This is a genomic window from Butyrivibrio sp. LB2008 (assembly GCF_000621565.1).
In the GTDB taxonomy this organism is placed as follows: domain Bacteria; phylum Bacillota; class Clostridia; order Lachnospirales; family Lachnospiraceae; genus Butyrivibrio.
The window spans coordinates 1-230,686 of the sequence record NZ_JHXZ01000009.1 but is presented as its reverse complement, the minus strand read 5'-3'; the positions used below and the strand labels follow the sequence as shown (position 1 = coordinate 230,686).

Genomic DNA, 230,686 nt, shown 5'->3' with positions numbered 1-230,686 from the left:
GGATAAAGTACGAAGCAAAAATTGTTCCTATAGGATCGAGTCCTCCAAGGAACGTAGCTGCGATACCGTTAAAGCCCATTCCGGGAACAGATGACTGTGTTACAGACCACTGCTCGTATCCTGTAAGGAAAAGGAATGCTGCACCGATTCCCGCAAGTGCGCCACCGATAAAAAGTGTCAAAATTATATTTCTCTTCTCTTTCATACCGCTGTATTTTGCGGCATCCTTGGCAATTCCGGTAGCCTTGATCTCATAACCGAAAACAGTCATTGAAAGAACAACCTTTATAAGGATTGCAATAATAACAGCAAGCGGAATAGCTATAGTAACATACTTATTGTTTGAAAAGAGCTTCTGAAGTCCGAGCGAAGGCAAAACAGCAGCCGCGTTGGTCTTCTCAAGTGAAACCGTATAAGGGCTCGCAGACTCTTTTACACTGCTAAGGATCATGTTCACTGTATAAAGTCCGATCCAGTTAAGCATGATTCCTGAAATAACCTCATTAACATTGAGATATGCCTTAAGGAAACCTACAGCAACACCGAAGAGACCTCCAGCGATAAGAGCTGCAACAAGGCATAAATACCAGGGCATACCAAGCTTAAGTGCGCAGAAAAGTGAAGCTCCCGCGCCGGCAACATACTGTCCTGCCGCACCAATATTGAAAAGGCCGGCCTGATAACAGAACTGAATCGAAAGAGCACACATAAGAAGAGGTGCTGCCTTAACCAATGTATTTCCGCAATACTTAAGCGCTGCCGCTTTTGACGGATATGTGAAATAGTTCTTGATGATAGTAATAATAGCTTCCGTAGCACCTTCCGCATTGATCAAAAGAAGTGCTATATAACCGATAAACAGACCTACTACTATACAAAGAAGTGATGCAATTATTGATTGAACAGCAGGCTTAGCCAAAATGCTTTCTTTTTCTGCCATTGTTTTGTTCACCTGTGCTGACATTATGCACCTACCTCCTTTCTCTTAGCTCCTGCCATGTAAAGCCCGAGTTCCTCGGGAGTGGTCGTCTTAGGATCAAACTCACCCACAAGCTCACCTTCATACATAACAAGTATTCTGTCTGAAATGCTCATAACTTCTTCAAGCTCAAGCGAAACAAGAAGAACCGCATGGCCTTCATCTCTGCGTGCAATAAGCTGTCTGTGAATATATTCGATAGCACCTACATCCAAACCTCTTGTGGGCTGAACCGCAATAAGCAGATTGGGATCCTTGTCAATCTCTCTGGCAATTATAGCCTTCTGCTGGTTACCGCCGGACATACTTCTTGATATCGTATCGGCACCCTGGCTTGAACGAATATCATACTGCTCTATAAGCTTGTCGGCATACTTTTTGATCTCGCCCTTCTTGAGGAAGCCTGCCTTTGAACTGAATTCAGGCTCAAAATATCTCTGGAGAACAAGATTATATGCAAGAGAATAATCCAGAACAAGACCATGTTTGTGTCTGTCTTCCGGAATATGGCTCATTCCGCTTGTAGAACGCTCTCTGATAGAAGCATGAGTAATATCTTTTCCCGAAAGCTCAATCTTACCGGATGTGATATTCTCAAGTCCCGAAAGTCCGTAAACAAGCTCAGTCTGACCGTTTCCATCGATTCCGGCGATACAAACGATCTCACCTTCTCTGACATCAAAAGAAACGTTTTTAACAGCATTATTGTGATGAAGCTTGGAAGGGACAGTCATGTTCTCGACATGGAGAATAACATTGCCGGGAGTCTTGTCTTCCTTGGTAGCAACAAGCTGTACATCACGACCGATCATCATTCTGGAAAGCTCTTCCTGATTGGTCTCTGAAATATTAACAGTACCGATGTATTTTCCTCTTCTCAAAACGCTGCATCTGTCTGCAACAGACATAATCTCGGCAAGCTTATGAGAAATAAAGAGAATTGACTTGCCCTCTTTTGCCAGATTCTTCATAATCTGCATAAGCTCATCAATCTCTGCGGGTGTAAGGACCGCAGTAGGCTCATCAAAGATAAGTATCTCATTATCTCTGTAAAGCATCTTGAGGATTTCCGTTCTCTGCTGCATACCAACAGTAATATCCTCAATCTTTGCATCGGGATCTACTTTAAGTCCGTACTTTTCTGAAAGCTCAGTTATCTTCTTTCTTGCAACATCCTTCTGTAATAAGCCGTTCTTAACCGTCTCAACACCGAGAATGATATTATCAAGAACAGAAAAACACTGAACAAGTTTAAAGTGCTGATGAACCATTCCTATACCAAGATCGTTGGCATCATTGGGATTGTTTATCTGCACTTCCTTTCCATCTTTTTTAATCACGCCTTCTTCAGCCTGATACAAGCCAAAAAGCACACTCATAAGCGTAGATTTACCGGCTCCGTTTTCACCCAAAAGAGCATGTATCTCGCCTTTTTTAAGCTGAATAGTAACGTTGTCATTAGCGATAATACCCGGGAAACGTTTTGTTATGCCTAGCATCTCAATAGCATATTCGCTGTTATCTGCCACTTTTGTCTCCTCCATATAAATTTGAATCTCCTATAAAAATATAACCATTAAATTGGTGAAAAGGACCGGAAGACTATGAATCCGCCGGTCCCTATCAGCATAAAAGCTGTAATAAGCAAAATTACTTAATGTTACCCTGGAAGTTAATCTTTACGTTATCAGCAGAAGGCTTCTCAGCTTCTGAATCGTTTGATACTTTGATTGCTCCGCTTGCAAGATCTGCAACAAGCTTGAGATAATCATCCTTTGTAAATGTATCATTCCATACAGTTGTGTCCTCAGGAAGTCCTACATAGTTAAGAGATGTATCCTCGCCTGATACGATACCAAGGTTTGAAATCTTTCCAGCATAATCATCCCACTGTCCGTCTCTGATAGCTGAAAGAAGTGTGTTTACAGTAGCCTTAAGGCCCTTCATAGCAGAAGTAACAGTGATTCCCTTGCCATACTGTCCATCGATTGTAGCAGCCTGGTCAACGTCTACACCGATAACTTTTCCGTCTACCTTTGCAGCAGCCTCAGCAGCAGATGTAAAGATACCGCCACCGCAAGCGAATACAACTTCTGTGCCGCCCTGATACCATGTATCCATAGCTGCTGTGATATCAGCATCACCGTAGAACTGGTTACCGTAAGCATAGTTGAGCTCAACACTTGCGCCTGTCTCTTTTGCAGCAGCATCAGCACCCTGAACGAATCCGTATCCATAACGGATAACTGCGGGAACTGCCATACCGCCAAGGAATCCAAGCTTTGTGAATCCCATCTTTACTGCAGCATATCCTGCCATGTATCCGGGAAGCTCTTCCTGGTATACAGCAGAGAATACGTTAGGATATGTCTCGTTGTTGAAATCAGAAGTCTCACCCTCAAGGTCAAACTCAGAAACGTCAAGAGCAACGAACTTAACTTCAGGATATGTCTCTGCTGTTTCTGTAATAGCCTCAGCAAAAGCATAACCGGGCATTACTACTACATTATATCCGTCAGCTACAGCCTTATCGATCATCGCAACTCTCTCAGCTGTTGAATCACCTTCAGGCTTGTAATATGTGAAATCAATCTTGTTCTCATTACAGAAAGTCTGACAAGCTTCATATGTTGACTGGTTGAAAGACTGGTCTGTGATATCGCCGTAATCTGTTACCATAGCAACTTTGAAATCAGCAGTAGCTTCTGTTGCATCATCGCCATCTGCTTTAGCTTCAGAAGAAGCGCCGGCTGTTGCACCGTCATTGGCAGGTGCTTTAGAACCGCAACCTACAAGAGAAAATACCATTGTTGCAGCCATCATTACTGCAAAAATTCTTTTTTTCATAATTATCCTCCATTGTTTATGATGAAAAAAATGTATTATAAAACCTTATCTGGTTTTATCCAAAGCAATCAGGCTCTTTACCGCCTCAATAGTTGTCTTATAGACAATTTCCATATCATGAGCCTGCGGATTTGAAAGTCCCTTCTTGGCTCTTTCCTGATTAGCCACAACCAAAAGCACTGCTCCTGTTCTGGCTCTCAAATAATTACCCACAATAAACAATGTTGAAGACTCCATCTCGGAACAAAGCGCACCGCACTTGATCCAGGCGTCCCATTTATACAACAATTCCTGTCCGACCGGTTTAGTCTCAGGTTCATGTTGCCCAAAGAAAGAATCCTTGCACTGTGCAACACCTACATGATACTTTGCACCGGCTTTTTTGGCTCCGTCAACCAATGCAGAAACAACATCAAAATCAGCAACGGCAGGATACTCTATAGGAGCATACTCCTTAGAAGTTCCTTCCGCTCTTATTGCGCCGTTTGCAATTACGATATCTCCTCCGATAACATCATCCTGCATTCCGCCTGAAGTACCCATTCTGATAAAGGTATCAGCACCACACTTGTAAAGCTCTTCAATTGCAATAGCCGTTGAAGCGCCTCCGATACCGTGTGACATTACTGTAACTTTCTCGCCGCACAATGTACCTGTATATGTATTATATTCTCTGTTATATGCTATAAACTTAGGATTGTCAAAAAGCTTTGAAATAGATTCACATCTTCCGGGATCACCGGTTAGTATCACATACCTGCCGACATCACCTTTTTTGACGTGCGTATGATATTGATAACCTGCACCTTCAGTATAATCAACCATAAAAATATTTCCTCAAATTAAATATAGTGCCAGAAAAATTAAATCACAAAATAATTATAGAGCATTATTTTAAAAAAGTCACCAAATATAAAATAGTTAAAATAATCCTTCCATTACGTGAATCACAATCCTGTTATTCTTGATATCAATCTCTTTGACACAGTCCTTTATAACCGGGATATAGACCTTTTCACCGCCATCTTCGGGATCCATTTCATATACATCATTTGCACCTGTCTGAATGACATCCGAAAGAACTCCGAGTTTCTTTTCGTCCTCATCAACAATATCAAGTCCGATAAGATCAGCAACGTAATATTCACCGGGCGCAAGTTTGATCGCATCTTCTCTCAAAATAGTAAGCTCGCATCCGCGAAATTTTTCCACGTCATTTATATTATCAAATTGCTTGAATTTAACAATGACAAATTTCTTAAAAAATCTGGCACTCTGCACATCAAGTTCAAGCTGCTCGCCTCTGTTTGTATGCAGCGTTACCTTTTTAAGTTTTTTAAATCTGTTTGGATCTTCGGTGGTGGGAAAAACATTCACTTCACCGTGAAGACCATGTGTCGAAGCAATTACTCCTACCTGAAATCTGTCTGTCATATATTATCTCCACTATTCTCAGAATCTTTGTTTTCTTCGGTATTTATCTGAACTTCTGAACTTTTCCTGCGTCTTTTCTTTTTCTTTTTGGCGGGAGGATTTTCGGCCAGCCACTTCTCATAAAGGTCGGGACGTCTTTCTTTTGTCCTTAATATAGACTGTTCAAGTCTCCACTCATCAACCTTCTTATGGTCACCCGACAACAATATCGGGGGAACTTTTTTACCCATCCACTCTTCAGGTCTTGAATACTGGGGATACTCCAAAAGATTATTGTTAAAACTGTCAGTCATCGCTGACTCATCATTATTGAGCACTCCGGGAACAAATCTGGAAATCGCATCGATCATTACCATCGCAGGCAGCTCACCGCCCGTAAGCACGTAATCACCGATAGAAATATAATCCGTCACTATTTCTTCGAGAACTCTCTCATCGACACCTTCATAGTGTCCGCACAAAAATACAAGATTTTCTTCCTTGGCAAGTTCTGTCACAATCTCCTGATTGAACACCTCGCCCTGAGGAGTTACGTAAATGACTCTGGGAGCCTTGCCGTTCTCTGCCTCAATCTTGTTCTTAATATCTATATAGCAATCATAGATAGGCTGCGCCTGCATAAGCATGCCCGCACCGCCTCCGTATGTATAATCGTCAACTTTATGATGTTTGGTATCGTTTGAATAATCCCTAATATTAACGGCATTAAGACTAATAAGCCCTTTTCCCTTTGCTCTTCCTATAATGCTTGAAGAAAGGCAATCCGTTATCATCTCGGGAAACAATGTCATAACATGAAAATTCATAGTCATCCCAATAAATAGAAATTTGATTAGATAATTTGTTTTTATTTTAGAACAAAAAAGAGCCGAATAGAATAATCTTTCTCCTATTCGGCTCAAAAATTACGGCATTCTTAGACGATTTCTACATCAACCTTGAGATTTTCTCTGGTTGAAGCCGCCTTAACAACAGAACGTATAGCCTTAGCGATACGGCCCTGTTTGCCAATTACCTTGCCCATGTCTGAAGGTGCAACATGAAGCTCGATCATGATATTGCGCCCGTCTTTCTTTTCAGAAACTACAACTTCACTCGGATTATCAACAAGCGCTTTTGCGATTACTTCGACTAACTCTTTCATTGTTTATCCTCCGGCACAAGTAATTTCACGTTCGGTAAGTATGAGATGATTGCTCAATTCAAACAATCATACATCATAGAACTTACTTGCTGATTCCTGCCTGTCTAAACAACTTAGCTACAGACTCTGTAGGCTGAGCACCGTTAGCGATCCACTTCTTAGCAAGCTCCTCGTTAACCTTTACTGTGCTGGGATCTGTGTTAGGATCATAAGTTCCGATCTCCTCAATAAACTTACCCTGTACAGGGAACTTTGAATCAGAAACGATAATTCTGTAGAAAGGAACCTTCTTCTTACCAATTCTCTTCAATCTGATCTTTACTGCCATTTTAAACGTCCTCCGTTAAATAATAATAAATTAATATTGTTTTTATATGTATAAGACAGCTGCTAGCTGTATGACATATCAAAAGAATCTGTTTTTGCCGAATCCGCCGAGGCCGCCGAATTTACCAAAGCCGCCTCTCTTGCCGCCCATGAGTCCCGGCATCTGCTTCATCATCTTCTGCATCTGCTCAAACTGCTTGATGAACCTGTTTACATCGGCGATGTCATTTCCGGAACCCTTAGCGATCCTAAACTTTCTCTGAGGGCTCATAAGCTTGGGATTTCTTCTCTCTTCCGGTGTCATGGAAAGAACGATTGCTTCCATCTTTGCAAGTTTCTTCTCATCAGGAAGCTGATCATCACTGATCTTGCCCATTCCGGGAAGCATTCCCATTATAGAAGCAAAACCGCCCATATTGCGCATCTGCTTCATACTCTCGAGATACATCTCGAAATCAATCTTGCCCTTCTTCATCTTGGATGCCATCTCTTTGTCTTTTTCGGCATCACGCTCGGCATTTGCTTCAATAGCTTTGTCGATAAGACTGAGAACATCACCCATTCCAAGGATTCGGCTTGCCATTCTGTCAGGATAGAACTGCTCAAGATCTGAGAGTTTCTCTCCCATACCTACATACAAAATAGGCTTTCCTGTAACGGACTTGGCTGAAAGAGCCGCACCGCCTCGTGAATCACCGTCCATCTTAGATAAGATGATTCCGTCAATTCCGACTTTCTCATTAAATTCCGATGCAACATTGACCGCATCCTGACCGGTCATGGCATCAACTACAAGAAGTGACTGATGAACTTCGATTGCTTCCTTGATATCGCAAAGCTCCTTCATCATTCCTTCATCTATCTGTAAACGGCCGGCTGTATCGACGATGACAACATTGTTGCCTTTCTTCTTAGCCTGCTCGACAGACGCTTTTGCAATCTCCACAGGACTAACGTCCGTTCCCATGGAAAAGAAATCCACCTGCTGTTTCTCAGCATTTATTTTGAGCTGATCGATAGCCGCAGGTCTGTATATATCACATGCTGCAAGAAGCGGCTTTCTGCCTTTCATCTTGAGCTTTCCTGCAATCTTGGCTGCCGTGGTTGTTTTACCTGCACCCTGAAGACCGCACATCATGATAACCGTGATCTCGTTGATGGGAAGTAGTTTAAGTTCCGTTGTCTCAGAACCCATCAGAGCGGTCATTTCTTCATTAACGATCTTTATGACCATCTGTCCGGGATTGAGTCCGTTCAAAACATCCTCACCCACGGCTCTTTCCTGTACAGAAGCAATAAACTTTTTAACGACCTTAAAGTTTACATCCGCTTCAAGCAGAGCCATCTTAACTTCTTTAAGGGCAGTCTTAACATCTTCTTCAGTAAGACGTCCCTTGCCTCTTAAATTCTTAAATACATTTTGTAATTTATCTGTAAGACTCTCAAAAGCCATTAATTACGTAAGCTCCTCTAATATTTTCCCTGAAAGAATTCTCAGGTTATCCTTTAGTTCGTCACTTGATATAAGATCAGCCTTATCCGACAGTTCCTTGAGAAATTCAGCATCCTGCTTGATTGCTTCAAACCTCTTTATCATGTGAAGTCTGTTCTCATATCCCTGTAAAGTCTTGGTGCACCTCTTTATCAGATCGTGTACACCCTGCTTGCTGATTCCGTGTTCATCGGCTATCTCCGTAAGAGACATATCCTCATAAACAGCAGCTTCATATATACTTTTCTGATGTTCGGTAAGAAGCTCGCCGTAAAAATCATACAACAAGCCCTGCTCTACGATTTTTTCCATAGAATTCCTCTTCTCAACCAATTGCACAATGGATATATTATATCAAACAAAAATAGGTGTCAAGTATTTTTTCTTGACACCTATATCTTCACTTCCGAAGGAAGAATTCCAAGCTGATTTTTGAATGCTCTGCTAAAAGAAGAATAATCCTTAAACCCGCACTCAAGGCATGCCGCGGTCGACGGAGTCCCGGACATTATCAAATTTCTCGCAAGAAGGATTCGCTTCTCTGAAATATATCTGTGAACAGAATATCCAGTCTCACTCTTAAAGATCCTCATCATATGATATTTACTCAGATAGAATTTATTGGCAATGGAATCAATAGAAAGGTCTTTTTGCAGATTATCATTGATATATTCGATTATCTCGATAACCTTCCTGTTAAACCTCGCCTCCGGTCTGAATCCAAAATCTTCCGAAATACATGCTTTGTTAAACTCGATAAGCATCTTTATCACATCAATCTTGGCTGTAAGCTCTCCGGCGTACTCGGTATCTTTTATCCTGATATCCTCTTCCGCTTTAAGAAGCATATCGTAAATATGGGCACTCGTTCCCGAATTAAATCTCACGATATAACTGTCGAGTTCTTTGGATTTCACAAAAGCATCAAGAAGTCCCAGTTTATCAAGAAACTCAGGTTTAAGATACAATATGATCCTGTCGTATTCGTCTTTGCTGTCGACAACGGGCTTATGAATATCAAACCTGTTAACAAGCACAAAATCGAAGGGCAAGAGTTCGTACTCTCGTCCTTCGATCAAATATCTGATATTACCTTTCAGGATAAGAATAATCTTATAGAAATCATGATAATGAAAATCAATATCTGAAGTTACTTTGTCGGAAATATGAAAATACTTAAAGTCACTGTCTAAGTAACCTCTCTGTTCATATTCCGTTATATTATCCATCTTTTTCATCTTCAATACTCGGTAATACAAATGTTAAGGTCAACGCTCTTCTCGATTCCCGCAACTTTTCCGGCCGATGTATACTGCCAGATATCAAAGTGATAAGGATAATAAAGAGAAGGATTGTACTGTGCGAACCATATATCTCTGTTATCTACATTCTCAGCATTCATAAGAAGCGTAAATGACAAAAGATTGCCGTAAACCATTGACTTATATCCAGCCTCTTCTACCCTGTCACAGAAAACATTCGCAACTTCTTCATATTCTTTTGAAGTAAGATTCAAAGTTCTGGCATTATCGGAATCCGCAGATTCGATATCAATAACAACAGGATAAGTGATCTTGTAAGGCTCTATCATCTCGATAACACTGTTGGCCTCTTCAAGTGCCTCTTCTTTGTTGATTGCCTGTGAATAGAAGTAAACACCGACATCAATGCCGTTCTCGATGGCACCTTTTATATTATCCTCAAAAGTCTCATCGGCAATGACTTTACCTTCGGTTATTCCTCTGTATCCCGCTCTTATGATAGCAAATTCAATTCCGTCTTCTTTAACCTTGCTCCAGTCAATCTCGCCCTGGAACCTGGATACATCGACTCCCTGCTTGAACTTAAAGTCCTTCTTCTCGCCAACGTACTTAAGAAAGCCTTTTTCATCCATCTCAAAATCATTCGGTCCGAAATCGTGATGTTTGATCTTATTGCTTATAGGGATAAAGTAGTATCTTCCGCTCTTGGACACAACAAGCTGATTGGGATAAAGGGATTTGATTATCGAATTGGCACCTTCGCCGTCCTCAAGTCTCTTCTTGATATCTTCGCGAAGGGCTCTGTCCGCTTTCTCACCGGCTTCTATTCTCGCCTCTTCAATGCGGCTTCCCATCTCTGCCTCGGTGTAAAAATGCTCCTTGTCCATGGTATTCAATTCGCTTCTCACAGCGTCCGTTTCTCTCTGAAGAGAAGCGTTCTTAATAAGAAGAACAACGCTGAAACTGAGCGCCATGATAGCGACAAGGCTCATAAAAATAATGGATAACGTATTGCGGGCGCTGCTGGCACCTCTTTTTTCTCTTGAATCCGGAAGGTTATTACTCATATACTCTACATTCTCTCATCAAAATAGCTCTTATAGCCTTCTCCGAAAATCTCGCTCGCACTCGTTACGATCATGAATGCATTTGGATCTTCATCTCTGACAACATCTTCCGCCAAAGGTGAAAGCCTCTTTTTTACGGCACACATTATTACTTTTTTCTTTTCTCCGCTGTAAGCGCCCTGTCCAAACACGTGCGTTGCACCTATATCAAGCTCTTTCAACAACCTGTCTGTAATTGCATCAGGGTTGTCTGAAATAATATAAATGAGCTTCGCCCCGTCTCTTCCGTAAAGCACTATATCAAGGATAAAAGATGTGATCATAACAGAAAGGAAAGAATACATCGCAGCCGCAATATCATTGAATACGATCGCAGCAACGAACAAAACTCCTATATCTGTCAGAATATACAAAACACCTGTCTTTATATGCGGATATTTCAGCCTGAGGATCTTAATTATTACATCAGTTCCTCCGCTTGTGGCATGACATTTGAAAACAAGGCCGATAGCTATGGCTGACAATGCGCTTCCAAATGTAACACCAAGTATTTTATCCCGGATAACATAATCCGAGAAAAATCTAGTGCACAGGTCGGTGAAAAAAGATATCATCGTCGTTGCGTAAATAGTCGAAACCGTAAATCTGATACCAAATTTCCAGATTGCCAGTATCAAGATTGGAATGTTCATAAGCCAGAACCAAAGGCCTGTTCCGATTCCCACAACTCTGTTAAGAACAATGGCAAGTCCCGTAAGACCTCCCGGTGCTATATCGTTGGGATCGATAAGCATACTTGTTCCTACTCCATAAAGCAAAGCCGCAAAGGTTATTATCAGATACTCAATGCACCTTCTTTTTGCACTAATTTTTTTACTCATTTTCTTATATATTTGTCCTTACAATTTTAGGTTTGAAACCTTTTTCGGTCAGAGCATTCAAAATCTGTTCTTTATGCTCGCTTCCGAACGCTTCAAGCGTGATTCGAAGCTCAACAGCAGCATTTCTGTTGATTGAAACGAACTGGTTGTGCTCCAATTTGATAACGTTTCCGTTTACTTCGGCGATTATACCGGAAACTCTTGAAAGTTCACCCGGCTTGTCGGGAAGAAGCACCGAAACGGTAAATATTCTGTCTCTCATTATGAGACCCTGCTGTACAACGGAAGACATCGTTATGATATCCATGTTTCCGCCAGAAAGTACGCAGGCAACTTTCTTGTCCTTGCAATCAAGCTGCTTAAGAGCGGCAACGGACAAAAGTCCCGAATTCTCAACTACCATCTTATGGTTCTCAACCATATCAAGGAATGAAACCACAAGATCTTCATCGGGCACAGTGATGATGTCATCTATATTCTTGGTAAGATAAGGGAAGATTTTTTCTCCGGGAGTCTTAACCGCAGTACCGTCGGCAATTGTATTTACACCTGGAAGTGTAACAACATGTCCTGCCTTTATCGATTCCTGCATGCAATTAGCTCCCGCAGGCTCTACACCTATAACTTTAATCTTAGGATTAAGAAGTTTAGCCAATGTGGAAACACCTGTTGCAAGTCCGCCTCCACCGATCGGAACAAGGATGTAATCTACAGTAGGAAGCTCCTTGATAATCTCCATTGCAATGGTTCCCTGACCTGTTGCAACATCAAGATCGTCAAAAGGATGAACCATTGTATATCCATTCTCTTTAGCGAGCTTACATGCATGCTCATAAGCTTCATCATATACATTTCCGTGAAGAACAACTTCTGCTCCGAGAGCCTTTGTTCTGTTCACTTTTATAAGAGGAGTTGAAGTAGGCATTACGATAGTAGCCTTTACACCGTAACACTTTGCTGCATAAGCAACACCCTGCGCATGATTTCCGGCAGAAGCGGTTATAAGACCTTTCTTTCTCTCTTCATCGGAAAGAGTAGTGATCTTGTAATATGCACCTCTCACCTTATATGCACCTGTTCTCTGAAGATTTTCAGGCTTGAGATAAACCTTGTTACCGGTGCTGTTGCTCCAGTAATCACTGTAAATAAGCTTGGTCTCAAGTGTAACCTTCTTCACAGCCTCATATGCTTCTTCAAATTTGTCCAATGTCATTATAGATTCTTCAGCCATTTCTTATCTCCCATTCTCCCAACATATTAATCATGAAAATAAAGCATCCACAAACTGATCGGAGTCAAATCTCTCCAGGTCGTCTATAGCTTCTCCGACACCGATATATTTTACCGGGATATTAAGTTCGGAAACTATAGCAACTGCGATTCCGCCTTTTGCGGTGCCATCGAGCTTGGTAAGTATAATACCGGTAAGGTCTGCGGCTTCGCCGAATTCCCTAGCCTGCATTATAGCGTTTTGACCTGTAGTTCCGTCAAGAACAATGAAGTTCTCTCTGCAAACTTCTCCAAGTTCCTTATCAAGGATCCTGTTCATCTTGGAAAGTTCATCCATAAGATTCTTCTTATTGTGAAGTCTTCCCGCCGTATCAACTATAAGAATATCACAATCTCTTGATTTAAAGGCAAAAGCGGCATCATAAATAACGCTTCCCGGATCTCCGCCTTCTTTTCCGCAGATAATAGGTGTTCCGGCTCTGTCAGCCCATTCTTTGAGCTGCTCTGTAGCTGCGGCTCTGTATGTATCGGCAGCTGCAATCAGAACTTTTTTGCCCTTATTCTTGTATATAGCGGCGAGTTTGCCTACAGATGTTGTCTTTCCTACGCCATTGACACCTATAACAAAGATAACAGTCTTCTTATCTTCGAAATCATAGGCTTCATCGCCCGTCCTCATCTGCTCTCTGATATTTTCCACAAGGAGTTTCTTGCACTCGGCAGGATCGGAAATATGCTTTTCCTTTACCTGCTTGCGCAGATTATCAATGATACTGCTTGTAGCATCGATACCGATATCTCCCATAATGAGAGTTTCTTCAAGCTCCTCATAAAAATCATCGTCTATATTTGAAAATCCGTTAAAGACATTATCTATGCCCTTAGCGATATTTTCTCTTGTTTTCGACAAGCCTTGTTGTAATTTTGCAAAAAATCCACCAGCCATCAGTTACTGAGCTCCTTATCAATAAGATTTACGCTTACAAGTGTTGATACGCCTTTTTCTTGCATCGTTATACCGTAAAGTCTGTCGGCACTTTCCATTGTACCACGACGGTGCGTAATTACAATGAACTGTGTATTGCAAAGTTTGTGCAAATATCTTGCAAAACGTACAACGTTATTCTCATCAAGCGCCGCTTCAATCTCGTCAAGAAGACAGAACGGTGAAGGTTTGAGGTTCTGAATCGCGAAAAGAAGTGCAATGGCTGTAAGCGCTTTTTCTCCACCGGACATCTGCATCATGTTGACCAGCTTCTTTCCTGGCGGCTGAGCGTTGATCTTTATTCCTGCTTCAAGAATATCCTCATCTTCAGCAAGTTCAAGCGTTCCCTTACCACCGCCGAACATTTCCTTAAATACCTTATCAAACTCAGTATTGATGAGCTTGAACTGTTCCATGAACTGCTTTCTCATGGATTCATCAAGGTCATTGATAATCTCCTTGAGTTGCTTTTCCGCTTCAATAAGATCATCATGCTGATTCTTCATAAATGTATATCTCTCCATGAGGTTCTTGTAATCCTCAATGGCATTTACATTGACATCGCCGAGTTTCCTGATCGAATCTTTCAAAGAGTGTATCTCTCTTCTCATAGCCGGAACATCATTCATTTCCTCATCGCGAAGTTCAGCCGCGTCAGACAATGTGATCTCATATTCATTCCACATATAATTGATCTGAGATTCAATCGACTCTTCGCATTTTTCCTTCTTGGAAGTAAGTCTGATAACTTCCTTCTCAAGATCTGACATCTGTTTATTAAGATCTTCGGTTTTACCAAAGAATTCTTTCTGAGCTTCCGAAAGATTGTTCTTGATTTCTTTCTTCTCTTCAAGTTCTTTTGTAGCGCCCGACTGAACATCCAATGATGCCTCGATCGTAAGTCTGATCTCTTCGATATCTTTCTTGTTCTGCTCAAGAAGTCTTGCATTCTCGTTCATTGATTCCACGATTTCTGCAAGCGCCTTCTCTTCGGTAGCGATATCATCATTTATACGGTCGACATTCTGCTGATAGAACTCCTGCTTCTGATGGCTCTTCTCATATTCAATCTCTTTTACGGAAACGGCATCATTCTCGCGCTCTTCAATCACATGGAGCTCTTCAAGCTTAGCCTTATGCTTTTCAACGAGCTCAGTGCAGATTTTCTCTGTATTCTCGGAATCTTCAAGTGCAGAAAGAGCCTGTGTTTTCTCTGTCTCTATTTCTGCAATTCTTGTTTCGATCTCATCATTTTCTGCTTTAAGATCGCTATAGTTACCCTTCTGCTCTTCCTGTCTTGCTTCCTCATTCTCGACATTCAGTCTTGCGGTATTCTGGGCAATAAACTTACCCTGAAGTTCATTTCTAAGTTCCTCTGAAAGTGTACGGAGTTCATTTCTCTTTTTCTTTGCCGCGTCAATTTCTTCCTGAAGCGTATCAATCTGTTCTTTGTACTTCTGAACATTGAGCTCCATCTCATCCATCTCACGGCGTCTTCCGAGGAGATTACTGTTATTCTTAAAAGCACCACCACTGATAGCTCCGCCGGGAACAAGAAGTTCACCTTCAAGAGTTACCATTCGTACGGTGTATCTGTATTTCCTTGCAATCTTAACCGCATTGTCGATATTGTCGACAGCAACGATTCTTCCAAGCATAGCTTTAGCTACACTTCTATATTTGGGATCTGTCTGTACAAGTTCATCAGCCATTCCAAGAACACCCTCTTCATTGAGTGCCTCCTTGGCCTTAAGCTCGGGCGGATTATCAAGTGATGTAAGAGGTAAAAATGTTGCTCTTCCCGCTCTGGTTTCCTTGAGGTAAGCAATCATCTTTTTTGCCGTCTCTTCATCATCCGTAACAATATTCTGGATATTACCGCCAAGCGCCACTTCAATGGCAGTCTCATACTTAGGTTCAGTCTTGATAATATCCGCAACTACACCGATGATACCGGTAACGGAATCTTTTCTCTCCATTACCTTCTTAACGCTTCCGCCGTATCCCTCGTATCTTTCGGTGATATTGGCAAGAGCTTCAAGTCTTGATTTTTCCTGCTGATACAAGTTCTGAGTTTTTCTAAGTTCAGTATCTTTGCGAGACATTTCCTCACGGATCGCAACTATTTCCTGATCTGTAGTTTTCTGCTTCTGATTCATTTCTGAAATCTCGGCAGTTATCCTGTCAAACTCATCCCTTAATTTCTTTATTGTCTCTTCCTGTCTGGATTCATCCGACTGCGCACGAACAAGCTTACCTGTAAGTTCTGCCTTTCTGATATTGACCTGTTCCTTCATTGTATCAAGGGAACTGAGTTTAGACTTTATCGTAGCCCTCTTATTAAGAGTTTCGATGATAGTGCTCTTGCACTCTTCAACCTGCTCGTTTATTTCATTTATCTCAGCAAGGACCTTATCAAGTTCTTTTCTTGCCTCTTCCTTGCTCTCAAGAAACTTCGCAACTTCTGCGTCAATTTCTTCTTTTTTCTGTAAATACTTCTCTTTTTCTTTATTCTTTTCAGCAATCTTTTCCTGCTCATCATTGATTCTTGTCTTAAAATGAGCATCATTTGAAGATGCTGAATTTATCTTCTCGTTGAGAATTCCGATCTGGCCTTCAAGTTTTTCTTTTTTAACAGAAGAATCCGTGATCTTAGCTCTTGCTTCATCTATCTCCGCATCAAGTTCTTCAAGCTTCTTCTGGATATTTTCATATTCTTCCTTGGCCTTCTCGTAATTATTCTTGGACTCAGTAAGTGACACCGAAGCAATAAGAAGGTTCTTTCCCGCTTCTTCAAGCTGTTCCTTTTGATTCTTATTCTCAACAAGGAACATATTTACATCGAGTGTCTTAAGTCTCTCTCTGAATTTCAGATATTCTTTTGCTTTTTCAGACTGCTTTTCAAGAGGTCCTGTCTGTTTTTCAAGCTCTGCCAGAATATCACTTATTCTGGTAAGATTTATCTTTTCCTCGGCAAGCTTCTTAACCGCGGTCTCTTTTCTCGACTTAAACTTAACGATACCTGCCGCTTCGTCAAAAAGATTTCTTCTATCTTCGGGCTTACTTGAAAGGATCTGATCAATCTGACCCTGTCCGATGATAGAATATCCCTCTTTACCGATACCCGTATCCATAAACAGCTCATTTACATCCTTGAGTCGACAAGCAGAGCCATTTATCATATATTCACTCTCACCCGAACGATAAAGGCGTCTTGAAACAGTTACTTCATCATAATCTATGGCAAGTGAATGATCGGAATTATCAAGTGTAATGGCAACAAAAGCGTAGCCCAGAGGCTTTCTGAGCTCCGTCCCCGAGAAAATTACATCCTGCATGGATCCGCCTCGAAGCTGCTTGATACGCTGTTCACCGAGAACCCATCTTACGGCATCTGCTACATTACTCTTTCCGGATCCGTTAGGACCAACGATTCCGGTAATTCCGTTGTGAAAATCAAGTTTTATTTTATTGGCAAATGATTTAAAACCATGAATCTCAATACTTTTTAAATACATTATTTCTTTTTATTCAAAGCCAGAACCGCCTGATATGCCGCCTGTTGTTCGGCACTCTTCTTGGTTCTGCCAGTCCCTTCTCCCATATTCTTATCTGCTACGTAAACACGAACCTTGAACATTTTATCATGTTCGGGACCACTTTCGCCACATGTTTCATACCTGACACCGCCGAGTTTCAAACTCTGCACGATCTCTTGCAAAGTGGATTTATTGTCGTTATACATCTGATAAGACTCAGAATTTGTAAGAACATATTTATCAATATATTTCTTGGATTCACCGATACCTCCGTCGAGGTAAAGCGCTCCGATAACAGCTTCCATAACATCGGCGATAATAGACTCTTTATTTCTTCCACCGGTTGCCTCTTCACCTTTTCCAAGCTGAATATAGCTCTTTAAATCTATCTGAAGAGAATCGTGATAAAGAGCCGGTTCGCAAACAAGCGCCGCTCTTATCTTGGACATCTCGCCCTCTTTTTTATCGGGGAATGTCTTAAAAAGATACTCACTCGAGATCATCTCCAAAATAGCATCACCAAGAAATTCAAGGCGCTCATAGTCATGCTTTTTATTGATCTTGTGCTCATTCACATAAGAACTGTGTGTAAGAGCCTCGATAATAAGAGCTTTGTCCTTGAATGTATAACCGATTATCTGTTCCAGTCTGCTGATGTCGTTTTCCGTTAACATAGTTACCTCGAAGAATGTTTAGAATAAAAATAGAAAAGAGGCAGTTATAATGCTGCCTCAGATAGTACAAAAAATTGATTGAGAATTACTTAGTTTCTATTGCAGCCTTCAAAAGCTCAACAGCTTCCCCAACAGTTTTGATATTTTCAGTCTTTTCGGGATCTATCTGAACATCAAATTCATCCTCAAGTCCCATAATGATCTGAAAAAGATCAAGAGAATCAGCACCGAGATCCTCTGTGAATGTTGTCTCCATTTTGATCTCTTCAGGATCAACATTGAGCACACTGGCAATAACTTCTTTCATCTTCTCGAATTCTTCCATAAAACTTTTCCTCCACTGCATAGCAGCTTTTTTATCTCAATTTTTTAGCGGAACTACAGCAATTTCAAATAACAGTTATTATTGCGGTGAAATCTTTGCGCTGATCTTCTCGCTTATCTTTTGCTCTGTAAAAGTTACACACTGTAATATTGAGTTCTTGATCTCAATATCACTTGAACTTCCGTGAGTCTTTACGACAAGGCCCTTAAGTCCAAGCATAGGTGCTCCGCCGTACTTTTCAAGGCTGTAATTGCCAAGTGTCTTCTTAAGGTCATCCTTAATAAGAAGAGCTCCGATTTTCGTCTTAAGACTGGACATAAGTCCCTTCTTAATAACATGTACAAGAGATTTGGCAACACCCTCATACATCTTAAGGATCACATTACCCGTAAATGCTTCACAGACAATAACATCAGCATTGCCGGCAGGAATATCCCTTGCCTCGATACTTCCGATAAAGTTAATATCGGGACAATTCTTTAAAAGAGGGAATGTTTCCTTTACAAGTGCATTTCCCTTCTCCTCTTCCGCTCCGATATTGACAATCGCAACGGTGGGATTCTTGATTACCATGATGTTCTCCATATAAACGGTTCCCATCTTGGCAAACTGAACAAGATGATTTGCTCTCGCATCTACATTTGCTCCGCAATCGATCAAAAGAGAATTACCCTTTTCTGTAGGGATAAGCGGTGCAAGGGGGGCTCTGTCAACCCCCTTAAGTCTTCCGACAATTACCTGTCCGCCAACAAGTGTAGCTCCGGTGCTTCCTGCAGATACGTATGCATCCGCTTCACCGTGATTGACCATATACATCGCCTTAACTATTGACGAATCTTTTTTGGTCCTGATAGCCAAAACCGGGGGTTCCGCCATCTCTATGACTTCTGTTGCATCAACGATTTCTATCCTGTCTTTATCGTAAGTGTATGCGGAAAGTTCTTTTTCGAGAACTTCTTTTTTACCGACAAGAAATACTTTGACAGCTTTTGATTCGGCAACTGCCTCAACAGCTCCCTTGACCGTTGCAACAGGTGCATTATCTCCACCCATAGCATCAACGGCAACTCGTACAAGTTCCGACATATTCGGGACCTCCTATTAAATTGAACTTATTTTAATATACTAGAGTGGTTGACAAAAATCAAGGCTTTCCGACATAGCCGGAAAGCCTTTAAATTCTGACTTTATGAGGGTATACCAAAAGTATATCAAGCCTCAGTCTCAACAATGCTCTTCTTATTGTAGTAGCCACACTTCTTGCAAACCTGATGAGGCTGCATAAGAGCTCCACAATGACTGCACTTTACCAAAGTGGGAGCTGTCATTTTCCAGTTAGCTCTTCTCTGATCTCTATGGCCTTTTGATGACTTATTCTTAGGGCAGATTGACATTTGAGTAACACCTCCTTACAGTAACCGTATAAGAAACTGCCTGTTTACAAAGGCAATTGTTTACGTTTATTCATTAGCATACCTATGTAGTATACTCATAGCTTTTCCATTTGTCAACAGTTTTTTCCGCACTATCTGTAGCAGTTCTGCGAATATTTCTTTGGCGAAATACCAACCGACTTGGTAAACGCTTTGAGGAAGTTGCTGTAATCCGAGAAACCGCACTCCTCGCAGACTTCACTTACGCCTTTTCCCTCAGCCAGTAAAGACTTCGCTATTGATATTCTTCTGGCTGTCATATATTTATTTATGGTTGTTCCGGTCGCAGACTTAAATATTCTGCAGATATAGGACTCACTTATATAGAAATGCTTTGCAAGATCGCCTATGCTCACCGGATTCTGAATATTGCTGTTGAGATACGAAAGGATTGCATCAACCTGCTCATTATATGTAGCAATCTCCTCTGTAGCCTTATCTCCGTCCTTGTCGAGCAATATCTTATTTATCATCAAAAACAGCTCTATAAATGTAGTCTTCTCCAGTAGATCATGACCATAGCCGTTACTTGAAAGTATCTTGTTTATAAAATATAAAAATCTTTTCTGCTGCTCCTGATTCAGACTTATCTTGTGAGAAAAATCTTCTCCCCTGTTCTCGAAACACTTATTCAGATTGGTCTCTTCGCTCGAAACGCTCTTCATAAATTCCGGATCGATCATTATAACAATACGCTCGTGAAGTTCCTGATCAATCTGTGTCAGATAATGCGAATCATACTGACTTATAAGAAAAATATCACCGGGAGCAATGTCATAAACCTTGTTATCAATCAGAAACTGCTTCCCGCCTGATATTGAATAATACACCTCGTAACAATCGTGAATATGCATAGCCATAGCCTTCTCATCCTTGTACAGATGCGCGATCGAGAAATATTTCTTCTCGATGCATTCAGCCATAGCCTCTTTGCATGAGTTCAGTTCTTTCATAATTTAGTTCCCTCTCAATATAGAAAATATCCAAACCGGTGCCCCTTACACCCAGTTCACCATCTCCATGCCGGCAACGGGCCCGTTTTTATAATAGTTTTGTATCTTAGCTTAAAAATAGCCAAAGAAATAACAGACAGTATAAGAAAAACAACTGGAGAGGCCCCACATTTCCAAGACATCCCGATCTTACCAGAAGAGTCTGTGAGTACGCTGTGCAAAATTCAGCACCCTGCGTATCTTTTCCGAATCCTTTAATCACTTTTCTAAGAAAAAAGCACATAGATTTCGGTAGTATTTCAAAGTCACAGATCAAGAAGCTTAAAATCAGATTCAGTGAATACATGCATTTATATACATATTCTTCACTGTTTCAGGCAAAGTTGTAATTTCCAAAATTGCGCTTTCGGAACATAATATCATTCATGCCCGTAGAGCCCTCCATTCGGAGCTCATATATTAAGCGCAAAAATTTTGCCGCCAACATAAGCACAGAGACAATTATAGGCATAAGAAAAAAGATTGCAACCTTTTTACTCTATTTTTTTTAAATATTGTATAAAAATGTATTATCTAACATAAAAGCCTTAAAGAAATAAGATTTGAGCCGGCTGTTTGGCCGGCTCATTCAACAAATGTCAAAAACAATTATTTGCAAAGAGCATATGTGTCACGAGCAATTGCAAGCTCTTCGTTTGTAGGAACAACCATAAGTGTAACCTTACTGTCGGGATTGGAGATGATTTCCTCCTTGCCGCGCACAGCATTAGCCTCTTCATTTAAGGATGCTCCGATAAATCCAAGACCGTCGATTATCTTCTTACGTGTAAATCCGCTGTTCTCTCCAACTCCGGCTGTAAAGCATATTGCATCTACGCCGCCCATAGCCGCTGTATAAGCACCGATGTATTTAACAACTCTGTAAGCAAATGTGTCAACCGCACGCTTTGCGCCTTCATTTCCTGCAAGATACCCATCCTCAAGATCCCTGAAATCAGATGAAAGTTCGTTTGAAAGTCCGAACACACCTGACTTCTTATTAAGAACATTTGTCACCTCAGCAACAGAGAGATTCTCTTTTTTCATGATGAACTCTACAACAGAAGGATCGATATCTCCTGTTCTTGTTCCCATGATAAGTCCCTCAAGAGGAGTAAGCCCCATAGATGTGTCGATGCACTTGCCGTCCTTTACAGCAGAAATTGAAGCACCGTTTCCGAGGTGGCAAACGATGAGCTTAAGATCTTTGATGTCTTTTCCAAGAATCTCGGCAGCTCTCTTGCTTACGTAAGAATGGCTTGTTCCGTGGAATCCGTATCTTCTGATTCCGTACTTCTCGTAATATGAATAGTGAAGGCCATAAAGATAAGCGTTCTCAGGCATTGTCTGATGGAAAGCTGTATCAAATACCGCAACCATAGGTACGCCGGGCATTGCCTTCTGACAAGCCTTGATTCCGATAAGATTTGCAGGATTGTGCAAAGGAGCAAGGTCGCTCACATCCTCGATGGCCTTAATAACTTCGTCATTTATAACAACAGACTCTGTAAACTTCTCGCCGCCATGAACGATACGATGTCCTACAGCGCCGATCTCATCAAGCGATACAACTCCGTTCTCTTTATTTGTAAGTGCCTCGATAACAAGTTCAATAGCCTTGTTATGGTCAGGCATGGGAGTTTCGATCGTGATCTTATCTTTTTCGGCGGGAGTATATACTATTCTGCTTCCGTCGATACCAATTCTCTCGCAAAGACCTTTGCAGATAACCTGCTCACTGTCAGAGTCGATAAGCTGAAATTTAAGTGAAGAGCTTCCACAGTTAATTACTAAAATTTTCATATCAAATTGCCTCTTTTCGAATGTATTAAAATTATTATGATACTTCCTTGATAATGATACTTATATTATAATTCTAGAACAAGAGAAAAAATGTACAAAAATTAAAAAAATTTGAAAGCGTTTACACCAAGATGAAAACTGTAGGAATCATTGCCGAATTCAATCCGTTCCATAACGGACACAAATATCTCATAGAAGAGAGCAAAAAAAGAACCGGCGCAGACTACTGTATAGTGGTCATGAGCGGTGATTTTGTGCAACGCGGATTTCCCGCAGTGACAGATAAATTCACAAGAGCAATATCCGCATTAAATTCAGGCGCAGACCTTGTTCTGGAGCTTCCGTCCTACTATAGTCTGGGAAGCGCCGAGTACTTTGCAGGTGGCGCCGTTTCTCTTTTAAACAAACTTGGTGCAGTCGATTATCTTTGCTTTGGAAGTGAATCAGAAAATCTTTATATTCTTTCCGATATTGCGACTACTCTGAATGAAGAATCAGATTCTTTTAAACGCAATATAAAAGAAAATACAAAAAACGGCTCAAGCTACGCCGCATCACGTGAAAATGCAGTGATATCCGAGCTTTGCGCTTCTAAATCTTCACTATATGATTCTGACAAAAAAGACGAGATCAAAAAAGCGCTTACATTACCGAACAGTATCCTTGCAATCGAGTATCTGCGCGCTCTCCAAAAAACAGACAGTAAACTCTCACCCGTTCTCATAAAAAGGATTGGTGAAAATTACCACTCGGAGAACATTTCTAATTACTCTTCCGCAACCGCGATCAGAAAAAGTATTATAAAAACAGAAGCAGGAAATCCGTCACTTCCCTGTACCGTAAAAAACACAATGCCGGAGGATGCCTTTGATTTATTAAACGACAGGCTCCAAAAAGGCGAATATCTCAGAGAAGAAATCTTGGATAAGCTCCTGTATTACAAGCTTCTGCAAAACAAAAACAATCTCACACAATTTCTGGATGTAAATGAAAGTCTTTCTAATAAGATCTGCAAAAAACTGGACAACTACGGAAAATTTTCAGATTTCTGCGACATTCTTAAATCCAAGGACTTGTCATATACTCGCATAAGCAGGAGTCTCATGCATATCCTTCTCGATATCAGAGCTGATAATATGCAAATGTACAAAACAGACGGTTTCACCTCTTTTATCAGGATATTGGCTCAAAAGAAAAGCTCATCTCCTCTTCTTGCAAATATCGGTGAGAATTCCGAAATTCCTATGCTGAACAGGCTAAAAGACGCCGAGAAGCTTCTGGATCCGCTATCCATACAGCTGTTTAATGAAAACCTTGCTGCTTCAAAAATATATAATCTTATATGTAACCGCAAAAACATCGGCGAATTCAGTCTTAAACCTATCATCATGTGAAAAAACAACGCATAAATCGGCATTTCACTGATTGCAGCCGCATTTTTATCATGTTAACATAGAAATAGTGCAAAGAAAGCACATTAAGCAATACAGGTACATCTTTATTTTTCTTACACGACTGACTATTACTTACACACTTTTGAGGAGAAAATTTAATGGGACTTGTAACACTACAAAAAGGACAGATAGTGCATAAGGCACTTACTGATACCGTCAATACATTGGAAATACTGGTAAAAGGTAAGATCCGAGCGACCGATCAATTCACCTCTTTTCACCTGAATATCGGTGGAATAATCGGTCTTATCGAATCACCCACAAAAGAATACCAATATACCTACGAAGCAATTGAAGATTCATCCATATATACATATCCATACGAAGGACCGGCCGATATTCTCTCCATGCTAAAGGCCAATGAGAAGATCACTTCTATTCTCGCCTCACAATCCACTTATACAACATATGAAATATTCCACGAATACGAAAAGCTCTACGATAACACTCTTTTGGAATTCAAAAAACTAAAATCCGACTACGCAATTTATCCCGAATTATGCATAAAAGCAGGTGAAGTACCTTCAAGATTCGAAAAGCTTGAACTTATCGTTCCGCCTGTAAAAAATGACATGATAGCAGCATGGGAATACGGATATATAAAGAGCATGAAGGAAAAAGAAGCTGTTTTAAACAAAGCTTTCTACTCTCTCAGCCAGGAAATAGCTATCGGTACTGTCATGATCTCTGAGCGAAATCAAAAACTCATTGCGGTTTCACTTAAATTCCTTACCGCTTACAAAAAGCAGCTCAAGAGAAATACATCCGACTTTACAACAACAATGAAAATGATCAACTCCAAGATTGAGAACATCGAAAATGCTGAAAACGGCGACGGCGAAATAATCATAAATAACGCTTTGGCTACTATTCTCACGTACTCAGGCGTCGAGTCGGCTCTTTCATCGAAATTTCAGGAAGAGATCAGTCTTTTCAAGGCAAGCGAAAGTCGTTACGATTCCTCTGATGAAGCAAGAATGCTCAGAAAAAGCATCTCAAATTCTTTTTACAAAATATATAAAAAAGTATTCTTAAAAAGCCTTACTACTAAAGATATCCCAATAGAAGTTAAGATGTTCCTCATGTTTGGTTTTGTAGACGAAGAGCTTGCAGGCGAAAAGCATACCGGGACTCTGTGCAATATCGCAAAATCTTATGTTCCCGATTCATCAGGAAATATCCTTCTTCTGTCTGAATGGCTCAAGAAAATTTACAAACTTCAGGTAGAGCCTTCAAGAAATGAATTTGATCAGGACTGGCTAACCTATCTTCGGGAGCAGAAAGCAACCGGCTCGCTTAAGCAGGAACAGATTGAAGCAATGGTGAACAATCCCGAAAGCAGGCTTGATTTCGAGATTCAGAATCTCTTTTCACTGGGAAACAGGATGACTTTCGGAAGAATCTCTTCATTTGTACCCGTATTTGATTCCATGAATGTTATAAGACCGCTCAATCTCGCATACATGACCGCACCAAAGATAAAAGAGCACATTGAGAAGATCAAAAGTATCGACTTCGGTGTTTTTTGCAGAGAAGCTGTATATTCAAACCCTGATATCGGGATTACACAGTTTTACTACGCTGAAGAAGTCGAACCATATATAATCCTTATGCCAAACGCCGGAACAAGGGCTTCTTTGTGGCAGGAAATCGAAGGTAAAAAGAGAAATACAAAGGCACGAATGCTTATTTCAATATTCAACCTTGAAAATACCGATGCATGCATGATAAAGCTCCTAGGGGAGTTCAGATGGGAAATGTGCAAGACGGAGCAAGGCGTTCATTGGAATGATGTTACGGATCCGTCGCTCACATCTCTATACTGCGACTATCTGCAATTTTTCAAAAAGAATGCGGCTCTTTCCGCCGAGCAAAAGGACAAGCTCAGGCTTGACCTTAAGAAATACAACAACAATTACAAGAGCATCTTTATTGCCGATTACCTTGCATATCTAAAATATGAGGCCAACGGCTCACTGCGACTAAACAAAGTAACCCGCGAGATTTTGTTTAACACCTGTCCTTTTTCAAAAAAATACCGCGAGGCTGTATATGACAATCCTCAGTACAAGGAACTCATAAATCACCTCGTAGCGCATAATGCAAATATCGCCAAACCGCTTCAAAACCTTGAATTCAGGCTAAAAAAAGAAGGTCTGCAAGTTCCTCATGAACTCACAGACCAGATTGAATATCTAAACAAATAATATTTATCAAAGCGTTACGCCGCGCTTCCATATAGCCATATCGTGGAAGCCGGCTATTTCACTTTTAAGCTTCTCTCCGCACGCCGTCATCAAAATAAACTCAAACAGCTCATCCGCAAGTGCATCAAAGCTTTTCCCCTCAAGAACATCACCCGCAGAAAAATCTATCCAGTTATTCTTCTTATCTTTTATCCTGTTATTGCTTGAAATCTTCAAAGTTGGCACAGGACATGCAAACGGCGTTCCTCTTCCCGTTGTGAAAAGAACTATCTGCGCACCTGCAGAAGCAAGCGCTGTCGCGGCGCAAAGATCGTTTCCCGGCGCACAGAGAAGATTGAGACCTGTCGTATCAGTTGTATCTCCGTATTCAAGGACCTTCATAACAGGAAAACTTCCCGATTTCTGAGTGCATCCAAGCGATTTATCTTCAAGCGTGGTTATACCGCCCGCTTTATTTCCTGGTGAAGGATTCTCATATATAGGTTCGCCCTGCTTCTCGAAATACTTTTTAAACCCGTTTATCATATTCACGGTATCATAAAAAGTATTCTTATCTTTACACCTGTTCATAAGAATAGTCTCAGCGCCGAACATCTCAGGAACCTCAGTAAGAATAGACGTTCCACCCTGCTTTATCAACATATCGGAGATACGGCCGACAAGCGGATTGGCTGTGATACCCGAAAATCCGTCGCTTCCGCCGCACTTAAGTCCGATAACAAGCTTCGAAGTGCTGACTCTTTCTCTTCTGTCACCCGAAGCCTCATCGATGAGCTCGCCAAGAAGCTTTATACCGTCCTCCATCTCATCATCGGACTCCTGACAGACAAGAAACTTGATTCTCTTCTCATCAAAACTTTCAAGATACGGCTTCAAAACATCAATATTACTATTCTCACATCCAAGTCCCACAACCAGAACTCCTCCGGCGTTTGGATGCTTTATAAGATCGGCGAGAATTTTTCTTGTATACTCCTGATCGTCTCCAGTCTGGGAGCATCCGTAATTATGAGTGAAAGCAATTACCTCGTCGATGCTTCCCTTTATCATGTGATTTCCTTCTTTGGCAAGCGCCGTGACAATATTATTGACGCAGCCGACTGTAGGAATTATCCAGATTTCATTCCTGATCCCGACTCTTCCGTCTTCTCGCACATATCCGTTGAAAGAGTTCTTATCTTTTCCCATCTTCTTGATCTTATCTGAAATATCATCAAGATCGGGCTTGTACTCATATTGGAGAACTCCTTTTAATTTGGTCTCGGTATTGTGCGTATGTACCCAGTTTCCGGGCTTTACATCCTCAGTGACTCTGCCTATGGGATACCCATATTTGATCACTTCATGACCTTTTTCAATACTCTTAACTGCCATCTTATGTCCGGCAGGTATACTGTCAAGCGCAGTGATGACCGTCCCGTCTGAAAGAGCGATCTCGTCCCCCGATTCAATCGCTCCCAGACATACTACAACATTATCATTCTCATTGATCTGTAAATATTTATTCATTTCCTACCTCTTATCACCCTCATAACAAATGTAAGCATTTACATTTCAATCATATATTCATTATGACAGCCCGTCAATCAATTTTTGCTATTGTATTTAATATACTGCTCTTGTATAATACTTTTGAAAAATATGAAAATGCTTACATAATTATTATGTAAATATTTATTAATCAACGTTTATAATGGAGGGTATGACTTAATGAAGAAATTTATGGACAAAGATTTCCTCTTACAGAGCGAAACTGCCAAAACTCTTTACCATGATTACGCAGCGAAAGTTCCCGTACTTGACTATCACTGCCACATCAATCCCAGAGAGATTGCTGAAGACAAGCATTTTGATAACATCACACAGGTATGGCTCGGCGGAGACCACTACAAATGGCGTCTCATGAGATCTTTCGGTATCGAAGAGAAATATATAACAGGTGATGCTTCTGACAAAGAGAAATTCCTTGCTTTTGCAAAATGTCTCGGAAAATCTGTGGGACATCCCATCTTCCACTGGGCACATCTTGAGCTCAAGAAATATTTTGGATATGATGGAGTCCTGAACGAGAAAACAGCTGAGGAAGTTTACGATATCTGCAATAAGGTATTACAGGCTCCCGATATGGGCGCAAGAAAGCTTATCAAGATGTCAAATGTAACTCTCATCTGTACAACAGACGATCCTGTTGATACACTTGAATGGCATGATATGATTAAAGCAGATGAATCATTTGATGTTAAGGTTCTTCCCGCTTGGCGTCCCGACAAAGCCAAGAATATCATCAAGCCCGAATTCGCTTCATATATCAATCAGTTATCTGAAGTAAGCGGTGTTAAGATTGATTCATTCAAGGCTTTAAAAGAGGCTCTTAAGGTTAGACACGATTACTTCGAGCAGAAGGGATGCAATGTTGCCGACTTCGCTCTTGAGTATGTTATGTACAAGCCTGTTCCTGAAGAAAAGATTGAAGAAATCTTCGCTAAAAGGATGAACGGCGAAGAAGTTACTTATGAAGAGTATCTTCAGTACCAGACAGCATTCATGCTCTTCGAGGGTGAGGAATGCGCAAAGAGAGATTGGGTTATCCAGCTTCACTTCGGATGCAAGCGTGACAACAACAAGGCTATGTATGCAAAGATTGGTCCCGACACAGGATTTGATGCAATTGACGCTTATTATCCTATGGGCGAGCTTGCTGACTTCCTTGATGCGCTCAACTCAAAGGATGCTCTTCCCAAGACAATCATCTACAGCCTTAACCCTAATGACCTTATGATCATTAACACTATGCTCAACTGCTTCAATCAGGCTCCTACAGTAGCTAAGATCCAGCAGGGAAGCGCTTGGTGGTTCAATGATACAAAGCTTGGCATGGAACAGCACCTTAAGGCAGTTGCAGAATCAAGTAACCTTTCAGGCTTCGTAGGAATGCTCACAGACTCAAGAAGCTTTACTTCTTACACAAGACATGAGTACTTCCGCAGAATCCTTTGCAACTTCCTTGGTTCACTTGTTGAAAACGGTGAGTATCCTGAAGAGTGTATTGATACACTCGGTCAGATTGCCGCTGACATTTCATATAACAATGCAGTAAGATACTTCAAATTTCCTTTAGAAACGAGATAAGTATGAGCAACCAAATGACTATTTACGACATATCCAAAAAAGCCGGAGTTTCAATCGCTACAGTCTCCCGTGTACTTAACGGAAGCTCCAACGTAAAGCCCCGCACCCGTAAAAAGGTATTGGATATAATTGAACAATGCGGATACAAACCAAATGCGTTCGCAAGAGGACTCGGTCTCAATTCAATGAAGACTGTTGGTATTCTTTGTGCCGATGCATCCGATCTGTATCTCGCAAAGGCAATTTACTACATTGAGCAGAACCTCAGAGAAAGCGGCTACAATTCAGTATTGTGCTGCACAGGCTACGAGATACCTTCCCGTAAAAAATGCCTTAATCTCCTTCTCTCTCAGCATGTAGACAGCGTAATAATGGTCGGTTCCAACTTCATCATGAACAATGCTGAGGACAACCAATATGTTGTTGAAGGCGCTGCTTCAGTACCTATCATGCTCCTTAACGCAGACTTTGACTGCCCCAACGTATATTGCACACTGTGTGATGACTACAAGGCAACTCAGGATGCTACGGAATGCATGCTCGATGCAGGAATAAAGAATATTCTATATCTCTACAACAGCACAACTTATTCCGGACTCAAAAAGCTCGCAGGATTCCAGAATGCACTTTTAACACACGATATTCCTCTCAGAAAAGAATATCAGCAGTGCTTTTCAGGTAGCCGCGAAGACATCGACGGAGTCAGAGATTTCGTCGACAGGCTCTACAAGAGCGGGCTCAAATTTGACGGAATAGTTACAAGTGAGGATTTCCTTGCGGTGGGCGCTATGAATTTTGCGAAAGCAAACAAGATAGATGTTCCAAGCGAATTGCAGATTGTAGGTTACAACAATTCTATTCTTGCACACTGTTCAGAGCCAAACATCTCTTCTATCGACAATCGTCTTGAAGATATGTGCGTTCAGCTTGTAAAAACACTTATCGGAACTCTCAACCAAACTGAGATGCCGCAGAAGACCATCTTCTCGGGCGAACTCATTAAGAGAGGGTCAACAAACTTCTAAATATCTAAGGGCTATGCCGGAATTTACGGTGTAGCCCTTTATTTACAATGGGCTATGCTAGAATCTACGGTATTGCCTTTATGTATACTTTCCATGCGGGACTTCGGTTAGGGGTTGGTCGTCTGCGCAGTGATTTTCATTAATTTCTAAAAACGGGATATGCTGACTTTCACGTTGTTCAGAACAGTCAGCATATCCCGTTTTTAGAAATTTTGAAAATCATCTTGCTCGTACGAATAACCCCTAACCGAAGTCCCGCATGGAAAGTATAGTATGAAGCTAACACTACAGATAGAAACTACCTTCTATACTGTAATTATCTGTGATTTCATACCATTTTCCCTATATAAGATTTCAAAAAAACAGATAAATACCACCTTATACATCACATCTATCTGTAATTTTCTCTTATTTTTCCTATAAAAAAGTCAGAACAGCCAGATAAACAACGCCATCTACATTGTTTTTATCTGGGATTACTCTCTATCTTTCCTATAAATAATCTAAAAAACACAGATAAATACCACCATCTACATTGTACTTATCTGTGTTCTACTGTAAATCTCCAATAATCAGCGTTACAACATTCCAATTCAACTTCAGCCAATAACTCAGCTTTTACGCAGAATATCTGCATCCGTATCACTCATTTGTAATAATTCCGCCGCCGAGGACGATGTCGCCGTCGTAGAGAACTGCAGATTGTCCGGCGGTTATGGCGCGCTGGGGTTCGTCGAAGGTGATCCTTGCTCTGTCGCCGCCCAGGACTTCGAGGGTTGCGGGCTGTTCTTTGTGGCGATAGCGGATCTTGGCGCTGCAACGGGTAGGCTCTGTAGGAGCATCGCCCGTGATCCAATGGAAATCACGGATTATCAGTTCTTTTTCAAAGAGGTCCTTGTTGTCTGCAAGTATTACTCTGTTATTTTTGACATCGAGTTGTTTTACATAGAGCCTTCTGTCTGCAGGAATTCCGAGACCACGGCGCTGGCCGATTGTATAGTTTATGATTCCTTCGTGGGTTCCGAGAACATTTCCTTCAGTATCAACGAAGTCGCCTTTTTCATATTCTTTGTCTCTGTAGCGTCTTATCATCGCAGCATAGTCGCCGTCAGGAACAAAGCATATATCCTGGCTTTCACTCTTGTGCGAAGTTACGAATTCTTTTTCCTCGGCAATCTTTCTGACTTCATCCTTGGTATATTCGCCAAGCGGGAAAAAAGTATGCGCAAGCTGTTCCTGTGTAAGATCATAGAGAACATAGCTCTGGTCTTTATTAGGATCCTTGGCTTTGAGAAGGTAGTATTTACCGTTCCTTTCCTCAATACGCGCATAGTGCCCCGTTACGATGTAGTCATATCCGAGTTCTTTTGCCTTATTATAAAGACTGTCAAACTTAAGATATCTGTTACATCTTATGCATGGATTGGGCGTTTCACCGTTTTCATAACTGCATATAAAGGGCTCTATAACCTTCTCTCTAAACTCGGCTTCGTAGTGATAAATGTTATAAGGAATTCCAATCCTCTCGCAAACCGCTCTCGCATCCTGAGTATCATTAAGGCTACAGCAGGTTCCGAAAAGATCCTCGCCAATAACATCATTTTCATACAATCTCATGGTGCATCCCATGCACTCATATCCTCTATCAGAGATAAGCGAAGCCGCAACACTGCTATCCACACCGCCGCTCATCGCTATTAAAGCTTTCTTATTTGGTTCGTTATTAATAATACTATCTGACATAAAAAACTCCATATATAACAATCATTTACACAAGCTTCCTTCACAGATCAATCTTAGCATCCGCAAGACATGAATATACATAATCCATATCCATATTAAGTCTTATTGTATCTGCAAGTATATCATACTGGCTCTCTTTAAACTCTTCATAAGAAAAATTCTCCGAATCTGCCTTTCCAAGAGCCTTCAAAATATGGGCACTTATACTGCCTTTATCAAAAAGTCCATGAACATAGCTTCCATAGACATTCTTTCCGTCACTGATCACAAGGTCTGAGTAATAATCTTCTACCGAATCTCCAACAATTCCTGTTCCTGCTTCAACCGCTCCGGACCTAACACTCTCGCCCATGTGAATCTCATACCCCGATATTTCCACATCTTTAAGCGATTCGAACAATCCTTTCGGAAAAGAAATCTTAGCATCAACCTGCTTTCTCACCTTTTCTTCCTGTATCTGCGTATCGATATCAAGAAGCTCCATTCCTCTTATAGAAGATCCGGGCACACCTTCAGCTCCCGAAGGATCAAGGATCTTATTTCCAAGCATCTGGAATCCTCCGCAGATGCCAAACACGGGCTTTTTCATCGCATACCTTTTTATTGCCGCTTCAAGTCCTGATTCTCTAAGCCACTTAAGATCTGCAATAGTATTCTTACTTCCGGGTAAAAAGATAATATCCGGATCTCCAAGGTCGTAAACCGAATCAACGTACCTCACAGATGCATTATCAAGGGCATCAAAACAATTAAAGTCCGTAAAATTCGAAATCCTTGGATACCTGATAACAGCAATATCCGCTGCATTCTTTTTTAATTCATCTTTAAAATTAAACTTATCGGTAAGTGAATCCTCATCATCAACTTTGATATTCATATAAGGAATGACACCTGCTGTCTTTATGCCTGTTTTCTCTGTGAGCATTTCAATTCCCGAATCAAGAAGTGTGACATCACCTCTGAATTTGTTGATGACAAATCCTTTTATTCTTTCTCTCTCCTCATTTTCAAGGAGCATTGTTGTTCCGTAGAGCTGGGCAAAGACACCGCCTCTGTCGATGTCTCCCACAAGAAGAACAGGCGCATCCACCATCTCTGCCATTCCCATATTTACAATATCATTTGCTTTGAGATTTATCTCAGCCGGGCTTCCGGCACCTTCTATCACTATGATATCCGCTATATCCGATAGCTTTTTAAATGCCTTTTTGATATCAGGCACAAGCTTTTTCTTATAAGCAAAGTACTCACGGGCACTCATATTTCCTATAACTTCACCGTTTACGATAACCTGAGAGCCCACATCACTTGTGGGTTTTAAAAGAATAGGATTCATACAGACCATGGGATTTATTCCCGCGCACTCCGCCTGCATAACCTGTGCTCTCCCCATCTCAAGTCCCTCAGATGTAATGAAGGAGTTAAGTGCCATATTCTGTGATTTAAAAGGCGCTGCCACATATCCGTCCTGCTTGAATATTCTGCAAAGTCCGGCTACAAGAAGGCTCTTTCCCGCCCCGGACATCGTCCCTTGTATCATGATTACTTTTGCCATATATTATTCCTTTGCGGTATGGATCATTTATCTTTATCAAAGGAAAAAGCAGCATAAATGCTGCTTTTCCATTTATATAATAATATAATATATCAAGATAATTCAGAAGTACAATGAGGACATCTTGTAGCCTCAATATTGATCTCAGATTTGCAGTGAGGGCAAATCTTTGTTGTTGCAGGCTCTTCTGCCTTCTCTTTTTCAAACTTGGAACTAACGGAATTCATTACCTTAACAAGTGCAAAGATTACGATAGCCATTAATAAGAAATTGATCACAACTGTAATAAATGTACCATAGTTAAGAGTTACCGCACCTGCTTCCTTAGCAGCTTCCAATGTGACATACGTATTACCGTCAAGACATACGAACATATTGTTGAAATCAATGCCACCTGTAATGATACTGATTACCGGCATAATAATGTCATCAACAAGAGATGAAATGATCTTCTGAAATGCTCCACCGATAATTACACCGACTGCCATGTCTAAAACATTGCCGCGCATAATAAATTCACGGAATTCATTTGCAAGACCTTTGCCTTTACTTGTAACTGATTTAACTTTGTCTGTCATGCTTTTTCTCCCCTTATCAATATTAAATTGTACCGTCATCATTCAGCTGTGAATGATAACTATTGCCAACAATACACTTGAAATTATACCATATTTTATTTAGAATTAAAGAGTCGTTTGCAGATGTAGTTCATCGGTAGAATGCAAGCTTCCCAAGCTTGAAAGGCGGGTTCGATTCCCGTCATCTGCTCTCGATATTCCATAATTCACGGGAAAAGGCACATAGACTAAATCTATGTGCCTTTTTCTAAAAGATTAGATTCTTCGCTAAAAAACGCCTTGATCCATGTTTCTCTTATCCGTCAATAATCCCAAAAGTATCCGTTCCATGGACTATCCCAAAACCACTGCGGGGTCCTCTCTTTGTTAGCGTCCTTTCCCTGAGCCTTTCCTCCCGTCGTGCTCATCATACTCCGAGTACTCATCGCCATATTCTTCGTCGTACTCCGCTTCTTCTTCGTCGTCGACTTTCTCTTCCTTAGCAAATTTCTCCGGATTTGCAATGTGTTCTTCATGTACAAACCATGCAATATTATTTAACAACATAACTACCACGCAAATAGCAAGCGCTATAAGCATTCTTCTGTTGCCTCTTTCAAGCCTTGACAATGTTGCCTCATGCACAACGTACGGTACATTCTCATTTAGCATCTTCTTATCATCCATTTTTCTAATCCCTCCAAACGTATTATAACATTTGGAGGGCAAAAACTCACTAATATTAGCCTATAAAGATAAAATTATCTTTATTGCAAATTATGCTTGACTATATTTTAGAAAAATAGTTTTTTACTGAGAAATCCAATCATCAAGTGGCAACCAGTACCCCTTTGCTTTTAGCTCATTTTCAATGATATCCAATGTAGCTTCGTCGTCAGCGCTGATAACATGATAATGATATCCACTTGTAGCAGAGCTCAAAGATTTGGATTTACCGGAAACAATTGCTTCCATAAATACTTTGGCTTCACGGCGTGAACTCACATTGAGAGGCGCTTCCAATCTATTATAGTATCTGTGATTTATAATAATATTCTCTGCACATCCCCCATTATCGACTATTGTAAAAAGTTCATCGAGAATCTGCTCATCCGTGTGACGGCTTTTTATTATCCTCTTACATCTGCTATCAGAATTATTGATTATATATCCGCGGTTAGTGGATATTATATTCACTCCGTTTGCTCTTATAAGTGCGACATCCGTGACCACCACCTGACGGCTGACATTTAGCTCATTTGCCAAAAAAGTACCGGATACAGGCTTGTCGGATTTTCTTACGATATCTATTATTTTTTTTCTTCTAGCCTGTCCATCCATAAGCTCGCTCCTATATAACGTGTAAATTCTTCATTGAAATATCAAGAATCGGCGCAGAATAAGTAATAGCGCCGCTTGATACATAATCAACTCCGCTATCGATGATATTTACAATGTTTTCTCTTGTGACATTTCCCGAACACTCAGTCTTTGCGCGGCCATCAATGATCTTTACGGCTTCCTTCATCGTTGCGGGATCCATATTATCAAGCATGATAATGTCGGCACCGGCTTCTACCGCCTCTTTTACCTGATCAAGTGTCTCTGTTTCAATTTCAATTTTTCTTACAAAAGGAGCATATTCCTTGGCCATCTGTATAGCCTTTGTCACAGAACCTGCTGCCCCGATATGATTATCTTTCAAAAGAATTCCGTCAGAAAGATTGTATCTGTGATTCTGACCGCCACCGCATCTTACCGCGTATTTCTCGAAGATTCGCATGTTGGGTGTTGTCTTTCTGGTATCAAGAAGGACTGTCTTGCTTCCTTCCAAAAGAGCCGCAACTTCATGAGTATAAGTAGCAATTCCGCTCATTCTCTGAAGATAGTTAAGTGCAACTCTCTCTCCGGATAAAAGAACTCTCACATCGCCCCTTACCTTTGCCATAAGCTGACCTTTTTTTACTTCATCGCCATCTTTTACATATTTTTCTACAACAACGCTGTCATCAAGTATTTTGAATACTCTCTCATAAACATCCATTCCGCAGATAATTCCGTCCTGCTTACTGAGAAGTTCTACCTCTCCTTCCTGTGCATCTGGCATAACCGCATTTGTGCTTACATCTTCGCTTGAAATATCTTCTCTTAGAGCCATCTTTATAAGCTCATCCGCATTTAATCTCATAGTTATATCGTTCATTTATATTGCCTCCTCTTTCAAAGAGCGTAATCTGGCCTCTTCTTTTATTTCCTGAACTACCATTGCATGGTATTTTTCCATGATACCATGAAGATCTGCATAATCTTCCAAATTAACCAAATTATCAAAATCTGCTGCCTTTTTGTATTCGCTCACTGTCATGATATCGGCTGCAGCACGCTTTGCAAAAACAAGGCTCTCCAAAAGAGAATTGCTCGCCAAGCGGTTTCTTCCGTGTACACCGTTGCAACTGGTTTCTCCGATTGCATAGAGCTGCTCCATGGTGGTCTTGGAATCCTTATCTACATATATGCCGCCCATAAAATAGTGCTGTGCAGGCACAACAGGGACCCAAGTCTCTAACGGATTAAAACCTGCTTCTGTGCAGTGTTTATAGATATTGGGGAAGTGACTTAAAATTTCCTCTTTGGGAATCGGAGAAAAATCAAGCCACACATGCTCTGTTCCCTGTTCTTTCATCTTGGCAAATATTGCATTGCTGACAACATCTCTTGGCTGAAGCTCATCTGTAAAGCGCTCGCCGTTCTTATCCCTAAGAACAGCACCTTCTCCTCTTACAGATTCCGAGATAAGGAAGCTTCTTCCACTTTGTTTGGTATAAAGAGTGGTAGGATGAATCTGCACATAATCGCAGTTCTCAAGTCGAACATTGTGATACAGGGCAAGTGCCAATGCATCTCCCGAGATATGACGATAGTTTGTGGAATGCTTATAAACTCCGCCAAGACCTCCGCAGGCAAGAACAGTTACATCAGCTTCAATAGCTTCCGTCTTGCCGTCTTCATCCGCAACTACAATGCCGTAGCATACATTATCTTTGCATACCCAATCTACCATTGTAGTGTAATCCATAAGCGTGATGTTCTCTCTCTCCTGCGCTCTTGCAAGGAGCTTACCTGTAATCTCTCTTCCTGTAACATCAGCATGGAAAAGAATTCTGTTGTCCGAATGAGCTCCCTCTTTGGTAAAGACGAATTCTCCATTCTCTTTTTCAAACTCAACACCGTATCCTTCAAGATCATGGATAATCTGCTGTGAGCTCTTTATCATTATCTCAACGGATTCTTTTCTATTCTCGTAATGACCTGCCCTCATTGTATCTTCAAAATAAGAAGCATAATCATTATCATCTCTAAGCATGCAGATTCCGCCCTGAGCAAGGAAACTGTCGCTTCCGTCAAGCGCATCCTTTGAGATGCAAAGTATTTTTTTGTCCTGTGGCAGACTAAGTGCACAAAAAAGACCTGCAGCACCTGTTCCTACGATTACAACATCAAATTTTTTATTCATCATTTTGCAAGCTCCAACATTCTTGAAAGAGGTTTTAAAGCAGCGGCTCTCTTCTCGTCGCTTACTTCGACTACTCCCGTATTATCTCTCAAACAATCTCTGACTTTCTCCAAAGTTACCTTCTTCATGTTTGGACAAGTCTGAGTGCTACCTGCCGAGTAGAACTTTTTGCCCGGATTGTTTGTCTCCAACTGATACATCACACCAAGCTCTGTTGCAATAATAAACTCCTTGCTGTCAGACTTGCCAGCGTAATCTATGATGCCGGCCGTACTTCCGATATAATCAGCAAGCTCAAGAGTTGCTGTAGTACACTCGGGATGAGCAAGTACCTCCGCATCTGGATGTTCTTCCTTAACAGCTTTTAACTGCTCTGCTGTTATTCCCTTGTGCACGTGACAAAAACCGTCATTGAAAATGAAATTCTTATCAGGAACCTTAGATGCAATGTATCTTCCAAGGTTTTCATCCGGAATAAAGAATATGTTCTTGTTCGGAAGAGACTTTACAATCTTCATGGCATTTGAAGAAGTAACGCATACATCTGAATGTGTCTTAAGTTCCGCTGTTGAGTTTATATAGCAGACAACAGCAAGATCGTCGTACTCTTTTCTAACCTGCTCAATTCTCTCTACAGCAGCCATATGCGCCATCGGACAATCTGCATTCATATCCGGCATAAGCACTGTCTTCTCGGGATTAAGAATCTTTGCAGACTCTCCCATGAAGCTGACTCCCGCAAATACGATAGTACTTTCCTTAAGCTCTGTTGCCACCTTGGCAAGGTAATAACTGTCTCCTACATAATCAGCTATTTCCTGCACCCAGTCGGCAACGTAGTAATGTGCCAGGATTACCGCGTCCTTCTCTTTCTTTAATTTTTCGATTTCTTCAATAATCTCTCCTACCATAGCTCTCCCTTTTTACCGGTGTATAACCCCACCGGCCTGTTCTTTATTTTCCACAAGTCTACCACATGTAAAGTCTACTGACAAGACAGTTGTTTATTCAATGCATTTTTTTGCAAGGTACATGTCACTTTTTGTCTCAAAGAAAAGACTGTCTACAGGCACAAAAAAAGGGCGGTCAGCCCCATGCCGTCTTGTCTATCGGCAATAAAGCAACCGCCCCTTTATCAGTAAGGATAAATCCTTCATCTTTATAATCAATATTCCACAGTCCTACCGTGCATGAATATCTTATATGTTGTCCGTTTTCAGTCTCCAAGCTGTATATTTGTCCCGAGCCTTTGCCTGCTGTGTACACGCCTCTGCATACAAATGTTGTTACTTCGTATTCTTTACGTTTGACAAAGCGGATCATTTTTATGGATGATTCAATCACACCACATGCCGCCCAGCAAATAAATACTGAAAACAATAACAACAGTAACGCATAAAAAACAAAAATAATATGAATGCCTCCTGCGAAGAGAGCACCAATCGAACAAATCATCATAAACAGGCCCGTGAACAAAAACATAAAGCTGCTAAAAATCCCTTTTTTCGAGTCTTGGATAGCTTTTTGTTTTATTCTTTCCCAGTTTTCTTCAATATAATACTTTTCTCGTTCTGTCGGTTTTCTTGTTTTACACTTTTCTACAGGAGTAGTATATATCGCTCCCTCCGGATTATTCTCTATTGCTCTCATAGTATTATCCCATCACTAAACACCATAATTCAGGATCAAATCCTCTTCTATGATATACACCCTTTCTCTTTATTTTCTTCAATGATGCTCCTGCAGGAATTTCCTCATCACAACCTTATCTACCGGCAACAAAGCAACAGCTCCGTTATCAACAATGATAAATCCTTCATCTCTGAAATTAATATTCCCAAGCCCTAACATGCATGAATATCTTATCTGTTGTCCGGTCTCCGTTTTCAAATAATATATCTGCTCGTTCTTTTTATACCTCCCCAATTCTGCACATGCTCCCCGACATACAAATATTGTGACTTCATACTCCTTATGTTCAGCAAGACGAAACAGCCCTCTTGCTGTCGTAATCCTGAAATATGATTCTACGCCAAAAATAATAAACCCCAGCGTACAAAGACAATAAAGCGAAACCTCTCTATAAAATGCCGCAAAATATAATGAAAACAAGAAAAAACACATCACAATAACGCTATGTATGATCATGTATCTTCCGTTTTTAGTAACTTGCCGTTTTAACTCTTCCCAGTTTTCTTCTATGAATGCCTTTTCTTGTTCTGTCGGCTTTCTTGTTTTGCAATCCTCTATAGGAGTAGTATAAGCAACTCCATACAGATTGTTATTATAAATTCTCATTACTCCGCCCAATCTCTTTTTGCAATCTACACCGTTTATCTCTTTCTATTTATATTTTTAATGAATCTTCCCAACTGATCTGATTTCTTTCTCTTTTTATGAATTATGTTTCCTTCATAGATGAATGAAATAAGCAAACAAATAACCATAAATATCACACACACTAATATAAAAAGCTTCATAAAATGATTCGATAATTCAAACGGCAACATACAGATTCCTATAACAAATCCAATCTCACCTATCACAGCCAAAACAATATCGCATGGCCGATACTCCCAATATCCGTTCCAAAAAAATATCTTATGAAAGGTCTCGTTTTTAATTTTTACCCAACCTTCACTATCATTCTCTTTCCGAATTCTTGAAAATATATATAATAGTATTGAATCAACTATAAACATAGCTTTATACAACATAATATTTTCTTCTATCCCTTGATACGAATTTGTACTATTATAGCATGATGTATGTGAATACAAAATTATTTATTAACAAAGCGATTATGAAAAAGAAAATAGCAACTTATTTGATTATAATTTCAATGATATCTACAGTATGCGGCTGTTACAATTCCAACGCTCAAACTATTACTGAAAGCAATTCGGAAAACAGTACAACGGCCGGTACAGAGAACGCTTCTACTTATGTATCCTTACCCGATAACATCCAGTCGACGGAATACGCCGAACCGGGGTCAGAGCATTCTTTCTACGGATGGTACAGTGACGAATACTTTCTTATGGACGAAAACAGCCTTATTATATGGCCCCAAATAGACAGATCTGCCGATAACATCAAATATTCCGATGATCTTACTGTTGAGATCACCAAAAAACAAAAACAATATATAATAGACCATTTTTATGATGAATTTAAGATAACATATACCTTTGAAGAAGATATGAAACCGCCCATAAGTCGCGTTAAAGCAACCAAGATTGAAGTTGTATCCGATAAAGAGGCTGTTGGCGAGCTTACTGATGCCGGCTCGGATCCGTTAAAAAATCTGGTCGCAGATGATATTCTTACAAGTTTCCGTGCTATGCGTCCTGTAAAAAATAAAGATTCGATTTATGAGGAAGGTTACGTACTCGGAAGATGGGTCATGAAGACAATCGGAAAGGAAAATTTCTCTGAAGAAATCAAAGAAAAAGGCTGTCACATAGGAGACTCAAACGAATACTGGTTTGGAGCAGATATAAGCAATAACTTCAGTGGCAATTTTGCTTCAATGTATGGAACCTATTACGCTCTTAAAGACTACTATACCTCCGACGGCAAGAACAGCACTGAATTTTATAATGAATTGTTGGTAAATTGCTGGGATGAAAACATTTCGGAAAAACCTGAAATAATCAAATCATTGTATGACGATCTTCAGGAATTTGTTTCCGAATGCAATAACCTGATCAGGCAAAAATAAGTCCTATCCTGCGCAGTAGACAAAAAGATTTCACATCTCTCCGACCGCTTGAAATGTATAATAAATGCATTGGGATTATGGCAAAACGGAAAGGATGACTAATGAAGAAAAATTTTTTGTCGATCGTTGTAGCCGGTGTTATTGCACTATCTATGCTTGCAGATAATACTTGTGTTTATGCTAAAGAGAAAGTACAAGCCAAGAAAAACAAGGAAACATACTATTTATGCGGAATAAAAAAAGGCGATCTCATTTTATGGGATGTATGCTCACAGTGTGCAAATACTTTTTCCGTTACAATAAAAGATGACAATAAAACATACGCCACTATAGGTAAAGATGATTACATAACCGAACTCAATATATTGTCACATGAGTCGGCTCTTTACGATGGCGGTCGTAATTTACGCATCGAAGTAGAATTTGACAGTCCTTCTGTAGAAATAAAAACGGCTGTAGCTTCAGGTTCCATCAAGAATGAGAAAAAAAACACCATCGGACATCTGTATAATTACAGTTTGGAAGACGGCGATGATGCAGATTATAACGATGTATCCATTTCGATAACTTCGTGGAAAAAACAAGGATAATAATAACCCTCGGTACAATGCCGAGGGTTTTATCTTTATTCGTTTTTATATTTTTTTAGTTCCTCTTGCAGCTTGGCAATGGTAGCTGCTTTATCTAAAAGCATCGAATTTGCATCTGAAAGCTGCTTTTGCGCAGCGGTAAGTTGTGACTTAGTATCAGTAAGCTGAGTCTTAGCATCAGTAAGCTGAGTCTTGGTATCAGAAAGCTGAGTCTTGGTATCATCAAGTTCCTCTTGAAGCTCATCAATCATGTATTTAACTGTGTTACGATCAAGTATCCTAAGCTCCTCAGAGAACATATTCATCATCCTTTCTATGTTTAGACACATGTTATATAAATCCTGATACATTGCTTTAAAGAAAGGATACTTTTCAATCAGTTTGATAATGAACTCAGGCTCATCGCATCCAATAAATGTAAGCCATGCATCTAATTCGCTTTGTATACCACTATTATGGAGTTTTTCAAGGAAAATATCAACAGGGATAAATACATAGTTTTGAAGCATGTTAAGCTCAAGACCGCTATCAGATACAGCTGAGAATTTGTGGATAAAGATATCTTTGTAATCCTTAAATGGTTTTGGACTACTTTCGAGGAATACGATAGTGTATACCGGAGCAATGTTTTTGTAAGAAAAATTTTTTTTAAGCGCATCTCTTACTCTTTTGTATTGACGAAGCAGTAAGTCTGCTGAATAGCAAGATGCTCTTTCTCCTGTAAAAGCGTAACCGAGTTTTTGAACTTCAATGTTGGCAAGAGTTCCGTCCTCGAGTTCGACAACTATATCGGTAATGACAAGAGACAGTTCATCTCCGATACGTGTGTTGTCATTCGGAAGTTGATATTTTACAGTGACTTTTTTACCGATAATGATACTTAATAATGCTGACAAGCGTTCAGGCGTGTACTCTGGATTGAGGATTTCTTTGAAATAGCAGTCATAGAGCATCTTTACACCTTTGCTTCCGGTACATATAGATAGAAAGTCCTCCTTTTGATCTTCAGACCAGGTTTCAAATTTTTCGCGAAGAGTATCATTTGAATTGATCTCTTCAAGAATCTGTTCCTTTGTTTTGATCATCGGAAATAATTTAGATAGATTAGTTTTGCTGTTCATACAGCTCCTCCTGAAAAAATAGATTTGGCCAAGCAGCCATATGTCGACTTGAGAATGGCCGTTGAAAGACCGTCGACATATTCAATGATAGCAAACAAATCTTAAGAACTGCTGTAGATATTTCTTAAATTTTCTTAAGAAATACTTATAATTCCGCAAAAAGCAATACCGGATTACTACAGTATTTATGCGCATCCGATGCCCTTATAATACTACAGATATTTTCATATGAAGGTGTTATTATCTCATCATTATAATAAATATTGGCATCTATTCTTTTAATATAATCAATCACATCTGATAACAACAATCTATTTAACGTCCTCAGATCCAGCCTGATGCTGACTTCTACAACACGCGAATTCTCTAATAACAATTCAATACATGTGCCTTCCAAGCTTCCAAACTGTATTATATCTTTTGACCAGCTATCTTCTTTTTCCAGAAAAGTAACATCATTGGCACCAACAGGTTCATTGTTCCAATAGCAAATATCTTCATCTGTATTCTTTTTATTTTTATCGATAACATTAAAATCAATTTGCCAAATAGCCATTTCAACATTCTCTCAAGATTGACAATACTTCTTTACTATAATCTGTATATCTTCTTTGCCAAAAAGATATATATCAGGCGCAATCATCTCGTCGATATTTGAGATTGCTACTAAAAAATGCCACGCTTCCATGTCGTCAATATCAACTTGATCTTCTTGTCTAATATAGTTAATAGCCCACTCACATATTTCTTCTCTTGAAACATAATTTTTCAAGACCAAATCTATGTTTTTCGATATTTCTTCTTTTGTTGGTTGCTTCATATATTATTCCAAAAATCTACTTTATGCGGTTTTATTATTTCGTCATTCATTATCTTTGCTGCCGTCTCTGGAAACGCTATATCTCTATAAACAAAGCTCCCCACTTCTGTACCATCCAGAAAAAACGACAAGAAATAAAGATTGCCAAGACTTTCAATATCACTGTACACATTAGTACTCTTTCTCAAAAACTTATCAATACTCTTTGTCTTTGGAAATTCTTTGATTCTATCTTTATATCTTACAATCATCTTGTCATATGTTTCAGGTCTTTTCAGCTCTTTTGCACCTATTGAAAGCAAATTAATATAATACTGATTCTTATAGACAAACACTATATTTTCTAAGCAGCTTTTTTCACAGATTTCCTGAATATACTCCCCATTGTAAAAATCCGCATCAGTATATTGATCTGCTTTCAAAGTTCTTGCCATCTTATAAGGATCTATTCCACACCACCAGCTTCTATACCCAAAATCCCAGTCTATAAGCGGATTGTCATAAAGCATCACAGTACATCCGCCGCCGTGAAAGAGATATTTCTTTTCATCAAAACATATTTCAAATATTCTTTCTTGATGTAAATACTCTATCAATGAGTACTTATCCCAGAGTACTGCTCCAATTTTATTATAATAATCAATTAAATCGACACAAGCACATTCAACAATTCTATAGTATCGCTTATATGCTTCTATTAACTCATCATGCATATCAATTTATGCCTATCCTCTAGCCTCTTCATAGTAATACAAACATTCACAGACTCTCTCTATCTTATATCTAAAATAATCGATCTTTGGGCCTGTAAATTTGTTTCGTCCATCATGTTCATTCCGCTTTCCTCTTAAGCTTACACAAATTAGCATTAAACCCTTCATCGTCGGAAAGGTCCGCAACGATATAGTTATCGCTCAAAATAACCGCCTTTTCAAGGACTCTTCCGTTTGAGGAAGGCTCAAGACCGGACTCTGCGAAATCCACAAGCTTTTTGCATTTGCCAGACTCGCCGTCATATCCGTAAAGCGCTTCTGAGTCGGCTGCGTAGAAATCATAGACTACGCCCCTGAAGAAATCGTAATCCTTGTCATTGAATACATTAAGCGGATCACTGAGCGTCATATTATCAAGATCAATCCGGTAACATTCAGCGTATTCCGCATCCTCACTACCAATCGAAGCAAAGAGCTTGCCGTTTGCTCCCCTAAAGAGATAACCGCAATCAGCATATGATTCACCGAGCACATCAAGTCCCATATATTCACTGACTCCGCTCTTTTTTTCGCACTTCATGATTCCTTTGGTCGTATCAAGAATAAGTCCCGTATTCTTGGTCCAGAAAATATTATTGATATCAAAATGTCCCTCACCCGTTACCATGTCAGTGAGATTAATATCAAATAGCTCTTTTCCCTTATTATCAAACTTAACAACAGCGGCATCGCTAATGAAAACAGAAAAGTCACCGGTAATATCCTCGCCTCCTCCAAAATAGTTTTCAAATAGCGAAGCAAAATCTTCAATCTCATATTCACTCTTGTAGGTTTCATAATACATATAAAGATTTTGTTCGTTATCTGTCGCAAATTTACACGACATTCCCGGAGCGCCGGCTCTTATCTCAAACGACTTTACTTCTGTGCCGTTTGGGACAAAAGAGATATATCTGTGCCTTCCGACACCCAGATCCGTGACAGCTATACACTTGCCGTCCGAATAATCCAGGTATTCAAGACTCTCCATATCCCTTATTACCCCTTCAAGCTCGGCATGCGAAAAAACACAGCTGTCATACTGTTTTGTTGCATGCTCCGAAGACTTGGCACTATCAGCCTTCTTGAAACTGCACCCTGTAAATGCCGTAACAAGAAAAGCTGCTGCCAAGATATAGCTCCAAATTCTTTTTCCCCAAAAAGCTATTCTCATAATCTTTCCATTCTAAAAGCACGAATAAACAAACCTAAAAACTTATCAGCCTTCTGCCTTGATAAGTTTGCAGATGTTGGATGAAAAAGCATCAGTGTCTACCGTTACATCCGCAATTATCTCTTTGTCACTCAAAGCAACCGCATAATTGATAAGTATTCCCGTTACATCAGGCTCTAATTTTGACTGTGCAAAATCCATTACCTTAACCAATTTGTCTGCACTACCGTCATATCCGTAAACAGCTTCCGCATCAGCACAATAGAAATCATGTCCTTCACCTGCAAAGAAGTAAAAATACTCTTTTGGTATGCTGAGAGGATCGCTGAGCTTCTTTCCATCAAGATCTACTGCATAAGTAATATATCCATCTTCACCTTCATATACAGAAGCAAAAAGCTTATCTCCCGCGCCCTTAAACAAAGTACAATAACCTTCATATTTATCGCCGAAATCCTTACATTCCATGATCGTTGAAAGGCCGCTGTTCTCGTCAAACTTCATGATACCTGTGGTTGTATTAAATAAAAGTCCATTCTTCTCAGTCCATACAATACTGTTTACAACAAAAGAGCCATCTCCTTTGTAATTGCTCATAAGATCTTTTCTGAAAATCTCTTTTCCCGTCGCATCGAACTTCACAAGGCCTGCTGCCTTCATCGCACTCTCTGCATCGGCAGCATCTCCCTGCCAGTCTTCGGGAGCTGCATCTTCGCTCTCATCGTCATCGCCCGCATGGGCAACACCTTCTTCATCAGCTTCCGTATCAGCTTCTTCATTATATTCTATATATTGCATATAAAAATTGCCTTCAGCATCAACTGCATAGCTTGATATAACAGAGCCCACACTAAGGTTAAAAGAATTAACATCTGATCCGTCAGGATTAAATGAAATGTATTTGCGATCTCCCTGGTCTCCAACCGCAACAACCACGCATCTTCCTGCCGCATAATCAAAATATTCAATGAACTCCGATTCGTCTGTTATCCCACTTAGCTTATTCAAATTAAAGATGCAGTTTTCTTCCTGAGCTGCTGTCTCCTGCGCTACGGAAGTTTCGGCGTTGCCTACTTCGGCACCGACTTCTTTTTTACCACATCCTGCAAATGTCACCACGCATAAAGCCGTAGCAAAAATGCAACTTGCAACCCGTTTTGATAAAATTTCTTTTCTCATAATATTCTCTCCTTAAAAACCACTTATATCTTTAACACATCAACTATTCTCATTGATGTAGATATTAACTCTGCTCTGAATAATATCAGCGACCTCTTCCGCGGTTTTCTGTCCGCTAAAGAATGCCGATGTTTCCTCAACAATAATATTGCTTATTGCTCCCTCTTCTTCATACAAGGTATTGATTGAAGTCACATAATCATAGAACTTTTGCGCTTCTTCCTGTGATAACGGCTCTCTCTTAACCTCACCGCCGCCACCCGGAACTAATAAAGTCTCCGAGCTGACACTTTCTTTGGTCGCTTCCTCCAAAGCCTTTTCAAATCCTGCCTTATTCGATGTGAAAACTCCACCAAGATCATTAGAATCATCAAAAAGGAATCTGATAAAATCATATGCCGCTTCTGGATATTTTGTTCTGCTGCTTACAGACACACTGTCAAATGCATTGATCGCAGCCAGGTTCTCGCCGTCCTTATTGGGACATCCCACCATAGCAATTTCATCACTAAATACAGCCTGTTTAATCCTTGAATATTCATAAAGGTCATAAATCTCAGCATTATAAAAAATCGCCCTGTCATCGGCATACTTAAGATCCAAACCATCAGAATCTTCTTCCTCGTTGTTTTCTTTGAACCTGTTTACAAAATTTAAAAACTCAACGAAATCCTGACTGTTAAAGCTGCATTTTTTGTTCTGCCAATCTATATACTTATTTCTATTATACGGCAAATTATAAGAAATTATTACATTTTTATTTACATCGCCGAATGCAGAGACATAATCAAGGTTTTTACTCTTTATAAGTTCCTCGCACTCATCATAGGTAAAAGAGTTTTTTCCACCCGCAAATCTTTCTCTTACAATATATGTTTTAATACCGAACTCCGGAATCGCCCTGTATATTTTGCCATTAACTTTCATCATCTCAGCAAGATTAGGAAGAAACTCGATATCACCAAGTCCACCGCCATCTTCAAAAGCAGGTGTCAGATCAAGCAAAAGCCCCTTATTTACATATTCCTGAACTGATACATTAAGACCTGAGGTATCAATAATATCGGGCGCATCTCCCGATACAAGTTCAAGATTAAACTGCTTGATTCCCTCTTCCTCAGAGCCATACAGCTCAGGATAATTTATGACTTTGATACTATACTTATCATTTACTTTATTAAACTTTGAAGCCGCTTTTTCAGCATAGTTTCCACCGACAAAGCAAGCCATCGTAAGCTGGATCTTTTCTCCGACAGCCTCCGGATTTACTTTTGTAAGCCTTACAATATCGGCATTAAAGCCATATTCATCAGGAGTATCTCCCGATACAGCTGCGATTATTTCAGTATCGCTAAGCGCAACCGCATCATATATTCCGCCGCTCATAAGTGAATCGTTAAAATCAAGAACTTTAACAAGCTGCTTTTCTTTTCCGTCAAATACAAAAATCCCTTCAGAAGTAGCAGCAAATAAATCATGTCCTTCACCTTCAAAAAACTGATAGAACTGAGTCGGATCAAAACATTCAATCGGTTCACCAATCTTTTTATTGTCAAGATCAAGCGTACTGAACTTTTCGTCGTCATATTGAATATATAACTGTGAATCTAAGCCTTTGACAATCTGACTTATATGGGCAAAAGAGCCTTCTGCGCCACCCGGCATAACCATACTGAATCCGTTAGCATCGTCATATGTCTCAACTCCTCCGGGAGTTCCGACTACAAGTCCTTTATCCCGGACCCAGACCATATCATATATAAAGAAATTATTGTTCTCTAATTCTTCCTCTGTCAGTTCTTTGGAAACATCAACTTTGAAAAGTTCATTTCCCGAAGTGTCATACTTTGCAAGATATTCTGTCCTATCTACTTCCGCGTTTTCATAACTTCCATCTTCTTTTGGAGATGTAAAAAGATGCACATAAAGATTTCCGTCATTATCAAAAGCACATTCCTCAGCGCTGTAATATTCTTCTCCTTCGATAACATAAGACTGTATATCCGATCCGTCAGGATTAAATGTCACACATCTTATACTTCCGCTTTTTGTGCCGATCACTGCCTTGATCTTGTCCCCAACCTTATCAATACAGGTAACTCTTTCATCTTTCTCTATAGTTCCCTTAATGCTCTCCTGTTTAAAAACATAATCCTTCGACTGCTCTTTTACCTTAGCTACAGGATTATCATCCTTTTTCTTACCGCACCCTGTAAAAGCAGTAATGCAAAGAGCAATTGAAAGTATGCCGCTCAAAGCTCTTTTTGCAAAATAATCTTTCCTCATATTTTTTCTCTCCGTTTATAACTATAACTAAAAATACAGGAGGATACCCTAATATCAGCATCCTCCTTAAAATATTAACTATTCTCGTTTATATAGACACTAACTCTGTTCTGGATTATCTCTGCAACTTCCTCCGCTGTCTTTTGTCCGCTAAAAAACGCAGAGCACTCTTCAGATATTATATCGCTAACTTCCGAATTTCCGCTGTACAGCGAGTTTATCGAAAGAACAAAATCACTGAACTTCTTTACTTCCTCCTGTGTAAGAGGCTTAATCTTCACTTCCTTTTCGGCTACCCTGTCATATACATATGCATCGTAATCGTCGTCACTTTTTTCTTTTGTGGCTTCCTGCAATTCTGAATCAAATTTTGATTTTATCGATGAAAAGCCTCCCCAAGCTCCTCTGTCTGCCTCTAAAAGATTCCTGATGAAATCATAAATAATATCCTGATGGCTTGTTTTGCTGTTTACCACAAAAGTTTTAGCGTTTATTGAAGATAAATTTTCACCGAAATTATTCGGAACTCCTACAAATTCAATCTCATCCTTAAACAGCACCTGCTTAAGTCTTGCATATTCGTTCATGTTATAGAAGTATCCGTTGTAGAACAGACCTCTGTCATCGGCGTAATAAGTTTCCGGATCTATATAATCATTACTATCAAAGTCTTTACGCTCGTCCGGGAAGTTATTTATAAAATTCATCAGATCAATAAATTCAGGATTGTTGAAATCACACTTCTTATTTTCCCAATCTATAAACTTATCGCCGTAATATTCCCAATAATATGAAGCCATTATCGACTTTTGATTGAATGAGCCAAATGCTGTATCATAATCAGTTCCCTTGCTTTTAATAAGTTCATCGCAATCCTTATATGTAAGAGATGATTTTCCGTTGGCAAATTTAGATCTAACCACATAAGTTTCAACCGTGAATGAAGGAATAAATGAATAATACTTTCCATCTATCTTCATCATATCATCTATATTCGGAAGGAATTCTATATCAGCCAAAGGGCCACCATTTTCAAATGCAGATGTAAGATCAAGTACAATTCCTTTATCTACGTATTTCTTAAGATATGACTCGTTTCCTGAGATATTGATAATATCGGCTGCTTTTCCTGATGTAATATCAAGATTAAACTGCTTCTGCGCTTCCTCCCAGTCATCGGGATAAAGCTCGTTGTAATCAATAATCTTAATCGTGTACTTATCATTATTTCTGTTGAATTTCATAATCTCGCTTCCGATAGTCTCGTCAGTCCAAAGAGTACTCATAGTAATGATTGTCTTATCGACTATATCTTCGGGATTAACTTTGGTGAGCCTTACAAGAGCCATATTATTATCTGTATCAATCGGAATACTAGCAATAAACTCTTTGTCGCTTATAGCAACAGCAGCAATCCATGACATCCATCCGCCGGAACCGATATTTGAATCTCTGTAATCAAGGAGTTTCTCAAGCTTAGATGCCTGAAGATCGTATTTAAAGATTCCAACATCAGTTGCAGCATATAAAGTGCCATCTGTTCCTGTAAAGAAACTATACTGTGCATTCTCACTAAGCCCTTCAAGTTTCTTTCCAACTTCCTTCTTCTCAAGATCAATTATCGCAGTGGTCTCTCCGTCATAATTTACTTCATCATAATAAGTTACAACTGCCTTATCATCTGAAAGTTTGACAAAGTTATAAATATATATCGAATCACCAATCTTCTTTTTATCTATGAGCATTTCAAAGCCCTTCTGCTCGTCATATGCCTGAATGCCCTTTGCCGTAGAACAAACAAGTCCATACTTGGCAGACCAGAAGATTTCGCTGACATCGAAATCTTCTCCTTCAAAGTCCTTGGAAAGCTCGTATTTATATATCTCTTTTCCGGTTGGATCAAGCTTTACAAGATAAGATTTCCCATCATCAGCTACGTTCTCTCCTAAATCACCATCGTTTGCCTCTTCTGCAGCTGAGCTTTCGCTTGCTGAAGCATCTTTTGAAGCTTCTTTTGAAGCATCTTCTCCTGCATCCGATTGTTCCGAAGCAGAAGCATCTGAAGAAGCAGCATCTGCTTCGGATTCAGCATCCTCAGCGCCGCCCATATCGGCAAATCTGTCATCCACTATTCCTTCAATAGTATTCACGTAAATGTTTCCGTCATTATCAAATGCACAAGAAGATAAATAAACATCTTCTCTTGTATTGATATCAATTGACTGAACATCAGATCCGTCTTTGTTAAAAGAGATACATCTGTTCTTTCCTTTTTCCGACCTAGTGATAACTTTTACTTTATCGCCCACAATTTCGATATTATCAGCTTTTTCACCGGGTTCAAGAATACCCTCAAAATCTTCCTGCTTAAAGATGCAGTTCTTATCGATCTGCTTTGCTTCCTCTAAAGAATTATCGCTTTTTTTCTTACCGCATCCCGCTAATGATGTTATACAGATTGCAAAAATAAGAATACTACTAATGCCTTTACCTGCCTGCCCAACTTTTCTCATTTTTCTCTTCTCCATTTCAATAGTTATCAGCTGTTTTCATTGATATATACGTTAACTCTGTTCTGTATGATCTCGGCAACTTCTTCCGCAGTCTTCTGACCGCTGAAAAATGCCGAAGCCTCCTCACTTATAATATTTTGAATATCCGTCTCTACCTCATACATAGTATCTATAGAAAGGACATAATCATAAAATTCCTTTGCTTCTTCCTGTGTCATAGGCTTTTTCTTGACCTGTTTACCGGAAGTATAATCCTGGAAATAAGCATCCTCCGAAGACTCATCTTTTTCCTCACAAGCTTCTTGCAGCATAGCTTCAAAATAATTCTTATTTGAAGACAGATAGCTGATAAACTTTTCCTTATCTTCGGGATTGCCTATTTCAAAAAGCTTCCTTATAAATTCGGCAGCACCATCCAAATTGCTTACTTTGCTGCTTACAGCAACAGTTATAGGATAAATGGCTGCAAAGTTTTTTCCGCTGTTATTCGGAAAACCTACCATTGCTATATCATCATTAAAATCAACCTGTTTTATTCTCGTATAATCTTCCGGTGAAGCAAAAAATGCGCTGTAGAACAATGCCTTATCCTGAGCATAAAGCTGATTGTAATCTGCATTTTCTTCATCGATACTTGCTTTTTCTTCAGAAGGAAATCTGTTTATAAAATTCAAAAAATCGATAAACTCAGGGCTGTTAAAATTACATTTCTTATTAAACCAGTCAACATACTGATTTCTGTTATATAACCATGCATAAGAGATCAAATATTCTTTGTAAGAATATCCGCCAAAAGCGGTATTGTAATCAGTATGCTTGTCCTTTATAAGTTGGTCACAGTCTTCATATGTCAAAGACGTTTTACCATTGGCTAAACTTGCTCTCATCACATAAGTTGAAACAGTATAATAAGGAATGGCAGAATAAAACTTACCGTTTACTTTCATCATCTCGGCAACATTTGGAAGTAATTCCACGTCTCCAAATGCTCCGCCATTCTCAAACTGCGAACTCAGATCAAGAACTATCCCTTTATTTGCCAAAGTTTCAATCGGTATGTTTAGTGATGAAACATCTATGATATCAGGCGTTTTCCCGGATGTGATATCCAAATTAAACTGCTTTACAGCTTGATCGTAATCATCAGGATACATATCGCCGTAATCCAATATTTTTATAGTATACTTATCACTTGACCTGTTAAACTTCATAACGGCGTTCATCATAGGAGTATCAATATACAAACCGCCAAAAGTAATCTGTATCTTATCAACAACATCCTCGGGATTGACCTTAACCAATCTGCAAAGAACCGATGAACTATCAATACCTTCCGGAATATCCGCAATAAATTCATTTTCGCTTATAGCCACTGCTCTGTTTACTGATGTAAAAGTTCCCATTCCAATTGCTGAATCAGCAAAATCAACGAGTTTTACAAGCTTATCGTTCTTGATGTCATATCCATATATTCCGCTTCTTCCCGAAGCATAGAGATCATAACCTTCGCCTGCAAAAAAAGTAGAAACATAATCACCGTTGTTAAATGCAGAAACAGCTTTCCCGATTTCTTTCTTATCAAGATCAAGCAAACAAACCACATCATCTTCGCTCTGATCATCATAATAAGAAATATACAGCTGATCATTTGCCCCTTTACCGAAAGAAGAAACATAGCCGATTGACTTGGCAATTTCTTCTTTAGCCATGATGATATTAAAACCATCCTTATCATCGAACTTCTCAATTCCTCTGGAAGTTTCAAACAAAAGACCGTATTTATCAGTCATGACCATCTGACCACAGTAATTCTCTTCACCGGCAAATTCCTTGGACAGATCAAATTTTAAAAGTTCTTTTCCCGTAGGATCGATTTTCACAAGATAATAAAATGAATCATCATATGCTCCGTCTGAAGTATCAGCACCCTCATCTTCCGCCTCGGATTTTTCTTCTGTCGAGGCCTTTTTTTCCGATGATTCTGCGTCCGTTGTCTCTGTATCAGCCTTATCTTGTGATGCATCCAAAGCCCCTTCCAAAGCCCCTTCTCCGGCAGTATCACCTTCATCTGATGCCGCAGATGAAGCCTCACCTGCCGATGCATTATCCTCAGCATAAAGTATTGGAAGATCTTCTTCATCATATACATAGTACGTCATATAAAGGCTTCCGTCTTTATCATAAGCACACCATGATGGATAACTTCCTTTTTCAAGTTTTATATCAACAGACTGAACGTCAGATCCGTCAGTGTTAAGAGAAATATACCTGACATCACCTTTCTCGGAAGTTGTAATAACTCTTACCTTGTCTCCGACATAACCGATATCCCCTATCGACTCGCCTTCATTTAGTACTCCTTCCAGTTCTTCCTGCTTATATATACAATTCTTGTCAACCTTTTTGGCCTCCTCTACGGGATCCCCTCCTTTCTTTCCGCATCCCGTAAGAGATGCCGCAAAAAGAAACGATGCAAGACTTAAACAGACTACTCTCTTGGCAACTCGTCTTTTTCCCATTTTGCATTCCTCTTATTTTTCTTTCTCTCATTCAACTTAACTTCAAGTTCATACTTCTTATCTGCCAATTTTTCAAACAAACCGTGCAGATCAGTTTCCTTGCGTACATAAAATGTCCTTACAAAAAGAATAACTGTCACACATGCGCTCACTTTCAAAAAAAGCCTTATCACAAAAAGTATTGATAGAATATCTTCATATCCTCTGGCTATATTTTCCCAATATGGGTAATAAATTGCCTTTTGCCACATACTTCGTGTTCCAAAAGAAGCGACTACTTCAAGAAGCGGCAAAGCTTTAAATCTTTCTGAATTCTCGCAGATGTGCACAAATCTGCCATCCAGGCCGCAACTCTCAGCTATATTACTGCGAACAATCCCTTCTACAGGATTGGTGCATACTATCTCATAACAATTTATTCCTCCGAATTTAGCCTTTTTGCCGTCTTCGGATATCTCTTTCTCTGTAGTCCTGCCGCTGTATATATTTCCATACTTTGAAAGGCTGTCATAGGTCATGTAAATTACAGGATCTTTAAGACCTGCGGCATCACTGATCCTTCCCTCAGGTCTTTCGACAACACCTGCAATATAATGCGGAACATCGCCTATATAGACGATTTCATCGACAACATCATTGGAGCCAAACAATTTCCATGCTATATCCGTATCTATAACAATATAGTCAGCCATAACAGAATCATTGATAAACGGCCCGCCCGATACAAACTTAAGTGGATGGAACAGGAAAAAATCTCCCGCTACTCCGATAGCGTCCACTTCCTCCAAATTCTTGTCTTCAAAAGAAAGGCTCACTGTCCCCTGCGCACTGTAACAGCTTGAATACTTAAGCTTCTTCTCACTGATACCGCTCTCTGTGATCTTATTCTTAAAATCGTATTCCATCTTTTTGATGAAATCTTCGTCAATGTACCTGTCCTGACCGAAAAATGCACTAACCTGCGCACAATGCTCATATGAACATCTGGATACCGTATTCTGATCGGGCAAATTACCTATCATTGCTCTGCTTATCATCCCCAAGATCAGATCTGCAACCAAAAGTATCGCAACAAGAATAAGTGGTATCTTTGCTTCTTTTGCAATAACTATTATTTTATTTTTGATTTTCTCTAAAAACTCTGATGCTTTTTCTGTCTTCATCTTCCCTCGTCAGAAAGTCTTACCTGGTCTCCCGGATTAACAGCTTTTGATGCAGTTGTAATAACATAAGCATATTCATCCAGGCTTGCGTTAATCGCTGTGTTTTTGTCATCCTGCGCAACAACTTCAACATCTACTCTTGTTGCAATATATCTGTTTCCGAGCGGAGAATGCTTCTCTTTTATAACAAGTACATGCTTGTCAGACGATCCGCCCTTAACTGCATTGTTCGGAACAACCATGTCATATTCCTTGGATCTCTCCCCGATCTGAAGTGAAAGTGACTGTCCCGGTGTAACTTCAGAGCTCTCAACTTTGAATGTCAGAACCTTCTTTCCTGCCGGATCTGTCTTGTCATTCTTTATAGATTTAAGTATCGCTCTGAATTCTTCCTTAAACTGATATGGATTCTGAGGCTTTGCCGCATCTCCGACTTTAAGCTTCTTAGCCTGCTCTGTAGGTACTGAGAATTCTACCGTCATATCTTTTCCGTCAACCTGAATAACCGCAACAGGCTCTTCGGCAGATGTAGTTTCTCCTGCAACCTTTGCAATGCTTGATACAATTCCGTCAACAGGTGACTTAATTGTTGCACCTGTAGTTTCAGCTTCAAGCTTACTGAGTTTTTCCTTTGATGTAGCGATCTTATCTTTGAGATCGTTGAGAGCAAGTTCTGTCTTAACGCTTCCAAGTACCTTTGTCTTCTCTTCTTCAGCTACTTTAAGTGCTGCAGCCGTTTTAGCCTTTTCCGCGGTGGCTGTTGCAAGTTTTTGGCTGTTGCTTGCATCAACCTGAGTGCCGTAATTGGTAAGCTGTCCCTGGTCTTTCTCAAGCTCAGCTATCTTATTCTGAAGATCAGCTGCTCTTTCCTCATCACCACGTGCCTGCGCATCAGCAAGATCTGCTTTTGCCTGGTCAAGAGTATAGCCGGGTGTCGCTGCTTCATAAGCATTTCCCGCAGCATCATAGTCCTTCTTGCCGGTAATCTCGTCAATCTTTGCCTGCGCAGCATTGTCAGCCGCAAGCGCCTCATTATATTTATCTGTAACGCTCTTTACTTCAGCCTGATAATTGTCATAAGTTGACTTCTTGCCTTTACGAACCTTTGTAATAACCTCATCCGGAATATCTCCCGAGAAAAGAGCCTGTTCGTACTGAAGCTCAAGCGCATCGAGATTCTCTTTCTCTTTTACAAGTTCATCCGACTCCATGTCATCAAGATAAAAGAGAATATCGTCCTTATTTACATGTGCGCCTTCCTTCACGGCGACACCTGAGATTTTCCTTGACTCCTTAACGGTAACGTTGTAAGGATCTTCCGCGGATACATCACCCGTTCCTTTGATCTGCGGATTGATCTCTCCTCTTTCCACATAAGTTGTTGCAACCTGCGGAAGGGAATAATTCATAATGGTATTGGAAAAAAACGTAAGAATAAGCATAATGCTAAGGAATACAATCGCTACGTTTTTTACAATATCTTTTCTGTCCTTCTTTTCTTTTTTGGGAGCGTTGTCTTCAACAACAATCTCTTTTTCTTCACTCATCCCTTTACTCCTCCTTGGTAAGAAATACCTTCCACCAAATAATCTTCGCCGTATAAGAACAACAATAACGGCGGGATCAAATAAATTACCGCAACCGCGAAAGCAAGACTTATCTCGCCGGTGTTGATCTTAGATAAGAATACGGATAAAGGATGTTTCTCCGGATCCTTAAGCAATATAAGCGGCTGCTCAACCATGTTCCAATAATCAAAAAATACCAATATAGTTATCGAAGCGATTCCGCCCTTACACAGCGGAAGCTGTATCTTCGAAAAAATATCCCATTCACCGGCACCGTCTATCTCAGCCGCTTCAGTAAGCTCTTTTGGAACTCTCTTCATGAACTTGGTCAGAAGATAAATCGCAAAAGGTGAGAAGAATCCGGGAAACCAGATAGCCCACTTTGTATCCAGGATTCCCAAAAAGTCCGAAACAAGATAGTTCGGAACAAGTGTTACCTGATATGGCATCAGCATCAAAACAATGTAACAGAAAAAGATAACATCTTTTATCCTGCTCGTATGCCTTGAAAAGCCATACGCCGCAAGCGAAGCCAACGCAAGCTGCATTCCAACTATCGGAACCGTATATATCATTGAATTCCAAAACTTAAAAAGATACTCCGGACTCTTAAAAAGAACTGTGTAATACTGTGCGAAACTGACCATATCCGGAATAAACTTAAGATTTACGGTCTTTGAAATGAATATCTTTGCACCATTCTTATCTGTAGCAAAGATTGCACCATAATTTGCATTTATTTCCGACGCAGCCATGAACGAATTGGTTACCGTCAAAAGCGTCGGCATTATGAAAAAGAATGCGAAAACAACGGCCGCTACAGTTACAATTATCTTCTTCGTTCTGTCTTCAATCTCTTTTTTCTTTTTTATTCTTTTTTTGTATAATTCATAAGCCTTATTTTCCATAAAAGTTATTATCCTTCTACGTCTTTACCGTATGAGTCCTCAAGTCTTACAAGAAAATAGATCAGCACGGAAACAATTATGAACATTATTATCGCCGCAGCGGAAAGCATCTGATAATCCAGCGCAGCAAATTTATTATTCATATAATGCTGAAGCATATATAACGTATCATAAGGATAATCTCCGGTAAGAAGATAAACTTCCCGGAAAACCTTAAAGGAATTGATCAGGGACATGATCGTAACAAACATGATCGTAGGCGACATGAACCTGAGCTTCACGTGCCAAAAAATCTGAAATTTACCTGCACTTTCTATTCTTGCAACTTCTATAAGTTCCTTTGGTATTCCCGCAAGTGCGGACATGAATAAGATCATGTTGTAACCAAGATTTTTCCATAAAAAAAGCGATATGATAACAATGTATGCCTTATCAGATTTGAGCCAATCCGTCTTGGAATCACTAAACATCATAAGAACATTGTTAACAAGACCGTTTTGATGAAACATCACCTGCCATATAAGTACTATGGAAGCAGTCGGCACCATAAGCGGACTTAGAAAGGCCGATCTGAAAAAGCTTTTGAACGGAATCCTCGATTCCATAACAACAGCCAACACCAGTGACAATATAACTGCAAGAGGTACCGCAGTAAAAGAAAACTTTAATGTATTCCCTCCCGCTAACCTGAAAGCATCATTATTCCATACATTTACAAAATTACTGAATCCCACAAACTCTTTCTGGATAGGATTGTTCATAAATGAATAGCCTATAACAACCATGAAAGGCATAACAAAAAATACCATTACTCCGACGAGTGAAGGTAAAAGAAAGAGCCAGGAAACCAGCCCTCTCTTTCCTATCGTCTTAACTCTTTGCTTTGGCTGCTTAATTCTTTTTGGGATAAAAGAGTTAATTTTCACTTGCTAAATCCTCTATAACAAACTCCGGTACCGAATTCAACTTAAAACTAAAATGACGCTCAAAAACATCCTGTGTATTTTCGTTAACGCTTACAGAATACTGCTTTTCAAGCTTATCAAAAGGATAGCCCCACTCAACATAGTAGTCATATGTACAATTATCAAGAATTTCTTTTATCTGTCCCTTATCTGTATAAGTATGAGTACTGGAACCGTAATCATTCCTTCCGTAATACCACAAATAAAAAGCATCTCTTTTTCCCTGTTCTGACAGATCATTGAAGTTTACAGATTTTATCGGCTGCACAAAGGCATTATAAACCTTAATCTCATCTATATTTTCCAAGAAGCTTTTCTGATCAACATATAATCCATGCTTTTTCAAGAATTCGATTGAACGCGTAAAGTCCTCATATACATATAAAGAAACATAAGCATATGACGGATAATCGATTTTTATCAAGACTTCTCCGACCGCACTGTGCTCTCTGATAAAAGAATATTTATAATGTTCCAGGACATCCTGCCTGTAAGCATCAATAAATTCTTTTATCGGTATATTGTAATCAGCAACCCCGTTTCCGTTGTAATAAACAAATTCAAAGGAAATACTGAGATCAGAATTTAACATCTCTTCACTAAATAAATTATCATCAAAGCACGGAATATGCCCCTTTATATATTCCTCGCTACCGGTAAGTTTATCCATAAGCGCAGGATCTATGTCATAAGGTATTATGATATTTCTGTATATCTTTCTACCGTCTTTCATATTGTACGTAACTATACTGTTCCATCCGTCCGCATGCTTGTTGTATGTATTCCTTCTGGCACACTCCATTCCTTTCCGTGCAACCTTGACTACAGAATCAACATCAGAAAGTTTCATATGCAATTCAGAATAACCATCAATAGTATCAGAAAACCTTCTGCTTTCATCATAATAATACCCAAAACCTTCGTCTACATTTATAATCGAGGCGCTTTCAATAGATGAGGGGGTCGGTACATAGCTGTCATAGCCTAGTAAATCACCCCTATAAATAAAAAAAATCAAAAGCAATATTGCCATTGCCATAAGCGTTTGACGTCTACCCTTGGAAAAACTCTTTATATCAAGATCAAGACAAATTTCTACAAATCCACCGGTGATCAAACAGATTATAAGCATTGCAAAACCAAAGATAACATACAAATACTGACTTTGAATTGAATGACATACAGTATTTAAAGCAACTACTCCGGCAAGTGAAGTAACAATACAAATAATTATCTTGACTGCCCATCTAACAGGCTTATATATGATAGTTTTTCCAACATGCTCCGCTCTTCTGCGCTTATATACGACCATCACCAGTACAGTCGCTATAATAGCAGCAAGAATCATATCAATGTCATATAAAAAGAGCTCACGATATGAATCCAGAATAAAAGGCACATCCATAACATATTCTTTAGAATAAAATCTATACCGGAACCAATATTCAGCAACAGAATTTGCATCAAATAAAGGGCACAAAAATCTGCGTACAGTATCATAACCTGTTGAAGTTTTATAAAAAATCCTATCAAATTGATGGAATTCTTCTCCTAAAACTGCAGGAAAACATAACAAAAAAGCTGTAAATATAAGTGCTATAAGCTTAGTTCCACTCAACATAATAGCTAAAGTTGCTATGGTAAAACATGCATAGAAGAACACAAGCATTCTAGCCGTCTGGATAAGAACAGCAATAACAACGGCAGTATTTACTGCCCCTGTTGTAGCCGAAATCAGAAAAGCTATAGCCACAACAATAAGGTAAATACCGGTAAAATTAGATAGTGCAACCATATAAGCACTCTGCACTCTTCTTGCACTTGTAGTAGGCAGACTCAAATAAAAATCAAGCTTACTTGTACTAAACAGATAAGAAAACTTAGCAAAAGCATATAAAATGCCGAGTGCCCCAATAAGAAGATAAAGGTCTGAGCTAAGACCAATTGTTCTCATTACTACCATCTGCTTCTCAAACAACATCTGTTCAGCCGACTGACTGTGCATATTTCCATAATTTGTTGTTCTGATAAACCAAAGCACGGTAGGAACAATAAAAGCAATGAAAACTACAGGTAAAACAAGAACAAAAGTCCACAAATTTCTATTACTCATGATTTTTTTATTTGCTTTAACCTTATCAACCCAAGATAAATTTGCGGATGTCATATCCAACCACCTCCGTCTCACTTATGAAGATCTCTTCCAATGTAAGAGCTAATATTTCAAAGAAAATCATTTCTCCGCGCTTGAACGCTTTTTCAATATCTGTCCTTTCACCCCTGACAGTTATTGTATGAAGCCTTCCGCGCACATCATGGATAAGCACATCGAGACCTTCAAGTGCCTTCTTTTCATCCTCTTCAGACTTAAATACGCACTGAATTTTTTGCATATTAAATTTCATGTCAGACAGATCCTGTGATAAAACAACACCACCATCATGGAGCAATCCAACATGATCACAAATATCTTCGAGTTCTCTTAAATTGTGAGATGCAATTACGGGAGTCAAGCCTCTGTCCGATATTTCAGCTGCAAAAAGGCTCTTAACCCCCTGTCTGACTACAGGATCAAGTCCGTCAAAAGTTTCATCACAAAGAAGGTACTTGGTTCCCGCACATAATCCCAACAGAATTGAAACCTGCTTTTTCATACCCTTAGAGAATGTATTTATCTTCCTACTCGTATCAAGTCCAAATCCTGTGGTCATCTTATCAAATTTATCTTTATCAAAGTCCTTATAAATTGAAGAATAGAACACAGCCATATCTTCCGGAGTACTATTCGGGAAAAAATATTGATCATCCGAAATATAAAAAACATCCTTCTTAACATCAGGATTATCATAAACAGGTCTGTTATCAACACATACAATACCGGAATCCGGTTTGATAATACCTGCTATTGTTCTTAATGTAGTGCTCTTTCCTGCCCCATTTGTCCCCACGAGACCAAAAACTTCACCGTCAGTAATCTTCAGTGAAACATGATTGACAGCCTTGATTTCATCAAATGCCTTGTTAACTTCAATTAACTCAATCACGACTTTCCTCCCTCCTTAGCTATTTCATCTAGCCTGACCTTTATTTCTGACAACACTTCATCAAAAGTGATACCGATAGAATTTGCTTCAACAAACAGTTCGACAATCTCATCGATTACCTCCTGTTTCTTAGTATCTTTCAGAGAATCGTCACCTTTGACAAAGTTCCCCCTGCCCTTCACAGTATAAATAAATCCCTGCCGCTCAAGTTCAGAATAAGCACGCTGAACCGTATTGGGATTTGTCGAAAGTTCCATTGCAAGGCTCCTGACAGACGGCATTTGCTCATCAGCCTGCAATATTCCTTTAAAAATCTGGACTTTGAAACTTTCAACTATCTGCTCATAAATAGGTCTGCTGTCCTGGTAGTCTATAATTTTCATAGTTCTCCCATCCATCATCAATTATGAAATTATTAAGTAACATTATATATAAAACCCTTTCGGATATGCTTGTATATCATAGGTCTTCATCCCCCCCATGATACAAGAATAAGTGTACTATTCAACTTAGTACACTAAAATAATATCATTTCATTTTTAATATTGCAACTACTTTTTTTGTACAAAAAAAGTCATAAAAGCGCCATTGTTTAAGTATATTATAATGCCGCTTTTATGACTATTTTTGTTATAAATTTCCGCCAAGTCGCCAGATTGAAATTTTTTCACAACCAGAATTTTTTGCAGTCTCAATCCAGACTTTTAATGTCTCTTGATCGGCATACCATACCTGATGTTCAGTATTCACCTCATCTGTATAACTAAAGTACATTGCTGAACTTCCGGGATCACGTTCCGGTGTACCGCCATATTCATCGCATAGTGCCACGGCAGCATTGTAATTAAGCTGTTTAACCGATCCGTCATCAGCAAAATCAAATCCTCCCGTAGCAAATGCCAAATTAACTTTTCCGTTTAAAACGGACATTTTCTCATACAGACCTTTTATAAATTCCACATCCGCTTTAGGTCCCGGTTCCGTACCGTATCCCTTAAGGTTGTAACACATCATTACATATTCCGGATATTCAGGCCATTCAAAACTGTCTATCGGCGCCGAAGGCTCAAATATAACTCTGAGACTGATATTTTCTTTTGAAGCCTTTTCCGAGAGCACTTTTATAAACTCATTAAAACGCCCCCACAGCTCCTTATCTTTCTTTATCGCCTCATAGTCTATCTCGATGCCGCCAAGACCTGTTTTTCCGGCAAGTTTTATAACATTGTCCGCATGCTTTTCCGCAAGGTTACTGTTTCCCAATATCTCATATAAAAGCTCAGTATCTTTTAGGGATGAACCCTGATCAAGCAGTTTATCATTAACTATTGTAAGAAACGTCGTCTTTCCTTTTAAATACCCGGACTTTTTAAATTCCCCTATCTTGTCCGTAATATTGTCCGGAACAAAGAGCTTACTGTTTTTGTCAAAATATGCCGCAAAAAAGCATATCGTGTCGACATCATCTCCTATCGCAGCAAGTTCATCGTCCGCAGTTTCATTGTCCCAATAGGGGTACCAGACCGTAACTTCTCCGGATTCTCCGCCATATGAATCTTCCACGAAAGCACTTTCTGCCTCGCTTTCCGCATTCGCATCACTACTTTTATCCGCAGTGTCCCCACAGCCGCAGAACATTCCAAAGCATAACACTATTGCAGAAAGCAATACATAAGTCTTTTTTAAATTCATAGTCTCCCCTATCATACGATCACTAAGCGTTAGCGTGATCTTAAATATTTGTAATAAACCAGTTTATTACAGAATTAAATGTCTGTTCAACTTTCCTTTGAACATTCTGCATACCTGTAAGTACATTTGTGTAAAGTACACTGTTATCGTCAAGGTTCGTTATGGTCAGCTTCTCAAATACTCCGTCATAAACGTCATCCGCAACATTTCTCTGACTGTAACCATACTCTGTCCAAGCACTCTTAAGATAAATAGCTCCGGCGTGAATGTTTTTAAGCTCGTAGTTCTCAAAAACAACCTTATCATCAAGCTTGACTGTGATCACGTTCTCTTTAAGCGTTATATCAAGCTTTCTGTTTCCTGCATCGCTAATCTGGAATACAGGTCTGTACTCTTCAGCCCCTTCTTCCAATGTCTTAATTTTTGCTTTCTTAACTTCATTTGAAAGATTTGTATACTCTACCGCTTCTTTATGACTTACGGCATATCTTGCAAATGCTGCGTATTCACCGGCAAGGGAATCTCTCATGTCTTCTTCGACCGAAACTTTCTCTTTCTGATCAAAATCATAAAGATCGATGTCCTCAACAACCTCTTTACCGTTTATGAGATAAAGATGGTTATTCATTACTCTCACTTCCACGCCGCCTTCCAGTTTGCTGTTAGCCTTCAAAACGACTGACTGGCAACCGAGTACATTTCCCTTAAGCGTTGTTGAGATTTTGATATCCTTAAGTTTCTCACTGTCCTTTAACTTTAAGATACCCATTTCCTGAGGAAGCGATGTAAGCGCTATAACCTCATCATTCTTCCTATACTCGGCAGCTCCCATAACAAGCTCCCAAGCGTCCTTAGAGTTACCGTCCCCTTCGATAAACTCTATATTATTCTTATCTTCTTCCGGAAGATCATCCCTTATCCTCATGATAAGATGGTTTGTATACCAGCTTGGCTGAGGTGTAAGGCGTGTAAGGTCATAAATGCTACTCTTTTTGTTGTTGAGAGCATATCCTTCCCTGTTGAAGTTCATTGTAAATGTATTCGTGATCGCTCTCTCATTTATTGCACTTACTTTATCATTATCACCGAATTTGCCTGTATTTGAGTGAAGAAGAACATATGCCCCGGGCACTTTTCCAAGTCCCCGTATATATTCCTGTTTCATAAGGCCATACTCGCCGGATACCCTCTTTTGCATTTCATTGTAGGATTCCTTCGGAACGCCATTCTCATCTCTTACATAATCCATAAGATAATGATTGTAATCTCTGCCAAAATATTTGTTCATTGCAGAGTATTCTTCACTCGACAGTTCTCCGATGTATCTTTTGTATCTGTCGAAGACGTTTATATATCCAAGTCTATATCCATTACTTCCGAGTTCCCAGTATGTGCTCTCTTCAAGCCTTTTGAGTTCGTCCGGCATGAGGAAGAATGCATCCTTACTCCTGAACTTCTCGGCATAAGTAAACATTGTTGCCTTGAAGTTGTATTTCTCCATTATCTTCTGTGAAAAGATGGCTGTATCATTTCTTCCATCCTCATACATTAGGAAAAGTGCTTTATCAGGAAGCGCTATACCGCGATTGTAATAGTTGTCGATATCGTTCTGAGTAATCGTAACATATCCGCTCTCCTCAAGAGCTTTCAAATGTTCATCAAGCCTGTCCACTCCGATTCTCGAATCGCTTCCTTCCCTCGCTACACCGGAATATGAAATAGCCAGGAATCCATGATCCATACGTGAAACCACGTTTGTATCCAATGGATTATACGGTCTGTACGTTGTAGAAGTAAGCAGTGATTTCAATATGAAAGCCAAAAGTGAAAGCAATAGTACAAGCTCTAATATTGAACGTATCAACTTCTTTATATCTTTTGATGATTCAATCTTATACATATTCCCACCTTATTCCACGTTTTTATTATTTGACGACTTCTTATTATCCTTCTTTTCCTTGCGAAGGCGCTTCTTTTCGGCTTCTTCTATATCACTTGGAGTCATTCTGGTTCCCCATGTGGATTTCCAGAATGTAAACCACGCAATAGGCATCTGCCACAAAAGAATAAGCTCATAATAAATGCAGAATAAAAGGCCATATGCCCATGTTGAGCTCTTTCTGAGAAGCATCTGCGACATACTCATCAGGAATGACATAAGGAACAATCCTAACAAAAATGCTGTAGGGAAAATATGTTGTGTCAAAGGTACATATACAAGGTTGTATAAAACAACTATCGGAGCAGCTACGGGAACCACAAGTCCCATATAAAATCCAAGTGCCGCAAAAGGTTCTTTCTTCCACATGAACGAAGCTGCTATAAGTGATTCTCTAAGCCACGATCTCTTCCATCTCATCTGCTGTTTAAGGAAAACAGAATGCTTATTCGGAACAATCGTCGAACATACAGCAGTATCCTGGTAAGTCGCTCTGTAATGTCTGAGAATAAAATTCGTCATTGCTCTGTCATCACCGAACGTAGCTCTGTGTCCCAAGAATCTCTGATTCATCCATGCTTCCTTGTTGGCAAGGATGATTTCCTTCCTGTAACAGGAAAGAGGTCCGGAAAGACATGTAACCGCATCAAAGAGTCCCTCTGCCGCCTTCATTACTCTAAATGCAATGTAATATCTTACACTCTGCATCTTTGTAAGCGCATTTGTATATGTGTTGGCTACATCCGTTCTTCCGGCTACGCCGCCCATCTTAGGATCCTTGAAAGGCTGAACCAGATGTCGTATTGCAAAAGGATCAAGGAAACTGTCCGAATCAACAAAGACAACCAGTTCATGCTTGGCAAGCTCCGAGCCTCTTACGAGAGCATCTCTCTTTCCGGCATTCTTATCCTGTACGCAGTAGGAAATCCTGCCCTCAAGATCAAATTTATCACTTGCTTCTTTCTTCAGCTTATCGATTGTCTCTTTTATCTTTTCGACAGATCCATCCGTTGAACAGTCATCTATTATGATGACTTCAAGCTTATCTATCGGATATTCCTGATTAACGCAGCTCTCAATCGTTCTTCCGATCCATTCTTCCTCATTAAAGCAGGGAATCAGGATCGAAACGCCCGGCGTAAAATCGGGATCTACTTTCTTTGGTCTGTATAATGCTCCAAATACATATCTGCTCAAAAGAAAAACTGCAGTGACCATACTATACAGATACAGGAGCTTATTAAACTTAAAATATATGATGCTCTCCGCCCTCATAAGGATGATACAGCTGATCGTAAATGCGATGAGGATCACCGATGATACGAACATGAATCTGTCCTTATTTGCTGCGGCATAATTGTGAAGTTCCTTGCCAAAGTTAATTCCGATCATGAACTTGCCGTCGGAAGTAATGAAAGTGCGGACAACATTAACTTTCTGCTTAACCCGCATCTCGTTTCCTTCAGGCATGCTTCCGGGAACAACTCTGAAATCAACCTTGAGCACCGTCTTAGTGCTGAGAGCACTGAATTCCTCTCTGCCAACCTCGACAAGCATACCGGTATTTGATATATCAACTACCCGGCCTACTCCGCTGACTTTAGGACCTTCTTTTGTATAACTTCTCATATGTACGGGGAAACCGGTAACATATCTTATTCCTGACTTACTCTCTTTAAGAAAAGCCTCATAATCGTTATTCTTATTGTCGCTACTGTTTCCTCTTCGTTCTGCATTTGTTCTCTGTTTTGTAGAATCCGGTACATGTGAAAGCACCCTTCTGTCCTTCTTTTCAACTATCATCACGTCTTCTTTGTTTACAGAACCTTTTTTCTTTTTTATCTTATCCAGAAATTCCATTTTTTACCTCTCAATCACTTTAGGTAATCATCCAGTCTGGCAAATCTGTATCCCTGAGCACGCCATTCCGGAATCATGATATCGAGTGCCTCGGCAGTAAACTGTGCATTGGGTGACATATGCAATACAAGGCAGGAACCGTTTCCTACTGTTGCTGTGCCATTCCATGTCTTCTTGCCGTTTCGGAGTATATTTACGAGTTCATCAACAGAATTGCAGTTATAATCGCCTGAACTAAAGTCTCCGCTGACAATATATGTAAATCCAACATCCAAAATGTTTTCCATACCGATTCGGCTCATTGCAAGTGTCGGTGGTCTGTAAATTGTTGAAAGCGACTTCTTTCCGTTGACCATTACATCACCACAATATTTATTCAAAGTCGTATAGCTGTTAACTACATCAGCTCTGAGTCTGCGTCCGGCTTCTTCACTGATTGATTCGTAAGTATAAGTACCGTCTCCGTTCTCATTGGCAATCCATGCAGCCATATGTGAGTTGGAATGTGATCCTATCATATGACCTTCTACCGCGATCGCTCTGAGAAGATTCGGATTGTCTGCAACATTGTTCGTTCTTACAAAGAAGTTTCCTTTTACTTTGTATTTATCAAGGACATACAAGAGCTCGTTTATATCCTGCTCATATCCCCAATCATCAAAGGTAAGGAATATAACCTTATCTTTAGTGATCTTACCTGTTGTGTCATAAGCTCTGAGCTCATCCGCGGAGAATCCCGGAATAAATGACACATCGGGATTACCGATATAATGTCCCGCCATATATGCATTCTTTGTCGCATTATCAGGAAGTGCTCCCACTATGCTGTTACCGTCCGCAACAATCTTCTGTGAGTTCTTTATAGGTACATATACATATTTAGAAGAAGCAAGTTCTCCGAAAGTTTTAACTGTATATGATGTTGAAGACTGCACCTTTCCATGTACATCTCTATATGTAAGTGCATATATCTTCGTCTCGATAAACTTCTTCAAAAGTTCTGCGAGAAGTGTTGTTCCGTCACCGTTTGCAGCATCCTGATCTGCAGTGTAATAATTCATATTGAAGTAGATGATGCTTCCTCTGTGTGCCTCAACCTTCTTGGCAAGCGTCGAATAAAAGCTAAGATCTACAGCGCCGCGGTCCTTGGACTGAACCATTGAATATTCGTATCCCGCAAGCGAACATCCGCATGAAGATACAGCTTCCTTGGTATCTTTGGAAGGAACCCCGTAAGGCTGCATTACAACAGATATCTTGGAATCATACTTCCACTCCGCATACTGCTGGGCTCCGAGAATGTATCCCGCAACCTCTTCATAACTCTGATCGATCTGTGAATTACTTACATAAGCAATACCCAGCTCATTTCCGCCGCTAAGTATCTTGGTTATTGACTCGCCGCACTTACTGAGCTCATCGGGAGTTACAAAGAATGTTGCCTTGTAACCGTTATTCTTAAGTATTGTAAGTACATCGTTAAGAACCGCTTTGTTAGAGATTCCGTAGAATGTCATCGTAACAGCTCTCTCTGATGTATAAATATTCTTTTTCTCCTGAGCAAGTCTTGCATCGTTCTCTTCTCTCAGGTATCTAAGTGTATCCTTATCGGTAACAGGCTCACAAGTCGATGAACGAACAAGTGCCGTTATATCAACAACTTCCTGCTTCTTGCCGGCAGTCGATGAAATATAGGCATTGAGCCTCTCCATATCAAATTCTCTTGTAAGATCAAAACAACTGATGCATCCCTTTTCAGGAAGTACTTCATTGTTCAGAGAAACAATATCAAGTCCGGCAACTTTCGCTGCAATTCTGAGATTCTCCGTTATCTCACTCGCATCCTCAGGCATGTAATACTTTGCCTTAAGTCCGTAGTTCTTCTGAATACTTCTTACTGATGTCTTGAGATCAACGTAGATATCATAAAACTCTTTATTACTGATATTTCCACCTGTTGTACCTCTTGTGGCAAGCGAAAATCCTGAACTTACAATTTTCTCTACAACCGTAGGGTATTTCTCTATTTCTTCGGAGCTCACAAAGAAAGTGGCTTTTGCATTCGCTTTTACAAGAGCCTTAATTATATTCTCTATATTACCGGCATTTTCGGATATTCCATAGAAGCAAAGACCGGTAACATCTTTCATTGTGGCTACTTCTTCATATACTTCCGCAGCATAACCGCCGGTCTCTTCATATAACTGTCTTACATATTCTTCATCATTGAGTGCTTTAAGACTGTCAAGTTTAACATTCTCAACGCTCTGTGATTTCATGGCATCAAGAAGCCAGCTGACCATGGTGACAACATCTCTGTCATCTTCCACTTCAGCGTTTCCGGGTGTGATTGTTGCCTGCATATCAATAGCGGGATCCTTATACTCCACCTTAGGATCAACCTCAAGAGATTCAACATACTCATCAAGCTTGATAACAAGGATCTTCCCTCCCGACTGTCTTGCTACATATTCTGCGGTATTCTGGGCATCTCTGAAACTCTTTTCATTGAGATAACTTCCGGAACTCGGAGATACGAGCTTGGTGTAACCTGCAGCAGATGCGGCCATACAGATCGTATCATTGTAATATGTAGTATTCAGCATCATCTTATCGGGAGCAACATCCATTAATGTGGAAAAAACTTTTCTGGAATCAGAAAAATTGCTGACCATATCCTCATCAGAAAGAACGTCTACTGAGGAATCTCCATTAAGACCATTGTCGATAATATCATGTCCTTTTTGGGTAATAAGATCTATCAAAGCATCATCTTCGGCGGCAGTTGCAGCAGTCATCGCAAATGTAGCTTTCATATTCTTCTCATCGAGAAGTGCGAGTACCTTTTCTACTGTAACCGCATCTTTTGCGCCCTGAAAAATCAGACAAAAATTTTTCTCAAACTGTGACTTGTCATCACGAATGATCTTGGCAGGTTCACAGCCTTTATTGAATTTCTCCAACGCAATTTCATGCTCATCGGTTGCATCATAAGAAAGTCTCTGAAATTTAGTAAGGTCTATATCAGAAACTGATTCGGATTTTTCTCCGCAACCTGCAAGGCTTGCAGTGCTTATGATAACAACGAGAGCGAATACAAACAGATTTTTTAATCTTCTAAACATAAGTGCCCCTCTTTATAATTAAGAAATTTTCGCTCAAATTTAATCAAACCGTTTGCCGTTGACGAATAGAATTTTATTATCAACGCGATTTCGAAGCAATATTTATGTCATAAAATGTTTTTTTTTGGCATAAGATGCATTATAATATTATAATCTAATATGAAATATTTTTCAAAACGCTAATTTTATGACGGGGAATTATAGTAAATGAATATCGCAATTGTAGATGATCTTAAGTCCGACTCCGACCTGCTTAAGAGCATACTCCTGAGTTACGCCTATGAGAACTCACTGGATCTTTCTATCGAAACATTCTTGGGAGGAGAAGAATTCCTATCCGAATACGAAAGTTATAATTATACATTAATCTTCATGGATATTTTTATGAATGGCATCACCGGGATCGAAACTGCCAAAAAAATCCGCGAGACAGATACGGACACCGCGATCGTTTTTTTGACAAGCAGCTGTGAATTTATGCCTGACGCATTTAGTATCCATGCCTATGATTACATTCCAAAACCTGCTGAAACAAGCAGACTCTACAAAGTCATGGATGACTTCTTAAAGAAAAAGACAATGGCTGTCGATGCCCCCTACCTTTTCTTTACATATGAAAAAGATAACGTATCAGTACCCTACTCTGATATTGCGCTTATCAGGTCCATCGGCCACTACATGGAAATAGTACTTAAGAACCAGAGAACCTATAAAGTCAGAATGACTTTTGCGAGCATTTCGGACATCTTATCAGAAGATATAAGATTTCTTCCTGTAATGAGAGGCATCCTGGTAAATATGGACTATATCACATCCGTAAAGAACGGAAGCTGCTTTATTGCGGGTGATATACAGACTCCCATCACGCTCAAAAAAGAGAAACAGCTTGAGCAGATATGGAAGAATTATATCTTTAATAAAATTAGGAATGAAAGTGAAGTTATCTGATGAACACCTTTAATTTTTTTAATATGTTTTTTTCCAATCTTATTCTTATCCCGACAGCGATCATGTGCTATCTGCCGTTTAAGAATCACCTGAAGTATCGTTTCAATCCGCTTCTTCTATGTATATCGGGAATTATCATTCTATTGTCCGCAGTATCATCGGTAATGACGCTCGCTTTAGATATAGACGGATCATTCTCTCTTCTTATATTGGTCATCATAATGTATTTTATCTTTAGCAAAACTCTCCTTGCAGACTTTTCCAAATCTCTTGCGATCTACCTTTGGATGTGTGCACTTATGTCAATTATGCTCAACGGAGTCTACGGATATGATGCAATTGTAAATCCATCATCAAACTCAGGCGCATATAATGTTGAAAGTACATTTATTCGTCTGACACTCAGCTTTTTTATAACCGCTGTCTTCTGGTCTCCACTCTACGACCACGGCAGCAATCTTGTTGATATGCTGACAATTCCCAAAATCTGGATCATCACGATGCCTGTATCCGTCATATTTATAGCAATGAACATGCTTATTATGCCGACCAAGTACAGTTCATTATATGTAGATGATATATTTGCAACATTCTGGGGACTTCTTATAGGTATGTTCTTTCTAATCATTATCCTCACCGTAATCTTCTATAACATAGTATTTGAGATATTAAATGCGGTTAAATATGAAGAGAAGTATCATATTCTTCAAATGAAAGAAGCTCAGTACTTAAGCCAGCAGAACTATATAGAAACAACAGCCAGGGTAAGACATGATTTCAAGCATACAATATGCCTTCTTGATTCACTCGCAAACAGCGGTGACATCAAATCCATCAGGGATTACCTCAGCAATTACATAAGCAATATGCCCGAAAACGAGATCAGATTTTACTGCAAGAACAATTCGCTCAATGCGCTCTTAAATCACTACATGAGACAGTGCAAGACCGAAAAGATTCAATTTAACTGCAAAGTTTCAATTCCGGATAAAGATATCTCGATATCTACCATCGACCTTTGCAATATAATAGGTAATCTTCTGGAAAATGCAGTTCTCGCATGCAGGGAGCTTTCGGAAGAAGAAAGAAAAATAGACATAAAGATCCTTGAAAGAAATATGAGTAACCTTTATATAGTTGCAACAAACAGTTTTAACGGATTTGTAAAGCAAAAAAATAACACCTATATCACTACCAGACGTTCAGGTAGTGGTATAGGGTTAAAATCAATCACATCCGCAGCGGAGACCTATGGCGGTTCTGCTGAATTCAGGAACAGCGATAACGAATTTTACTCAAATATCACTATTCCTTTTAATGTAAGTACACCAATCGCAAAATAGATGTATTAAATACTAAGATCAGTTCTTAAAGCTGTGTACGGGGGCGGGAATTCTTCCGCCTCTGTTTACAAAGGCATCACATGAGAAATTATTTACAGGCATTATCGGAGCATATCCGAGAAGTCCGCCGAATTCTACAGTCTCTCCTACTCCCTTTCCGATAACAGGAATAAGTCTTACGGCAGTAGTTTTCTGATTTATCATTCCGATTGCCATTTCATCCGCAATAACACCGGCAATAGTTGTATCCTTTGTATCTCCGGGAATAGCGATCATATCAAGTCCGACAGAGCAAACGCAAGTCATCGCTTCAAGCTTTTCAAGAGTAAGTGCTCCTGCTTCTACGGCATTGATCATACCCTGATCTTCACTTACAGGGATGAATGCACCGGAAAGTCCTCCGACATATGAAGAAGCCATAACGCCGCCCTTCTTAACCTGATCGTTGAGAAGTGCAAGTGCTGCAGTAGTTCCGGGAGCGCCTGCATGCTCAACACCTATCTCATGAAGAATATCGGCAACACTGTCTCCGATAGCAGGTGTAGGAGCAAGTGAAAGATCTATTATTCCAAAAGGAACTCTAAGTCTCTTTGATGCTTCTTTTGCAACAAGCTGTCCGACTCTTGTAACCTTAAATGCAGTCTTCTTGATAGTCTCGCAAAGAATCTCAAAGTTCTCTCCTCTTACCTTCTCAAGAGCTGTCTTTACAACACCGGGACCGCTTACGCCGACATTGATGATTCTGTCTGCCTCGGTAACACCGTGGAATGCTCCTGCCATGAACGGATTGTCATCGGGAGCGTTACAGAATACAACGAGCTTAGCACATCCCAAAGAATCATTCTCCTTGGTTGCTTCTGCAGTATCTTTTATAATAGTTCCCATAAGACGAACGGCATCCATATTAATACCTGTCTTTGTAGAACCAACATTTATTGATGAACATACAAGATCTGTCTGTGAAAGAGCAAGGGGGATTGACTCAATAAGAAGCCTGTCTGCCTGTGTCATTCCCTTACTTACAAGTGCAGAATATCCACCGATAAAGTTAACGCCAATCTTCTTTGCAACTTCATCCAGTGTCTTTGCAATCTCAGCAAAATCTTCTTTTGTCTTACAAGCCGCGCCGCCGACAAGTGCGATAGGTGTAACCGAAACTCTTTTGTTTACGATAGGAATACCAAACTCTCTTGAGATCTGATCACCTGTCTTAACAAGGTCTTTTGCCGACTCGTAAATCTTGTTATATATCTTTTTCTTGAGAGCATCGAGATCTGAATCGATACAATCAAGAAGACTGATACCCATAGTAATTGTTCTGACATCGAGATTTTCCTTCTCGATCATTTCATTGGTCTCGATGACTTCTTTAGTGTTTATCATTAGGTTGTCTCCTTAAATTCTGTGCATGGAATCAAAAATTTCTTCTCTCTGGCATTTGATAACTACGCCAATATCCTTGCCAAGCTTCTCAAGGTCATCGGCGACATTGTTGAAATCCTTTGATATCCCTTCCATAGAAGCTATCATCATCATGTTGAAATATCCGCTTACTATTGTCTGGGAAATATCGAGGATATTGATCCCTGAATCTGCAAGATAAGTACATACCTTAGCAATGATTCCTACTGTGTCCTTACCAACAACTGTAATAATAATCTTGTTCATAGTTCCTCCACTTATTTAAAATTCGATAACAGGCGAAAGCTCTGCTCTGTTTGCAACCATTATAGGGAAATCGCCGCTTGAATACGGATTGTCTCCCATATCTACAGCAACGCGAACTGTTTCATATGCAAGCTCCGGGAAATTGTTATCCTTGGACAAATGCCCGAGAAAAACGCCCTTCATTTTATCATTCAAGATCTTGCAAAGAAGTTCGCCGCTCTTTTCATTGGAAAGATGTCCCTTGTCACCCAAAATTCTGTTTTTGAGCATATAGGGATAAGGCCCCGCCTGAAGCATCTTCACATCGTGATTGGCTTCTATAAGGAGCGCATCACACCCTGAAAGACATTCTACGGTATAATCCGTGTAACATCCAAGGTCGGTCGCAACTCCTATCTTCTTGTCCCCGCAATAAATCCTGTATCCGCAGGGTTCAAGAGCATCATGTGAAATTGTCATGGGATTTACTATCATATCTCCGACACACAGACTCTTATCCGCTTGAACCGGACAGAATACGGAACCTGTCATCTCATTCTTTTTATCACTTTTTCTAATGCCCTGTATAGTGCCATCCGTGGCATAAACAGGTATATTGTGTTTCTTAAGTATTGTATGAAGTGCCCCTATATGGTCCACATGTTCATGTGTCACAAATATGGCATCAAGGTCATCAAAATCAAGCTCAAGCTTATTAAGCCCTTCTTGTATCCTTTTTTTGCTCGTTCCTGCATCTATCAAAATGTGAGTGTTGTCAGATCCGACATAGGTACAGTTACCACTGCTTCCACTGGCAATACTGGTAAAACGCATCAGTTAATCCCCTTACTTCCAATATACTTCTATCTTGTCACCTTCATGGATAGACTGTAAGTAATCGGGAGTCTTTCCGTTTAAGGTCGTAACGATTGCCCTGCCGTTAGGCCTGGTCAGATCGAAATCAATCGAGTCAAAGATATCTACAAAAACATATTCCGGCTTGCCGTGAAGCGTGATCGCATCATTATTAACCATGATATGAAGATCCCTTGCAAGTACATTCTTGACGGAATTCTCGCTTCTCTGATATTCGCCGTCATCATCGGGAAGATCTTCAAAGCCAAGCTCGTCGCTTCTGCCTTCAAATTTCTTCACATCATTGTCATCGCTTTCGTAAGCCTCTTCATTTTCCTGACTTACAGCAACTTCATCCGCATCGGGGAAGTCTCTGTAATATTCCATGATTGCTTCTTCTCTGTCCTTGAATTCAACTTTGAAATTCTCATAAACAGGCGTTGAAGAATCACCACGCTCATTATTAACGATTATATACGTATCCTCAGTAATTTCAATATCCATTAGTGCAGCAACCTGCGCAACGGTATTATACTCAAGGATTTCTATGTCATCACCGTTCTGTATATTGTAAAGGGCAGTCTGGGGCTCTCCGTTTACGGTTGCAAATTTCGATGCCTCAACATTTACTCCGTTTACATTTATAATAAACTTGGTCTTAAACTCAGGAATATTCTCAATAATCGCATGTCCCGGCTCACCGGCTGTTGAAGGTTTAACTTCAATGATATCATTCGCATGAATCTTGGAATGAATGTCCGCACTCTTACCGTTAAGTGTAATAACTGCTGCCTCACCGGGCTCACCTCTTGCAACTCTCTCTTTTCCGTTGACAAGATATCTAAGTTCCTGTCCTCTCTTAGGGAAAAGATCTTCATTCTGAAATGCAGCCTGCATAGCCGCATCAATTATTTGAAGCTTGCCATTGTCGTATATTCTGGTCTGCTCTCCATTGAATGAAACAAAGATAATATTGTTTGCTTCTTCATAAAAGCTGATACAGATACCAAGCGGAGTGACAAGAAGAGAATCTCTTTCGATTCCGTCATTATTAAGGAAAGTAATATTCTTCATTACTTCCTCACCTCTAAGAGCAACACGCTCTTCAGGAATATCCATTTCTCTTGCTATAGCTCTTGTATATCCGGGCACGCAGCCGCCACCGCCTACAACAAACACAGCGCTGACAGGCTTATCGCCGTTTAATCTCTTTATCTCTTCTGCTGCCTTTTTCGCCATCATATCGACCTGAGGTCTGATAATCTTGGCAATTTCCTTTGATGTTATGGTCTTGCGAAGATCCATAATATCAATGAAGTCAACTCTTTCATTGTGACTTGCCGCAATCTTGATCTCATCAGCCTGATTGAAGTCAACAAGGCAGTGCTGGGCAATAATCTCGGTAATATCGTCACCTGCTATAGGAAGCATTCCGTATGCAGTGATTGATCCGTCGTTCGTAACACAAATATCGGATGTACCCGCTCCAACGTCTACAAGTGCAAGATTGAGCATTCTGAATCTATCCGGAATCGCAACCATCATAGCCGCAATAGGCTCCAAAGTTAAATTGGCAACATTCAGATCCGCTCTTTCACACGCCTTGTAAAGTCCGTCTACACAGTCATCCGGAAGGAATGTAGCGATAAGTTCAACGCTTACCTTACCCGCATTATGTCCCTCAAGATTTGCAATCTGATAACCGTCGAGGTAATAATGCATTACAGAATATCCTACAAGATAAAACTTAAGGTCCGAAGTATTTTTCTGAAGGAACTCCGAATAAGCCTGCTGAACCGCAGCAGAATCAAGGTTATATATATCTTCATCCGTAATGTCATGTGATTCCGGATACTCATACTCATATGTAGTTCTGACGGTTCTGAGAACACGTCCGGCAGCTGCAATACAGACATCTGTAAGATGTATATCTGTCTGCTGTTCCAGTTTTTCTTTGACAATTCTGATCGTAGCGCCGACTTTTCCGATATCATGTATCTGTCCGTCAAGCATTGCTCTTGTCTGATGTTTTTCAACCGTCTGCGCAATAACATTAAACTGTCCGTTATTCATATATCCGACAGTTCCAACCACGCTTCTTGTTCCGATATCAAGACCAAATACTACTTTCTGATCTGCCTGTTCCAAACTTGTATTCATACTCTCCACTCTCCAAGTTTTTTATTGATCTGTTCACCTGCCGAATCTAAATCCTTGCTGTTATCTATTACAAAATCCGAGTTAAGTCTATATGTCTCATCATTAAGCTGCTGTCCAAGTATTCCGTCAATCTTCTCGTCCGAATAGCCTCTGCTGTCTTTGAGCCTCTTTCTTCTGGTAGCCTCATCGGCATAGACATACCAAAGCTCATCTACAATATCTTTATAACCGTTCTCGATCAAAAGAGCCGCTTCTACAAAAACAAAATCCAATCTGTTTTTGAGCTTCTCTTCGTCTATAATATTAATAATAAATGTATTTACTGCAGGATGCAAAATTTTATTCACTTTCTCAAGTTTTTTTGCATCATTAAATATAGCCGCAGCCATTTTTCCTCTGTCAATCTCACCGTCATCTCCAAGAATAGCTTTTCCAAGAATCCTGACAAGCTCATCATATGCAGGATACCCCTTCATCTTGATTTCATTGGCGACATCATCAGAAAAAACAACCTTACAGTTATAGTTGTCTCCTATGTATTTAAGCACAGTGCTCTTGCCTGCCCCCACACCGCCTGTGACTCCTATAATATTTGTTTTTCCCTTTTGTATCTTACTTTGCTTCATACCAGTCATTCCCGATGTGACAGTCAACTTCCATTGGAACCGAAAGCTCTGCCGCACTCTCCATCTCTTTTGTAAGTATTAAAGTCACTGTATCTTTCTCATCAGGTGCCGTCTCAATGACAAGTTCATCGTGAATCTGAAGGATGAGCCTTGACTTAAGATTCTCTCTCTTTAACCTGAAAAAGACATTGATCATGGCAATCTTCATGATATCCGCAGCCGTTCCCTGAATCGGCGCATTCATCGCAACTCGCTCTCCAAACTGCCTGAGATTAAAGTTTGATGCCTTAAGCTCCGGAATAGGTCTCTTTCTGCCAAAGAGCGTAACGCTCACTCCGTCTTCTTTTGCATCTGCGATCACTTTATCCTGATATGCCTTAACTCCGGGATAAGTCTCGAAGTATTTATCCATATATTCTTTTGCTTCGCTTCTAGATATCGATAAATCCTGGGATAGGCCAAAAGAGCTGATACCGTATACAATTCCGAAATTAACTGCCTTGGCATTTCTTCTCTGAAGCGGTGTTACATCTTCAAAAGGAACATGGAACACCTTGGATGCTGTAATCCTGTGAATATCCTCGCCCTCGTGGTATGCCTCGATAAGTCCCTTATCCTCCGACATATGAGCAAGTATCCTAAGCTCGATCTGGGAATAATCCGCATCGGCAAAGACATATCCTTCTTTCGGGACAAAAACCTTACGGATAAGCCTTCCCTCTTCGGTTCTCATCGGAATATTCTGAAGATTGGGCTCCGTTGAACTGATTCTTCCTGTAGCCGTGATCGTCTGATTAAAGCTTGTATGGATTCTCTCATCACTGTCGATATAAGCCGTAAGTCCGTCAGCATATGTTGACTTTAATTTAGCAAGGCCTCTGTATTCCAGAATATCCGCAACAATCTTATTATCAGGAGCAAGCTTTTCAAGAACGTCAGCCGCAGTCGAGTATCCCGACTTTGTCTTCTTCTCCGCGGGAAGTCCCAGCTTTTCAAAAAGAACTTCTCCAAGCTGCTTCGGACTGTTTATATTAAACTCACATCCCGCAGCCTCATATATAGCTTTCTCAAGCTCCGAGATCCTGACCGCAAGCTTATCGGAATAAGCTTTCAGCTCATCTCTTTTCGCTATTATTCCCTCTTTTTCCATTGCAAAGAGAATGTATGAAAGAGGCATCTCGATATTGTAAAAGAGATTTTCCATGCCTGATTTTATAAGTTTCTCTCTAATAAGCGGGCTTGCAGCCTTGCAGATATAAGCTGCCTTACATGCGTAGTCCGTTATCTTGGCAGGTTCTGCTTCTTTTATGCTGCTCTTTCCGAACACATCACTTCTTTTATCAAAAGGAATCTTAAGATATTCCTTGGAAATATCTTCGATGCTGTAATCATTCTTAATAGGATTATACAAATAGGCTCCGATCAGCGCATCAAAGCACCTTGGCTCAACCTGATATCCCGTATCTTCTGCGCTGTAACCGGAAGTTCTTCTGCTTATCTCGTCCGGCTCAAAAATATCATATCCGTCCTTAATATCAAAAGTTACAAGTGAGCAGTCCTTACTCAGCTCAGCGAGCTTATTTCCTATATATGATTCCGTGATGAAATTCTCGACAGGAATGTATACAGCGCTCTTTTCGTCAAAGCAAAGCGCGATACCTACAGTTTCTTTTTTCTTGGAAGCAGAATCCTTGGTTCCCTCTCGCATGAAGAAATATCCGATATAGTTATCTTTACGCTTAGCGCCGTATTCATGCGCTTTCTTAAAAATTTCTTCAACCTCATTAAGATCTGAAGTTGATGAAGTATTAAGTTCAAACTGTGGAGTCTTGGCAACTTTGCCGGTCGGTGAAAGTTTTTCCAGTTCACTTTCAATATAAGATATCAGTTCAGATGAAGCCTTCGCGCCCTTTGCGGCATCCAAAATGCCGTCTGCGCCTGAAGAAGCCAGAATTTCCTTGAATCTGTGAGCCTGATAAATGACCGCAGGCGTACATTCAGCTTCAATATTCTCTTCAAAAGAAAAAGTAAAAAGAGCTTCTTCACTTCCCGAAAGCATGCTCTTTAACTTATATAATGCACCATAAATGCCACTTACCCGGTTTCCGTCCTCGTCGACAAAATCGGGCATAGCATAGAATGCGTCCTTTATTAAATTTGTTCCGTCAATAACATGAATACTCAATGACTTTTTTCCCCAACAGAGTAAATATTTTTTATCTTAAAAACAGTGCGAGAAAAAGTGCTGTTCCTCCAAGAACCAGAACCACAGCCTGCAAAAGATAGCTTGAAATGACCAGATATTTTCTGGCAGTAAGTCTCTTGTTTGCATCAACTAATAGAGCATCAAGTTCATTTCGAAGATTGAAGGTATTACCGTCTTCAAGCCTCTTCATACCGACCCGAACCAAAAATTGAATGGTCAGTTCTTCCTTACAATCAGCGCAAGATTCAACATGACTAAGAAATTCGGATAGTTCACGGTTATCGAGATCATCCTCTAGAAATAATGGAATTAATTTATCCGCTTCTTTACAATTCATGTTCGGCTCCGCATAACAATATAAAAAATCTCAATATGTTGTACTATAAAGTGTTCTTAACAGCCATTTCTACAACATACAGAATACTACAAACATAATTCATTTACAATTATCTATTTGGCTCAGAAAACGCTAAATGAAGCTTTTTCTCAGATTACAGCAACAATTGAAAGGTTCTTGTCGGATGACAGATCGACATAATTCTCTCCGCATCTTACAACAGGGCGTGAAAGATGATCTGCATTTACAAATATAATCTCTCCCGTCTGGCCTGTATTAAGCATAACTCTGTTAGCAATAAATGTATTGGCGATATTGCCCAGGAATGTCATGATTACATTCGGTTCAAACTTGTTAATTCCTTCTTCCTCAAACTGCGATATCACAGAAAAAGGGCAGATGGGAGCTCTGTAGGTTCTTCTCGATGTCATCTCATCATATATATTTGAAACCGTCACGATTGAAACCACTGTGTCAATCTTATCTCCCTTGAGGTGGAGCGGATATCCCGAGCCGTCTCTAAACTCGTGGTGCATAAGGACACAATTTTTTATCCTCTGATCTATATCCTCATCCTTAATAAGCTCGTACCCCTTGGTAACATGCTCTCTCATCACTCTCTCTTCATATTCGGTGAGAGCTGCCTTCTTGTTCAGAAGTTCCGGAGGCATAAGCATCTTGCCTATATCATGGAGAAGTCCGCCTGCAGTCACAACCTGAATCACATCTTCGGGAAGTCTCATCCAGGTTGCAAGGGTATTGGCTATAAGAGAAACGTTCAAGCTGTGCATAAAGACCGCATCGCTGTTATCTCTAAGGTTATGGAGCATATCGAACACTCCGGCAGTACCTCCCGCCTCAACAAAAAGGTGGTATACAGGTTCTGTAAGTTTATCTATTTCAAGAGGCGCTCCGTCATTGGCTATCATCTTAAATGATTCTTCAAGCTTCTGCGCCTTCTCCTCAATATCATGTTTAAATCTGATAAAACTCTCTGAATTCTTGAGTTTCTCCGCATAAGACATAAAGTCTTCGGGCGATTTCTCAGGTTTTGCTTCAAGCACAACCGGCTTGTCATCTTCAACAAAAATATTATACAGGGAATGTGACTTGATCCTGAGTATATCTTTCTCATCAAGAACTGTCCCTTTTGCAAGGACAAGTCTGTCATCAATCGTATATATATTCTCCGAAACTATAAGTCCGGGCACAAGTTTGTCTACTGCCATTAATTTCATAAATTACACCGCCTCAATCAAGATTGCCTGAAATTCTCAAATATATACCAAATTATGTTTAAGATTATACATCAAAGAACACGTTCCTACGAAATATTATATCAGCAAATACCATATTTGTGATAAAATACATTGCGTAAAAAAAGGAAAAAAAGAGGTAATTTATGACCAATTTTGGGAAAAAACTCAACTGGGAGCTCTTAAACGAAGAACATGTCGTCCAAGATCAGTGGATCGACTTCAGAAGAAATACGTATAAACTTCCCGACGGGCAGACAATCTCGCCTGTATATAACTATTCAAAACACAGCTTTTCTCTTGTTGTCGCAACCGACACAGACGGAAACTTCATCTGCGTCCGCCAGTACAGGCACGGCATAAATGATATTGCTACAGAATTCCCCGCAGGAGGAATTGAATATGATAAAAAAGAGGAATCCAATCTTTCATCTGATTGTACAGAACAAGAATCAGATAATTCCTGCAAAACTTGCATTACCAAAGACAACATCATTGCATCCGAAGATGAAGCCTTTGAAGCCGCTAAACGTGAGCTTCGCGAAGAAACAGGCTATACTTCCGACAACTGGACTCATCTTCTCACAATTCCTGCAAATGCAACAATCTCAAACAGCAACGTACATATCTACTGCGCCACAGATTGCGTGAAAACCGCAACTCAGGAGCTTGACGCAACAGAATTCCTGAACGTCGTGAAGCTTAGTGAACCGGAGCTATTGTCTTCAATCTTCGGAGGCGACTTCAAACAAGCGCTGCACGTGCTCGCGTATTACTTATTCAAGGACAAATGTAAGAAATAAATCGTACCGAGCGTTACGACATTTAATTACACTGAAGCAAATAACAATTTAGGCAAGTGTCTTGGCAAGATGACTTTTGATCAATTACGAAGTGAAATAATTCAAGTATAAGGCGGAGGATTGAGTCGATGCGAGCATCGACGATTGACGACAACGCAGTACATGGATTATTTCACAAGTAATTTATCTAATTGTCACCTTGCCAAGACACTAGTAATAAAGTCAACTTATTTGATGACAATAGCACCAGCTTTAAAAACTGATCAGAAACTGATTCATATGATTTTTACGTAAAACTCTGATCGTAGAGTGAAATTTTGATTTGCGCCGCCTGCATACACTTCCTCACTTGCAGGTGATGCTTTTTTATTTGGAGAGGAAGCTATCAAATAAAAAAGCACCGCTATGGATTCGACCGATGCGCAGATGAATTATGCAAGCTAAAGCTTGCGCGAATCGGAGCGCAAAGAGTCGCGAGCGACTCTTTGTTCTTCTTCATACCGTACAAATGGTATGCACGGATTCTGTACGGTGTAAATTTCATTCTCTGCACCGTACACCCTGACTGCATTGATTCTGTACGGTGTGAATTTCATTCTCTGCACCGTACACCTTGACTGCATAGATTCTGTACGGTGTGAATTCCATTCTCTGCACCATACACCCTGACTGCATATATTCTGTACGGTGTGAATTTCATTCTCTGCACCGTACACCCTGACTGCATATATTCTGTACGGTGTGAATTTCATTCTCTGCACCGTACACCTTGACTGCATAGATTCTGTACGGTGTAAATTTCACTCTCTGCACCGTATACCTTGACTGCATAGATTCTGTACGGTGTGAATTCCATTCTCTGCACCGTACACCCTGACTGCATAGATTCTGTACGGTGTGAATTCCATTTTCTGCACCGTACACCCTGACTGCATAGATTCTGTACGGTATAAAATTTATTTTTTGCACCGCACGCTTTGTCCTCGCAGGCTCTGTGCGGTGCACATAAAAATCAATCCAGCCTCATATCAAACGCTTTTTTTGATGTTCCGTTAAATCCCTTATTCTCATAAAACCGGTGTGTCTCCGTACGAGACGTTCCGCTTTGCAATATTGCCTTGTAGCAATGATGTTCCTTAGCAAATGCAATAGCCATATCTATTACTTTGGAAGCCAATCCGCGATTTCTATATTCTTTATCCGTGACCACATTCTCAATAAAACATATCCCTCTGCTGCCGCGAGTCAGATTTGGTATGTAAACAGCATAGCAAGTTGATACAACTTTGCCATCATCAATTGCGCCAAAGTATTGAATGTTGGAATTATCTTCTATTTCATCCCAACCCTTTTTGCTCTGTTCAAAAGAACACTGATCATCGTTCTCGTCAAGCTGACGATATAATTCAAGCAATGACGGCAGATCTGAAACGGTTAGCTTTCTAAATTCCATAACACTTATATCCTTTCATTGCACAATATTTGTCACAATAACATTATCTCTCAAAAAGATATATTGTTACATCTATTCCGATATCTAAGCTAGGATCACCTTCAAGCTCCTTATATGGCAAGCCTCCAAAATCAAATATCTGATTCAGGTCTCCCTCAGTGTTGTAAAGATAGATAGTATATCTTGTTCCTGATGTCGAATAATATGACTTATAAAAAGGGCGTTCCCGCTCATCATAATAAACTGTTCCCGAAGAATTATATGTTCCATGCTCCTTCGGATCTGCACTATACTCGACTTTCACTATTTTATTATTATCTTTAACATATGTTTTCTCTTGGTAATCCAATAACGGCTTAATTGAATCAAAAAGATCGTATTTCTCGCCATTAAGCGAATACACTTCATCAAAAATCTCATCGCCCTTCTTTGATGAATCATATTTAGCCTCTACAATCGCATCATCAGGCGAATACTTAAAACCATACACATATTTGAGATACCCTGCATCATTCTCACTAAAAGACACCACAAAAACATTTTTTCCGTCAGATGACCCTTTTAAAATTTTAGCATCAGCTTCTTCGATAACATCGAAACTATCAGATTCTGTATAGAAATATGCCAAAAAAGCCTCTTCCGATTCAGAATCCGTTATCACCGAATACACCCCATTTTGCAATGACAGATCATCCTCATAATCATATAAGTCGCATAAACTTATACATTTCACTGTTCTATAAGTATCCTGAATGTCCTTTTCTTCTGGATTTTCCTTCTGTTTTTCCTTAACAGCGCTTGTTTCAGTGTCATCCGTAACATTCTCTCCAGAATTAATGACACACCCTCTCAAAAACATTGCAAGAACTAAAAAACTTCCAATCAGCAAAAAAGCTACTTTTCTATTCTTCACCTATATGCTCTATCCCTTTCGAATATTTCCACATGCACTATTACATCTAACATATAGTTTTTATTATATTTTTTAGACTTGAATTCTAAATTCAAAACCACGAAAAAGCCGATAACCACGCGCCTTTGAATCGAATCGCGTTAGTTATCGGCTTCATCAAATTAGTGCCGGCAGTGGGACTTGAACCCACACGTGGTTACCCACAACAGATTTTGAGTCTGCATCGTCTGCCATTCCGACATGCCGGCATTCTTAGCTGCACCTCTGGCGACGTACAGCTTTATTACTATATCATAGAGAAAATTTATAATCAAGAGGCTTATTTATTATTTATTGCAAAAATAAGCAATATTATCAATTAGCCGAATTCGCAAAAATCTCTTTTCGCATTTTAAAATACCCTTCATTCAGGCACACAAATACAACAATCACAAATGCAAAAAATCAAGTACGGCTAATCCTCTGCCATTACAAAACCTTCAAATCACAATACGATCATCAATTCTGTATTGCTTCTACAATCGCAGGAAGCAGCTGCTTCTTACGGGATACAACACCAGGAAGCGTTGCTTTATCTCCCGTTACATTAATGCCGAAAGCACTGTTGATCGTATACTGTGACTTGGCACCGGTGAAAAGAACTTCCGATGACTCATCAACTATATTGGTAAGCATAAAGAAAAGCATATCAAGGCCATCGTCTTCTGCTGCCTTTTTGAGCTCAGGCTCCACCTTTTCTTTTATTTCAAGAAGTTCTTCAAAACTCATGGAATTGATCTGACCTATTCCGATATTCATATCATCGACGGTAAACTTCTTGAAATCCTGATGAAGAATCTCACTTGCAGTCTTACTGCTTAAGTTTGAACCGGCATGGAACATCTCTTTTGCAAACTCTTCATAGTTAACGCCTGCAATCGCAGCCAGTTCCTCTCCGGCTTTCTTATCAATCTCCGTACATGTAGGTGACCTAAACATAAGCGTATCAGAAAGAATCGCGGCAAGAAGAAGGCCCGCCGTAGTTTTATCAAGTTTAACACCATACTCTTTGTACATGAGATATATTATCGTGCATGTCGAGCCAAGAGGCTGATTTCTGAAAAAAACAGGTCCCGAAGTTTCTATTGTACGAAGTCTGTGGTGATCTATGATTTCCAGAATATCTGCAGAATCCGCACCGTTTACAGCCTGATTCTTTTCATTGTGATCTACAAGAATAAGCTGTTTCTTTTTGGCACCGAGGAAATTTCTACGGCTGATCATTCCTACATAATGCTCGTTCTTATCAAGGACAGGGAAATATCTGTGCCTCATCGAAGCCATTACTTCCTGAATATCCTCGATGTAGTCATCCATATGGAAACATACGACATTATCTTTTTTCATAACATAGCTTATCGGCATACTCTGGTTGATAAGCCTTGCCACAACAAAAGTATCATGCGGTGTTGTGATGATCTTAGTTCCGTGCTCTCTTGCCTGATTTTGAATGGTCTTTGCAACTTCAGCTCCCTCGCAGACAATGATGCATCCGGCATTCATCTCAATCGCACACAGCTGTGTTTCATATCTGTTTCCGAGTATTACAACATCGCCCTCTTCGATCAGGTTTTCCATCATCTCGGGACTTGCAGCCGCAATAACAACTTTTCCCTTATCGAGAGTATCTTCGATGTCTCCGACAATAAGCTCACCGTCCAAAGTTTCAACAATGTTCTCGTAGGATGTCTTGGCCAAAGACAATATTCCGGGATCGATAACATCCATGTAAGTCTCAACGATATCATTGGTCGTTATTATTCCGCTGACTTCGTCATTTTCGGTAACGCACAGAGTTACAACCTCGGCGTCACGCATTTCAGCCCAGGCTTTCTTAAGAGAATGGTCTGCTCCTATTCCGTCGAGCATCCTGATCTCCATATCTCTTACTTGTGTCCTGACATCCTTAATGTAAACGGGAACCTGCACACCAAAATGAGAAAGCACAAACTGTGTTTCCTCATTTATGTGTCCTGCTCTTCCCGCAATATATTCATCACCCGTTATTTTACTTTTAAGCTTCGCATAGGTTATTGCAGCGCAGATTGAATCCGTATCGGGATTCTTGTGTCCAATAACAAAAACAGGTCTCTTTATTTTCTTTTTTCTCATATATGCCCCTCATTGAATCTTTTTGAATAGATGTTGAATTATACATCCATTTCCATTCTAGCACAAGGTTGACATAATACGCTTTTGTTTTTTGGCATATCCAAATCTTATTCAATTCCTTATGCAAACTGGCTGTTGTATAGTTCGTGGTAGAAGCCTTTCTTGTTAAGAAGCTCTTCATGTTTGCCTTGTTCAAGGATGTGTCCGTCCTTCATAACAAGAATTACGTCCGCTTCAACAATCGTTGATAATCTGTGTGCAACAATAAAGCTCGTTCTGCCCTTCATCATCTTATTGAAGGCTCGCTGTATTCTCATCTCCGTATGAGTATCAATTGATGATGTGGCTTCATCAAGGATCAGCATTGGCGGGATATTAAGCATAACTCTTGTAATGCACAAAAGCTGTTTCTGTCCCTGCGAAAGATTTCCTCCATTCTCTGAAATAACAGTATCATATCCTTCGGGCAACTTCTTGATAAAGCTGTGCGCGTGAGTTGCCTTAGCCGCAGCAATTACCTCATCATCACTGAAATCTTTTCTTCCGAGAGTAATATTATCCCTTATCGTACCGTGCCTAAGCCAGGTTTCCTGAAGGACCATACCGAAATTATCCCTAAGATCAAGCCTCTTGACATCCCTGATATCATATCCGTCAATCTTGATGCTTCCCCTGTCAACATCATAAAATCTCATAAGCAGGTTGATAAGCGTCGTCTTTCCGCTTCCCGTAGGTCCTACTATCGCAACTCTCTGACCTTTGACAATATTAAGGTCAAGATCTTCTATAAGCTTCTTATTCTTATCATATGAAAAAGAAACATCTTTGATATCAACGACGCCTTCAGCGGTAAACTTCTCGGGCGCAGACTTTTTATCCTTTTCTTCGCTCTTTTCCTCAATAAGATCAAATACCCTCTTAGCGCAGGCAAGCGCATTCTGAAGTTCAGTCACGACTCCCGAGATTTCATTAAAAGGCTTCGTATACTGATTTGCATAGCTTAAAAAGATCGTAAGTCCGCCCACGGTCATTCCGCCACTGATGCACGCAAAAGCTCCGAAAAGAGCAACAAATGCATATACAAGGTTATTTATAAATCTTGTTCCGGGGTTAGTTATCGCCGAAACAAAAACTGCCTTAACAGAAGCGTCTTCTAACTTGCCATTTACCTCATCAAAATATTCCATGTTCTCATCTTCATGCGCAAATGCCTTTACAACCTGAAGATTACCGATCATCTCATCGACAAACGAAGTCTGATCCGCTCTGGCTTCACTCTGAATCTTGAATAGCTTGAACGACTTATCTGCGATAACTCTTGCAACAATAAGCGAAAGCGGTGTGAGCGCAACTACAACTATCGCAATCCTGAAGCTTAAATAAAACATGAACACAAGCGTGAAAAGAATCGTCACTATACCAGTAAAAAGCTGGGTAAATCCCATCAGCAGTCCATCAGCAAAAAGATCTATATCTGCAACTATCCTGCTCACCACTTCTCCTGTCTGCACTTTATCAAGATACTCAAAGGGCAGTGTCTGAAGCTTGTCAAAAGCTTCCGCCCTAACATCTCTTACAACTTTAAAAGTAATGACATTATTCGCCTTATTCATCACCCACTGACAAATCGCAGTGATCACGATTGCCACAAACATCCTGACAAGGATAGGCACTAACAGCTTGCCACCGTCGATGGTAAGATTATCAATCGCCTTACCCGCAAGGATTGGAATATACAAAGCAAGTGCAGCAGTTATCACAGCAAGTATCAGCGACAAAAATACAAGTCCGCGATATTTGCCCGCATAATGAAGCACTTTTCTGAGAGTCCCTTTCTTCATACCGCTCCCTCCTTCTTGTACTGAGATTCATATATTTCTTTGTAAAGCTCACAAGTTTCAAGGAGAGTATCATGTGTACCCATTCCAACAACAGCGCCGTTTTCAAGAACAATTATCTTGTCGCAGTCGTGAACCGCAGACGTTCTCTGAGACACAATAAAAGTAGTCGGTGTATCTTCCATCTCGCCGATAGCTTTTCTGAGATTCTTATCCGTAAGAAAATCAAGTGCCGAAGCCGAATCATCAAGAATAAGTATCTCCGGCTTTCTGACAAGGGCTCTGGCTATTGTAAGCCTCTGTTTCTGGCCGCCCGAGAAATTCTTTCCTCCCTGCGATACCATATGATCCAGGCCACTCTCTTTTCCCTTAACTATCTCATCAGCCTGGGCTATACGAAGAGCCTCATATATTTCTTCATCTGTAGCATCATTCTTACCCCAGCGCATATTATCTCTGATCGTCCCGTGGAAAAGAACTGCTTTCTGCGGCACAATGCCGATTCGCTCTCTGAGTGCTTCAAGCTTGTATTCTTTGACATTTTTGCCATCAATTATCACATTTCCTTCCCTGGTATCATAGAACCTCGGAATCAGATTGATAAGCGTAGACTTTCCGCTTCCTGTACCTCCGATAATTCCGATTCTTTCTCCTCTTTTTACAGAGAGATTTATCTTTTCAAGCGAATCTTCGCTGTCTCCCTCATATCTCATAAATACATTGTCAAAGACAACATGCTCCGTAGTCTCTTCAAACACATCATCACTTCCGTCAACCATAGAACTCCTAAGCTCAATAAGTTCCTGCACCCTGTTACCAGAAGCAATTGCCTTGGTAATTGTAAGAATAAGATTGGCAAGCTTAATTAGCTCGATAAGTATCTGCGACATATAATTATAAAGAGCTACGATTTCGCCCTGTGTAAGGTCTCCAATCTCAACATAGAACCTGCCTCTGTAGATCAGATAAAGAATTGCCAGATTAAGTATCGCAAATGTAACAGGATTCATGAGCGCAGATACTCCGCCAACAAAGCTTTGAAGCTGCATTAGCGCATCATTACTCTTATGGAACTTATTCTTTTCTTCATTCTCAAGACCAAAAGCCCTGATAACTCTGACACCGGTGTGATTCTCTCTTGTAAGTCTGAGTACTGTATCAAGTCTTCCCTGTATCTCGCTGTATTTAGGGATGCTCCATCCCATGATCGCACCGACAACCGCAAACAGCAGTATTATTGTCACAAGGAAAATAAGCGCCATTCTGGCATCAATGATAAATGCCATGAACATAGCACCAAAAACTATGAATGGCGATCTTAAAAGAAGCCTTATCGTAAGATTAACACCCTGCTGAACCTGATTTATATCACTCGTCATCCTGGTCATCATTGCAGATGTACCAATCCTGTCCATATCAGAAAATGACAGTGACTGTATATTGTCAAAAAGAGCTCTCTTAACCTTCTTGGCAAATCCGGACGCAGCTTTTGCAGCAAAGAACTGCGCCGTGATCGCACTTATGCAACCAACAACGCACAAAAGGATAAGTATCATGCACATTTTAATTACATGTGACTTATCCCCTGCCTTAATTCCGTTATCTATCATAGAAGCAATAACAAATGGAACCAAAAGTTCAAAAGACGCCTCCAAGAGCTTAAACAGCGGTCCCAATACTATCTCTTTTTTGTATCCCTTAAGATATGCAAGAAGTTTTTTCATTTTTGATCTTATCCTTCTATTTTTAATAATTGATCCTAAGCCCTTTAGGATAGTGATTTTTGAGCATACCGCCCGCTTCCTTCGCCCAACCGATGCTATAGTCGTCGGTCGTTACAAGACACCAGCCCTTATTACCCGCGCGCGATACACGAAGCGTCTGTCCGTTAAGATATTGTCTGATATTGTCATCATCAGATGCAATCTCATACGTAAGCTTAACATCCTCCGGATTTAAGAACAGCGCCAGCGCATGTGACGGCTCAAATCTCTCCTTTTTAAGCGTTCCGAGATGAAGCCCCGGCCTCAACACCTTAAGCCCCTCAAACGAAGGCATATCCTTCGGAGCAAGATACATCTGATCGCCAAACATAAAAATGACCTTGCCATCAACAAGTCTCTTATCTGTATCGCCGGCAAAAGTTTCCTTCATAAACGTCTCAAAAACCTTTATCTGCTCTTTTCTTGCAGGAACTATTCTGCCACCGGGCACATAGCTGTTCTTTACAGAAATATTCTCTCCGTCCCTTTTAAGAACGCACAGAAAATGTCCTTCACCCTTCACTTCATGCGGGAAGAGTCTCTTCATAAGTTCGCATTTAAAGTCATCATGTCTTTCCAAAAAAGCTTCAATATTATCCTCATTCTCCTCTTTAGAAAAAGTACATGTCGAATATACAAGCGTGCCACCCGGAACAAGCATCTTAGCAGCATTATCAAGTATCTCAGCCTGTCTCTTAGCGCAAAGAAGAACATTCTCAACGCTCCATTCATCGGTGGCATTGTCATTCTTTCTAAACATACCCTCGCCCGAGCAAGGAGCATCTACCAATATTTTATCAAAATAACCGTAAAAAAAGTCAGCCAAATGTTCTGACGACTCATTTAATACCATGGCATTCTCTATGCCAAGTCTCTCTATATTCAAAGACAGTATCTTTGCTCTGTCCTTATTTATCTCATTCGTAAGTAAAAGTCCTTTTCCTTCAAGCTTACAAGCTATCTGTGTGGACTTACCACCGGGTGCAGCGCAAAGGTCCAGGATCTTATCTCCCGGTTTCGGATCAAGGAAATGAACAGGTGCCATAGCACTTGGCTCCTGAATATAATAAAGCCCCGCCTCATGGTAGGGGTGTTTTCCCGGCGCAAAAGATGCATCATAATAAAATCCCGTTTCTTCCCACGGAACCTGCTCTGTTATACAATCGAGCTTATCTTTAAAATCATCATGAACTTTTAAAGTATTGATCCTCAAAGCATGATATCTGTTATCAGCTTCAAATGTCTCAATGAAAAGCTCATAATCTTTGTCACCTAAAAGGTCCTTCATTCTGTTTTTAAATTCAACCGGCAACATAATATAACAAGTTCTCCTACTCTACTAAAAAGAGGCTATCTTGCTTTCGCAAAATAGCCTCTCCACTACATTTACCCAATAATTGTTCAGAAACAGCATTACTTAGCGTAATCAGTTGCTCGACTCTCTCTTATGATATTAACCTTGATCTGTCCGGGATATTCCATTTCATCCTCAATCTTCTTAGCAATATCACGAGCCATAAGTATCATGTCTGAATCTGAAACCTGCTCAGGAACAACCATTACTCTGACTTCTCTGCCGGCTTGAATAGCAAAAGAGTGATCAACGCCCTTAAAGCTATTGGTAATATCTTCGAGTTCTTTAAGTCTAGATGTGTAAGTTTCAAGAGTCTCTCTTCTTGCACCGGGTCTTGCTGATGAAATTGTATCAGCAGCCTGAACAAGAATAGCAATGAGTGACTGGGGCTCAACATCTCCATGATGAGCTTCCACTGCGTTAATAACAGTCTGTGATTCCTTGTACTTTCTACAAATATCTACACCAAGCTGGATATGTGAGCCTTCAAGCTCATGATCGACAGCTTTTCCAATATCATGCAAAAGTCCTGCTCTCTTTGCAACTCTGACATCGAGACCGAGTTCCGATGCCAATAGTCCACATAACTGAGCAACCTCTACAGAATGCTTCAAGCAGTTCTGGCCGTAACTTGTTCTAAATTTCATACGGCCGAGAATCTTGATAACTTCCGGATGGAGGCCGTGAACACCGGCTTCTATGGCAGCATTTTCACCTTCTTCTTTGATCTTGGCAGCAACTTCTTTCTGTGCCTTCTCGACCATCTCTTCAATCCTGGCGGGATGAATACGACCGTCAACGATCAATTTCTCCAGTGCAATGCGCGCAACCTCACGACGGATGGGATCAAATCCCGAAATAACTACAGCTTCAGGTGTGTCATCAATAATAAGATCAACACCGGTCATTGTCTCAAGAGTTCTGATATTTCTTCCCTCTCGGCCGATGATTCTACCCTTCATCTCATCATTGGGAAGCTGAACAACGGAAATTGTTGTTTCGGAGACGTGATCAGCGGCACAACGCTGAATCGCGTTAACAACGATTTCTTTCGCCTTCTTATCAGCTTCTTCCTTAGCTTCAGCTTCCATGGTCTTAATCATGACAGCTGACTCATGTTTCACATCATCTTCGACAATTTTCAAAAGATACTCTTTAGCCTGCTCGGAGGTTAAGCCAGAGATTTTCTCAAGTTCCTGTACCCTCTGTTCGTTAAGCTTAGTAACCTCTTCATTCTTCTTGTTTAAAGCGTCCTCTCTCGCATTTAAACTTTGCTCTTTCCTTTCGATCGCTTCAGATCGTTTCTCGACGTTTTCCTCTTTCTGCTGAATACGCCTCTCTGTACGCTGGACTTCATTTCTTCTGTCTCGTACTTCTTTCTCGAGTTCATTACGTGTTTTAAGTGCCTCTTCCTTTACTTCAAGAAGTTTCTCACGCTTCGTTTCTTCGGCAGTCTTGAGTGCTTCGTCAATAATTTTTCTTGCCCTCTCTTCAGCGCTTCCGATTTTTCCCTCTGTTACCTTTTTCTGATAAGCAGATGAGATAATCCAAGTCAAAATCGCAGAAAGAACAAGAGTTACTGCTGCAACTATAACAGTAGTCATTACAGGAGCACCTCCTTATTCAATTTTCATTGTACAATATTTTGTATAGTATGCATCAAAAACACACACTTAAATACAATTTTACAACACTTAAATTTTACATTCTATAAAACACAGTGTCAAGTTATTCCGCTGTCCATCGCCTTTTTTATCGCAGAAACATCGTAACCGCGGCGCATTAAAAAAGCAATAAGTTTTTGTTTTTCTTTATGGTCAAACGTTTGCGCGTCATATTTTTTCTTAATCAGTAAGTTTTTGATCTGCGAAATTTCGATATCTTCTCCTTCTTCCGAATATAATTCCTCAAGTTTTTCATGAATAATATCCTTGGAAATGCCCTTATTCATAAGATCCATGATTATCCTGTTCTTACTCCTCACAGACATATGATAAGTTATATAATCGCAGGCATATCTTTCATCATCAAGATATCTGTAAGATTTGACATAATCTATCGCAGTGTCAATGCAGTCTTCCGGATACAAGCCGTCAGAGAGCTTGTCTCTGAGCTGTTTTTCGGTATAGTCCTTTTTTTGCAATAAATTCATAGCGCGGAGCTTCGCCCTTTTAGGGAGAAGTCCGCACTTAATCTCATCATATTTATTGTCGGAGAGCTCATTTCCGACTTTTATATCGAAATCTCTGAGCTCACCGTTATATAAAACAAAAGCAAATTCACCATCTATAAATACTTTGGATCTCTTCTTGTCCAATGCACATATATCAGAAATAATCATTTATTTTGCTGCCTTAGTCTTCTTTGGTGCTGCTTCCTCGGTCGCCTTCTCGCCGGCCTTCTTAGATGCAGTTACATCTACGGGAAGATTGTAATATGCTCTTACCTTAGAATCTATATCTGCAAGAATCTCAGGGTTGTTCTCAAGATACAACTTAGCATTCTCACGTCCCTGTCCGATCTTCTCGCCATTGTACTGATACCATGCTCCGCTCTTGTTAACGATATCAACGCTTGCGGCAAGATCGAGAATATCTCCCGTAATAGAGATTCCTTTACCGAACATGATGTCAAACTCTGCCTCTTTGAAAGGAGGAGCAATCTTATTCTTAACAACCTTAACTCTTGTTCTGTTACCTGTATTCTCACCATTCTGCTTGATTGCTTCAATACGACGAACATCCATACGAACAGATGAATAGAACTTAAGTGCACGTCCACCGGTCGTTGTCTCGGGATTACCGAACATGATACCAACCTTCTCTCTGAGCTGGTTGATAAATATTACAGTACAGTTAGACTTGCTGATAACGGCTGTAAGCTTACGAAGAGCCTGAGACATAAGTCTAGCCTGAAGTCCGACATGAGAATCTCCCATGTCTCCGTCAATCTCTGCCTTGGGAACAAGTGCTGCAACAGAGTCAACTACTACGATATCAATAGCGCCTGAACGAACCATTGTCTCTGTGATCTCAAGAGCCTGCTCACCGCTGTCGGGCTGTGAAATATAAAGATTATCTACATCAACTCCGATGTTCTTGGCATATACAGGATCAAGTGCGTGCTCTGCGTCGATAAATCCTGCAATTCCGCCTCTCTTCTGAACTTCAGCGATCATGTGAAGTGTGACCGTTGTCTTACCACTGGACTCAGGTCCGTATATCTCAACAATTCTTCCCTTAGGGATTCCGCCAAGTCCAAGTGCTATATCAAGGCTGAGTGATCCTGTTGGAATTGTCTCTATATTCATAGTATCCGATGAATCACCAAGCTTCATAACAGCGCCCTTACCAAACTGCTTCTCAATCTGACCAAGTGCTGCTTCAAGTGCTTTTTGTTTTTCTTCTCTCTCCATACGAGTCTCCTTTTCTAGAACATCTGTTCTAACTAGAAATTATAATAAAACAAACGTTCGTTCTTGTCAATGTTTTAATTTTTGATTATTTAATTTTTCTTTTTTGGAATCTATGGCGAAAATGCCATCATACACGTTTTGTCGAACCGTAAAATCCCGTTCTGACAAATATCCCCGAAAACATATACAAGTCATTGCTCACAGACGGAACAATGACTTGTTTACATTATCATATATTGCGATAACAAACAACTTAAGATTTTATGAAGACTATATTTAGTTAATCATGCTAACGTCATATCGTCTACACAATTCACTGTACTCCTGATTAATAAGCTGAACCATGCCCTGGTCACCGCTTATATTATCGGGATGAAAAATCTTCATCAGATCTTTATATCTCTTTTTAAGAGCAAGTGCACTGTTGACTCCTCTGAATAAAAAATCAACCGCATCATACTCATTTTCTCTCTGGTAAGCTTTCTCCCTCTCAAGTCTGATAAACTCGTTCTGCAGCTTTTTCTTGTCATCATTAAGCTGATCAAAGCCATTATTAAGAATCTTTAGCCTCTGCTCAAAGAGTGCCTGATCGTTATCAAGGCGTCTCGTCGCTGTTTCAAGCTTTCTCTCAGCTGCGTCCACTCTGTTTTTAAAAGAAATCTCATCAGCCTCAAGTTTTGCATACCTGTCGGAAAGCGAACTTTCCTGATTCTCAAGTCTTACACTTTCTTTAAAAAGCCAAAGTCTGAGCTCAGCAAGCTCATCCTTCGTCCCATTAAGGATAATGTCTTCAATTTCTCTCTTGTTTTCCATTAGGACCCCCCTAGCCTAAGACTTACTCTTCCTTCCTCTCCTCGGGAAAAGCAATGTCTACTGCCGCGTTATCATCCATCATGTTATCATCTTTTTTGGAAAAACGATCCACAATATCAGGCACGAGATCCAGAACCTTGGTTATTGCATCTTGGTTCTTGATATTAACTAGTTTAGTAGATCCATCCTTGATTACCAATACAGCGCTCGGCGACATCTTTGCACAAAATCCGCCTGTACCGCCGTTCTTCTTGTCAGCGTTGCTTGAACCTGCCCCAACACCAAACGAAACGTCAACAAGTGGTAAGATCACTGTGTCATCAACCTTAGTAGCCTCTCCCACGACAGTCTTAGTCGCAAGAATTGAATTCATACCTTTAAGCAGCGAGTCAACCACGCTGCCAAAATTGTTGTCTCCCATTCACTCCTCCGGGCGATAAAGAATTGCCTTATGAATTCATTATCTTCTTGAATCTGTTTATTACTTTTTTTACATCCTTGTTAAAATAACAAACCGCAATACAATAAATAACCGTAAAAACAGTTATGTGTCCCTTGAGATCCAAATCCGCGCCGAGCGCCCTGTTCTCAAAATCAGGTGTAAACTTAAGTTTGTCATATAACACCGGATATAAAATTCCGTAAACAGACATAAGCTCCGCTTCAGTCGCCGAATCCCCCATTCCCAAATACAGCTCTATTCTGCTCTTATCGGGAAGGATCATTTTTAAGAGTCGTATCAGCTTGTCCTTTACAAGGCTGTAAGCCCTCTTGAAAATATCATTTTCCAGAGTACTTTTTATCATTCTTATCTTATCACAAACTCTAGATATTGTATATCGATTTTTTTCAAACACACGTTTTGGCATTTTTATCAGTTCCAAAGCCGTTTCAGCGACTTTTTTTAACTTGTCGAAAAATGTCTCATCGTCATCGATATTAAGTTTTTCTTCTGTTATTACATTTACTTCTTGATTTAATTCCGTATTTTCTTTTTCTATCGGCTCAACCCGCGAAATATTTGTTTCATCCAAGTTATCTTTTTCTGTAACAGATAATTCACTGTCGCCAAACTTTTCGCCTGACTTTTCATCATTATATTTTTCTTTTATCTTCTTTTCTTTTCGCGGAAAGATCTTTATTCCAAATACTCTTATGACAAATTCCGGTCTCTTCGGATACAAAAACTTACCCGAAAGGATATGTAAAAGCCATGAAAACTTTACGGACAAAAAAACCTTATCCTTATCTACTCCCTCCCCTTCCTTAAAAACAGTCTCGGGATAATTACCCTTGATCCTGTATCTTATTGGAACAAAGAGCACCAGAAGAACAAGCAATATAGCAATAAGAAGCACAATAGCCAGCACAATGCAGGCCACCTTCAAAATCGATAAAAAAACCGCCAACATAAACTTCTCCGTTATGATTTATTATTTTTTGTCCAGATAATCCAGCAGCCTTCCGGCCTTCCCCACTTTCTGCGCCTCATCGGAGATTCTGACCACGATATCAAGCGCCTCGGAATAACCTGAAGCAATTCCGTACACATATGCCGGATGTTCTTTGTAATACATCTGAGATAAAAATGCATTGTGAATGATCTCAAGCTGGTCGGTCCCGTTGGTTGCCCTCACCACGCAAAAGATCGTAAGCTGCTTCTTCCTGTGGCAAAGACGCCATTTAACCAGATTTTTGTATTTGATACTATCATCCCAATAAAGATTCTTATAAAATTTACAGAATCCATTTTTTGTCATAAATATAGCTCCCCAGGATAAATGAATTGACCTTAATAACACGAAAAAGTATATTATTATTAAGCGCTCATAAATCCTTATTATTTTATCATAAGGCACGCGTTTATGGAATTACACCCCAAGATTGTATTACGGAGGTCTGCTAAAAAATGAAGTACATTGCCAGGATGGAATTAAAGCCCGGTATGGTAGCCGCAGAGAACATATTGAATTACAAAAATGAGATTATTGTCGCAGCAAACACGAAGATCGACGCAACAATAATAGAAAGGCTTACCAGACAGTCCATTATGGCTGTTCCAATAAAAGAAGAAGCCGACTTTGCCACAACTCACAATGATAAAGTTCGTATTTCCGAAGGCTTCAAAAAATTCGAATCGGTTTATAATGTTTATTTTCCGGTATTCAGAGGTTATATGATGGCTGCACTCACATCGACACAGCCGATCATAATGCAGCAACTTATGGAAGTTTACAATTCAATAATTTCTTCCGTAGCAAGCGGTGAACAGCTTCTGGAATATCTTTACAATCTGACTTCTTCAGATGAAGACATGATTCTTCACCATTGTTTAAAATCCGCTCTTATCGCAGGCGTGTTTGGATCTTTCATTGGTCTTTCAATGGAAGACCAGATGCTTTTTATCCAATGTGCATTTGTCTATGACATAGGTAAATTCAGTATCCCGAATCAGATTCTGACTAAGCCCCAGCGTCTTACAAGAGAAGAATACATGATAATCATTCAGCACACGGTCATAGGATATGACTTTCTGAAAAACATGGGTGATTTTAACGAACATGTACTTAATTCAGCGATGCAGCATCACGAAAGATGTGACGGAACCGGCTATCCTTCCGGTCTGCATGGTGCCAACATCGACAGATTTGCCAAGTATATCGCAATAGTGGATTCATATGTTGCGATGACTTCCAAAAGAAATTACAGAAGAAAGCTGAATGCTTTCCAGATTATTGCAAACTATGAAGCACAGGGCTTCCAGAAATTCGACAGCGAAGCTTTAACTGCCATACTGCTTCATATAGCAAGCTCTCAGCTAGGATTTAATATAAAATTAAATAACGGGAAGAGAGGAACCGTGATCCGTATAAATGAACACGCGCTCTCCCATCCCGTAATTCTTTTAAATGAAAACAATTCTCCGCTTGATCTTTCGATGGACTACAGACTCTGCATAGAAGAAGTCTATTGACAAAAAGCTGTCAGCCGATACCGAAATACGCATCAAAAACTCTTTTTGCGATAGGTACGGCAAAGCTTCCGCCGCTTCCTGCATCTTCAACTATTACAGTTATGCAGATCTGCGGATCTTCAGCGGGAGCAAATCCCGTGAACCACGCATGAGAATCAGATTTAGATGAATTAAACTCGGCAGAACCGGTCTTTCCTGCAGCTGTGTAGGAAAGGCCTTTTAATTTGCTCGCAGTTCCTTTCTCTACAACCTGAGTCATCATCTCAGTAAGTATCCTTGCTTCCTCTTCGCTCATGAGCCTCTTGTACTCTTCGCCTCCGTAAGACTCCACAATTTTATTGTCCGCAGTGGTAATCTGTTTGATCACATGAGGTTTCATAAGCGTTCCGTTATTAGCAATCGCTGCAGTGATCATATTCATATGCATCGGAGAAACAGCCGTTGCGCCCTGTCCGATAGCAAGCTGCATGACATCGCCCTTTGACATATTATCTTTGTATTTAGCCTTACTTCTTGAATAAAGAAAATCCTCAGGCAATCTGTCATTGAACATAAGGTCTTTCAGAACATCATTATATGTACTCTGCTTAACGCTAAGGCCAATATTCGCATAAGATGAGTTACAAGACTTGGCAAAAGACTTATACAGATCGAGCGAACCATGTTTTTCTCCGTGATAACAGGATATGGTATTATCGCCTTCCGAAACTCTTCCCTTACAGGTAAAAGTATAATCCTCATAGTCCTTTGGATGCTCTCTTAGATAAGCAAGCGATGTAACTATCTTAAATGTAGAACCCGGCGGATAAAGTCCCTGAGTGGCTCTGTTAAGAAGATTAGCATTGTCCGACTTATCTTCAAGAAATCCTTTCCAGTCCTTCTCAATGGTATTTGGATCAAAGTCAGGCTTAGATACCATTGCAAGTACCTCTCCCGTCTTTGGATCCGTAACAACTATCGCTCCTCTTCTTGAAGAAAGCGCTTTGCAGCACACTTCCTGAAGCTTAACGGAAAGAGTTGTCGTTACATCATCTCCCGGATACTTCTGCTTCTTTGAATCATACGAAACCTTCTCGGCAAGGTCGATTCCCGTATTTATAAGATAATAATTGGCAAAAGACTCCACGCCTGCTTTTCCGTTCGACGCATAGCCAACGATATGGGCAAATTCATTTCCGTAAGGATACTTTCTTACTTCTTTTCCTTTCTTATCCGTTTCGGTACATGCCAAAACATCACCGTCTCTTGAAAGAATCTTTCCCCTCGTGTTCTGGGCAAGCAGGATTTTCTGCCTGGTATTGTAATTGTTATTTATATATTTCTGCTTATTTACCGTAGAAGAATAACTGATATACACCAGCATCGCCGCAAATAAAAAAGTATAGAAAACCGACAACACGATAATGGATGTCGGCCGCGACGGCCTTGTATTTCTAGTAGTCCTCCTCGTATCTCTCATTTCTCTCATTGTAATAATAATCCCTTGTATCTCTTTCTCTATCCCTGCGGATTTCATCTTCCGCTTCTTCAAAATTACGTATCAGACATATTCCCTCGAATATCATCATCATGATAACCGAAACCATTACCGAAGTTCCGCCGTAACTTACAAGCGGAAGTGTCACACCTGTAAGCGGAATAAATCTGGAACCTCCTCCTATGGTCAAAAAAGTCTGAAAGATATATGCCACACCTATTCCGCAAGAAATAAGTCTGTAATACCTGTCTCTTATCGTGTACCCCTCATACATAATATGCATAAATGTACTCAGGCAAATAAGCGTCATTATAACCGCAAAAACAATTCCAAGTTCCTCCGCGATCGCAGAAAAAATGAAATCCTGTTCAACAAACGGAATAGACTGCGGTGCACCACCGTATAGACCAAGACCAAAAGCTCCGCCGCTGCTTATTCCAAAAAGCGACTGAGAAAGCTGGTATCCGGCCTGTTCAATATTTCCAAAAGGATCAAGCCAGGCCTTCACTCTCACTTGTATATGTGAAAAGAGTCCATATGCGATAACACTTGCAAGCGCTCCAAATCCCAATCCCATAAAAAGATATCCGATATTATTCGTTGCAATATAAACAAGTGCAAGAAATACGATAAAGAAAAGCAGTGCACTACCAAGGTCTTTGGACAAAACAAGTATGATAACATGAACACCCGCAACAGCTGCAACCTTTGCAAGTGTCAAAATATCTTTTGCCTTATAAAGCGCTCCCGCCATAAAGAACAGAAATAAAATCTTGGTAAATTCCGAAGGCTGGAATGTAATTCCCGCGATCTTATATGTAATCTTAGAACCGTTTACAGTTTTTCCCAATATCAGAACGATACCTATCGCTGTGATTCCAACCGCAGCAAAGATCCAGGTATAGCGCTTTAAAACATTAAGCCTGAATATAAGCTCCGGGATAAAGAATCCTATGACAAAAGATATTGCAATAACAATAAACTGCCTTATCGCCTTTTCGTACGAAAGTCTCGTAAGCATGATGATACCGATCATCAAAAGCATACACATATTGTTTACTACAAGCTTATTCGCATCGGGATATATCACATAAAAAAGCATGATAACCGAAGCAAATACCACAATCTGAAACAAAAAGAAAAACAGATAGGCGACTTTTCCCGTTCTTGCCAGTATCTGGATAAAGCAAGATAACTGAACGCCGAACATGCAAAAAATCTGCCTTGTGTATATAATTTTCCTATCGCTCTCATACGGCTTTGTAAGCGCCCAAAATGAATCGGCAGTATACAAAAAAAGTAAAAGAGCGATCACATATTTAGCTATCTCTGTAACGTATAATTTCATTAAATCATTCCACTCCGCGTTTATAGTGACCCGTTGTGTAGTCCTTTCCTTCAAAAGCTTTACCGCGAATAAAGCTCTCAAGAACATCTACAGTATCATTATCATCCTCAATAGTAAGATCAATTCTGTAATGATCAAAGATGCCCATATCCTCTATATTTTTCATCTTACCCAAAAGAGCCGTCGGATTTGCATTCCATATGACATTATAACAATTCCTGCAATTGGTCGTGACAATCAGATCATTTCCCATCCTGTCGACCATGCGCATTCTTTCGCTGTGAACGCTTCCGCTCTTTCCGCTGCATTTATCGGTAGTCTTCTTGACACAGCCGGCACTTACCATCATCGGAACATGTCCGTAAATATTATATGTGACAGGGACATCACTAAATGCCTTTATGGAAGTTGTAACATCTTTTGCCTCATGAATCGTAAGTTCATACGGCACAGATATCTCATCCACACTGAAATCCCCCTTGGTGCACTCTGCGATAAGCTTATAGCTTCGGGAATTCCATACATATACTCCGTAATCGCAGATTACTTTTCCAAGATAATTATTATCTCTTAAATATCCCAATTGCTCAAGGTTTCTTACGAGTAACCCGTCCAAACCGCCTTCTCTGCATATATCAATAAGCAAAGAAATATCCGAAGTAGCATCAAACTTCTCTTCTCGCGTAACATACGGAAGCGCTGCCACTATCTCAACATTTCCGGACTTTGCCTTCTCAAGTTCCTTAAGCACACTGTCTTTGAAATCACCAAGGAGCATATCGGAATCAATATATATTCTTCCTATCTTATCGTAATCCTTATCGTCATCCAAATAGTCAAGTACTGCATGAAGCTGTTTCTTATTGCTGACAAGGATGTGCAAATCCGCTTTTTTCTTTTGAACATTCGCTTTCACAAAAGATTCTTCGGATTTATCAGTTCTATCCCCACTGGGAGCCTTCTCTTTCTCTTTATCCGGATGCAATAAAATATCCAGCATCTTATCACAAAGCTCGCGCCTGTACTCATTGAGCTCTCCGACAGGAATAAAGATACCGCTTCCGCTTCCGTTATCATCTATCGTAACAAAGACCTCATCCGCCTCAAAAGCCGTATTTCCAAGCTTTCTGAGCTGCTTTTCAATACTCTCTGCATCCATAGGTCTCTTTGAAGCTGCCTGAACTTCTTTTCCCGTGATCTCGCAGACAACATCACTGTTATCTTTTAAGAGCATTGTAAGCTTGGCACAATTTCCAACCGTAAGATCACAGTAAATATCGCACTTTATCTTTTTCTCATATCCAAGATATTTATCCCTTATCATCTTGGACACAGTTTCGGAAGTTCCGTTATATGCGGGAGATGAAACTGTAACCATCTCTCTTCCGTTGTGTCTGTGATAATAGCCGTCGCTTATACCTGTCCTCAGATAAAGAGCCTTCAGGATTTCCATGTCCTCGGCGGACACCTTGTGATCTTTACCGGGCTCATTATAATACAGATCTATGTATTTTCTATAAAGAGAAGTAACACCCGCAGCATACTCAGGCTTCTTCATCCTTCCCTCAATCTTAAAAGAATCTATTCCGGCGCGAATAAGCTCGGGTATAAGATCGATCGTGCACATATCCTTAAGGCTTATAGGATACTCCTCTTTGCCGTTCTTCCCGCTTGTTCTGTAAGGAAGTCTGCACGGCTGAGCACAGCGCCCCCTGTTTCCGCTTCTTGTTCCAAGCATGCTGCTAAACAGGCACGCTCCCGAATAACAATAGCACATAGCTCCGTGAATAAAAGCTTCCACTTCAATATCTGCCTTTTCGCGGATTGCCTGCATCTCCAAAAGACTAAGTTCTCTTGCAGGAACAACACGGCAGCATCCAAGATCCTTTAAAAGCTTTGCTCCGTAAATACCTGTTACAGTCTGCTGTGTGCTGGCATGAACTTCAACATTCGGGAACTCATCACGAATAAACCTCATCACGCCGAGGTCCTGAACGATAACACCGTCAAGATCTTTTTCGGCATAAGGAAGCATGAAGTCATAGATTTCCGAAAACTCCCGCTCTTTAACAAGAGTATTTACCGTCATATATATTTTTTTGTTGTGTAAATGGGCATAAGAAATAGCGTCCAGGACCTGGGCTTCGTCAAAATTATCCGCATATGCCCTTGCTCCGAACTTAGAACCGCCAAGATAAACGGCATCTGCACCTGCATTGAAGGCGCCGACCATTGTTTCATAGCCCCCTGCGGGAGCCAAAAGTTCAATTTTTTTCATATTCATATAAAAGGCTGTCTCAAAAGACAGCCCCAATAAATCATCTTCTATTACCTTTAACCTGTGTTTCCAACTGAATAATCTTTTTTGAAGATTCATCAAGTTTACTTTGAAGACTCTTGCTGTTCTTCTCGGTATTCTCAAGCTTGATCTGAGTAGCGATAAGCTCGTGCTTAAGATCGTAGAGCTCCTTTTCCTTCTCGGTAAGCTGTTCTTCCATGAGCTCTATCTGTTTCTTTAACTTAAAATAGTCATCTGCAATATTAAGCTGCAACAAAACATTCTGTGTATCTATCGGTTGTCTCTTAAAACCGTCTATTTTGTTATATTCCGAAATCTTGTTGTTAATGTACGAAGCTACTTTTTGAAGATATTCCTCTCCTTCGTAGCCGCTTAAGGTGAATACTTTTCCCCCGATAATTACCTCAGTATCCGTTTTAGATGCCATACTTTTCTCCCTGCATAAAAAATCAACCAATAAGCAAATTTGTACTTTAAATTATATATCGGTATCACCGGGGTTTTCAAGTCCCAAATGAGCATACGCAATATCAGTAACCACGCGCCCTCTGGGAGTTCTGTTTATGAAACCGTTCTTGATAAGATATGGTTCGTAAACATCCTCGATAGTTCCGGGGTCTTCTCCTATCGCAGCTGCCAAAGTATCGAGTCCGACCGGCTTCCCCGCAAATTTGTTTATCATTGTCAAAAGAAGATTTCTGTCTGTATGATCAAGCCCCATCCTATCAACGTCCATGAGGTCAAGAGCCGTCATTGCAACCTCTCCCGTAATTCTGCCATCAAATTTTACCTGGGCAAAATCCCTCACGCGCTTAAGTATTCTATTTGCAAGTCTTGGCGTTCCTCTGCTTCGTCTTGCCATCTCAACAGCACCGCCCTTATCAACTTCAACTTCGAGCACTTTCGCAGACTGTGTGATGATGCTGCATAGTTCATCAACATCATAAAACTCCATGCGGTGTATCATTCCGAATCTGTCTCTTAAAGGTGCCGAGAGCATTCCTGCTCTTGTTGTTGCTCCGATAAGTGTAAAATGAGGGAGATCCAGTCTTATTGATCTTGCAGTAGGCCCTTTGCCGATCATAATATCAATGGCATAGTCCTCCATTGCAGGATAAAGAACCTCCTCTACCTGCCTGTTAAGACGATGTATCTCATCCACAAAAAGGATATCGCCTTCCTGAAGGTTATTTAATATAGCCGCCATATCTCCGGGCTTTTCTATGGCAGGGCCGCTGGTAATCTTAATATGAACTCCCATCTCATTTGCGATGATTCCCGCAAGAGTGGTCTTTCCAAGACCGGGAGGCCCGTAAAAAAGAAGATGATCCAGACAATCTCCTCTCTTCTTGGCAGCTTCTATATAAACCTTAAGGCTTTCCTTTATTTTCTTTTGTCCAATATAAGTATCAAGCTTCTGAGGTCTAAGCGATCCTTCAATCTTAATGTCTTCCGGATTGATCTCAGGATCTATTCCTCTGGCATTTGTAACGATTTTTTTCTTTTCCATGGCTGTTTAAAACATCTCCTTAAGAGCCAGTTTCAGCAGATCTTCTGTTTCCGCACCGGCAGCTTTCTCACTGCCAAGAACCTTTCTGACTGCCTTAATTGCATCGGACTGATTATATCCAAGTGCCACAAGTGCCGCAACAGCCTCATCTTTTGCGGCAGATTTCTCATCGGAAAGCTCTCCGTCCAAAGAAGAATCTCCCTGTGAAAGTAAAGAATCTTCCGTAACTTTGATCTTGTCCTTGAGCTCAAGAGTAATCCTCTCTGCAGTTTTCTTTCCGATTCCGGGAGCCTTTGCTATTGATGCGCTGTCACCTGCCATAATGGCAAATCTAAGATCGTCCGGCGACATAACGGACAATATTGCAAGCCCGCCCTTAGGTCCTATACCGTTTACAGTTATAAGTAGTTTAAAAAGTCCCAGCTCATCTCTGGAAAGGAAACCGAAAAGCGTAAACGCATCCTCTTTGACATTTGTATATGTGTATAACTTTACCACATCACCAATACCGGGCATTCTGTCCATGGTAGACCCGGAAATATTAACGTTTATTCCTATGCCGTTAACGTCCACAACGGCATTCCCCTCTTCGATGCTCTCAAGAATACCATTTACATAAGCAACCATATTATTTATTCTTTCCGTGATTATTATAGATTAACAGCCGTCACCTGATATACAGGTGACGGCGTTATATAAAAGATTCAGTACAAATTACTTGCTCTGAAGATATTCATCAATACCCTTAGCGGCAGCTTTTCCTGCGCCCATGGCAAGAATAACGGTTGCAGCACCTGTTACTGCATCACCGCCGGCAAATACACCGGGCTTTGATGTCTGTCCATTGTCTTCTGCAACAATACATTTTCTTCTGTTGATCTCAAGTCCCTCAGTTGTTGAAGAAATAAGAGGGTTAGGAGATGTTCCGAGTGACATGATAACTGCATCGCAATCAATCTCAAACTCAGAACCGGGAACCTCTACAGGACTTCTTCTTCCTGACTCATCAGGCTCACCAAGCTCCATTCTGATACATGTGATTCCTGTTACCCAGCCGTTTTCATCAGCATGGATCTCAACAGGATTGCAAAGAAGATCGAAGATGATTCCCTCTTCCTTAGCATGTCCAACTTCTTCCTTACGTGCAGGAAGCTCTTCCTCACCACGACGATATACAACATGAACTTCAGCTCCGAGACGAAGTGCTGTTCTTGCTGCATCCATAGCAACGTTACCACCACCTACAACTACGCACTTCTTGGGCTTCATGATAGGTGTTCTTGAGTTCTCATCAAAAGCTTTCATAAGATTGCTTCTTGTAAGGAACTCATTTGCTGAGAATACACCCATAGCCTGCTCGCCGGGGATATTCATGAATCTGGGAAGACCTGCTCCGGAACCGATAAATACAGCCTCAAAGCCTTCTTTCTCCATAAGATCGTCTATAGTAACAGACTTGCCGATAACAACGTCTGTCTCAAGCTTAACGCCAAGTGACTTAACGTTCTCGATTTCTTTCTTAACAACAGCATCCTTGGGAAGACGGAACTCAGGAATACCATAAACAAGAACACCGCCTGCCTCATGAAGAGCTTCGAAGATAGTTACGTCGTAACCCATCTTTGCAAGATCTCCTGCACATGTAAGACCTGAAGGGCCTGAACCGATGATGGCAACTTTCTTGCCCTTCTTCTCCTTAGCGCCCTCGGGCTTGATTCCCATTTCTCTTGCTGTATCAGCTACGTATCTCTCAAGCTTACCGATTGAAACAGCATCACCCTTGATTCCTCTTACGCACTGACCTTCACACTGGCTCTCCTGAGGACATACACGTCCACAGACAGCAGGAAGCGCACTTGACTGGCTGATTACCTGATAAGCTTCCTCAACATTTCCCTGCTTAACCTGCTCGATAAATGCAGGAATATTGATTGATACAGGACATCCCTGTACGCATTTGGGATTCTTACAATTAAGACATCTGAGTGCCTCTTTCTCTGCTTCTTCTTTATTATATCCAAGACATACTTCTTTAAAATTAGTTGCACGTTCCTTAGCGTCCTGTTCGCGGACCGGAACTCTTACAAATCCATCCATCTTTTAATCTCCTATATAGTTATCTATCAGTTGCAATTTCCGCATCCGCCGTGGTGTGTGTCACCTTCCTGAGCCTTGAGAAGAAGCCTTCCCTCCTCAGTCTTGTACAACTTCATACGATTCATTGCCTGGTCAAAATCAACCTTGTGTCCGTCAAACTCAGGACCGTCAACGCAAGCGAACTTAACCTGTCCGTCAACTGTAAGACGGCAAGCTCCACACATTCCTGTTCCGTCAACCATAATAGGATTCATGCTGACAACTGTAGGAATTCCGAGTTCCTCTGTAAGCTTGCAAACAAACTTCATCATGATCATAGGTCCGATAGCTACACAGTGATCATATTTATTTCCTTCATCCCAAAGGTCCTGAAGAGCCTTTGTAACCATTCCGCTTCTTCCATAAGAACCGTCATCGGTTGTGATATGGAGATTACATACTTCCTTGAATCTGTCCTCCATAATAACGAGATCCTTAGTCTTTGCTCCAATAATAACGTCGCATTCAACTCCCTGCTCTTTTAACCACTTTGCCTGAGGGTAAACAGGAGCAGTTCCTACACCACCTGCGATAAATACGATCTTCTTTTTCTTTAATTCTTCAACACTCTCTTCGCAAAGATCTGAAGGCTTTCCTAAAGGTCCGACAACATCTGCAAGACAGTCACCTGCTTTAAGCTTGGCGAGTTTATGTGTCTCTGCACCGATTGCCTGTACAACTATCTCAACAGTTCCCTTCTCTCTGTCATAATCACAGATTGTAAGAGGAATTCTCTCTCCCTCTTCATCAACACGGATAATTAAAAATTGTCCGGGTAAACATGCGTCTGACACACGCGGAGCCTCAACGATCATCTGAAAGATGTTCGTAGTAAGCTCATTTGCCTCTAAAATCTTGAACATAGTCTTTCTCCTCCAATTATCTGGTAAAAAAATATATAAAGTATATTACTTCTTTATTTACTTGATCAATTTCAATGTATATCTGCCGCTTGTATCGTAGCCAAGATGATTTAACGAGCCGTCATTCGTATTAATCGCAAAGAACCTTCCTGTCTTACTTCTGGTTCCATCCGCACGAACAAACTCTTCATCAATCTTATAGTATTCACCGGCACCCGGGACTTCTATGATATTCTGATAGATATATTCATTTCGTCCGCCGCCTCGTACACTTCCCTTTTCATCCAATAGAACATCAAGCTGCAAAAGCTTATTTACAAGACTCTTAACTGCCTGCTCCTTGGAGACTTTTCTGGGATAAGCAAAATGGAATTCTCTCTCCACTATTTCACTCGGATTGCCTTTTTCGTTATAAGCAATAAACTTAAATTTCGATGAGCCGAGTGGCATAGGAATCGGTTCCGTGTACTCAAGTGAATCCATGTCGGGATCCGAACCGTCTGTCGTGTAATATACGGTACAACCTTCCCCCGGAACTACCACTATCATGGTATTCTGTGTATAATCACCGCTTGGTTCCATAACCTCGGGATCCGGTGCAGCACCTTTTTCTACAATATATGTATTCTCAACAACTTCACTCGATATACCATACTCATTTACAGCTACAGCCTTGATGTTATATTCATCATCTACGCTTAAGTCGATTGCTCTCCTGTAAACGGTACACTTTTTATCAGGCACACCGCCATTTATGGTGTAGTATATGACATCTCCTTCTCCACCGGAAAGTTCAATCGATACAAACTCTTCATAAGTATCCGCTTCCGGAGTCATTTCCGGAGGCTTCGGGATATATTTTTTTCGAAGAGCAACAGCAGATTCATTTTGATCTTCATTTAGAATCTGTGCTATTTTATCATATTCTCCCGATTGTTTATATATCGAAATTATACTTTCGTATGCTAATGTGACAGAATCTTTTGTGAAAATTTCCGAATCTGTTACAATTCTGAGTGTAGCAACCGCATTATCGATAGCTCCGAGTTCAAGATAACAATCCGACAATTCAAAAATAATATTGATATTGCGGGGATTTTTCTTGTTCCCCTCTGTAAGATACGCTACCGCTTTGTATGTATTACCGCTTTCTCTGGCTTCACGCGCAAGATTGATATATCTGTTTCCGTTTCTGTCCTGAAAAATAAAAACAATAACAACAATCATTATTACAGCTGCAACGACGCCGGCAAATCCAAGTACAGTCTTTCTTTTATCTCTTATGAACGCATATACATCGTCCTCTTCTTCATCTTTTTCCTGCACTTCTCTTTTCTTATTTTTCTCGTCTTTTACAAACGTGCCTGCAATCGATGACATCGTACTATCTATTTCATTTTCAATTTCCGGTTCAAAATCCGGTACGATTTTTATCTCCGCGCCGCATTCGTCACAGTACATGTGCCCTTCAGGAATATAGGCGCCGCATTTATGACATTTCATATCTTAATACTCCACTAAAACTCTACTATTATTTAAACATGGTAGCAGCTTCATAACAGTTGTTCATGAGCATAGCGATAGTCATGGGACCTACACCTCCGGGAACGGGAGTTATTGCGGAAGCTATCTCTTTTACTTCGTCATAGCAAACATCACCGCAAAGTTTGCCTTCTTCATTTCTGTTTATTCCGACATCAATTACAACTGCACCTTCTTTAACATGATCTTTGGTGATCATTCCGGCTTTTCCGACAGCGGCTATAAGAATATCCGCCCTCTTGCATACTTCTTCAAGGTTCTTTGTGCGAGAATGAGCAACGGTAACAGTTGCATTCTCTCTGAGCATAAGAAGTGACATGGGCTTTCCGACAATATTGGATCTTCCTACTATAACGCACTCTTTGCCCGCTATATCGATTTTACCGTCACATCCTCTCTTTAAGAGCTGAATGACGCCTGCGGGTGTGCAGGATACAAAGCCTTTTTCTCCTATACAGAGTGCACCGACATTCATCGGATGGAATCCGTCTACATCTTTTTTGGGGCTAATGGCATCAATAACCGTCTTCTCATCAATCTGTGAAGGAAGAGGCATCTGTACAAGTATGCCGTTTACATCATCTCTGTTATTAAGTTCATCAATAAGTTTTAACAATTCTTCCTGTGAAGTTTCCTTCGGAAGTTCGTAAGAAAGAGATCTGTAACCGATGTACTCGCACGCTTTCTTCTTATTTCTGACATAAACCTGAGAAGCGGGATCCTCGCCGACAAGTATTACAGCAAGAGTAACCTCAATCCCCTGTTCTTTTAATCGAGCCGTTTTTTCTTTAAGCTCGTCTTTAATGATCTGTGAAATTGCTTTTCCGTCGATAATCTGTGCACTCATATATACTCCTAAACTCCAAACTAAATATTTGTATTCCTATCAGAACAATCCGGTAATCTTTCCGTTTTCGTCAACATCAATGTCATAAGCCGCAGGGTGCTTCGGAAGTCCGGGCATAGTCATGATCGCACCTGTAAGTGCCACAACAAAGCCTGCACCTGCAGAAACATATACTTCTCTTACAGTAATGTTATAACCTGTAGGTCTTCCGAGAAGATTCGGATCGTCAGAAAGTGAATACTGAGTCTTGGCCATACATACAGGAAGTTTGCCAAATCCCATCTCTTCAATCTTAGCTATCTGCTTGCTAGCAGCAGGCGTATATGTAACTCCGTCCGCTCCGTAAATTTCTGTAGCAACTGTACCGATTTTATCCTTGATTGGCATATCATCGCTGTAGAGCGGTGCATAGTTACTTGGTTTAGTATTTATTGTATCAATAACTTCTTTTGCAAGAGCTTCTCCGCCTTCGCCGCCTTTTGCCCAAACTTCCGCAAGAGCAAATCTGCAATCCTTCTTTTCGCAGAACTCTTTTACAAAATTAGTTTCCTCTTCTGTATCTGTAATGAAAGAGTTAAGTGTCACAACTACGGGAACACCGTATTTCTGGATATTCTCGATGTGCTTCTCAAGGTTTACGATACCTTTCTTAAGAGCTTCAAGATTCTCTTTTCCAAGCTCTGTCTTAGGAACTCCTCCGTTATATTTAAGTGCTTTGATCGTAGCTACAAGAACTACGGCATTGGGCTTAAGTCCGGCTATTCTGCACTTGATATCAAGGAACTTCTCAGCACCGAGATCCGCGCCGAATCCGGCCTCCGTTACAGTATAATCGGCAATTGAAAGAGCTGTCTTGGTAGCTCTTACCGAGTTACATCCGTGTGCAATATTTGCAAAAGGTCCGCCGTGAACAATAACGGGAGTATGCTCAAGTGTCTGCACGATATTGGGCTTAAGCGCATCTTTCAAAAGAGCCGCCATAGCGCCTACAGCCTGCAGATCTCCTGCTGTTACAGGTTCTCCCTTAAAGTTATATGCAACAATTATTTTTGAAAGTCTTTTCTTGAGATCCTCAAGATCGCTTGAAAGGCAAAGGATAGCCATGATCTCTGAAGCAACGGTAATAACAAAGTGATCCTCTCTTGGAACACCGTCTGCCTTGGCACCAAGTCCGACAACGATATTTCTAAGAGCACGGTCATTCATGTCCTCAGCTCTCTTCCAGATAATCTGTCTGGTATCGATCATAAGCTCGTTACCCTGCTGAATGTGATTATCAAGAAGTGCAGCCAAAAGGTTATTGGCTGATGTTATTGCATGGAAATCACCTGTGAAATGAAGGTTGAGATCTTCCATAGGAACAACCTGAGCATATCCACCGCCGGCTGCTCCACCCTTTATTCCAAAGCAAGGTCCGAGCGAAGGCTCTCTGAGTGCAATAACTGTCTTATGTCCAAGTCTGTTCAGAGCATCTCCGAGTCCTACACTTACAGTTGTCTTGCCTTCTCCTGCGGGAGTGGGATTGATCGCGGTAACAAGAATGAGTTTTCCCTTCTTGCTGCTTTCAGCCTTCTTTAAATATTCTTCAGTGAGTTTAGCCTTGTACTTTCCATAGAACTCAAGGTCATCCTCTTTTACACCGACTGACTCAGCAACCTCTTTGATATGAAGCATTTTTGCTTCCTGCGCGATTTCGATATCACTTTTTACTCCCATTTATTCTCCTCCTACCATTTGTTCAAATTCTACCTTTGTCATAAGGACTTTCCTTGGCTTGGTGCCCTCTTCATCTCCGACAACACCCGCCTCGCAGAGCTGATCCATTATTCTGGCCGCTCTGTTAAACCCAATCTTAAACACTCTCTGCAACATTCCGATGGATGCTTTCTCTTTGTCAATGATCATCTCACCGGCCTGTACGAAATACTCATCTCTGGAAGAAGCTCCGTCGCCTGAACTTGCGGTGCCACCACCTCCGCCCTGGCTCTGAATGTTCTGAATCTGCTGTTCGATTTCTTCTCCGTAAGATGATTCTATTCCCTGATTTCTCAAGAAATCAGTAACTGCCTGCACTTCCTTGTCTGATACAAATGCGCCCTGCATTCGCGCAGGCTTCGTATATCCCTGAGGATAAAAGAGCATGTCGCCCTTTCCAAGAAGCTTCTCGGCACCTGTAATATCAAGAATCGTTCTTGAATCAACACCACTTGATACCGCAAACGCAACTCGGCTAGGCATATTTGCCTTAATTAGACCTGTGATGACATCAACCGAAGGTCTCTGAGTTGCTATGATAAGGTGAATACCCGCTGCTCTCGCAAGCTGTGTAAGACGACAGATTGCATCCTCGACTTCATTTGCTGAGACCATCATAAGGTCCGCAAGCTCATCTACAATTACGACGAGCTGTGGAAGCAATTGCTTGTCCGGGTCTGCGCTCTGCTCAACGGATTTATTGTATCCCTTAAGATCACGAACACCGGCTTCTGCAAACTTCTTGTATCTGTTTGTCATCTCTGCAACCGCCCAGTTAAGCGCTGCAGCAGCTTTCTTGGGATCTGTCACAACAGGAATCATAAGATGTGGAATTCCGTTGTAAACACTAAGTTCAACGATCTTTGGATCGATCATGATCATCTGAACTTCTTCAGGTTTGGCCTTATAAATAAGGCTCATTATAATTGTATTTATACAAACGGACTTACCCGATCCCGTAGCACCGGCGATAAGAAGGTGCGGCATCTTGGAAATATCCGTTACTACCGTTTTTCCTGCTATGTCTTTACCGACAGCAAAAGCGAGCTTTGAAGAAAACTCTTTAAATTCTCTTGATTCAAAGAGGTCTCTGAGCGCAACAGCCTGGTTTTCTTTATTCGGAACTTCAATTCCGACAGCAGCCTTTCCGGGAATAGGCGCTTCTATACGAATGTCTCTGGCCGCAAGATTCATCTTGATATCATCGGCAAGTCCGACAATCTTATTTACTCTGACTCCCGCTTCGGGCTGAAGCTCAAATCTCGTAACGGAAGGCCCCTGGCTTATATCCGTAACAGTTACGTTTACGCCGAAAGTTTTAAGAGTTTCCTGCAATTTAAGCGCTGTCTCCTTGAGCTGCCTTGCCGTCTCAAGGTTCTTATTCTTAACTCCCTTTTCCAAAAGACTTACGGGCGGGAATACATATTTCTTGTTGATAGCACGTTTGTGCGCTTCAATCTCTTTTTCCATTCCGACATTTACGGTATGAGGACCGGGACCTGACGGAACATGTGTAGCCTCTGCAGTCGATGTGATCTTGGACGAAGCACCGGGAGACCTTGAAATATGATCCTGAGCATGTATTGCATATTCGCCGTTCATGCCGTTTCCAATATTTTCCGCATGTATCGGAACATCCGGAAGAATATCATCCGGAGTTTCAACGGGAGCTACCTTTGCTACAAGCTTCACGCTGTTATCAGGCAAAGGAATTGCTTCCTCTTCTTTTGAACCAAAATCCATACTGTGGATTCTCGGTTCTGTCACAAGGACTCTTTGTCCGTCCGGCTCTACATCAGTCTTTATGTCACGCTTATTAAGAACAATCTCGTGAATATCATCATGAAACTCTTCCTCATCCGGTATAAAGACATTTCCGGGCTTTTCTTCGCTCCCACCGTAAATATGGATATTATCGGACTTCTCTTCCTCGACATCTTCTTTGGTGATATTCGTATCAAGCATGACTCCGCGGACGTTCTTCTCCATCCTCAAAATCTTGGCATCTTCTTTTTGTTCAATGGCAAGTCGCTTTTCTTCCTGTATCTCAGCTCTTCGCTTCTCGACCATCTCACGCCTGCGCTCGGCGTATTCTCTGTAATTTGCGGCGTCTTCTCTTGTTTTCTCGATAAGTTTTCTGCTTCCGTTCCTGATACCGCCGACAAATGACTGCTCGGTAAATATCACGATGCTGATAATTCCTATCAGAAGGAGCAAAAGAGCTGTTCCCGCAAATGATAAATGTTTATAAAATGCATAAGCAAGAGAACCTGCAAAAAATCCTCCGCCGTCTCTTCCCTCTTTGGCAGAATTAAATATAAATGCCACGTCATAATTCTGCGCCTGCTGAGGCCTCTTCGTAATAAGTTCCGCAATGATCCCAACCAAAAAGAACAGGACAATTCCGGAAACAACCTTGCGTTGTGCAGCACTTGAACCGTAGTTCGCAACAGAAATAAGAACAGCGCCCAATGCCACAAGTGGTGCAAAATACGCCGTAAATCCGAAAAAGCCAAATAATATTCCGCTTAATGCACTGCCAAACTCCCCACAAACGCCAAAATTACATAAAAAAAGGAAAATTGTCAAAGCGACCATTGCAATAACCACAAGTTCGCTTCTTAATGAATAATCAATCTCCTCCGCTTTTTTGGCAGAAGCGCTTGTTCTGGAGTATCTTTGACCTGAACTCCTTGAAGCGGTCTTTCTTGTCTGTTTTCTACCATTATTACTCTGTGCCATATCTTCCCCTTGACTTATACAAAACTCTTATAAGTATACCATTTTCTAAACCCATATGCTATACTTACGTTATTGTAGTTTTGCGTAAAGGAGATAAAAATGGAATTTAAACAGGAGTTAGAAACAGGCACTTTCAAGATGGTCGGCGCCACAGAAACAACATTGAAACTCAAAGAGGTTGCCGAAAAGTGCAGACTTGTCAGAACAGACAACGGGGTTAAAGTAGAGCTTGCATACACAGGTCCTAACGCCGGCAAATACATGCAATACATAGAAAAGCATAAGGAAGAACTCACTAAGTATCTTATGAACCCCGATGAAACCGATCTTTATGAATGGATGGAAGCTTCACATCAGACCGCTATCACTCTCAAAAAACACGAAAAAGAAAAGCTTCTTTTATATGTAAATTTTGATCCGACTACAAGAATCATGTTAACAGGAATTGCCGATGAAAACGTAACTCTTAAGCTCGGCGCTCCTCTCATGGAAATAAACATAGACGAACTTACAAGAGATGAGTTCAAGCTTACAATCTACAACATGCTTTTACTCGCCGATGAGATTGCTGTTCTCATGGGAAATCTGGATCTTCGCAAGATGTCTAACATCCAGATCGTAAAGACCTATCTCACGGAAATCTATGACAAATACCATGAAAATCCTTGATCAAACCAATAAATGACTTGTTTTGCAAATAAGACAAAAATACGGTGTAAAGAGACAACAACATCTCCTTACACCGTTTTTATTTATCATGATATAAGCATTCCGAGATTTCTCTCAAAAGCAATTCCATCATTTCCGGAACTTCCGATTTTCTCCGTCTCCTCAACGGAAGCACGTATAAAATCTCCCGCAAGCTTTGTTACTGATGCAATATCTTTGCCATTAAGAAGTCCTCCCAAAAGAACTGCCGCAAAAAGATCTCCCGTTCCCGAATAATGTACTCCGTTTGTGTGAGCCTTAATAAGAACACTCTCCAAATCTGTGATCACAAGATTTCCGACTTCATGTTCTTCTTTTAAAGGAATCCCTGTAACAGCAATTATCTGCTTACTGCTTCCACGAACTCTTTTTCCGGCTTCAATAACAAAATCTATAAGTTCTTTTCCTTCAAACTCACGTGGTTTTTCGGGATCGATATCTGCAAGGAGGCATAACTCCGTCATATTGGGAGTGATGATATCGGCTTCTTTCACCATTTTTTTCATTACGCCAAGAAGCCCGTCCGAGAAATTCACATATCTCTTTCCATCATCGCCAAGCACAGGATCGACAAGAATAAGCGTATCCTCTGTCTTAAATGTTTTTATGAATTCAAGCGAATTTTCCGCTTGTGTTTCACTTAGCATAAACCCGGTTATAATGCCGTCGAAATAAATATTCTGTTCCTTATATTTTGCCGTGTATTCCGAAATAACCCCCGTAAGATCTTTGCAGTAATATGATTCAAAGCCTGTCTGACCGCTCAACACTGCAGTCGGCACCGCACATGTTTCAATCCCCATTGCAGGAAAAACCGACAGATCAACCGCAAGTGAGCATCTTCCCAAGCCGGAAAGATCGTTGATTGCTGCTACTCTCATTATGTATCCTCTCTTGTCTGCATATTTTCTTCTGTAATACCCTCTAATGATAACGCCACGCTGGTATCATATAAATATGCAGTTTTGTATAATTATAAAATACCAGTATTGTAATCCATTATTCAAACAATAGAAAGAGCATGACTCGTATCGTTAGCCATGCTCTTAATTCTCCGTATATTATATAACAGATTACAGATTAACAAACTGCTTTGTGCTGTTGGAAAGCTGGTTGGTAACACGATTGTTATTATCCATAGCTTCTCCGATTCCCTGCATCTCACCTACAATCTCGGTCGAGTTAGATGCTGATGTATTGATGGCAACTGTACTCTCCTTAACCGATTCGCTGATTGATGTTACAGAGGATGCCATCTCAGCCATGATATTATTGAGATTATCAGCCTTGGCACTAAACTTGCTAAGAATACCGTCAATAATAGTAGCTGTATTTCCGTACTTCTCACCTATCTCTACAAATGAGTCATAGTCGGAAAGAACTGTTGTATTGATAAAATCAAGAACCTGAAGTGCGTTATCCGAAAGATCCTTAACCGCACCTGTAACGTTCTGGCTGATTGCCTGAATATTTCCGGCTGTCTGTCTGCTGTTCTCAGCAAGGGAACTGATTTCTTCAGCAACAACCGCAAATCCCTTTCCGGCTTCACCGGCTCTTGCAGCCTCTATACTTGCATTAAGTGCAAGGAGGTTAGTCTGTGATGCAATATCGAGAATGACATTTGTAAGTTCGCCAATCTGGTTAACCTGCTCACTCTCTTTAACAGACAGCTCAAGAACTTTACTGAGTTCTTCCATCTTAACACCGGTATTGCTCTTCTTCTGATTAGCTTCTGCACGAACAGCTGAAGCTTCAATCTTGATTCCGGCAGCTGTTTCCTGTCCCTCATATACTTCATCGTTGATGCTCTGAGTCGCACGCTTAACATCTTCAAGCTTCTCAGTCATCTTGTTTGCTGTATGTGAAACGTTATCCATACTTGCAGAAAGCTCTTCAAGAGCGGCAGATGTATTTGTTACGTTATCATTTGCTTTCTGGATCTTCAAAGCCACTTCTTCTTCGGATGTTGAAAGTACGGTTGTACCTTCCTTAACTTCACGCATGATATTCTGAAGTGTCTCAATGAATCTGTTGAATCCTTTCTTGAAATACATAAGCTCGGAATCAACACTTGTCATAATTCTGGAAGTAAGGTCTCCCTGTCCCTTATCAATCTCATCGATAATCCTGTTAACTTCGTTAGAAATTGAACTGATCTTACGAACAATAAGGAAGTAGTTCAAAACAAATGTTGCAATAATACAGATAATAAAGATAACCAATCCGACGATAGACTTGGCAAGTGCCCCGTTTCTCATAGTGATCATCTCATTTATTGAACCGATGGCAATCTGTTCAACAGCTGCGCTAAGACTTGTAAGGTTCTGCTCAACTTCAGCCATATCATCCTTAACCTGATGTTCCATCTTGTCAGCGCACTGAGCGCCCTGTCCTTTTGTAGCAAATGCAAAAGCATCATCAAGATCGATTATATATGTATCAATGCTGGCTTGAAGCTGCTGAGCAATTGAAAGTGCATTCACAGAATACTCGCTTGTATTTGATCCAAGTACAGTCATAAGTCCGGACATTGACTCCTTAAGACTTGCAGTGTTCTGTTCAACATCTACTTTAATCTGGTCTTTGGAATCTTTGCTGGCATAGATATAAACAAAAGGTTGTGAATAAAGATAGTAAACCTTTGAAGATACCTTACCCTCATAATTGTTTGCGCTTGCGATGTAAGTCATAAGTTCCGAAGACATATTAACAGAATTATCAAGCGAATCCATTGTTGTAATCATAACTGCCAGAAAAACGACCGTCATCACAATATTTACAGCAATAACCTGGAATAAAATGGAATGAAACCACTTAACTCCGCTCTTTCTTTTTTGTCCCATAAAAACCTCCAATGATGAAAAAAAACAATGATGTAATAAAGCACAATACTTTACTTAATAATATTATTATTAATTTTTAAAGGCAAGTAAACTTAATATAAATCGTAAATATTTCATATATTTATGCGAATATTTGCCATAAAAAAGATAAAAAAATGCTATTGCGTTTACAATTCATTGTTATTCTTTTGCGACAAAAAGTGTTCCAACTTTCTTTTTTTCAATTATATCATATAGTTTCTCAGGATTTTTTCCATTGGTGACAAGCACGTCAATTCCATGTGATGTCGCAAGTTCAGCAGCCTCTAACTTAGTTATCATCCCGCCGGTTCCTCTGTTGGAACCCGAACCTGATGCAACACTTCTGAGTTCATCGGTAATTTCCTCTACTCTGCTGATAAGCTTAGCATTGGGATCTGTATTCGGATTGCCGTCATAAAGACCATCAATATCCGAAAAGATGATAAGCTTACTCGCGTTACAGAAAATAGCAACAAGAGCAGAAAGCATGTCATTATCGGAGAAGAGCTTCTTTTCAGATTCAATCTCCGCATGGCTTACCGAATCATTTTCATTTACTATTGGAATAATATGATTCTCAAGAAGCGCATCGAATGTGTTCTTAAGATTCTGACTTCTGACAGGATCGCTAAAATCCGCATTATCAAGCAATATCTGCCCGACCATCCTGTTATATTCGCCAAAGAATTTATCATAAAGATGCATGAGCTCGGTCTGTCCAACTGCAGCCGCAGCCTGCTTAAGTCTGATCTCTTTAGGTTTCTGTGCAAGTCGCATCTTACCGGCGCCGACAGCGATTGCTCCCGAAGATACAAGTACAAGATCGTATCCAAGATTCTCTACGCCGGAAAGCGCTCTGCACAGATGATCAAGTGAACGAATATCAACATTTCCGCTGTCATTCGTTATCGTAGATGTTCCAACTTTTACTACTATTCTCTTTTTACTAACGCTCATCTCAATTCCTTCTTCTCTCTATCAGAATAAATTGATTTTATATGGACGTAGTTAATTAGTCAAGAATACTAAATTAAGTTGGGCACTTAGTAATTTAGTTATTTTTTTGAATAAACAATTTATATATCGCCGCGATCACGTTGATTCCCGGCCCATAGGAAGCTACAAGCGCGTCTGAATTATTATAGTTTGCAAGGTCATACGGAAGATTCGTACTGAGCACCAGGCTCTTTTTGCCATGCGTCTTTGCTTTGCCGATCAATGCATTTATATTTGCCGTATTTTTAAGCTCCTCACCTGTTGCACAGCTTGAGATGCATATTATTACATCAGCATTTTGAATGGCGGAATCCGCGGATGCATCCACGCCGTTCTCACAGCTTACATAATTGACCGATTTCGCACCGGCCTGTTTGATCCCCGACTTGATTGCAGATAATTCATCTTTCTTAGAATAAAAAATAACTACCTTACTGCTTTTTTCAATCGGACATACTCCGTCATTTTTCGCATACTTAACAGCTGCATTTGTAATCTCCCATTCAACGGCTCTGTGCTGTTTTGAACCGACTACACCCATAGCCTTTTGAGGAGAAGCTTCTCCCGTAAGTTCCAAAAGCCCGTATTTATCCTTAGTCCTAAGAATTCTTGTAACAGATTCATTTAATCGAGTTTCCGGTATCTCTCCGCTTCTTACCTTAGCTGCGAGAGATTCAATATATGTATCAAGTTCCTTCAGATTCTTGGCAGAAGTTAGACCTACCGGCATCAAAAGAATATCCGCCCCTGCATTTATTGCCCTGACAGAAGCATCCAGCTTATCAAAATTAGTTGAGATAGCATCCATCTCCATAGAATCTGTAATGATAAGCCCCTGATATCCAAGCTTTCCTCGTAATATCTCCGTCAGAAACTTCTTAGACAGAGTCGCAGGCAGATAAATCTTTTGCCCTGAAGTCTTGGAAACACTCATCTCTTTTTCTATCTGAGGATACTGAATATGCGCAGTCATTATGAAGTCAGAAGACGTAGCAAGTGAAGCATACGGAACAAGCTCTGTTTTCATCAATTCCTCATAAGTCTTATCAACCTTCGGAAGTCCCGTGTGGCTGTCAACAGCCGTATCGCCGTGTCCCGGAAAATGTTTAAGGCAGGTCATCACTTTCTGACTGTGAAGACCATTTACATATTGAGTGCCAAACTGAACCACCACGCTCGGATCCTCGGAAAAAGATCTGACACCTATTACCGGATTTGCAGGATTACTGTTCACATCGACAACCGGTGCAAAATCAAGATTAAAGCCCTGCGCCGCCAACTCTTCGCCGATAACATTCGCAGCTTTATAAGCATTGAAAGCATCACCCGTAGCGGCAAGTGCCATGTTTCCGGGCATCTGTGTACCTGTCTTCAAACGTGTAACTCTTCCGCCTTCCTGATCCACTGCAACAAACATCCTGGATTTAAAGCCGCCGCTTAGGTGTGCCTTCTGAATATTATTTATCAGTTTTGTTGTCTGAGTCGCATTCTTCGTATTCTGAGAAAAAAGGATCACTCCGCCAAAATCATATTTCTTTAAAGCTAAAGTAATCTCAGAATTCAAAGCCGTCAGATCCTGATCATTCCATGTTCTGAATGAAGGGATGATCATCTGGGACAGCTTCTGCTCTACAGACATTCCCTCAACTATAGATTCTACCGACTCCTTTGCTTCTACATGCCCGACATTATTGCATGCCACTCCCGTTGCCATCACGCACGCTAAAACTATTGATGTTAATCGCCTCATATGATTGCCTTTCTGTTATACCTTTACACAATTTCTTCGTATGATACAAAAATGACACGCAAATTTCTGAAGAATCTCAGTATTTACGTGTCAATTTAACTATGGATTAGACGGGAGTCGAACCCGTGTCCAAAAATTCATCCCCTGTACTTCTACTATCATAGTCAATTATTGCGGGATTCTGCATCCCTGTTCCCTCATGCCTGCAGTAATTGACAACCGTAAGCAATCGGTAGCTTCATGATACGACCACAACCGCAAAGCTTAAGCTGTGTCGTTTCCTACAAGTTTTGACGCCGATTACCGGATATGTAGGTGTACCCGGGTCGACGGGCTGCACTTAGGCAGCGTATGCTAAATTATCGTTAGCGTTTAATTTTAATTTGAGGTTTAACGCACCATCCCGCGGATAGCTTCTCCAGCTTCAAAATCCCTGTCGAAACCTTTACTAACCCTTATTCAATTATATGCAAAGAGCCTTTGGCTCTTATTGCTTATTAAGTATATCGTCTGATAAGCCTTTTTTCAACAGCTTTATCACTTAAATCTCATCTTGAATTCTTTTTCTGCTTCTCTCTGCTGGTCTTTCTTGGCCATGTCGGCACGCTTATCATACAGCTTTTTACCTTTGGCAAGTCCTATCTCTACCTTAACTCTTCCGTTCTTAAAATAAACTTCAAGCGGAACAAGAGTATATCCCTGAACCATCTTCTGCTGATCAAGCTTTCTGATCTCAGTTTTATGCAAAAGAAGCTTCTTAACCCTAAGGGGATCCTTATTAAAGATATTACCCTTCTCGTACGGAGTGATATTCATTCCCATGATAAAAGCTTCGCCTTTATCAATGCTGATCCAGGCTTCTTTTATACTGCACTTTCCCTGACGGATTGACTTAACCTCAGTTCCGAACAGCTCAATACCTGCCTCGTATTTTTCTTCTATAAAATAATCATGATATGCCTTTTTATTATTGGCTACCAGCTTTCTTGCCTTATCTTCTGCCATAATGATTCCTTTTTATTTTCTTCTTTTTCCTTTGCCCTGAGCGCTTCTTGCCGCCTTGCTCGTGGCAGACTTCTTGTATTTATGAACCTTGTAGACCTTGCGGGTGGATTTTTTCTTATCACCCTTATCATCGGACTTTTTTCTACCGGAACGTGAAGTCTTGGCCGAGACACCTCTTCCGGATTTTGAACCTTTCCTGTGCTTTGGCTGTGGCTCTCCTGTCCTGGGATCGGGCTCATATTCATTAATATCTATAAGCTTACCTGCATATTCAACGAGTCTTTTTCTGACTCTCTCTTTTGCGGAATCTTCTAAAGTTTTAAGCTCATCCTCGGAACAGTCTGCATCTTCGTCTTTATTCTCGGCAGCTTCGCTGAGTTTTCTGATCTTCCTTGCTTTATCCTCGGCTATTTTCCTAGCCTTCGGAACAAAGCGATCTCCCATAGGATAAAAATCTTCTTCATCACTACCCGGATCTATCAGCATGAAATCTATTGTCTTGGTAATCCTGTCAGCTCCGAGAACACGGATCATGACCTTCATTCCGAGAGTGTACTCTTTGTGATATCTCTCGCCTACAAGTTTCATCGAAGCTTCATCGTACACATAGAAATCATCTTCCATAGAAGCCGCACGTATCATACCCTCACAGGAATTATCAAGTTCAACAAACATTCCCCACTGGGTAACGCCTGAAATGACACCTTCAAACTTCTCACCTATATGATTCTCCATATACTGGGCTTTTTTGAGCTTTTCGGTCTCACGTTCAGCCTCTTCGGCCCTTCTCTCGGTCTCCGACGAATGTTTTGCAACTTCATCAAGAATCTCCTCGTAGTGAGACGCCTTCGCTTCATTCATCCTGCCGCGAAGATGGTCCTTAATAATTCTATGTATCTGAAGATCGGGATATCTTCTGATAGGAGAAGTAAAATGGCAATAGTAATCAAATGCAAGTCCGAAATGCCCCGTACAATCAGTGCTGTACTTGGCCTGCATCATACTTCTTAAAGTCATTCTGCTTACAACCGCTTCTTCCTTGGTTCCCTCGATTCCCTTTAAGAGCTTCTGGATCTCTTTTGGTCTTACGCCCTCATCCCTCCTGGTTCTGATATGGAAGCCGAAGTTATTTACAAACACAGAAAGAGTAGCGATTTTCTCCGGATCGGGCTGCTCGTGTATACGATAGACAAAAGGACTCTGCATAAAATAAAAATGTTCCGCAACAGTCTGATTTGCCGCAAGCATAAAATCTTCGATAAGCTTTGTCGCAGTATTTCTCTCACGCAAAACTATATCTGTAGGATTCCCGTCAGCATCAAGAAGAATCTTGGACTCAGGAAAATCAAAATCTATAGCGCCTTTCTTCTCGCGCTTTTTTCTAAGGATGCCCGAAAGAACCGCCATATCCTTAAACATCGGAACAAGATCTTTGTACTTGGCAATCTCTTCTTCATCTTCATCTTCAAGAATCTTGGCAACAGATGTATATGACATCCTCTCATTTACATTAATTACAGACTCAACAATATTATGATCTACGATTCCGCCGTTCTTATCAATTGTCATAAGGCAGCTGAGTGCAAGCCTGTCCTCGCCATGATTCAAAGAACATATACCATTTGAGAGCCTGTGAGGAAGCATCGGTATAACCCTGTCAACAAGATAAACACTGGTGCCTCGCTTAAGCGCCTCTCTGTCAAGCGCAGAGCTCTCCTGTACATAATTGGAAACATCGGCTATATGGACTCCCAGGTGATAAAGTCCCTCATCATCTATGTAAAGACTTACCGCATCATCAAGATCCTTGGCATCCTCACCGTCAATAGTCACCATCGTGAGGTCTCTAAGATCCTCTCTGCCATACATATCAGCTTCACTCACAAAGTCAGGACACTTATTGGCCTGATTGATAACTTTCTCGGGAAACTCGTAAGGTATACCGTTATTCTTAACGATAGAAAGAATATCGACACCCGGATCGTTTATATTTCCGATTATCTCAAGGACCTTGCCCTCGGGCTTTTGTCTCTTTGCAATATTGCCGTAGTCCGTCAGTTTAACAAGGACCTTATCACCGGTAACAGCTTTATTATGATGCTCAATGGGGATAAAAATGTCGCTGGCAAACTTGTCACTGTCGGGAATAACAAAGCCGAAGTTCTTCTCAGCCTGGTATGTTCCGACTATCTCTTCAATACCTCTTACGAGAATATTTCTGATGCGTCCTTCTTTTCTCCTGCCTGTCTGCTCTTTAAGGAGCTCAACTTCCACGGTATCGGAATGATAAGCGCCGTGTACATATTCTTCGGGTATAAAAATATCCTCATCCATATCATCAACGCTGACAAAACCGAATCCTCTTGCATTCGATATAAATTTACCTACAACAAGCTCGGCGGATTTCTTCTTGCTTCCGCCGTATACGCTCTCTTCTATTCTTTTAAGCTTTTTCCCCTTGCTCATACTTATGCTCCGCAATATTATGCCAAATAAATTTCTCCGTTTAATGAAATAAGGCACTCTAACCTAATAGAGTGCCCGAAATCCATTAAATAATATTCATGTCAAGAAAGAGACTTAATAAAACAAACAGTACAGAAAGAATAACTGTTACTCTCTTCATAACTCCTTCTGTGGAACGTCCCTTATTCTTGCCCCAGTATGTATTCTCTACTGAACCTTGAATAGCCCCAAGTCCCTGACTCTTGCCTTCCTGAAGAAGAACAAGTACAACCAAAGTGGCACTGATCAATATAAAAATTACACCGAATACGTAATCTAATGTATTCACAAAATAGCCCTCCCAGTACATATTACTGAAATTTACATACTCCGCCAACATGAAACTTCGATACTCGCAGTTAGCGAACAAATATTACTTTATCATATTATCACTTTTTTATCAATAAAGACTTTCCTGTCATTTCCTCAGGCTGCTTCTCTCCCATGCACTCGATAAGTGTAGGAATTATATCTGCAAGGCATCCACCCTCTCTGAGAGTGTACGCAGAATCGTAATTTACAAGGATGAAAGGAACAGGATTTGTTGTATGAGCTGTCCAAGGCTCACCTGTCTCGTAATCGATCATCATATCTGCATTACCATGATCTGCGCAGATGAACATTGTTCCGTTTGTTGCTTTAACAGCTTCAACGATCTTGCCAACGCACTCATCAACTGTCTCGATAGCCTGAACTGCAGCAGGGATAACACCTGTGTGTCCTACCATGTCAGGGTTAGCGAAGTTAGCTACTACAACATCATATTTCTGTGAGTTGATAGCATCAAGAATCTTCTCGCAAACTTCAGGAGCGCTCATCTGAGGCTTAAGGTCATATGTAGGAACATCCTTAGGGCTGTTTACAAGAACTCTGTCTTCGCCCTCGTTAGGCTGCTCAACACCGCCGTTAAAGAAGAATGTTACGTGAGCATACTTCTCTGTCTCAGCGATACGTGCCTGCTTAAGTCCCTTAGCAGCAAGCCACTCACCGAATGTATTTGTAAGAAGAACCTTCTTAAATGCAACTTCTTTGTTAGGAATAAGAGGATCGTAATCTGTGAAGCAAACGTAAGTTACGTCAAGTCTCTTTCCTCTGTTAAACTTATCAAAATCATCATCACAGAAGCAATGTGTGATCTCTCTTGCTCTGTCGGGACGGAAGTTAAAGAAGATGATCGAATCCTTATCCTTAACTGTAGCAACAGGCTCGCCGTTCTTCATGATAACTGTAGGAATAACGAACTCATCTGTCTTGCCATCCTTATATGTCTGAACCATGCACTCATGTGCGCTGTCTGCCTTATTTCCTTCACCCTTTGTAAGAGCGTTGTAAGCAAACTCAACACGGTCATAGTTATTATCTCTGTCCATAGCATAGTAACGGCCTGAAATAGAAGCTATCTGGCCAACACCAAGCTCTTTCATCTTATCTTCAAGCTGCTGAACGAAATCGATTCCGCTCTCCGGAGGAGTATCTCTTCCGTCAAGGAAGCAGTGAACATAAACCTTATCAAGTCCGTTCTTCTTAGCAAGCTCAAGAAGTCCGTAAATATGTGTAATGTGGCTGTGTACACCACCGTCTGAAACAAGTCCGTACATATGAAGAGCTGAGTTATTAGCCTTGCAATTATTGATTGCAGCCATAAGGCCTTCATTTGTAAAGAAATCGCCATCCTCGATAGACTTTGTGATTCTTGTAAGTTCCTGGTAAACGATTCTGCCGGCACCCATATTCATGTGTCCAACCTCTGAGTTACCCATCTGACCATCAGGAAGTCCTACAGCAAGTCCGCTGGCATTTCCCTGTACAAAAGGATACTCCTTCATAAGTGAATCCATAACAGGAGTCTTTGCCATTGCAATAGCATTTCCCTCAGGATTGGGGTTGATTCCGTATCCGTCAAGAATCAAAAGAACTGTTGGCTTTGAACCTTTCATTTATATATTCCTCCATATCTACGCTTAATGCGATTAAAATACTAATAAATTAATTTTTTCCTTGGATAGTATATCTCAAACAACACCAAAATGACAAGATGGGTTATTTTACGTTTTTGAAAAGAAACTAACGAAAAATGCCACTATCATTTAAGCACATATCCATGCAAACTGATCTCATCAATATCACGGTTGTCATCCTTAACCTTTGTACCCTCGATATGTATATATTCAATAATCAGCTTACCGCCTTCATTAAGATCTAAAGGTGCATCTATGATAGCAGCTTTCTTATCATCCTCTCCATACTCATCTAATTTCACCAGTTCAGTAATAATCGCTGTAAGATCAACTGTTCCTATCATCTCATTATTATCATCTCCGTATTCGCCGTCATATACTTCAAACACATAAGAATCATCTTTGCATTCATCACCTGTTTTATAAACATATGCATTATACATTTTCTCATAACTTCCGGAAATATCGACAGACTTCTTTGTATTTCTTGATGCACTAGCGTGAAAGTACTCATTTTTATCATCAGCATCATCGCCCGCAAGTTCGATCATCTTCTCTTTTTGTTCAACGCTAAGTTTTTTATCTATATAATTTTCACCCACAGCTCCGCACGAATACGCGATTGTTCTGTATGCCTCACAAGCTGCATGATACGAAGCAATATCTTCATTTGCAAGATATTTCATAAGTTTCCCTTTATGCGATGCAATAACTGCAGAATATGCATTTATTCCCGGAGCCAAAAGCGAAACACAAGCAACCGCAACGATTATTCCAAACACAACCGACATTGCATTCTTTTCTTTTTTCATGTTGTAAACATACAATACAAAATAAGCAATCTCAAACACAATAGCCGCAATTCCCGCGTATCTTGCGAGCGTAAGACCATATATATGAATCTGTCTTCCAAGACTCAAAATCTCCATAACTATACAAGGGATAAAAAGAAGTGGCATTATCCTGAAAAACTTTCTCAAATTGTCTTCGCATATGCCCTGCGCCATTGTCCAGATAAAAACGCCAAAACAAAAGAGCGTCGTAAGAATGCCAAATACCATATACAACGGGAATTTCCATTTTATGATTGTCTTAACTATATAAGCATAGATAATCAAAAACGCGATTGCCAAAAGCCCTGTGAGAACGTAATTAAGCATAATCTTCCCAAACTTGGAGATTTCATCATCTGTCTTGGAAAGTCCCATAAGAATGCACGGGTACTGAACAACTCCTATAAGAAGCACCCATAATCGCTCATATATGTCAAAATCAACCTCAACTATTAGTGCACTGAATGCGCCTATGATAAGCGTCAGCCCTATGAAGATTACCAAAAATACAAGTTCAGCCTTCATCAAACCACAAAATGCTTTTGCGGTATAGGTCTCAAACGAGCATTCACTCTTTTTAAGAAAAAAGTACAATGATGCACATATTGCCGCTACAACAAAACATGTAGTAAACCTGTACATATATTCAGCAAAAAGATTATATGTCAGATCATCTATACCTATATCATCAAAATATTTAAGCCCCCTAAATGAATACAGCCCCGAAGAAAAAAAGTTCAGAACAGTGCCTACACTCATCACCGAGATATTTATGATCATATTCTTTTTGTCTTTAAAAGAATAATTTGCATCACTCTTTCGTTTATACAGGCGATATGCCTCACACGGAAGAGCACTGAGTGCAAAAATCAAAAAGAACAAGGCAAAAAAATTAATAAAGCACTCAAGAACAAAATCCGGATAATTCCAACTAACTACAATGCTGTAAAAAAACATCGATATAAGCATACTTATAACCGAAACCGGATGTTCTTTTACAATTTCAACAAACCCGTTTTTAATCTTTTTAAGTCCCAACATTTCTCCTCCAATCTGTGCAGATCACAATCGTTCCGTCTTATCAATAGTGATATCGCACTCAATTCCCGGTTCAACGCCCCTTATATGTTGCACCAGATAATCGATTATCTCCGAATCCTTGAGATTGTATTTGTAAGGTACACTCAAATCAAATGCGACTCTTCGCTCTTTATCCTTTGAATGTATCAACCTGAAATCATGTATATCAAGAACAGGATCAAGCTCTCTTACAATGAACTTTACCTTACGCTTAAATTCTTCCGTATCCTCATCACCTATTACAACTGGATCCATATGGATCACAACTTCGCTGCTGTATTTTGTCCTTAGCTCACTCTCGATATCATCGATAAAATCATGTACCGTTATGAGATCGAGCCTCGCATCAACTTCCGCGTGAAGCGACATAAAAAGGCCTGTCGGTCCGTAATTATGTATAACAAGATCGTGAACGCCAAGAACATTCTCATGAGAAATAACCGTCTCCTCAATTTCTTTTACCATCTCCTTGCTCGGAGGTTCTCCAAGAAGCGGATCAATGGTATCTTTAGCCGCCTCAATTCCGGTCTTTACGATAAGTAATCCGACCAGTATTCCGACATAGCCGTCAAGCATTATTCCAGTCCTGCTCGTTATTATCGCACATACAAGTACAACAGAAGTGGTAAAAACATCGGAAATACTGTCAAGTGCGGTATTGTTAAGCGCCGGGCTCTCAATTTTTCCCGCCGCTTCTTTGTTTCCGAAATACATAATGAGCTTTACCAGTATTGCAAAAACAAGAATTCCGGCAACAACCGGACTAAAGCTTATCTCACCGGGGCTAAATATCTTCCCAAAAGAAGTCCTGATAAGTTCGACTCCCATAAGCACTATAAGAAGCGCCACGATAAGCCCCGCAACATATTCAACTCGCCCATGTCCAAAGGGATGTTCCTCGTCAGCTTCATGCCCCGAAAGCTTGAAGCCCACAAGAGTTACAACAGATGAACCGACATCCGACAGATTATTTAAGGCATCCGCCATAATAGAAATGGAACCGGTAATAAATCCCGCAACCATTTTAGAAACAAAAAGAATAATATTAAGAAAAATCCCGACAGCACCGCTTAGTACGCCGTATTGCTGCCTGACTTTAGCATCTTTGACCGACGTATAGTCTTTAATAAAATACTTCGCAAGAAAACAGATCATACAAATATCGAGTACCACAAGCAACAGGCGATCATCTGTCTCCTTCAAAAAAATGAACACAGATCAGAAGTGTTCCATTGCCCACGGATATCTCCGCCTCCTCATCGACAATAAACTCGTTACTGACTCCAAGCGGAAAATCATTTGTAAGAGTGCCCTTATCAAGCGTGTACACAAGCCCCTTCAAAGTGACATCATATGATTTCTCGGTGATTGAAAAAACTGAAAGATACCCCGTATTTCCCCTGTTAAACTTTACAGTCTCATTCTCAGCTATCATGAGCATCTTATCATGCTCCATGATATATCCCGTTCCGCCGTTATGTTTAATATACAACAAAGTCTGTACATTGGCAAAACTGTGGTCAAAACGCGCTCCTCCAAGCACTCCGTAAAGATATATCTTCTTATATCCTTTGGAAAGCGCGATCTTGACAGCTTTTATAGTATCCGTATCATCTTTTCTCACATCAAGGCGCATGACTCTGTCCGGATCAGATTCCTCAATTTCCTTAAGGCTCCTCATCACTCCCGGTCCCAGCTCTGCCATCGAATCAAAATCTCCAACAATAAGATCCGGCAAGATTCCCAGTTGCTCAGCATATGCAAAGCCCGCATCGCAAGCTATAAGATAATCTCCTTCATAAAGTTTGATATCAACCGGAACAAAACTTCCCGCAGAAATGATCACGCATTTAGGTTCTCTTGTGCCACTTTTCACTATGCTCTTATCCTCGACTCTATAGTATCAATATCCATTTCCCACTCATCTGATCCGCCCCAGTCTCCAACGATTGTCTTATCGACTGTACCGTCCTTGTATTCAATCTCAGTCTCAAGCCTGTAATTCATCTTGGCAACCTTTGTCGATCTGCCTGATGTAATATAGCTTCGAAGATATGTGACAGAATACTTTGTATGCGGATAAATATCTTTTCCCACCGCAGCAGGCTCATATGAAATGGCATTTCTCTGCACGCCGTCATCCTCAAAGAAATTCGCCCAAACAGTTATAACTCCGCGCGTTGTAGGATTTTCTTCAAAATTAAGAAATCTGTAGCTCCATGCCCCATCCTTGCAATTAAGGACTATAGCTTCTCTGCTTATCGGCACGTACACCGTGTTCTCTTGCGGTGTCTCACCCTTATTGAGAAAAAGATCCCTTAACTTAATATACTCATCTGAAACAATAAAATTCCTGAGCTCATCTACGTTTCCGACATCAAGCTGTTTAAATATATCATCAAAAATGCCGAGAACTTCTTTAGAATTATCAAGACATGCCTTGATCGACTTAACTTCCTCATTTGTCCCGCCAAGCGCGCTCTCTGCCTTCTTCAACAGTTCTATATACGAATCAACGTCGGATATACTCATGGTAAAAGAATCTTCCCACGGAATAAGATACTCCGTAATCGCTTCTCTGAGCCTTTCATCAGGCGAAGCCTCATATACGGCAACCATCCTGTTTATAAGTTCTTCATACTTTGCAAAAGAGCTGCCGCGCTCATCACTCTTACCCTCAGTCGAAAGTTTTGTCCTAAAAACAGTATCCGCATCACCCGACGCATTCAAACAAAGCCTTGGATATGACTGATACAAAAGTTCTATGGCATCTTTATTTGTCTTATCGCTTTCCAGAACATCAAGAATTGTTGAAACCGTATCAAGGCTGGTCTTCTTGGCATTCATATCTGCCACGGTCTCATTTAAGATAACCGCACGATAATTGGACAAAAGAGCTGCATTATCGGTACGTTCCCATCCCTCATAGAGAACTTTCTTGGCAGATTCCTTATCATCAATACTCAGATACGCATTTGCCATATTTGAATACGCAGAAACAGCACCGGAATCAAGCTCAATAGCCTTGGAATAAGAATCTATCGCAGCTTTATAATCCTCCATGATGCAATTTCTCTTGCCGTCCAATAAAGCTTTATTAACTTGTACAAAAGAGAGATTACTGTAGATCACACATCCTATAATCACTGCACAGATTGAAAAGAAAGCAGTCAGCACTATTTTCCTCATGCGCCTTGCTCTGGCCGCGCGATGTTTTCCGGTTCTCTCATATTCGGCATATCTCTTATTGTAACTCACGACTAAACCTTCGCTTTCAAAACAATTATTTTAAACTATATCATAAAGCTAATTTTTTTCAAATTAATTTTCTATAATATCGATAATCCCCATGAAATATAAGGATTACACGATTAGTTTATATTTAAGCATTAACTTAAAACATGCAACAACATGAACGAAATCTTGCAAAAATTACACATTCGCTTAATAAGCATAGACATAATGGAAAAAATTAAATAAAATCACATTGTGGTTAAAGGTAATCACAACCACTGTTTAAGCTATCCTCAAAGTAAACCCCCACTTTTCTCTCTTTTCTAAAGAGGGCAGAAATCGTAAGATTTCTGCCCTCTTTAACTTTTAAGCAAAGTAATTAAAAATTACTCCGCCAACAATTCACCCATTTCTTTTATTGAAGCAAATACAACATCAGGTTGCACCTCAGATCCCGGAATATCCGATTCTTTTGTTTCCCCTGTAAGGACCAGCACTCCCATCGCACCGTTATTTACTCCGGTCGCAACATCCGTATAAATCCTGTCTCCCACAAATGCTATTTTTTCTGCAGTAACACCCGTAGAAGCAACTATCATCTCTACCGTCTCTTTAAAAGGCTTTCCTACGAATCTTGGTTTAACACCGGTAGAAAGCTCTATCGCCGCGCATATAGCCCCGCAATCGGGTATAAATCCGTCTTTTACGGGACAATTTATATCAAGATGTGTCGCAAGGAAAGTCGCTCCGTTTCGTATATATGTGCAGGCATTTGTAAGCGTCTCATATGTAAGAGTCTTATCAAATCCAACAACCACGATATCCGGTCTCTCACTTCTTTTCCCATCGGAAGAAATACCTTCCTTCGCATCATACAGATTTATACCGGCACTTTCAAAGCTCTTTCGCAGAGGCTTCGTTCCAAGAAGATAAACCGATTCCCCCTTATACTTCGTCTGAAGGAATTTTATCATCACATCTCCCGATGTCATTATCATATCGCTCGTAATATGGCAATTCATGCGTGACAGCTTTTTGATATATTCCTCCGAAGATGTAGACGAATTATTGGTAAAAAAGATATATCTTTTGCCGGCTTTTTTCACAGAATCCAGAAAATCAAGTGAGCCGTCAAGTATATCATTTTCAAGATAAAATGTTCCGTCCATATCAAGTACGAACAGATCCGTAGAATCAAGTATCTTTTTCTTTGTCTCCAAGCTAAACATTACAAAAACCTCTTTTATATATTTTCATTATGCAAATGTTTGTCATACAGTAAGACGACATCATTTGCTTTTATAACAAGTTTTCCGTCAGGAATAATGGCTTTATTATCTCTTCTGACCATAAAGATATAACACTGTCTGGAAATATCAATATCCTTAATCGCCTTATTATTCCACGAATGACCTTCATTTATAACTATCTCTTTAATTGCTACAGGCTGAAGCTCTTTGGTTTTCTCCGCGCATAAAACTATAAGATCGTTGGCACAAAGAGTCGTATCACCGCGCGGAATGATCGTATCGTCATCACGCTGAACAGCAACTATCATAACATCCTTTGGAAGTCCTATATCAGCAATCTTTTTCCCCGTCCACAAATCATCGCTTCCAAGCCAAGCCCTGATAAAGTGAATATTCTCTTCCTCCGCAAATTCGCCTATATCCTTAAGCCTCTGAAACTGCTCAACAAAGCCTGCGGAAATAATACCTGTAGGGATTGCAACCATGCCGACTCCCAAAAAGGCAATGATTATCGCAAAGATCTTACCCATTATCGTGACAGGATAGATATCTCCATAGCCAATAGTAAGAAGCGTTGATGCAGACCACCATATCCCGGAAAAAGCATTTTTGAACATCTCCGGTTGTGCTTCATGTTCAACGCTGTACATGCAAAGGCTCGCCGCCATCATAAGTATCAAAATAATAAAAACAGAAGCCATAAGCTGTTGCTTCTTTCTTTTTATAACTTCTGTAATAACATTCAATTGATCGTAATAGGAATTTATTCTGAACAGTCTGAGTATCCTTGCAACTCTAAAGAGCTTAAATACCGCTGTTCCCGCCGGAAAGAATACCGGAAAGAATACTGAAAGGTAATAGGGCAAAAATGATACCAGATCAATAATACCCGTAAATGACAAAATATATTTTCTGAGCGCTACAGACTCTTTATCCTTGGGATAAAGCTCATTTGATGAAAGGAGCCTTAGGATATAATCAATCGCAAAGAAAAATGTAGTTACAGCCTCAATTCCAAGAAGGAGCACTTTGTAGTGCTCCTCCATGTAATCATATGTAATTGCAAATGCTGAAAAAAGATTCAGAACAAGCGCAGCAATACTCAAAAAATCATAGAATCTATTGATCGGTTCGTCTATCACGCCGACACTGACCATATTAAATATCTTTGCTCTTAAGGTCTTGCTGATCAGAGTTTTTCTGTCTTTCACTGTTCCGCCTCCCTTACGCTCAGCTATTATCTCTCTTTCTTGCGCTTACCAAAGCTCTCCATTACGAGATCGTCAACGTCCTGAAGATAATCGATACTTCTCTTTTTATTTTCAGACTTAATATTCTTGCGTTCTGACTTTGATACATTCATTGTATCTCTGTCTTCGCCCATATACCAAGCTTTTGTGCTCTTCTCATCCTTAATATTGAGTCTTCCTACATTCTCAAATGCAGATGCTCCGGACGATACACGCTCTCTCTTTGGTCTGTCAGAAGATCTTCTGTCTGTAGAAAAAGGCTTCTTTTCCATCTCTAAGTTTAAAGAATCATTCTCTGCGCGGTCTATGTTCTTATATGAATCGTAGCGTTTTTTCCCGCCCTCCGATCTGCGATTGCCGCTGCTTCTTCTGTCTTCAAACTTTCTTCTTCCGGAAGACGATCCTCTCTTACCGTCGGTAGCTCTTCTTCCTTCAAATGCGCCTTTCTTCATATCAGACGCTCTTCTTCCGCCGTTGGGGCCTCTTCTTCTGTCTCTTCTTCCGGATCTCTCGTCATAGCGTGAATCTCTGCCTCTGCGCCTGCGATCACCGCCGTAATCACGGTCTTTCTCAAAGAGCACAAGGTCTTCGATATCTGCGCCCATCTTGAGCTTCATGAATCCGGCTGCAAGCTGATCTGCAGTATATTCGCCTTCTTCAATCTTCTGATTGACAAATTCAAGAGTCGAAGCAATATCTCCGTTCTCGATTATATCTATAACTTCACCGAATATCTTCTGTGATTTAACTCTTGTTATCTCTTTTGCGGAAGGGACTCTTCTTTCCTCGATCTTGGTATGACAAACTCTCTCGATCTCGCGAAGTTTGTACATCTCTCTTCCGCCTACAAGTGTAAACGATCTTCCGCTTCTTCCGGCTCGTCCAGTTCTTCCTATTCTGTGAACATAATACTCTATATCCTCAGGAATATCGAAATTAAATACAGCCTCAACACCGCTTACATCAATACCTCTTGCCGCAACGTCCGTAGCGATAAGAATATTGATCTTGTCATTTCTAAAAAGCTTCATAACGGTATCTCTCTGATTCTGTGAAAGATCACCGTGAAGGCCGTCTGCAAGGAATCCCTTGCCCTTAAGATTCTCAGAAAGCGTATCTACCATTCTCTTTGTATTACAGAAAATAAGTGTTCTTCCGGGATTGTAATAATCAAGAAGTCTCACAAGAACTTCTTCTTTCATCCTCTGGGGAATCCTGTAATAAGTCTGCTCAATCGCAGCTACAGTGATTTCCTTGGGAGTCATCTTAATATACTCAGCATCTTTCTGATATTTTCTTGTTATCTGTAAAATAGGCTCGGGCATTGTAGCTGAGAAAAGAGCTGTCTGTCTCTCCTCGGGCATTCCGTCAAGGATAGTCTCAATATCCTCTCTAAAGCCCATATCAAGCATCTCATCTGCTTCATCAAGAACAAGAACCCTGACATCCTTCATCTTCATGGTATGTCTTCTCATATGGTCCATAACACGTCCCGGCGTTCCAACAACAATCTGAACCCCTGCCGAAAGTGCTCTTATCTGTCTGGATATATCCTGTCCGCCGTATACTGCAAGAACCTTGATTCCATGCATATACTTTGCAAAATCTCTTATATCATCAGCTGCCTGCATAGCAAGCTCTCTTGTAGGACAAAGAACAACTGCCTGCAAATGCTTATTCTCGGGATCAACCTTTTCCAAAAGAGGAATACCAAACGCAGCAGTCTTACCTGTTCCCGTCTGCGCCTGTCCGATAATATCTTTGCCTTCCATCATGACAGGAATAGCCGCCTTCTGGATGGGTGACATATATTCAAAGCCCATCTCCGTAACTGCACGGATTATCTTCTCATTAAGGCCTGACTCGTCGTATCTGATCTTTACTTCTTCGTTGTTATTATTTACTTCCATTCATTACATCCTTATTTTTAACAAGGTAATCCACAAGAGATATAATGGTCAGCACAAGAGCTATCCACATGATTACCTGAGTCAGGACCTTAAATGCCTGATTCTGTATATCTGCGATCATCAGGATTACCATAATCATTTGAAACGTTGTCTTAAACTTGCCCCAATAGCTTGCGGCAATAACTCTTCCGTTGTCGGAAGCGATAAGTCTGAATCCGCTTATAACAAATTCTCTTGCGATGATGACGATAACAATCCATGAAGGAATTCTCTCAAGTTCGATAAGTCCGATCATCGCGCTGCAAACAAGAAGCTTGTCCGCCAAAGGATCCATAAATTTTCCAAAATCTGTTATAAGATTATATTTTCTCGCAATCTTACCATCAAGCATATCGGTAAGACTTGCAATTATAAATATTCCAAGTGCGATCCATTTAAAGAGAACATTTGTAGGATCAAATAAAAGAAAAAATACAAAAAAAGGAATCAATATTACTCTGCATACTGTCAATTTGTTCGGTAAATTCATATTATTTCCTCCCCAATCAAGTCGTATTCATTAGAGCCTGTTATATGTACCTTTATATAATCGCCCGTCATAAGCTCTCTCTGTACGCCGGTCACAAAAAGATATCCGTCTATATCGGGAGCATCTTTGTAAGTGCGCGCCACATATGAAAGCCCGTCACCATCGTCGGAATCCGTTATTCTTCCTTCGATAACCGCATCCACATCTCTTCCAACCATCTTCTCGGCAGCTTCAAATGCGATCTCCTGCTGGAGTTTCATAAGCTTGTTTCTTCTGGTAGTCTTAACTCTCTCGGAAACCTGATCCGGCATTGTCGCGGCAGGTGTATCTTCCTCCTGCGAGTATGTGAACACGCCCAATCTGTCAAACTTAAGATCCCTTACAAGAGCCATAGTCTCATTGTGATCCTCTGCCGTCTCACCCGGGAATCCGCTTATAAGAGTTGTCCTTATGCAAATATCCGGGATCTCTTTTCTAAGCTTATTAACAAGTTCCCTGATCTCGGAATTATTGGTTCTTCTTCCCATCTTCTTGAGGATTCTGTCAGATCCCGACTGAATGGGTATATCAAGATACTTACATATCTTAGGCTCGTTCTTTATAGTCTGTATAAGCTCATCCGTGATCTCTTCAGGATAACAATACAATACTCTTATCCATTTAAAGCCTTCTATCTCGCACAATTTGTGCAAAAGCTCCGGGAGTTTCTTCTCTCCGTAGAGATCTGTTCCATACAAAGTTGTCTCCTGTGCAACCAATAGCAGTTCGGAAACACCTTGATCTGCAAGCTTTCCGGCTTCTTCCAAAAGTTGCTCCATAGGAACACTTCTGTAATTTCCTCTAACTTTGGGTATTATGCAATAGGTGCAATGTTTGTCGCACCCCTCCGCAATCTTAAGATAATTAAAAAGACCGCCTGTAGTAATAATTCTGTCCATACCTCCCACAGGCTTTTTATTGATATCATCAAAATAGTTCTTGTGAGAAAAAATTGTGTTTCTGGCTATAGTCTCATCAATAGCTTCTATAATCTTATCAGAGGATGTTACACCAAGGATCTCATCAACTTCAGGAATCTCATCCTGAATCTCTTCCTTGTATCTCTGCGCAAGGCAACCCGTAACAATAAGTGCCTTAAGTTGACCTTCTTTTCTAAGTTCCGCAAGCTCAAGGATAGTATCTATACTTTCCTGCTTTGCATCATTTATAAAGCAGCAGGTGTTAACAACTGCTGCTTCTGCTTCCGATTCATCATCTGTAAAGTCATACCCACGGCTATGCAACATACCAAGCATAACCTCGGTATCAACTCTATTTTTATCGCATCCAAGCGATACAAATAATATCTTCATATCAGTTTTCTTCTGTACTCTCAACTTCCTCAATTACGTCAGTATCTTCAAGCTTTTCTTTTTCTTCTTCTGTGAGAATGCGAAGAGTATCCTGATTCATTTCCTCAACTGCAATAGAAAGAGGCTTCTGCTTGTCCTTAACCTTTACCATAGGCTCGTCACCTGCGATAATCTGTCTTGCTCTCTTTGCAGTAGCCATAACTACTGAATATCTTGAGCTGATTACAGGCTCCTCTCCCTCTTCAACTCCCTTGTTTACTACTTTCATCAGATCTACATATGAAGGATGTATCATTTTGTTCCTTTCCTGCGGATATCCGCAAATAACATTTATTTATAGAATTAGAATTTTTCAAGCTGATGTCTTATGTCATCTATAAAATCAAGATTTCTGTCCGGACTGCAATGAGCTGCGCTTATAATACGATGCACATTCTCAACACACTCCTCAAGCTTATCATTGACAACAATATAATCGTACTTCTCAATTCCGACAGATTCCTCTTTTGCCCTGCTAAGGCGTTTCTTAATAACCTCGTCGGTCTCAGTTCCTCTTCCGCGAAGCCTCTTCTCAAGTACTTCCGCAGACGGAGGTGTTATAAACAAAAGAACTGCGTCCTTATATTGTTCTTTAATCTGAAGTGCTCCCTGAATCTCTATCTCAAGGATCACGTCAATTCCTTTTGAAAGTTTATCTTCTACATACTTTCTGGGAGTTCCGTAGTAATGATTGACATATTTGGCATGTTCAATAAGCCCGTCCTCATCAATCATCTTCTCAAATTCCTCAGTAGTTACAAAAAAGTACTCTCTTCCGTTAACTTCACCTGTTCTCGGAGTTCTTGTAGTAGCCGATACAGACAGAGCATACTGATCGTACTTCGCTGTAAGTGCCTTCATTACTGTTCCCTTGCCCGCGCCCGAAAAGCCCGAGACAACAATTATTATACCTTTACGATTCATCTGTAATACTCTCACTCTCTGAATATGCTCTAGCACTGATTGTTTCAGGCAAAAGAGCTGATAACACAAGCATGCCGTTCTCCATGACCAAAACAGCTTTGGTCTTGCGCCCTTGTGTCGCGTCAACACCTGTCCCCTGTTCCTTAGCCTTCTGAACCATACGCTTGATAGGAGCTGCGTCAGGACTGACTATACTTATAATCTTGTCGGCGTTGACTATATTGCCAAATCCAATATGAATGAGTTTACTCAATGTTCTGAATCTGCTCCCTTACTTTTTCTATACTGGTCTTAAGTGCGATTCCCCTGTCGGAGATCTTAAGATCAGTTGATTTAGAAAGGATAGTATTGGCTTCCCTGTTCATTTCCTGTGCGAGGAAATCCAGTTTTCTTCCTATTCCATCCTTGTCATCACCGTTTCTGAGTGCATCTGTAGTTGCTTCTATATGACTTCTGAGTCTTGTAAGTTCCTCGTCCACACATATTTTATCGGCAAATATTGTAACTTCCATGGCAAGACGGTTCTCATCGATCTGTTTGTCTTCCATGAGATCCTGGATCTTCTCCCTGAGTTTCGCCTTGTACTCTTTGATGATCTCGGGTGAACGCTCGGTAATATACTCGACATTTTCAAGCATCTCGGCGAGTTTAGCTGTAAGATCGGCGCAAAGGAATTCTCCCTCCTTGGCTCTCGACTCCATAAACTGCTTGCCGGCTTCATTAAGAGCTCTCTTAAGCCCTGTCCATACCTCTTCCTCGTCAAGTTCCTCTTCTTCCATTGTGAAGACCTCAGGAAACTTAGCCAAAAGAGGCAGTCTGATCTCATCGTCTAGCCCGAAGTCCTTGACCATTTCCTTCAAAGCATCATAGTATTCCTGTGCGATAGCCTTGTTGTACTTAACCTTGGATTCAGACTCCGAAAAATCCTCGTAGCTGACAAATACATCAACTTTGCCGCGTTTCATATAGCCTTTTAGTTCTGAACGAATTGCAGACTCAAATGCGTTGAATTTCTTAGGCATCTTGACATTTATATCAAGATAACGATTGTTAACAGATTTAAGCTCAACTATGTACTTGCGTTGACCTTCTGTGACTTCACTTCTGCCAAAACCAGTCATACTGCAGACCATCTGTAAATCCCCCTTATTTTTGGGCATAATAATACACAAGTTATTATAATATAACCCAATTTTCAGGTCAATGCAAACATAGCCGCAAACCGTCCATTTTTACAGCACAAAAGACTTACTTCAACTCCGTTTGTCTAAAACGAAATTCTGTAAGTCTTCGCACCAATAGATACTATGTCATATATACAAATAATAGATAATAGGCAAATTTAATTATTAAGAAAATCAAAGGCAGCTTGCATATGCCGCTTCCGCGCCTTCTGCGCGGATCATCTTAAGGTCTTTTATGACCGCATCCGTAAGACCGTCTATTTTATTGAGATCGCGGTCCCACATCTTCTCATTTCCAAGAACTGCTCGCACAAGCTCTTCCTCGGAATCGTTTCTGTGCTCGTAGTAGAACTCAAGCACCCATCTGTCATCACTTACGGTATATGCATTTCCCGCAGGTCTCTTACAGATCAGACCTGCATCCGTAAGCTCCGATATATCATTGGAATAAAAAGCAATATAAGCCGCAAGAGACATTGTGAGGCAAACCGGAAGTTTACCGTTCTTGTCTATATATTGAAGGAATGACGGCATATTTCTCGCCTTCCACTTGCTGGTAGAGTTAAGAGATATCGACATAAGCTCATGATTTACAAAAGGATTGTTGAAGCGATCCTTCACCGCACTTGCAAACTCTTCAAGATCATCCTTATCAAGATGATCTACAAGTGTGGGAATAACTTCATCACCAAGCATCTTGTTCATAAAACCTGCGATAGTCTCATTCTGCATGCAATCTCTTACAATATCGAGGCCTGCCAGGTATGCTCCGAGCACAAATCCAGTATGTGCCCCGTTAAGAATGCGCACCTTGCGGTGCTTATAAGGCATTACATCAGGAACTACATGCACATTAACTCCCGCTTTCTTAAAAGGAAGTCTGTCTTCAAGTTCCCCCGGACCTTCGATTATCCATACTCCGAAGATCTCTCCGACATCAATGAGCTCATCGTGATAACCGTTTTCTTCTTCAAGCTTACGAACTTCCTTCTCATCGCGGATACGTCCGGGAACAATTCTGTCTACAAGTGTTGAGCAAAAGATATTTTCGTCATTCACCCATGCCTTGAACTCATCTCCGAGATTCCACTGATCAATATAGCTGTTCACGCACTTAAGGAGCTCTTTGCCGTTATTGTCGATTAGTTCGCAGGAAAGAACGGCTACACCTTTCTTGCCCGCCTTGAATCTTGTATAAAGAACCTGCGTAAGTTTTCCGGGGAAACTACCCGCCGGAACATCCTCAAAATTGCAGGCAGGATCGTAAGCAATTCCCGCCTCAGTTGTATTCGAAACGATGATATCGAGAGAATCGCTTGCCGCAATCTCCATCATCTTGTCATAATCTGCCTTCTCATAAGGATTAAGACAGCAATCCACAGCCGAGATTACTCTCTTAAGGTCGACCTTCTCACCGTTTTCGCTCCCTCTTAAGTAAAGAGTGTAAAGTCCCTCCTGCTCATTGATGAGCTTAGTAAGTCCCTGCGAAATAGGCTGTACGAGTGCGATCTTGCCGTCAAATCCGGCTTTTTCATTACTGATATCAAAAAAATAATCAACAAATGCGCGAAGAAAGTTCCCCTCTCCAAACTGCAGCACTTTGATCTGCGCATCCTTTTTTACAAATCCGTTGTAACCCGATCTTGCCAAAACATCGTAGTTTAATAATTCCATTTCCCGTAACCTCCGTAATGTAAGTGCTTACAAATCAAATTGCAAACTACTTAGTTCATTGTTAGTTATAACATATAATGTAAGCGTTTACAATAAAATAATTATAAATTTCAAAAAATGCCAGATTTTATATAAGAAAAAAGAACCCCTAATAATGTTCTTTTATCAAAGGTTCTCTCAAAGACTTATTTAATTCATGCTCTGCCTGTATAGTCCGGTCTGTCTTCCATGATTATCGCAGCAATAATATAGAGCAAAAGTCCGCTTCCGTATGTGATCGCAAGTATCGCATATACAAGACGTACTATTGTGGGATCAATTCCGAAGTATTCTGCAAGCCCACCGCAGACACCGCAAACTTTTCTGTCATTACTTTTATACATTCTCTTTTTTCCCATGACAATGTTCTCCTTTTATTTTTGAGCCTTGAGATTATTTTAGATAGATCAGCAATCACAGTCGGCTACTGTATATATTATACCCTAAATAAAGTATGCACCAATTATATGTCATAAATGTGAAATAATACCACATAAGCCGCATTATTCTGTCTGCTTTGACATACCTCCCCGCGACTAGTAGACTATATATAATTACTAACGCATACGGAGCACAAAATGGCATTTGATGGAATAACAATCGCAAATATAACCAAAGATATGAGTGACCTCCTGACAGGAGGCAGAATATATAAGATTGCGCAGACAGAGAGCGACGAACTTCTTATAACAGTGAAGCTCTCCTATGAGAATATTGACAAATACGGCATAAAGCAGGCCAAGATGATCATGTCTGCAGACGCTTCTCTTCCGCTCATCTATATGACGGACGAAACGAAACCTTCGCCGATGACTGCCCCCAATTTCTGCATGCTTCTAAGAAAGCATATCCAAAACGGCCGCATAATCTCAGTGACTCAGCCGGGGCTTGAGAGAATAATCCGTTTCGAGATCGAACACCTCGATGAAATGGGCGACTTAAGGCATAAAGTACTCCTCATCGAGATCATGGGCAAATACAGCAATATCATTTTTACTGATGAGAATAATATAATAATCGACAGCATCAAGCACATTCCCGCTTCAGTCAGCTCTGTAAGGGAAGTTCTCCCCGGCCGCGAGTACTTTGTTCCCTCTCAGGACAAAAAAAATCCACTCGAGACAAGTGCTGATGAATTCTCATCAATAGTCCTAAGTAAGGGAATGCCTGTTTTCAAGGCTATTTATCAGGGCTATACAGGTCTTTCTCCCATTATTTCTCAGGAAATATGTAAAAGGGCCGGCATCGATTCCGACAAATCCGCAATAGCGCTTGATACATCAGAGTCTATCGCGCTCTACAGAGCTTTTTCAGAGATAATCGATATGGTAAAAAGTGGCGAATTTTCACCCGAGATAATATATGAAGGCGCATCACCAAAGGAGTACTCCTGCGTACCGCTAACCATGTACAAGGACGCTCCCGGTTTTTCCGCAGTGCCGCAGGGCAATATCTCTGAGCTTATAAATAAGTACTATGCCGAAAAAAATGTCGTAACAAGAATAAGACAGAAATCAGTTGATCTTAGAAAGATCGTTCAAACAGCTCTTGAGCGAAATGTAAGGAAATACGACCTTCAGACCAAGCAGATGCTTGACTGTGACAAGAAGGACAAGTACAGAATATACGGCGAACTCCTTACAGTCTATGGTTACAGTGCAGAACCCGGCGCCGAGAAGATCACGGTCAATGATTACAATACCGGAAAAGATGTGACGATAACTCTTGATCCCACTCTCACACCGAGTCAGAATGCCAAGAAGTATTTTGACAAATATACCAAGCTTAAGAGAACCGCTGAAGCGCTTGAAGAGCAGATCAAAGAATCAAAAGAAGCGATTGAACAGCTTGAATCAATAGAAAGTGCTCTCGAGATTGCCGAAAAAGAAGCCGATTTGGCCCAGATTAGACAGGAGCTGCGTGAAAGTGGCTATATCAAGTCAGGTTTTAGCAAGAACGGGCGAAAAGAAAAGATCACCAGTAAGCCTTTCCACTATCAGTCAAGTGACGGCTTTGATATCTATGTAGGCAAAAACAACATTCAGAACGATGAACTTACCTTTAAGATGGCAAACGGCGGCGACTGGTGGTTCCATGCCAAAAAGATACCGGGTTCGCACGTTGTCCTTATAACAAAGGGCAAAGAAGTTCCCGACAGAACATTTGAAGAAGCTGCTGCCCTGGCTGCATATTATTCAAAAGGAAAAGTTCAGGAGAAAGTCGAGATAGACTATCTAAAGCGCAAGGACGTAAAGAAGCCCGGAGGAGCCAAACCGGGATTTGTAGTCTATTACACCAACTACTCTCTTTCAATCTCGCCGGATATTTCCGCGCTTAAACTTATAAGCGATTGAAAGGCAAGTAATAAATTTTTTAAGGAGAAAAGTATGAGTAATCTGTTAGAAGTACAGGGGCTATTTAAAACATATGACAATGTCCAGGCTCTGACAAACATTAACCTATCCATTGGCCCCGGTCATATAACCGGCCTTCTTGGACCAAACGGAAGTGGCAAGACAACCCTTATAAAGATCATATGCGGTCTTTTAAAGCCATCATCCGGCATGGTCCTTGTTGACGGCAATCCCGTCGGACCAAGGAGTAAGGCACTTGTGTCTTACCTTCCCGATACAACATATCTTGATGACAATATGACTATTGAAGCAGTCATTGCGATGTTTATGGATTTTTATGCCGATTTTGATGTAAACAGAGCTTATCAGATGCTTACAAATCTTAATATCAATCCAAAGCGCAGATTGAAGACACTCTCAAAGGGTACAAAAGAGAAAGTTCAGCTTATCCTTGTAATGAGCCGAAGAGCAAGACTTTACATTCTTGACGAGCCGATCGCAGGTGTAGACCCTGCTGCCAGAGATTATATTTTGCGTACGATCATAAACAATTACGATCCTTCCGCATCTATCATCATCTCTACTCATCTCATAACAGATATTGAGCCGGTGCTGGACGAAGTTATTTTCTTACAATACGGTAATATCAGGCTCTATCAGCCGGTTGCAGCCATAAAAGACGAGACCGGCATGACTATCGATCAATATTTCAGGGAGGTATACAGATGCTAGGAACACTTCTTAAACATGAATTCAAGAATACATGGATGGTAATGACACTTACATGTGCGGTTACTATCTTTCTGGGTATTGTCGGCGGTTTATTCTTCAGAATTGTCGCATCTCCCGAATTGATTGAAAAAGATTTTAGTGTAATCTTTATAACACTGGGAGTCTCAGGAATCATTATTCTACTGACGTCACTTAATATGATAGCCACCATATACCTTGTTGTTCACTACTACAAAAACCTGTACACATCCCAAGGCTACCTTACATTTACCCTGCCCGCAACTATCACTGAGGTCGTTTCTTCAAGAATGATAGTTGCCTGCATATGGTCTTTGGCATTCAGTCTTTCAATGGGACTCTGCATCCTGTTTGGAACACTTATAATCGGAACCCTGCCGGATCTTGACGAACTACGGGAAGTGCTGCTTGAGATATACAAGCAATTATTATACGATCCTGAATCAGTTAATATTATATGGGGAATTATCGAATTTACTGTGACAATAATCCTCGGAAATATATCCAAGCTTTTGACATACTTCTTCTGCATAAGCATCGGCCAACTTTGGAGTAAGCACAAGATTTTAGGTGCAGTTCTCTGCTATTTTGGAACAAGTTTTGTTTTGGGAATAATTTCAACTTCCATATCTTTCGGAAGAATGTTCCTGTATCCGGATTCCTATTCCGACATAGATTCTTATGGCCTTTTAACACACTCTATGTCAAAAGGTATCATCTATTCTATTGTTACAATAATAATTTTCTGGGTTGCATCCGTCGTAACAGCAAACAAAAGACTCAACCTCGACTGAGTATATATGTGATAAAAAAGAAGGTTGCCATAACAGCAATCTTCTTTTTTTATCAAAAATTCTTTATATAGAACTCAGTCATCCCAAAAAACTCTCTCACAACATAGTGAATACCCACAGGGAAAAGAGTTCGCGCAGGAACGGATGAAACATTTTCGTAGCCTTCTCTTTTGGCAATAGACAGCGCCCTCAGTTCATGAAATCCATTGGTCACTATTCCCACAGATGCCGCCGGATCACCTATCACTTCAAGACTGTATCGCAGATTTTCCTCAGTATCTGTAGACTTTTCTTCGAGAAGTATCCTGCTCTCATCTATTCCATACTTCGAGGTAAGTTTTCTTTTGGCACACTCCGCCTCACTTATTTGCTCAAACTTACCCTGTCCTCCGGAAGCTATAACTATCGTTCCTTCATTCTCATCAAGGTACATGGCAGCCCGTTCTATCCTGGCCTTGTAAGGGTTACTTGGCTCCGTGCCGTGAAGTCCCGCACCGAGCACTATGATATAATCAAGGTCTTCCTTAGCCCTTGCCCGCATTGCCCCTATTATCTTAACTTCCGTTATTGCAAAATAAGTCAAAAAAACTATGAATAATATTCTGTATGCCCAGACAAATATCTTGGGAATCTTTATCTTCTCATTGCCATCTATTCTGCTCTTTAACATCCATACTCTTATAAAAGAAAAGGCTGCGATCAAAAGCCATAACCACACCCACGAAAGCGAAAAACCTCCGCCGTATGAAAGGCAGGTAAAAAAGTACAAAACAGACCATATTCCGAGAACAAAATAGATATACAAAAGAGCTTTGGATACCGTTATTTTACCCATGCCCGCGTATCTGCTTGTTCTTTCCTTGTATTCTGTATAATCATTTCCAAAAAAGCTTGTAAGAAACTCTTCTTCTCTTAATATCTGCATATGAAGCATCACCATAGCAAACACTGAAACAGCAAGAAGTACCGGATTAAAGAACATCAGCAAAATGCCGGCATAGACAAGATCAAATCCAAGAAAAGCAGGATTTCTCGAATAGTTATATATCCCGGTCGTTACCAGTTTTCTCTCTTTCTCATCATCAGCCGCAACTCCGGCTCTCCAGCTGTCTCTCATCGTATATACCGAGGCAAAGAAAACTATATCACCGATAAATGCAAAGTACATTCCTATAACTCTGTACATAATAGGCAGCATCGCTACCCCTAACACTATCGACAAAACCTCCGTAAGCGGCACAAGCATTGTCGCGATCTTCATTATAAGTTCAATATAAAAACCCTTGTCCCTAACCTTCCCCTTTGCAATCTGGTCCGTAACAATGCCTTTCCTTCTCTGCAGAAGCATTTTTATAAAATATATGCCGTAAAATACCAGCAAAAATAATAAAGCAATTACTCTGTATGTCATATTTTTCCGTATTCCCTCCTGAGAAATACATTGTACTACTTTAATCGCAAAACGCAAAAAAAGTACACCTAAATCATATTAGAATTTAGGTGTACATTTTTTGTCATTGTCATATTACAGATTTGCAAATTTCTTCGTACTGCTTGAAAGCTGCTCGGTAACCTTACTATTTTCTCCCATTGCCTCGCTGATTCCCTGGATCTGTCCGACGATCTCAGTCGAATTTGCTGCAGAGAGGTTGATTGCCTGAGTACTTTCTTTTACAGACTCTGTGATAGATTCAACCGAATCTGCCATCTTGTCCATGATAATGTTGAGGTTATCGGCCTTCCTGTTAAATTTATCAAGGATCTCATCCATTACTACAGCTGTATTCTCATATTTATCACTTGTCTCAACGAAAGTATCATAATCATTAAGAACATCGTTGTTGATGAACTGGATTACATCCATGGCATTCGTCGAAAGTGTATTAACCGCATCTGTAACTTCATTACTGATCGTCTGGATGTTTCCGGCTGTCTGACGGCTGTTATCAGCAAGTGCACTGATTTCTTCCGCAACAACCGCAAAACCTTTACCAGCTTCACCGGCTCTTGCAGCCTCAATTGAAGCATTAAGCGCAAGAAGGTTTGTCTGCGAAGCTATATCAAGGATAACCTTTGTGAGCTCGTTGATCTGTGCAACCTTCTCACTGTCTTTAACAGATTTCTCAAGAACCGCGCTGAGTTCCTCAACTTTAATACCTGTATTCTCTTTCTTCTTGAGAGCTTCATTTTTGATCTCGTCAGCTTCTTTTTTGATATTCTCAGCAGTTGATGCTCCGCTTGCAGCTTCCTGTCTTATCTCGCTGGTAGCTTCCTTAACTTCATCAAGTCTTCCGGAAATCTGATCGGCGGTCGTCGATACAGTATCCATGCTTGCCGACAACTCTTCAAGAGCTGCTGAGGTATTTGTAATATTATCGCTCGCTTTTTCAATCTGAAGTGTCATCGAATCAGCAGAACTATTGAGAACATTGGAACCATCCTTAACTTCTTTTATGACTCCCTGCAAAGTCTCAATAAAATTATTAATACCACTCACAATAAATGCAAGCTCAGTAGATGTATTAGTCTCAATTCTGGCGGTAAGATCACCCTCATTGCTGTTAATGCCTTTAATAATTGCCTGAAGTTCGGAAACTATGCCGGCAATCTTCTTACTGATTCTCGTCTCACTGAGAACAAGACTTATAGCAATAAGTAATATGAAAATAACGACCAGCACAACAGTCTTAACAAAAGCCTGGCTGTAAAGCATATTCAAATATGTGGCAAGTTCATCACCAAGAACACTTATCGAAGCTTCAGCCGCATCATATGCAGCATATACTGCCGCTTGTGCATCTATATACTGATTAATATAAGTATCCATTGCCTTTGCGGCATCCGCAGCCCTAAGCGAAACCACCATATCATCGGTAACGCCGAGAAATGCGTTGGTAGTCTTCATTATCTCATCTATCTGTGAAGGGCCGTCTGCGGAATGTGTGACCAAAACACTCTCCTGCAAGAATGAAAGGAGTTCCGGCATCTCTTTTTCTACCGCATCTATATTGGTAAAGTACACCTCATAGTTTGCCGGATCGTTGGTTCCCATAGAAACCGCACCAAGTAACGCGGACAGATTGCCGTCAATAGTTATAAGATTTTCTCTGAGTCTTGCCTCTTTACTCATGAGCTGTATATCATCGTTGCTCGCGCCTATACCTATACTGATAATATTCTTCATATTACCATCCATAATGACAATCGCAATAATAAACATAACGAGCATAACAAGGTTTACAGCCAAATTTTGAAAACCAATCTTCTGAAAAATCTTAATATCTTCTATTTTGTTCTTTGCGCTATCACTCACTTCCATGCACTCCTTTCATTTAAGAAAATACACTGAATATAAGTATAATTATAGCGCAATTTTATTGGCAAACATTACGTTATTGTGATAATTAAGAAAATATTTATAATAAACTCGATTACTTTATTGTCCGTTTATTCTCCAAAAAATCCATCCCCAAATCTTGATTCCGATTCAACAGACGACTCTGATATAGACATAGTATCTGCATCGGATACATCATAGGTTCTTGCCGTATTATTCTTTACAGCCGCCTTCTTCTCGGCACGCTTCTCTGCTTTCTTTTTGGCCTCAATCTGTCTGGTTGTTCGCTCTCCCAACTGCTGACGGATCTTCATAAGCTGCTCGAGCGCAGACAATTTCTTCTTCGTCTCCGAAATCTCATTAGCAAGTTCATCCATACTCATTGTCAAAAAATTCTGTGCATCCATGTTTTTAACTTCTCCTCTCTAAGCTGTTCTTATCCAATAAAAATCTCCTATTGAATAAAAAAGCGGTATCTACCAAGAAAAAAACCTGATAAATACCACCTCATAAACTATTTCAAATTACACGCTCCCCATCTATATTTATTAAGTAGAAATGTGAACACGTTAATTATATCATCACATTCCATTATAGTCTATCCCTATTTTCGTATATTTAGTTCTCACTCATTCATAGATATTTCTACGCTGTAACTCTTCCACAAAAGCTCACAAATCTGTACAAGATAACTGAGAGTCATCTGATATCTGACATCAGGCCCCGGACTTTCATTCCATGATTCGTCTTTTTTGTCCTTATCACGCACAATTTTCTCAAGCTGCTCCAATTGCCCCAAAAGGCTCTTGCGCTCTTCAATAAGCTTATCAAAAGAATCGGCCTCATGCATGGATTTATAGGCCTCAGGCGAAATCATCATAAAAAACACCTCCTAAATACATCTTATTTAAACAAGAATTGCACCGAAAAGGTCACCAATACTATCTTATCACACTTTTTTACGTTTTTTTCCAATTTAATCTATATTTTTTTGTTAATTAATATTTACAAATTGTTAAAGATGCAATAAAATATCAAAAGGTAAAAGAAATATATTTACTTATCATTTTCCTATTGAGAGGATGCACAGATATGAATGAAAGAAGATTTGATCCTATTACAGGACAACCAATCACAAATGAACAACAATTCGACAATAACCAGACTGTACAACTAGATAAACAGCCTGCAATCGATCGCAGCGGAATGTCTTCACAGCAGCCCGCTCAGGATCCAAGCAGACTCAGCCTTCAGAAACCTGACGGTTCACAGAACAGACAGGCGTTCCAACAGCCTGCAAATGCGCAGAGCAGACAGCCTGTTCAACAACCTGCAAATACGCAGAACGCACAGCCTGTTCAGCAGCCTGCAAATACGCAGAACGCACAGCCCGTTCAGCAGCCTGCAAGTGCACAGAGCACACAGCCTGTTCAGCAGCCTGCAAATGCACAGAGCGCGCAGAACTTCCAGCAGCCTATGGGAAGCCAGAACAGACAGCCCATGCAGCAGTCTGCAGGAGTTCAGAACAGATCACCTTTCCAGCAGCCCATGGGAAATCAGAATGGTCAGAATTTCCAGCAGCCAGGCGGTGCTCAGAACAGATCACCTTTCCAGCAGCCTATGGGAAATCAGAACGGCCAGAACTTCCAGCAGCCAGGCGGTGCTCAGAACAGATCACCTTTCCAGCAGCCTATGGGAAACCAGAACGGCCAGAACTTCCAGCAGCCAGGCGGTGCTCAGAACAGATCACCTTTCCAGCAGCCTATGGGAAATCAGAATGGCCAGAATTTCCAGCAGCCTGTTAACAATGCATATGGTCAGCCTATGCAGCAGTCTATGAACAACCAGTTCAGACAGCCCATGCAGCAGCCCGGCAATAACCAGTATGGACAGCAGTTCCAGCCCGGTGGCCAGAATCCTTATTATATGCAGGGACAGGCTAAGCCTAAAAAGAAACTTACACCTCAGTCAATTGCACTGGGTTCATCTATTGCAGCCGTACTTGTTTTGACCGCATTATTATTCGGTTTCAGATCGTCTCGTCCGAGCGCTCCGGAACCGGCTGCAGCGCAGCAGGCATCAGCACAGCCTGTCGAGCAGGTAGCTACAGCTTCAACAGTTGCCACAACTGCCGAGCCCGCTCCCGATCCGACACCTGCTCCTGCTCCTGCCAGCGGAAACGAATATGCAAAATATTCAAACTTCAGCATAAACGGTAAGCAGTACAACCTTCCTATGAGTATTGATGAACTCCTTGAAAACGGATGGGCATATAAGAATAAGGAAGATGCAGATAAAACTTTATATGCGAGCGATACAGATATTGTAAGATTGACTTTCACTCAGAAAGGTGAAGGAAGCGCAAGTTTCGGTGTTGTAAACCACTCCATCGACGCACAGCCTCTTTCAAAGTGCCTTGTTTATGAGATTGATTTCAGTGATTACTTTATCAAGAATACAGGTGCTGAGGTCAAGTTCTACAACGACCAGTTTGAATTACAGAAAACTACCATGGATGATGTAAAAGCTGCACTTGGCGATCCCAGCAGCACAAATACAAGCGGCAATTCATCATCACTTACATACAGAGGACAAGGGGATGAAGAATTCAAAGTATCTGCATATTACAACTTTGACAATAACATCCTTACTCATATCAGCATGCAGAACAAGCTCATGCCCGATGATTTTGAACAGCCTGAAGTAAGCTCAAAGACACCTGATTATCTCAGCCTGTACAAAGCTCCCGCAGAACTTGGAAAAGATCCTTTATCAGGAAACTTCTCTCTTGACGGAACAACATACAATTTGCCTGTTCCTTACAAGACACTTGCTGAGCAGGGATGGAAATGTGACAATGAATCAGAATCTGTTCCTTCAATGAAAGGTTTGATCCTCACAATGAAGAAGGGCGATTACAGACTCACAGTAGAGGCTATCAATCCTCTTCCTAATGCTGTTACACTTGAAAATACCATCGTGGTATCTATCAGTGCATTTAACAGCTCAGTAAATCCTTTTGATCTTACAATTGCCGGAAATATCAAGCTTGGAATGACAAAGGATGAACTCGACAAAGCTCTCAGCGCAGCAGGCGTTAAGAACTTTAAATATGATGAGAAACTTAATATCTATAGAATTCCCTTCGATAAAGACGATAAGTCAGATTATCCCAGAGAATGTATAGAAATCTTCATTAACGACAGTAAAAATACCATCAGCAGTATCGACATGGAACGTTACGGATGGCTTTCAGACGAAGACTGATAACTTTGTATAAGGAAGGACCTCATAGGCATATGCTTATGAGGTCCTTTCTTATACAAAGGAAATTGCTTTCCTATATATAATTACACATATCAGATCTTCTTTATTCCCGAAGGCATCTTGGGCTGATGATAAAGGAACATACACCTGCTGTCCATCCCGGAATTTACTGACTTTCTCGCAATTCCTTTTAGTATTTTTGCCACAATATTTTTTCCCTGCTTCATATCAAATACCCTCCTTTTTCTATAAACCGTAGCTTTATTTTATAAATTGCATTCCAGCAATTATTATACACTACACCGTACATTTTATAATGTTTCATGTAGAAAAAAAGGATATTCGTGTATTTTTCACCCCTCGGATGCTTCTTCTTTTCCGTACATTATTACAATTACGCCAAATTGATTACCTTTATCATCAATTATAACATCACCATCATATCCGCTTACTGCCTGCTTTATAGAAGCAAGCCCTATTCCATGATGCTCCGCATCGCTTTTTGTAGAAAAGAACCTTCCGTACCGGTCTCTTCTGTTCTCAAAAATACAGCTGTTAATAATGCTTATCTTGAGCATGTTTTTTTCAAAACTCATATCAAGCTTAATATATCTGCCCTTTGGCTGAACTTTCATGCATGCATCAAATGCATTTTCAAGAAGATTCCCAAGGATAATTACTACATGCTCACTTCTAAAGGGAAGTGTTGCCGGTACAAAAATTGATGCTTCAAATGCTATTCCTTCTCTTTGGGCTATCGAATACTTGTAATTTACCAGGGAATCAACGACAATATTGCCGCTTTTTGATATTTCTTCGTTAGTTTTACCTAGTCCGTCCGCAAGAAGCTGTTTTACGTACCTTACCGCTTCGTCATTTTCCCCCGACTCAATCATTCCAAGGAGTCCTGCGAGATGATTTTTCATATCATGCCTTGTTCTCTTTATCTCCATATAGAGCTGTTCCTGCTCCGCGGCCTGTCTGCTGCACAGTTCAAGCTGCTGGCCGTAAAGTTTATTGAGCGATTTGAGCTCGACATCTCTGCTCATCCAGGAATAGACTTCGAAAATTATGAAATTAATAAGTAGGAGAAAAACACTTGAAATAGCCGCAAAGTCATTGTACTGATGATGACGGGTTGAGATCATATAAATTTTGTTCATCAGATAAATACATATGAGCGGTATGGCAAGAATCATAACAAAATATTTATTGGGAATATTACCGTATTTTGGCCCCTTTCGGGATTTAGACTTAAAAGACAGCACAACCAAAAGAATCATTATAAGCTGTGATACAAAGCTGACAGCATCCCTGTTCTCTGTAACGCTTATCCCAAACATCTCAACAACAAGCGCCGAAGCAACCTCAACAAGCATCCAAACGGAACATATAAGTATTGAAAAGAAAATACTGCTCTTTACCGATGCGTGTCTGTCGATAATTCCCAGGGCAAAAATAAAAAATATATTAAGCGATAACAACACCCATGGTTTTATCATATCTGTCAGATTTGACGATGCGAGAAAAGTGAAATAGATTGTCCAGCCAACATATTTGATAATATTATTGCTTCGTTCAGCAAGAAAAACGTCCATGAATTTCTGAATAATAATGATCATAAGAAAAGCCAAGAATACGCCTGAAATAATCGATATATACTCACCCATTTTATAAGCCCCTTCTTTCCTTTAAACCCACCTGTTTATGATAATACCACAAAAATCAAAGCCTTTTCCCAATTTGTAATATTTACGGCTTACCATGTAACTTTTACGGTCCTGCTTCTGATTTTATTCCGAAACGCCGCGCATTTTCGCACACTGCAGAAGTTATCCAAGTTTGCTATTATCAAAAAAGATGATATACTACCCTTGCGGGAAATTTCCGCAGTATTACCAGAACTATCTTTTCGATCCTGCACTTTTGTTACGACTTTAATTCTTATACCTGATTTTTGGAGGTAGGATATGATAAAAATTGCTATTTGCGATGATGATGTAAAGCTTTCCGGTAAACTAGAAACCATGCTGAACGGCGAATGTCTCGCTCGCGGAATCCGCCCCGAGATCGACGTATTCTACGACGGTTCTCCCCTTGCACGCAGCATAATAAAGGGCGATCGTTACAGCATAATCTTTTTGGACATTGAAATGAAGGAGCTGGATGGAATAACAACAGCCCGAATGATCCGTACCATAGACAAAGACTCGCTCATAATCTACGTTTCGAATTATGACAGTTATCTAAAAGAACTCTTTGAAGTCGAGCCTTTCAGATTTCTTTCCAAACCGATCGACGAAAAAATATTCAAAAAATACTTTTCTCAGGCGCTGACAAGAATCGACAAGGCCGAGGGCTATTTTCAGTATACCTACAACAGGAAGGTCAAAAAGGTCGCGATACGAAGCATTGTTTACTTCGAAAGTAAAAATCGCGTTGTGACTATACATTTTAACGACGGTTCAAGCGACTTTTTCTACGGAAAGCTCAATGATATTCAAAAAGAGCTCGAGAAATCCAGTCACTACTTCTTTAGAATACATCAGTCGTATCTGGTAAATTATAAATACGTATGCCGCATGAATTACAGCAGCATGACTATCAATTACGATCAGACAGAATTCTGCCTTAAGATCAGTGAAAACAGACAAAAAGAGGTACGAAAACAGATTCTTCAAATGATCGGGGACAACAATATTTGACAAAAGAACGGAGAAATAATGGAACTTCTGGCATCCGGGCTCACAAATTACATATTAAAAAAGGGCGTTATCGAAGAAAAAGATTATGACATATACAAATATGGTTTCGTATGCTTTCTTGAAAAAGCTCTGTGCATCATCGCTTGTATATTCATAGCTCTTTTTCTCAAAATGCTTGTTCCGTGTCTCTTTTTCTTTATGCTCTTTATCCCTATACGTTCATTAAACGGAGGCCTTCACTTAAATAGCTACTTTGCATGTTTCATCTGCTCCTTGCTTGTTCTGCTTACATCACTTCTTGCTTTTAAATATATTACCTTGCCGCCGGCCGTATCTTTTGTTATATATCTCATTTCCTCAGCACTCATAATCTATGAAGGTCCAATCGACCATCCAAACAGAAAAGTCAACAGCTATGAAAATAGCATATTCAAAAAAAAGACGAATATAACGCTTATCTTTGCAACCGTTATATCCGTCCTTCTACTAATATTTAAATGCAATTCTTATCTGATGCTTGAAGCCGTTATCTTCATGTTCCTTGCCATTACCGCGATAGCCGGAAAATATGCATACAGATAAATAAGAATCTTTAATAATTCAATATTTTTTGTACAACATCCATATAATCACCACAATATTTCTCATAAATATCGGACATTGCATCTCTAAATTTCTTTTTTTCCTCAGCAGAAAGTTCGATTACCTGTGTGCCGTTAAAAACAGCATTCTCTCTTGAACTCTCCTCTCTTTCTTTCCAAAGTTCCCTTTCGTACATGGCAGATTCTCTTGCACATTCATAAATTATTTCCCTGTCACTTTCGCTAAGCATATTCCAGATTTCCTTGGAACATACCTGCATCTCGGGAACTCTTATATGTTCATCCAGCGTATAGTACTTAGCAACCCTGTAATGCCTCATACTCTCGTAAGAAGGCCAGTTATTCTCTGCTCCGTCAACAATTCCCTGTTCCAGAGCCGAATATACTTCAGAATATACTACCTCAATAGGTTTCGCTCCGAGTGCTTCGACCATATCTGCCATCATTGAAGACTCCTGAACTCTTATTTTCATTCCCTTAATGTCTTCAACCCGGGTAATTGGCTTTGTACTGTAAAAATTTCTGGCGCCGGCGTCATACCAGGACAGTCCCACAAGATCATACTCATCCGTCTTAAGCAGGAACTCATCTCCTATATCGCCTTCCAGAACTCTCCACATGTGATCGGAATCATTATACAAATATGGCAACAAAAGTACATTCATTGCTTTTATTCTCTCAGCAAGCTGAGATAACGAAACTCTTGCAAAAGCTATCCCACCATACTTCATCTGATTGATGACTTCTGCCTCACTTCCAAGCTCCGCATCGCATTTTACGATTATCTTGATCCTACCTTTTGTCCTCTCATATACAAGATCCGCAAACTTCTGCCCTCCCAAAGTCGAAGGATAATCGGCAGTTTGGTTATCTGCATAAAAGAAAACATATTCGGGCGAATCAGATTTATCTGATCTGTAATTAAAAAAGAACAAGACAACAATCATAATAATTATTATGCATGCTATCATCGCCACAATGGGCCATCTTTTTTTCATCAGCCAATGACTCCGTTTCTGTATTCACTGGGTGTCTGCCCCGTCATACGTTTAAAAACTCTCGTAAAATAATTAGCGTCTCTGTATCCCGCCTCAGAACTAATATCCTTGATATTTATTGCGGGATTGGCCAAAAACTCTTTTGCCTTGCTAATCCTAAGTTCATTTAGATATACAATAAAACTCTTGCCGAAATTCTGCTTAAACAGCTTACAGAAATATACATCCGAATATCCTAAGACTCCGGCAACATCTTGTAGTGAAATATCTTCTTTATAATGTTCGTCTATAAATTTTTTTGCCTCTCGCACTATTTCTCCGGACTTTGAAAAATCCTTATCTTCAAGGTCAAAACCGGAAGAAACGGCGTCTTTCCTTGTAGTATCTACGTTATTTACCTCTGTTTTATATTTATCCGCAATAGAAAATGCTTCTTCCATAACATTAATAAGTTCATTATCCGCACCCGGCTTAAGTAAATAATCGAGTGCTTTTACCTCGATAGCCTTCTTGGCATAACTGAACTCATCAAAAGCTGTAAGAAAAATGATACTGCATTTGTTATCAAATGTTCGGATCTCTTCTGCCGCGTCAAGTCCGTTCTTTCCGGGCATAGAAATATCGAGAACCGCAATCTGACAATGCTTCTCCTTAACAATCTCAACAGCTTCAACTCCGTTAGCCGCCAAAAAAATCTCTATCTGACCTTTAAAAAATCCATTTAGTTTCTTCGATATAACCTGTCTCTCAATAGGCTCATCATCTGCAATCAGTACTCTATACATGCGTTATTCTCCTCGTGTATAAATTGAATCTCCCGCACGGTAAGGAAGAATGATCGTAACTCGTGTACCTTTTCCAAGGATGCTGTTTACTCTCATATCAGCATCCGTATACATAGCTTTTATTCTCCTATAAATATTTCCCATACCTATTCCCATGGTACTGGTCTGTTTATCTCCCAAACTTCCTCTTATCTCTTCAAGAAGTTCTTTATCTATACCACTTCCCGTGTCACTAATGGTAATCAGAAGTTTTCCATCCTGCTTGCTGACTTCAACTGCAACAACTCCGCCTTCAACTTTCGGCGATATGCCATGTATGATGCAATTTTCGATTATAGGTTGTAATGTAAAAGTCGGAACCATTACATTATCTGCATTCACCTTGCAATCAACTATGTACTTAACTCTTTCCCCGAAACGCATCTTCTGCAAATACATATAATCAGATGCAACCTTAAGTTCCTGAGAAAGAAGCACTTCCTTCTCCTGATGTTTAAGATTGTATCTAAAAAGCGAACTAAGCGCAGCGATCATCTGCTCTGTAGTGGCCGCTCCCTCAAGATTTGCCATTCCGCCTATAACATTAAGCGTATTAAAAAGAAAATGCGGATTGATCTGGTTCTTAAGAAGTTCGAGATTCATTGCATCAAGTTGCTTTTCCGCTTCAAGCGTTTCGAGCTCTTTTGCATGAAGCTTATCAAGAGCCACTCTTCTTTCTTCTAAAGCACCTATATACTCACCCGTTGCATACTTCATCTTGTTAAATGCCACGATGAGCTCCCCAAGCTCGTCCTGATTGTTCGCAGCAACGTCATCGACATTAAAATCGTTTGCCGCGATCCTTCTGGATGCATTGGCAAGTTTAAGCACGGGTTCCGTAATAGATTTATTCATCATTCTTGATATTTCAAGGACCGACGAAAACAGAAAAACACCAAGTATTACCGCAATAACCGGAACCAGGAAAACTTTTGGTATAAGCTCGTTATACTTTGCATTGCCTTCTTTAAGTGTCAGATCGATAAAGCGCTGAGCATAATTATGTAAGTAATTCTGCATATTATAAACAGCATATAATCTGCTCACATAGTCTCTTCTGGGAAGATGCCCGTTAAGCACTTCATCTCTGTAACCGCAATACACATTATAACAGGTCTGAAGCGAGAAAAGCTGTGCATATCTGTTCTCCCCAAGCCTTGAATAATCAAGCGGAATAGCATAGACAGCTGTTTGGGTCTGCTTCATAGCAAGCTTAAATGCATCCTCATTTTCACGTGTAGCGCTGTTGACATATTGATCAAACAACTCCTTCTCTCTGTCAATAACGGTGATAATCTCACCGCATCTGGAATTATCTTCCATTATGTCATTGACATCAATCATAAAAAGTCTGATCAGGATAGCATCAAAGAAGACTGCAACCAATATCGTCAAAAAAACGCTCCCTGTGAAAAGAGATATTTTGTTTTTAATTGTGATTGAGTACCAAAAGCTTTTTAATTTTTTCATTTGTTAATAAAGACAGCAGCGTTATAGTTACTTTAAAAGTATTATAGCGCTGCCATCATCATTTTTCTAATATTCGTTAGTTCCTGATCTTTTTACAAAGAAAATCATAAAACTCATCTTTTTCATCACCGAGAATGCGATTGGTCAACATATATCCGTGGGTGCTATCCGACATAACAATTATCATGTTGGACTGCTTGATCGCATTTGCAATCTTATTCCACTTAATGTCTTCCTGCTTCCCTTCACTGCTCACATGAACACCGGCATCATTAAATGTAAGCTCAACTCGCCCCGGAAGTGTTTCAAGCTGTTTGATACTTCTAAGATAGATCGCAAACGGCTGAAAAACCGGAAATAACATTGATGCCAATATGAGCACTGTTCTGATAAAAGCACCTGACGATCCCCAAAATCTAATAGTCAACATTATCATTGCAACGGTGAAAACAACGTTTATCACTCCTGCAAGAGATCTGTATGTACGGATCATAGCTATAAGCCATAAATCTTTGGGCTTTACATCAGATATATAACGATATTCCATAATCACTCACCTTTATCATTTACCACCAAGAAGATTAGGTAAGAACATACTAACCTCAGGTACAAATGTAAGAAGGAGAAGCACAATTACCATGCAAAGGTAGAAAGGAAGTGTAGCCTTTACTACCTTCTCCATCCTAACCTTACCAACGGCTGAACCGATGAAAAGAACGGCTCCAACGGGAGGTGTCAAAAGTCCGATACCACAGTTAAGTACGATCATGATACCAAACTGAATAGGATTGATTCCAATTGATGTGGCAATAGGAAGAAGGATAGGTGTTGCGATCAGGATGATCGGAGCCATATCCATAATGCATCCAAGTACAAGAAGAATCAAATCAAGCAAAAGTGCAATGATAATAGGATTCTGTGTGAGTCCGATAATTGCATTGGCTGCAAGTGTAGGTACATGAAGTGTTGTAAGGCAATATCCAAAAATGCTTGATGTAGCAATAAGGATAAGTACGATAGAAAGTGTATCTACACAACTCTCAAGGGCCTTCCAAACACCCTTAGCGTCAAGTCCTTTGTAAATGAAAACGCTTACAATTAAGCTGTAAATAACAGCGATAGCAGCTGACTCAGTAGCTGTAAATACACCACCGATAACACCAAATACTACGATAATAACAGCTGCAAGTGCCCAGAAGGAATTACCAAGCTGCTTAATAAACTTAATAAAGTTAAACTTGTCTCCCTTGGGATAATGTCTCTTCTTAGAGATGATATATGATCCAATCATGAGCGATACAGCGAGAAGTGCTCCGGGAATATAACCTGCAAGGAATAAGCTTCCTACTGAAACACCGCCGGCGCTCATGGCATAAATTACCATGTTATGGCTGGGAGGAACAAGAAGTCCCTCACATGATGATGTGATTGTAACTGCTGTTGAGAAATCATCATCGTATCCCTCTTCTACCATCATAGGGATAAGAATACTTCCGAGTGAAGCTGTATCAGCCGCAGCTGATCCTGAAATTCCACCAAAGAAATATGATGCAACGATATTAACCATTGCCATTCCGCCGGTCATCCAACCAACACACGCGTTGGCCAAAGCTATAAGCTTTTCCGATATACCACCACTACCCATAAGGCATCCCATTGTAATAAAGAATGGTACTGCCATCAAACTAAATGAACTGATTCCCTTAACCATCTGCTGACAAATGGTTGTAAGCGGGAGTCCCTGATACATTAAACAAAAAAGTGAAGATAATGCAACTGCATAAGCAATCTGAAATCTAAGCATAATCATTACAAGAAAGCTCACAAGCAATATTGCAATAGCTGTTCCGTTTACTGCCATTACTTATTTCCCTCCTTTAACACTATGCCTTTAATATGGTTATAAACTGCCTCAATCTCAAATACTAACATTGCGACACCTGCTACAGGAATAGGGAAATACATCCAAAATCTTGAAAGTGAAGGCATACTAACGTATGAACCCTTCGCTCCGATAGTCGATGCGTACTGCCATCCGACTACAATCATAACTACTGCGAGCACTAATACAAAAATATCATTCAAGATGTCAAGAGCCTTGATAAGTTTCTTAGGCAAATACACATCCAATGCTGTCATTCTGATATGTGCCCCGCGTCTTATAGCCAAAGCTGCTGATAAAACAGCCATGTAAGACATAAGTGTAAGTACCACCTCCTCACTCCATGCAGGATCCGGAATGAAAGATATATACCTTCCGGCAACACTCATAGATGTGATAAGGATATCTGCGATCAATAAAACCTTACAGATAAAGAGCATAACCTGATATGTAAAATCATATAAAGGTTTGATCTTATCCACCTGTTTAAAAAAGCCTTCCATAATTCCTCTTTTCTTCTAAAAAATGGCATAGGAAGGGATTTCCTCCCTATGCCGGCGTTAAAATAATTTTTTAAGTTACAACTAAATGATGCTAATAATTACTTGTTCATGTCAAGAATCTGCTGATAGAGATCTTCCATTCCCTTTGTATTCTCTTCGATAACGCCCTTTACAGCATCCTGCCAAGGCTTGATGTCATCAACTTCGATGATATGTGTACCCTTAGCTTTGAGCTCTTCAAGTACCTCGTTCTCCTTCTCCTCTGAGATTGAACGGTTGTACTCAGCTGCTGCCTTACCAGCTTCTGTAAGAATCTGCTGCTGATCAGGTGAAAGCTTGTTCCAAGCATCATCTGTGATAACTACCTGGATTGCACCAAGAGTATGTCCATCGAGGATCATATAAGGAGCTACCTCATCAAAAGCATTTGACTTGTAGTTTGCGATAGGCTGCTCTGCACCATCAACCACGCCCTGCTGAAGTGCACCGTAAAGCTCACCGAAAGCAACTACTGTAGGTGATCCGCCAAGACCATCAACGAGACCGTTCATAACAGGGTCGTTAGAAACACGAAGCTTCATTCCCTTAAGTGAATCAATACCTGAAATTTCTTTTGTTGTAAAGAAATGACGGAAACCTTCTTCACCATAGAAAAGTCCTCTTACGCCGCTTCCGTTCTGTGAAGGCTCAAGAAGGAATTCCTGTGCAAGATCTGATGTTGCGAAATTCCAGAAATGATCACGGCTTACGAATGTGTAAGGAAGTGAAAGCAACTTTGATGACTCTCCGCCGTAGCTTGTAAGTGAGAAAGCTGAAATTCTTGAGATATCGATTGTACCACCGTTACCAAGCATTGTATCAAGTACATCGTTCTCTGATCCAAGAACACCGCTGGCCTGAAGATCGATAATGATAGATCCGTTTGATCTGGCCTCTACTTCCTCTTTGAACTTCTGGTCAGTCATACCAACGATAGAATCAAGAGGGTTAACCTCAGCCATTACAAGTGTAATAGCATCTGCTGCTGCTTCTGTTCCTTTGTTCTCAGCGGGTGCTGCATCGGGTGTCTGTGCATCAGCAGGTGTCTGTGCTGTAGGTGCCTCAGGTGCAGAAACACCGCAAGCTGTCATTGATACAACTGTTGCTACTGTTAATAGTGTCGAAATAAGTTTCTTCTTCATTTTTTACCTCCCTAAATAAAAAAAATAATGACATAGTCTATTCGACAATGTCATTATAAGTTATTATTCTTAGATTAAAAAGCGGATAATTTTAATATCATCTAGCACAATTTTTACATTTTTGTTATCAATCAAAATCCGAAGCCGAAAAAACGGGTGCCGGATTAGTTAATCCGTCGCACATTCCATCATACAATTTCTCAGTTTCAGGGCCGTTATCATAGCCTCTGTAACTCTGTATGACCTTAAATCCTTCAACTTGCTGTATATTATTCGGCTTAATAAGCGACAAACCGCCTTGCTGCATGCTGTTATTCGCCATCTGTCCCTGATAGGACAAATTTAACACAGGCTGACCGTTTGCAGCCTGACCACCGTAATACTGCTGTGAGTACTGTCCGGTGCCGTTCATTTGTACGTTTTGATAGTACTGATTCTGAGCAAACTGTCCGTTAACATTTACGTTCTGCCCCTGATAATAGCTCTGTTGCGCATACTGACCGTCAAAAAAGCCGAAATTCACAGGTGGTTTGTTGTCAAAGCCCGGTCTGAGCGGAAGATCGTTGTCGGATATCGTCTTCACAAACTTTATGGCCTTAATCACCATAAACAGCTCAAGTCCGACGAATACAAATATCATAATAAACTGCAATATAGGATACTCGTTCACAGAAAGACAAAAATCATATAATCCGTGAAGCATTACAGGTACCCAGAATGCCTTGTATGTGTAGGTCTTCATCTTATCGAATCCGCCTCTGCACTCATAGCCCTTGGCAATACCGTAATATGTTCCCATAAACACGCCGAATATACAGTGTCCCGGAACTGAAAGGACTGCACGCATGATTGCGGTCTGAAGTCCGTAAAACGGCCCCTGTCCGACTACATACATAATATTCTCGATTGTTGCAAAGCCAAGAGACGCGCATACAGAGTATACTATTCCGTCAAATGCAAATCCAAACTCATCATTGTTCCATGTACTCTTTTTGAGAACGAAGAATTTTCCGGCCTCTTCAGCAACCGCTACTACAAAAAAGTTATTTAAAAGCAAATAAGGAATATTCTGTGAACTGAATATCATATCCAGCAGCGTTCCCCCTAGCCACTCCAAGAAAACTGCACTGATAGTGGTCATTGCACCAAAGAAAAACACTGCTGCCATCAGCCCCAAAGGCTCTTTTTCAACCTTATCGGCTTTATAAATAATGCAAAGTAAAACCGCTGTCGGCAATACAGCAAGAACTGCCAATAAAATATTCATATAGTATCAAACCCCTTCTCTCAAAAGCAATATGTTAAAAAATATTTTATACTCCCTTATTAAAAAGTATTATATTTGCCAGAAAATGTCAATAATTAATCGCATAATTAGAGTTTAATTATTGAAAAATTATCATATGTTAAGATTTGCTTACAAAAATCCCCCTGCCGGATTTGCATCCGACAAAGGGATTTTTCTTTGATAAAAAATACTTCCCTAGATCTCCTCGACATAATTGACATAATCGAGTTCGTTCAGAAGCGAAAGCACTTCTTTGTGCGATCTCCTCTTCTCGAAATCAATGTCGACTATGATCGCTGCATCTGAGGACTGAAGCGTCTTTTCCTTACTTTTTGTCATGCTGCTTATCTTGCAGTTGGCTTCGGTAAGAGCCTTCGTAAGCTTGGAGACTCCACGGTTCTTGTCAACCTCAACATAAACACACATGTACTTGCTGTTGTCCTCAACTTTCTGGCTCAAGTGCAAAAGAATAACATTAGCGATCATCACAAGTACAAAACTCGTAATTCCTATCACAATATACCCCCCTCCTATCGCCATTCCCATACACGATGTGACCCATAGTGAAGCTGCTGTTGTAAGACCTTTTATCTGTTGCCGTCCCGTGACAAGAATCGTTCCGGCACCCAAAAAACCGATTCCGCTAACGACTCCCGCAGGTATACGGCTAACATCCGCTGACAATCCCGGAAGATTTGCAAGATAGATATTAAGAGCTGTCGCAACAGCAGAACCGAGACTTACGAGTGCAAATGTCTTGATTCCGGCGTTATGCCTCTTTACTATCCTCTCCCATCCAATAAGACATCCGAAAAGCGTTGCCATAATAAGTCTTATAGCGACCGCTAAATCATCCATACTTTCAAGAAAAACTAATACCTGCCCAAAACTCATTCATATACCTCTTACACGATTTATAGCGCATATAATGTATCATTTTCGAATTTCAGAAAAATATCCTCACCTACATTATATATCTTTTTATTCTTAGGATTATAGTCTTGAATTTTTACTAAAGTGTCTCCCACAAGAACATGATAATCCTGATATGCTCCCATAAAGCAGGAATACTTTACGCATCCCTTAATGCTGCCTGTATCAGAAAGTGTTGCCCCCTCAGGCCTTAGTACAATATCGCATTCTGCGCCGACGTCCAGGCTTCCTGTCGCACATTCAATCTCAGTGCCCTGAATCTCAACAACATCCTGCTTTTTCACAGTTCCTTTTATAAAATTTGCTTCACCTATAAAATCCGCAACAAATTTATTGTTCGGATAATAATATGCTTCCTGAGGTGTTGAAATCTGCTCAACAAGGCCACCATTCATGATGATGACTTTATCTGAGATCGCCATCGCTTCACTCTGATCGTGTGTGACATATACAGCCGTTATTCCGGCCTCCTGCTGAATTCTTCTGATCTCTGTTCTCATAGATACCCTGAGCTTGGCATCAAGATTTGAAAGAGGCTCATCGAACAAAAGAACTCCCGGCTCGATAACAAGCGCTCTTGCAAGCGCAACTCTCTGCTGCTGACCACCCGAAAGCTGATTTGTCATTCTGTTTTCCATTCCCTCAAGTCCGACAAGTCTAAGAATATCAGTAACCTTGCGCTTTATCTCATCTGCTGGAACCTTTCTCAGTTTCAATCCGTATGCGACGTTGTCAAAAATATTATAGTGCGGAAGGAGCGCATAGCTCTGGAATACCATCGCCGTGTCTCTCTTATTGGGAGTGAGCGCATTTATCGGCTCATTTCCAAGATAGATTTCGCCTTCATCGGGACTTTCAAAACCTGCGATCATACGAAGCGTAGTCGTCTTACCACATCCCGAAGGTCCAAGAAGTGTCACGAAACTTCCTGGCTCAATCTCGATATTTGCATCATGCACAGCATAAAAATCTTTTCCCGTCTTGGGATCTTTATATATTTTTGAAATGTGTTCAAGTCGAACACCCTTTTTCTCTTTTGCCATATTTATTCTCCATCAATCCAAAGCTTTTACCTTGCGGCTTGTTCCAAAATATTTCATCAAAATGTTCATGATAAGCACCGAACCGTATGTGATAAGGATAAGTATCGATGCAAATGCGCAGGCGATTCCGTAGGAACCTTTCTCCGCAAATTCATTGATCTGAACCGTAATAAGCAGATAAGACGGCGTAACCAAAAGAATTATCGCACTTATCGCAGTTATGCTTCGAACGAACGAAGTAACGAATCCACTAAGGAAACTATCCTTGATAAGTGGAAGCGTAACCGTCATGAACACCTTGAAACTGTCCGCGCCCATGTCATAAGCAGACTCCTCAATACTCTTATCAATCTGTCTCAAAGCAGAGATACCGCTTCTTGTTCCTGTAGGGAGACTTCTGACAATAAATACGATAACAAGTATCATTCCGGTTCCGTACAGTCCCTGAAGGAAACCGCTTCCAAAAATTCCTCCGGAAAATCCTCTGATATATCCGATACCGAGAACAGTTCCCGGAACTGCCATAGCAAGCATTGAAACAGCTTCGATAAATCCTTTTGCCTTAAATTTCTTTTTTACAACAAGATAAGAAATTATCATTGAAAGAAGCGCCGTTATAGGAGCAGAAATAAATGAAAGAATAAAACTGTCCTTAAACGCCTTGAATCCCTTATACTTGGTAAATACCTGGCCAAACCACTTAAATGTGAGATGGAAATCATATCCCCATGTACGGAACATTGCTCCGAAAGGAACGCATATGTACATGAGTACAACAAAGATTGCGAGCGCCGAGCAAATGATAGTAAGAGGTACCGTGACACTCTTATCGGTAATGAGCATACGCTCTCTTGACGCTTTTCCTGAAAGTGTAGCTGTACTCTTGGCCTCAAGATAATACTTCTGGACAACAAACATGATAAGTGTTATTCCCAAAAGAACTACCGCCATTGCAGCCGCACCTTCTTTGTCATAAGCACCCGTGATCTGCAAATATATGGTTGTTGCAAGAGTATCATATGATCCGCCGATGATCATTGGATTTGCAAAATCTGCGATAGATTCGATAAATGTCACAAGAAATGCGTTTCCAAGTCCGGGAAGGATCAATGGAAATGTCACGGTCATAAATACTTTAAAACGTGAAGCGCCCATATCTCTGGCAGCTTCTTCCAAAGAGGGATCGATATTTTTCAAAAGTCCCTTGAGCATCATATAGCACACAGGGAAGAACGTAAGCGTCTGTACTATCGCAATTCCCCAGAAACCATATACGCTGTTGTCATAAATCTTAAGTAAAAAACGTGTGATGATACCTGCTTTTCCAAAAAGCATGATCATCGAAAGCGAAAGAACAAACGGAGGCGAAACAACAGGGAGCATGGAAACCACCTTGAAGAGCCCCTCCATAAATCTTGTTCTGAGTTTTACATATACTTCAACATAAGCAAACAGTAGCCCTATAAGAGCCGATGCTATTCCCACCAAAAAACCTACTTTTAATGTATTTGTTATGGCTCTTCTAAAATTAGCGAGCTCCATAACTCTCTTGAATGTATCAAGTGTTATACCCGAATCCGAAATAAAACTGTCAACCAGAAGTATAGTCAGCGGGTAAAGTATAAAAATCGTTAAAAAGACAATCAAAAGCACAATGGTCGTTACCATGATCGGGTCTGCCAAAAGCTTTTTTCTGTCAAGGCTGGCACTTTGACTTTTTGCCATCTTTCATATCCTCCTTGCCCAAATATTACCCTCCGTACAGATTTAATCCAGGCGGATGCAAACATCCGCCTGAAATAATATTTTTATTCTGTCTGGAAACGATCATCTGCCGCACTTCCGAGTGCATTCATAACTTCTTCAATATACTTGGCTGTATTCTCCTTGGCATCTTCAAAGTCATACTTCATAACATTCTCGGGATCAAGACCATACTGTGCTGCCACTTCGGGCTGCTTTGCGTTATCAATAACAAGGAACTGATATGAACCGTTCTGAGCCGCAAGTTCTACGCAGTCAGGGCTGAGTGCATATTCAATCCAGAGCTTAGCTGCATTTGGATGCTTACATCCCTTGAAAATAGCTGTTGCGCCGATCTCGAAAGATGTTCCGGATGAAGGAATGATAAGAGATACATTGCCATATCCGTTATCAACGATCTGTGTTATTCCGTCATGAAGGAATCCGATTCCGACAACACACTCACCTGTTCCGACATTCTTAGAAGGGCCTGAACCTGACTTTGTGTATACTTCGATGTTCTTATCAAGATCTACAAGATACTTGATTCCTTCATCATGTCCGTACTTTTGGAGCATTGTGTTAATAACAAGCTTTGCGGTTCCTGCAGTGTTGTAATTCGAAAGCCAAACAAGTCCCTTATACTTGGGATCAAGAAGATCCTGCCAGTCTTTCGGCTCATCAACACCCATACGCGAAAGTTCATCAGTATTTACCATAAATCCGAGAATACCTTTATAAATTCCATACCAATAGCCGTCAGCATCGCGGTACATATCACTCATAAGATGATCTGCATTCTGTGCTTCATAAGCTTCAAGAAGTCCTTCCGAAGCTGCTACGTTGTAAGGATCCGTTGTTCCTCCGAACCAGACATCGCCTGACGGATTGCCGTTCTCTTCTTCAATCTTACTCTGAACCTCACCGGTCGAAAGACGCTGATACTGAACTTTAACCCCATAAAGTTCTTCAAAATGTTCACATGCCGCTGCAAGATATTCCTCTTCGCATGAGCCGTAAACAACCAGTTCTCCCTCAGTTTTTGCTGCAGCGATAAGCTCATCAAGATCTGCATTATCGCCGGATGCTGCAGACTCTCCGGCCCCCTCACCGTTTTCAACCTGAGCACTTGAATCTCCTGCTGCTCCCTGTGTATCGGACGTCCCCGAGCCACAGCCAAATAAACTAAGGGTCATAATCCCCGCCAATACCAATGCCAATTTGTTTTTCATATCCCTTCTCCTTTCAACTTTGGTACTTCATGAGACTATGATACTTATTTATTTACTGGCCAAATACCTATATTTCTGTTTTGTTGTCAGCATTTCTGAACTCAGTTCAAAAAATCCGACGGCGACATTTCCGTATATCTTTTAAACACCGCATTAAAGTGCTTATAATCAGTAAATCCCGTCATATCAGATACTTCATAAACCTTGTATTTTCCCGTTTCAAGGAGCTTGACCGCCTCACGAACCCTGTACTCATTGAGAAAATCAAGATACGTATGTCCCGTTGCCTCCTTAAATTTTCTTGATAGATAACTCGCAGATACGCCAAGTTCATCCGACAAAGTTTCTATGCTTATCTTCTCGGCAAACCGCTCCTTTGTCCTGTCTATCACCTGCTGCACATAATCATTGTCTTTTCCCGACTTGATATATATCCTGCCTATATCGCTTAAATCTTTTTTCTCCTTGTACTGCTTTAATACATTCTCTTTTTCTATCTCTTCTATGATTTTCTTTATGCTCTTTTGAATTTCTTCCTCGGAAGCAGGCTTCATAAGATATGCCGACACATCAAGATCTATCGCCTTCTTCGCATAATCAAATTCCGCATAGCTTGTAAGTATCACCGACTTAAAATCTCCGATACCATCCTCTTTAGCCTTCCTTATCATGGCTATGCCGTCCATTCCGGGCATCATTATATCCACGAGAACGATATCGGGATTAAGTTCGCTTATCTTGGAAAGTCCCTCTTCACCGCTTGCCGCTTCGCCGACTATCGTGCATCCCATAGAAGTCCAGTCCATGGTATATGCAATTCCTTTCCTGATAATATCTTCATCTTCTACTATGATTACTTTGTACATCTTTATCCTTCCGATCTGTCATGCATGCTTTGGTATCACGATCCTTATGAGCGTTCCCTCTCCTTTCGTGCTCGCAATGCCTAGTCCCGCGCTCTCGCCATACATGAGATTTATTCTTCGATTTATATTGTAAAGTCCGTAATGCGAGGACTTATTCTTGGTCTCGTGAAGATTTTCCTTTATCTCATTAAGGAGTTCTTCATCCATACCCGCTCCGTCATCCTTGCATATAAAGATAAGTTGATTTGTTATCTGATAGCCTTTCACACTGACAGTAAGCTTCTCTCTTCCTGAAAATCCGTATTTAACGGCATTTTCAAGTAGCGGCTGCAAAAGAAGCTTCGGAATAAGGCAATCCATTATATCTTCCGAGACATCTATGCTGTACGCAAATCTCTTGTTAAACCTTATCTGCAAAAGATTCAGATAAAACTGCAGATTATCAAGGTCCTCCCTGACAGTAACTTCTTCTCTTATCTCTCTTATGCTGTACCTAAGAAGCCCCGACAGCGACACGATCATCTTATCTGCTGCCTTTTCATCAATCTTCGCCATGAATCTTATGTTGTCAAGCGTGTTAAAAAGAAAATGTGGATTAAATTGACTTTCAAGCTGCTTAACCTGGAAAAAAGCCGCGTTCTGCGCAAGTTCCTTGTTCTGTTCTATCTGCCTCTTAAGGCCTCCCAGCATCGCGTTAAAATCATTACCTATCGTCTGAAACTCCCTGCTGCTGTTGATATCAAGCGAAACATCAAGATTTCCCTTTTGCACATCTTCAAAGGCATCCTCCATCTTTTTGATGTCTTTGGTAAGTCTGACCGAACTTATCTCTGTGCTCTTAACCGTGATCAGTGATATCGCAATAAATATCAGCACGATCACCGCGACAAGAAACAGCATCATCTTAAGATTCCCCGTTATATCATTGATCGTATATATCTTAAGATTCCTGCCTTCAAGCTCCGTCATGTAACTGTAATATACGATATTTGCATTCCGCACGTATCCCACCCGAGCATAAAGAATATCCTCTATCTGCCCGAAATCATCCCGAAGGCCCCTTGTATTGCTGGCATACACCCAGCCGTTTTTGTCTGTCACAAGCACATATCGGTTCCTGTCTCCGATTGCCGAACTTATAACTTCCCCCGGAACAATATAGACAATCGCACGTATCAGGTTCCCATTCTTATATACGCCCTTTGCAATGCACAGATTATTTTCAAATAGCACCGCATCAGTTATTCCCTCTGAATCTTTCAGCTTTCTCCATACTCCCCAGTTAAGATATTCTTTTCCCGTAAGAAAAGAGGGCGCATGGTCTTTACTTGAAAAAAGAACCTGTCCGTCCGAAGACAAAACTATAAAATTCCCCATCTCGCCGTATTCGGCAGTTTTGTCATAGACTATCGGATAAATCTTGTTTCCTGTAATTGCAGGCCCGTTTTCCGAAATAAGCTCCGCAGCGGTGTCTACCATCTCATAATAGTTGTCCATAACAGCACCGAGCTTTTCATTTATCTGTTCGTTGTCTTTCCTGTTTCCCGCAACCATAAACATATTCCAGAAAAAAACAAACAGAATGAACACGACCGCCGCTATAAAAATAACCGGCAAAAGCGCAAAGCGTATGAAAGTTCTTTTTATATTCTCACGGAAAGATACAATCTCTTTACTCATCGCCCGCACCTTCATATATCTTTCCGAATTTTTCTATCCATTTTTCCTTGTTTTCCATTACACTTTCTTTGTCTACCGCGATGCTCTTTATCTCGCTCTTTGGAAGAACAAGTCCCGATACTTCAACATCTTTTCTGACAGAGCGCCTTCCGAGCGTTTTGGCAATTATCGTCTGTGTATCTTTATCAGTAAGGAAATCAACAAACTTTTGGCATTCCTCGATATTTTTTGTATTTTTGTTTATATATATGCCGTCAGGAGTGGATACAACGCCCTCTTCCATGTACACGATACTTACGTGCTTATTGCTCTTTAGCATGGTTACCGCAGCTTCTTCAAACGTAAGCCCAACAGCATACTTGCCGTTTGCAACTCCCTCATATACCATAGATGAGCTGTTAAGAAGTTTACCGTCAAGACTTGTAATAAGCTCTTTTACATAATCCCATCCTCTGTCTGTATCACCACTCCCCATGGCGTAGAGCATATTTACAAGCTGCTCAAAAGAAGACGATGATCTTGCGGGATTGGCAAAAGCTATCCTGCCCTTAAATTCATCTTTTAAAAGATCTGAGTACCCCTGTATATTCTTACTTGATACCATATCTGTATTAATGATAAGCACGCTTGGAACATCGGTAAAAAACGTATATGCGCCATTCACCGATTTGAACTCATCTTTAAAATATTTTTCATTTGGAGTTTTGTATGAATAAAAAAGATCGCTGAACGGCCCGACAGTCAGGATCGAACCGCCCCACATAACATCGATATCCTCATCATTTTTGATCATATCGACAGCATCGGAAGTGCCGCATTCAATGACTTTAACTTCTATTCCGGACGCTCTTTCAAACTCCTGAATAAGAGGTCTGATAAAACCGTTCGGATGAGGCGACACTACAACTATGGAAGAAGATTCTTTTACTTCTCCCATGCTACCGCATCCCGTAAGAATACATACCGTCAAAACGGCGGCCAATAAGAAAACTCCCCAATTTCTCATACATTCCTATATTCTTCCCCTCTTTGCCATTTCAACAAATTCAACCCTTGAAACAGCAGGTGAAAGATAATCTCCCAAAATATAATCTGCATAAATGTCTTTTATCTTATCAAAGTATTCAAACGAATCTACACCCGATACAACAACGGTTTTATTTATCTGTTTGAACATATCCGTCCTGTTCTTAAGGATAAGATTTCGCTTTGAACTGCCGGTCGTCTCCATGAAATGCCTAATATTGACTATTACCCCGTCAAAGCCACCCAGCATATCATATCTGACTCCCATAGAATCGTTCTTGTAATTCCCCATGAAAATCCTGACTCCGTCTTCACTTAGCCTTTCTATGACATAATCAACGGAATCCGTTTCAACGTATAATACGTTGTCATTTATATCAAGCGCGATCTTCGAAAGATCGACATTGTACTGCTTGGCATATTCTCTTACAACTCCAACAAGTTCTTTACTCATAACCTTATCGGATACTGTATGCATCATGATAAATCTGATGCAATCGACATTCTCCTCAAGAAGTGCACCCGTAAATCTAAGTATTGAGCCAATCATCCTGTGTTCCAGTTCTTCTGCAAATCCCGATTTCTCCGCAACACTCATGAACTCGCCAAATGACACTTCACCAAGAGCCGGATCGTTCAGATACAAAAGAGCTTCCGCGCCGCATATGTTATTCCCGCTCTTATCAAAAAACGGTCTGTATTTGACAACAAAATGATTCTCATTCATTCCGCGAACGATTGCTTTTTCAACCTCGATCTTCCTCAAAAGGAAATCAAGATCATGCCCTATAAGGATATTCTTGCCGGCATCTTCGATATGCGCCTCGGAAAGCATAAGGATATCCTCTTCGCTGTTAAACATCTCGGGCGTTCCCGCGCATATGATCACAGCATTTATATTCATCTGATTTTCATCAAGATCCCAGCTCTTATCAAATCTGTCCCTTATGGTATGCGCAAGTTTATTGCTCTCATTCTCAGTACCGTCAACGCACAGAATATAAAAACAGGCAATGCCGCTTATATAAACATCATACTTATCCGCAGTATCAAATAGATATTTCGCGATCTTTTTGATTATAGCATCAAAATCCGCATAACCCATGATGTTAATATAAGCATCCGCATTCTCTATGCGCACACAGATCGACTTAAAACTTCTGTTTAGTGAAATGTAATTCTTGATATCCTGCAAAAGAGCCATTCTGTTATAAAGCCCTGTTCCGGAATCTACTCTGTCATCATCTTTTTCCAAAATGATCATTATACCCATAAGCCCTATAGACTCACAGAGAAGCTCGCACGTGATCCTTGGGAAAAGAAGCTGTATGATGACTCCCGTTATGGCAAGCGACAAAAAATATACCATGGCACCCTTTTTAAGATGATTGATACTCTTCCAGTATCGTACAAGTAAAAGGACGCAAAGAACGAAATAAAAAGCACTTAGAATATAAGCTGCATAGACAACCGGTCCTCTGTGAAAAACAAGGTCTGACGAAGCCGTAAACGCAAGTCTCGTCATAGGATTGGAAAAAAGAACCGTCTCTATCACAAACATCGGAACCGCAAAAGCAACTCGCAGTCTCTTGGAAAAAAGATGCAATATACCACAGACAACTATTATGTAATACAAAAGAATCGGCATCATCAAAAAATGCGTAGCATAATAGATATACTTACTAAAATAACACACAAAGAATTTATACGCATACGGAAAGTCATAATTATATGCGCTATATGCTGCGATTCCCGTGCACGCATTCAAAGAAACGATCACAAGAAGCGTAAGCAGAAGCCTGTTCTTGAGACTTTTCTTTTTCCTTATCACGATCGCGCAGAATATACTTGTTAAACTGACTATCAGCGCCGCCACACTAAATGTAAGGCCGCCGTTCGGAGTTCCTTCAATCATATTGTTTATTCCCTTGATTCAAAAAAATTCCTAAGTGTATCAAGCAGTTTTTCTTTATCTATAGATTTCAAAAGATAATCCGCAGGCTTAAGTGCAAGAACTTCGGTAACGCTCTTCTTATCATTTTTGCCGGTGAGGAACATAACGGGAATCCCGCTTGAGAATGACTCTTTTTTGAGCATCTCCATAACTTTCGGTCCGTCTATTACCGGCATATCATAGTCAAGAAGTATCAGATCCGCCTTGTTATTTGCAAGCCATGCAACAGCCTGTGCTCCCGAGTTTGCTACTCCCACCCTGAAGTCCTCCTTAAGCCACTCTCTGAGCATCTGCAGATATGTAAAATCATCATCCACAACAAGAATGCATTTGCGCTTCATCTGTATATATTCTTCGTCGGTAACAATGTATATCTTGCTAAGGAGCTCATCCATATCAAGCGGCCTTGTCATCTCACAAGCTATATCCTCTTTGGGTATGAACCTGTGAATGAACTTAAAAGTTTCATTGTCGCCGATTATTATGACGATCATATTCTCATCAAGGCACAGCTCCTTGAAATAAATGATTGCATCCTGATGCTCCACATAATCACCGTCCGTGTAAAGAATAGCCAGACTGGCATCCGCCTTCTTGGCGCTGATATCGGAAATAGAATATGATGTCTCCGCCACAATAAAATGATTGTCAACAAGACTCTTTTTTATTGCGTTGACCATGAACGTTGTATCATTTCTGACTAAAAGAATTTTTTTATCAAACATTCATTTGCTCCTGTCTACAGCTCACTCTCTGTTATTTTTCCTATATTCTCCCAATCAAGCATCTTGAGGTATTCCTTTATCTTCCTGATATTCTCCTTATCTTTTTCCGGAAGTGTGTAGTCCTTTAACGAATCAAGTATCAGTTCCATCGTGTCGTAGTTAAGCCCCTTACATGCTTCTGCCATACTTCCGTATGCATCCTTAAGCTCCGATTCCTTGATAGCAGGCTTGTCGCCGTCCTCATCGCTTTCTTCACTTCCTTCCATCCCGGGAACTCCCGCAACTTCATACTCTACAAGAAGATATCTGTTCATCAGCTCTGAGTTGTGATCCTTAATATACACGGTATCTCCGATAGAGCCGGCATGTTCAATGCTCGCTGCAAGATCTGCCAAAACGTTTGCTCCTATAGTCCTGCTGGTACTCTTAAGTGAATGTACATAGCTTGTATAATCCTTCCAGTTTTTCTCATCAAATGCCTGCCCGATATTTCCCTTAGTAAGCTCAATCGATTCGTAATAAACCTTAAGGATATTAAAGTAACTTTCTTCACTTCCGCAGTTTTTGAGCCCTTCTTCATATTTTATCTGGGTAAGTCCCGACATATAGTCCTTGAATTTCTTTTTATCATCCTCAGGTTCGGTATTTTCATCGCTCTCTTCCTCATTTTCCATATATACAACCTTTTCCTTCGGAAGATATTTTATAAGCGCTTCCTCGAGCTTAGTGCCCTCAACAGGTTTACTCAGATAATCCGTAAATCCTTCGCTTATAAAGCTCTCTTTTGCCCCTGATATCGCATTGGCTGTAAGGACGACTATAGGAGTAAAACTGTTCTTACTCTCCTCATCTTCCCTCATGCGGTGAAGTGTCTCGACACCGTCCATCTTTGGCATTCTGTAATCAAGGAAAATAAGATCGTACTCTTTTTCCCGCTGCATTATAAGACACTCCTCACCGCTCCTTGCATTGTCGATACCGATCAATGTGTTCTTCAGAAGCTCTTTTATTACCACATGATTGACCGGAGTATCATCGACAACAAGAATATTTGCATCTTTGGCCGTAAACTTGACCTGATAGCGTTTTCGTATCTTGTTAAGTTCAACAATCCTGCTCCTAAAATCTCCTATTACGGTATCTCCGACTTTCTTCTGCGGAAGAATTATCTTAAATACCGAGCCTTCACCGTACTCACTTTCAACATCAATCGAACCGTTCATAAGCTTTAAGAGATTGCTCGTGATCGCAAGCCCAAGTCCGCTTCCTTCAATGGTCCTGTTCTTGTCCATATCAAGTCTCTTAAACTTGGCAAAAAGATTTGAAAGATCCTCCTGTTTGATACCGATTCCCGTATCAATGATATCTATATAAAGATTAACTCTACCCTCAGATATATCTTCTCCTCTTATCTTTAAAGTCACGCTTCCTTCCATCGTATATTTAACGGCGTTGTTAAGAACATTGACGATGATCTGTCTAAGTCTCATCTCATCGCCGCAAAGACTGTTCGGCAGGTCCTTATCCACCTCAAAAATCAGTTTGAGAGATTTCTGTTCAGCCTTAAAATAGATCATGTTATAAGCATCGTTTAATACGGAACTCAGTTCATAGTTCCGTTCGCTTATCTCCATATTTCCCGCTTCGATCTTGGAAAAATCAAGGATATCATTTATAAGTGACAAAAGAGTCTTTCCCGCACTCTCAATATTTTTGGAGTACTCAAGAATCTTCTCATCCGTACACTCACGAAGAATAACTTCATTCATTCCAAGAACCGCATTTATAGGCGTTCTGATCTCATGAGACATATTGGCAAGGAAATTACTCTTTGCCTCATTTGCAGCCTTTGCTCTTCTTTCCTCCATTCTCGCTGTTTCCGTTGCTTTCAGAATGGCGATAAAATCATTTTTGCTTACTACTCTGGAATAATATTTTCCCTGGACGTAATCCGCTTTTATATTTTGTATAAGCTCCGCCTGTTCCTTGGAATGAACACCTCCTATGACAATCTTTTTCCCCGTCTGATTCATTGTAGAAAGACGGTTTTCAAGTATCAGTCTTCTCTGCGAAGATGACTCCGAATCCTGCAAAAGACCCGCGTTTACTTTTATTCCCTCAAACAGATAAGATGTCGATGACTGCATTCCGAAAAAGCTCGTTCCATACTCATCCATGTAGAAACGGATTCCCATCTCGCCAAGATCGGATATAACCTGATATATGATATTCTTATCTGTAACAGCCGCACTCTCCGTTATTCCAAAAACAAGCTTCTCAGGTTTTACATCATATCTCGAAAACAGCTCTTTTACCTGAGCGATGAAATCTGTCTTTATTATCTGCGCCGAAGACAGCTTGATACATATAAACTCAAGCCCCATCTCTTCTACGATTCCGCCGCCGATAAAATACAAAACCTCTTCGAGCAAAAAAAGGCCAAGTTTCTCAATTGTTCCCGTCTGATTGGCTATAGGCAGAAACTCTTCTTTGGCTATTTCTCCAAGCTCCTTATCATTGAATTTAAGAACCGCTTCCGCTGCACAGATTGAAAGATCTCCCTTGGTATAAATGGGTTCGTAAAAAACTCTGAAACTGGAGCTCTCAATTCCTCTTCTGACCGCCTTTTCAACATCGGCTCTTCTTATTACAAAATCAAGTTCGTTGCAATAAATCGGTCTTCCCTTGTCAAGGTCAATGAACGTATCAGCCAAAAGAAGCAGATTATCAAGATTTTCAAATTTTTCCGGTGAACTTGCCTGAATAACAAGCGCCTTAAGTTGTACGTTTCCTCCCTCGATAATTATGTTTTTTTCAAATCTGGCATAGATCTCATCCGCGATTCCCCGTGCTTTCTCCTTGGAGATATCAGGGCATACAAGAAAGAAACATTCTATTCCGACGCGATATACTTCAAATTTCTTATCAACATTTCCAAGATATCCTGCGACATTTGAAAGAATCTTTTCATAATTCTCATGACTTGTGATCTTGCGAAGAATATCACCGTTAAGTATCTTTACGCAGATAGCATTAAACGGTCTGTTGTACTTGAAATAATTACCTATATCAGTAACAAAAGCATTTCTGTTGAGAGCTTTAGTCGAGAAATCTTTTCTGTCGTCATCTCCTTCAAACATGATCATAATGCCCATTGCGCCGATTGCTTCGCACATGAGCTCACATGTTACTTTGGAAAAGACCATCTGAACAATAAGTCCTATCAGAACAAGGACATAAAAATACAGAATCGCAATCTTTTTGAGTTTATTAAGGCAATCCCAGTAAATATACAAAATGATAATGGAAAAAACAGTGTATAAGGCGCATATTCCATATGCAATATATACTCCGCTTTTTCTCACATACTGAAGATTTTCGTCTAGCTCAAAAACAATGTGAAACAGCGGATTTACCATCGTCATTAACTCCATAAAAATAAAAGGTATACCTAAATATAGGCGTACCTTCCCCGTAAACTTGTGCTGGACTCCGCATTCCACCACTATGTAATATACAAAAACAGGAACCATTGCGAAATGGGTAAGAAAATACACAAAAAGATTTGCATGACCAATTAAAAGCTTAGTTTCAAACGTAAGCTTACTGTATACAAGAAACTGCTCCACGATACCCGATAAGGAATCTATGGCGATTATCAATATGAAGGCAATGAAAAGCCAATTCTTGAGCTTTACCTTACCTCTGATGATCAGTTTGTAAACAATGCACGTAACGCTGATCACTAGGGCGGATAAATTGAAGGCACTACTGCCTATCACTTCAGCACCGACCATAAAGTCACCCCGTTGTACAAAGCTGTTATCCGGTTAATTTTGCAGGAAAAAGATCTCTATACCATCTGAGCGCTGACAGATAAGCCTCATAAATTTTCGTCATGCTCATATTTCCGAGTACCATAAGTCTTGAAATTTCCGTCCAGTCTGCATCCTCATATCTCTTAATGAAATTTAGGACCGGTGCGAACTCACCCTCATTATTCAAAAGAGCCAGTTTTACATCCTTCGGTACAACTACCATGTTAAGTGAATCCTCCATGGTCTTACCAAGCATTATATCTATAGCAGAGAAAAGTCCCATGATAAAGAGTTCCTGCCCCATAAGTCCAAGTTCAAAACTCTCAGCGAGATTCTCCGCAAACTTAGCTCTTATCATAACAAGCCTTGTTATCTCAGTAGGTCTGTCTGCACAAAGCTCTTTTGTGACCGCAGTATTGATCCATCTCTTCAGCTCTTTCTGTCCGAGCATGGCTGTTGCGTGACGGATCGATGTGATCTCAGAATTAAGTGCCATCCTGTTTACTATCTCTAAAAGTGAAATAACAAGCGCCGGATCCTTGCCGATAACATCTGCGGCTTCCGTAAGATCAAAATCAGGAGCGTTTACAACATTAAGAAGTTCAATGTAATTTGCCTTAAGCGGATTTACTTCCGTCTCGGATTCGACTACCGGCATTCTAAAGAAACTGCCTTCGTAAAGATCGTATCCGCCGTGCCCGGTAAGCATATCGTACTGCTCCTGAGTATCGACATTTACCGCACACAGTTTAATATTGGGATAAACCTTACTAAAGTATATCTTGGCTTTCTCTATATCGATCTTTGCATGATTAAGCAAAATATAATCACACTGTCTTAGGATTTCTCTGTAGGGTTCAAAACTTGAAATAGGAAGTTTTCTGATCGCAAGCTTGTATCCTTGCATCTTGAGCTCCTTCACCCTTTTTATATAATCAGGCTCGGGAGTGATACTGTTATCCATAAGGAGAACCACTTTATTTGCAGGAACTGTGCACTGGAGAGAAATTTCTGCGAATACAGAAAACTGATTTACCGGAACAAATACTTCTTTTCCCCCCGACAACATTGACATCCCCATACTACTTACAACTTCCAGTTCATGAACCGTACCTGCCCCGTCATATCGCGCGCCTCCCTCCAGTTCAGGGTTCAAAAAGTGATTTTCTTTGCGCGCAAACACAGAGTATGCACAAACAGACATTTTATCATCGAACAATGGAATTAAAGTAGCTAACATTGCCTGTCTCCTTTCATACACATGACCTAATCCACCCAATTACATTTTACCCTATATAATTGATTTTTACCAAGTTTTTTTCAAAATTTCGTTATTTTTGATACGTGGTTTTATCAATAATGTAACGAGGTCGACCTTTAACTTCATCGTAGATCTTGGATATATAGACACCAATGATGCCAAGTCCCATCATAGTCATGGCCGATGTAAAGCACTGCAGGATTATAACTGTAGTAAATCCCGGCTTATCGGTATGTAAGAAAAAGTGTCTGATCAACGCTTCAACACTAAAGCCAAATCCAAGCAGAGCAACAATCCATCCCGCTATTGTAATGAGATGAAGCGGTGCCGATGTAAAAGATGTTATGTTAGTGATCGCATATTTTATAAGAGATTTGGTGCTCCACTTTGATACACCCGCCTCTCTTTCTCTGACATCATATTCCACTTCCGTACTCTTAAATCCGATCCATGATGAAAGCGCTCTGAAAAAGGCATTCTTTTCATTCATATTAAGAAGTACGTTCATAGCCTTTCTGTCAAGGAGCTTGTAATCGGAAGCTCTGGACATATCAAATCCCATCGCATCACTCATGATATTATAAAAGCTCTTTGCTGCAAACTTATGCATGGCAGATTCTCTTCCTCTGCTTGTCTTGACGCCTTCAATAATCTCATATCCCTGTTCCCAGAGCCTGTACATCTCAACGATCTTTTCCGGCGGATGCTGAAGGTCGCAGTCAAGAACTACGCAGCAATCGCCGCTCGCCTCTGCAATACCTGCAAATACCGCAGACTCTTTTCCAAAGTTTCTTGAAAAGCAAACACCCTTAACTCTTTTATTGCGGGCAGATTCTTCATTTATCACGTTCCATGTATTGTCAGCGGAACCGTCATTAACAAAAAGCAGTTCAAATTCAATCCCTGCTTCATCCAATATTCCTGAAATTGTTTCGGAAGTTTTGCTGATCATTTCCTCTTCGTTGTATGCGGGAATAATAACAGAAAGCATAACTAAATCCTCCAAACGAATACTACTAATTGCTAATTATATCATATTTCTATAGTCAAAAAAACTGTTTAGTCCAGATATAATGCAGGTTTTCATCTAGCTAAGGTAACGTTTTTGTGATAGAATCTTTCCATTGTTCTAAAAATTAATATCCATTCTCGGAGGCATAACATGGACGCAAAGCAGTACAGTCGCGCAAACAAAAACAGTTTTTACGTAAGTATCATCATAGTGGCAACAGGAATCGTAATAAATCTGTTGTCGCTATTGACTAAAGGATTTGACATCGGAAAGGCGGTCATATTTGCAAGTGCCGTAGTCAGTTTGATCATGATATTTATCGGTAATTTTAAGTTTTCTACAGAAAAAGCCGGTGCAATCTGCATCACTTTAGGAGCAACGATATTCTATATTTCACTTGTTCTTGCAGGAAACAATCTCTTATATTTCGCATTCGGACTTCCTATCCTTATATGCAGCATGCTCTACTCTAACGTAAAGCTCTGCGGTTACGGAGTTAGTTTTATAAGTATATGTTTCATTATTTCCATCATTAAGAGTGTTTTTACAACAGGTACCATTGATCCGGTCCTTGTTCCCGCAATAGCAACTTTGGCACTTGCATTTATTGCATGTATTTCAACTGTTTCTCTAAGCAAAACATTTATTGATGAAAACAATTCGGTTATAAGCAAGAATGCAGAAGAGGCTCTCGCAGTCGGAAGCAACATGGCTGAAATCGCAAACAAGATCACAGATCTTTTCAACTCATCACAGGAGGATCTTACGGCTCTTCAGTCTATTATTGAGTCTCAGCAATCAGGTATGCAGAATATCGCAACAAGCATGGAAAGCACTTCTCAGTCAATTATTAAACAGGCTGAAAAAGTTCAGGTCATCCAGGAAAAAACATCCACAACAGAGCAGGATCGAATCCAGATGACAACTGCTTCTGAAAGCACACAAACAGCCATTGACGAAGGTATAAGAGTCATCGAAGAACTCAAGATAAAGTCTCAGGCTGTTTCAACAGCAAGTCAGATAACAGTTGACGCAACACAGGCAGTTATAAACAAAGTCGAAGAAGTTCAGTCTATCGTTGGTTCCATTATGGCAATCTCAACACAGACCAATCTCCTTGCCCTCAATGCAAGTATCGAGGCGGCAAGAGCAGGTGAAGCAGGAAAAGGTTTTGCGGTTGTCGCAAACAATGTCCGCGAACTTGCGGCAGATACCAACACTGCTTCTACAAAGATCACTAATATCATTAACGAGCTTAACGAAGATGTTCAGAAGGCGATGTTCAGTATTGATGACACCGTCACAACAGTAGACAAGCAGAATGAAATGATAGAATCTGTGGGCGAGAGCTTTACAAGTATCAACAACAATGTATCCGAAATGATAAACCGTTTCGCTCACATCGACGAGGGCATGCAGTCAATTGCAGCATCCACTTCAGAGATCAACGACAGTATCTCTACTCTCTCGGCAACAAGCCAGGAAGTTGCTTCTCTTTCACACGAAGGAGCAAGGGCATCTGATGAAGCTGCAGATAGATTCAATGCATTCAAAAAAGTCCTTGGCGACATCTCAGATCAGGCCGACAAGCTTCACAAGATGCAGAGAATTGCAGAGCTGTAGTTTGTGCCTTTAATGACGCGCGGTCGCAAAGGTATACAGTCGGAAATCCGATGTGTACGGCTGCGCAGTGATTTTCATGAATTTACAAAAGCAGGAACCGCCTCTTTTCACGTTGTTCAGAGAAGTCGGCGGTTCCTGCTTTTGTAAATTCTGAAATCATCTTGCTCGTCCGAAGACATCGGATTTCCGACTGTATACCTTTGCGGCCGAGCTGCCTACTTAAAGCCGGTAAAATGCAACAGCAAACTTTACCGCAATTATTGCCCATCTAAATTCAACAACCATTGATTTTTTCTAACACTTCAGACTGCTCCAAAAATTTATAGGAATCAGGCTCATCACTATAGCTATAGGAATACACTGGAATTTTAGCAATATGATTAATAAAAAATGCTGCTTCAGTGGCATACTTTACATTTTTTAACATTTTACGAAAAACAATTTCCATAGAATCTTCAACATGAAGTATTTTTATTATTTCTGACGCATTTTTAATTTGAACATCATCTATACCGACATAGTAATGAGCTATTTCAACACTATTTTGAAAAATATCAAGAGCCAAATAATCATCATCATCATACTGCAAACTAATAACCGGTAAATCTATTCTTCCGGAAAGAATGGCAGCTTCCTTTGTTATATTTTCATATCTTACAAAAATATCATCTTCTACAATCGTATCCCAGTTTTCAGTAAGATGAATAATGGCATATTCTTCTTCCAAATCGTATTCCATCATATGTCTAGGATTATAAATTTGTAAGTTCTTAAAACTTAATCCCATAGTTGTTGTTATCCTTTTCCAAGTTTTTCATTGGCTATTTTCCAATCTAAAACTTTGATATCATGTTCTTTAAGTTCGCTAATCTCAAATAAAAAATTTAAATTCTGTATCAATTGCCCCTGCATCTCTTCTATGCGCATACAACTTATCCAAAAGCCAAATAACCCCTCTACAAAAGGCATCTTTACATATATTTTATCCTTTCGCCTAATTTCTATAATTGTTCTTTCTTCATTGAAAAGCCCAATAGAAATCTCTAATTTTTTATTTTTTTTCAACAAAACTCCAATATAGAATGATACTATTTCATAAAAAACAAATTTAATATCATCCCATTGTTTTCCTTGTATCTCAGAAAAAGAAGCGCAGATCAAATCCATTGCATCAACTATTTTTATTTCATCTATATCAACCTCGCTTTTTTCGCAAAACAGCTCCGAAAGCTCACAATAGTTCTTTGATATATAATCAAAATCATCCTCATGTAGTACCGGAAGTAAACGCCTTTTATCTAAAATCTGATATCCTTCTGTCTCCAAAAACTTTTTTATCTGACATATTATATTTCTGTACGATTCCTTATCGTTGATGTCATATTCATATCTAAATCTGGCATTATCAAATCCATTCACCTTCAATTCTCCGGGTCTGGAAATATCTTCTATAAAATCTATACGTTGCCCCAGTCCTTCCCTTTTTAATGAAAGAATATACCATGTGCCTCTTACCGGAGTCCCCCATTCCAGTGTAAAGCCATGTGTTTTAGCAGATTCACCGATAATACTTTTTATTATTTCTTTTCTATTGATTTTCATACTCTCTATCGATTTCTTTATCTTCTTATTTTTTCTTCTTGTTTTTCTTTTTTTGTTTCTTATTTGGTGATTTTTGAGAATTGGTTTTTTGCGAGTTGTAAGAAGAAATTACGTTAGCTTTAAGGTATCCGATCAAGGTTTCGTAGTTGCTGTAATCACTGCTGATAGTCGGAAATAAAAAACCCAATTTCTCATTTTTCATAACGATAGTCAGCTCTTCAAATCTTGAAACGCCTTGTTTGCATCTGCGAGTCACATAGCATGTTTTAAAATATGATATATCATCGACATTTATGTTTTTAACCGGTATGCCGAAGTTTTTTATGTCTATGCATTTGTCGTGAACCTTGACGGTGTATGCACTTGAGAATGCCCAAAAAAGAAAAAGAGCATCCATAAACAACAGTCCTATTATCTCAGGTAGCATCTCACAAATAGTATAAGTATAGCTGATTAACAAACCAAAAATGCCATAGTTAAAAAAAATGAGTATGCTGATACACGTAACCAAGATAAAAAAAGAGCCTTTTACATGCATTTTAAAATTGTGGCAATCAGAATACTCTTTTTCCGGGATGTTATTCCTTTCTATCATGCCGTTAAAATAGCCTTTTGCTTTGCGATCAAGATTTTTATATTCAATACATATTTCTTTACCGCCGACAAGGTACAGAAACACTGTATTACTTGTATTTGAACTATATGAAGATATTTGATCTAATTGAATTTTTCTTCGGAACGGGCCATACTTAATCTCAATATGAGCAGGTGCTATCACGTACACTGTTTTCTCATATACCCAGCCCAGAAAAGCAATTAACACCGCCAATAATTCGAGTAAATATAATGTTCTTGGCGAATCATAACCTTTCAAAAAATCTACGAGCGCGACAGCATATATTACCGCTATTATTATAGAGACCAAGAATAAACCTTCATATTTCTTGCTTGGAATTATCATATTATCTCCGACTTTTTGCGGAGCATATTTGCCTTTAGATTTAGACATAAAACTTGTACCTCATTCCGATTCACACTAAAGAGTGTGGCGGCGGCGTCTTTTCTTTAAATTTATCTTATTTTGATTTTCATTTATCTTTTTAGCTTTCGGCTTTTTTTCAGAATTACGATATTTCAATTCGAATGAAGTAGGAATTCCGTTGGCTTTGAGATAACCGATAAATCTTTCGTAGTCACTATAACTGCGTGTGATAGTTGGAAAGAAAAAACTCAATCCGCCATTTTTCATATTGAGAGTTAGCTTTTCAAATGTAGTACTACCATATTTAGCTCTATAAGTCACATAATCTGATTCATAATCAGATATATCATTGACATTAAAACTTTTAATCTGTATACCAAAGTTTTTTACATCGATGCATTTATCATGAATATAGATTGTGTATGTATATGAAAATATCCCGCAAAATAGGAGAAAATTTACAAACAACATCAGTATTATCATTTGAAATACATTAGAAAACGAGGAAGGCGAACTCACTATAATCCAGTCAAAAAATATGAGTATACCGCCAAAAATACAAATCCACAACCACCTATCTGTTCTATGCATCTTAAAGTTTTGGCAATCAGAATATACTTTTTCCGTGAGGTGTTTTTTTCTTATCACATTATAAAGAAAATAATGCTGTGCATAGTTCATATATCGATATTCAATTCTTAATTCCTTTCCGTTGGTAAGGTACAAAAACAGTACATGGCCGGTAGTTGAACTATATGAAGATATTAGATCTAACGGAATCTTTCTGCCGAAAAAACCATGCTTGATTTCAATATGCTCAGGCGTTATCACATACTTTGTTTTATCCAGAGTCCATCCTCCAAATACAATTAACGCCGATATAAATCCCAGTATGCATAACAAGTCCGATATATCTTTACCTATATTACACAATACGACCAAAAAGATACACTCTGCAGTTAATATAACAAACGCTAAGAATAAGCCTTTATATTGTCTACTTGGTATTATTATGTTATCTCCGATTTTTTTCGGATTATTTTTGTCTACAAATTTAGACATAAAACGTGTACCTCATTCCGATATATTTATATCTGACTAAAAACAATCCCTATCACAATAAGGCCAATTCCTGCAATTATTGTAGCCACCATTCTTTTGGTTATTGCGCTGTTACCGGAAGGTTTCTCTTCTGTTCCCTCAACACAGCGCGGAGCCTTTTTCGGATCTGCCCAGATAAATGTCGGAACATTATATAGTTCCTTATAGTTCTTTGATTTTGCTTTTTTCCCAAGAAATAAGGATTCAATTACTCGAACCGTATCTCCGTCAGCATAGGCATATGATATAAATTGCCTATTGCCGATAGTGACTGCTGAAAACAAAGTTGCCGGATAGCAGGATGCTCCTTCCGTCACATCTTTGTAATTGCGCTTAACCTTTATAAGCTGTACCAGATCGACAAACAGTGATATTCCAAACATGATCATAAGTGCAGTGACAAAGCCTATTTTCTCCGATTGTGCCAGGATCAGTGCTATGCACATTGCAAAGAAGCATATAAAATACAGTATCAATCCTGTAGTATCGGCAACCTTATTTCTTGATTGATAAGCGGTGTAGTCGGCATTTGGAGCCTGTTTTTCATCAAATTTTTTCCCGGCGAAAATTCCATTTTCAATTACATAATCATCATTAACGGTAAATGCATAGTCTTTTAGATTCAATATTTCCGAAATATCCGGTTCCATTTGTTTCTCCGCTTCTTTTGTATCGATCACCTTCTTTCCGTCCAAAGAAAAAGGCACACCGTTATCCAGAAGATATGCCACAAACATATCATAGTTTGTAAGGCCTCTGCCTATTTGGATTGATGATTTTAAATATGCATCCTTAAGACGGATATTCATGACTTCGGTAAACTTATTGACAGTATTGTTCGGTATCGCATTTGCAACATAGACCCAGACAATATCTTTTACACTGATTCTCTTCGTCTTTTTAAACCATCTTCTAAACTCAATAAATTCCCCGTCAATACATACGGTATTAGTAAAACCGCTGTGTGCCACAATCCACAACACTGCGGTTCCCACAATAATTTTTGTAAACATGCTCCGCACTTCGGGAGAAGTAACCCAAATTGCCACAAATATAAATTCAAAGAGAAAGCATATTAACAAAATAGCTATCTTTCCTACTTTTGCTTCTCTCTGACACATTTTAAATCTGTAATTATAATTTGCGCCGCCTTCATGCTCATCAAAGTATCCTATATTTCTGATGTTTACATTGGTATTTCTAAAACTCTCCAGAAAGTATTTTTCCGCGCCATCAGGAAGATGTGCCAGATCAATTGTCACCTCACGTTCTCTGTCATCCGCAAGCGAAATATGCCTGTATGAATTGCGAAAGCAATGTGTCACCTTATGAAGATTTAGCTTTTTCCCGATTATTCCATAGAAAACAGATATGCTCTCGGGTTCTATCACATATTTCCGTTCAAAGCAGATGCACATAGCCGTAACGCCAAGGTATACTCCGGCCAATATGATGGCATTCAATTTCATATCATCACTAAATCCACCGATTCCCCAGATTATCAAAACGTAAGCTGTTACGATCGCATACATAAGCGGATACATAACCGCCGTTCTCTTATCAATAATTGTAACTTTATCGCCCCTGATATGAGGCTCGTATCTTTTCTTAAACATAAACACTCCACTATTTCTTATTCTTTTCGCGCATCTTCCTAAACATCTCAAGAGGCGTCGCTCCATCTTTATCAAGTGCAAATCGTATTCCGTTATCTTGAAGATATGCCTCGAACAGATCGTAATTCTTAAAGGTTCTTCCGATATCATAAGACAGCTTTAGCTTCTCTTTTCCGACATAAATATCCATCACTTCAACATGTCCGTTTTTATTCATATCAGATTCCCTAAACTCTGTATAAACATAAGAAATATCTTTTACCTTTATTGTCATGGGCTTTTTAAGCCACCTTCTGAACTCAATATCACCGCCGTTAACAAAGACAGTACCTGTAGACTTCAGTATCATCCAAAATAAAAACGCAATAAGGGCAAGTCCTCCAAGCTCCATAAGTATAAGAAACCATAAATACCCCGGCTCATACGATATGAGCATGATTAGCATAAAAAAAGCAAAAAAACAGATACATAAAACAAATAAAAAAATATTACCGACAGCGTGTTTTTGCTTCATTTTAAAATTGTAATTATAATTTGTTCCTTCCTTCTGTACACCAAAGCTACCTATCTTGCGAATCTGTATATTTGCATTCTTAAAACTGTCAGTAAAAAATTTATCTGCGTCTTTAGGAAGGTTTAATAGCTCAACTACACTCTCACGTCCTCTGTCATCGATCAAAGTAATATAACTCAGATCATTAAAAAAGCAATATTTCACTCTATCATATTTTATTGTTTTCCCGAAAATGCCATATCGTATAGATAAACTCTCCGGCTTTATCACATATTTCCGCTCAAGACATCCTATCAATAATTCCAGCATCAGGATTATCGAACCAAAAAACAAAATGCCTATAATCTTCCCCTCTGTATCCTCGTCAATGACCGCCACGAAAGCAAGTATTATTGTTACAATATAAGAAAAAAACATGAATGGACGTGCCATTTGTGTTCTGTTATCTATGATAGTAACTTTGTCACCTTTAATATGAGGCTCATATCTTTTCTTAAACATAAAACTTTACCTTCCCGTACTCTTTCCTCTATTGATTCCCTTTATTGAAAAAGGCGGCTTGGAATCTTTTTCATAAAAAGGAATTCCGTTATCATTGAGATATTGCTTAAACAGATGATAATGTCTGTACTCCATTTCATCTATTGAACACAGCCTTTTTAATGGTTCTTTTTTACTATACAGATCCATCGCCTCACATGCATAACGTCTGTATGCTCCACCATGACGGGCATTAAGATGAACCGTATAATTCCTGACACCGGATATATCTTTCAAAGTGATTACTCTTTTCTTTTTTAGTCCGCCGCGGATTTCGATGTAATCGCCATCAACCCGAATACTGTATAATTGCGATAACATAATGCAGGCAAGTACTGCAACAAAGCCTGTAAATACTAATACGTACGGCCAGTTAGCTAATGAATCAGCCAGAATGGCACAATCAATAAGTCCGTACGCCAACGCAATAAAAATAGTCCACCCAATAAGCCTTTCACCTTCCACATCAAAACTGTAATTAAGATTTGTACTATCTTTTTTCTTCAGATTTGGCGTTATTTTTCTAACAGTTATTTTTGATTTTTCCAAAAAATCCAGAATGACTTTTACCGCCTCACGTGAAAGGTGGCAGCAGTCAATCTTTATTTCGCGCCCCTTATTGTCAATAACAACAATATAGTTCGAATGATATATACAATACTCAACCATATGTATATCTATCTTTTTGGAAAAGAGTCCGAAAACATATTTAACAGATATGCTGCTTGGCCATATCACATATCTGCATCTACTTCTCTTGTCTACAATCGTAATCTTATCCCCTTTTATCCGAGGCTCATATCTTTTCTCAAACACCGTCATTCCTTTCAATATTTTTAACATAATATCAAAGACAATAATACTATGTTTTGTTCCCCATTACAATACAGGCTTATTGCGCGCTTGTCTTTTCAAGCATTTCACCCCTTTATTAATTATAAATTTTATGTTAATATAGTAATACTAATCTTAATGCTATACTTATTAAGATTAGCGGAAAACGCAGAACTTTGGTTATTCAATATCAGGCATGCAACTATTTTATTAAATTTTTATATTTTTAACACAAAATCGTTATTATTCTGCGCATTTTTCCGATATAATAAATAGTAATAGATAATCACACATGCGGAATTATCTGACTATTTAAGAAAGGAGTGTTTAAGTATATGACAGCTACATTAGACTTTAAGAATGAAGTTCTGGACTGCATCAGAAAGGATTGCGAAGACGAGTATTATCCGGACCCCGAGAAAGTAGCTCATATCACCGGCTTACCGTTAGGGATTGTCTTTGATCTGCTCATAGAACTGAAAAATCAGGGTTGTCTCGGAAAGAGATGATTCACCATTAAAACGGAGAATTATAATGGATGATTCAATGAATGAATAAAAGTCCTATGCTTTGTCGGCATAGGACTTTTATCATGTATGTGAAATATATTTATTCAGCTTGTTCAGTTTCTGCTTCGCCTTCTTCAGCTCCGGCATCTTCAGATTCAGTCTCTTCACTGTTCTCTTCCTGCGCAGGTTCTTCAGATTCGGTCTCTTCTGTTTCAGTTTCCTCAGTCTCAGCATCCTCAGAGTTATTTCCGTCCGTATCTGTTGTTGTTATAACCACGCCGTTTGCAGCACTGTCATAATCTTTAACACTTGTTATACGCCACTTCTTTGTTTCAGAATCCCTTGTTAATGTGAAGACGAAAACATAAGATTCCTCGGAACTTTCTTCCATCATGTCTTCATATGTCTCCAAAACAAGATTGATCATGTCATTGTAGGCCTGCTTAGCAATCTCGGGATCGGAATTGTTGACTTTATCCGGATTGGCTTCATTATAAGCTTCAACCTTGACGCTTATACGTGATGATGCATCCTCACTGCCTATAATATTTAACGGAAAAGCTGTATTCACCGTAGCAACTACAGTTCCAACCTTCCTCTTCATAGAAACAGAAGTAAGCTCATAACTTGTGATCATATTTGAAAGACTGGCACAGAGATTATCAAGTCTTTGAGCCGTCTCCTCATTAAGCATCTCAGCATCGATAGCCGATTTGAGATTATCCGTAAGGAATGACGAATCGAATGTATGAACAAATTCGCTTTCCAAGACCTCAGGGCTCGCATACTGATCTATATTCTCAGTTGAACCGTTCTTAACTATTTCCAAGAATTCGGTTGCTGTTTCTCTTATAGCTTTTTTGGGAGTAGTGCATCCCGTAAGGAGTGCTGCGCTCAATGTAAAAACTACAATTGTAGATAATATATTTTTCTTCATACGCATAAATGTTAAATCTCCGTACCACATAACAATTTTTGTAAACACAAAGTTTAGTATACCATATTTGGATAAATAATCAAAGAATATCGCAATTTCGTTATTATAGTGGTAAAATATAGATTATTCCACATATATATTTTTTGGCATATCAGCCATTATAAGGAGGGCTTTTTAATGTTAGTTCTTTTCGGAGAAGGTGTAATAAAAGACGTTTGTGCCGTAGAAGTTAAACCTATGGATATCGGAGAAGGAAAGATTGTCGGAACGCAGATAAACTTCACTCTTACAAGTGGTGACAGACTCGAATATATCTACGATCAAAATATTCCGATTGAAAATTCCGGCCAGAGAGCTATTGATTTTGTAAGAAAGCTCTATGACAGCGGAAAAGCCGATTTCTCCGGCGAACCCGTAGAACTCATGTAAACAGAAAAATCAAGCCTCTGTCTCAATGCACCGGGACAGAGGCTCTTTTGTATATCATTTGCATTTACATTTTCAGTTAACAATATTTCTGGGTGTTCCCGCCATGAACGCCTGAATATTTTTCTTTACTTCTTCAAGACATCTTTTTCTGGCTTCCGTACTTCCCCATGCCATATGCGGTGTGACAAAAAGTTTTCCGCTGTCCTGAATCTTAAGAAGCGGCGAATCTTTTGCCATAGGTTCGGGATTGAGTACATCAAGTCCTGCTGCCTTTATCTCACCATTTTCAATAGCATCGCAAAGATCCTGTTCATTAACAACAGCACCCCTTGCAACATTTATAAGTATCGCATTTTTCTTCATCTTGGAAAAAGCATCTTTATTAAAGAGCTCTCTCGTTCTGTCACTTAAAGGACAATGAAGAGATATCACATCCGATCTTGATAAAAGCTCATCAAACGATACTCTCTCATAGTCCGTACAGGTGCTGTTTCCGGATGCGGAATAAAAGATGACCTTTGCTCCAAAAGCTGTAGCGATCTGAGCAACCTTTCTTCCGATATTGCCCATTCCGACAATTCCGTATACTTTGCCGTCAAGTTCCTCAAAAGGTATATCCAGGCAGCAAAAATGCGGCTGATTTGCATATCCGCCGCTTTTTACGAATTCATCATAATGGCGTGAGTTTTCCATAAGATAAAAAAGTAATGCAAACGTATGCTGGGCAACCGATGCAGTAGAATAATTAACTACATTCGCAACCTTAACGCCGCGCTCTTTGCAAAGCTCTATATTTGCATTGTCATAACCTGTCGCAAACTCACATATAAGTTTAAGATCGGGAGCATCATTTAAAACCTTTTCGGTTATAGCACTCTTGTTAATAAGCAGGATCTCCGCTCCCTCAAGTCTCTCCTTTGCATTTTCATCGGTAATCTTGTCACCGTAATAGGTAACATCTCCGAGTTCATCATAAATACTGTAGTCCATGTCAGATCCGACACTGTCTACATCTGCAACAACAATCTTCATACTCTGTGTAACTTATGCCTTTCTTTTATGTTTATATTCTAACAGCTTTCATATCCTTTTTATTCTGATACATAAGCCTGTCAGCTCTCTTAAGAACGCTGTCCGCGTCATCATCCATTGATTCATCGTATATTGCAAGGCCGATGGCTGCCGAGATTCTCTCCCACGGCTGCAAGCTCTTATTACTCTGAAGCTCTTCCATATGGCTCTTAAGCGAATCGATAAGCTCATCCTTATGATTAAAATCTTTATTTTCAAGTAGCACGACAAACTCATCTCCGCCTATTCTAAATACCGGCGAATTCTCAAATGTATCGCATATAAGCGTGCACATATTCTTTATGTAAAGGTCTCCTGCTTCATGCCCGAAAGTATCATTTATCTTCTTCAGATAATTAATATCTATCATCAGCATTCCAAACTGCGCAGTCTGAGTTATGATATCCGAGTTTAGTCTTATCTCCACTTTGTCATAAGCAGCTTTGTTCTTAACTCCCGTGAGGGCATCTCGCAGTGCAAACTCATTAACCTTAGTCATCTCAAGAGACATATTCTGAATCTTATTGGATGACCTCATAAGATCCTCTGCATATTCTCTCATATCCTGAGACATGGAAAAAATAGTATCGGCAAGCGATTCAAGCTCATCTCCCGTATGTACGTCAGGATTCTCCATAAGAAGGAGTTCCGGATTTTTCTGGGAGTGACTGTTATTGGCAAAATCTCTTGCAGTACGTTCAATCTTCTGAAGAGGAACAATTACTCTCTCATTAAGCCATAATATCATTCCGCAGATAAATATCAAGGCAAGAACAATACCGCACACAGCCATGGTAATAATATATTTCCTAAGTGTAGTATCTATATCTGTAGTACTAAATCCGCAGGAAAAAAGAGCTATTCCCTCACCTGATGCATTCCTTATGGAAACACTTGCGCTAAAGTCCTCGCCGTAATCACTCTTTGCGGTAGTATAATTGATTCCTTCGTTATTCTTCATAACATTATAGGAAATCTCACAGAGTTCTTCACCGAGAAAAGACCCTATCATGTCTCCGAGATACGGAATCGGTATGCCCTCTTTCACATCCTCCCCGCTTTTTTCCGATTCGGTAAGTCCGGATGCGATCTGCATACAGTCATATCTTCCGTCAACTTTGCAAGGAACTGTAAGCAGGATAAAATCAAGATCATAACTCTCTCTTATCCTGCCCATTAAATCTACAAGATTATTAAACGTATCGGAATACTCTTTTGTGGCAATACGCTCTTCGAGATCCGCTACATCGATATTTTTAATAGTATAATTGGTAACGTAAGTAAGCCTTGTCCTGTACTCATCCATCATGGTTTTTTTAAATATCATGAAACTTATGGTACCAAGTGCCATGCAGAGAATAATGATAAATACGAGGCAAACCCAGATTACTCTGTATCTAAGTGAATTACTGTATTTTTTATTCATTCAATGCACCTCTCAGCTTTCTTATATGATAGCACGGGAGTTACTAATTATACATTAAATAATTATCAATTTTTCATAACCTATTCAACCGAGTTGATAAGTGCAAACACCTCTTCTTTTATGGCTTTATTGACATTCAAAGCATTTTCTCTTGAATCTCTGTTTGAATAAAAATAGAACTTGATCTTCGGCTCGGTTCCGCTGGGTCTTATAGCGAACCATGAACCGTTATCCAAAAACAGTCTGATGGCATTCTGAGGCGGAATATCCTCATATCCGTTAATATAATCTATCACCTTATCTACTTTTGCGCCTGCAACTTCAGTAGGGATATTCTCTCTAAACCACTTCATCATGCGCTGGATTCTCTGCGCTCCGGGAATTCCCTCCAGAATGATATTCGGCTCATCCTCAGCAAAATAGCCGTATTTGGAATAAATTTCCTGCAATACGTCAAATAAAGTCTTTCCCTGCTTTCTGTAATATGCGGCAGCTTCAGCAACGAGCATTCCGGCAGAGATACCATCTTTATCCCTTATATCCTCGCAGGCTGAATATCCGACAGACTCCTCATAACCAAAAAGATATGTATATCCGTTTTCATGCAGATAAGGAATCTTTCCGCATATATTCTTAAATCCCGTCAGAGTCTCGAACATCTCTACTCCGTAGGCCTTTGCCATTACTGTTGAAAGAGTCGATGTAACTATACTCTTTACCATAGCACCCTTAGAAGGCAATGTTCCGGCTGTCTTATGTCCTTCAAGAATATAATTAACAAGAAGATATCCGGTCTGATTTCCGTTAAGAGGTACATAATTTCCGTTATCGTCTCTTATCTCTATAGCGAATCTATCCGCGTCGGGATCTGTAGCCATCAAAAGCTCGGCGCCGAATTCTCTTCCGTACTGCTCACTTAGCTTAAAAGCTTTGGGATCTTCAGGGTTAGGATACCCTACCGTCGTAAAATCGGGATCGGGATGTTCCTGCTCCGGAACAATCTTCCAATTGGTAAATCCTCTGTCCTTTAGCATCTGTCTGAAAGGAATCGAGCCGCATCCGTTAAGCGGTGTATAAACAAGCGGTATGGAAAGATCAAGCTCATCATGCTCATGAATAGCCATTCCCTCGATCTTATCAAGGTACTCTCTGTCATACTCATCTCCGAGCACAATAATCTTTCCGCTTGCTACGCCCTCATTAAAGTCAGACTTCTTTATTCCGGTCCATATATCAACCTTTGAGATCATCTCAGTCATGCCATCAGCAACCTCAGCAGATACCTGACATCCATCATCCCAATATGCCTTATATCCGTTGTATTCTCTCGGATTGTGCGAAGCGGTAATATTTATTCCGGAAACGGTATTAAGTCTCCTTATCATAAATGCAAGTTCCGGTGTAGGGCGCAGATCCGGGAAAGTATATACTTTAATTCCGTTAGCCGCAAAAATACCGGCCGCAAGCTGTGAGAATTCTTTTGAAAAATGTCTTGGATCATGAGCAATAACAACGCCCTTATCCATCGCTTCTTTTCCGCAGTTTGCTATATAATCCGCAATTCCCTGTGAAGCCTTTCCAACAGTCAGGAAATTCATCATATTGGTTCCTGCACCGACTTTTCCTCTAAGTCCGGCAGTTCCGAAAGCCAGATCCTGATAGAATCTTTCCTCTTTCTCTTTTTCGTCATCTTTTATCTTGTACAGCTCTGCCTTAAGGGGATCTTCTTCAGATAGATGTGCCATCCACTCATCATATTTCTTTTTATAATCCATATTTTTTCCTCCGTTTTCTTATCAGGCAGTCGCCCATATATTATCTTTATATCTTTTACCAAGATCTAACTTTTTTGCAATTCCCAGAACGTCACCGCGCTGCAAGCAGCAACATTCAAAGAATCCACCCCATGCGCCATGGGAATTTTAACGCAATAATCCGAAGCCTCGATAGTTTCAGCTTTAAGTCCGTAGCCTTCGCTTCCAAGAAGGATTGCAAGCTTTTCTTCTTTGGCAAGTTTCTTGTCGTCAATATTTACGGTATTATCCGTAAGTGCCAAAGAAACTGTTTTAAATCCCATATCTTGCAGCTCTTCCATCTCTTTATCCGGTGTGAGGAATGTCCATGGGATCTGAAATACGGTTCCCATGCTGACTCTTATTGCCCTGCGATAAAGCGGATCGGAACTCCCTTTTGTAAAAAGAACCGCATCCATATTAAGCGCAGCCGCATTCCTCATTATCGCACCCACATTTGTGGGATTGGATACATTTTCAAGAACGGCAATCCTTTTTGCATTATTGCAGATCTCAGAAGCCTTCTTAAGCTTCTTCCTCTTCATTGCACACAGAATGCCCCTTGTGATGTTATATCCCGTTATCTTTTTTAGAATTTCTTCTTTTGCAACATATATCTTCGCAAAAGAAAAATCTTTAAGCCTGATGATTATATCTTTTGCTTCGCGTTCCAGCTCTTCCTTAGCAACTAAAAGAGAATACGGCTCATATCCTGCATCAAGCGCCCGTCCAATGACTATCGCACTCTCTGCTATAAAAAGACCTTCATCCGGCTCAAATATGTGATACAGTCTGTTCTCAGAAAGCAAATTATAAATCTCAAGTTCCGGCATCTCAAGCGTATCAACAAATATCATATTCTCATGCATTGTTTATGTCCCAATTTCCGAATTGTACTTCGCCCGGATTTCCCACATGATCTCCAAGCATTTTTTCCATCCAGATCATGTCATACCACTTACCGAATTTGTAACCGGAATCATGAAATGTTCCAACAAGACTATATCCGAGCTTCTTGTGGAATTCATAGCTGTCATTCGTAAGATTGTCGTCCTTTCTGTCTCCCGAAAGATATGCGATGCAGGCATTTAGATTAAGTATCCCCATGCCCTTAAGAGCACTTTCAAGCGCTTCATAAAGCTTCTTTCCGACTCCTTTTCTTTTCACATCTTCTCTGACATAAACTGTCGTCTCAACAGACCAGTCGTAGGCACGTCTACCCTTAAAACTTGTAGCATAGGCATATCCCAATATCTCGCCGTTTTCTACAACTTTGATATATGGGAACTTTGAAGATATATTTTCTATTCTGTTCTCAAATTCCTCAACAGAAGGAACTTCGTACTCAAATGAAATTGCCGTTTTCTCAACATAAGGCGCATAAATATTAAGAAGCTCCGCCGCATCCAAAACGCTGACTTTTTCTACTGTCATTACTTTAAAGTCTCTCTTTCCATATCTTTTGCAAGCTTTTCGATAGTTCCGTCCTTAAACGGGCTTTGCAGACCAACCTGCGCAAGTTCATTTTCATAAAAATCTTTAGCTGACAATTTGCACAGCTCAAGATAATGCTTCCACGCATCATCAAAATCCTTGTTCATCCATACCTTAAACTGCATAGCAACGACGCTTGCCAGCACATAATCGATGTAATAAAAAGGAAGATCGAATATATGAAGCTGTTTCTGCCAGAATCCACCCTCTCCAAAGAACGGATCGTCTTCATAATCCATTTCAGGTCTGTAAGTCTTCTCAAGTTCCTTCCAGGCCTCTTTTCTCTCCTTCGGAGTCATATCTGGATTGTCATATACAATATGCTGGAATTCATCAACCATACATCCGTACGGCACAAAAAGTATCGCATCTTCCTGATGCATCTTGAAATAATCTTTTTCCCTGTCTCCGAAGAAATTCTTCATCCATCCGTACGTGAAATACTCCATGGACATCGAATGAATCTCGGCTGTTTCCATTGTTATATCGAGATGCTCCAGTATCTCTTCATCCCTTGTTACATACCCCTGGAAAGCATGTCCGCACTCGTGCGTGATAACATCAATATCGCCGCTTGTCCCGTTAAAGTTGGCAAATATGATAGGCGCTTTATATTTGGGAAGGTATTCCATGTATCCTCCCTGCTTTTTGTTCTTCCTACCAAGGACATCAAAATATTCCCCGTCCATCATGAAATCAAAGAACTCGGCAGTCTCAGACGAAAGCTCCTTATACATCTCCTGTCCCGCTTTCATTATCTGTTCGGGTGTACCGATGGGGCTGGGATTACCTTCTTTAAAATACACTTCATGATCGTAGTATTTAAGCTTATCTACACCGATCTGCTTTCTTCTCTCCTCATTTATCTTTGATACAAGAGGAACAAAAGACTCTTTTACCTGCTTTCTGAAATTCTCAACTTCTTTTCTTCTGTAAGAATTTCTGACCATACGGTTATAACCGAGCTCTACAAAAGACTCATAGCCAAGAGCTTTTGCCTGTGCCGTTCTGTTTTTTACAAGTTTATCGTATATCTCATCTATCTCATCCGTAACCGAAAGGAAGTAGTCAGAATAAGCTTTCCATGCCTTTTTCCTGACCTCTCTGTCCTTATCCGTCAGATATTTTCTCAAGAGAGAAAGATTACATTCTTCTCCGTTAAAAGAGATCCTTGCGGAAGCAATAAGATTATCATACCTGCTCGCAAGTGCATTCTCTTCCTGCATAAGAGGAAGAATCTCATCACTTATGGACTTGATCGCAAGTTCGATATTTTTAAAAGCGACCTTGCCTATCTTCTCTTCAAGATAGTCCCTGTACGGAGAATTAAACAAAACCTTTTTATACTCATTTTCAAGCTGTTCTACAAGCGGAAGCTGCTCATCAAGATATTCTTTCTCCTCCGCGTAGAACTTATCCGTCGTATCAACATCATGCCTGAAGTTACCGATCCTTATAGTGGTAACTATATCGCTGATAAGTTCATAGTACTTTTTATGAATCTCAAACTGTTCCTCACCGCTTTTGGCATTCCTGCTACTTTCGATAAGGCTTTCAAACTGCTTCTTAACTTCGTCCATATCAAAACGTTTGTAAGGCAATTCCGAAAATTTCATAGATATTAATCCTTCTTTCAATTTTTATATCTCATTAATTCTATCATAAATATCATTGTTTTAATTCATAGTTTTTTTCAGTAAGCCCGATTGTTAAACTGTTATGTTTAACTAAAAAATCCGCTCACTCCCAAAAAGCATTTATATCTTTTGTTTCATAGCTGCAGATTGCTACCCCGTCGAAAGCATGAGCAATCGTAAAGCAGGCTTCTGCGCCGTACTTTGTATCTTCGCTCTGCCCCTGATATGCACGGAAATTGCCAAGCGAATAATAAGTCAGCATTTTGCCTCCGTCAGGCCTGTCCATAAGCTCAGTCTTTTGGACAACATGCGGATGCGAACCTATGACAACATCCGCACCTCCCTTTGCAAAAATCTTAGCCATACGCTTCTGATAAGGCGTTATTTCCTTGTTGTACTCTTCTCCCCAATGTGCAAAGACAATAACAAAATCAGCTTCATTTCTTGCACTATGAAGATCATCTATTATCTTCTTTTCTTCTTTACTCTCACCATCTTCTTCAGATGAGACTTCTTTCGGAAGATAATGGATCATATTGGGATATTTCTCTGCTGCATCTCCCACGTTAGTCCCGTAAGTATATGAAAAAAGTGCGATTTTAATGCCATTTCTGCTTATTATCTCATATGGTCTGTATTCCGTATCCAAGCTACTCTGAATTCCAACGCAGGCTATTCCGGCATTTTCGTAAAAATTTACCGTTGTATCAATTCCCTGAACACCTCTGTCGAGAGCATGATTATTGGCACACGAAGCAACATCGAAACCTGCATTCTTAATTGCTTCTCCGACTTCGATTGGAGAACCGAAACTCGGATACCCGCCTATCATAGATTCCTTGTCAACCAGCACAGTCTCTGCATTAAGAGCCGCTATATCTGCAGATTGTATCTCACTTCGAAAAGGTTCGTAGAGAAAATCGAAATTGCCATTCTCATGTTCTATTGCATATTCGTAGATTTCCTTATGTATCAGATTATCTCCAAATGCTACTATCTTTATCTCGTTTTCAATATTTTTAAGCCCCCAGCCCTGCCAGGACCAAAGAGTACACTTATCATCAATATCTTCAACAAGAATTACCGATTCCTTTTGTTCCATCAGCTTTATGTGCTTTGCACTTACACCTATCTTCGATGCCCCCCACTTAGATTTTACGGAACCGTCATTGTTAAGATCATACAGAAAAATATGTTGTGAATAGCACTTCTCATCATTCTCAACCCAGAAAGGCCTGTGCTTGCCGTACAATCCCTTTTTCCACAAAAGAACTATCATCTCAATGTCGCCGTTGCCGTCAAGGTCAGACAAAAGCACGTCTTGCACTTTAAAACCTTTCTCGCTTTCAAAAGTCACTTTGCCGCTATTTATGACTTCCAATTTCTTATTTTTGACCTTTATGACAGTTTCCGTATTTCCGATGCCTTCTTCATCGCAAGGTACCGTCAGCTCTTTTTCATTCCACTCTGCCCATGCGGGAATATAGTTTCTTTTTGCAAATATATAAATAGCGCAAACAGCTACTGCTATCCCGAAGAATAGCAGTAGCCTGTTACATTTTTTATTCATCTGAAACTTTTTTAGTATTGTTTCATTCTTCATATATTCTATAGCTCTGTGTCCACTCAGGCTGGTTTGGTTTCCCCTGTACCTCTACCCAGTTCCAATTATCATCAAGATAACCGCCCTTAAGCAAATTCCTCCACTCCGAATCTGTAAGTCTGTCAGATATCGGCTGTTCAAACTGATAGAACGAATACACACTTCCGCTTGCAACGTGAAGTTCTCCGTCTATCGGAAATACCACATAGATCATATCGGGATTTCCGGTTCCAACCTCAAGAACAGTTCCGTTTGGATCCGTCGCGATATCAGCGATCAAAGAGCTCGGAGCCTGCTCTACATACTCGATATCCGGAGCATCTGAATGGGCTTCTTTCCAAAGATGCTCAAGGTATCCGCCGTAGCAACGGATAAATTCATAGTCATCATCAGAGAGTTTTTCATTTTTAAGCTCTTTTTCCGATATCTCCAAAAGTCTTGTCGCAATCTCGGAAAGCTTATCAAGACTTTCTTTATCTTTCGCATCAAGTATTCCGAACTTTTCCAAACCTTCCCCTGTCTTAACAGAAAGAAACTTGAATCTGCTGTAAACTACAGGCTGAGGATCGACATATCCTCTGTCATCGGGGACATCATCGTCTTCACCATCGCCCATCTCCGCCATGTTCGGCTTTGCATAAAGGATAGTATCATGCTTAAGTTCTGCATAGGAACCTGCATAGGTCTCAAGGTTTTTCTTGGTCCATTCATCGCTTTGCATATATGAAGGATAACCTTCGCCCTTCTTTTCCAAAAGAGGCCTGAGTGTATTGAGCCATCCGGCATAAAGACTTGCATTCCATACCGAAGGATTGTCATTATTGTAATGCTCTTTTGCAAGATTCATATTCTCAGAATAATTCTTAAAGCCTGTAGCTCCCTGAGCTTCCAATATTTCCATAGCCTTTTCGGAACCAAGAGCCGCAGCGGTATCAAGCGTATCGGGAAGCATACGTGTCTCTCCCGCACTGTTTTCCTCAACTTCCCTATATATAAGTTTCTGCATGATAGCTGCATCGATCGTAAATCTCTGTCCCATGAACCTGAATGAAGAAACAACGCTGTTTTCGCCCTGCTCCACGGGAATCGAATTTATCTCGGGAACCTTGAGCTCTTTTACCGCACTCATAACCTTGTTGAAAGCATCGGCGTTTCCGGCAATTGAAGAAACATCAGTATTTTCGCCATAGCAATTTTTTAATATTCCTGAAAGTTCAACATATCCGGGATCATCTGATATTCCGGCAAAAAAGCTTGTAACACTGTAAATACGTTCCCAAATCTCCGCATTTTCTTCTATTGCAAGGCACTGAAGAAGCGCAGATCTCACCATATCTTCTTTGTCAAATGCATATGAGATCCTGCCAAACCACATCATTGCCCTGAAATACTTCTCAAGATCGGCATCACCTTCGTAGTAACCTCTTGGCTTGTACTGTGAATAATCCTCATTAAGTTCCGTAAGGGCACATGTATCTATGCCTTCCGCTTTATTAATCTTAGAAAGTTCGCTGTTTACAACGCTGTCAAAAGAGCTGTCACTTAATGGAACGGCAATACTGTCATCCAAAAGCTTACTTCCGATATAGAAATACTCAAGATTTCTGAGGGCAGCAGCCTCAAACTCCGTACCTTTAAGCTTATCATACTGTGCTTTTGAGCTCTCGATCATCTGCGCACCGAGCTTCTTAAGATCGGCTGTGAGATAATTCTTTTCCGTTTTTTTCATAAGATGCGCAAAATATAGATGATATATGTGCATCAGAGAATCTACCGTCACAAAATTAGGCACTTTATAATATCTGTTACTCTCATATATCTCAAAAAACTCATCACAGTACGAGTTTGAGACATAGAAGTTATTATCTATAAGCGCTTTTCTCCTCGACGCAACATCACTATATTCACTTTGATTCGCCGGATCAAATTCAGTCTGCCTTGAATTCAAAACGACATTGGAAAAGTCCTCTTTTACACTATAGCTTGGAACCGCAGGCGTGAGATTCTCATCATAGTACTTTTCCTCCGATTCTCCCAATAAATACAGTTTTCCTCCCGCTGCATTCGGGGACTGATCGGTAGCTGCTCCGGTATTATCAACTTCAACACTGCTTGCAGCAACACTACTTGCATCAGAAGCAGCATTTTCACCATTTTCAGCAAATGAACAACCTGACATCATCACAGACAATGCCAACAATAAACCCACTAATCTTCTTTTCATTTTTTCTCCTGTTACAAAAAAACTTTGTCCTTAGACAAAAATAAATACATTATCAATATTATACCGCGCTTAAATATTTTCGGCAAAACAGCGCAAAAGACCGCCGATTGCTCACGCAACCGACGGTCTCTCATATGTAATGTTAAAGAAACTTATTTATTTAATCAGTTCTTTACCATAAGCTTTCCGCCACGCTTTGATACTACGTCGAAGATAACAGCTGCAAGAAGAACTGCACCCTTAACTACCTTCTGCATGTTAGCATCTACACCCATAAGTGACATACCAAGGTTGATAACACCCATAAGTACAGCACCTACGATAACTCCGGGAACAGTACCTGTTCCGCCGTAAGCTGATGCTCCACCGATGAAACATGATCCGATAGCATCCATCTCATAGTTCTGACCATATGTAGGCTGAGCTGATGTAAGACGAGCGATTGTAATCATTCCTGCAAGTGCTGCAAGGAATCCCATGTTTGTATAAGCGATGAAGTAAACTTTGTTTGTGTTGATACCTGAAAGCTTTGTAGCCTTCTCGTTACCACCTACTGCATAGAAGTAACGTCCAACTGTTGTGTTATTTGTGATATAGCCGTAAACAAGTACAACTACCAATACCCAAATAAGAACTGTAGGAATACCCTTGTACTGAGCAAGCTTGTAAGCGAACAACATAACAACTGCTGTGATACCGATTGTCTTTACAAGGAATCTCCATGTAGCTTCAACCTCATAGTTCTTGCTCTTTCTTCTGATACGTGATGTGAACTGCATTACAACGAAGATTGTAGCAGCTACAAGTCCGCCAAAGAGACATGTAAGGTTAAGTGTTCCGTTTCCGAAAAGGTCATGTACATAGCAATCAGCACCGCCACCGAAAAGGTTAACGAATGATGTCTTATCCTTGATTGATACTGTAAGACCGTTAAGCACTACGTTTGAAAGTCCTCTGAATACAAGCATTCCTGCAAGTGTTACGATGAAAGGAGGAATTCTTACAAACGCGATCCAGAATCCCTGGAAAGCACCAATTGCTGTTCCGATAACAATCATGATAAGGATTGCTGCCCATACAGGAACGTTCATGTTAATCATAAGAACTGCACCAACGGCACCTACGAAACAAACAACAGAACCAACTGAAAGGTCGATGTTACCACCTGTCAAGATACAGAGAAGCATACCGGTTGCAAGAACGAACACGTATGCGTTCTGTGAAATCAAGTTACTTACGTTCATAGGCATTAGTATTGCGCCCTTTGTCTGCCATGCAAAGAAAGCTACTACTGCTATAAGAACAATTATCATTGTATTTTTCTTTATGAATCCGAGTACCGAATCGTTATTCATTATTTGACCTCCTTATTTCCGGATGACTGTAAAATAAATGTCATAATTTTTTCCTGAGTGGCTTCTTTGCCATCAAGTTCACCAACCATCCTACCTTCATTCATTACGTAGACTCTGTCACACATTCCCAATACTTCCGGAAGCTCGGAAGAGATCATGATAACCGATTTTCCTGCATCTACAAGCTGATTGATAATGCAATAAATCTCGTACTTAGCACCTACGTCAATACCTCTTGTGGGCTCATCCAAAATGAGTATGTCCGGATCAGCGAACATCCATTTTGCAAGAAGAACCTTCTGCTGGTTACCACCACTAAGGTTACCAACATTCTGTTCAACAGAAGGACATTTTGTCTTAAGCTTCTGTTTGTAATCGACTGCTACCGCATATTCTTTATCCTTATCGATTACTGTATTTTTACTAACTGCATCAAGGTTTGCAAGTGTAGTATTTATCTTAATAGGGTTAGTTAATATAAGTCCGTTGCCCTTACGGTCCTCAGTAACATATGCAAGCTTATGCTTGATTGCTTCATGAACTGTGTTAAGACGAACTTCCTTTCCGTCAATCTTAAGAGTACCGGAAATATTCTCTCCGTAACTCTTACCAAAGATACTCATTGCAAGCTCTGTTCTGCCGGCACCCATAAGTCCGGAGATACCTACAACCTCTCCCTTTCTGACGTTCATACTAACATTATTAACTACTTTTCTATCAGTATATAAAGGATGATAAACAGTCCAATCTTTGACTTCCATCATAACATCCCCAATCTTAGGTTCTCTCTTGGGGAAGCGATCTGATAATTCACGGCCAACCATACCATTGATGATACGTGCTTCTGAAAAATCATCTACTCCTTTTGTGAGGGTCTCAATTGTTGAGCCGTCACGGATAACCGTAATCTTGTCAGCAACATATGATACCTCATTAAGTTTATGTGAGATGATAATTGAAGTAAGATTCTGTTCTTTCTTCAGTTTAAGCAATAAATCAAGAAGCGCCTTAGAATCACTCTCATTAAGTGATGAAGTCGGCTCATCGAGAATAAGAAGTCTTGCATTCTTTGAAAGTGCCTTCGCAATCTCAACAAGCTGCTGTTTACCAACACCAATATCCTTAATCAATGTTTGTGTACTATCTTTAAGTCCAACAATATCCAAATACTTACGAGCAAGTACACCCGTCTCTGTCCAATTTATCTTATATTTTGATCCTCTTTCATTTCCAAGGAACATATTTTCAGCAATTGTCATGTACGGAATAAGCGCAAGTTCCTGATGTATAATTACAATACCTTTTTGTTCACTATCCTTTATGTCATTAAATTTGCAAACCTCGGAGTCATAAATGATATCACCTTCATAGGTTCCGTACGAATAAACTCCACTAAGTACATTCATTAGTGTGGATTTACCAGCGCCATTTTCACCTACCAGCGCGTGAATTTCGCCCTCTTCAACCTGAAGATTAACATTGTCCAAGGCTTTCACACCGGGGAAGGTTTTGGTGATATTCTTCATTTCCAATAATATCTTCGCCAAGTTTACCCCTCCTTCTATCTCATATTTCTTTTCTTCTAATCTGTATGTTGTATTTTTCTATTAAAGAGGCGGGACAAAAGCCCGCCTCAGCTTTGTTACTAAAATTTAATTATTTAAGATCGTCCTCTGTGTAGTATCCTGAATCGATAAGAAGAACTTTGTAGTTCTTAGCATCTGCGAATACAGGCTCGCAAAGGTATGAAGGGATGATACCTGTTCCGTTATCATAATCCTTCTCGTTGTTGATAGGAGCATCTGAGCCCTTCATGATAGCATCAACCATCTTAACTGTCTGTGTTGCAAGGTCACGAGTATCCTTGAAGATAGACATTGACTGCTTACCAGCGATCATGTTCTTAACGTTGGGCTTATCGCAATCCTGACCTGTGATGATCGGCCAATCACCTGTGTAGTTAGCCTCAAGTGAGTTTGTTACACCAAGTGCTGTTGAATCATTTGAGCAAAGAACTGCATCAAGCTTTGTTCCATCTGCATAGTTAGCTGAAACGATAGCATCCATTCTTGACTGAGCTGCTTCTGTAGCCCATCCTGCTGTTGCAACGTTATCGAAGTCAACCTGTCCTGACTTAACTACAAGCTTGCCCTCATCGATGTAAGGCTTAAGAACTTCCATAGCACCGCCGTAGAAGAACTTAGCGTTGTTATCACCGGGATCTCCTGTGAAGATCTCAAGGTTGAAAGGTCCTGCCTGGTTGTCAAGGTCGAGCTGCTCTTTGATGTACTCACCCTGCTTTGTTCCTACCATCCAGTTATCGAATGTAGCATAGTAAGTAACAGCGTCTGAGTTCATGATCAAACGGTCGTAAGCGATAACAGGAATGTTAGCTTCCTTAGCCTGAGCAAGAACTGTTCCAAGTGAATCACCATCGATTGATGCAATAACAAGAACCTGAGCTCCTGAACTGATCATGTTCTCAATCTGAGAAACCTGAGTAGCGATGTCGTTTGAAGCATACTGAAGGTCAACTTCATATCCGGCTTCCTTAAGCTGTGCTTCCATGTTTGTTCCGTCCTGATTCCATCTCTGAAGATCCTTTGTAGGCATTGCAACGCCGACTTTTCCGCCAGCACCACCGGCTGCGGGTGTCTCAGCAGTAGCTTCGCCTTCTGCTGCGGGTGCTTCAGCAGGTGTCTCTGCGCCACCTTCAGGAGTAGATCCGGTAGATCCACAGCCTACAAGCATAGCTGCAACCATAGCTGCTGAAAGAACTGCACTAATGATTTTCTTCTTCATAAATGTATCCTCCCTTTTATTTTGGAATCTGCAGAATTATTTCTGCTATGTTATATGTAAAATTTACCACAAAAATATTAGGAATAAATTACGATGTTCTGTAAATTTTTACTATCACCCAAAAACAAAAGCCGACTATGCTAGCATTATTTTGCACTGCATAATCGACTTAATTAATTTTGTGCTAGTCCCTTAATCCCGCTTGTACTCTGCGTTTGCATTGGTGATGTTAGCATTTTCTTAGCATTTACAGGTTTTCTTCCGGCACATTCAAATATATATCTTCTTTCAGGTGGAAACCGCTGTTTATTATGACCTCATCCATATTGTTCTTGGTGACACTTGCAGGCTCTACCTTTAGATAAGGTACTACATTGGTTCCGTCGCTTATCGTGGAAACCTCATACTCTGTGATCTCTTCGCCCTTTACCAGCTTTACGGCACAGATAGCTGCTGTCTGCGCAAGCTTTTCAATCGGCTTATATACAGTCATAAGCTGAGTTCCCTCAACTATTCTCTGGCACGCTTCGAGATCGGCATCCTGGCCTGCAACCATTATTTTTCCGGCAAGTCTTCTCTCCGACAGAGCTCTTACCACACTGCTTGCAATATCGTCGTTTCCGCACATTATAGCATCGGACTCCCTGACAAGCCCTGTATTCTTATAGATGTACTCGCTTGCCATCTCAGCCTGCCATCCATCCGCATAGAATGTATCGACAATGGTATTCCTGTTCCTGGCCATCACATTCCTGAAGCCTCTCTCTACAAGAGGAACATTACTGTCCGTGGGCGAACCGCATATCATTATGACTTTGCCGTCCACAAGGCCGTTGTCCACCATCGTCTGCGCCATCATCGTTCCTACTTTTTCATTATCAAAAGAAATATAGAGATCGACATCGGCATTTTGTATCTGTCTGTCATATGCTATTACAACTATCCCTTCATCTTTGGCTCTTTTGACCGAATCGCGAAGTGAATCGGAATCTATAGCTACAATGACTATCGCATCCATTCCTTTTTTAATAAAGTAGTCAACCTGCTTTTTCTGTTCTGCAACATCTCCGTTTGCATTCTGTACATTCACTTCGGCGCCAAGTTCTTTTGCCATCGATACAAAGACATCCCGGTCTCTTTGCCATCTTTCTATTAAGAAAGAATCAAAACTCATCCCTATCTGAATCTTGTCAGAATCCGCGCTTATACTTTTTTCACTGTCACTGCTCTCTTTTGCACACCCCATTGCACATAAAGCCAGCAGAATGACCGCAAGACCTCCTGCGATCATTTTCCCCTTATACCTTCTCATGCGCGTCACCTTCCTTCTTTATATTCGGTTGGCGTAACGCCTACATTCTTTTTGAAACTTCTGCTGAAATAATTCGGATCCGTATATCCGCACGCACCACATATTTCTTTCATGGACATATCCGATCCTGTGAGAAGTTCTTTGGCCTTTTCTATTCTGACGCTTGTAAGATATTCGATAAAGTTAAGCCCCAGCTCGTCCTTAAATATCTTACTGAAATAGTACGGCGAAATATTTACTCTTCTCGATACATCATCAAGAGATATGTCATTTGCAAAATTATCGTCAATATACTTCTTTGCAGTATTTATTACATCATTGGATTTCTCTTCCTTCTTTGATATAACATTTCTGCATGCGGAAGTGATCTTTTCCATAAACCACTCACGAAGTCCCTCGGCGGTGCCAAGCCCCATAAGTTCCGGCAGATAATCATCGCGTCCCGAGTAGATATATTTTTTGCCGCTACTGCTATAAGCAAGTCTTTCGGCGTACAGGATCATCTCAAGTACCTTTATTCTCATGGCCATCAGGTCACCGCTCTTTGATCTGTTATACATCCAGTCGGCGTATTTTCCTGCCGTGACCATGGTCGCATTAAGATCTCCGTTTGATACCGCATCAAACATGGGCTTTTCAAGTTCCACAGGATAATCTTCCTCATGGTCTTCCCCGAATGTAAGATCGTCAACATGTGCTACGGAGCCCGTCGTCGCTATAAGAGCATTGAGTGCCTCTCTGTACGATTCACCAAGTTCTCTGAGCGGCTTAACGCCTCCGATACCTATTCTGAAACTTATATCAGTCTTTTTCTTAAGCACTCTGGTAAGCTGTCTTGCCTTATCTATCAGCTCTGTTCTGTCGTTATACTCTATCTTGGGCGAATCAAGCGGTATGAGCACCGCGATCTTATTCGCCATCACATTACCGATCTTACAGTTAAAATAGTCTTTTACGCTTTCACGGATTTCCTGATAGCGGCCGGAAACCTTGACCGAACTTCCGATCGCATTCGTCATGTGGTTTCCTTCCTGTGAATCACCGCAAACTATAGCGAGCATATAACCGTAATTCTGCTCAATTCCAAGGATTGTCTTGTAGCTGTCTATATCTTCCTCAAAATGTTCCTGAAGAAGAATATCATATATAAGACCATTCTCGATGATAGGCTCGATTGTCTCTAGCTTTTCCTTTATCATCAGCTCATTGCTTCGTTTTTCCCTCTCTCCGTCAATGAGACCCATAGCCTTCTTGAGGACATCTATGACTTTGATCTTGTCCATGGGCTTGTTTATGTACTCAAGTACCCCAAGCTTTATCGCTTCCTTGGCATAGTCGAATTTGTCATATGCCGACATCACGATAAAAATTGTATTTGCCGAAAATTGTTTTATTTCTTTTATCGCTTCTATTCCGTTTATGCCCGGCATATGAATATCCATCACCGCGATATCCGGTCTGAAGCGCTCGGCGAGCTCAATTACACTCCTTCCTGTTTTGGCATACTGAACTTCGCAAGCACTGCCAAATTCTTTTTCAATTATAAATTTCATTGAATCGATGACTATGCCTTCATCATCTGCAATCATTATTCTGTACATATCATTACCCCGATAAAAAAACTACTCTTCCTTTTCATTCATAGGCAAACGTATTATTATCTCGCACCCCATGTTCTCGCCTTCGCTTTTTATATCAACAGCATCGTCTCTTTCTGTAAAGAGTCTAAGCCTCGAAATCACGTTATCCATTCCAATGCCGTTATTATCATATTGTTCCTGTTTTCTTTCCCAATTTCCGCTCAGTATCTTCTCAATATTCTCCTTGCTGATTCCCTTACCGTTATCTCCGATACTTATGCAGATATTATTGTCTTCTCTGTAAACTCTCAGGGTGATCTTGCCTTTATCGCCCATCTCCCTGATTCCGTGATTTACAGCATTTTCGACTATAGGCTGCAATACCATATTAGGCATTGACGCTTCAAGTAATCTTTCATCAACCTGTTTTTCATAGCCGATATCACCGGAAAATCTTACATTCAAAATTCTTATATAATTGTCCACCAGTGTAACTTCTTCTCTGATGGAAACTTCGGTTGTTTTCCCTTTTACATTATATCTGAAAAAATCAGCAACCGTCTGAACATACTCATAAGTTTTATCCGCGCCTTCCATCATTGCAAGCTGAGCACCCGCATTTAAAGTATTGAAAAGAAAGTGCGGATTAATCTGTGCCTGCAGATATTTAAGTCTCGCATCCTTAAGATGGGACTCCATCATAAGTTCTCTCTCCTGCATATGCCGTTCTTTTTCTATACTCATGCGAAGCCGCTCGATATACTGCTTAATGCTTATGACCATCTTGTTAAAAGCATTGCTCACTATTCCGATTTCATCATTATATGAAATATCCAGAAGTTCTGCGTCAAAATTACCGTCAGCAACTTCATTGGCAGAATCCGCAAGCTTTCTAAGCGGCTGGATTATCGTGCTGACAAGATTTGTTATTATGATGATATTTCCGCCCATAACGACGGTAATAACAATAAAACTTATAAATTCATATGTCCTGAAAAGCTCTGACAATTCCGAGTAATGTTCAGAATTGCTCACAAAAAGCTCCAGGTTAAGACTGGTTATATATTCACTTATATATTGGTATACTTCTGTTGCGTTTTCATAATATGTACGATATTTCTCGACATTTCTTCCACGCTTTGCTTCGATTGTAAGTTCAACTTCTTCCAGATAATTTTGTGACATATACTTGATATTTCTTTCCATTCGCCCGAATGAAAGATCTGTTACTCTGCCATCAAGTTCTTCCGTGAGAATCGAAAAATGCTGCGATGTCCGGTAATATGCTCTCAATGAATCCGAGGTCTTAGAACTAAGGTACTCCGTCATTGAATCCTGAACATCACTAAGTGCGTTTGTAAGTCGATTGAGGTATCTGTTATCCTGATATACCAGCTCCATCTCTTTTGACATGCTGTTGATACCAAGAAGCAGAAATATATTCACGACAAAAATGATCAGATTCGCAATTACACAAATACTTACAATTTTATATTGAAGGGGACGATCAAGAAATCTATTCATCTTGCTCTCCTTCCTTCTTAATATACTCCGCAACATTGTCTTTGTTTATAAGACTGATGTCGGCAGTATAATACTGGCTGGTATTGCCGTTCTCAAAATAATCCGAAAGAGCTGTTATGCAATATTCTCCGAGCTGATCGGCGTTAACGGATATTGTCGCATAAACAACACCTATGTCTATGGCATTTAATATCGGCTCCGAATCATAATAGCCAAGAATATTTACATCTCCTACTTTATTGTAATCTACGACTGCCTGAAGAGCACATATAGTATTAAGCTCATTTAGGCACACAATAACATCAGGTATATCTTCCGTATGGAAAATGTCCCTGATAGACTCTTCTGCCGAAAAAGGATTTCTGTTATCGACAGTCTTTATAGAAATAGAAAGTTTCGTACCTGTTATATCTTCCTGGGCTATACTGTCCTGTATAGCGGAAAAGATAATATTCTGCGTGCTCTGGCCCGAATCACGTTCATCCGAATCGGAATTAACAAGTACAGTTACCTGCATGGTATCTATACCTGCGGGTTCTTTGGCAGCAGCATCTTTATTCTCGGCATTTTCTGCCTCTTTTGCTGCTTCTTTTGCCGCCTGACGTTCTTGTATTATATTGATGATCTGCTTGGCATATTCTCGTCCGATATTGTAATTTCCAACACTGACATAACTGAGTCTGTCCGATTTTGTATTGTCTCCGCCCAAAGTCACCACAGGAATTCCGGCATTTACAGCCGCATTGATAAGTTTAGTCATCGTAACAGTTTCGTTGGCAGAAACAATTATCCCGTCAACCTTAGAGGCTGTCGCAATCTTTAAAAGCTCTTCCGTGGAATAATCAATCGAAAAGTTCTCGCCCAAAAGATCAACATATATATTTTTCTCAGAAGCTGTCGCAGCAGCTCCACGATAAACAGCTTTCCAGAAATCCGACTTGTAATTATCCGTTATCATAACAAAGTACTTGTCATACTCATGTGCCTCATCTTTTCTCTTAAATCCTTTAAGGCTGACACTGAAACTGACAGCAATAAGAATAAGAGTCACGATAACGAATAACACCGTTATTATCATAATAATGCTTTCTTTTTTATTAAGTTTGCGCTTATTAAAACGGGGAGTATTCACAGTATTCATCACTTAATGATTATACCGTTTACACTCCCCTTGTTTCAACACAATTTGTATTTCGATAATTTTGTTTTTAATTCAAGCAATCTTCATCCGTTACTTTACGCTCTTGTAAGTTCGAAGATATCCGTCTCCTCACCTGTATTTACATCTACAGAATATATCCTGACCTGTTTTCTCTTATAAAACTTGCGCCATCCGCTGTCCTCTTCTTTTGCTCTTTCCAGTATATTGCGTACTATGTAGATTTTCCCGTCGATATATTCCATTACTTCGGGATCTTCCTCAAGTTCTCCGGAAACATTTGTAACCTGACCATGGTCTGTCTTTGACTCCACGATATGCTTTTCGCAGTTCTCGTCATACCATATGATATGTCCCAATCTGTCATAAGTCACATAAAAAGGTCTTCCCTTTACATCAGAATTCATTTTGCCGTCGCTGCCAACAGAAAATGCTGTGGGATCTGTGCCGTTATGACTGTTAAGATTAAGCGTACGTGTCTTTTCACAGGTAAGAGACTCTTCTTCGCCCAATGCCGCAGAAATGAAGTATACCCCCGTAAGCTCATTGGTAGTTCCCATATAGTAATTAAGGGAAAAATATACTTTGTTTTGCTCCCTATCTACGGTAAACTGGTGAAATTCATAGTAATCTCCACCGTTCTCATCTTCCGGAAGATATCCAAGAAATGTGGTCTTATTCTCCGCTATATCAAATTCGCAAAATCTCTTTTCATCCTTTCCGATATAATCGGGATCTGTAATATAAAATACCTTGTCGCCATCACAGGCAACACACTCGGAAACATTCTCAACAGTACGCTGCTTACCGTTTGAATGGATTGAAAGATTGGTTCCTCCGTCACTGTAAACACTGGTAACAAGCGTCGTTCCCGTTTTATCTACAGCGCATATATTATCAGATCTGATAGAACCTTCTTCATAATCTTTTGAAAGATCAAAGCTGATTGCTTTTACCTTCATGTCTCCGTCAACCTTTTCAAAGCAGTTGGTATAGAGCTTGCCGTCCATTACAAAAACATTTCCAAACGTATCCTCTTCGCATATCTTTGACGCTTCTTTTTTTGATAGATCATAGGACATCAGCACATTGTTGCCGTAATCATTTTTGGCAAATAAGCCAAGCCATGATGCATTATCCAGATTTTCCTCAGATGGTACATGAAAATAAATCTTGTCATCCACTTTTACAAAAAAGTGTCCGTTGTTTTCGAGTCCTTCGTGACTCTCTTCATCCATACTTTCAATTGTAAGTTCTACATTCGCTTCTTCAACATCCGTGATATGAAATGGCGCAGCACAACTCATCAATATAATACTTACCCCCGTCATAAGTGCTGTAACAAAAAATCGTCCTTTCATTGTTATTAAATGCTCCTCATATTTAAAAGAATAGATAGTAAGCGCTTACATGAAAACGCTAAGAGACATTCTACTCATTTGAATAATCGGTTTCAATACAATGTTAAAAATGTCCTAACAAAACAAAAAACGTCCGCGTGAACGGACGTTTGCTAATTTTTTTAAATAATTCAATTTTTGAATGTATAAGCAGCTCGCAAAAAGTCCTAACTTCCTGCTTTCACTTGCATTTATGAGCCTTTTGGCAACTTCCTGCAGACGGACATCCTATACAATGGGTTCCCTTTTTCTTTTCCTTATAAATGTAACGTATTGCTAAACCAACGACTGATACTATTACTGCAAAAGCTATTATATTTACCATAATTATCTGTCTCCATATAAATATATTGCTCACCCGATTCTAAACTCGGTTGAAACCTCTTTATTGTTCTTCCTTATCAGGAAAGTTATTATTGCCGCAAATACCGCTAACGCAATAAGCCCGTAAACAAATCCGGCTCCGAATGCTCCGGTCGTAATAAGTGTTCCAACCTGATATACCATGAATCCAACAGTAAATCCCGTCGCAAGCTGAAGTGCTACCCCACCCCAGAACCACTTGGCCGATTTCATCTCAGAATTCATGGCGCCAAGAGCCGCAAAACACGGAGGCGTATACAGGTTAAACATAAGATATGCAAGAGCGGCAACTCTGGAAATTCCCATTACTGCCGCAACAGCATTGCCCTCTCCTATAAGTTCAAGCTCTTCCGTATCGATAAGATTCGATACCGCAAATACTGTAGCTATGGTTCCCACAACATTTTCTTTTGCAATAAAACCTGAAATGGATGCTGCCGCAAGTTGCCAGCTGACAACTCCGACTACCGGAACAAGAATGTACGAAAACGGTCCTGCCACTCCAGCAAGGATTGATGTATTCTCCATTCCCTCTTCTACAGGCTGCAATCTGAAATTAAAAGTCTGCATAATCTGAACAGCCGTATTGCACACGAGAATAACGGTTCCGGCTTTTATGATATATGATTTACCTCTCTCAAGCATAGATTTTACCGCAAATATAAGACTTGGGATCTTATACTCGGGGAGCTCTATTATGAAAAAGCTCTTTTTATGCTTGGAAGCTGTGATTGCTCTCACAAGAAGCGCTCCCAGCAGGATAAGAACAATACCGCCCATGTAGCAGATAAAGCTTACCCACTTTGACTCAGGGAAAAAAGCTCCAGCAAAAAGTGCAATGACAGGGAGCTTCGCGCCGCAAGGCATAAATGTTGCAAGCATTGCCGTCGCGCGTCTTTCTCTCTCATTCCTTATGGTACGGCAAGCCATAACAGCAGGAATGCCGCATCCGGTGCCGATTATCATAGGAATAACGGATTTCCCCGATAGACCGACCTTTTTAAAAATCGGATCAAGTACAACCGTCGCTCTCGACATATATCCGCAGTCTTCAAGAAGCGCGATAAGAAAGTACATTATCATAACAAGAGGAAGGAATCCAACCACTGCTCCTACACCGCCTATGATTCCGTCAACAAGAAGCGCATAAAGAAGCGGATTGGCATCTGTCATTGCTTCTCCGACCATCCCTTGGAAGCTTTCAATCCATCCCGCAAGTATATCGGCAAGCCATGTTCCGACTGTAGTCTGAGAAATATAGAAAACAAGCCACATGATAACGGCAAAAACAAAAATACCTATCACGGGATGTGTAATTATCTCATCAATTGAATCACTGATATTTTTGTCATTGGTATTAACTTTACGATTTTCAACTTCGTCTACGATCTTATTTACAAATTCAAAGCGCTTTCTGTCAGCTTCTTCAGCTGCTGCCTTACTGCTAAGATCAATATCTCCCTGGCTGTAAGGTGCCTTCTGAGCCTTACCTTCAAGCGACTTTGCAGTTTTGATAACGTCTTTGAGACCTGCCTCCGAAGTTGCTATAGTCTTTATTACGGGACAGCCAAGTTTCTCTGACAAAAGCTTTTCGTCTATTGCATTACCTTTTTTGTCATTTGCATCATTTTTATTAAGTGCGATCACAACAGGAATTCCCAATTCAAGGAGCTGTGTTGTAAAGAAAAGGCTTCTGCTCAGATTTGTAGAATCGACGATATTTATGATGACATCAGGATGCTCATTTTTTACATATGTACTTGTAACGCTCTCTTCAGAAGTAAACGGTGACATCGAATAAGCTCCGGGTAAATCTACCGCGATCAACTCTTCGTCACCGTCGTAATAGTTCTTTTTTATGGCACTTTCTTTTTTATCAACAGTAACCCCTGCCCAGTTGCCGATTTTCTCACTTCTTCCTGTCAAAGCGTTAAACATTGTTGTCTTACCGCTGTTGGGATTACCCGCCATAGCGATTCTCATTACTGTTCCTCCAAAACCAATAAATAGGTAATTCTTTTATAAAATAAGATCAGACACTGATAGCATCAGCTAACTCAGGATCGATATTGTATCTGGCATCCTTTATAGCGACAACAAGATTACGTTTCTTATTAACAACCGTAATCTTCTCTCCGCTGTAACAGCCAAGTGAGAACAAAAAGCTCTCCATCTCTTCATCTCCTTCTGTGTTAACAGCATCGATTCTATACTCTTTGCCAACTTCTGCATTATTAAGTGTCATAATTCCCTCCAAGGATCAGGTTAGTAATTGATAATAGCAATTAGTCATTGCTAACTTTCCAAACATAGAATATTCTTATTAAGAATTAATGTCAATAGCAATATTTATATTTTATGGTTTTTAATGCTTTTTTCATACGAATAAACAGTATTCAAAATGCACCTGAGCAAAGAAAAAAGCCGCATTGGCAAGATGCGGCTTTTCAGGTAGGAGATTTCTTATGACTATGTATGTCACGTGTTAGGTTATCTAACGATGTTTATGTTAGCACCTGCTAACATTTCTGTCAAGTCTATGATCCAAAAAAATTCTTTTTTTAGTTTATGTCAGTTGTGTTCGGTCCTTTCTTGTAGTATCCTTAAAAGCAGAGAAAGTAGGTGAAAAGCGATGGCGTTACAGGAATCAGGCGAGATGTATCTCGAAACAATTTATGTGCTTTCAAAGAGCCACACAAACGTTAGATCAGTCGATATAGGTGAGGAATTAGGCTATTCAAGACCGTCTGTCAGCCGTGCCATGCACCTGTTAAAAGACGAAGGACTTGTGAAGATTGACGAATATGGTTTTGTAAAACTAACAGAGGCCGGAACAATACTGGCAAAGCGCATCTACGAGAGGCACACAGTGCTTACAAAGCTTTTTGTCGATTTAGGCGTAGATGAGAAGATCGCTGCCGAAGATGCATGCCGCATCGAGCACTACATAAGTGACGAATCTTTTGAAGCAATAAAAACACATATGGCAAAACACTGAAAACGAGGCTGTCTCCTGTGAGGCAGCCTTTTGTTGCGCCCGGCCGCTACGGTGTGGTGCCTTTTGGTACGCCCGGCAGAGAAGGTGAATCGGTCAGATATGCGAGTGTACGTCTGCGGTGTGATTTTCAGAAGTTTATAAAAAAGCAAATGCCTCATTTCACGTTGTTCAGAACAATCGGCATTTGCTTTTTTATAAACTTCGAAAATCATCATCCTCGTCCGAATACTCGCATATCTGACCGATTCATCTTCTCTGCCGGGCTGGTTACAAAATGGCGTCAGACAGTAGTTTTTTGATAATAGTCACATCAGCCAATACTCACATACATATTTTACAGATCAAACAGGCTCATTTGGTGGTATTTGTCAGGGAGTTCATTCATATATTTGAAGCACTCTTCTGCTTTGGATATAATTCCTGCGGAGCGGCATGTGTTGTGTAGGATTGTGCGGAGTTCTTTGGCGTTGGGGCTGGGGAGTTCGTATGAATTTCCGTAGTGGGTTATGTATTTTTCTTTTAAACCGGGGAAATACTTGTCAAGTGCGGCGTAGTAGTATTCGCGGTCGCCTTCGCGGAGGGTTAGGCCCATGCCAAAGTCTATGATTCCTTTTACGCCTACTCTTACGCATTCGTTTAGGATTGAAGTTATATTTTCAGCGGTATCATTGATGAAAGGTAAGATCGGAGTTATCCAAACTACTGTGGGGATTCCTCTTTTTTGCATTTCTTCGAGAACTTCTATTCTGCGCTTTGTGTTGCAGACATTTGGTTCGATTATTTTGCAGAGTGCATCATCGTAGGTTGTGAGTGTCATCTGCACTACGCACTTGGCTTTTTGGTTGATTTCATCCAGGAGGTCAATGTCACGCATTATTCTGTCCGACTTTGTCTGGATGGCTAAGCCGAATTCGTATCTTGATATTATCTCAAGGCATTTTCTCGTAAGCTCAAGTTTTTCTTCGCAGTGCATGTACGGATCTGACATGGCTCCTGTGCCTATCATACACTTTTTTCGCTTGGACTTAAGTGCCATCTCAAGAAGCCCAGGTGCATTCTGTTTTACTTCGATATCTTCAAAGTCATGCGTAAACTGGTAACACTTGCTTCTGCTGTCACAATAAATACATCCATGCGTGCAACCGCGATAGATGTTCATTCCGTGTATTCCGCTATTTGAAGTTAATATGCCTTTTGCATCAACATAATGCATGTATTGCTCCTTTTTCCTTTGATATGATTATCCTATCAGAGAAAAAAATAATCTGCACAAAAACTTATGTGATCGTGCAGATTATTTCTAATTTAATTATATTTCGAATCAAGTTCCCTGTATGCTTTTTCGATATCCTGGGTACAATGTGTGAAGATCATCGCTCCGCCAAGATCAAGTGTAACCAGCGCCTCATATCTGTTGACGCGAACAGGATGGCCGTCAATTATTTCTACATCCGTTTCTCCATTCATCGGAAAAATGTCTTCTTTTTTGTTCTTCTTATAATTTTCGAGGACTTGTTCCATTGACTTGTGCTCACCATTATATGTTATATAAGCCAGCTCTTCCATGTTGTATTTGTAAACATCGCATCCGTCAATCTCTCCCAGCAACGTCAGCCCGGATTCATCAAGAGTCCCGCAATACGGGCGATCATATTCTGCGCCTCCAAGCAGCATCTCGGTCCAGTAATCTCTTAAGAAAACAGAAAAAAACAAATAGCCTATTGCCATCATAAAGATCAAAATAAACATTAGTATCTTTTTACTTGTAGTCTCATTTTGTTCTAACATTTAAGCCTCCCCACAAACCGAAATGTATAAACGGTATATTTATTTCAATATATTCAACATTTAGTACAAGAAACATTTTACACAAAAAAATCCCATAGTTAACAACGACTGTGTAAACTACAGGATTCTTGAGCAAACTGCAAAAAGCCTTAACATACTGTAATAAATTCCCGCCTTCTCTACGCCTTTTCTACCGCTTCCGTCAATAATCATTTGAAAGTATTGTATATATACAATAAAATAAAGACATATTAACGTAAGGAGACAGAACCTTTATGGACACTAATGTAATTCGCATCACAAATGAAAATGATTCGTTGATTCTTAAAGATAACGAAATTCATGCATTTGCAGATAATAACGAGCATGTCTACAATTTGTCCACTCTAAGCAGATTAGAAATCATTTCATCAAGTTCGAAGCTAGACATTATAGAAAAGTATCTGGTCCTTTATATTGGCGATGACACTGCGATATTTATAAATTCCGGTCATAAATGCTTTCAGCCTTTTTTATTCAAACAGCTTAATTCAAATTTATCATTGAATCACAAAAGAATAATTGATGCTATGGGATGTACGGAGGACGCTACTTTTGAGATATACTCTTGTACACAAAACGTCTACTGTATAGCAGCTCTTTCGCTTTTTATAGTTTCAATTGCTATTATCTTTTTCAATATTTTTAATTTGGGATTTGACTTCACTGTTCTTTTTGTGGCATGCGGAGTAAATATCGCAGGATTTGCGTTCAATATTATAGCACTTATTAAAAACCCAAACAGCAAGTTCGCTTCTATTATGCTGGGAATATATATTATGAATTATATATACCTTTCCTTGATAGTATGGCTTGAAATCGCATGTATGGAATGTTCATCAGAGCTCGACTCATTTTGTACCAATGGCTGTGATCGGTTCTATTGAATGCCCTAATATTATTACAAAAAGGATGTGTAATGCCTATGTACAGAGTAATGATAGCCTCCGGATTATTTTTCGGCCTGCTAGTCATAGCATATTTGCAAAAAAGAAAAAAAGTTCCCGGGAAAATTATCCTTTTGTTCGTTGTCTTGGAACTGGTGATGTGTTTATACATTTCACTATTAACGAATTATGTACTTACATTGGGAAAATATATCAGACTCAACAGTAGCGGAGCCGCTCTGGGGATGCTTTTGGGAGCATTTATATTTACTAAGATAACTCCTCAATACAAAAAAACATTCATCGAATCCTTTGTGATAGCTCTGCCACTGATGTACGGACTTGGAAAAATCGGATGTGCTTTCGCAGGATGCTGTGCCGGACTTCCGTATAACGGCTTTATGTGTGTACATACCAATAACGGTAACCTCTTCCCGATTCAGAAGTTAGAGGCTTTAGTTTTTCTGCTTCTTTTTGCAGGTTCTCTTATTTTTTATTTCAAAGATCGCTTTAATCCGCTTATCGGCTCGATCATATATTGCATAGCTAAGATTGCATTGGATTTTCTCAGACAAGCTCATCTTTACCATGTCATAACGGCTACTCAGGTAATGTGCGTAGTCATTATAGTTATTTTTATGCTTTTAAACAGACAGCAACTTAGAATAAAAAAATAGCTCTCCGTTAAGTCACACAACCAATCTTTTAAAAGTATCAAGCAGTTCATCATATTCTGCCTTCCATTCCGCAAATTCCCAGTCATATGTTTCCTTTCGGGCATTTGCAATTTTGATGAACTCCTCTGCCGTTTGCTTATCAACTGATGCACCATGCCTTTTTATGGCGTCTACTACTTGATAAAGAAGATTCCCATCATACATTTCTCCATCCAGCGGATTCTTTATCAAGCGTTCCATTGCTTTTGATACTGCAAGCGGCATCAGTTCATTTTGCCTGAGCATGCGGGAAATATCCAGAATTGAAAGCTCATCAATTCTTTTATTTATCATCTCGTTATACCACAATTCGAGTGGTGCCAAAACCTCACCCTGTATTTCATTTACATCATCATATAGTTCTTTTATTAGCATAATCTTACTTTCACTCAAAATCTATTTCTGTATAGTTTCAGTCCATAGAGTTCTGAATCCAATCAGCATCTATAAACAAAGATCCATTCTATCGGAGTCTCCAATTCATCCCAATCATCACGATCATCCATATCTCCAAGTTCAAAACAAAGCCCCTTCAATCCGGATATTTCATATACATCATGATCATTTTCATAATTGCCAAATACAGCCTTTATCTCCTTCATCGTTGTACCAATACGAACAGACTTGTAGCTCCCCTTAAATCCATCTGTAACACCGATCTGCTGTAATTTACCATCTGCCTCAAACCAGAGCATATAATTATCAAAGGTATATATAGAAAAGCCATCTTCTCTTTCCCATACCGTATATCTGTCATCAATTTCCGAAAGAATGTCTTCCTTTTTTGCTCCGATCCGAAATTTCCCAATTCGTATTCCCGGTTCAATCTCGCCAGTAATCAGCATTATCTTTGTCCCTTCATACTATATAATCCACATTCTTCGCTATTATATACATTTCACCTTCTATATCCGTGTTTAATATCTGAAATATCTTCATTCCTTGCAAAATAGAATAATTCAGATTAATAGCGCAGGCCTTTTCACCGTCTAATTCCTTCAAAAATTCTTTTTCACCTTCGAAAGTAAAACTTGTCTTGCACAAAATCGCGTCAACATCCGAAAAAACAATTTGAATCTTATCCTCCCCGGATTCATCCAGAAAGCCGTGAAGTACAACTTTACCGGTGCTTGCGCTTGTTAATTCAAAATCCATCCACAGATACCTGCTCATTATTTCATTTATCTTTTTAATCATCTCATTTTCTTCGTATTCCATATATCCCCGTGCATCACAAGGAGCGTGATTAATTCCATACCGCCTAAATCATCAACTATAATAGTTCATTAAACATTATCTACAACCATATTTATCATAACACAGACTCAGTTTTTTCTACCCAAAACAAAAACCTCTATCCCAGACCATAAATCATGGAATAGAGGTTAAAAAATCCTATGAATTTTTTCGCCAAATTATTCGATCAGTCCCTTGGAGATACGATTGATTGTTTCCGCCATAGCGCTCAGTTCTTCTATATTTGCATTGATTTCTTCCATCGCTGCGCCCTGAGAAGAAATGTTTTCATTTATACCAACCGTCTTGTCTACCATGCTCTTGATGGTTTCCGACATATGATTAAGTGTCTGAGCGATTTCCTCACTCGTATTTGTTGATGTAACAGCAAGTCTTCCGACTTCTTCAGCTACAACAGCAAATCCCCTGCCGGCTTCACCAGCTCTGGCAGCCTCAATTGAAGCGTTCAGTGAAAGAAGATTCGTCTCGGAAGCAATGTCCTGAATAATATCAATTATTCTAAGAGAAGCCTCAACCGACTCGTTTATCACATCTGTTGACTTTACAATCTCAGCCTGCTTATCGGCAACGCCGGTCATATCTTTTGTAGCCTGATCTACAGTTTTGGTCATCTCTGCAAGAGCGGTTGTGAGATTATTTACACTGGTCCTCATCTCGCTCTCAATCTCTTTATTCTTCTTGGAATCCGTAATATCCAGTATCGATCCTGCAACAACTATCGGAGTGCCATCGCTCTCTCTTACGGTCGTACCTACAGCTTTAAACCATCTATATGTGCCGTCTTTGCACTTCAGTCTGTATTCAATGTCAAAAGGCGTACGGCCTGAATAGTCGCTGACATGCTTATTAAATGCATCCAATGCCGCCTCTTTATCTTCCGGATGAAGACTGTCACTCCAGGAATTAAGGACATTCGGAAAATCTCTTTCATCCTGATATCCAAGAAGATGCCTGAATTGCTGGCTCCACCAGAAAGGATTATCGGGATTTGACGGATTTTTGCCGATAACATTCATGCTCCAGCTACCCTCAGACAGCGTACTGTCTATGGCCTCATGGCGCTGGGTTTCAATTTCAAGCTGATTCTTCTGTTCAATCTGCTCAGTTATATCAATAAAGATTCCAATGAATATCTCAGGTACACCGCTTCGATCCCTTGAAAGATTTCCGGCTGCACGAAACCATCTATACTCTCCTGACTTTGTCTTTAAACGGTAATTGACATCATACTTCTTTCTATTAGTCTTATCCGCCAAAGTTGCATTGAACTCCGACAAAACCATATCCTTATCCTCGGGATGCAGTTTGCCGGTCCATGCCTCCAATGTATTCGGAAAATCCGACTTATCTCTAAAGCCTATCATCCTGCGGAATTCATCACTCCAAACGACATCGTTGATTTCACCGCTGGAAGGATCAAAATACATCTCCCACATTCCTGAGCGGATTATTTCATTGACCATATTGAGCTTTGCGGTCTCTCCGTTGGCATATTCCATAATTTGAGAAACATCATCATTTATCCGCTGTATTACCTCTTTTTCACCATCAGATACGTTTCCGGGATTGCTTATCAGTTTCCCGCCATTAATAACATTATCTATACTGCCGCCTTGTATAGCCTCAATCAGGGCATCATTGTTTTTTACCTTATTAAAGAACATAGCCAGCCTCCTCCGTGTGGTTTCACGCGTGTTTTTTATCACAAAACAATGTTATATGTTAATCTTACTATACCAATGCATAATTAATCAATTTGAATTTATGGCTTATAATGCGCTGAAATGCTGACTTTTGATCAATTCAATTACGTTTACCAGAATGACCTTCATCAGAATACTCGCCTACTATTTTCATTTCTTCATAGTCTGCATAACGCTTAAGTTTTTCCTTTTGAGCACCCAGACTATAGCCATCAACCTGCATAGCGGTGGAAACTCTGGTATCGATGTAGCATTTAGTCTTCTTTGTCTTCATAAAAAGTGGCCCTCCAAATTTCTGTTGACATTTATTCCAAACCTCTTTAAGATAAGAATCAAGAAATGGGTTTATCACCGGGTAGGGCATCAGCCTGACAGGACTTGCTCGTTTCTTTTTTTATTTCCATAACATCATATAAATATTTCTTTCCGCTTCCCGCATGCCTGATTAAGAGTCTTGCGTGGAATATGTTGTATCCACTGATTTCCCCATCATCACCGTAAACAGGCAGCCCGAATCTTGTATCATATCTGTACCATCCGTTTTTTGCATCACGTCCATGTTTTTTCTTCCTATTTTCCTCAAACACCCCATTTGTTGCTATTTCTATCATTTCCGGAATACCCTGAGCAGCATTTGCTTTAGCTTTGGCGGCAGCTCCTTTAAGTTTTTTTGTATAAATTGAACCTGAATATTCACCTGGGAGATTTGTTCCTATGAAAACAATCTCTCCATCTTCAGCTATTGAATAAAAATCTCCAACATAATCTTTGAGATATTGCTCCACATCTTCCCAATTAAGGCTTCTCTTCCCTTTAAAAATAATGTCATTTATCATCACAATGCTATTTCCGTCTGCATCCTTTATCACAGACACATTTCTTGTTTTATTCTTTTCCATTATCTTCTTTCCTTCCTAAAATATTGCTGCTTTTTATCTTGAAAGATATCAAAACTCTGTAAAAAATATACAGTCCCCAAAATCTCGTGAATGGCTTGACGAATTACATATCGCATGTATCCTTTCGAAATCATAAATTGCTCTTGACAATCCCCAGTTATCCCATTAACATATGAATCAAGAAATGGGTTTTTTACTGAGTAAGGTCTTCGGACTGGAAAAGGTCACTCGTTTCTTTTTTTATGTTCATTATGTCGTATAAGTATTTCTTACCATCCTTATCATGTCTTAAAATCATTGCCACATGAAAAACATTGTATCTTTCAACTTCCCCATCACCTGCAAATACCGGTAATGCAAATCGCGATTCATATTTATACCAGCCGTACTTTGCATCCTTTTTATGCTTTGCCTTTGAATTATCTGTATGTTCCATGTTAGTAGCAGTGATTATAAGCTCAGGTAAACCTTGAGCTGCATTGGCTTTTGCTTTTTCATTAGCGCCTTTTAGAATATGTGTATATTCCGAATGAGCATACTCATCAGGTAAATCTGTACCGATATACACTACCTCATTTGTCTCTGCAATCGTGTAGAACTCGCCCACATACTGTCTGAGGTATTCTTCAACATCAATCCATTTTATTCCACGTTTTCCACGAAAAATGATGTCATTGATCATTACAACATTATGCCCTAGTGCATCCTTTATTACTGAAACCTTTCTTGAATTACTTTCTTTTTCCAACTTTAACATTACTCTCTTTCTTTTCTTCTTTACCGATACCATTCATTTGCTTAAGCCCATCATAATAAGCCTTATATCTGTATGCTGTACGACGGCTGATTGCTCCCTGATTTACAATCTCCATAATAGTAAGGCCGTTCTCATATAGCGCCACAAAGTCGTTATATGACTTCATCCAATGCTCGTCATGCTTCTGTCTGCCGGCAAACTTTTTCCCCTTATAGAATGCAAGTTCTTCCCTAAGTTTTTCGTTCTCTTTCTCAAGTTCCGATATTCTTTTCAAAGCATCTTCAAGTGTCATAGCAATAACATCCTCCTTTGTGCCAATATTCTTATGGCACAATTATAGTATTGCGTGATTTTAGTGTCAATTTACACTTGGCACCTATGCGGCACTCTTTTTATTTAACAGCCTTGAGCCATGGAATATTCCTGACTTTTTGGAATATAACTCCATCAATTTTCCAAACTTATCACAGAGGATGCATCATATGTTTCATTGCAGGATGAAAACTACTATGATGATTTTTCTGACGATGAATACGTTAACGAAAGCCAGCCCGTCCTATGGAGGAATCCGTTGATTATATCTGCAAGCAAATGGCAATTCCTCCTTCATGGGCAAACGGCCTACTCCTTATAGTGTAATGCGTCGAATTAATCCTCTCACCTACCGAAGGTTTACTGCGGATTAATTTCTCGTTCTCCTATATATTGTCTATCTGAACGTGCTGTTTTTTACCGCACGTTTTTTTCGTGTCTATATTGACTGACTATCCCCTTCGGATCTATATTCATACAGTTGCATAAAAAATGAGGAAAGACAGCCCCTACCACAGTTCGTCCTTCCTCATTCACACCCTTAAGAGCTGCACACAGGTCCTGCGCAGGGTCAATGCCCTAATTATGGTTGCCTGTTCATAAGCAGTCATCTTAAGTCCCCTTTCATACCTGTCCAGAACGAATCCGGGGAATAATGAAAGGAGATACGTCTGTATGATACGGAAAAACTTACTGTTTATCAAGATGCTAAATATTAAAACTTCATCAAAAATCCTCTTTGACCGATTTATGACCCGCTTTGTTCCATCGAAGGAGACCTGTCCTGTCTGCGGATCCAGAGGCGAATGTCATGTCCACGCTTACTATGGTCGTACTATCACTGACTTTGTTAATGGTCGGAGACACAAATGCTCCATCAGTGTAATGAGGGTTATCTGTGACAGCTGTCATCACACTCATGCCATACTTCCTGACCACATCATCCCTTATGGGACATATGGGCTGTTCTTTGTGCTCAGGGTTCTGTCAGAGCACATCTTCCAATTCCGGTCCATTGAAAGCATCTGCGAAAGATATGAAATATCCATCAGTCAGTTCCGTAAGTGGAAGTGCCTGTTCAGGCAGCATAAGAAACTCTGGCTCGGTGAACTTGAAAATCTTAAAACAGATACCCGTGATTTTATGAAAACTCTGGTCAGTAATCCTTACAATGGATTCTCTTCGGAATTCATCAGCCATTTCGCATTCTCATTCCTTCAGTCGCATAAAAATCCATCTGTATGCTGTAGCGAATCCGCAGGGTACTGCCAGAAGATATTTCTTCCGGATTACAGAATCACCTGACCACACAACCGGTGGCTGTTTATGCCCATATCTTCGCTTTATGCTTTAGAAAACATAAAGGAGGATCATAATACATGAATAATAACCCTGAAATCACAAAGCAGGATGCCGACATGGCCCAGTTCCGCTTTGCACTCATAGCTCCTGTAGTCCAGGGGCTTTTTCCTGATGCATCAGCTACAGCTTATTACAAGAGAGTGACCGAAAACCCGCTCACACTTCCTGACGGAACCGTTGTAAAGTACAGCTACAAAACACTGGAGAAGTGGAAATCAGAGTACACTAACGGCGGCCTTGATGCGCTTCTTCCCGGAAGGCGCTCCGATATGGGCGTTTCCCGTGTTCTGAACGACGAAGCAATCTGTGAGATCTACCGCATGAAGCAGGAGCATCCCCGCATGAATGCCACCCAGATATACCACCACCTGGTAGCTGAATCATTCATCCCTGCCTGTGTAAGCGTCGACTCAGTACAGAGGTTCATCAAAAACAATGACCTCAAGTCCGCACGAAATCCCAATCTAAAGGACCGTAAGGCATTTGAGGAGGACGGCTTCGGAAAATGCTGGCAGGCGGACACCTGTTATCTCCCATATATCACTGAGAACGGTAAATCCAAGCGCGTCTACTGCATAATGATAATCGACGACCATTCAAGGCTCCTTGTCGGAGGCGGTCTGTTCTACAGCGACAACGCTTTCAACTTCCAGAAAGTCCTTAAACAGGCTGTTGCTACCTACGGCATTCCTGACAAGCTCTATGTCGATAACGGCTGCAGCTACTCCAACGAGCAGCTCTCCATGATCTGTGTGTCGCTTGGCATAGTGCTCCTGCATACAAAAGTACGCGACGGTGCCAGCAAAGGCAAGGTGGAACGCCATTTCAGGACACTCAAGGAAAGATGGCTGTACACACTGGATATCGGATCCATCACATCGCTCTCCCAGTTTGACAGCATGCTCAAGGACTATATGCGCACCTACAACACCACTTTCCATCGCGGCATCGATTCTACTCCAATGGACAGGTACTTAAATTCAGAATACAAACCCAAGCCGCCTCAGTCCGAAGAGTGGCTTGATGAGTGCTTCCTCAACCGCATAACCCGCAAGGTAAGGAAAGACTCCACCATCTCAATCGACAAGGTCAGCTTTGATGTCCCCATGCAGTTCATATCTGCAAAGGTTGATATCCGCTTTCTTCCGGATGACATGGATTCTGCCTACATTCTTTTTGATGGAAAACACTATCCCCTCCGCAGGACCAACCGCAATGAGAACTGCCATGTAAAACGCCAGAACCCTATCGACTACTCAAGGATTGGAGGTGTAGGCTGATGTACAATAGCTTCTATGGTCTGTCATACAATCCCTTTGACAAGCAGCAGCTCAAGGAAAAGGACTGCTTTATCTCAAAAGATTTCAACGAAATGACAAACCGTCTCAATTACCTCAAGGACATCAGGGGCATAGGAGTATTCACCGCAAGACCGGGCATGGGTAAATCCTATGCCCTCCGGTGTTTTGCAAACAGCCTCAACCCCAGCCTTTACCACATGGAGTACATGTGCCTGTCAACTATCAGTGTCGCCGACTTCTATAAACAGTTCTGCAGTATCCTGGGTGTGACAGAAAAAGGCGGTAAGCCTGCGATGTTCCAGGCAATCCGCGAGCAGATATCGTACCTTTTCAAGGAAAAGCGGCAACCTCTGCTCCTTGCAATTGATGAGGCGCAGTACCTGAACACCGGAATCCTTAATGACATCAAGATGCTGATGAATTATGGCTACGATTCCGTCAACTACTTTACGCTCATCCTTTGCGGTGAATCACACCTGAATGACACCCTTAGAAAGCCCGTTCATGAAGCCCTCCGCCAAAGGATCACCGTCCACTACAACTACAGCGGACTGGATGACGGTGAGGTTGCAGAGTATATACTTCACAAGATAAAGCTTGCCGGTGCATCCGAAAAGATCATTGATACCGCTGCACTGTCTGCAGCCCACAGCTATACCCAGGGCAACCCCAGACTCATCGACAACCTGATGACCGATGCCTTTGCCATCGGCTCACAGCGTAAATGCAAGGTCATCGATGCCGATATCATCCGTGATGCCGTTGAGAACCAGACTCTGGATTGATGAAATTTTCAATGTACAAGGCTGTGACTGTTTAGTCATGGCCTTATTTCAAAAAGCATTCCGAATGCTCTCTGGAATAAAGCTATGACAGTGTGCGGTGTTCCCGCCAATATCCTGCGGTCAGGAATTATACCGCACGGTCAGGGAGTGGAAACTGCCGAAAACAATCAGCCGTTGCCGCCTCCCACAATGTGCCGCCGGACACT

At 40.3% G+C, this 230,686-nt stretch carries 196 protein-coding genes, 2 tRNA genes, 1 other RNA gene and 3 pseudogenes (1 of these 202 cut by a window edge); 27 read left to right on the top strand and 175 right to left on the bottom strand.

What is annotated here, in order from left to right; genetic code table 11:
• The 22 genes from T356_RS0101015 to T356_RS0100910 form a co-directional block, all read right to left on the bottom strand.
• Positions 1-964: the 5' portion of an ABC transporter permease gene (locus T356_RS0101015; RefSeq protein ID WP_026512878.1), read on the bottom strand. Its footprint begins 173 nt before the window's first position; only the first 964 of its 1,137 coding nucleotides appear in the window; it begins with the start codon at positions 962-964; its stop codon lies beyond the left edge, outside the window.
• Positions 964-2,523 carry an ABC transporter ATP-binding protein gene (locus tag T356_RS0101010; RefSeq protein WP_026512877.1) on the bottom strand — a complete coding sequence of 520 codons (1,560 nt, stop codon included), beginning with the start codon at positions 2,521-2,523 and terminating at the stop codon, positions 964-966. The genes T356_RS0101015 and T356_RS0101010 overlap by 1 nt, the downstream gene beginning before the upstream one ends.
• A 106-nt stretch (positions 2,524-2,629) precedes the next feature.
• The gene (locus tag T356_RS0101005) at positions 2,630-3,826 is read right to left on the bottom strand and encodes a BMP family ABC transporter substrate-binding protein (protein WP_026512876.1); all 1,197 of its coding nucleotides are present in this window, start codon (positions 3,824-3,826) and stop codon (positions 2,630-2,632) included.
• Positions 3,827-3,871: 45 nt separating this feature from the next.
• On the bottom strand, positions 3,872-4,651 hold the full coding sequence (udp, locus tag T356_RS0101000) for a uridine phosphorylase (RefSeq protein ID WP_026512875.1): 780 nt from the start codon (positions 4,649-4,651) through the stop codon (positions 3,872-3,874).
• A gap of 96 nt (positions 4,652-4,747) precedes the next feature.
• A complete protein-coding gene (gene rimM, locus T356_RS0100995; RefSeq protein WP_026512874.1) occupies positions 4,748-5,260 on the bottom strand; it encodes a ribosome maturation factor RimM in 513 nt (170 codons plus the stop codon).
• The gene (gene trmD / locus T356_RS17950) at positions 5,257-6,066 is read right to left on the bottom strand and encodes a tRNA (guanosine(37)-N1)-methyltransferase TrmD (protein ID WP_035780086.1); all 810 of its coding nucleotides are present in this window, start codon (positions 6,064-6,066) and stop codon (positions 5,257-5,259) included. Before trmD ends, rimM begins: the two co-directional genes overlap by 4 nt.
• 110 nt (positions 6,067-6,176) lie before the next feature.
• On the bottom strand, positions 6,177-6,404 hold the full coding sequence (locus T356_RS0100985; RefSeq protein WP_026512873.1) for a KH domain-containing protein: 228 nt from the start codon (positions 6,402-6,404) through the stop codon (positions 6,177-6,179).
• Between the two features lie 82 nt (positions 6,405-6,486).
• Complete coding sequence (gene rpsP / locus T356_RS0100980; protein ID WP_026512872.1) at positions 6,487-6,732, bottom strand: 30S ribosomal protein S16; 246 nt, start codon at positions 6,730-6,732, stop codon at positions 6,487-6,489.
• 78 nt (positions 6,733-6,810) lie between these two features.
• Positions 6,811-8,184: a signal recognition particle protein gene (gene ffh, locus T356_RS0100975; RefSeq protein WP_026512871.1), complete on the bottom strand. Its 1,374-nt coding sequence runs from the start codon at positions 8,182-8,184 to the stop codon at positions 6,811-6,813.
• 3 nt (positions 8,185-8,187) lie between these two features.
• Positions 8,188-8,535: a YlxM family DNA-binding protein gene (gene ylxM, locus T356_RS0100970; RefSeq protein ID WP_026512870.1), complete on the bottom strand. Its 348-nt coding sequence runs from the start codon at positions 8,533-8,535 to the stop codon at positions 8,188-8,190.
• A gap of 80 nt (positions 8,536-8,615) precedes the next feature.
• Positions 8,616-9,461 carry an AraC family transcriptional regulator gene (locus tag T356_RS0100965; RefSeq protein WP_051563059.1) on the bottom strand — a complete coding sequence of 282 codons (846 nt, stop codon included), beginning with the start codon at positions 9,459-9,461 and terminating at the stop codon, positions 8,616-8,618.
• A 2-nt stretch (positions 9,462-9,463) separates the two neighbouring features.
• Positions 9,464-10,552, bottom strand: coding sequence for a glycoside hydrolase family 25 protein (locus T356_RS20025; RefSeq protein WP_051563058.1), 1,089 nt, complete (start codon positions 10,550-10,552; stop codon positions 9,464-9,466).
• Between the two features lie 5 nt (positions 10,553-10,557).
• Positions 10,558-11,433 carry a YitT family protein gene (locus T356_RS0100955; RefSeq protein ID WP_035780083.1) on the bottom strand — a complete coding sequence of 292 codons (876 nt, stop codon included), beginning with the start codon at positions 11,431-11,433 and terminating at the stop codon, positions 10,558-10,560.
• Positions 11,434-11,437: 4 nt separating this feature from the next.
• Positions 11,438-12,664 (bottom strand): threonine ammonia-lyase, encoded by a 1,227-nt coding sequence (gene ilvA, locus T356_RS0100950; RefSeq protein WP_197020863.1) that lies wholly within the window; start codon positions 12,662-12,664, stop codon positions 11,438-11,440.
• A gap of 30 nt (positions 12,665-12,694) precedes the next feature.
• Complete coding sequence (gene ftsY, locus T356_RS0100945) at positions 12,695-13,609, bottom strand: signal recognition particle-docking protein FtsY (protein ID WP_026512866.1); 915 nt, start codon at positions 13,607-13,609, stop codon at positions 12,695-12,697.
• Entirely contained in the window at positions 13,609-17,166 is a 3,558-nt protein-coding gene (smc, locus tag T356_RS0100940) for a chromosome segregation protein SMC (protein WP_026512865.1), read from the bottom strand. The genes ftsY and smc overlap by 1 nt, the downstream gene beginning before the upstream one ends.
• Positions 17,166-17,861, bottom strand: coding sequence for a ribonuclease III (gene rnc, locus T356_RS0100935; RefSeq protein WP_197020862.1), 696 nt, complete (start codon positions 17,859-17,861; stop codon positions 17,166-17,168). The genes smc and rnc overlap by 1 nt, the downstream gene beginning before the upstream one ends.
• Positions 17,862-17,946: 85 nt before the next feature.
• Positions 17,947-18,186 carry an acyl carrier protein gene (acpP, locus tag T356_RS0100930; RefSeq protein WP_035780079.1) on the bottom strand — a complete coding sequence of 80 codons (240 nt, stop codon included), beginning with the start codon at positions 18,184-18,186 and terminating at the stop codon, positions 17,947-17,949.
• Between the two features lie 78 nt (positions 18,187-18,264).
• Entirely contained in the window at positions 18,265-19,272 is a 1,008-nt protein-coding gene (gene plsX / locus T356_RS0100925; protein ID WP_026512862.1) for a phosphate acyltransferase PlsX, read from the bottom strand.
• Positions 19,273-19,397: 125 nt separating this feature from the next.
• Entirely contained in the window at positions 19,398-19,580 is a 183-nt protein-coding gene (rpmF, locus tag T356_RS0100920; RefSeq protein ID WP_026512861.1) for a 50S ribosomal protein L32, read from the bottom strand.
• A gap of 131 nt (positions 19,581-19,711) precedes the next feature.
• Positions 19,712-20,572: a helix-turn-helix domain-containing protein gene (locus T356_RS0100915; protein ID WP_026512860.1), complete on the bottom strand. Its 861-nt coding sequence runs from the start codon at positions 20,570-20,572 to the stop codon at positions 19,712-19,714.
• A gap of 648 nt (positions 20,573-21,220) precedes the next feature.
• Complete coding sequence (locus T356_RS0100910; protein ID WP_026512859.1) at positions 21,221-22,414, bottom strand: acetate/propionate family kinase; 1,194 nt, start codon at positions 22,412-22,414, stop codon at positions 21,221-21,223.
• 131 nt (positions 22,415-22,545) lie between these two features.
• Here T356_RS0100910 and T356_RS17940 point away from each other — a divergent pair, with 131 nt between their 5' ends.
• Both T356_RS17940 and T356_RS0100900 read left to right on the top strand, forming a co-directional pair.
• Positions 22,546-23,808: a tRNA(Met) cytidine acetate ligase gene (locus T356_RS17940; protein WP_051563057.1), complete on the top strand. Its 1,263-nt coding sequence runs from the start codon at positions 22,546-22,548 to the stop codon at positions 23,806-23,808.
• Between the two features lie 158 nt (positions 23,809-23,966).
• Positions 23,967-26,075, top strand: a complete 2,109-nt coding sequence (locus T356_RS0100900) for a hypothetical protein (protein WP_026512858.1) — start codon at positions 23,967-23,969, stop codon at positions 26,073-26,075.
• Between the two features lie 6 nt (positions 26,076-26,081).
• Here T356_RS0100900 and T356_RS0100895 read toward each other — a convergent pair whose 3' ends face one another.
• Positions 26,082-27,584 (bottom strand): UxaA family hydrolase, encoded by a 1,503-nt coding sequence (locus T356_RS0100895; protein ID WP_026512857.1) that lies wholly within the window; start codon positions 27,582-27,584, stop codon positions 26,082-26,084.
• Between the two features lie 201 nt (positions 27,585-27,785).
• Between T356_RS0100895 and uxaC the strand changes: the two genes are divergently transcribed.
• Both uxaC and T356_RS0100885 read left to right on the top strand, forming a co-directional pair.
• Complete coding sequence (uxaC, locus tag T356_RS0100890; protein ID WP_026512856.1) at positions 27,786-29,204, top strand: glucuronate isomerase; 1,419 nt, start codon at positions 27,786-27,788, stop codon at positions 29,202-29,204.
• A 2-nt stretch (positions 29,205-29,206) separates the two neighbouring features.
• Positions 29,207-30,229, top strand: coding sequence for a LacI family DNA-binding transcriptional regulator (locus tag T356_RS0100885; protein WP_242846533.1), 1,023 nt, complete (start codon positions 29,207-29,209; stop codon positions 30,227-30,229).
• A gap of 642 nt (positions 30,230-30,871) precedes the next feature.
• Here the strand turns inward: T356_RS0100885 and mnmA are convergent.
• The 3 genes from mnmA to mscL form a co-directional block, all read right to left on the bottom strand.
• Positions 30,872-31,972, bottom strand: a complete 1,101-nt coding sequence (mnmA, locus tag T356_RS0100880; protein WP_051563056.1) for a tRNA 2-thiouridine(34) synthase MnmA — start codon at positions 31,970-31,972, stop codon at positions 30,872-30,874.
• A 40-nt stretch (positions 31,973-32,012) separates the two neighbouring features.
• A complete protein-coding gene (locus T356_RS0100875; RefSeq protein WP_026512853.1) occupies positions 32,013-33,527 on the bottom strand; it encodes a cobyric acid synthase in 1,515 nt (504 codons plus the stop codon).
• 92 nt (positions 33,528-33,619) lie between these two features.
• A complete protein-coding gene (gene mscL / locus T356_RS0100870; RefSeq protein WP_051563055.1) occupies positions 33,620-34,105 on the bottom strand; it encodes a large conductance mechanosensitive channel protein MscL in 486 nt (161 codons plus the stop codon).
• Positions 34,106-34,224: 119 nt separating this feature from the next.
• On the opposite strand from mscL, the gene T356_RS0100865 reads away from it, so the two are divergent.
• Positions 34,225-34,295, top strand: a tRNA-Gly gene (locus tag T356_RS0100865).
• Between the two features lie 176 nt (positions 34,296-34,471).
• On the opposite strand, the gene T356_RS0100860 is transcribed toward T356_RS0100865, so the two are convergent.
• The 7 genes from T356_RS0100860 to T356_RS0100830 all read right to left on the bottom strand — a co-directional run bounded on the left by T356_RS0100860 (position 34,472) and on the right by T356_RS0100830 (position 39,896).
• Positions 34,472-34,771: a hypothetical protein gene (locus tag T356_RS0100860; protein ID WP_026512851.1), complete on the bottom strand. Its 300-nt coding sequence runs from the start codon at positions 34,769-34,771 to the stop codon at positions 34,472-34,474.
• Between the two features lie 123 nt (positions 34,772-34,894).
• Positions 34,895-35,425, bottom strand: a complete 531-nt coding sequence (locus tag T356_RS0100855; RefSeq protein WP_026512850.1) for a transcription repressor NadR — start codon at positions 35,423-35,425, stop codon at positions 34,895-34,897.
• Between the two features lie 10 nt (positions 35,426-35,435).
• Positions 35,436-36,287 carry a carboxylating nicotinate-nucleotide diphosphorylase gene (gene nadC / locus T356_RS0100850; RefSeq protein ID WP_026512849.1) on the bottom strand — a complete coding sequence of 284 codons (852 nt, stop codon included), beginning with the start codon at positions 36,285-36,287 and terminating at the stop codon, positions 35,436-35,438.
• Positions 36,288-37,598, bottom strand: a complete 1,311-nt coding sequence (locus T356_RS0100845) for an L-aspartate oxidase (RefSeq protein WP_026512848.1) — start codon at positions 37,596-37,598, stop codon at positions 36,288-36,290.
• On the bottom strand, positions 37,598-38,509 hold the full coding sequence (gene nadA, locus T356_RS0100840; RefSeq protein ID WP_026512847.1) for a quinolinate synthase NadA: 912 nt from the start codon (positions 38,507-38,509) through the stop codon (positions 37,598-37,600). Before nadA ends, T356_RS0100845 begins: the two co-directional genes overlap by 1 nt.
• 175 nt (positions 38,510-38,684) lie before the next feature.
• Positions 38,685-39,248 carry a hypothetical protein gene (locus tag T356_RS21785; RefSeq protein WP_026512846.1) on the bottom strand — a complete coding sequence of 188 codons (564 nt, stop codon included), beginning with the start codon at positions 39,246-39,248 and terminating at the stop codon, positions 38,685-38,687.
• A 78-nt stretch (positions 39,249-39,326) separates the two neighbouring features.
• Positions 39,327-39,896, bottom strand: coding sequence for a hypothetical protein (locus tag T356_RS0100830; RefSeq protein ID WP_026512845.1), 570 nt, complete (start codon positions 39,894-39,896; stop codon positions 39,327-39,329).
• 505 nt (positions 39,897-40,401) lie between these two features.
• Between T356_RS0100830 and T356_RS0100820 the strand changes: the two genes are divergently transcribed.
• Entirely contained in the window at positions 40,402-41,322 is a 921-nt protein-coding gene (locus tag T356_RS0100820) for a hypothetical protein (protein ID WP_155838934.1), read from the top strand.
• Between the two features lie 101 nt (positions 41,323-41,423).
• On the top strand, positions 41,424-41,912 hold the full coding sequence (locus tag T356_RS0100815) for a hypothetical protein (RefSeq protein ID WP_026512842.1): 489 nt from the start codon (positions 41,424-41,426) through the stop codon (positions 41,910-41,912).
• Between the two features lie 35 nt (positions 41,913-41,947).
• Here T356_RS0100815 and T356_RS17935 read toward each other — a convergent pair whose 3' ends face one another.
• The 20 genes from T356_RS17935 to T356_RS0100715 form a co-directional block, all read right to left on the bottom strand.
• Positions 41,948-43,033 (bottom strand): PD-(D/E)XK nuclease family transposase, encoded by a 1,086-nt coding sequence (locus T356_RS17935; RefSeq protein WP_035780073.1) that lies wholly within the window; start codon positions 43,031-43,033, stop codon positions 41,948-41,950.
• A gap of 145 nt (positions 43,034-43,178) precedes the next feature.
• The gene (locus tag T356_RS0100805; protein ID WP_026512841.1) at positions 43,179-43,589 is read right to left on the bottom strand and encodes a hypothetical protein; all 411 of its coding nucleotides are present in this window, start codon (positions 43,587-43,589) and stop codon (positions 43,179-43,181) included.
• Between the two features lie 12 nt (positions 43,590-43,601).
• A complete protein-coding gene (locus T356_RS0100800; RefSeq protein WP_026512840.1) occupies positions 43,602-43,853 on the bottom strand; it encodes a hypothetical protein in 252 nt (83 codons plus the stop codon).
• On the bottom strand, positions 43,850-44,566 hold the full coding sequence (locus tag T356_RS0100795; protein WP_026512839.1) for a DUF6896 domain-containing protein: 717 nt from the start codon (positions 44,564-44,566) through the stop codon (positions 43,850-43,852). The genes T356_RS0100800 and T356_RS0100795 overlap by 4 nt, the downstream gene beginning before the upstream one ends.
• Before the next feature lie 118 nt (positions 44,567-44,684).
• Positions 44,685-45,779: a hypothetical protein gene (locus tag T356_RS0100790; RefSeq protein WP_026512838.1), complete on the bottom strand. Its 1,095-nt coding sequence runs from the start codon at positions 45,777-45,779 to the stop codon at positions 44,685-44,687.
• A gap of 45 nt (positions 45,780-45,824) precedes the next feature.
• Positions 45,825-46,958, bottom strand: a complete 1,134-nt coding sequence (locus T356_RS0100785) for a hypothetical protein (protein WP_026512837.1) — start codon at positions 46,956-46,958, stop codon at positions 45,825-45,827.
• A gap of 39 nt (positions 46,959-46,997) precedes the next feature.
• Positions 46,998-49,244, bottom strand: a complete 2,247-nt coding sequence (locus tag T356_RS0100780) for an ABC transporter substrate-binding protein (RefSeq protein ID WP_026512836.1) — start codon at positions 49,242-49,244, stop codon at positions 46,998-47,000.
• Between the two features lie 74 nt (positions 49,245-49,318).
• Complete coding sequence (locus T356_RS0100775; RefSeq protein WP_026512835.1) at positions 49,319-51,757, bottom strand: ABC transporter substrate-binding protein; 2,439 nt, start codon at positions 51,755-51,757, stop codon at positions 49,319-49,321.
• A gap of 26 nt (positions 51,758-51,783) precedes the next feature.
• Positions 51,784-54,276, bottom strand: coding sequence for an ABC transporter substrate-binding protein (locus tag T356_RS0100770; protein WP_026512834.1), 2,493 nt, complete (start codon positions 54,274-54,276; stop codon positions 51,784-51,786).
• Positions 54,246-55,439 (bottom strand): ABC transporter permease, encoded by a 1,194-nt coding sequence (locus T356_RS0100765; protein ID WP_026512833.1) that lies wholly within the window; start codon positions 55,437-55,439, stop codon positions 54,246-54,248. Before T356_RS0100765 ends, T356_RS0100770 begins: the two co-directional genes overlap by 31 nt.
• On the bottom strand, positions 55,436-56,986 hold the full coding sequence (locus tag T356_RS0100760) for an efflux RND transporter periplasmic adaptor subunit (RefSeq protein ID WP_026512832.1): 1,551 nt from the start codon (positions 56,984-56,986) through the stop codon (positions 55,436-55,438). Before T356_RS0100760 ends, T356_RS0100765 begins: the two co-directional genes overlap by 4 nt.
• Complete coding sequence (locus tag T356_RS0100755; protein ID WP_051563054.1) at positions 56,983-57,915, bottom strand: carbohydrate ABC transporter permease; 933 nt, start codon at positions 57,913-57,915, stop codon at positions 56,983-56,985. The genes T356_RS0100760 and T356_RS0100755 overlap by 4 nt, the downstream gene beginning before the upstream one ends.
• An 8-nt stretch (positions 57,916-57,923) precedes the next feature.
• Positions 57,924-58,841, bottom strand: a complete 918-nt coding sequence (locus T356_RS0100750; RefSeq protein WP_242846532.1) for a carbohydrate ABC transporter permease — start codon at positions 58,839-58,841, stop codon at positions 57,924-57,926.
• A complete protein-coding gene (locus tag T356_RS0100745; RefSeq protein WP_026512829.1) occupies positions 58,831-61,047 on the bottom strand; it encodes a hypothetical protein in 2,217 nt (738 codons plus the stop codon). The genes T356_RS0100750 and T356_RS0100745 overlap by 11 nt, the downstream gene beginning before the upstream one ends.
• Positions 61,019-61,924 carry an ABC transporter ATP-binding protein gene (locus T356_RS0100740; protein WP_026512828.1) on the bottom strand — a complete coding sequence of 302 codons (906 nt, stop codon included), beginning with the start codon at positions 61,922-61,924 and terminating at the stop codon, positions 61,019-61,021. Before T356_RS0100740 ends, T356_RS0100745 begins: the two co-directional genes overlap by 29 nt.
• Positions 61,921-62,307, bottom strand: a complete 387-nt coding sequence (locus tag T356_RS0100735) for a GntR family transcriptional regulator (protein WP_026512827.1) — start codon at positions 62,305-62,307, stop codon at positions 61,921-61,923. Before T356_RS0100735 ends, T356_RS0100740 begins: the two co-directional genes overlap by 4 nt.
• 247 nt (positions 62,308-62,554) lie before the next feature.
• Complete coding sequence (locus T356_RS17930) at positions 62,555-63,616, bottom strand: glycosyl hydrolase family 18 protein (protein ID WP_051563053.1); 1,062 nt, start codon at positions 63,614-63,616, stop codon at positions 62,555-62,557.
• 40 nt (positions 63,617-63,656) lie between these two features.
• On the bottom strand, positions 63,657-65,516 hold the full coding sequence (locus tag T356_RS0100725) for a polysaccharide deacetylase family protein (protein WP_026512826.1): 1,860 nt from the start codon (positions 65,514-65,516) through the stop codon (positions 63,657-63,659).
• Between the two features lie 9 nt (positions 65,517-65,525).
• Positions 65,526-67,415 (bottom strand): glycosyltransferase family 2 protein, encoded by a 1,890-nt coding sequence (locus T356_RS0100720; RefSeq protein ID WP_026512825.1) that lies wholly within the window; start codon positions 67,413-67,415, stop codon positions 65,526-65,528.
• A 14-nt stretch (positions 67,416-67,429) separates the two neighbouring features.
• Positions 67,430-70,540: a polysaccharide deacetylase family protein gene (locus T356_RS0100715; protein ID WP_026512824.1), complete on the bottom strand. Its 3,111-nt coding sequence runs from the start codon at positions 70,538-70,540 to the stop codon at positions 67,430-67,432.
• Between the two features lie 207 nt (positions 70,541-70,747).
• Here T356_RS0100715 and T356_RS0100710 point away from each other — a divergent pair, with 207 nt between their 5' ends.
• The gene (locus tag T356_RS0100710; protein ID WP_026512823.1) at positions 70,748-71,488 is read left to right on the top strand and encodes a LytR/AlgR family response regulator transcription factor; all 741 of its coding nucleotides are present in this window, start codon (positions 70,748-70,750) and stop codon (positions 71,486-71,488) included.
• Entirely contained in the window at positions 71,488-72,831 is a 1,344-nt protein-coding gene (locus tag T356_RS0100705) for a sensor histidine kinase (protein WP_026512822.1), read from the top strand. Before T356_RS0100710 ends, T356_RS0100705 begins: the two co-directional genes overlap by 1 nt.
• An 18-nt stretch (positions 72,832-72,849) precedes the next feature.
• Here the strand turns inward: T356_RS0100705 and T356_RS0100700 are convergent, their stop codons facing one another.
• The 8 genes from T356_RS0100700 to T356_RS20020 form a co-directional block, all read right to left on the bottom strand.
• Entirely contained in the window at positions 72,850-74,214 is a 1,365-nt protein-coding gene (locus T356_RS0100700) for a PFL family protein (protein WP_026512821.1), read from the bottom strand.
• Between the two features lie 12 nt (positions 74,215-74,226).
• Entirely contained in the window at positions 74,227-74,499 is a 273-nt protein-coding gene (locus T356_RS0100695) for an ACT domain-containing protein (protein WP_026512820.1), read from the bottom strand.
• Positions 74,500-74,514: 15 nt separating this feature from the next.
• Positions 74,515-75,312, bottom strand: coding sequence for an MBL fold metallo-hydrolase (locus tag T356_RS0100690; protein ID WP_026512819.1), 798 nt, complete (start codon positions 75,310-75,312; stop codon positions 74,515-74,517).
• Positions 75,313-75,324: 12 nt separating this feature from the next.
• On the bottom strand, positions 75,325-77,493 hold the full coding sequence (locus tag T356_RS0100685; protein WP_035780069.1) for a cell division protein FtsA: 2,169 nt from the start codon (positions 77,491-77,493) through the stop codon (positions 75,325-75,327).
• Positions 77,490-78,119, bottom strand: a complete 630-nt coding sequence (gene coaE / locus T356_RS0100680; protein WP_051563052.1) for a dephospho-CoA kinase — start codon at positions 78,117-78,119, stop codon at positions 77,490-77,492. The genes T356_RS0100685 and coaE overlap by 4 nt, the downstream gene beginning before the upstream one ends.
• The gene (gene polA / locus T356_RS0100675) at positions 78,106-80,304 is read right to left on the bottom strand and encodes a DNA polymerase I (protein WP_026512816.1); all 2,199 of its coding nucleotides are present in this window, start codon (positions 80,302-80,304) and stop codon (positions 78,106-78,108) included. The genes coaE and polA overlap by 14 nt, the downstream gene beginning before the upstream one ends.
• Before the next feature lie 31 nt (positions 80,305-80,335).
• A complete protein-coding gene (locus T356_RS0100670; RefSeq protein WP_026512815.1) occupies positions 80,336-80,662 on the bottom strand; it encodes a zf-HC2 domain-containing protein in 327 nt (108 codons plus the stop codon).
• A 149-nt stretch (positions 80,663-80,811) separates the two neighbouring features.
• Positions 80,812-81,900: an HD-GYP domain-containing protein gene (locus T356_RS20020; protein ID WP_051563051.1), complete on the bottom strand. Its 1,089-nt coding sequence runs from the start codon at positions 81,898-81,900 to the stop codon at positions 80,812-80,814.
• Positions 81,901-82,064: 164 nt separating this feature from the next.
• Between T356_RS20020 and T356_RS0100660 the strand changes: the two genes are divergently transcribed.
• Positions 82,065-82,721, top strand: a complete 657-nt coding sequence (locus T356_RS0100660) for an NUDIX hydrolase (RefSeq protein WP_026512814.1) — start codon at positions 82,065-82,067, stop codon at positions 82,719-82,721.
• Positions 82,722-83,733: 1,012 nt separating this feature from the next.
• Here T356_RS0100660 and T356_RS0100655 read toward each other — a convergent pair.
• The 14 genes from T356_RS0100655 to T356_RS0100590 all read right to left on the bottom strand — a co-directional run bounded on the left by T356_RS0100655 (position 83,734) and on the right by T356_RS0100590 (position 98,181).
• Positions 83,734-84,174 (bottom strand): GNAT family N-acetyltransferase, encoded by a 441-nt coding sequence (locus tag T356_RS0100655; protein WP_026512813.1) that lies wholly within the window; start codon positions 84,172-84,174, stop codon positions 83,734-83,736.
• Positions 84,175-84,217: 43 nt separating this feature from the next.
• Positions 84,218-85,087 (bottom strand): hypothetical protein, encoded by an 870-nt coding sequence (locus T356_RS0100650; protein WP_026512812.1) that lies wholly within the window; start codon positions 85,085-85,087, stop codon positions 84,218-84,220.
• A 165-nt stretch (positions 85,088-85,252) separates the two neighbouring features.
• Positions 85,253-85,335 (bottom strand) — tRNA-Leu (locus T356_RS0100645).
• A gap of 250 nt (positions 85,336-85,585) precedes the next feature.
• On the bottom strand, positions 85,586-87,238 hold the full coding sequence (locus T356_RS0100640) for a putative manganese-dependent inorganic diphosphatase (RefSeq protein ID WP_026512811.1): 1,653 nt from the start codon (positions 87,236-87,238) through the stop codon (positions 85,586-85,588).
• A 119-nt stretch (positions 87,239-87,357) separates the two neighbouring features.
• Entirely contained in the window at positions 87,358-89,079 is a 1,722-nt protein-coding gene (locus T356_RS0100635; protein ID WP_026512810.1) for an ABC transporter ATP-binding protein, read from the bottom strand.
• Positions 89,076-90,800, bottom strand: a complete 1,725-nt coding sequence (locus T356_RS0100630) for an ABC transporter ATP-binding protein (protein WP_026512809.1) — start codon at positions 90,798-90,800, stop codon at positions 89,076-89,078. The genes T356_RS0100635 and T356_RS0100630 overlap by 4 nt, the downstream gene beginning before the upstream one ends.
• Before the next feature lie 22 nt (positions 90,801-90,822).
• Positions 90,823-92,154, bottom strand: coding sequence for an RsmF rRNA methyltransferase first C-terminal domain-containing protein (locus tag T356_RS0100625; protein ID WP_026512808.1), 1,332 nt, complete (start codon positions 92,152-92,154; stop codon positions 90,823-90,825).
• A 98-nt stretch (positions 92,155-92,252) separates the two neighbouring features.
• On the bottom strand, positions 92,253-93,797 hold the full coding sequence (gene rny, locus T356_RS0100620) for a ribonuclease Y (protein WP_026512807.1): 1,545 nt from the start codon (positions 93,795-93,797) through the stop codon (positions 92,253-92,255).
• Between the two features lie 119 nt (positions 93,798-93,916).
• Positions 93,917-94,534 (bottom strand): regulatory protein RecX, encoded by a 618-nt coding sequence (locus T356_RS0100615; protein ID WP_026512806.1) that lies wholly within the window; start codon positions 94,532-94,534, stop codon positions 93,917-93,919.
• Positions 94,535-95,608, bottom strand: coding sequence for a recombinase RecA (gene recA, locus T356_RS17920; protein WP_035780066.1), 1,074 nt, complete (start codon positions 95,606-95,608; stop codon positions 94,535-94,537).
• A gap of 276 nt (positions 95,609-95,884) precedes the next feature.
• A complete protein-coding gene (locus T356_RS20015) occupies positions 95,885-96,421 on the bottom strand; it encodes a hypothetical protein (protein ID WP_051563050.1) in 537 nt (178 codons plus the stop codon).
• Positions 96,422-96,443: 22 nt separating this feature from the next.
• Positions 96,444-96,842: a GerW family sporulation protein gene (locus T356_RS0100600; protein ID WP_026512805.1), complete on the bottom strand. Its 399-nt coding sequence runs from the start codon at positions 96,840-96,842 to the stop codon at positions 96,444-96,446.
• A gap of 28 nt (positions 96,843-96,870) precedes the next feature.
• Positions 96,871-97,833 (bottom strand): hypothetical protein, encoded by a 963-nt coding sequence (locus T356_RS0100595; protein ID WP_026512804.1) that lies wholly within the window; start codon positions 97,831-97,833, stop codon positions 96,871-96,873.
• A gap of 21 nt (positions 97,834-97,854) precedes the next feature.
• Positions 97,855-98,181, bottom strand: a complete 327-nt coding sequence (locus T356_RS0100590; RefSeq protein WP_035780064.1) for a hypothetical protein — start codon at positions 98,179-98,181, stop codon at positions 97,855-97,857.
• Positions 98,182-98,330: 149 nt separating this feature from the next.
• Here T356_RS0100590 and T356_RS0100585 point away from each other — a divergent pair, with 149 nt between their 5' ends.
• Positions 98,331-99,395 (top strand): HD-GYP domain-containing protein, encoded by a 1,065-nt coding sequence (locus tag T356_RS0100585; protein ID WP_026512802.1) that lies wholly within the window; start codon positions 98,331-98,333, stop codon positions 99,393-99,395.
• 10 nt (positions 99,396-99,405) lie between these two features.
• Here T356_RS0100585 and T356_RS0100580 read toward each other — a convergent pair whose 3' ends face one another.
• From T356_RS0100580 to T356_RS0100525, 12 genes are all read right to left on the bottom strand, one after another.
• Entirely contained in the window at positions 99,406-100,863 is a 1,458-nt protein-coding gene (locus tag T356_RS0100580; RefSeq protein ID WP_026512801.1) for a peptidoglycan D,D-transpeptidase FtsI family protein, read from the bottom strand.
• The gene (locus T356_RS17910) at positions 100,829-102,220 is read right to left on the bottom strand and encodes an FtsW/RodA/SpoVE family cell cycle protein (protein ID WP_035780061.1); all 1,392 of its coding nucleotides are present in this window, start codon (positions 102,218-102,220) and stop codon (positions 100,829-100,831) included. The genes T356_RS0100580 and T356_RS17910 overlap by 35 nt, the downstream gene beginning before the upstream one ends.
• Before the next feature lie 4 nt (positions 102,221-102,224).
• Entirely contained in the window at positions 102,225-104,504 is a 2,280-nt protein-coding gene (locus tag T356_RS0100570; RefSeq protein ID WP_026512800.1) for a peptidase U32 family protein, read from the bottom strand.
• A gap of 34 nt (positions 104,505-104,538) precedes the next feature.
• Positions 104,539-104,946 carry a cell division protein ZapA gene (zapA, locus tag T356_RS0100565; protein WP_026512799.1) on the bottom strand — a complete coding sequence of 136 codons (408 nt, stop codon included), beginning with the start codon at positions 104,944-104,946 and terminating at the stop codon, positions 104,539-104,541.
• A gap of 51 nt (positions 104,947-104,997) precedes the next feature.
• Positions 104,998-106,029 carry a Holliday junction branch migration DNA helicase RuvB gene (gene ruvB / locus T356_RS0100560; RefSeq protein ID WP_026512798.1) on the bottom strand — a complete coding sequence of 344 codons (1,032 nt, stop codon included), beginning with the start codon at positions 106,027-106,029 and terminating at the stop codon, positions 104,998-105,000.
• Between the two features lie 6 nt (positions 106,030-106,035).
• Positions 106,036-106,656 (bottom strand): Holliday junction branch migration protein RuvA, encoded by a 621-nt coding sequence (gene ruvA, locus T356_RS0100555; protein ID WP_026512797.1) that lies wholly within the window; start codon positions 106,654-106,656, stop codon positions 106,036-106,038.
• A gap of 87 nt (positions 106,657-106,743) precedes the next feature.
• Complete coding sequence (gene gltA / locus T356_RS0100550) at positions 106,744-108,126, bottom strand: NADPH-dependent glutamate synthase (protein ID WP_026512796.1); 1,383 nt, start codon at positions 108,124-108,126, stop codon at positions 106,744-106,746.
• Between the two features lie 26 nt (positions 108,127-108,152).
• Complete coding sequence (locus T356_RS0100545; RefSeq protein ID WP_026512795.1) at positions 108,153-109,028, bottom strand: sulfide/dihydroorotate dehydrogenase-like FAD/NAD-binding protein; 876 nt, start codon at positions 109,026-109,028, stop codon at positions 108,153-108,155.
• A 57-nt stretch (positions 109,029-109,085) separates the two neighbouring features.
• The gene (locus T356_RS0100540; RefSeq protein WP_026512794.1) at positions 109,086-110,531 is read right to left on the bottom strand and encodes a chitobiase/beta-hexosaminidase C-terminal domain-containing protein; all 1,446 of its coding nucleotides are present in this window, start codon (positions 110,529-110,531) and stop codon (positions 109,086-109,088) included.
• 28 nt (positions 110,532-110,559) lie between these two features.
• Complete coding sequence (folD, locus tag T356_RS0100535) at positions 110,560-111,417, bottom strand: bifunctional methylenetetrahydrofolate dehydrogenase/methenyltetrahydrofolate cyclohydrolase FolD (RefSeq protein ID WP_026512793.1); 858 nt, start codon at positions 111,415-111,417, stop codon at positions 110,560-110,562.
• A 39-nt stretch (positions 111,418-111,456) separates the two neighbouring features.
• On the bottom strand, positions 111,457-113,133 hold the full coding sequence (locus T356_RS0100530; RefSeq protein ID WP_026512792.1) for a formate--tetrahydrofolate ligase: 1,677 nt from the start codon (positions 113,131-113,133) through the stop codon (positions 111,457-111,459).
• A complete protein-coding gene (locus tag T356_RS0100525) occupies positions 113,134-115,914 on the bottom strand; it encodes a DNA translocase FtsK (RefSeq protein WP_035780059.1) in 2,781 nt (926 codons plus the stop codon).
• 99 nt (positions 115,915-116,013) lie between these two features.
• Here T356_RS0100525 and T356_RS0100520 point away from each other — a divergent pair, with 99 nt between their 5' ends.
• Positions 116,014-116,583: a hypothetical protein gene (locus T356_RS0100520; RefSeq protein WP_026512790.1), complete on the top strand. Its 570-nt coding sequence runs from the start codon at positions 116,014-116,016 to the stop codon at positions 116,581-116,583.
• Between the two features lie 86 nt (positions 116,584-116,669).
• Here the strand turns inward: T356_RS0100520 and T356_RS0100515 are convergent, their stop codons facing one another.
• From T356_RS0100515 to T356_RS0100405, 24 genes and pseudogenes are all read right to left on the bottom strand, one after another.
• On the bottom strand, positions 116,670-117,503 hold the full coding sequence (locus T356_RS0100515; RefSeq protein WP_035780057.1) for a bifunctional hydroxymethylpyrimidine kinase/phosphomethylpyrimidine kinase: 834 nt from the start codon (positions 117,501-117,503) through the stop codon (positions 116,670-116,672).
• A gap of 192 nt (positions 117,504-117,695) precedes the next feature.
• Positions 117,696-119,465, bottom strand: coding sequence for a methyl-accepting chemotaxis protein (locus tag T356_RS0100510; RefSeq protein WP_026512788.1), 1,770 nt, complete (start codon positions 119,463-119,465; stop codon positions 117,696-117,698).
• A 180-nt stretch (positions 119,466-119,645) separates the two neighbouring features.
• Positions 119,646-120,443, bottom strand: a complete 798-nt coding sequence (gene proB / locus T356_RS0100505; protein ID WP_026512787.1) for a glutamate 5-kinase — start codon at positions 120,441-120,443, stop codon at positions 119,646-119,648.
• A 94-nt stretch (positions 120,444-120,537) separates the two neighbouring features.
• Complete coding sequence (locus T356_RS17905) at positions 120,538-122,232, bottom strand: glycoside hydrolase family 3 protein (RefSeq protein ID WP_081777698.1); 1,695 nt, start codon at positions 122,230-122,232, stop codon at positions 120,538-120,540.
• A 99-nt stretch (positions 122,233-122,331) separates the two neighbouring features.
• Positions 122,332-122,687, bottom strand: a transfer-messenger RNA (tmRNA) gene (gene ssrA / locus T356_RS20700).
• A gap of 82 nt (positions 122,688-122,769) precedes the next feature.
• Complete coding sequence (gene smpB / locus T356_RS0100495; RefSeq protein ID WP_026512786.1) at positions 122,770-123,237, bottom strand: SsrA-binding protein SmpB; 468 nt, start codon at positions 123,235-123,237, stop codon at positions 122,770-122,772.
• Between the two features lie 459 nt (positions 123,238-123,696).
• A pseudogene (gene rnr / locus T356_RS17900) lies at positions 123,697-125,760 on the bottom strand (ribonuclease R); the annotation flags it as partial.
• Positions 125,761-125,788: 28 nt separating this feature from the next.
• Positions 125,789-126,031: a preprotein translocase subunit SecG gene (gene secG / locus T356_RS0100485; RefSeq protein WP_026512785.1), complete on the bottom strand. Its 243-nt coding sequence runs from the start codon at positions 126,029-126,031 to the stop codon at positions 125,789-125,791.
• Positions 126,032-126,131: 100 nt separating this feature from the next.
• Positions 126,132-127,679, bottom strand: a complete 1,548-nt coding sequence (gene gpmI / locus T356_RS0100480) for a 2,3-bisphosphoglycerate-independent phosphoglycerate mutase (RefSeq protein ID WP_026512784.1) — start codon at positions 127,677-127,679, stop codon at positions 126,132-126,134.
• Between the two features lie 146 nt (positions 127,680-127,825).
• Positions 127,826-129,574 (bottom strand): DUF4153 domain-containing protein, encoded by a 1,749-nt coding sequence (locus tag T356_RS0100475; protein ID WP_026512783.1) that lies wholly within the window; start codon positions 129,572-129,574, stop codon positions 127,826-127,828.
• Between the two features lie 21 nt (positions 129,575-129,595).
• Positions 129,596-130,768, bottom strand: a complete 1,173-nt coding sequence (locus T356_RS17895) for a cation diffusion facilitator family transporter (RefSeq protein ID WP_051563069.1) — start codon at positions 130,766-130,768, stop codon at positions 129,596-129,598.
• 31 nt (positions 130,769-130,799) lie between these two features.
• Positions 130,800-131,489, bottom strand: coding sequence for a thiamine diphosphokinase (locus T356_RS17890; protein ID WP_197020861.1), 690 nt, complete (start codon positions 131,487-131,489; stop codon positions 130,800-130,802).
• Complete coding sequence (locus T356_RS0100460) at positions 131,489-132,871, bottom strand: tetratricopeptide repeat protein (protein ID WP_026512782.1); 1,383 nt, start codon at positions 132,869-132,871, stop codon at positions 131,489-131,491. Before T356_RS0100460 ends, T356_RS17890 begins: the two co-directional genes overlap by 1 nt.
• A 362-nt stretch (positions 132,872-133,233) precedes the next feature.
• Positions 133,234-134,076, bottom strand: coding sequence for an HAD-IIA family hydrolase (locus T356_RS0100455; protein ID WP_035780052.1), 843 nt, complete (start codon positions 134,074-134,076; stop codon positions 133,234-133,236).
• Positions 134,077-134,090: 14 nt separating this feature from the next.
• A complete protein-coding gene (locus T356_RS0100450) occupies positions 134,091-135,308 on the bottom strand; it encodes an ion transporter (protein ID WP_051563046.1) in 1,218 nt (405 codons plus the stop codon).
• 26 nt (positions 135,309-135,334) lie between these two features.
• Positions 135,335-137,257 carry a DEAD/DEAH box helicase gene (locus T356_RS17885; protein ID WP_081777696.1) on the bottom strand — a complete coding sequence of 641 codons (1,923 nt, stop codon included), beginning with the start codon at positions 137,255-137,257 and terminating at the stop codon, positions 135,335-135,337.
• The gene (pgsA, locus tag T356_RS0100440) at positions 137,244-137,786 is read right to left on the bottom strand and encodes a CDP-diacylglycerol--glycerol-3-phosphate 3-phosphatidyltransferase (protein ID WP_026512779.1); all 543 of its coding nucleotides are present in this window, start codon (positions 137,784-137,786) and stop codon (positions 137,244-137,246) included. Before pgsA ends, T356_RS17885 begins: the two co-directional genes overlap by 14 nt.
• Complete coding sequence (gene rimO / locus T356_RS0100435; protein WP_026512778.1) at positions 137,783-139,138, bottom strand: 30S ribosomal protein S12 methylthiotransferase RimO; 1,356 nt, start codon at positions 139,136-139,138, stop codon at positions 137,783-137,785. The genes pgsA and rimO overlap by 4 nt, the downstream gene beginning before the upstream one ends.
• A gap of 1 nt (position 139,139) precedes the next feature.
• A complete protein-coding gene (gene rpoZ / locus T356_RS17880) occupies positions 139,140-139,433 on the bottom strand; it encodes a DNA-directed RNA polymerase subunit omega (protein WP_035780051.1) in 294 nt (97 codons plus the stop codon).
• A gap of 47 nt (positions 139,434-139,480) precedes the next feature.
• The gene (gene gmk / locus T356_RS0100425) at positions 139,481-140,101 is read right to left on the bottom strand and encodes a guanylate kinase (RefSeq protein WP_026512777.1); all 621 of its coding nucleotides are present in this window, start codon (positions 140,099-140,101) and stop codon (positions 139,481-139,483) included.
• On the bottom strand, positions 140,091-140,354 hold the full coding sequence (locus tag T356_RS0100420) for a DUF370 domain-containing protein (protein WP_026512776.1): 264 nt from the start codon (positions 140,352-140,354) through the stop codon (positions 140,091-140,093). The genes gmk and T356_RS0100420 overlap by 11 nt, the downstream gene beginning before the upstream one ends.
• Positions 140,347-141,234 carry a YicC/YloC family endoribonuclease gene (locus T356_RS0100415; protein WP_026512775.1) on the bottom strand — a complete coding sequence of 296 codons (888 nt, stop codon included), beginning with the start codon at positions 141,232-141,234 and terminating at the stop codon, positions 140,347-140,349. Before T356_RS0100415 ends, T356_RS0100420 begins: the two co-directional genes overlap by 8 nt.
• A gap of 225 nt (positions 141,235-141,459) precedes the next feature.
• On the bottom strand, positions 141,460-142,959 hold the full coding sequence (locus T356_RS0100410; protein ID WP_026512774.1) for a tagaturonate reductase: 1,500 nt from the start codon (positions 142,957-142,959) through the stop codon (positions 141,460-141,462).
• A gap of 194 nt (positions 142,960-143,153) precedes the next feature.
• A complete protein-coding gene (locus T356_RS0100405; protein ID WP_035780048.1) occupies positions 143,154-143,357 on the bottom strand; it encodes a PspC domain-containing protein in 204 nt (67 codons plus the stop codon).
• Positions 143,358-143,576: 219 nt separating this feature from the next.
• Between T356_RS0100405 and T356_RS0100400 the strand changes: the two genes are divergently transcribed.
• From T356_RS0100400 to T356_RS0100390, 3 genes are read left to right on the top strand one after another with little or no spacing between them, the layout of a single operon-like run.
• Positions 143,577-145,352 carry an Rqc2 family fibronectin-binding protein gene (locus tag T356_RS0100400; protein WP_026512772.1) on the top strand — a complete coding sequence of 592 codons (1,776 nt, stop codon included), beginning with the start codon at positions 143,577-143,579 and terminating at the stop codon, positions 145,350-145,352.
• 33 nt (positions 145,353-145,385) lie between these two features.
• Entirely contained in the window at positions 145,386-146,084 is a 699-nt protein-coding gene (locus tag T356_RS0100395; RefSeq protein WP_026512771.1) for an ABC transporter ATP-binding protein, read from the top strand.
• Complete coding sequence (locus T356_RS0100390; protein ID WP_026512770.1) at positions 146,078-146,896, top strand: hypothetical protein; 819 nt, start codon at positions 146,078-146,080, stop codon at positions 146,894-146,896. The genes T356_RS0100395 and T356_RS0100390 overlap by 7 nt, the downstream gene beginning before the upstream one ends.
• A gap of 52 nt (positions 146,897-146,948) precedes the next feature.
• On the opposite strand, the gene T356_RS21690 is transcribed toward T356_RS0100390, so the two are convergent.
• The 4 genes from T356_RS21690 to T356_RS0100370 all read right to left on the bottom strand — a co-directional run bounded on the left by T356_RS21690 (position 146,949) and on the right by T356_RS0100370 (position 151,113).
• A complete protein-coding gene (locus T356_RS21690) occupies positions 146,949-148,307 on the bottom strand; it encodes an ElyC/SanA/YdcF family protein (RefSeq protein ID WP_197020860.1) in 1,359 nt (452 codons plus the stop codon).
• Positions 148,308-148,421: 114 nt separating this feature from the next.
• Positions 148,422-150,209, bottom strand: coding sequence for a methyl-accepting chemotaxis protein (locus T356_RS0100380; protein WP_197020859.1), 1,788 nt, complete (start codon positions 150,207-150,209; stop codon positions 148,422-148,424).
• Between the two features lie 134 nt (positions 150,210-150,343).
• Entirely contained in the window at positions 150,344-150,640 is a 297-nt protein-coding gene (locus tag T356_RS0100375) for a hypothetical protein (RefSeq protein ID WP_026512768.1), read from the bottom strand.
• 218 nt (positions 150,641-150,858) lie between these two features.
• Positions 150,859-151,113 (bottom strand): hypothetical protein, encoded by a 255-nt coding sequence (locus T356_RS0100370; RefSeq protein WP_026512767.1) that lies wholly within the window; start codon positions 151,111-151,113, stop codon positions 150,859-150,861.
• A gap of 212 nt (positions 151,114-151,325) precedes the next feature.
• On the opposite strand from T356_RS0100370, the gene T356_RS0100365 reads away from it, so the two are divergent.
• The gene (locus tag T356_RS0100365; RefSeq protein WP_026512766.1) at positions 151,326-153,500 is read left to right on the top strand and encodes a hypothetical protein; all 2,175 of its coding nucleotides are present in this window, start codon (positions 151,326-151,328) and stop codon (positions 153,498-153,500) included.
• A 92-nt stretch (positions 153,501-153,592) separates the two neighbouring features.
• On the opposite strand, the gene T356_RS0100360 is transcribed toward T356_RS0100365, so the two are convergent.
• The gene (locus T356_RS0100360; RefSeq protein ID WP_026512765.1) at positions 153,593-153,727 is read right to left on the bottom strand and encodes a cyclic lactone autoinducer peptide; all 135 of its coding nucleotides are present in this window, start codon (positions 153,725-153,727) and stop codon (positions 153,593-153,595) included.
• A 126-nt stretch (positions 153,728-153,853) separates the two neighbouring features.
• Positions 153,854-155,170 carry a sensor histidine kinase gene (locus tag T356_RS0100355; RefSeq protein WP_026512764.1) on the bottom strand — a complete coding sequence of 439 codons (1,317 nt, stop codon included), beginning with the start codon at positions 155,168-155,170 and terminating at the stop codon, positions 153,854-153,856.
• A gap of 300 nt (positions 155,171-155,470) precedes the next feature.
• Here T356_RS0100355 and T356_RS0100350 point away from each other — a divergent pair, with 300 nt between their 5' ends.
• Entirely contained in the window at positions 155,471-156,205 is a 735-nt protein-coding gene (locus T356_RS0100350; RefSeq protein ID WP_026512763.1) for a LytR/AlgR family response regulator transcription factor, read from the top strand.
• A gap of 18 nt (positions 156,206-156,223) precedes the next feature.
• Positions 156,224-156,787 (top strand): accessory gene regulator B family protein, encoded by a 564-nt coding sequence (locus T356_RS0100345; protein ID WP_026512762.1) that lies wholly within the window; start codon positions 156,224-156,226, stop codon positions 156,785-156,787.
• Positions 156,788-156,797: 10 nt separating this feature from the next.
• Here the strand turns inward: T356_RS0100345 and T356_RS0100340 are convergent, their stop codons facing one another.
• From T356_RS0100340 to T356_RS0100245, 20 genes are all read right to left on the bottom strand, one after another.
• Positions 156,798-157,805 (bottom strand): TRAP transporter substrate-binding protein, encoded by a 1,008-nt coding sequence (locus T356_RS0100340; protein WP_026512761.1) that lies wholly within the window; start codon positions 157,803-157,805, stop codon positions 156,798-156,800.
• Positions 157,805-158,590: a response regulator transcription factor gene (locus T356_RS0100335; RefSeq protein WP_026512760.1), complete on the bottom strand. Its 786-nt coding sequence runs from the start codon at positions 158,588-158,590 to the stop codon at positions 157,805-157,807. The genes T356_RS0100340 and T356_RS0100335 overlap by 1 nt, the downstream gene beginning before the upstream one ends.
• Positions 158,591-158,593: 3 nt before the next feature.
• Positions 158,594-160,024: a sensor histidine kinase gene (locus tag T356_RS0100330; protein ID WP_242846530.1), complete on the bottom strand. Its 1,431-nt coding sequence runs from the start codon at positions 160,022-160,024 to the stop codon at positions 158,594-158,596.
• 151 nt (positions 160,025-160,175) lie between these two features.
• Positions 160,176-160,646: a YcxB family protein gene (locus T356_RS0100325; protein WP_026512758.1), complete on the bottom strand. Its 471-nt coding sequence runs from the start codon at positions 160,644-160,646 to the stop codon at positions 160,176-160,178.
• 15 nt (positions 160,647-160,661) lie between these two features.
• A complete protein-coding gene (locus T356_RS0100320) occupies positions 160,662-161,960 on the bottom strand; it encodes a TRAP transporter large permease (protein ID WP_026512757.1) in 1,299 nt (432 codons plus the stop codon).
• Positions 161,960-162,484 (bottom strand): TRAP transporter small permease, encoded by a 525-nt coding sequence (locus tag T356_RS0100315; protein ID WP_026512756.1) that lies wholly within the window; start codon positions 162,482-162,484, stop codon positions 161,960-161,962. The genes T356_RS0100320 and T356_RS0100315 overlap by 1 nt, the downstream gene beginning before the upstream one ends.
• A gap of 98 nt (positions 162,485-162,582) precedes the next feature.
• Complete coding sequence (locus tag T356_RS0100310) at positions 162,583-163,665, bottom strand: TRAP transporter substrate-binding protein (RefSeq protein ID WP_026512755.1); 1,083 nt, start codon at positions 163,663-163,665, stop codon at positions 162,583-162,585.
• Between the two features lie 127 nt (positions 163,666-163,792).
• Complete coding sequence (locus T356_RS0100305; RefSeq protein ID WP_026512754.1) at positions 163,793-164,932, bottom strand: PrsW family intramembrane metalloprotease; 1,140 nt, start codon at positions 164,930-164,932, stop codon at positions 163,793-163,795.
• Between the two features lie 216 nt (positions 164,933-165,148).
• Positions 165,149-165,847: an MgtC/SapB family protein gene (locus tag T356_RS0100300; protein WP_026512753.1), complete on the bottom strand. Its 699-nt coding sequence runs from the start codon at positions 165,845-165,847 to the stop codon at positions 165,149-165,151.
• A gap of 20 nt (positions 165,848-165,867) precedes the next feature.
• The gene (locus T356_RS0100295; protein ID WP_026512752.1) at positions 165,868-166,929 is read right to left on the bottom strand and encodes an ABC transporter ATP-binding protein; all 1,062 of its coding nucleotides are present in this window, start codon (positions 166,927-166,929) and stop codon (positions 165,868-165,870) included.
• A 12-nt stretch (positions 166,930-166,941) separates the two neighbouring features.
• A complete protein-coding gene (locus T356_RS0100290) occupies positions 166,942-168,654 on the bottom strand; it encodes an ABC transporter permease (RefSeq protein ID WP_026512751.1) in 1,713 nt (570 codons plus the stop codon).
• Positions 168,655-168,737: 83 nt separating this feature from the next.
• The gene (locus T356_RS0100285; protein WP_026512750.1) at positions 168,738-169,904 is read right to left on the bottom strand and encodes an ABC transporter substrate-binding protein; all 1,167 of its coding nucleotides are present in this window, start codon (positions 169,902-169,904) and stop codon (positions 168,738-168,740) included.
• 101 nt (positions 169,905-170,005) lie between these two features.
• Entirely contained in the window at positions 170,006-170,770 is a 765-nt protein-coding gene (locus tag T356_RS0100280) for a response regulator transcription factor (RefSeq protein WP_026512749.1), read from the bottom strand.
• Between the two features lie 18 nt (positions 170,771-170,788).
• Positions 170,789-172,450: a sensor histidine kinase gene (locus T356_RS0100275; protein ID WP_026512748.1), complete on the bottom strand. Its 1,662-nt coding sequence runs from the start codon at positions 172,448-172,450 to the stop codon at positions 170,789-170,791.
• Positions 172,443-173,456, bottom strand: a complete 1,014-nt coding sequence (locus T356_RS0100270; protein WP_026512747.1) for an extracellular solute-binding protein — start codon at positions 173,454-173,456, stop codon at positions 172,443-172,445. Before T356_RS0100270 ends, T356_RS0100275 begins: the two co-directional genes overlap by 8 nt.
• A gap of 6 nt (positions 173,457-173,462) precedes the next feature.
• A complete protein-coding gene (locus T356_RS0100265) occupies positions 173,463-175,391 on the bottom strand; it encodes an EAL domain-containing protein (RefSeq protein WP_026512746.1) in 1,929 nt (642 codons plus the stop codon).
• A 5-nt stretch (positions 175,392-175,396) separates the two neighbouring features.
• Positions 175,397-176,155: a response regulator gene (locus tag T356_RS20010; RefSeq protein WP_051563045.1), complete on the bottom strand. Its 759-nt coding sequence runs from the start codon at positions 176,153-176,155 to the stop codon at positions 175,397-175,399.
• Positions 176,156-176,169: 14 nt separating this feature from the next.
• Complete coding sequence (locus T356_RS20005; RefSeq protein WP_051563044.1) at positions 176,170-179,952, bottom strand: EAL domain-containing protein; 3,783 nt, start codon at positions 179,950-179,952, stop codon at positions 176,170-176,172.
• Between the two features lie 25 nt (positions 179,953-179,977).
• Entirely contained in the window at positions 179,978-181,213 is a 1,236-nt protein-coding gene (locus tag T356_RS0100250; RefSeq protein ID WP_026512745.1) for an EAL and HDOD domain-containing protein, read from the bottom strand.
• 91 nt (positions 181,214-181,304) lie between these two features.
• Positions 181,305-182,225 carry a glycosyltransferase family 2 protein gene (locus tag T356_RS0100245; protein WP_035780044.1) on the bottom strand — a complete coding sequence of 307 codons (921 nt, stop codon included), beginning with the start codon at positions 182,223-182,225 and terminating at the stop codon, positions 181,305-181,307.
• A 171-nt stretch (positions 182,226-182,396) separates the two neighbouring features.
• On the opposite strand from T356_RS0100245, the gene T356_RS17860 reads away from it, so the two are divergent.
• Entirely contained in the window at positions 182,397-183,869 is a 1,473-nt protein-coding gene (locus T356_RS17860) for a methyl-accepting chemotaxis protein (protein WP_035780041.1), read from the top strand.
• Positions 183,870-184,143: 274 nt separating this feature from the next.
• On the opposite strand, the gene T356_RS0100235 is transcribed toward T356_RS17860, so the two are convergent.
• The 7 genes from T356_RS0100235 to T356_RS0100205 are packed head-to-tail and all read right to left on the bottom strand — an operon-like array spanning position 184,144 to position 191,040.
• Positions 184,144-184,656, bottom strand: a complete 513-nt coding sequence (locus T356_RS0100235) for a hypothetical protein (protein WP_026512743.1) — start codon at positions 184,654-184,656, stop codon at positions 184,144-184,146.
• Positions 184,657-184,664: 8 nt separating this feature from the next.
• Entirely contained in the window at positions 184,665-185,471 is an 807-nt protein-coding gene (locus T356_RS0100230) for a hypothetical protein (protein WP_026512742.1), read from the bottom strand.
• Positions 185,472-185,496: 25 nt separating this feature from the next.
• A complete protein-coding gene (locus T356_RS0100225) occupies positions 185,497-186,480 on the bottom strand; it encodes a hypothetical protein (protein ID WP_026512741.1) in 984 nt (327 codons plus the stop codon).
• Positions 186,481-186,507: 27 nt separating this feature from the next.
• Positions 186,508-187,515, bottom strand: coding sequence for a hypothetical protein (locus tag T356_RS0100220; RefSeq protein WP_026512740.1), 1,008 nt, complete (start codon positions 187,513-187,515; stop codon positions 186,508-186,510).
• A 26-nt stretch (positions 187,516-187,541) separates the two neighbouring features.
• Positions 187,542-189,170, bottom strand: coding sequence for a hypothetical protein (locus tag T356_RS0100215; protein ID WP_026512739.1), 1,629 nt, complete (start codon positions 189,168-189,170; stop codon positions 187,542-187,544).
• Positions 189,171-189,180: 10 nt separating this feature from the next.
• Entirely contained in the window at positions 189,181-190,185 is a 1,005-nt protein-coding gene (locus tag T356_RS0100210; protein WP_026512738.1) for a hypothetical protein, read from the bottom strand.
• A 6-nt stretch (positions 190,186-190,191) separates the two neighbouring features.
• The gene (locus tag T356_RS0100205; RefSeq protein ID WP_155838931.1) at positions 190,192-191,040 is read right to left on the bottom strand and encodes a hypothetical protein; all 849 of its coding nucleotides are present in this window, start codon (positions 191,038-191,040) and stop codon (positions 190,192-190,194) included.
• A gap of 353 nt (positions 191,041-191,393) precedes the next feature.
• Here T356_RS0100205 and T356_RS20975 point away from each other — a divergent pair, with 353 nt between their 5' ends.
• Entirely contained in the window at positions 191,394-191,567 is a 174-nt protein-coding gene (locus T356_RS20975) for a hypothetical protein (RefSeq protein ID WP_155838930.1), read from the top strand.
• Between the two features lie 100 nt (positions 191,568-191,667).
• Here T356_RS20975 and T356_RS0100195 read toward each other — a convergent pair whose 3' ends face one another.
• Positions 191,668-192,510, bottom strand: coding sequence for a hypothetical protein (locus tag T356_RS0100195; protein ID WP_026512736.1), 843 nt, complete (start codon positions 192,508-192,510; stop codon positions 191,668-191,670).
• 171 nt (positions 192,511-192,681) lie between these two features.
• Here T356_RS0100195 and T356_RS0100190 point away from each other — a divergent pair, with 171 nt between their 5' ends.
• Positions 192,682-192,933 (top strand): hypothetical protein, encoded by a 252-nt coding sequence (locus T356_RS0100190; protein WP_026512735.1) that lies wholly within the window; start codon positions 192,682-192,684, stop codon positions 192,931-192,933.
• A gap of 72 nt (positions 192,934-193,005) precedes the next feature.
• Here T356_RS0100190 and T356_RS0100185 read toward each other — a convergent pair whose 3' ends face one another.
• The 19 genes from T356_RS0100185 to T356_RS0100095 all read right to left on the bottom strand — a co-directional run bounded on the left by T356_RS0100185 (position 193,006) and on the right by T356_RS0100095 (position 217,921).
• Positions 193,006-193,965, bottom strand: a complete 960-nt coding sequence (locus T356_RS0100185) for a D-2-hydroxyacid dehydrogenase (protein ID WP_026512734.1) — start codon at positions 193,963-193,965, stop codon at positions 193,006-193,008.
• Positions 193,966-193,996: 31 nt separating this feature from the next.
• On the bottom strand, positions 193,997-195,430 hold the full coding sequence (locus T356_RS0100180; protein WP_026512733.1) for a GGDEF domain-containing protein: 1,434 nt from the start codon (positions 195,428-195,430) through the stop codon (positions 193,997-193,999).
• 80 nt (positions 195,431-195,510) lie between these two features.
• Positions 195,511-197,205 (bottom strand): phospho-sugar mutase, encoded by a 1,695-nt coding sequence (locus tag T356_RS0100175; RefSeq protein ID WP_026512732.1) that lies wholly within the window; start codon positions 197,203-197,205, stop codon positions 195,511-195,513.
• A gap of 65 nt (positions 197,206-197,270) precedes the next feature.
• Entirely contained in the window at positions 197,271-198,092 is an 822-nt protein-coding gene (locus T356_RS0100170; protein WP_035780036.1) for a TrmH family RNA methyltransferase, read from the bottom strand.
• A complete protein-coding gene (locus T356_RS0100165) occupies positions 198,085-198,657 on the bottom strand; it encodes a GNAT family N-acetyltransferase (RefSeq protein ID WP_026512730.1) in 573 nt (190 codons plus the stop codon). The genes T356_RS0100170 and T356_RS0100165 overlap by 8 nt, the downstream gene beginning before the upstream one ends.
• Positions 198,657-200,333, bottom strand: a complete 1,677-nt coding sequence (locus T356_RS0100160) for a M3 family oligoendopeptidase (protein WP_026512729.1) — start codon at positions 200,331-200,333, stop codon at positions 198,657-198,659. Before T356_RS0100160 ends, T356_RS0100165 begins: the two co-directional genes overlap by 1 nt.
• A gap of 124 nt (positions 200,334-200,457) precedes the next feature.
• Positions 200,458-201,957: a CapA family protein gene (locus tag T356_RS0100155; RefSeq protein WP_026512728.1), complete on the bottom strand. Its 1,500-nt coding sequence runs from the start codon at positions 201,955-201,957 to the stop codon at positions 200,458-200,460.
• On the bottom strand, positions 201,947-204,181 hold the full coding sequence (locus T356_RS17855) for a DUF3160 domain-containing protein (protein WP_051563043.1): 2,235 nt from the start codon (positions 204,179-204,181) through the stop codon (positions 201,947-201,949). Before T356_RS17855 ends, T356_RS0100155 begins: the two co-directional genes overlap by 11 nt.
• 164 nt (positions 204,182-204,345) lie before the next feature.
• Entirely contained in the window at positions 204,346-205,536 is a 1,191-nt protein-coding gene (mmsB, locus tag T356_RS0100145; RefSeq protein WP_026512727.1) for a multiple monosaccharide ABC transporter permease, read from the bottom strand.
• Positions 205,536-207,083: a multiple monosaccharide ABC transporter ATP-binding protein gene (mmsA, locus tag T356_RS0100140; protein ID WP_026512726.1), complete on the bottom strand. Its 1,548-nt coding sequence runs from the start codon at positions 207,081-207,083 to the stop codon at positions 205,536-205,538. The genes mmsB and mmsA overlap by 1 nt, the downstream gene beginning before the upstream one ends.
• Positions 207,084-207,192: 109 nt before the next feature.
• Positions 207,193-208,338: a multiple monosaccharide ABC transporter substrate-binding protein gene (gene chvE, locus T356_RS0100135; protein WP_026512725.1), complete on the bottom strand. Its 1,146-nt coding sequence runs from the start codon at positions 208,336-208,338 to the stop codon at positions 207,193-207,195.
• A 247-nt stretch (positions 208,339-208,585) separates the two neighbouring features.
• Complete coding sequence (locus T356_RS0100130) at positions 208,586-209,650, bottom strand: sugar ABC transporter substrate-binding protein (protein ID WP_026512724.1); 1,065 nt, start codon at positions 209,648-209,650, stop codon at positions 208,586-208,588.
• Between the two features lie 5 nt (positions 209,651-209,655).
• On the bottom strand, positions 209,656-211,251 hold the full coding sequence (locus T356_RS0100125) for a helix-turn-helix domain-containing protein (RefSeq protein WP_026512723.1): 1,596 nt from the start codon (positions 211,249-211,251) through the stop codon (positions 209,656-209,658).
• A 21-nt stretch (positions 211,252-211,272) separates the two neighbouring features.
• A complete protein-coding gene (locus tag T356_RS0100120) occupies positions 211,273-212,754 on the bottom strand; it encodes a sensor histidine kinase (RefSeq protein ID WP_026512722.1) in 1,482 nt (493 codons plus the stop codon).
• On the bottom strand, positions 212,747-213,832 hold the full coding sequence (locus T356_RS0100115) for a substrate-binding domain-containing protein (RefSeq protein ID WP_197020858.1): 1,086 nt from the start codon (positions 213,830-213,832) through the stop codon (positions 212,747-212,749). The genes T356_RS0100120 and T356_RS0100115 overlap by 8 nt, the downstream gene beginning before the upstream one ends.
• A gap of 158 nt (positions 213,833-213,990) precedes the next feature.
• Entirely contained in the window at positions 213,991-215,274 is a 1,284-nt protein-coding gene (locus tag T356_RS0100110) for a hypothetical protein (RefSeq protein WP_026512720.1), read from the bottom strand.
• 220 nt (positions 215,275-215,494) lie between these two features.
• Complete coding sequence (locus T356_RS21750) at positions 215,495-215,638, bottom strand: FeoB-associated Cys-rich membrane protein (protein WP_081777694.1); 144 nt, start codon at positions 215,636-215,638, stop codon at positions 215,495-215,497.
• Positions 215,639-215,667: 29 nt separating this feature from the next.
• A complete protein-coding gene (feoB, locus tag T356_RS0100100; RefSeq protein ID WP_026512719.1) occupies positions 215,668-217,659 on the bottom strand; it encodes a ferrous iron transporter B in 1,992 nt (663 codons plus the stop codon).
• Between the two features lie 49 nt (positions 217,660-217,708).
• Positions 217,709-217,921 carry a FeoA family protein gene (locus tag T356_RS0100095; protein WP_026512718.1) on the bottom strand — a complete coding sequence of 71 codons (213 nt, stop codon included), beginning with the start codon at positions 217,919-217,921 and terminating at the stop codon, positions 217,709-217,711.
• Positions 217,922-218,308: 387 nt separating this feature from the next.
• Between T356_RS0100095 and T356_RS0100090 the strand changes: the two genes are divergently transcribed.
• Positions 218,309-218,674, top strand: a complete 366-nt coding sequence (locus T356_RS0100090) for a metal-dependent transcriptional regulator (protein ID WP_026512717.1) — start codon at positions 218,309-218,311, stop codon at positions 218,672-218,674.
• A 334-nt stretch (positions 218,675-219,008) separates the two neighbouring features.
• Here the strand turns inward: T356_RS0100090 and T356_RS0100085 are convergent, their stop codons facing one another.
• Both T356_RS0100085 and T356_RS0100080 read right to left on the bottom strand, forming a co-directional pair.
• Positions 219,009-219,887 (bottom strand): SPL family radical SAM protein, encoded by an 879-nt coding sequence (locus T356_RS0100085; protein ID WP_026512716.1) that lies wholly within the window; start codon positions 219,885-219,887, stop codon positions 219,009-219,011.
• A 92-nt stretch (positions 219,888-219,979) separates the two neighbouring features.
• Entirely contained in the window at positions 219,980-220,462 is a 483-nt protein-coding gene (locus T356_RS0100080; protein ID WP_026512715.1) for a hypothetical protein, read from the bottom strand.
• Positions 220,463-220,737: 275 nt separating this feature from the next.
• Between T356_RS0100080 and T356_RS0100075 the strand changes: the two genes are divergently transcribed.
• Together T356_RS0100075 and T356_RS0100070 are read left to right on the top strand one after the other, a co-directional pair.
• Complete coding sequence (locus tag T356_RS0100075; RefSeq protein WP_026512714.1) at positions 220,738-221,388, top strand: hypothetical protein; 651 nt, start codon at positions 220,738-220,740, stop codon at positions 221,386-221,388.
• Positions 221,389-221,420: 32 nt separating this feature from the next.
• The gene (locus T356_RS0100070; RefSeq protein WP_026512713.1) at positions 221,421-222,065 is read left to right on the top strand and encodes a prolipoprotein diacylglyceryl transferase family protein; all 645 of its coding nucleotides are present in this window, start codon (positions 221,421-221,423) and stop codon (positions 222,063-222,065) included.
• A 12-nt stretch (positions 222,066-222,077) separates the two neighbouring features.
• Here T356_RS0100070 and T356_RS20000 read toward each other — a convergent pair whose 3' ends face one another.
• From T356_RS20000 to T356_RS17835, 8 genes and pseudogenes are all read right to left on the bottom strand, one after another.
• Positions 222,078-222,497, bottom strand: a complete 420-nt coding sequence (locus T356_RS20000) for a contact-dependent growth inhibition system immunity protein (protein ID WP_155838928.1) — start codon at positions 222,495-222,497, stop codon at positions 222,078-222,080.
• A gap of 44 nt (positions 222,498-222,541) precedes the next feature.
• Complete coding sequence (locus tag T356_RS0100060; protein WP_026512712.1) at positions 222,542-222,949, bottom strand: hypothetical protein; 408 nt, start codon at positions 222,947-222,949, stop codon at positions 222,542-222,544.
• A gap of 13 nt (positions 222,950-222,962) precedes the next feature.
• A complete protein-coding gene (locus tag T356_RS0100055; protein ID WP_026512711.1) occupies positions 222,963-223,322 on the bottom strand; it encodes a hypothetical protein in 360 nt (119 codons plus the stop codon).
• A gap of 197 nt (positions 223,323-223,519) precedes the next feature.
• Positions 223,520-225,025 (bottom strand): methyl-accepting chemotaxis protein, encoded by a 1,506-nt coding sequence (locus tag T356_RS21670; RefSeq protein ID WP_051563040.1) that lies wholly within the window; start codon positions 225,023-225,025, stop codon positions 223,520-223,522.
• Between the two features lie 148 nt (positions 225,026-225,173).
• Positions 225,174-225,338, bottom strand: a pseudogene (locus T356_RS20690) (recombinase family protein); the annotation flags it as partial.
• 58 nt (positions 225,339-225,396) lie between these two features.
• Positions 225,397-225,963 carry a hypothetical protein gene (locus T356_RS17840; protein ID WP_035780031.1) on the bottom strand — a complete coding sequence of 189 codons (567 nt, stop codon included), beginning with the start codon at positions 225,961-225,963 and terminating at the stop codon, positions 225,397-225,399.
• A gap of 193 nt (positions 225,964-226,156) precedes the next feature.
• Positions 226,157-226,711, bottom strand: coding sequence for a hypothetical protein (locus T356_RS0100030; RefSeq protein ID WP_242846528.1), 555 nt, complete (start codon positions 226,709-226,711; stop codon positions 226,157-226,159).
• Positions 226,695-227,012, bottom strand: a complete 318-nt coding sequence (locus T356_RS17835) for a helix-turn-helix domain-containing protein (RefSeq protein WP_035780029.1) — start codon at positions 227,010-227,012, stop codon at positions 226,695-226,697. Before T356_RS17835 ends, T356_RS0100030 begins: the two co-directional genes overlap by 17 nt.
• 695 nt (positions 227,013-227,707) lie before the next feature.
• Here T356_RS17835 and T356_RS21780 point away from each other — a divergent pair.
• Positions 227,708-227,968: pseudogene (locus tag T356_RS21780) on the top strand (hypothetical protein); the annotation flags it as partial.
• Positions 227,969-228,019: 51 nt separating this feature from the next.
• On the opposite strand, the gene T356_RS0100015 reads toward T356_RS21780, so the two are convergent.
• Positions 228,020-228,232 (bottom strand): hypothetical protein, encoded by a 213-nt coding sequence (locus T356_RS0100015; RefSeq protein WP_026512708.1) that lies wholly within the window; start codon positions 228,230-228,232, stop codon positions 228,020-228,022.
• Positions 228,233-228,411: 179 nt separating this feature from the next.
• Here T356_RS0100015 and T356_RS0100010 point away from each other — a divergent pair, with 179 nt between their 5' ends.
• Together T356_RS0100010 and T356_RS0100005 are read left to right on the top strand one after the other, a co-directional pair.
• The gene (locus tag T356_RS0100010) at positions 228,412-229,674 is read left to right on the top strand and encodes a DDE-type integrase/transposase/recombinase (RefSeq protein ID WP_026512707.1); all 1,263 of its coding nucleotides are present in this window, start codon (positions 228,412-228,414) and stop codon (positions 229,672-229,674) included.
• Positions 229,674-230,480: an ExeA family protein gene (locus tag T356_RS0100005; RefSeq protein WP_026512706.1), complete on the top strand. Its 807-nt coding sequence runs from the start codon at positions 229,674-229,676 to the stop codon at positions 230,478-230,480. Before T356_RS0100010 ends, T356_RS0100005 begins: the two co-directional genes overlap by 1 nt.
• Positions 230,481-230,686 lie beyond the last annotated feature (206 nt).

Excerpts from the sequence above, each read along its gene's own strand:
- T356_RS0101010 (WP_026512877.1), bottom strand. The coding sequence starts at position 2,523 with ATGGAGGAGACAAAAGTGGCAGATAACAGCGAATATGCTATTGAGATG.
- T356_RS0101005 (WP_026512876.1), bottom strand. The coding sequence starts at position 3,826 with ATGAAAAAAAGAATTTTTGCAGTAATGATGGCTGCAACAATGGTATTT.
- udp (WP_026512875.1), bottom strand. The coding sequence starts at position 4,651 with ATGGTTGATTATACTGAAGGTGCAGGTTATCAATATCATACGCACGTC.
- rimM (WP_026512874.1), bottom strand. The coding sequence starts at position 5,260 with ATGACAGACAGATTTCAGGTAGGAGTAATTGCTTCGACACATGGTCTT.
- trmD (WP_035780086.1), bottom strand. The coding sequence starts at position 6,066 with ATGAATTTTCATGTTATGACATTGTTTCCCGAGATGATAACGGATTGC.
- T356_RS0100985 (WP_026512873.1), bottom strand. The coding sequence starts at position 6,404 with ATGAAAGAGTTAGTCGAAGTAATCGCAAAAGCGCTTGTTGATAATCCG.
- rpsP (WP_026512872.1), bottom strand. The coding sequence starts at position 6,732 with ATGGCAGTAAAGATCAGATTGAAGAGAATTGGTAAGAAGAAGGTTCCT.
- ffh (WP_026512871.1), bottom strand. The coding sequence starts at position 8,184 with ATGGCTTTTGAGAGTCTTACAGATAAATTACAAAATGTATTTAAGAAT.
- ylxM (WP_026512870.1), bottom strand. The coding sequence starts at position 8,535 with ATGGAAAAAATCGTAGAGCAGGGCTTGTTGTATGATTTTTACGGCGAG.
- T356_RS0100965 (WP_051563059.1), bottom strand. The coding sequence starts at position 9,461 with ATGAAAAAGATGGATAATATAACGGAATATGAACAGAGAGGTTACTTA.
- T356_RS20025 (WP_051563058.1), bottom strand. The coding sequence starts at position 10,552 with ATGAGTAATAACCTTCCGGATTCAAGAGAAAAAAGAGGTGCCAGCAGC.
- T356_RS0100955 (WP_035780083.1), bottom strand. The coding sequence starts at position 11,433 with ATGAGTAAAAAAATTAGTGCAAAAAGAAGGTGCATTGAGTATCTGATA.
- ilvA (WP_197020863.1), bottom strand. The coding sequence starts at position 12,664 with ATGGCTGAAGAATCTATAATGACATTGGACAAATTTGAAGAAGCATAT.
- ftsY (WP_026512866.1), bottom strand. The coding sequence starts at position 13,609 with ATGGCTGGTGGATTTTTTGCAAAATTACAACAAGGCTTGTCGAAAACA.
- smc (WP_026512865.1), bottom strand. The coding sequence starts at position 17,166 with ATGTATTTAAAAAGTATTGAGATTCATGGTTTTAAATCATTTGCCAAT.
- rnc (WP_197020862.1), bottom strand. The coding sequence starts at position 17,861 with ATGTTAACGGAAAACGACATCAGCAGACTGGAACAGATAATCGGTTAT.
- acpP (WP_035780079.1), bottom strand. The coding sequence starts at position 18,186 with ATGGAAGAATTCGAGAAGATGAAAGAAGTTATTGCCAGTGTGCTCAAT.
- plsX (WP_026512862.1), bottom strand. The coding sequence starts at position 19,272 with ATGTCGGAACTTGTACGAGTTGCCGTTGATGCTATGGGTGGAGATAAT.
- rpmF (WP_026512861.1), bottom strand. The coding sequence starts at position 19,580 with ATGTCAATCTGCCCTAAGAATAAGTCATCAAAAGGCCATAGAGATCAG.
- T356_RS0100915 (WP_026512860.1), bottom strand. The coding sequence starts at position 20,572 with ATGAAAGAACTGAACTCATGCAAAGAGGCTATGGCTGAATGCATCGAG.
- T356_RS0100910 (WP_026512859.1), bottom strand. The coding sequence starts at position 22,414 with ATGAAAATTTTAGTAATTAACTGTGGAAGCTCTTCACTTAAATTTCAG.
- T356_RS17940 (WP_051563057.1), top strand. The coding sequence starts at position 22,546 with ATGAAAACTGTAGGAATCATTGCCGAATTCAATCCGTTCCATAACGGA.
- T356_RS0100900 (WP_026512858.1), top strand. The coding sequence starts at position 23,967 with ATGGGACTTGTAACACTACAAAAAGGACAGATAGTGCATAAGGCACTT.
- T356_RS0100895 (WP_026512857.1), bottom strand. The coding sequence starts at position 27,584 with ATGAATAAATATTTACAGATCAATGAGAATGATAATGTTGTAGTATGT.
- uxaC (WP_026512856.1), top strand. The coding sequence starts at position 27,786 with ATGAAGAAATTTATGGACAAAGATTTCCTCTTACAGAGCGAAACTGCC.
- T356_RS0100885 (WP_242846533.1), top strand. The coding sequence starts at position 29,207 with ATGAGCAACCAAATGACTATTTACGACATATCCAAAAAAGCCGGAGTT.
- mnmA (WP_051563056.1), bottom strand. The coding sequence starts at position 31,972 with ATGTCAGATAGTATTATTAATAACGAACCAAATAAGAAAGCTTTAATA.
- T356_RS0100875 (WP_026512853.1), bottom strand. The coding sequence starts at position 33,527 with ATGGCAAAAGTAATCATGATACAAGGGACGATGTCCGGGGCGGGAAAG.
- mscL (WP_051563055.1), bottom strand. The coding sequence starts at position 34,105 with ATGACAGACAAAGTTAAATCAGTTACAAGTAAAGGCAAAGGTCTTGCA.
- T356_RS0100860 (WP_026512851.1), bottom strand. The coding sequence starts at position 34,771 with ATGGATGATAAGAAGATGCTAAATGAGAATGTACCGTACGTTGTGCAT.
- T356_RS0100855 (WP_026512850.1), bottom strand. The coding sequence starts at position 35,425 with ATGGATGGACAGGCTAGAAGAAAAAAAATAATAGATATCGTAAGAAAA.
- nadC (WP_026512849.1), bottom strand. The coding sequence starts at position 36,287 with ATGAACGATATAACTATGAGATTAAATGCGGATGAGCTTATAAAGATG.
- T356_RS0100845 (WP_026512848.1), bottom strand. The coding sequence starts at position 37,598 with ATGAATAAAAAATTTGATGTTGTAATCGTAGGAACAGGTGCTGCAGGT.
- nadA (WP_026512847.1), bottom strand. The coding sequence starts at position 38,509 with ATGGTAGGAGAGATTATTGAAGAAATCGAAAAATTAAAGAAAGAGAAG.
- T356_RS21785 (WP_026512846.1), bottom strand. The coding sequence starts at position 39,248 with ATGAGAGCAATAGAGAATAATCCGGAGGGAGCGATATATACTACTCCT.
- T356_RS0100830 (WP_026512845.1), bottom strand. The coding sequence starts at position 39,896 with ATGAGAATTTATAATAACAATCTGTATGGAGTTGCTTATACTACTCCT.
- T356_RS0100820 (WP_155838934.1), top strand. The coding sequence starts at position 40,402 with ATGAAAAAGAAAATAGCAACTTATTTGATTATAATTTCAATGATATCT.
- T356_RS0100815 (WP_026512842.1), top strand. The coding sequence starts at position 41,424 with ATGAAGAAAAATTTTTTGTCGATCGTTGTAGCCGGTGTTATTGCACTA.
- T356_RS17935 (WP_035780073.1), bottom strand. The coding sequence starts at position 43,033 with ATGAACAGCAAAACTAATCTATCTAAATTATTTCCGATGATCAAAACA.
- T356_RS0100805 (WP_026512841.1), bottom strand. The coding sequence starts at position 43,589 with ATGGCTATTTGGCAAATTGATTTTAATGTTATCGATAAAAATAAAAAG.
- T356_RS0100800 (WP_026512840.1), bottom strand. The coding sequence starts at position 43,853 with ATGAAGCAACCAACAAAAGAAGAAATATCGAAAAACATAGATTTGGTC.
- T356_RS0100795 (WP_026512839.1), bottom strand. The coding sequence starts at position 44,566 with ATGCATGATGAGTTAATAGAAGCATATAAGCGATACTATAGAATTGTT.
- T356_RS0100790 (WP_026512838.1), bottom strand. The coding sequence starts at position 45,779 with ATGAGAATAGCTTTTTGGGGAAAAAGAATTTGGAGCTATATCTTGGCA.
- T356_RS0100785 (WP_026512837.1), bottom strand. The coding sequence starts at position 46,958 with ATGAGAAAAGAAATTTTATCAAAACGGGTTGCAAGTTGCATTTTTGCT.
- T356_RS0100780 (WP_026512836.1), bottom strand. The coding sequence starts at position 49,244 with ATGAGGAAAGATTATTTTGCAAAAAGAGCTTTGAGCGGCATACTTTCA.
- T356_RS0100775 (WP_026512835.1), bottom strand. The coding sequence starts at position 51,757 with ATGAGAAAAGTTGGGCAGGCAGGTAAAGGCATTAGTAGTATTCTTATT.
- T356_RS0100770 (WP_026512834.1), bottom strand. The coding sequence starts at position 54,276 with ATGGGAAAAAGACGAGTTGCCAAGAGAGTAGTCTGTTTAAGTCTTGCA.
- T356_RS0100765 (WP_026512833.1), bottom strand. The coding sequence starts at position 55,439 with ATGAAGACAGAAAAAGCATCAGAGTTTTTAGAGAAAATCAAAAATAAA.
- T356_RS0100760 (WP_026512832.1), bottom strand. The coding sequence starts at position 56,986 with ATGAGTGAAGAAAAAGAGATTGTTGTTGAAGACAACGCTCCCAAAAAA.
- T356_RS0100755 (WP_051563054.1), bottom strand. The coding sequence starts at position 57,915 with ATGGAAAATAAGGCTTATGAATTATACAAAAAAAGAATAAAAAAGAAA.
- T356_RS0100745 (WP_026512829.1), bottom strand. The coding sequence starts at position 61,047 with ATGACATCCGCAAATTTATCTTGGGTTGATAAGGTTAAAGCAAATAAA.
- T356_RS0100735 (WP_026512827.1), bottom strand. The coding sequence starts at position 62,307 with ATGAAAATTATAGACTACCAGGACAGCAGACCTATTTATGAGCAGATA.
- T356_RS17930 (WP_051563053.1), bottom strand. The coding sequence starts at position 63,616 with ATGAATTTAAAAAAGACTTATGTATTGCTTTCTGCAATAGTGTTATGC.
- T356_RS0100725 (WP_026512826.1), bottom strand. The coding sequence starts at position 65,516 with ATGTATAAGATTGAATCATCAAAAGATATAAAGAAGTTGATACGTTCA.
- T356_RS0100720 (WP_026512825.1), bottom strand. The coding sequence starts at position 67,415 with ATGGAATTTCTGGATAAGATAAAAAAGAAAAAAGGTTCTGTAAACAAA.
- T356_RS0100715 (WP_026512824.1), bottom strand. The coding sequence starts at position 70,540 with ATGTTTAGAAGATTAAAAAATCTGTTTGTATTCGCTCTCGTTGTTATC.
- T356_RS0100710 (WP_026512823.1), top strand. The coding sequence starts at position 70,748 with ATGAATATCGCAATTGTAGATGATCTTAAGTCCGACTCCGACCTGCTT.
- T356_RS0100705 (WP_026512822.1), top strand. The coding sequence starts at position 71,488 with ATGAACACCTTTAATTTTTTTAATATGTTTTTTTCCAATCTTATTCTT.
- T356_RS0100700 (WP_026512821.1), bottom strand. The coding sequence starts at position 74,214 with ATGATAAACACTAAAGAAGTCATCGAGACCAATGAAATGATCGAGAAG.
- T356_RS0100695 (WP_026512820.1), bottom strand. The coding sequence starts at position 74,499 with ATGAACAAGATTATTATTACAGTTGTTGGTAAGGACACAGTAGGAATC.
- T356_RS0100690 (WP_026512819.1), bottom strand. The coding sequence starts at position 75,312 with ATGCGTTTTACCAGTATTGCCAGTGGAAGCAGTGGTAACTGTACCTAT.
- T356_RS0100685 (WP_035780069.1), bottom strand. The coding sequence starts at position 77,493 with ATGAATACAAGTTTGGAACAGGCAGATCAGAAAGTAGTATTTGGTCTT.
- coaE (WP_051563052.1), bottom strand. The coding sequence starts at position 78,119 with ATGAAGCAAAGTAAGATACAAAAGGGAAAAACAAATATTATAGGAGTC.
- T356_RS0100670 (WP_026512815.1), bottom strand. The coding sequence starts at position 80,662 with ATGAATTGTAAAGAAGCGGATAAATTAATTCCATTATTTCTAGAGGAT.
- T356_RS20020 (WP_051563051.1), bottom strand. The coding sequence starts at position 81,900 with ATGAAATTAATGGCAGTAGACAAACTTGTGCCCGGACTTATAGTTTCG.
- T356_RS0100660 (WP_026512814.1), top strand. The coding sequence starts at position 82,065 with ATGACCAATTTTGGGAAAAAACTCAACTGGGAGCTCTTAAACGAAGAA.
- T356_RS0100655 (WP_026512813.1), bottom strand. The coding sequence starts at position 84,174 with ATGGAATTTAGAAAGCTAACCGTTTCAGATCTGCCGTCATTGCTTGAA.
- T356_RS0100640 (WP_026512811.1), bottom strand. The coding sequence starts at position 87,238 with ATGAGAAAAAAGAAAATAAAGAGACCTGTTTTTGTTATTGGACACAAG.
- T356_RS0100635 (WP_026512810.1), bottom strand. The coding sequence starts at position 89,079 with ATGAAGAAAGGGACTCTCAGAAAAGTGCTTCATTATGCGGGCAAATAT.
- T356_RS0100630 (WP_026512809.1), bottom strand. The coding sequence starts at position 90,800 with ATGAAAAAACTTCTTGCATATCTTAAGGGATACAAAAAAGAGATAGTA.
- T356_RS0100625 (WP_026512808.1), bottom strand. The coding sequence starts at position 92,154 with ATGTTGCCGGTTGAATTTAAAAACAGAATGAAGGACCTTTTAGGTGAC.
- rny (WP_026512807.1), bottom strand. The coding sequence starts at position 93,797 with ATGACTACTGTTATAGTTGCAGCAGTAACTCTTGTTCTTTCTGCGATT.
- T356_RS0100615 (WP_026512806.1), bottom strand. The coding sequence starts at position 94,534 with ATGATTATTTCTGATATATGTGCATTGGACAAGAAGAGATCCAAAGTA.
- recA (WP_035780066.1), bottom strand. The coding sequence starts at position 95,608 with ATGGAGAGAGAAGAAAAACAAAAAGCACTTGAAGCAGCACTTGGTCAG.
- T356_RS20015 (WP_051563050.1), bottom strand. The coding sequence starts at position 96,421 with ATGGAAAACAAGAGAGAAATTGAAGACATTATCCTTAATGGGACGAAG.
- T356_RS0100600 (WP_026512805.1), bottom strand. The coding sequence starts at position 96,842 with ATGGGAGACAACAATTTTGGCAGCGTGGTTGACTCGCTGCTTAAAGGT.
- T356_RS0100595 (WP_026512804.1), bottom strand. The coding sequence starts at position 97,833 with ATGTTGGCGGTTTTTTTATCGATTTTGAAGGTGGCCTGCATTGTGCTG.
- T356_RS0100590 (WP_035780064.1), bottom strand. The coding sequence starts at position 98,181 with ATGACAAAAAATGGATTCTGTAAATTTTATAAGAATCTTTATTGGGAT.
- T356_RS0100585 (WP_026512802.1), top strand. The coding sequence starts at position 98,331 with ATGAAGTACATTGCCAGGATGGAATTAAAGCCCGGTATGGTAGCCGCA.
- T356_RS0100580 (WP_026512801.1), bottom strand. The coding sequence starts at position 100,863 with ATGAGAGAAATGAGAGATACGAGGAGGACTACTAGAAATACAAGGCCG.
- T356_RS17910 (WP_035780061.1), bottom strand. The coding sequence starts at position 102,220 with ATGAAATTATACGTTACAGAGATAGCTAAATATGTGATCGCTCTTTTA.
- T356_RS0100570 (WP_026512800.1), bottom strand. The coding sequence starts at position 104,504 with ATGAATATGAAAAAAATTGAACTTTTGGCTCCCGCAGGGGGCTATGAA.
- zapA (WP_026512799.1), bottom strand. The coding sequence starts at position 104,946 with ATGGCATCTAAAACGGATACTGAGGTAATTATCGGGGGAAAAGTATTC.
- ruvB (WP_026512798.1), bottom strand. The coding sequence starts at position 106,029 with ATGGAAAAGAAAAAAATCGTTACAAATGCCAGAGGAATAGATCCTGAG.
- ruvA (WP_026512797.1), bottom strand. The coding sequence starts at position 106,656 with ATGGTTGCTTATGTAAATGGTATTCTTGAGAGCATCGAAGAGGGGAAT.
- gltA (WP_026512796.1), bottom strand. The coding sequence starts at position 108,126 with ATGGATGGATTTGTAAGAGTTCCGGTCCGCGAACAGGACGCTAAGGAA.
- T356_RS0100545 (WP_026512795.1), bottom strand. The coding sequence starts at position 109,028 with ATGTTCAAGATTTTAGAGGCAAATGAGCTTACTACGAACATCTTTCAG.
- T356_RS0100540 (WP_026512794.1), bottom strand. The coding sequence starts at position 110,531 with ATGAAATGTCATAAATGCGGCGCCTATATTCCTGAAGGGCACATGTAC.
- folD (WP_026512793.1), bottom strand. The coding sequence starts at position 111,417 with ATGAGTGCACAGATTATCGACGGAAAAGCAATTTCACAGATCATTAAA.
- T356_RS0100530 (WP_026512792.1), bottom strand. The coding sequence starts at position 113,133 with ATGGGAGTAAAAAGTGATATCGAAATCGCGCAGGAAGCAAAAATGCTT.
- T356_RS0100525 (WP_035780059.1), bottom strand. The coding sequence starts at position 115,914 with ATGGCACAGAGTAATAATGGTAGAAAACAGACAAGAAAGACCGCTTCA.
- T356_RS0100520 (WP_026512790.1), top strand. The coding sequence starts at position 116,014 with ATGGAATTTAAACAGGAGTTAGAAACAGGCACTTTCAAGATGGTCGGC.
- T356_RS0100515 (WP_035780057.1), bottom strand. The coding sequence starts at position 117,503 with ATGAGAGTAGCAGCAATCAACGATCTTTCCGGCTTGGGAAGATGCTCA.
- T356_RS0100510 (WP_026512788.1), bottom strand. The coding sequence starts at position 119,465 with ATGGGACAAAAAAGAAAGAGCGGAGTTAAGTGGTTTCATTCCATTTTA.
- proB (WP_026512787.1), bottom strand. The coding sequence starts at position 120,443 with ATGAGCGTTAGTAAAAAGAGAATAGTAGTAAAAGTTGGAACATCTACG.
- T356_RS17905 (WP_081777698.1), bottom strand. The coding sequence starts at position 122,232 with ATGAGGCGATTAACATCAATAGTTTTAGCGTGCGTGATGGCAACGGGA.
- smpB (WP_026512786.1), bottom strand. The coding sequence starts at position 123,237 with ATGGCAGAAGATAAGGCAAGAAAGCTGGTAGCCAATAATAAAAAGGCA.
- gpmI (WP_026512784.1), bottom strand. The coding sequence starts at position 127,679 with ATGAAAGGTTCAAAGCCAACAGTTCTTTTGATTCTTGACGGATACGGA.
- T356_RS0100475 (WP_026512783.1), bottom strand. The coding sequence starts at position 129,574 with ATGTTGGGACTTAAAAAGATTAAAAACGGGTTTGTTGAAATTGTAAAA.
- T356_RS17895 (WP_051563069.1), bottom strand. The coding sequence starts at position 130,768 with ATGATCTGTTTTCTTGCGAAGTATTTTATTAAAGACTATACGTCGGTC.
- T356_RS0100455 (WP_035780052.1), bottom strand. The coding sequence starts at position 134,076 with ATGTTTAGCTTGGAGACAAAGAAAAAGATACTTGATTCTACGGATCTG.
- T356_RS17885 (WP_081777696.1), bottom strand. The coding sequence starts at position 137,257 with ATGGAAGTAAATAATAACAACGAAGAAGTAAAGATCAGATACGACGAG.
- pgsA (WP_026512779.1), bottom strand. The coding sequence starts at position 137,786 with ATGAATTTACCGAACAAATTGACAGTATGCAGAGTAATATTGATTCCT.
- rimO (WP_026512778.1), bottom strand. The coding sequence starts at position 139,138 with ATGAAGATATTATTTGTATCGCTTGGATGCGATAAAAATAGAGTTGAT.
- rpoZ (WP_035780051.1), bottom strand. The coding sequence starts at position 139,433 with ATGATACATCCTTCATATGTAGATCTGATGAAAGTAGTAAACAAGGGA.
- gmk (WP_026512777.1), bottom strand. The coding sequence starts at position 140,101 with ATGAATCGTAAAGGTATAATAATTGTTGTCTCGGGCTTTTCGGGCGCG.
- T356_RS0100415 (WP_026512775.1), bottom strand. The coding sequence starts at position 141,234 with ATGGTCTGCAGTATGACTGGTTTTGGCAGAAGTGAAGTCACAGAAGGT.
- T356_RS0100410 (WP_026512774.1), bottom strand. The coding sequence starts at position 142,959 with ATGGAATTATTAAACTACGATGTTTTGGCAAGATCGGGTTACAACGGA.
- T356_RS0100405 (WP_035780048.1), bottom strand. The coding sequence starts at position 143,357 with ATGGGAAAAAAGAGAATGTATAAAAGTAATGACAGAAAAGTTTGCGGT.
- T356_RS0100400 (WP_026512772.1), top strand. The coding sequence starts at position 143,577 with ATGGCATTTGATGGAATAACAATCGCAAATATAACCAAAGATATGAGT.
- T356_RS0100395 (WP_026512771.1), top strand. The coding sequence starts at position 145,386 with ATGAGTAATCTGTTAGAAGTACAGGGGCTATTTAAAACATATGACAAT.
- T356_RS0100390 (WP_026512770.1), top strand. The coding sequence starts at position 146,078 with ATGCTAGGAACACTTCTTAAACATGAATTCAAGAATACATGGATGGTA.
- T356_RS21690 (WP_197020860.1), bottom strand. The coding sequence starts at position 148,307 with ATGACATACAGAGTAATTGCTTTATTATTTTTGCTGGTATTTTACGGC.
- T356_RS0100375 (WP_026512768.1), bottom strand. The coding sequence starts at position 150,640 with ATGGATGCACAGAATTTTTTGACAATGAGTATGGATGAACTTGCTAAT.
- T356_RS0100370 (WP_026512767.1), bottom strand. The coding sequence starts at position 151,113 with ATGATGATTTCGCCTGAGGCCTATAAATCCATGCATGAGGCCGATTCT.
- T356_RS0100365 (WP_026512766.1), top strand. The coding sequence starts at position 151,326 with ATGAATGAAAGAAGATTTGATCCTATTACAGGACAACCAATCACAAAT.
- T356_RS0100360 (WP_026512765.1), bottom strand. The coding sequence starts at position 153,727 with ATGAAGCAGGGAAAAAATATTGTGGCAAAAATACTAAAAGGAATTGCG.
- T356_RS0100355 (WP_026512764.1), bottom strand. The coding sequence starts at position 155,170 with ATGGGTGAGTATATATCGATTATTTCAGGCGTATTCTTGGCTTTTCTT.
- T356_RS0100350 (WP_026512763.1), top strand. The coding sequence starts at position 155,471 with ATGATAAAAATTGCTATTTGCGATGATGATGTAAAGCTTTCCGGTAAA.
- T356_RS0100345 (WP_026512762.1), top strand. The coding sequence starts at position 156,224 with ATGGAACTTCTGGCATCCGGGCTCACAAATTACATATTAAAAAAGGGC.
- T356_RS0100340 (WP_026512761.1), bottom strand. The coding sequence starts at position 157,805 with ATGAAAAAAAGATGGCCCATTGTGGCGATGATAGCATGCATAATAATT.
- T356_RS0100335 (WP_026512760.1), bottom strand. The coding sequence starts at position 158,590 with ATGTATAGAGTACTGATTGCAGATGATGAGCCTATTGAGAGACAGGTT.
- T356_RS0100325 (WP_026512758.1), bottom strand. The coding sequence starts at position 160,646 with ATGGAATATCGTTATATATCTGATGTAAAGCCCAAAGATTTATGGCTT.
- T356_RS0100320 (WP_026512757.1), bottom strand. The coding sequence starts at position 161,960 with ATGGCAGTAAACGGAACAGCTATTGCAATATTGCTTGTGAGCTTTCTT.
- T356_RS0100315 (WP_026512756.1), bottom strand. The coding sequence starts at position 162,484 with ATGGAAGGCTTTTTTAAACAGGTGGATAAGATCAAACCTTTATATGAT.
- T356_RS0100310 (WP_026512755.1), bottom strand. The coding sequence starts at position 163,665 with ATGAAGAAGAAACTTATTTCGACACTATTAACAGTAGCAACAGTTGTA.
- T356_RS0100305 (WP_026512754.1), bottom strand. The coding sequence starts at position 164,932 with ATGAATATTTTATTGGCAGTTCTTGCTGTATTGCCGACAGCGGTTTTA.
- T356_RS0100300 (WP_026512753.1), bottom strand. The coding sequence starts at position 165,847 with ATGAGTTTTGGGCAGGTATTAGTTTTTCTTGAAAGTATGGATGATTTA.
- T356_RS0100295 (WP_026512752.1), bottom strand. The coding sequence starts at position 166,929 with ATGGCAAAAGAGAAAAAGGGTGTTCGACTTGAACACATTTCAAAAATA.
- T356_RS0100290 (WP_026512751.1), bottom strand. The coding sequence starts at position 168,654 with ATGGCAAAAAGTCAAAGTGCCAGCCTTGACAGAAAAAAGCTTTTGGCA.
- T356_RS0100285 (WP_026512750.1), bottom strand. The coding sequence starts at position 169,904 with ATGAAAAACAAATTGGCATTGGTATTGGCGGGGATTATGACCCTTAGT.
- T356_RS0100280 (WP_026512749.1), bottom strand. The coding sequence starts at position 170,770 with ATGTACAAAGTAATCATAGTAGAAGATGAAGATATTATCAGGAAAGGA.
- T356_RS0100275 (WP_026512748.1), bottom strand. The coding sequence starts at position 172,450 with ATGAGTAAAGAGATTGTATCTTTCCGTGAGAATATAAAAAGAACTTTC.
- T356_RS0100270 (WP_026512747.1), bottom strand. The coding sequence starts at position 173,456 with ATGAGAAATTGGGGAGTTTTCTTATTGGCCGCCGTTTTGACGGTATGT.
- T356_RS0100265 (WP_026512746.1), bottom strand. The coding sequence starts at position 175,391 with ATGATTGAAGGAACTCCGAACGGCGGCCTTACATTTAGTGTGGCGGCG.
- T356_RS20010 (WP_051563045.1), bottom strand. The coding sequence starts at position 176,155 with ATGTTTGATAAAAAAATTCTTTTAGTCAGAAATGATACAACGTTCATG.
- T356_RS20005 (WP_051563044.1), bottom strand. The coding sequence starts at position 179,952 with ATGGTCGGTGCTGAAGTGATAGGCAGTAGTGCCTTCAATTTATCCGCC.
- T356_RS0100250 (WP_026512745.1), bottom strand. The coding sequence starts at position 181,213 with ATGTTAGCTACTTTAATTCCATTGTTCGATGATAAAATGTCTGTTTGT.
- T356_RS0100245 (WP_035780044.1), bottom strand. The coding sequence starts at position 182,225 with ATGCTTTCTGTTATTATTCCCGCATACAACGAAGAGGAAATGATCAGC.
- T356_RS17860 (WP_035780041.1), top strand. The coding sequence starts at position 182,397 with ATGGACGCAAAGCAGTACAGTCGCGCAAACAAAAACAGTTTTTACGTA.
- T356_RS0100235 (WP_026512743.1), bottom strand. The coding sequence starts at position 184,656 with ATGGGATTAAGTTTTAAGAACTTACAAATTTATAATCCTAGACATATG.
- T356_RS0100230 (WP_026512742.1), bottom strand. The coding sequence starts at position 185,471 with ATGAAAATCAATAGAAAAGAAATAATAAAAAGTATTATCGGTGAATCT.
- T356_RS0100225 (WP_026512741.1), bottom strand. The coding sequence starts at position 186,480 with ATGTCTAAATCTAAAGGCAAATATGCTCCGCAAAAAGTCGGAGATAAT.
- T356_RS0100220 (WP_026512740.1), bottom strand. The coding sequence starts at position 187,515 with ATGTCTAAATTTGTAGACAAAAATAATCCGAAAAAAATCGGAGATAAC.
- T356_RS0100215 (WP_026512739.1), bottom strand. The coding sequence starts at position 189,170 with ATGTTTAAGAAAAGATACGAGCCTCATATCAGGGGCGATAAAGTTACA.
- T356_RS0100210 (WP_026512738.1), bottom strand. The coding sequence starts at position 190,185 with ATGTTTAAGAAAAGATATGAGCCTCATATTAAAGGTGACAAAGTTACT.
- T356_RS20975 (WP_155838930.1), top strand. The coding sequence starts at position 191,394 with ATGACAGCTACATTAGACTTTAAGAATGAAGTTCTGGACTGCATCAGA.
- T356_RS0100195 (WP_026512736.1), bottom strand. The coding sequence starts at position 192,510 with ATGCGTATGAAGAAAAATATATTATCTACAATTGTAGTTTTTACATTG.
- T356_RS0100190 (WP_026512735.1), top strand. The coding sequence starts at position 192,682 with ATGTTAGTTCTTTTCGGAGAAGGTGTAATAAAAGACGTTTGTGCCGTA.
- T356_RS0100185 (WP_026512734.1), bottom strand. The coding sequence starts at position 193,965 with ATGAAGATTGTTGTTGCAGATGTAGACAGTGTCGGATCTGACATGGAC.
- T356_RS0100180 (WP_026512733.1), bottom strand. The coding sequence starts at position 195,430 with ATGAATAAAAAATACAGTAATTCACTTAGATACAGAGTAATCTGGGTT.
- T356_RS0100175 (WP_026512732.1), bottom strand. The coding sequence starts at position 197,205 with ATGGATTATAAAAAGAAATATGATGAGTGGATGGCACATCTATCTGAA.
- T356_RS0100170 (WP_035780036.1), bottom strand. The coding sequence starts at position 198,092 with ATGCATGAGAATATGATATTTGTTGATACGCTTGAGATGCCGGAACTT.
- T356_RS0100165 (WP_026512730.1), bottom strand. The coding sequence starts at position 198,657 with ATGACAGTAGAAAAAGTCAGCGTTTTGGATGCGGCGGAGCTTCTTAAT.
- T356_RS0100160 (WP_026512729.1), bottom strand. The coding sequence starts at position 200,333 with ATGAAATTTTCGGAATTGCCTTACAAACGTTTTGATATGGACGAAGTT.
- T356_RS0100155 (WP_026512728.1), bottom strand. The coding sequence starts at position 201,957 with ATGAAGAATGAAACAATACTAAAAAAGTTTCAGATGAATAAAAAATGT.
- T356_RS17855 (WP_051563043.1), bottom strand. The coding sequence starts at position 204,181 with ATGAAAAGAAGATTAGTGGGTTTATTGTTGGCATTGTCTGTGATGATG.
- mmsB (WP_026512727.1), bottom strand. The coding sequence starts at position 205,536 with ATGAATAACGATTCGGTACTCGGATTCATAAAGAAAAATACAATGATA.
- chvE (WP_026512725.1), bottom strand. The coding sequence starts at position 208,338 with ATGAAGAAGAAAATCATTAGTGCAGTTCTTTCAGCAGCTATGGTTGCA.
- T356_RS0100130 (WP_026512724.1), bottom strand. The coding sequence starts at position 209,650 with ATGAGAAGGTATAAGGGGAAAATGATCGCAGGAGGTCTTGCGGTCATT.
- T356_RS0100125 (WP_026512723.1), bottom strand. The coding sequence starts at position 211,251 with ATGTACAGAATAATGATTGCAGATGATGAAGGCATAGTCATCGATTCA.
- T356_RS0100120 (WP_026512722.1), bottom strand. The coding sequence starts at position 212,754 with ATGAATAGATTTCTTGATCGTCCCCTTCAATATAAAATTGTAAGTATT.
- T356_RS0100115 (WP_197020858.1), bottom strand. The coding sequence starts at position 213,832 with ATGATAATAACGGTGTTATTCGTTATCGTGACTCTTATTCTTATTGCT.
- T356_RS0100110 (WP_026512720.1), bottom strand. The coding sequence starts at position 215,274 with ATGAAAGGACGATTTTTTGTTACAGCACTTATGACGGGGGTAAGTATT.
- T356_RS21750 (WP_081777694.1), bottom strand. The coding sequence starts at position 215,638 with ATGGTAAATATAATAGCTTTTGCAGTAATAGTATCAGTCGTTGGTTTA.
- feoB (WP_026512719.1), bottom strand. The coding sequence starts at position 217,659 with ATGAGAATCGCTATGGCGGGTAATCCCAACAGCGGTAAGACAACAATG.
- T356_RS0100095 (WP_026512718.1), bottom strand. The coding sequence starts at position 217,921 with ATGACACTTAATAATGCAGAAGTTGGCAAAGAGTATAGAATCGATGCT.
- T356_RS0100090 (WP_026512717.1), top strand. The coding sequence starts at position 218,309 with ATGGCGTTACAGGAATCAGGCGAGATGTATCTCGAAACAATTTATGTG.
- T356_RS0100085 (WP_026512716.1), bottom strand. The coding sequence starts at position 219,887 with ATGCATTATGTTGATGCAAAAGGCATATTAACTTCAAATAGCGGAATA.
- T356_RS0100080 (WP_026512715.1), bottom strand. The coding sequence starts at position 220,462 with ATGTTAGAACAAAATGAGACTACAAGTAAAAAGATACTAATGTTTATT.
- T356_RS0100075 (WP_026512714.1), top strand. The coding sequence starts at position 220,738 with ATGGACACTAATGTAATTCGCATCACAAATGAAAATGATTCGTTGATT.
- T356_RS0100070 (WP_026512713.1), top strand. The coding sequence starts at position 221,421 with ATGCCTATGTACAGAGTAATGATAGCCTCCGGATTATTTTTCGGCCTG.
- T356_RS0100060 (WP_026512712.1), bottom strand. The coding sequence starts at position 222,949 with ATGCTGATTACTGGCGAGATTGAACCGGGAATACGAATTGGGAAATTT.
- T356_RS0100055 (WP_026512711.1), bottom strand. The coding sequence starts at position 223,322 with ATGGAATACGAAGAAAATGAGATGATTAAAAAGATAAATGAAATAATG.
- T356_RS21670 (WP_051563040.1), bottom strand. The coding sequence starts at position 225,025 with ATGTTCTTTAATAAGGTAAAAAACAATGATGCCCTGATTGAGGCTATA.
- T356_RS17840 (WP_035780031.1), bottom strand. The coding sequence starts at position 225,963 with ATGGAAAAGAATAAAACAAGAAATGTGTCTGTGATAAAGGATGCAGAC.
- T356_RS17835 (WP_035780029.1), bottom strand. The coding sequence starts at position 227,012 with ATGACACTTGAAGATGCTTTGAAAAGAATATCGGAACTTGAGAAAGAG.
- T356_RS0100015 (WP_026512708.1), bottom strand. The coding sequence starts at position 228,232 with ATGGCTGATGAATTCCGAAGAGAATCCATTGTAAGGATTACTGACCAG.
- T356_RS0100010 (WP_026512707.1), top strand. The coding sequence starts at position 228,412 with ATGAATAATAACCCTGAAATCACAAAGCAGGATGCCGACATGGCCCAG.
- T356_RS0100005 (WP_026512706.1), top strand. The coding sequence starts at position 229,674 with ATGTACAATAGCTTCTATGGTCTGTCATACAATCCCTTTGACAAGCAG.